This window comes from Cellulophaga sp. 20_2_10, from assembly GCF_023476645.1.
GTDB lineage: Bacteria > Bacteroidota > Bacteroidia > Flavobacteriales > Flavobacteriaceae > Cellulophaga.
In genome coordinates, this window is the sequence record NZ_JAMCOJ010000001.1 from 519,045 (window position 1) to 749,730 (window position 230,686).

191 protein-coding genes and 1 other RNA gene (1 of these 192 running past the window's edge) are annotated in these 230,686 nt (G+C 32.1%); 106 read left to right on the forward strand and 86 right to left on the reverse strand.

Annotation, left to right across the window (positions count from 1 at the left end; genetic code table 11):
• The first annotated feature begins 12 nt into the window (after nucleotides 1-12).
• Entirely contained in the window at nucleotides 13-1,089 is a 1,077-nt protein-coding gene (locus M4I21_RS02360; protein ID WP_249557428.1) for a DUF5004 domain-containing protein, read from the forward strand.
• Between the two features lie 84 nt (nucleotides 1,090-1,173).
• Here M4I21_RS02360 and M4I21_RS02365 read toward each other — a convergent pair whose 3' ends face one another.
• Nucleotides 1,174-1,701: a DUF8685 domain-containing protein gene (locus tag M4I21_RS02365; protein WP_249557429.1), complete on the reverse strand. Its 528-nt coding sequence runs from the start codon at nucleotides 1,699-1,701 to the stop codon at nucleotides 1,174-1,176.
• Between the two features lie 126 nt (nucleotides 1,702-1,827).
• Here M4I21_RS02365 and uvrA (M4I21_RS02370) point away from each other — a divergent pair, with 126 nt between their 5' ends.
• From uvrA (M4I21_RS02370) to M4I21_RS02390, 5 genes are all read left to right on the forward strand, one after another.
• Nucleotides 1,828-4,659 (forward strand): excinuclease ABC subunit UvrA, encoded by a 2,832-nt coding sequence (uvrA, locus tag M4I21_RS02370; protein ID WP_249557430.1) that lies wholly within the window; start codon nucleotides 1,828-1,830, stop codon nucleotides 4,657-4,659.
• Nucleotides 4,660-4,710: 51 nt separating this feature from the next.
• Entirely contained in the window at nucleotides 4,711-5,397 is a 687-nt protein-coding gene (locus M4I21_RS02375) for an LOG family protein (RefSeq protein WP_249557431.1), read from the forward strand.
• A 7-nt stretch (nucleotides 5,398-5,404) separates the two neighbouring features.
• Complete coding sequence (locus M4I21_RS02380) at nucleotides 5,405-8,248, forward strand: gluzincin family metallopeptidase (protein WP_249557432.1); 2,844 nt, start codon at nucleotides 5,405-5,407, stop codon at nucleotides 8,246-8,248.
• Nucleotides 8,249-8,411: 163 nt separating this feature from the next.
• Entirely contained in the window at nucleotides 8,412-10,823 is a 2,412-nt protein-coding gene (locus M4I21_RS02385; RefSeq protein ID WP_249557433.1) for an alpha-ketoacid dehydrogenase subunit alpha/beta, read from the forward strand.
• Nucleotides 10,824-10,942: 119 nt separating this feature from the next.
• Nucleotides 10,943-11,323 carry a DoxX family protein gene (locus tag M4I21_RS02390; RefSeq protein WP_072302065.1) on the forward strand — a complete coding sequence of 127 codons (381 nt, stop codon included), beginning with the start codon at nucleotides 10,943-10,945 and terminating at the stop codon, nucleotides 11,321-11,323.
• Here the strand turns inward: M4I21_RS02390 and holA are convergent, their stop codons facing one another.
• Complete coding sequence (holA, locus tag M4I21_RS02395; protein ID WP_249557434.1) at nucleotides 11,324-12,325, reverse strand: DNA polymerase III subunit delta; 1,002 nt, start codon at nucleotides 12,323-12,325, stop codon at nucleotides 11,324-11,326. It lies immediately after the preceding gene.
• A 26-nt stretch (nucleotides 12,326-12,351) separates the two neighbouring features.
• Between holA and M4I21_RS02400 the strand changes: the two genes are divergently transcribed.
• The 3 genes from M4I21_RS02400 (at nucleotide 12,352) to M4I21_RS02410 (ending at nucleotide 14,764) form a co-directional block, all read left to right on the forward strand.
• Entirely contained in the window at nucleotides 12,352-12,798 is a 447-nt protein-coding gene (locus M4I21_RS02400; protein ID WP_249557435.1) for a type I restriction enzyme HsdR N-terminal domain-containing protein, read from the forward strand.
• A 36-nt stretch (nucleotides 12,799-12,834) separates the two neighbouring features.
• Complete coding sequence (locus M4I21_RS02405) at nucleotides 12,835-13,839, forward strand: glycosyltransferase family 2 protein (protein WP_249557436.1); 1,005 nt, start codon at nucleotides 12,835-12,837, stop codon at nucleotides 13,837-13,839.
• Between the two features lie 73 nt (nucleotides 13,840-13,912).
• Nucleotides 13,913-14,764, forward strand: a complete 852-nt coding sequence (locus M4I21_RS02410; RefSeq protein WP_072302061.1) for an OmpA family protein — start codon at nucleotides 13,913-13,915, stop codon at nucleotides 14,762-14,764.
• A gap of 76 nt (nucleotides 14,765-14,840) precedes the next feature.
• On the opposite strand, the gene M4I21_RS02415 is transcribed toward M4I21_RS02410, so the two are convergent.
• The 3 genes from M4I21_RS02415 to M4I21_RS02425 form a co-directional block, all read right to left on the reverse strand.
• The gene (locus M4I21_RS02415; RefSeq protein ID WP_249557437.1) at nucleotides 14,841-15,461 is read right to left on the reverse strand and encodes an L-threonylcarbamoyladenylate synthase; all 621 of its coding nucleotides are present in this window, start codon (nucleotides 15,459-15,461) and stop codon (nucleotides 14,841-14,843) included.
• Between the two features lie 81 nt (nucleotides 15,462-15,542).
• The gene (locus tag M4I21_RS02420; protein ID WP_249557438.1) at nucleotides 15,543-16,145 is read right to left on the reverse strand and encodes a zinc-ribbon domain-containing protein; all 603 of its coding nucleotides are present in this window, start codon (nucleotides 16,143-16,145) and stop codon (nucleotides 15,543-15,545) included.
• Between the two features lie 78 nt (nucleotides 16,146-16,223).
• Complete coding sequence (locus M4I21_RS02425; RefSeq protein ID WP_249557439.1) at nucleotides 16,224-18,545, reverse strand: ATP-dependent helicase; 2,322 nt, start codon at nucleotides 18,543-18,545, stop codon at nucleotides 16,224-16,226.
• A gap of 154 nt (nucleotides 18,546-18,699) precedes the next feature.
• Between M4I21_RS02425 and M4I21_RS02430 the strand changes: the two genes are divergently transcribed.
• The 3 genes from M4I21_RS02430 to M4I21_RS02440 all read left to right on the forward strand — a co-directional run bounded on the left by M4I21_RS02430 (nucleotide 18,700) and on the right by M4I21_RS02440 (nucleotide 22,175).
• Nucleotides 18,700-19,161, forward strand: a complete 462-nt coding sequence (locus tag M4I21_RS02430) for a GNAT family N-acetyltransferase (RefSeq protein WP_249557440.1) — start codon at nucleotides 18,700-18,702, stop codon at nucleotides 19,159-19,161.
• 48 nt (nucleotides 19,162-19,209) lie between these two features.
• Nucleotides 19,210-20,490: an amidohydrolase gene (locus M4I21_RS02435; RefSeq protein WP_249557441.1), complete on the forward strand. Its 1,281-nt coding sequence runs from the start codon at nucleotides 19,210-19,212 to the stop codon at nucleotides 20,488-20,490.
• Between the two features lie 104 nt (nucleotides 20,491-20,594).
• Complete coding sequence (locus tag M4I21_RS02440) at nucleotides 20,595-22,175, forward strand: FMN-binding glutamate synthase family protein (protein WP_249557442.1); 1,581 nt, start codon at nucleotides 20,595-20,597, stop codon at nucleotides 22,173-22,175.
• 34 nt (nucleotides 22,176-22,209) lie between these two features.
• Here M4I21_RS02440 and M4I21_RS02445 read toward each other — a convergent pair whose 3' ends face one another.
• Both M4I21_RS02445 and M4I21_RS02450 read right to left on the reverse strand, forming a co-directional pair.
• Nucleotides 22,210-23,628: an ArnT family glycosyltransferase gene (locus M4I21_RS02445; protein ID WP_249557443.1), complete on the reverse strand. Its 1,419-nt coding sequence runs from the start codon at nucleotides 23,626-23,628 to the stop codon at nucleotides 22,210-22,212.
• A 14-nt stretch (nucleotides 23,629-23,642) separates the two neighbouring features.
• Nucleotides 23,643-24,401 carry a glycosyltransferase gene (locus tag M4I21_RS02450; RefSeq protein ID WP_249557444.1) on the reverse strand — a complete coding sequence of 253 codons (759 nt, stop codon included), beginning with the start codon at nucleotides 24,399-24,401 and terminating at the stop codon, nucleotides 23,643-23,645.
• Nucleotides 24,402-24,582: 181 nt separating this feature from the next.
• On the opposite strand from M4I21_RS02450, the gene M4I21_RS02455 reads away from it, so the two are divergent.
• Nucleotides 24,583-25,326 carry a hypothetical protein gene (locus tag M4I21_RS02455; protein ID WP_249557445.1) on the forward strand — a complete coding sequence of 248 codons (744 nt, stop codon included), beginning with the start codon at nucleotides 24,583-24,585 and terminating at the stop codon, nucleotides 25,324-25,326.
• Nucleotides 25,327-25,411: 85 nt separating this feature from the next.
• Complete coding sequence (locus M4I21_RS02460; protein WP_249557446.1) at nucleotides 25,412-25,930, forward strand: DUF7935 family protein; 519 nt, start codon at nucleotides 25,412-25,414, stop codon at nucleotides 25,928-25,930.
• A 268-nt stretch (nucleotides 25,931-26,198) separates the two neighbouring features.
• Here the strand turns inward: M4I21_RS02460 and M4I21_RS02465 are convergent, their stop codons facing one another.
• The 4 genes from M4I21_RS02465 to M4I21_RS02480 form a co-directional block, all read right to left on the reverse strand.
• A complete protein-coding gene (locus M4I21_RS02465) occupies nucleotides 26,199-27,260 on the reverse strand; it encodes a hypothetical protein (RefSeq protein ID WP_249557447.1) in 1,062 nt (353 codons plus the stop codon).
• Between the two features lie 85 nt (nucleotides 27,261-27,345).
• The gene (locus M4I21_RS02470; RefSeq protein WP_249557448.1) at nucleotides 27,346-28,251 is read right to left on the reverse strand and encodes a patatin-like phospholipase family protein; all 906 of its coding nucleotides are present in this window, start codon (nucleotides 28,249-28,251) and stop codon (nucleotides 27,346-27,348) included.
• The gene (locus tag M4I21_RS02475) at nucleotides 28,248-29,153 is read right to left on the reverse strand and encodes a patatin-like phospholipase family protein (protein WP_249557449.1); all 906 of its coding nucleotides are present in this window, start codon (nucleotides 29,151-29,153) and stop codon (nucleotides 28,248-28,250) included. Before M4I21_RS02475 ends, M4I21_RS02470 begins: the two co-directional genes overlap by 4 nt.
• Nucleotides 29,154-29,155: 2 nt before the next feature.
• Complete coding sequence (locus M4I21_RS02480; protein ID WP_249557450.1) at nucleotides 29,156-31,246, reverse strand: M1 family metallopeptidase; 2,091 nt, start codon at nucleotides 31,244-31,246, stop codon at nucleotides 29,156-29,158.
• 68 nt (nucleotides 31,247-31,314) lie between these two features.
• On the opposite strand from M4I21_RS02480, the gene recG reads away from it, so the two are divergent.
• The 5 genes from recG (at nucleotide 31,315) to leuB (M4I21_RS02505) (ending at nucleotide 38,302) form a co-directional block, all read left to right on the forward strand.
• Nucleotides 31,315-33,420, forward strand: coding sequence for an ATP-dependent DNA helicase RecG (gene recG / locus M4I21_RS02485; RefSeq protein ID WP_249557451.1), 2,106 nt, complete (start codon nucleotides 31,315-31,317; stop codon nucleotides 33,418-33,420).
• 145 nt (nucleotides 33,421-33,565) lie between these two features.
• A complete protein-coding gene (leuC, locus tag M4I21_RS02490; protein WP_249557452.1) occupies nucleotides 33,566-34,957 on the forward strand; it encodes a 3-isopropylmalate dehydratase large subunit in 1,392 nt (463 codons plus the stop codon).
• A 105-nt stretch (nucleotides 34,958-35,062) separates the two neighbouring features.
• Nucleotides 35,063-35,659 (forward strand): 3-isopropylmalate dehydratase small subunit, encoded by a 597-nt coding sequence (leuD, locus tag M4I21_RS02495; protein WP_249557453.1) that lies wholly within the window; start codon nucleotides 35,063-35,065, stop codon nucleotides 35,657-35,659.
• Between the two features lie 35 nt (nucleotides 35,660-35,694).
• The gene (locus M4I21_RS02500; protein WP_283771739.1) at nucleotides 35,695-37,209 is read left to right on the forward strand and encodes a hydroxymethylglutaryl-CoA lyase-like TIM-barrel protein; all 1,515 of its coding nucleotides are present in this window, start codon (nucleotides 35,695-35,697) and stop codon (nucleotides 37,207-37,209) included.
• A gap of 37 nt (nucleotides 37,210-37,246) precedes the next feature.
• Nucleotides 37,247-38,302, forward strand: coding sequence for a 3-isopropylmalate dehydrogenase (gene leuB / locus M4I21_RS02505; protein WP_249557454.1), 1,056 nt, complete (start codon nucleotides 37,247-37,249; stop codon nucleotides 38,300-38,302).
• Nucleotides 38,303-38,368: 66 nt separating this feature from the next.
• On the opposite strand, the gene M4I21_RS02510 is transcribed toward leuB (M4I21_RS02505), so the two are convergent.
• Together M4I21_RS02510 and M4I21_RS02515 are read right to left on the reverse strand one after the other, a co-directional pair.
• Nucleotides 38,369-39,952, reverse strand: coding sequence for a TPM domain-containing protein (locus M4I21_RS02510; RefSeq protein WP_249557455.1), 1,584 nt, complete (start codon nucleotides 39,950-39,952; stop codon nucleotides 38,369-38,371).
• Between the two features lie 69 nt (nucleotides 39,953-40,021).
• The gene (locus tag M4I21_RS02515) at nucleotides 40,022-41,212 is read right to left on the reverse strand and encodes an MFS transporter (protein WP_249557456.1); all 1,191 of its coding nucleotides are present in this window, start codon (nucleotides 41,210-41,212) and stop codon (nucleotides 40,022-40,024) included.
• Between the two features lie 231 nt (nucleotides 41,213-41,443).
• Between M4I21_RS02515 and M4I21_RS02520 the strand changes: the two genes are divergently transcribed.
• Together M4I21_RS02520 and M4I21_RS02525 are read left to right on the forward strand one after the other, a co-directional pair.
• Nucleotides 41,444-43,600, forward strand: coding sequence for a TonB-dependent receptor (locus M4I21_RS02520; protein ID WP_249557457.1), 2,157 nt, complete (start codon nucleotides 41,444-41,446; stop codon nucleotides 43,598-43,600).
• 111 nt (nucleotides 43,601-43,711) lie between these two features.
• Complete coding sequence (locus M4I21_RS02525) at nucleotides 43,712-44,350, forward strand: hypothetical protein (protein WP_249557458.1); 639 nt, start codon at nucleotides 43,712-43,714, stop codon at nucleotides 44,348-44,350.
• A gap of 36 nt (nucleotides 44,351-44,386) precedes the next feature.
• Here M4I21_RS02525 and M4I21_RS02530 read toward each other — a convergent pair whose 3' ends face one another.
• The 6 genes from M4I21_RS02530 to ilvD all read right to left on the reverse strand — a co-directional run bounded on the left by M4I21_RS02530 (nucleotide 44,387) and on the right by ilvD (nucleotide 53,051).
• Complete coding sequence (locus M4I21_RS02530) at nucleotides 44,387-45,973, reverse strand: NADP-dependent glyceraldehyde-3-phosphate dehydrogenase (protein WP_249557459.1); 1,587 nt, start codon at nucleotides 45,971-45,973, stop codon at nucleotides 44,387-44,389.
• 156 nt (nucleotides 45,974-46,129) lie between these two features.
• A complete protein-coding gene (gene ilvA / locus M4I21_RS02535) occupies nucleotides 46,130-47,380 on the reverse strand; it encodes a threonine ammonia-lyase IlvA (protein WP_249557460.1) in 1,251 nt (416 codons plus the stop codon).
• A gap of 70 nt (nucleotides 47,381-47,450) precedes the next feature.
• Complete coding sequence (ilvC, locus tag M4I21_RS02540; RefSeq protein WP_249557461.1) at nucleotides 47,451-48,926, reverse strand: ketol-acid reductoisomerase; 1,476 nt, start codon at nucleotides 48,924-48,926, stop codon at nucleotides 47,451-47,453.
• Nucleotides 48,927-48,972: 46 nt separating this feature from the next.
• The gene (gene ilvN / locus M4I21_RS02545) at nucleotides 48,973-49,500 is read right to left on the reverse strand and encodes an acetolactate synthase small subunit (protein ID WP_249557462.1); all 528 of its coding nucleotides are present in this window, start codon (nucleotides 49,498-49,500) and stop codon (nucleotides 48,973-48,975) included.
• 58 nt (nucleotides 49,501-49,558) lie between these two features.
• The gene (ilvB, locus tag M4I21_RS02550) at nucleotides 49,559-51,292 is read right to left on the reverse strand and encodes a biosynthetic-type acetolactate synthase large subunit (protein WP_249557463.1); all 1,734 of its coding nucleotides are present in this window, start codon (nucleotides 51,290-51,292) and stop codon (nucleotides 49,559-49,561) included.
• A gap of 82 nt (nucleotides 51,293-51,374) precedes the next feature.
• Nucleotides 51,375-53,051: a dihydroxy-acid dehydratase gene (gene ilvD, locus M4I21_RS02555; RefSeq protein WP_249557464.1), complete on the reverse strand. Its 1,677-nt coding sequence runs from the start codon at nucleotides 53,049-53,051 to the stop codon at nucleotides 51,375-51,377.
• 552 nt (nucleotides 53,052-53,603) lie between these two features.
• On the opposite strand from ilvD, the gene M4I21_RS02560 reads away from it, so the two are divergent.
• From M4I21_RS02560 to M4I21_RS02595, 8 genes are all read left to right on the forward strand, one after another.
• On the forward strand, nucleotides 53,604-54,047 hold the full coding sequence (locus tag M4I21_RS02560) for a putative endonuclease domain-containing protein (RefSeq protein ID WP_249557465.1): 444 nt from the start codon (nucleotides 53,604-53,606) through the stop codon (nucleotides 54,045-54,047).
• 109 nt (nucleotides 54,048-54,156) lie between these two features.
• Entirely contained in the window at nucleotides 54,157-54,843 is a 687-nt protein-coding gene (locus tag M4I21_RS02565; RefSeq protein WP_249557466.1) for an SGNH/GDSL hydrolase family protein, read from the forward strand.
• A 4-nt stretch (nucleotides 54,844-54,847) separates the two neighbouring features.
• A complete protein-coding gene (locus tag M4I21_RS02570) occupies nucleotides 54,848-55,855 on the forward strand; it encodes a glycosyltransferase family 2 protein (protein ID WP_249557467.1) in 1,008 nt (335 codons plus the stop codon).
• A 53-nt stretch (nucleotides 55,856-55,908) separates the two neighbouring features.
• Nucleotides 55,909-57,831, forward strand: a complete 1,923-nt coding sequence (locus tag M4I21_RS02575) for a BatA domain-containing protein (protein WP_249557468.1) — start codon at nucleotides 55,909-55,911, stop codon at nucleotides 57,829-57,831.
• On the forward strand, nucleotides 57,828-59,084 hold the full coding sequence (locus M4I21_RS02580) for a dihydroorotase (protein ID WP_249557469.1): 1,257 nt from the start codon (nucleotides 57,828-57,830) through the stop codon (nucleotides 59,082-59,084). The genes M4I21_RS02575 and M4I21_RS02580 overlap by 4 nt, the downstream gene beginning before the upstream one ends.
• Before the next feature lie 69 nt (nucleotides 59,085-59,153).
• On the forward strand, nucleotides 59,154-59,576 hold the full coding sequence (locus tag M4I21_RS02585; RefSeq protein ID WP_249557470.1) for a hypothetical protein: 423 nt from the start codon (nucleotides 59,154-59,156) through the stop codon (nucleotides 59,574-59,576).
• An 85-nt stretch (nucleotides 59,577-59,661) separates the two neighbouring features.
• Complete coding sequence (locus tag M4I21_RS02590) at nucleotides 59,662-59,985, forward strand: hypothetical protein (protein WP_072302024.1); 324 nt, start codon at nucleotides 59,662-59,664, stop codon at nucleotides 59,983-59,985.
• A gap of 1 nt (nucleotide 59,986) precedes the next feature.
• A complete protein-coding gene (locus tag M4I21_RS02595) occupies nucleotides 59,987-60,646 on the forward strand; it encodes an alpha/beta hydrolase (protein WP_249557471.1) in 660 nt (219 codons plus the stop codon).
• 80 nt (nucleotides 60,647-60,726) lie between these two features.
• Here the strand turns inward: M4I21_RS02595 and M4I21_RS02600 are convergent, their stop codons facing one another.
• Nucleotides 60,727-61,239, reverse strand: coding sequence for a hydrolase (locus M4I21_RS02600; RefSeq protein WP_249557472.1), 513 nt, complete (start codon nucleotides 61,237-61,239; stop codon nucleotides 60,727-60,729).
• An 11-nt stretch (nucleotides 61,240-61,250) separates the two neighbouring features.
• Nucleotides 61,251-62,000 (reverse strand): MBL fold metallo-hydrolase, encoded by a 750-nt coding sequence (locus tag M4I21_RS02605; RefSeq protein WP_249557473.1) that lies wholly within the window; start codon nucleotides 61,998-62,000, stop codon nucleotides 61,251-61,253.
• 107 nt (nucleotides 62,001-62,107) lie between these two features.
• Between M4I21_RS02605 and M4I21_RS02610 the strand changes: the two genes are divergently transcribed.
• Nucleotides 62,108-63,553 carry a TonB-dependent receptor gene (locus M4I21_RS02610; RefSeq protein ID WP_249557474.1) on the forward strand — a complete coding sequence of 482 codons (1,446 nt, stop codon included), beginning with the start codon at nucleotides 62,108-62,110 and terminating at the stop codon, nucleotides 63,551-63,553.
• Nucleotides 63,554-63,593: 40 nt separating this feature from the next.
• Here the strand turns inward: M4I21_RS02610 and bcp are convergent, their stop codons facing one another.
• On the reverse strand, nucleotides 63,594-64,046 hold the full coding sequence (gene bcp, locus M4I21_RS02615) for a thioredoxin-dependent thiol peroxidase (protein WP_249557475.1): 453 nt from the start codon (nucleotides 64,044-64,046) through the stop codon (nucleotides 63,594-63,596).
• Between the two features lie 52 nt (nucleotides 64,047-64,098).
• Between bcp and M4I21_RS02620 the strand changes: the two genes are divergently transcribed.
• On the forward strand, nucleotides 64,099-64,761 hold the full coding sequence (locus tag M4I21_RS02620) for an endonuclease III domain-containing protein (protein ID WP_249557476.1): 663 nt from the start codon (nucleotides 64,099-64,101) through the stop codon (nucleotides 64,759-64,761).
• Nucleotides 64,762-64,774: 13 nt separating this feature from the next.
• Here the strand turns inward: M4I21_RS02620 and M4I21_RS02625 are convergent, their stop codons facing one another.
• Both M4I21_RS02625 and M4I21_RS02630 read right to left on the reverse strand, forming a co-directional pair.
• Entirely contained in the window at nucleotides 64,775-64,918 is a 144-nt protein-coding gene (locus M4I21_RS02625) for a hypothetical protein (protein WP_170854686.1), read from the reverse strand.
• A 71-nt stretch (nucleotides 64,919-64,989) separates the two neighbouring features.
• Nucleotides 64,990-65,571 carry an RNA polymerase sigma factor gene (locus M4I21_RS02630; RefSeq protein ID WP_013622291.1) on the reverse strand — a complete coding sequence of 194 codons (582 nt, stop codon included), beginning with the start codon at nucleotides 65,569-65,571 and terminating at the stop codon, nucleotides 64,990-64,992.
• A gap of 254 nt (nucleotides 65,572-65,825) precedes the next feature.
• Here M4I21_RS02630 and uvrA (M4I21_RS02635) point away from each other — a divergent pair, with 254 nt between their 5' ends.
• Nucleotides 65,826-68,603 carry an excinuclease ABC subunit UvrA gene (uvrA, locus tag M4I21_RS02635; RefSeq protein WP_249557477.1) on the forward strand — a complete coding sequence of 926 codons (2,778 nt, stop codon included), beginning with the start codon at nucleotides 65,826-65,828 and terminating at the stop codon, nucleotides 68,601-68,603.
• 119 nt (nucleotides 68,604-68,722) lie between these two features.
• On the forward strand, nucleotides 68,723-69,988 hold the full coding sequence (locus tag M4I21_RS02640) for a hypothetical protein (RefSeq protein WP_249557478.1): 1,266 nt from the start codon (nucleotides 68,723-68,725) through the stop codon (nucleotides 69,986-69,988).
• Nucleotides 69,989-70,071: 83 nt separating this feature from the next.
• On the opposite strand, the gene M4I21_RS02645 is transcribed toward M4I21_RS02640, so the two are convergent.
• From M4I21_RS02645 to M4I21_RS02660, 4 genes are all read right to left on the reverse strand, one after another.
• Complete coding sequence (locus M4I21_RS02645) at nucleotides 70,072-71,532, reverse strand: lipopolysaccharide biosynthesis protein (protein WP_249557479.1); 1,461 nt, start codon at nucleotides 71,530-71,532, stop codon at nucleotides 70,072-70,074.
• The gene (locus tag M4I21_RS02650; protein WP_249557480.1) at nucleotides 71,516-72,802 is read right to left on the reverse strand and encodes a glycosyltransferase family 4 protein; all 1,287 of its coding nucleotides are present in this window, start codon (nucleotides 72,800-72,802) and stop codon (nucleotides 71,516-71,518) included. Before M4I21_RS02650 ends, M4I21_RS02645 begins: the two co-directional genes overlap by 17 nt.
• Complete coding sequence (locus M4I21_RS02655; RefSeq protein WP_249557481.1) at nucleotides 72,802-75,237, reverse strand: YfhO family protein; 2,436 nt, start codon at nucleotides 75,235-75,237, stop codon at nucleotides 72,802-72,804. Before M4I21_RS02655 ends, M4I21_RS02650 begins: the two co-directional genes overlap by 1 nt.
• A gap of 102 nt (nucleotides 75,238-75,339) precedes the next feature.
• Nucleotides 75,340-75,594 (reverse strand): DUF4834 family protein, encoded by a 255-nt coding sequence (locus M4I21_RS02660; RefSeq protein ID WP_249557482.1) that lies wholly within the window; start codon nucleotides 75,592-75,594, stop codon nucleotides 75,340-75,342.
• A gap of 104 nt (nucleotides 75,595-75,698) precedes the next feature.
• Here M4I21_RS02660 and M4I21_RS02665 point away from each other — a divergent pair, with 104 nt between their 5' ends.
• The gene (locus M4I21_RS02665; protein WP_249557483.1) at nucleotides 75,699-76,724 is read left to right on the forward strand and encodes a transporter; all 1,026 of its coding nucleotides are present in this window, start codon (nucleotides 75,699-75,701) and stop codon (nucleotides 76,722-76,724) included.
• A 76-nt stretch (nucleotides 76,725-76,800) separates the two neighbouring features.
• A complete protein-coding gene (locus M4I21_RS02670; protein ID WP_249557484.1) occupies nucleotides 76,801-77,919 on the forward strand; it encodes a GNAT family N-acetyltransferase in 1,119 nt (372 codons plus the stop codon).
• 60 nt (nucleotides 77,920-77,979) lie between these two features.
• On the opposite strand, the gene ettA is transcribed toward M4I21_RS02670, so the two are convergent.
• The 3 genes from ettA to M4I21_RS02685 form a co-directional block, all read right to left on the reverse strand.
• Complete coding sequence (gene ettA / locus M4I21_RS02675; protein WP_249557485.1) at nucleotides 77,980-79,671, reverse strand: energy-dependent translational throttle protein EttA; 1,692 nt, start codon at nucleotides 79,669-79,671, stop codon at nucleotides 77,980-77,982.
• A gap of 90 nt (nucleotides 79,672-79,761) precedes the next feature.
• Entirely contained in the window at nucleotides 79,762-79,938 is a 177-nt protein-coding gene (locus M4I21_RS02680; RefSeq protein WP_170854685.1) for a CAL67264 family membrane protein, read from the reverse strand.
• A gap of 65 nt (nucleotides 79,939-80,003) precedes the next feature.
• The gene (locus tag M4I21_RS02685; RefSeq protein WP_249557486.1) at nucleotides 80,004-80,987 is read right to left on the reverse strand and encodes a Gfo/Idh/MocA family protein; all 984 of its coding nucleotides are present in this window, start codon (nucleotides 80,985-80,987) and stop codon (nucleotides 80,004-80,006) included.
• 92 nt (nucleotides 80,988-81,079) lie between these two features.
• Between M4I21_RS02685 and M4I21_RS02690 the strand changes: the two genes are divergently transcribed.
• Together M4I21_RS02690 and M4I21_RS02695 are read left to right on the forward strand one after the other, a co-directional pair.
• Nucleotides 81,080-82,708, forward strand: coding sequence for an acyl-CoA carboxylase subunit beta (locus tag M4I21_RS02690; RefSeq protein ID WP_249557487.1), 1,629 nt, complete (start codon nucleotides 81,080-81,082; stop codon nucleotides 82,706-82,708).
• A gap of 22 nt (nucleotides 82,709-82,730) precedes the next feature.
• Nucleotides 82,731-84,005 carry an MFS transporter gene (locus tag M4I21_RS02695; RefSeq protein ID WP_249557782.1) on the forward strand — a complete coding sequence of 425 codons (1,275 nt, stop codon included), beginning with the start codon at nucleotides 82,731-82,733 and terminating at the stop codon, nucleotides 84,003-84,005.
• A 32-nt stretch (nucleotides 84,006-84,037) separates the two neighbouring features.
• On the opposite strand, the gene M4I21_RS02700 is transcribed toward M4I21_RS02695, so the two are convergent.
• The 15 genes from M4I21_RS02700 to M4I21_RS02770 form a co-directional block, all read right to left on the reverse strand.
• Nucleotides 84,038-86,128: a VWA domain-containing protein gene (locus tag M4I21_RS02700; protein ID WP_249557488.1), complete on the reverse strand. Its 2,091-nt coding sequence runs from the start codon at nucleotides 86,126-86,128 to the stop codon at nucleotides 84,038-84,040.
• Nucleotides 86,129-86,132: 4 nt separating this feature from the next.
• Nucleotides 86,133-86,729 carry a carboxypeptidase-like regulatory domain-containing protein gene (locus M4I21_RS02705; RefSeq protein ID WP_249557489.1) on the reverse strand — a complete coding sequence of 199 codons (597 nt, stop codon included), beginning with the start codon at nucleotides 86,727-86,729 and terminating at the stop codon, nucleotides 86,133-86,135.
• Nucleotides 86,730-86,821: 92 nt separating this feature from the next.
• A complete protein-coding gene (locus tag M4I21_RS02710; RefSeq protein ID WP_249557490.1) occupies nucleotides 86,822-87,877 on the reverse strand; it encodes an AMP-binding protein in 1,056 nt (351 codons plus the stop codon).
• Nucleotides 87,864-88,802 carry a CPBP family intramembrane glutamic endopeptidase gene (locus M4I21_RS02715; RefSeq protein ID WP_249557784.1) on the reverse strand — a complete coding sequence of 313 codons (939 nt, stop codon included), beginning with the start codon at nucleotides 88,800-88,802 and terminating at the stop codon, nucleotides 87,864-87,866. The genes M4I21_RS02710 and M4I21_RS02715 overlap by 14 nt, the downstream gene beginning before the upstream one ends.
• Nucleotides 88,793-89,842, reverse strand: coding sequence for an o-succinylbenzoate synthase (locus M4I21_RS02720; RefSeq protein WP_249557491.1), 1,050 nt, complete (start codon nucleotides 89,840-89,842; stop codon nucleotides 88,793-88,795). Before M4I21_RS02720 ends, M4I21_RS02715 begins: the two co-directional genes overlap by 10 nt.
• A 10-nt stretch (nucleotides 89,843-89,852) precedes the next feature.
• On the reverse strand, nucleotides 89,853-90,533 hold the full coding sequence (locus M4I21_RS02725; RefSeq protein ID WP_249557492.1) for a metal-dependent hydrolase: 681 nt from the start codon (nucleotides 90,531-90,533) through the stop codon (nucleotides 89,853-89,855).
• A 22-nt stretch (nucleotides 90,534-90,555) separates the two neighbouring features.
• Complete coding sequence (locus M4I21_RS02730) at nucleotides 90,556-92,586, reverse strand: sensor histidine kinase (protein WP_249557493.1); 2,031 nt, start codon at nucleotides 92,584-92,586, stop codon at nucleotides 90,556-90,558.
• Between the two features lie 413 nt (nucleotides 92,587-92,999).
• Nucleotides 93,000-93,746 carry a LytR/AlgR family response regulator transcription factor gene (locus M4I21_RS02735; RefSeq protein WP_249557494.1) on the reverse strand — a complete coding sequence of 249 codons (747 nt, stop codon included), beginning with the start codon at nucleotides 93,744-93,746 and terminating at the stop codon, nucleotides 93,000-93,002.
• A gap of 37 nt (nucleotides 93,747-93,783) precedes the next feature.
• A complete protein-coding gene (menA, locus tag M4I21_RS02740) occupies nucleotides 93,784-94,689 on the reverse strand; it encodes a 1,4-dihydroxy-2-naphthoate octaprenyltransferase (protein ID WP_249557495.1) in 906 nt (301 codons plus the stop codon).
• A 2-nt stretch (nucleotides 94,690-94,691) separates the two neighbouring features.
• Nucleotides 94,692-95,300, reverse strand: coding sequence for a PilN family protein (locus M4I21_RS02745; RefSeq protein ID WP_249557496.1), 609 nt, complete (start codon nucleotides 95,298-95,300; stop codon nucleotides 94,692-94,694).
• A 158-nt stretch (nucleotides 95,301-95,458) separates the two neighbouring features.
• Complete coding sequence (locus M4I21_RS02750; protein ID WP_249557497.1) at nucleotides 95,459-96,286, reverse strand: CvfB family protein; 828 nt, start codon at nucleotides 96,284-96,286, stop codon at nucleotides 95,459-95,461.
• 87 nt (nucleotides 96,287-96,373) lie between these two features.
• Entirely contained in the window at nucleotides 96,374-96,718 is a 345-nt protein-coding gene (locus tag M4I21_RS02755; protein ID WP_249557498.1) for a DUF2853 family protein, read from the reverse strand.
• 41 nt (nucleotides 96,719-96,759) lie between these two features.
• Complete coding sequence (gene menD / locus M4I21_RS02760) at nucleotides 96,760-98,517, reverse strand: 2-succinyl-5-enolpyruvyl-6-hydroxy-3-cyclohexene-1-carboxylic-acid synthase (RefSeq protein WP_249557499.1); 1,758 nt, start codon at nucleotides 98,515-98,517, stop codon at nucleotides 96,760-96,762.
• A 66-nt stretch (nucleotides 98,518-98,583) separates the two neighbouring features.
• Nucleotides 98,584-99,690, reverse strand: a complete 1,107-nt coding sequence (locus M4I21_RS02765) for a chorismate-binding protein (RefSeq protein ID WP_249557500.1) — start codon at nucleotides 99,688-99,690, stop codon at nucleotides 98,584-98,586.
• Between the two features lie 3 nt (nucleotides 99,691-99,693).
• On the reverse strand, nucleotides 99,694-100,119 hold the full coding sequence (locus M4I21_RS02770; protein WP_249557501.1) for a PaaI family thioesterase: 426 nt from the start codon (nucleotides 100,117-100,119) through the stop codon (nucleotides 99,694-99,696).
• Between the two features lie 89 nt (nucleotides 100,120-100,208).
• On the opposite strand from M4I21_RS02770, the gene M4I21_RS02775 reads away from it, so the two are divergent.
• A complete protein-coding gene (locus M4I21_RS02775; protein ID WP_249557502.1) occupies nucleotides 100,209-100,856 on the forward strand; it encodes an alpha/beta hydrolase in 648 nt (215 codons plus the stop codon).
• Between the two features lie 122 nt (nucleotides 100,857-100,978).
• Entirely contained in the window at nucleotides 100,979-101,419 is a 441-nt protein-coding gene (locus M4I21_RS02780) for a GNAT family N-acetyltransferase (RefSeq protein WP_349628826.1), read from the forward strand.
• Between the two features lie 13 nt (nucleotides 101,420-101,432).
• Here the strand turns inward: M4I21_RS02780 and M4I21_RS02785 are convergent, their stop codons facing one another.
• A complete protein-coding gene (locus M4I21_RS02785) occupies nucleotides 101,433-102,386 on the reverse strand; it encodes a hypothetical protein (protein ID WP_249557503.1) in 954 nt (317 codons plus the stop codon).
• Nucleotides 102,387-102,508: 122 nt separating this feature from the next.
• Nucleotides 102,509-104,407, reverse strand: coding sequence for a molecular chaperone DnaK (gene dnaK, locus M4I21_RS02790; RefSeq protein ID WP_249557504.1), 1,899 nt, complete (start codon nucleotides 104,405-104,407; stop codon nucleotides 102,509-102,511).
• A gap of 232 nt (nucleotides 104,408-104,639) precedes the next feature.
• On the opposite strand from dnaK, the gene M4I21_RS02795 reads away from it, so the two are divergent.
• From M4I21_RS02795 to M4I21_RS02815, 5 genes are all read left to right on the forward strand, one after another.
• Nucleotides 104,640-106,064, forward strand: coding sequence for an L-serine ammonia-lyase (locus M4I21_RS02795; protein ID WP_249557505.1), 1,425 nt, complete (start codon nucleotides 104,640-104,642; stop codon nucleotides 106,062-106,064).
• A gap of 25 nt (nucleotides 106,065-106,089) precedes the next feature.
• A complete protein-coding gene (locus tag M4I21_RS02800; RefSeq protein WP_249557506.1) occupies nucleotides 106,090-107,925 on the forward strand; it encodes a Xaa-Pro dipeptidyl-peptidase in 1,836 nt (611 codons plus the stop codon).
• Between the two features lie 5 nt (nucleotides 107,926-107,930).
• Entirely contained in the window at nucleotides 107,931-108,422 is a 492-nt protein-coding gene (locus M4I21_RS02805) for a hypothetical protein (RefSeq protein ID WP_249557507.1), read from the forward strand.
• Between the two features lie 146 nt (nucleotides 108,423-108,568).
• Nucleotides 108,569-109,387, forward strand: a complete 819-nt coding sequence (gene panB, locus M4I21_RS02810; protein WP_249557508.1) for a 3-methyl-2-oxobutanoate hydroxymethyltransferase — start codon at nucleotides 108,569-108,571, stop codon at nucleotides 109,385-109,387.
• A gap of 59 nt (nucleotides 109,388-109,446) precedes the next feature.
• Nucleotides 109,447-110,139, forward strand: a complete 693-nt coding sequence (locus tag M4I21_RS02815) for an RluA family pseudouridine synthase (RefSeq protein ID WP_249557509.1) — start codon at nucleotides 109,447-109,449, stop codon at nucleotides 110,137-110,139.
• A gap of 1 nt (nucleotide 110,140) precedes the next feature.
• Here the strand turns inward: M4I21_RS02815 and M4I21_RS02820 are convergent, their stop codons facing one another.
• A complete protein-coding gene (locus tag M4I21_RS02820; protein WP_249557510.1) occupies nucleotides 110,141-111,685 on the reverse strand; it encodes a hypothetical protein in 1,545 nt (514 codons plus the stop codon).
• Nucleotides 111,686-111,831: 146 nt separating this feature from the next.
• Between M4I21_RS02820 and M4I21_RS02825 the strand changes: the two genes are divergently transcribed.
• Together M4I21_RS02825 and leuB (M4I21_RS02830) are read left to right on the forward strand one after the other, a co-directional pair.
• On the forward strand, nucleotides 111,832-113,004 hold the full coding sequence (locus M4I21_RS02825) for a 2-isopropylmalate synthase (RefSeq protein WP_249557511.1): 1,173 nt from the start codon (nucleotides 111,832-111,834) through the stop codon (nucleotides 113,002-113,004).
• 1 nt (nucleotide 113,005) lies between these two features.
• A complete protein-coding gene (gene leuB, locus M4I21_RS02830) occupies nucleotides 113,006-114,124 on the forward strand; it encodes a 3-isopropylmalate dehydrogenase (RefSeq protein WP_249557512.1) in 1,119 nt (372 codons plus the stop codon).
• Here leuB (M4I21_RS02830) and M4I21_RS02835 read toward each other — a convergent pair.
• The gene (locus M4I21_RS02835; protein WP_249557513.1) at nucleotides 114,117-115,352 is read right to left on the reverse strand and encodes a TlpA disulfide reductase family protein; all 1,236 of its coding nucleotides are present in this window, start codon (nucleotides 115,350-115,352) and stop codon (nucleotides 114,117-114,119) included. The genes leuB (M4I21_RS02830) and M4I21_RS02835 overlap by 8 nt on opposite strands.
• A gap of 126 nt (nucleotides 115,353-115,478) precedes the next feature.
• On the opposite strand from M4I21_RS02835, the gene pheT reads away from it, so the two are divergent.
• Nucleotides 115,479-117,905 carry a phenylalanine--tRNA ligase subunit beta gene (pheT, locus tag M4I21_RS02840; protein WP_249557514.1) on the forward strand — a complete coding sequence of 809 codons (2,427 nt, stop codon included), beginning with the start codon at nucleotides 115,479-115,481 and terminating at the stop codon, nucleotides 117,903-117,905.
• A gap of 4 nt (nucleotides 117,906-117,909) precedes the next feature.
• On the opposite strand, the gene M4I21_RS02845 is transcribed toward pheT, so the two are convergent.
• Entirely contained in the window at nucleotides 117,910-118,509 is a 600-nt protein-coding gene (locus tag M4I21_RS02845) for a fasciclin domain-containing protein (protein ID WP_249557515.1), read from the reverse strand.
• A gap of 77 nt (nucleotides 118,510-118,586) precedes the next feature.
• A complete protein-coding gene (locus tag M4I21_RS02850) occupies nucleotides 118,587-120,209 on the reverse strand; it encodes an ABC-F family ATP-binding cassette domain-containing protein (protein WP_249557516.1) in 1,623 nt (540 codons plus the stop codon).
• 170 nt (nucleotides 120,210-120,379) lie between these two features.
• Between M4I21_RS02850 and M4I21_RS02855 the strand changes: the two genes are divergently transcribed.
• Entirely contained in the window at nucleotides 120,380-121,780 is a 1,401-nt protein-coding gene (locus tag M4I21_RS02855; protein ID WP_249557517.1) for a transaldolase, read from the forward strand.
• A gap of 74 nt (nucleotides 121,781-121,854) precedes the next feature.
• Here M4I21_RS02855 and fsa read toward each other — a convergent pair whose 3' ends face one another.
• The 3 genes from fsa to ffs form a co-directional block, all read right to left on the reverse strand.
• Nucleotides 121,855-122,508, reverse strand: a complete 654-nt coding sequence (gene fsa, locus M4I21_RS02860) for a fructose-6-phosphate aldolase (RefSeq protein WP_249557518.1) — start codon at nucleotides 122,506-122,508, stop codon at nucleotides 121,855-121,857.
• A gap of 73 nt (nucleotides 122,509-122,581) precedes the next feature.
• A complete protein-coding gene (locus M4I21_RS02865) occupies nucleotides 122,582-123,391 on the reverse strand; it encodes an SDR family oxidoreductase (RefSeq protein WP_249557519.1) in 810 nt (269 codons plus the stop codon).
• Nucleotides 123,392-123,474: 83 nt separating this feature from the next.
• Nucleotides 123,475-123,572: signal recognition particle sRNA small type (gene ffs, locus M4I21_RS02870), an RNA gene on the reverse strand.
• Nucleotides 123,573-123,660: 88 nt separating this feature from the next.
• Here ffs and M4I21_RS02875 point away from each other — a divergent pair.
• The 8 genes from M4I21_RS02875 to M4I21_RS02910 all read left to right on the forward strand — a co-directional run bounded on the left by M4I21_RS02875 (nucleotide 123,661) and on the right by M4I21_RS02910 (nucleotide 131,635).
• Entirely contained in the window at nucleotides 123,661-124,710 is a 1,050-nt protein-coding gene (locus tag M4I21_RS02875) for a glutaminyl-peptide cyclotransferase (RefSeq protein WP_249557520.1), read from the forward strand.
• A 4-nt stretch (nucleotides 124,711-124,714) separates the two neighbouring features.
• A complete protein-coding gene (locus M4I21_RS02880; RefSeq protein WP_249557521.1) occupies nucleotides 124,715-125,107 on the forward strand; it encodes an acyl-CoA thioesterase in 393 nt (130 codons plus the stop codon).
• Between the two features lie 13 nt (nucleotides 125,108-125,120).
• A complete protein-coding gene (locus M4I21_RS02885) occupies nucleotides 125,121-126,635 on the forward strand; it encodes a choice-of-anchor Q domain-containing protein (protein WP_249557522.1) in 1,515 nt (504 codons plus the stop codon).
• Nucleotides 126,636-126,783: 148 nt separating this feature from the next.
• Nucleotides 126,784-127,515: a LytR/AlgR family response regulator transcription factor gene (locus tag M4I21_RS02890; protein ID WP_249557523.1), complete on the forward strand. Its 732-nt coding sequence runs from the start codon at nucleotides 126,784-126,786 to the stop codon at nucleotides 127,513-127,515.
• A 134-nt stretch (nucleotides 127,516-127,649) separates the two neighbouring features.
• Nucleotides 127,650-128,066: a hypothetical protein gene (locus M4I21_RS02895; protein WP_249557524.1), complete on the forward strand. Its 417-nt coding sequence runs from the start codon at nucleotides 127,650-127,652 to the stop codon at nucleotides 128,064-128,066.
• Nucleotides 128,067-128,170: 104 nt separating this feature from the next.
• Nucleotides 128,171-130,150 carry a tetratricopeptide repeat-containing sensor histidine kinase gene (locus tag M4I21_RS02900; protein WP_249557525.1) on the forward strand — a complete coding sequence of 660 codons (1,980 nt, stop codon included), beginning with the start codon at nucleotides 128,171-128,173 and terminating at the stop codon, nucleotides 130,148-130,150.
• A gap of 23 nt (nucleotides 130,151-130,173) precedes the next feature.
• Nucleotides 130,174-130,839, forward strand: coding sequence for a response regulator (locus M4I21_RS02905; RefSeq protein WP_249557526.1), 666 nt, complete (start codon nucleotides 130,174-130,176; stop codon nucleotides 130,837-130,839).
• Between the two features lie 151 nt (nucleotides 130,840-130,990).
• Entirely contained in the window at nucleotides 130,991-131,635 is a 645-nt protein-coding gene (locus tag M4I21_RS02910; RefSeq protein WP_249557527.1) for a hypothetical protein, read from the forward strand.
• A gap of 55 nt (nucleotides 131,636-131,690) precedes the next feature.
• Here M4I21_RS02910 and glyA read toward each other — a convergent pair whose 3' ends face one another.
• The gene (gene glyA, locus M4I21_RS02915) at nucleotides 131,691-132,962 is read right to left on the reverse strand and encodes a serine hydroxymethyltransferase (RefSeq protein ID WP_249557528.1); all 1,272 of its coding nucleotides are present in this window, start codon (nucleotides 132,960-132,962) and stop codon (nucleotides 131,691-131,693) included.
• A gap of 112 nt (nucleotides 132,963-133,074) precedes the next feature.
• Between glyA and fahA the strand changes: the two genes are divergently transcribed.
• Together fahA and M4I21_RS02925 are read left to right on the forward strand one after the other, a co-directional pair.
• Nucleotides 133,075-134,358: a fumarylacetoacetase gene (gene fahA, locus M4I21_RS02920; protein ID WP_249557529.1), complete on the forward strand. Its 1,284-nt coding sequence runs from the start codon at nucleotides 133,075-133,077 to the stop codon at nucleotides 134,356-134,358.
• 276 nt (nucleotides 134,359-134,634) lie between these two features.
• Nucleotides 134,635-135,819, forward strand: coding sequence for a hypothetical protein (locus M4I21_RS02925; protein ID WP_249557530.1), 1,185 nt, complete (start codon nucleotides 134,635-134,637; stop codon nucleotides 135,817-135,819).
• Between the two features lie 83 nt (nucleotides 135,820-135,902).
• On the opposite strand, the gene capB is transcribed toward M4I21_RS02925, so the two are convergent.
• From capB to M4I21_RS02940, 3 genes are all read right to left on the reverse strand, one after another.
• The gene (gene capB, locus M4I21_RS02930) at nucleotides 135,903-137,162 is read right to left on the reverse strand and encodes a cysteate-C-fatty acyltransferase (protein ID WP_249557531.1); all 1,260 of its coding nucleotides are present in this window, start codon (nucleotides 137,160-137,162) and stop codon (nucleotides 135,903-135,905) included.
• Nucleotides 137,163-137,286: 124 nt separating this feature from the next.
• Nucleotides 137,287-138,327 (reverse strand): cysteate synthase, encoded by a 1,041-nt coding sequence (capA, locus tag M4I21_RS02935; protein ID WP_249557532.1) that lies wholly within the window; start codon nucleotides 138,325-138,327, stop codon nucleotides 137,287-137,289.
• Between the two features lie 74 nt (nucleotides 138,328-138,401).
• Nucleotides 138,402-140,462 (reverse strand): S9 family peptidase, encoded by a 2,061-nt coding sequence (locus M4I21_RS02940; protein ID WP_249557533.1) that lies wholly within the window; start codon nucleotides 140,460-140,462, stop codon nucleotides 138,402-138,404.
• A 145-nt stretch (nucleotides 140,463-140,607) separates the two neighbouring features.
• On the opposite strand from M4I21_RS02940, the gene M4I21_RS02945 reads away from it, so the two are divergent.
• Complete coding sequence (locus M4I21_RS02945; RefSeq protein WP_249557534.1) at nucleotides 140,608-140,934, forward strand: YbaB/EbfC family nucleoid-associated protein; 327 nt, start codon at nucleotides 140,608-140,610, stop codon at nucleotides 140,932-140,934.
• A 39-nt stretch (nucleotides 140,935-140,973) separates the two neighbouring features.
• Nucleotides 140,974-141,429, forward strand: coding sequence for a thioredoxin family protein (locus tag M4I21_RS02950; protein ID WP_249557535.1), 456 nt, complete (start codon nucleotides 140,974-140,976; stop codon nucleotides 141,427-141,429).
• Between the two features lie 308 nt (nucleotides 141,430-141,737).
• On the opposite strand, the gene M4I21_RS02955 is transcribed toward M4I21_RS02950, so the two are convergent.
• On the reverse strand, nucleotides 141,738-142,838 hold the full coding sequence (locus tag M4I21_RS02955) for an OmpA family protein (RefSeq protein ID WP_249557536.1): 1,101 nt from the start codon (nucleotides 142,836-142,838) through the stop codon (nucleotides 141,738-141,740).
• 236 nt (nucleotides 142,839-143,074) lie between these two features.
• On the opposite strand from M4I21_RS02955, the gene M4I21_RS02960 reads away from it, so the two are divergent.
• Nucleotides 143,075-143,389, forward strand: a complete 315-nt coding sequence (locus M4I21_RS02960) for a YegP family protein (RefSeq protein WP_249557537.1) — start codon at nucleotides 143,075-143,077, stop codon at nucleotides 143,387-143,389.
• On the opposite strand, the gene M4I21_RS02965 is transcribed toward M4I21_RS02960, so the two are convergent.
• Nucleotides 143,384-144,406, reverse strand: a complete 1,023-nt coding sequence (locus M4I21_RS02965; RefSeq protein WP_249557538.1) for a threonine aldolase family protein — start codon at nucleotides 144,404-144,406, stop codon at nucleotides 143,384-143,386. The two genes, M4I21_RS02960 and M4I21_RS02965, sit on opposite strands and share 6 nt — an antisense overlap.
• An 18-nt stretch (nucleotides 144,407-144,424) precedes the next feature.
• Nucleotides 144,425-146,824, reverse strand: coding sequence for a zinc-dependent metalloprotease (locus M4I21_RS02970; protein ID WP_249557539.1), 2,400 nt, complete (start codon nucleotides 146,822-146,824; stop codon nucleotides 144,425-144,427).
• An 88-nt stretch (nucleotides 146,825-146,912) separates the two neighbouring features.
• On the opposite strand from M4I21_RS02970, the gene prfB reads away from it, so the two are divergent.
• The 4 genes from prfB to M4I21_RS02990 all read left to right on the forward strand — a co-directional run bounded on the left by prfB (nucleotide 146,913) and on the right by M4I21_RS02990 (nucleotide 151,462).
• Nucleotides 146,913-148,011, forward strand: a protein-coding gene (gene prfB / locus M4I21_RS02975; protein WP_249557540.1) for a peptide chain release factor 2 whose coding sequence is annotated in 2 segments (ribosomal slippage) — nucleotides 146,913-146,975 and nucleotides 146,977-148,011 — 1,098 coding nt in all. Because the reading frame shifts where the segments join, the coding sequence is not laid out codon by codon here.
• 20 nt (nucleotides 148,012-148,031) lie between these two features.
• A complete protein-coding gene (gene arsC, locus M4I21_RS02980; protein ID WP_249557541.1) occupies nucleotides 148,032-148,373 on the forward strand; it encodes an arsenate reductase (glutaredoxin) in 342 nt (113 codons plus the stop codon).
• Between the two features lie 108 nt (nucleotides 148,374-148,481).
• Nucleotides 148,482-148,955 carry a hypothetical protein gene (locus M4I21_RS02985; protein WP_249557542.1) on the forward strand — a complete coding sequence of 158 codons (474 nt, stop codon included), beginning with the start codon at nucleotides 148,482-148,484 and terminating at the stop codon, nucleotides 148,953-148,955.
• Complete coding sequence (locus M4I21_RS02990; RefSeq protein ID WP_249557543.1) at nucleotides 148,952-151,462, forward strand: TonB-dependent receptor; 2,511 nt, start codon at nucleotides 148,952-148,954, stop codon at nucleotides 151,460-151,462. The genes M4I21_RS02985 and M4I21_RS02990 overlap by 4 nt, the downstream gene beginning before the upstream one ends.
• A gap of 172 nt (nucleotides 151,463-151,634) precedes the next feature.
• Here the strand turns inward: M4I21_RS02990 and M4I21_RS02995 are convergent, their stop codons facing one another.
• On the reverse strand, nucleotides 151,635-151,808 hold the full coding sequence (locus M4I21_RS02995) for a hypothetical protein (RefSeq protein WP_013622269.1): 174 nt from the start codon (nucleotides 151,806-151,808) through the stop codon (nucleotides 151,635-151,637).
• Nucleotides 151,809-152,067: 259 nt separating this feature from the next.
• Between M4I21_RS02995 and M4I21_RS03000 the strand changes: the two genes are divergently transcribed.
• A complete protein-coding gene (locus M4I21_RS03000) occupies nucleotides 152,068-154,497 on the forward strand; it encodes a TonB-dependent receptor (RefSeq protein ID WP_249557544.1) in 2,430 nt (809 codons plus the stop codon).
• 118 nt (nucleotides 154,498-154,615) lie between these two features.
• Nucleotides 154,616-156,013: a class II fumarate hydratase gene (gene fumC, locus M4I21_RS03005; RefSeq protein WP_249557545.1), complete on the forward strand. Its 1,398-nt coding sequence runs from the start codon at nucleotides 154,616-154,618 to the stop codon at nucleotides 156,011-156,013.
• Nucleotides 156,014-156,087: 74 nt separating this feature from the next.
• On the opposite strand, the gene M4I21_RS03010 is transcribed toward fumC, so the two are convergent.
• Nucleotides 156,088-156,975 (reverse strand): DUF8428 domain-containing protein, encoded by an 888-nt coding sequence (locus M4I21_RS03010; protein ID WP_249557546.1) that lies wholly within the window; start codon nucleotides 156,973-156,975, stop codon nucleotides 156,088-156,090.
• Between the two features lie 165 nt (nucleotides 156,976-157,140).
• Between M4I21_RS03010 and M4I21_RS03015 the strand changes: the two genes are divergently transcribed.
• Complete coding sequence (locus M4I21_RS03015; RefSeq protein ID WP_249557547.1) at nucleotides 157,141-157,611, forward strand: GNAT family N-acetyltransferase; 471 nt, start codon at nucleotides 157,141-157,143, stop codon at nucleotides 157,609-157,611.
• Between the two features lie 94 nt (nucleotides 157,612-157,705).
• Here the strand turns inward: M4I21_RS03015 and ytxJ are convergent, their stop codons facing one another.
• Entirely contained in the window at nucleotides 157,706-158,095 is a 390-nt protein-coding gene (gene ytxJ / locus M4I21_RS03020; protein WP_249557548.1) for a bacillithiol system redox-active protein YtxJ, read from the reverse strand.
• Between the two features lie 168 nt (nucleotides 158,096-158,263).
• Between ytxJ and clpB the strand changes: the two genes are divergently transcribed.
• The 3 genes from clpB to M4I21_RS03035 all read left to right on the forward strand — a co-directional run bounded on the left by clpB (nucleotide 158,264) and on the right by M4I21_RS03035 (nucleotide 162,215).
• Nucleotides 158,264-160,852 (forward strand): ATP-dependent chaperone ClpB, encoded by a 2,589-nt coding sequence (clpB, locus tag M4I21_RS03025; protein ID WP_249557549.1) that lies wholly within the window; start codon nucleotides 158,264-158,266, stop codon nucleotides 160,850-160,852.
• A 101-nt stretch (nucleotides 160,853-160,953) separates the two neighbouring features.
• Complete coding sequence (locus M4I21_RS03030) at nucleotides 160,954-161,550, forward strand: TetR/AcrR family transcriptional regulator (RefSeq protein ID WP_249557550.1); 597 nt, start codon at nucleotides 160,954-160,956, stop codon at nucleotides 161,548-161,550.
• Nucleotides 161,551-161,669: 119 nt separating this feature from the next.
• Nucleotides 161,670-162,215, forward strand: coding sequence for a phosphoglycerate mutase family protein (locus M4I21_RS03035; RefSeq protein WP_249557551.1), 546 nt, complete (start codon nucleotides 161,670-161,672; stop codon nucleotides 162,213-162,215).
• Here M4I21_RS03035 and M4I21_RS03040 read toward each other — a convergent pair.
• A complete protein-coding gene (locus M4I21_RS03040) occupies nucleotides 162,202-162,939 on the reverse strand; it encodes a DUF6503 family protein (RefSeq protein ID WP_249557552.1) in 738 nt (245 codons plus the stop codon). The two genes, M4I21_RS03035 and M4I21_RS03040, sit on opposite strands and share 14 nt — an antisense overlap.
• 85 nt (nucleotides 162,940-163,024) lie before the next feature.
• Between M4I21_RS03040 and smpB the strand changes: the two genes are divergently transcribed.
• Nucleotides 163,025-163,486, forward strand: a complete 462-nt coding sequence (gene smpB, locus M4I21_RS03045) for an SsrA-binding protein SmpB (protein WP_249557786.1) — start codon at nucleotides 163,025-163,027, stop codon at nucleotides 163,484-163,486.
• Here the strand turns inward: smpB and M4I21_RS03050 are convergent.
• Nucleotides 163,483-164,124: a protein-L-isoaspartate(D-aspartate) O-methyltransferase gene (locus tag M4I21_RS03050; RefSeq protein ID WP_249557553.1), complete on the reverse strand. Its 642-nt coding sequence runs from the start codon at nucleotides 164,122-164,124 to the stop codon at nucleotides 163,483-163,485. The two genes, smpB and M4I21_RS03050, sit on opposite strands and share 4 nt — an antisense overlap.
• Nucleotides 164,125-164,296: 172 nt before the next feature.
• Between M4I21_RS03050 and M4I21_RS03055 the strand changes: the two genes are divergently transcribed.
• Together M4I21_RS03055 and M4I21_RS03060 are read left to right on the forward strand one after the other, a co-directional pair.
• Nucleotides 164,297-164,875, forward strand: a complete 579-nt coding sequence (locus M4I21_RS03055) for a PhnA domain-containing protein (protein ID WP_249557554.1) — start codon at nucleotides 164,297-164,299, stop codon at nucleotides 164,873-164,875.
• A 32-nt stretch (nucleotides 164,876-164,907) separates the two neighbouring features.
• Nucleotides 164,908-165,648, forward strand: coding sequence for a tyrosine-protein phosphatase (locus tag M4I21_RS03060; protein WP_249557555.1), 741 nt, complete (start codon nucleotides 164,908-164,910; stop codon nucleotides 165,646-165,648).
• Between the two features lie 54 nt (nucleotides 165,649-165,702).
• Here the strand turns inward: M4I21_RS03060 and M4I21_RS03065 are convergent, their stop codons facing one another.
• The 4 genes from M4I21_RS03065 to M4I21_RS03080 are packed head-to-tail and all read right to left on the reverse strand — an operon-like array spanning nucleotide 165,703 to nucleotide 171,973.
• On the reverse strand, nucleotides 165,703-168,078 hold the full coding sequence (locus M4I21_RS03065) for a GumC family protein (protein WP_249557556.1): 2,376 nt from the start codon (nucleotides 168,076-168,078) through the stop codon (nucleotides 165,703-165,705).
• Between the two features lie 36 nt (nucleotides 168,079-168,114).
• Entirely contained in the window at nucleotides 168,115-168,903 is a 789-nt protein-coding gene (locus M4I21_RS03070; protein ID WP_249557557.1) for a polysaccharide biosynthesis/export family protein, read from the reverse strand.
• 14 nt (nucleotides 168,904-168,917) lie between these two features.
• A complete protein-coding gene (locus tag M4I21_RS03075; protein WP_249557558.1) occupies nucleotides 168,918-170,849 on the reverse strand; it encodes a polysaccharide biosynthesis protein in 1,932 nt (643 codons plus the stop codon).
• Complete coding sequence (locus M4I21_RS03080) at nucleotides 170,846-171,973, reverse strand: aminotransferase class I/II-fold pyridoxal phosphate-dependent enzyme (protein WP_249557559.1); 1,128 nt, start codon at nucleotides 171,971-171,973, stop codon at nucleotides 170,846-170,848. The genes M4I21_RS03075 and M4I21_RS03080 overlap by 4 nt, the downstream gene beginning before the upstream one ends.
• A 469-nt stretch (nucleotides 171,974-172,442) precedes the next feature.
• Here M4I21_RS03080 and M4I21_RS03085 point away from each other — a divergent pair, with 469 nt between their 5' ends.
• The 11 genes from M4I21_RS03085 to M4I21_RS03135 are packed head-to-tail and all read left to right on the forward strand — an operon-like array spanning nucleotide 172,443 to nucleotide 184,792.
• Nucleotides 172,443-173,441, forward strand: coding sequence for an SDR family oxidoreductase (locus tag M4I21_RS03085; protein WP_249557560.1), 999 nt, complete (start codon nucleotides 172,443-172,445; stop codon nucleotides 173,439-173,441).
• A gap of 22 nt (nucleotides 173,442-173,463) precedes the next feature.
• The gene (locus M4I21_RS03090; protein ID WP_249557561.1) at nucleotides 173,464-174,747 is read left to right on the forward strand and encodes a nucleotide sugar dehydrogenase; all 1,284 of its coding nucleotides are present in this window, start codon (nucleotides 173,464-173,466) and stop codon (nucleotides 174,745-174,747) included.
• 40 nt (nucleotides 174,748-174,787) lie between these two features.
• Nucleotides 174,788-176,317 (forward strand): lipopolysaccharide biosynthesis protein, encoded by a 1,530-nt coding sequence (locus tag M4I21_RS03095; protein WP_249557562.1) that lies wholly within the window; start codon nucleotides 174,788-174,790, stop codon nucleotides 176,315-176,317.
• Nucleotides 176,314-177,594 carry a hypothetical protein gene (locus M4I21_RS03100; protein ID WP_249557563.1) on the forward strand — a complete coding sequence of 427 codons (1,281 nt, stop codon included), beginning with the start codon at nucleotides 176,314-176,316 and terminating at the stop codon, nucleotides 177,592-177,594. Before M4I21_RS03095 ends, M4I21_RS03100 begins: the two co-directional genes overlap by 4 nt.
• A 50-nt stretch (nucleotides 177,595-177,644) precedes the next feature.
• Nucleotides 177,645-178,613: a polysaccharide pyruvyl transferase family protein gene (locus M4I21_RS03105; protein ID WP_249557564.1), complete on the forward strand. Its 969-nt coding sequence runs from the start codon at nucleotides 177,645-177,647 to the stop codon at nucleotides 178,611-178,613.
• A gap of 20 nt (nucleotides 178,614-178,633) precedes the next feature.
• Nucleotides 178,634-179,377, forward strand: a complete 744-nt coding sequence (locus M4I21_RS03110) for a glycosyltransferase family 32 protein (RefSeq protein ID WP_249557565.1) — start codon at nucleotides 178,634-178,636, stop codon at nucleotides 179,375-179,377.
• Nucleotides 179,374-180,546, forward strand: coding sequence for a non-hydrolyzing UDP-N-acetylglucosamine 2-epimerase (gene wecB, locus M4I21_RS03115; RefSeq protein WP_249557566.1), 1,173 nt, complete (start codon nucleotides 179,374-179,376; stop codon nucleotides 180,544-180,546). The genes M4I21_RS03110 and wecB overlap by 4 nt, the downstream gene beginning before the upstream one ends.
• An 8-nt stretch (nucleotides 180,547-180,554) precedes the next feature.
• Nucleotides 180,555-181,685: a glycosyltransferase family 4 protein gene (locus M4I21_RS03120; RefSeq protein ID WP_249557567.1), complete on the forward strand. Its 1,131-nt coding sequence runs from the start codon at nucleotides 180,555-180,557 to the stop codon at nucleotides 181,683-181,685.
• A gap of 16 nt (nucleotides 181,686-181,701) precedes the next feature.
• A complete protein-coding gene (locus M4I21_RS03125; protein WP_249557568.1) occupies nucleotides 181,702-182,802 on the forward strand; it encodes an EpsG family protein in 1,101 nt (366 codons plus the stop codon).
• A gap of 5 nt (nucleotides 182,803-182,807) precedes the next feature.
• Nucleotides 182,808-183,695: a glycosyltransferase family 2 protein gene (locus M4I21_RS03130; protein ID WP_249557569.1), complete on the forward strand. Its 888-nt coding sequence runs from the start codon at nucleotides 182,808-182,810 to the stop codon at nucleotides 183,693-183,695.
• Complete coding sequence (locus tag M4I21_RS03135; RefSeq protein ID WP_249557570.1) at nucleotides 183,692-184,792, forward strand: glycosyltransferase; 1,101 nt, start codon at nucleotides 183,692-183,694, stop codon at nucleotides 184,790-184,792. Before M4I21_RS03130 ends, M4I21_RS03135 begins: the two co-directional genes overlap by 4 nt.
• Nucleotides 184,793-185,150: 358 nt before the next feature.
• Here M4I21_RS03135 and M4I21_RS03140 read toward each other — a convergent pair whose 3' ends face one another.
• Entirely contained in the window at nucleotides 185,151-187,145 is a 1,995-nt protein-coding gene (locus M4I21_RS03140) for a right-handed parallel beta-helix repeat-containing protein (RefSeq protein ID WP_249557571.1), read from the reverse strand.
• Nucleotides 187,146-187,475: 330 nt separating this feature from the next.
• Here M4I21_RS03140 and M4I21_RS03145 point away from each other — a divergent pair, with 330 nt between their 5' ends.
• From M4I21_RS03145 to M4I21_RS03235, 19 genes are all read left to right on the forward strand, one after another.
• On the forward strand, nucleotides 187,476-188,501 hold the full coding sequence (locus M4I21_RS03145; RefSeq protein ID WP_249557572.1) for an acyltransferase: 1,026 nt from the start codon (nucleotides 187,476-187,478) through the stop codon (nucleotides 188,499-188,501).
• A 35-nt stretch (nucleotides 188,502-188,536) separates the two neighbouring features.
• Nucleotides 188,537-189,685, forward strand: coding sequence for a glycosyltransferase family 4 protein (locus M4I21_RS03150; RefSeq protein WP_249557573.1), 1,149 nt, complete (start codon nucleotides 188,537-188,539; stop codon nucleotides 189,683-189,685).
• Nucleotides 189,686-189,791: 106 nt separating this feature from the next.
• Nucleotides 189,792-191,099, forward strand: coding sequence for a phenylacetate--CoA ligase family protein (locus tag M4I21_RS03155; protein WP_249557574.1), 1,308 nt, complete (start codon nucleotides 189,792-189,794; stop codon nucleotides 191,097-191,099).
• A 22-nt stretch (nucleotides 191,100-191,121) separates the two neighbouring features.
• Nucleotides 191,122-192,147: an ATP-grasp domain-containing protein gene (locus M4I21_RS03160; RefSeq protein WP_249557575.1), complete on the forward strand. Its 1,026-nt coding sequence runs from the start codon at nucleotides 191,122-191,124 to the stop codon at nucleotides 192,145-192,147.
• Nucleotides 192,148-192,346: 199 nt separating this feature from the next.
• Nucleotides 192,347-193,417: a hypothetical protein gene (locus M4I21_RS03165; protein ID WP_249557576.1), complete on the forward strand. Its 1,071-nt coding sequence runs from the start codon at nucleotides 192,347-192,349 to the stop codon at nucleotides 193,415-193,417.
• Between the two features lie 39 nt (nucleotides 193,418-193,456).
• Entirely contained in the window at nucleotides 193,457-194,059 is a 603-nt protein-coding gene (locus tag M4I21_RS03170; RefSeq protein ID WP_249557577.1) for a sugar transferase, read from the forward strand.
• A 48-nt stretch (nucleotides 194,060-194,107) separates the two neighbouring features.
• Nucleotides 194,108-195,838: a NeuD/PglB/VioB family sugar acetyltransferase gene (locus M4I21_RS03175; RefSeq protein ID WP_249557578.1), complete on the forward strand. Its 1,731-nt coding sequence runs from the start codon at nucleotides 194,108-194,110 to the stop codon at nucleotides 195,836-195,838.
• Between the two features lie 11 nt (nucleotides 195,839-195,849).
• Complete coding sequence (locus M4I21_RS03180) at nucleotides 195,850-196,884, forward strand: GNAT family N-acetyltransferase (RefSeq protein WP_249557579.1); 1,035 nt, start codon at nucleotides 195,850-195,852, stop codon at nucleotides 196,882-196,884.
• 43 nt (nucleotides 196,885-196,927) lie between these two features.
• On the forward strand, nucleotides 196,928-197,752 hold the full coding sequence (locus tag M4I21_RS03185; protein ID WP_249557580.1) for a cupin-like domain-containing protein: 825 nt from the start codon (nucleotides 196,928-196,930) through the stop codon (nucleotides 197,750-197,752).
• Between the two features lie 57 nt (nucleotides 197,753-197,809).
• Nucleotides 197,810-198,973 carry a GNAT family N-acetyltransferase gene (locus M4I21_RS03190; protein ID WP_249557581.1) on the forward strand — a complete coding sequence of 388 codons (1,164 nt, stop codon included), beginning with the start codon at nucleotides 197,810-197,812 and terminating at the stop codon, nucleotides 198,971-198,973.
• Between the two features lie 247 nt (nucleotides 198,974-199,220).
• Nucleotides 199,221-200,552, forward strand: coding sequence for an MBOAT family O-acyltransferase (locus M4I21_RS03195; protein WP_249557582.1), 1,332 nt, complete (start codon nucleotides 199,221-199,223; stop codon nucleotides 200,550-200,552).
• A gap of 4 nt (nucleotides 200,553-200,556) precedes the next feature.
• Complete coding sequence (locus M4I21_RS03200; protein ID WP_249557583.1) at nucleotides 200,557-201,516, forward strand: hypothetical protein; 960 nt, start codon at nucleotides 200,557-200,559, stop codon at nucleotides 201,514-201,516.
• A gap of 12 nt (nucleotides 201,517-201,528) precedes the next feature.
• On the forward strand, nucleotides 201,529-202,776 hold the full coding sequence (locus M4I21_RS03205) for a GNAT family N-acetyltransferase (protein WP_249557584.1): 1,248 nt from the start codon (nucleotides 201,529-201,531) through the stop codon (nucleotides 202,774-202,776).
• Between the two features lie 8 nt (nucleotides 202,777-202,784).
• Nucleotides 202,785-203,726: a GNAT family N-acetyltransferase gene (locus M4I21_RS03210; RefSeq protein ID WP_249557585.1), complete on the forward strand. Its 942-nt coding sequence runs from the start codon at nucleotides 202,785-202,787 to the stop codon at nucleotides 203,724-203,726.
• Between the two features lie 38 nt (nucleotides 203,727-203,764).
• The gene (locus tag M4I21_RS03215; protein ID WP_249557586.1) at nucleotides 203,765-204,943 is read left to right on the forward strand and encodes a GNAT family N-acetyltransferase; all 1,179 of its coding nucleotides are present in this window, start codon (nucleotides 203,765-203,767) and stop codon (nucleotides 204,941-204,943) included.
• A gap of 55 nt (nucleotides 204,944-204,998) precedes the next feature.
• Entirely contained in the window at nucleotides 204,999-206,192 is a 1,194-nt protein-coding gene (locus M4I21_RS03220) for a GNAT family N-acetyltransferase (protein ID WP_249557587.1), read from the forward strand.
• Between the two features lie 2 nt (nucleotides 206,193-206,194).
• On the forward strand, nucleotides 206,195-207,376 hold the full coding sequence (locus M4I21_RS03225; RefSeq protein ID WP_249557588.1) for a GNAT family N-acetyltransferase: 1,182 nt from the start codon (nucleotides 206,195-206,197) through the stop codon (nucleotides 207,374-207,376).
• Nucleotides 207,377-207,456: 80 nt separating this feature from the next.
• Nucleotides 207,457-208,665 carry a GNAT family N-acetyltransferase gene (locus M4I21_RS03230; protein ID WP_249557589.1) on the forward strand — a complete coding sequence of 403 codons (1,209 nt, stop codon included), beginning with the start codon at nucleotides 207,457-207,459 and terminating at the stop codon, nucleotides 208,663-208,665.
• A 19-nt stretch (nucleotides 208,666-208,684) separates the two neighbouring features.
• Entirely contained in the window at nucleotides 208,685-209,848 is a 1,164-nt protein-coding gene (locus M4I21_RS03235) for a GNAT family N-acetyltransferase (protein ID WP_249557590.1), read from the forward strand.
• A gap of 14 nt (nucleotides 209,849-209,862) precedes the next feature.
• Here the strand turns inward: M4I21_RS03235 and M4I21_RS03240 are convergent, their stop codons facing one another.
• From M4I21_RS03240 to M4I21_RS03285, 10 genes are all read right to left on the reverse strand, one after another.
• Nucleotides 209,863-210,825 carry a hypothetical protein gene (locus M4I21_RS03240; RefSeq protein ID WP_249557591.1) on the reverse strand — a complete coding sequence of 321 codons (963 nt, stop codon included), beginning with the start codon at nucleotides 210,823-210,825 and terminating at the stop codon, nucleotides 209,863-209,865.
• 2 nt (nucleotides 210,826-210,827) lie between these two features.
• On the reverse strand, nucleotides 210,828-211,817 hold the full coding sequence (locus M4I21_RS03245) for an MBOAT family O-acyltransferase (protein ID WP_349628813.1): 990 nt from the start codon (nucleotides 211,815-211,817) through the stop codon (nucleotides 210,828-210,830).
• Nucleotides 211,818-212,300: 483 nt separating this feature from the next.
• A complete protein-coding gene (locus M4I21_RS03250) occupies nucleotides 212,301-213,482 on the reverse strand; it encodes an OmpA family protein (protein WP_249557593.1) in 1,182 nt (393 codons plus the stop codon).
• A gap of 110 nt (nucleotides 213,483-213,592) precedes the next feature.
• Nucleotides 213,593-214,738 carry an N-acetyl-alpha-D-glucosaminyl L-malate synthase BshA gene (bshA, locus tag M4I21_RS03255; protein WP_249557594.1) on the reverse strand — a complete coding sequence of 382 codons (1,146 nt, stop codon included), beginning with the start codon at nucleotides 214,736-214,738 and terminating at the stop codon, nucleotides 213,593-213,595.
• Nucleotides 214,739-214,755: 17 nt separating this feature from the next.
• Complete coding sequence (locus tag M4I21_RS03260; protein WP_249557595.1) at nucleotides 214,756-217,692, reverse strand: serine hydrolase domain-containing protein; 2,937 nt, start codon at nucleotides 217,690-217,692, stop codon at nucleotides 214,756-214,758.
• Nucleotides 217,693-217,785: 93 nt separating this feature from the next.
• Entirely contained in the window at nucleotides 217,786-218,274 is a 489-nt protein-coding gene (locus tag M4I21_RS03265; protein ID WP_249557596.1) for an ABC transporter ATPase, read from the reverse strand.
• A gap of 68 nt (nucleotides 218,275-218,342) precedes the next feature.
• Nucleotides 218,343-219,134: a (Fe-S)-binding protein gene (locus M4I21_RS03270; protein ID WP_249557597.1), complete on the reverse strand. Its 792-nt coding sequence runs from the start codon at nucleotides 219,132-219,134 to the stop codon at nucleotides 218,343-218,345.
• Nucleotides 219,135-219,153: 19 nt separating this feature from the next.
• Nucleotides 219,154-220,488, reverse strand: coding sequence for a 4Fe-4S dicluster domain-containing protein (locus M4I21_RS03275; protein WP_249557598.1), 1,335 nt, complete (start codon nucleotides 220,486-220,488; stop codon nucleotides 219,154-219,156).
• Between the two features lie 13 nt (nucleotides 220,489-220,501).
• Complete coding sequence (locus M4I21_RS03280) at nucleotides 220,502-221,467, reverse strand: MlaD family protein (RefSeq protein WP_249557599.1); 966 nt, start codon at nucleotides 221,465-221,467, stop codon at nucleotides 220,502-220,504.
• 40 nt (nucleotides 221,468-221,507) lie between these two features.
• Nucleotides 221,508-222,785, reverse strand: a complete 1,278-nt coding sequence (locus tag M4I21_RS03285) for an N-acetylmuramoyl-L-alanine amidase family protein (RefSeq protein WP_249557600.1) — start codon at nucleotides 222,783-222,785, stop codon at nucleotides 221,508-221,510.
• A gap of 52 nt (nucleotides 222,786-222,837) precedes the next feature.
• Between M4I21_RS03285 and M4I21_RS03290 the strand changes: the two genes are divergently transcribed.
• Nucleotides 222,838-225,585, forward strand: coding sequence for a putative LPS assembly protein LptD (locus tag M4I21_RS03290; protein WP_249557601.1), 2,748 nt, complete (start codon nucleotides 222,838-222,840; stop codon nucleotides 225,583-225,585).
• A gap of 47 nt (nucleotides 225,586-225,632) precedes the next feature.
• Entirely contained in the window at nucleotides 225,633-226,013 is a 381-nt protein-coding gene (locus M4I21_RS03295) for a RidA family protein (protein WP_249557602.1), read from the forward strand.
• A gap of 90 nt (nucleotides 226,014-226,103) precedes the next feature.
• Here the strand turns inward: M4I21_RS03295 and M4I21_RS03300 are convergent, their stop codons facing one another.
• The 4 genes from M4I21_RS03300 to M4I21_RS03315 form a co-directional block, all read right to left on the reverse strand.
• Entirely contained in the window at nucleotides 226,104-226,955 is an 852-nt protein-coding gene (locus tag M4I21_RS03300) for an N-acetylglucosamine kinase (RefSeq protein ID WP_249557603.1), read from the reverse strand.
• Nucleotides 226,956-227,039: 84 nt separating this feature from the next.
• The gene (gene gap / locus M4I21_RS03305) at nucleotides 227,040-228,041 is read right to left on the reverse strand and encodes a type I glyceraldehyde-3-phosphate dehydrogenase (RefSeq protein ID WP_249557604.1); all 1,002 of its coding nucleotides are present in this window, start codon (nucleotides 228,039-228,041) and stop codon (nucleotides 227,040-227,042) included.
• A 21-nt stretch (nucleotides 228,042-228,062) separates the two neighbouring features.
• Complete coding sequence (gene pfkA, locus M4I21_RS03310; RefSeq protein WP_249557605.1) at nucleotides 228,063-229,049, reverse strand: 6-phosphofructokinase; 987 nt, start codon at nucleotides 229,047-229,049, stop codon at nucleotides 228,063-228,065.
• Between the two features lie 206 nt (nucleotides 229,050-229,255).
• Nucleotides 229,256-230,686 carry the 3' end of a translocation/assembly module TamB domain-containing protein gene (locus M4I21_RS03315; RefSeq protein ID WP_502798708.1) on the reverse strand. It continues 2,952 nt past the right edge of the window, so the window shows 1,431 of its 4,383 coding nt (coding positions 2,953-4,383); the start codon falls outside the window, past its right edge — the gene reads right to left on this strand; the stop codon is at nucleotides 229,256-229,258.

Here is a 230,686-nt window from a genome sequence, read left to right on the forward strand (position 1 = left end):
CAATTTAAAAATATGAAAAAAGTTAACCTATTACTTGTATGCTTTTTAGCTGTAAATTTTTTCTCTTGTTCATCTGACGATGATTCATCAGCAAAAAATAACGATGCAGAAATTAATGCTCAAGAAAATGAACCACTAGAAATAAACAATGTAAGTTCTGCTTTAATTATAGAAGGAGCTACTAAAAAAACAGGATCTATTACTCCTACTGGTGGTTTAGAGTTTACTATGGATTACAGTAAACAATCTGCTTTTCAGAAAAATGGATTTGAAATTGAATTTAATTCTGCTTCTGACTATACAGGTGCTTACATACAGTTAAAAGATGAAAACGGAATGGCAGATTCTTATTTTGATATTCCTAGAAGCGAAATTTCAATATCAGGTAAAGGAGAACAAACTAAAAAGAATAGAAGCTTTTTAAAAGGAAAATCTGCTGGCAAAGAAAATGATGCTACTATTGAAGTAAACTTAGAAGAAAGTGTTACTGCTGGTACTTTTTGTTACCTTATTTGTTTATATGATGGTGAAGGTAACATTAGCGAACCTACAGAAGTTTGTGTAACTGTTGAAGCTTGGGGAGGAAAAAGTGACTTAGTAGGCTCTTGGAAATTTACAAAAGAAATTGCGGATAACGAAGAAATAAAAGTGAATGAAGAGGATTGTTCCACTTTTGACTATACCTTATGTAATGAAGAAGTAATTGTTGACGAATGTTCTACCGTTAATTTTTTAAATCTAAAATTTAATAGTGATGGAACATTTAATTACCAAAATTCTTTCTCTGAGAAAAACATAAATTGGAATAATAGTGATGAAGCTTGTGATGTTATTTATGATGAGGAAGACACTTCCGCAGATAAATCTGGAAAATGGGCATACAATGAGGAGGATAATAAACTTACCTTAGTTGTTTTTTCTGAAACAGAAACTTATGATGGCGAAGAAGAATCTTATGTTTTTGAGAATGGGGCATTAGACCTTGAAGGAACAATTACAATTTCTGGATCTACTTTAATAATAAAGGAATTATTTGAAAATGTTGGTTTAGAAGATGATATTTATGAGTATTACTTTGAAAAAGAATAACTAATTTAAAATTAGTACTTTACCAGATTAAGAGCCCAAACTATATTTTAGTTTGGGCTTATCTTTTTTTTAAATAGTGCTTTTTTATTTACTACGCTCACCTACAAATTGGTCTTCTTTACTTTTAAATAGTACATTAAAAGATGTTAAGCTACCATAAATACGCGTAATATATTGTTGCAAGTCTATCTTTTCTTGATCTACAAGGTTTTTACTCGCGTTAATTTTTTGCTCCATAACTCTAATTCGGTCACGCACCATTACTATTTTATGAAAAAAGGTATCAATTGGTATTTCCTTATTAGAAGATTTACCATCTCCTGGTTCCAATACAAGTGTCCCATTTTTCCATTTATCACCAATTGGTGTTACGCTAGAAGCATCGCTCCATTTTCTTAATATCGAAATTAAAGAAGTTTCTACATCAGAGAAACTAACACTATCTACTTCGTCCTCTACCGCTTCAATAACCTCAAAATTAGCATCTATACCTATTGTTTCTAATCCGTTTTCTATAAACGTAACCCAATAATGCTTACTAGTTACATTTGTTACTACCCCTTTTCCTAATTCTATATGTTGTATTCTAGATCCTATTCCTAAAACTTGCATTCTTATTTTTTTTTTTGGTTTATGTCGCTAATTTAAAATTACAAGAGGAATTAACAAAAAGTAAATAGAACCAATTATTAAATTAAATTCCAAAATCGTAACTTAGCAACTTTGCCAAATTAGGAAATGATAACATACGAAGAAAACATAGAGGTTAAAGGTGCACGTGTGCACAACCTTAAAAATATAGACGTTACAATCCCTAGAGAAAAGCTTGTTGTTATAACTGGCTTATCTGGTAGTGGTAAGTCTTCATTGGCTTTTGACACTATTTATGCTGAAGGTCAACGTAGGTATATAGAAACTTTTTCTGCCTACGCGCGTCAGTTCTTAGGTGGTTTAGAGCGTCCAGATGTTGACAAAATAGATGGTTTATCGCCAGTTATTGCCATAGAACAAAAAACAACTTCTAAGTCCCCAAGGTCAACTGTAGGCACAATTACAGAGATTTATGACTTTTTAAGACTACTTTTTGCTCGTGCAGCAGATGCACACAGTTATAATACCGGAGAAAAAATGGTTAGTTATAGTGATGCTCAAATAAAAGAGCTAATTATAACAGATTTTATGGACAAGAAAATAAACGTTCTTGCTCCTGTTATTAAATCTAGAAAAGGCCATTACCGTGAGTTGTTTGAGCAAATTGCAAAGCAAGGCTTTGTAAAAGTTAGAGTAGATGGTGAAATTGTAGACATTGTTAAAGGCTTAAAGTTAGACCGCTACAAAGTACACGACATAGAAATAGTAATAGACAGGTTAAAAATATCTGACAACACAGATCTAGACAAAAGAATTACAGAAACCATAAATACAGCTATGTATAGTGGTGATAATGTATTAATGATTTTGGAAGAAGGTAAAAAAGAACCTCGTTATTTTAGTAGAGATTTAATGTGTCCTACTACCGGTATATCGTATCCAAAACCAGAACCAAATACATTTTCTTTTAACTCACCAAAAGGTATGTGTCCTAGTTGTAATGGTTTAGGACATAAATACCAAGTGAACACCAATAAAATATTTCCAGATCCTAAACTATCTATTAAAGATGGCGGTATAGCTCCTTTAGGAAAATATAAAAATTCTTGGGCTTTTAAACAGTTAGATGTTATTGCACAACGTTACAATTTTAAACTTACAGATCCCATTTCTAAAATACCAGAAGAGGCTATACACGTTATTTTAAATGGAGGTAATGAAACCTTTGAAGTAGACTCTAAAACTTTAGGAATTAAAAGAGATTATAAAATTGAATACGAGGGTATTTCTAATTTTATAGAAAGTCAGTTTAACGAAGCTAACTCTGCTCCTATTAAACGTTGGGCAAAAGAGTTTATGGACAAAGTAGTTTGCCCTACTTGCGAAGGTTCTAGGTTACAAAAAGCTTCTTTGTACTTTAGATTTGATAATAAAAATATTGCCGATTTAGCAACAATGGATATTGTTGACCTGTCAGATTTTTTTAGTAAGGTTGATAAAAAACTGAGTAAAAATCAGCTTAAAATAGCTGAAGAAGTTATTAAAGAAATTAAAACTAGATTACAATTTTTACTTAATGTTGGTCTAGACTACCTATCATTAAACAGAGGCTCTAAATCTTTATCTGGTGGCGAGGCGCAACGTATACGCTTAGCAACCCAAATAGGCTCTCAGTTAGTAGGAGTTTTATATATTTTAGATGAGCCAAGTATTGGTTTACATCAAAGAGATAACGAACGTTTAATAGCATCGTTAGAAGCTTTAAGAGATATAGGGAATTCTGTCATTGTGGTAGAACACGATAAAGATATGATAGAGCGTGCAGATCACGTAATAGATATAGGCCCAAAAGCAGGTAAACACGGCGGGGAAATAATCTCTGAAGGTAAACCCCAAGATTTAAAAAACTTTAATACACTTACTGCCGATTATATTACAGGTAAAAGAGAAATAGCTGTCCCTAAAAAACGTAGAGAAGGTAATGGTAAAAAAGTAACACTTACAGGGTGTACCGGAAACAACCTTAAAAATGTCTCTGTGGAATTTCCGTTAGGTAAAATGATTGGCGTTACCGGTGTTTCTGGTAGTGGTAAATCTACCTTAATTAATGAAACCCTATACCCTATTCTAAATGCTTATTATTTTAACGGTGTTAAAAAGCCTATGCCGTATAAAAAAATTACGGGTTTAGAGCATATAGATAAGGTAATAGATATTAACCAATCTCCTATTGGTAGAACTCCAAGATCTAATCCGGCAACATATACGGGTGTTTTTGGAGAAGTGCGTGCATTATTTGCAAAAACACAAGAAGCAGCCATAAGAGGCTACAAACCAGGACGTTTTAGTTTTAACGTTACTGGCGGAAGATGCGAAACTTGTCAAGGTGGTGGTTTACGTGTTATAGAAATGAACTTTTTACCAGATGTTTACGTAGATTGTGAGACCTGTAATGGGAAACGATTTAATAGAGAAACTTTAGAGATTAGGTATAAAGGGAAGTCCATTTCAGATGTTTTAGAAATGACAATAGATGAAGCGGTAACGTTTTTTGAAAACATACCGAAAATAAACAGAAAACTAAAAACAATACAAGATGTTGGTTTAGGTTATATATCGTTAGGACAACAATCTACTACATTATCTGGTGGAGAAGCACAACGTATTAAATTAGCAACAGAATTATCTAAAAGAGATACAGGCAATACATTTTATATTCTAGATGAACCTACAACTGGTTTACACTTTGAAGATATACGTGTATTAATGGAAGTTTTAAACAAATTAGTAGACAAAGGAAATACCGTTTTAGTTATAGAGCATAATATGGATGTGATTAAAATGGTAGATTATATTATAGATATAGGATATGAAGGTGGTCGTGGTGGCGGTAAGTTAGTTGCCAAAGGAACACCAGAAGAAATAGCTAAAGACAAAAAAAGTTACACTGCTAAATTCCTAAAAAAAGAATTAAAATAATTAAAAATAATGTATACAAAATGGTGTATACACTTTATAAATTAGAATAGAATGAGAAGAGAAAAACACTCAAAAGGCTGGAACGAAATTAAAACAAACGATTCTTGGGCACTTTTTAAAATAATGGGAGAATTTGTACACGGATTCGAGAAAATGAGCGTCATTGGCCCTTGTGTTTCTATATTTGGATCTGCCCGTACAAAAGAAGGTTCTAAATATTACGAATTAGCTGTAGATGTTGCAAAAAGTATTGCAGAAGCAGGATATGGTGTAATTACAGGCGGTGGTCCTGGTATTATGGAAGCTGGTAACAAAGGTGCAAACTTAGCAGGAGGTACTTCTGTAGGTTTAAATATAGAGTTGCCTTTTGAGCAGCATGATAATCCATATATAGACCAAGATAAAAGTATAAATTTTGATTACTTCTTTGTTAGAAAAGTAATGTTTGTAAAATACTCTCAAGGGTTTGTAGTAATGCCTGGAGGCTTTGGTACATTAGACGAACTTTTTGAAGCTATTACATTGATACAAACGAACAAGATTGGTAAATTTCCAATTATACTTGTTGGTTCTACTTTTTGGTCTGGTTTAATGGACTGGGTTAAAGACACAATGTTAAGCGAGGGAAATATTAGCGCCAAAGATTTAGACCTTATTAAAATAGCAGATACTGCAGACGAAGTTGTAGAAATAATTGATGCATTCTACAAAGGACATGATTTAAGTCCAAACTTCTAATATAAGTATGGTAGCATTTAAAATAAAAGAATTTGTAACGTACACAGGAATAGGAATTATTTTCTTATTCTGTGTACAATTACATGCGCAACACGCTACTATAATAAATGCCACTTTAGATACTTCTTGCCACGAAATTACTATTCAGCAAGAGTTTAAGTACCAAAATGCATCTAAAGACACATTAGAAGTTCTTTATTTTAACGATTGGGCAAATGCCTATTCTAGTAAAAAAACAGCTCTTGCAAAACGTTTTGCAGAGGAATACAAAAAAAGTCTACACTTAGCTAAATCTAGCGAAAGAGGATTTTCTACAATACTTAATGCAGAAGATTCTAAGGGTAACGTACTTGCCAATAAACACACAAAGAGCAAAGATATTCTTTTGTTTATGTTAAATAAACCACTTGCTCCGGACAGTACAATTACACTTAATATTAATTACAAAGTTCAATTACCTCCAAATAAATACACCACTTTTGGGTTTGACGATGAAGGTAATTACTATTTAAAAGATTGGTATTTAACTCCAGCTACGTACAATGGCAAATGGAATTTATACTCCAATAAAAACCTAGAAGATTTACAAACAGATATTACTACAACCAAATTATACTTTACAACTTCTAAAGATTTGTTTTTAGTAACAAACCTTAATAAAACTAACGAATACAACGTAAATAACAATAAAACTACTGTAATAGACGGAGAGTATAGAAACAGCGCCGAAATTATTTTAAATAAAGAAAAAAAATTTATTACCCACGTTACGCCTGACTTAACTGTAGAAACAGATTTTACGTCGCAAAAGTACGAGGAGATTTATCAAGGTATATCCATAAACAAAGTAACTAAATTTATAAAAGAGAATCTAGGGGATTTTCCGCACCAAAAATTACTGGTAAGCGAGTTAGATTACAAAAAAAATCCGCTTTATGGTATTAACCAACTCCCCTCTTTTATTGTTCCTTATTCAGAAGAATTTAATTACGAACTTAAGTTTTTAAAAACTACTTTATATAATATTCTAAATGAGAGCATACACCTAAACCCCAGAAAAGAAAAATGGGTTACAGATGCCATTGTTAATTATTTAATGATAGCATATGTAGATAAATATTATAACGGGCAAAAATTATTAGGTAAATTTTCAAAAATATGGGGAGTTAGAAGCTTTGAAATTTCGAAGTACGACTTTAATGATCAATATGCTTTGCTATCTATGCTTACGGCTAGGAAAAACCTAGATCAACCCCTCACCGCATCAAACGACTCTTTAATAAAGTTTAATCAGCAAATTGCCAATGGCTACAAATCTGGTTTAGGTTTAGCTTATTTATCAGAGTACATTGGTTATGATAAAGTAAAGAACAGTATTAAAGATTTTTACAAGAACTACAATCAAAAAAATGTTACTACTAAAGATTTTGAGCATATTTTAAAGAAATCTACAGAAACAGATATAGACTGGTTTTTTGACGAGTTTATAGCGACTAATGATAAAATAGATTTTAAGATTAAGAAAATTATTAAATCTGAAGATTCATTACAGGTTGTAATAAAAAATAAGACTTCTGCAAATCTTCCTATTTCGTTATTCGGTTTAAAAAAAGATTCTGTTATTTCTAAATATTGGATTACAGATATTACAGGTCAAAAAACCATTACAATACCAAGAAATGATGAAGATAAATTTGTTTTAAATTACGATAAAAAAATACCAGAATACAACCAAAGAGACAATTGGAAATCTTTAAAAGGTTTTCTAGCTAGTAACAAAAAGCTTCGATTTCAGTTCTTTAAAGATGCAGAAAATCCATATTACAATCAGATTTTTTACAATCCTGAAATTAGATTTAACGCTTATGATGGCTTAACTCCTTCTATAAAATTACATAACAGCACTTTATTAGACAGAGCGTTTACGTTCTCTATTGCTCCCGCCTACGCAACAAAAGAAAACTCATTAGTAGGGTCTGGAAATTTTGTTGTTCGAGATTTTAAAAAGAATAAAAACCTGTTTTTATCCACATACTCTTTAAGTTATTCTACATTTCACTTTCAAGAAAATTCTAGATACACAAAAATAACACCTTCTTATGGACTAAGTTGGAGACCAAAGAACTTAAGATCTAACAGAAGTCAAAGCTTTTTTATGCGCTATGTCAACGTCTTTAGAGACTTTAATGAGAACCTAGTTTTAGATACAGAAATAGAACCAGATTACAGTGTATTAAATGCTAGATTTAGAGATACAAACAATGGTTTAATAAACTATTTATCTTGGTTCGTAGATGCCCAATATGCTGGTAACTTTTCTAAAGTTTCTTTTGATCTGGAATACAGAAAACTTTTCCAAAACAACAGGCAATTAAACGTAAGATTCTTTGCTGGTAAATTTATTAATAATACTGCAGACACAGATTATTTTAGTTTTGCCTTAGACAGACCAACAGATTATTTATTTGATTACGCCTACTTAGGTAGATCTGCGTCTTCTGGTATTTATAGTCAGCAAATAATAATAGCTGAAGGTGGTTTTAAATCTAAATTAGCAAATCCATTTGCGAACGATTGGCTAGCTACAACAAATGTAAGTACTAATATTTATAGATGGATTGAGGCCTACGGGGATGCAGGATATCTTAAAAATTCTGGTTCTAGCGCTCGTTTCGTTTATGATGCAGGTATACGCCTAAATTTAGTTACAGATTATTTTGAACTGTTTTTTCCTATGTACTCCAATAACGGATGGGAAGTATCTCAGCCAAATTATGGCGAAAAGATACGATTTATTGTAACCTTAAGCCCTAAGTCGCTAACAGGCCTATTTACAAGAAAATGGTTTTAATTAAATAGTAAATAATCAATTTTTAGCAATAAAATTGGTTATTCTATAAATTAGATGTACCAAATAGAGCTTATTTTATTAAATATTCAATAACATATCGATCTTAGCTATTGCAAAAACCAATCAAATTTGGTACTTTTGCAGAAATATAACTTCTTAAGCTATGAGCGTAAAACCACAAACAAAAGACGATATTTCCTTCGACGATTTTAAAACGCAAATCATTAAAGATTTTGAAATAGCCGTAACTAGTAGGGAGTGTAGCTTATTAGGGAGACGAGAAGTCTTAACTGGTAAAGCTAAGTTCGGTATTTTTGGTGATGGTAAGGAATTACCACAACTAGCAATGGCTCGTTCTTTTAAAAATGGAGATTTTAGAAGTGGTTACTACAGAGACCAGACTTTTATGATGGCTTTAGGCTTATTAGAGCCTAAGCAGTTTTTCCATGGTTTATACGCAACTACAGATATTACAAAAGATCCAATGAGTGCTGGTAGGCAAATGGGTGGTCATTTTGGAACTCATAGTTTAAATGAAGATGGTAGTTGGAAAAACTTAACACAACAAAAAAATAGTAGTCCAGATATTTCTCCTACAGCAGGACAAATGCCTAGATTATTAGGTTTGGCACAGGCTTCTAAAATATATAGAAATGTGTCAGGAATAGATGCAACTAATTTTTCAAACAACGGTAATGAAATTGGTTGGGGTACAATTGGTAATGCAAGTACTAGCGAAGGTCATTTCTTTGAAACTGTAAATGCTGCTGGAGTTTTACAAGTACCAATGGTAATTAGTGTTTGGGATGATGCTTATGGTATATCTGTACATGCAAGACATCAAACAACAAAAGAGAATATATCAGAAATTCTTAAAGGTTTTCAAAGAGATGAAGACCATAAAGGGTACGAAATTATAAAAGTAAACGGTTGGGATTATACCGCTTTAATTCACGCTTACGAGAATGCTTCAGAAATTGCAAGAGCAGAGCATGTTCCTGTGTTAATTCACGTAAAAGAGTTAACGCAACCTCAAGGGCACTCTACTTCTGGATCTCACGAGAGATATAAATCTGCAGAACGTTTAGAATGGGAAAAAGAAAACGATTGTAATAAACGTTTTAAAGAGTGGATTTTAGAAAATAATATAGCTACAGAAGAAGAACTTTTTTCTATAGAAAAAGATATTAAAAAAGTAGTTAGAACTGCTAAAAAAGAAGCTTGGGCAGAATTCATTAGCCCAAACAAAGAAGTTAAAAAAACACTAGTAGTATTACTAGATAATGTAGCAAGTAAAAGTCCTAACAAAAATTTTATAGGTAAAATTAAGAATGATTTAATTGCTATTGAAGAACCTATAAAAAGAGATTTAGCTTCTAGTGCTAGAAAAGCATTACGATATTTGATAGGTGAAGATACTGCAGAAAAAAATGCTTTATTGAACTGGATTACTTCTTATATGGAAGAAATTCAACCAAAATATAGCTCTCACTTGCATAGTGATTTAGAAAATAGAGCTAGCAACATAGCAGAAGTTAAACCCGTATATTCTGATGAATCTGAACTTGTTGATGGTAGAGTTATTTTAAGAGAAAATTTTGATTATATATTTGGAAACAATCCGGAAACATTAATTTTTGGTGAAGATGCTGGTGCCATTGGTGACGTAAACCAAGGTTTAGAAGGCTTACAAGCTAAATACGGAGAATTAAGAGTAGCGGATACAGGTATTAGAGAAGCTACAATTATTGGTCAAGGTATTGGTATGGCATTAAGAGGCTTAAGACCAATTGCAGAAATACAATATTTAGATTACTTAATGTATGCTTTACAAACATTAAGTGATGATTTAGCAACACTACTTTACCGTACTGTTGGTAAACAAAAAGCCCCTTTAATTATTAGAACAAGAGGTCATAGATTAGAAGGTATTTGGCATTCTGGCTCACAAATGGGTGGTTTTGTTCACTTATTAAGAGGTATACATATTCTTGTACCTCGAAATATGGTAAAAGCTGCTGGTTTTTACAATACACTTTTAAAATCTGATGAGCCTGCTATAGTAATAGAATGCTTAAACGGTTATAGATTAAAAGAAAAAATGCCTGCTAATTTAGGAGAGCACTGTACTCCTATTGGAACAGTAGAAACTGTAAAAGAAGGAAAAGATATTACTGTTCTTTCTTACGGATCTACACTGCGTATTGTAGAGCAAGTTGCAAAAGAATTATTACAAGTTGGTATAGACATAGAAGTAATAGATGCACAAAGTTTATTGCCTTTTGATATAAACCATGATGTAGTTAAAAGTCTTCAAAAAACAAATAGATTCTTAGTTGTAGATGAAGATGTTCCTGGTGGATGTTCTGCGTATCTTACACAAGAAGTTATAGAAAAGCAAGGTGGTTATAAATTTTTAGACAGTATGCCACAAGCATTAACTGCTAACGCACACAGACCAGCTTACGCTACAGATGGTGACTATTTTTCTAAACCAAATGCAGAGGATATATTTGAAAAAATATACTCAATTATGAACGAGGCAAACCCTACTAGTTTTCCAAAACTGAGGTAATTGTTTTAAATAATACATTTTGTGTCTTTTATTCATAGAAATAGTAGTTAATAATCGTCTATTAAAAAAAATATTTCTAAATTTGAGATACATTGAATTATTTATCCCCGGATCTACCAATGAGAGATACTATTAAAACAAATATTGGCTTAGCACTTTTAAGAATAGTGCCGTCGGCCATAATGCTTACACACGGAATACCTAAATTACAGAACTTTTTTAGTGGTGAAGAAATAAAATTTCCAGACCCTATCGGTATCGGAGCTAGTCCTTCTTTATTTTTAGCAGTTATTGGCGAAGTTCTATGTCCAATCTTTATAATTTTAGGATATAAAACAAGATGGTTTGCCGTACCTGCAGCCGTAACAATGCTAGTTGCTGCTTTTGTACAGCACGGGGCAGATCCATTTAGCGTTAAAGAAATGGCAGTTCTTTATCTATTATTCTTTGTTATAATATTTCTTTTAGGTCCTGGTAGATTTAGTGTAGACGGCAAGTAATTAAAATACTTTTACTAGGAGCTCTTTTAAAAGATCTGCTTGTGACATATTAGCTGCTCCTACACCTTTACCTTTCAAATCTAAGTCTCTAAGTGCAGAAATAATTCCGCTTACTTTTCTCATTGGAAAGTTTTTGGCTGCAATTTGGTATTCATTTACAAAATAAGGATTTACACCTAGTACTTTAGCGACATTTCCTTTAGAATGGTCTTTAAGACCATGATACTGTAATACTTGTGTAAAGTAGGTGTGTAAAACAGTCACTGTTACTACAAACGGGTTATCTTTTGGATTTTGTGCAAAATAATTAACAATACGCGCCGCTTTTAATACATTACGCTCTCCAATTGCCTTTTTAAGTTCAAAATTATTAAAGTCCTTACTAATACCTATATGCTCTTCTATAGTAGCCGGAGTTATTTCCGTTTCTTTAGTAATTACAATTTTAAGCTTTTCTAGTTCGTTGTTTATTTTACTTAAACTTGTCCCTAGATACTCTACCAATAGCTGTGCAGCAATAGGTGTAATTTTATAACCACTTCCTTGTAGTACTTTTTTAATCCAATCTGCAACTTGGTTTTCATATAAGTTTTTACTCTCGAACAAAACACCACTTTTTTGTACTGCCTTGTAGAGTTTTTTACGCTTGTCTAATTTGGAATATTTGTAACATATCACCAAAACCGTAGTGGGCTGCGGATTATTAACATAACTTGCTAAGTTATCTATGGTTCTAGATAAATGCTGTGCCTCTTTTACAACTACAACTTGTTTCTCTGCCATCATTGGGTAACGTTTAGCATTAGAAACAATATCGTCTACAGTAACATCCTTACCATAAAGCACCATTTGATTAAAACCACGTTCCTCTTCAGAAAGAACAGTTTTTTCAATGTATTCTGATATCTTATCAATATAATAAGATTCCTCTCCCATTAAAAAATAAATAGGTTTTACGTTTCCGTTTTTAATATCGGAGATTAGTTTTTTTACTTCGTCCATTTAAAAAAAATCATCAAATTTGCAGTATGCAGAAGCTTAACTTTTATACGTACGACTTCCGTTTCAAAAATAGCGAAAATAAAGTCTATATATTTGATGTGATAAGAAAAAAGTTTGTGGTACTACAACCTGAAGAATGGGTTAGACAACATGTGGTACATCACCTAATTCATCATAAAAAATACCCAATAAGTCTTATTAATGTAGAAAAACAACTGGTTATTAACGACTTAAAAAAAAGGTATGATGTTGTTGTTTTTAAACCAAATGGAACCATAGACGTTTTAGTAGAGTGTAAAGCTCCAGAAATAAATATTACTCAAACTACTTTTGATCAAATTGCAAGATATAATATGCAATTAGATGCCAATTTCTTAATGGTAACTAACGGATTAAAACATTTTTACTGCAAAACAGATACCGCTAAAGATAATTATGAGTTTTTACGTGACATTCCTGATTTTAACAGTTAGATTTGTAATAGAACCTATAAAAAGTTAGATTTTACTATGCTTAAAATTGCAGTTGTTATTTTAAATTGGAATGGCGTTAAACTCCTTGAGCGCTTTTTACCTTCTGTTTTAGAATACTCTAACAATCATAAAATATATGTTGCAGATAACGCGTCTACAGATAGCTCTATAACATTTATTAAAGAGAATTACCCAAGTATAGGCATTGTAGAAAACACTGTAAATGGTGGTTATGCTAAAGGCTACAACGATGCTTTACAACATATTGATGCAGATATTTTTTGTTTACTTAATTCTGACGTGGAGGTTACACCAAATTGGCTCTGTCCTATTGCTGAACATTTTACAAAAAATATAGATACCGTAATTATACAACCTAAAATATTAGATCTAAAAAAGAAAACACATTTTGAATATGCTGGTGCAGGTGGTGGTTTTTTAGATAGTTTTGGATATCCTTTTTGTAGAGGTAGAATTTTTGATACACTAGAAGAAGATAAAGGGCAATATGATGATACAACTCCAATTTTCTGGGCTAGTGGTGCTTGCTTTTTTATTCGTAAATCTACCTTTACTGCTTTAGGTGGCTTTGACGAAGATTATTTTGCTCATCAAGAAGAAATAGATTTATGTTGGCGTGCACAAAATACCGGGCTACAAGTTATGTACGTAGGCACATCTACAGTGTATCATTTAGGTGGATCCACACTAAGCGAAATGAATCCAAAAAAGACATTTTTAAACTTTAGAAATTCACTCTTTAGTATCATAAAAAATATACCAATACAAAAGGCCATTTTAATAGTTCTGGCAAGGTTGTTGTTGGATGGTATAGCAGGTATTCGTTTCTTGACACAATTACGGTTTTCGCATTTTTTGGCTATCATAAAAGCGCACTTTAGTTTTTACTGGAATATTCCCAAAACATTAAAAAAGAGAGATTTAAAAGTGAAATATAAAAAATATCACAAAATTAAGTCCATTGTATGGTCTTATTTCGTAAATGGAAGTAAAGAGTTTAACAATTTAGTAAAAGATTAACTAAATTGTAGTACCGATAGATAGAACATTTTATATAATTTTGAACCAATTAACAATTAATAGTAATATGAATATGAAAAAGATTTTTTTAGGCGTTTTAGGAGCTACAATATTATTATCTTCTTGCGTATCGCAAAAGAAATATGCGGAGTTAGAAACAAAAAATAAAGAAACTGAAGATTTATTAAATTCAGCTACAGTAAAATTAAACAGCTGTATTGAAGAAAAGGCAACAGCTACTGCTCGATTAAGAACTTTAGAAGATCAAAACGATTTTCTTAAAGCTAACAATCAGGTATTAGTAGATAATATGGGTAACTTAACAGACTTGTCTGCTAAAGGAGCTCAAAATTTAGAAAAATCTTTAGAAAGTTTACAAGAAAAAGATTTAACTATCCGTAAATTAAATGATGCTATTACACGTAGAGACTCTGTAAACCTTTCTTTGGTACAAAGTTTAAAAGGTGTTCTTGGAAACTTGGATGACGAGGATATTCAAATTAGCGTAGAAAAAGGTGTGGTTTTTGTATCTATATCTGATAAATTATTATTTAGCAGCGGTAGCTATAACGTAGCAACACGTGCTAAAGAAGTATTAGGTAAAGTTGCACAAGTTGTAAACAACAAGCCAGATTTTGAATTTATGGTTGAAGGGCATACTGATGCTGTATCTTACAGAAAAGGTGTTTTATTAGACAACTGGGATTTAAGTGTTAAGCGTGCTACTTCTGTAGTTCGTCTTTTACAAACTGAATATGGCGTAGATCCTAAGCGTATGACTGCTGCTGGTAGATCTCAATATGTACCAGTATCTTCTACAGATAAAGCTAAAAACAGAAGAACAAGAATTGTAGTTCTTCCTAAAATTGATCAATTCTATAGTATGATCGAAGAAGGAATGAAAGATCCTGCAATTAACAAATAGTAATACAGTTTATTACAAAAAGAAAAGCCTCGCATTTTGCGAGGCTTTTTTTATTACTAATATTTTAATTATAAAATTAAAATATATCTATATCTCCTTTACCTTCTCTAATAATTTCTGGTTCACCATTTGACAAATCTACAACCGTAGACGCTGTATTATCACCGTAACCACCATCTATTACAATGTCTACTAGGTTATCCCATTTTTCATAAATTAGTTCGGGATCTGTAGTGTATTCTAATAGCTCATCTTCATCTCTAATAGATGTTGATACAATTGGGTTACCAAGTACCTTAACCAATGCATTTGCAATAGAATTATCTGGTACACGTATACCTACTGTTTTTTTCTTTTTAAAATCTTTTGGCAAATTATTATTACCAGGAAGTATAAATGTATAAGGCCCAGGCAATGCTCTTTTTAAAATTTTAAACGTGGCTGTATCTATCTGTTTTACATATTCAGACAAGTTACTCAAGTCTGCACAAATAAAAGAAAAGTTTGCTTTAGCTAACTTTACTCCTTTAATACGTGCAATTTTCTCTAAGGCTTTTGTATTTGTAATATCACACCCAAGTCCATAAACTGTATCTGTTGGGTATATTATTAAGCCTCCTTTTTTTAGAACATCTACAACCTTTTTAATTGCTGCAGGGTTTGGATTGTCTGAATATATTTTAATAAACTGAGCCATAACTTTTTGTTTTTAAAACTAATAACAGTAATTTTTTACTGCCTAAATTAGTCTCGCCACACTGCAAAAACTTACATAGACCTAATCTCTATCTATCTGATAAATAATATGATCTTTATACAAGTCTTTTAATTCCTCTACAGTATAACCGTATTGTTCTTTAGTATAGTTTTTAGCAAGGTTTATTTCGCTAATTCCTGATTTTTTATCTGTATAATATTCGTTATCCATAATGTAAATACTATCAGAAATTGATGCTATTTTCATTGTAGAATAATTACTATCTTCTGTTTTATACCTGTACACATCATTAACCTGTGGCTCACTAATATAGTCCTCGGTATTTTTTCCATCTAAAAAAGAAGAAAAGCTAAAACCTGCTATTAAAAGTCCTATTATAAATAAAGCTGAAAAATGTTTTATTGGTGTTTTAGCTTCTCCTTTTACATTTTTGTATTCTAACTTTAAGTTATGATCCATTTGTCTTGGTTCAAAAACGGTATTACAATTAGTACATACCGCAGCACCTGTTTTACCTATTGGAAAAATAGGAATCCAATATAAATGGGCATACTTACCGTATACTTCTACATTAAATTTAGAAGTTTCTTTGCAATTACTACAAGGTATTTGTCTTGTTAATTTGGATTTTAAATGTGATGAATTAGATCCGTAAAAAATCATAGAGGTTGGTTTTATTGTTATTATTCATTTTAAATATAATACAAATAAAGCTATTTAATAGGAAAATTACATCCCTGTTTACAGTACTTCTAATTTAGCAAAGCGTAGTAATAGTTTTTTAATATCTCCTTTATCAAACTTTATTTCAGCTTTTTTATCGTTTCCAACACCATCAATTTTAATAATAACACCTCTACCAAATCTAGAATGATTAACAGCAGCACCTTCTATTAAGCTTGGATCTAAATCCGAATTATTACTTACTGGATTTGCTAACTCTGGTCTTAATTTTCTTAGTTTACGTAATTGGTTTTCATTTGGTTTTACAGTAGTTGGTGCAATACCAGAGACTGGTTTAATTTGTCTTAATCTACTTTTATCTACCTCGCCAAAAATATTTTTATCAATTAAAGATTTGTATTTGTAGCTACTAACCGGAGTTAAGTTTTCTATATATTTTTCATCTATTTCCTCGATAAATCTACTTGGTTCTGCATCTACTAATTTACCCCAACGGTACCTACTTTCTGTATACGTTAAATATGCTTGTTTTTCTGCTCTTGTTAAGGCTACATAAAACAACCTACGCTCTTCTTCTAGTTCTGTACGGGTACTCATACTCATAGCAGACGGGAACAAATCTTCTTCCATACCAACTATAAATACGTGCGGAAACTCCAAACCTTTTGCCATATGTATAGTCATAAGCGCAACACGGTCATCATCTCCTTTATCATTATCTAAATCTGTAGCAAGAGCCACATCTTCTAAAAACTCTGCAATATTACCTGTTGCATCAGCTAATTCCATTTGGCCTTCAACAAAGTCTTTTATACCGTTTAAAAGTTCTTCTATGTTCTCCATTTTGGCAATACCTTCTGGCGTACCGTCTTTTTTAAACTCTAAAAGAATTCCTGTTTTTTTAGCAACATGTTCAGATAAAGAAAAGGCATCTGCCCCTTTGTTCATAATCTGAAAACTTTTTATCATATTAACAAACTCAGATAATCTACGTTTGGTTCCTGAATTTATTTTTAGATCAATCTTATCTATATTCTCCATAACCTCGAAAATAGAACGACCGTAATGGTTTGCTGTAACCATTAACTTATCTATAGTTGTTTGTCCTATTCCACGACCAGGAAAGTTAATAATACGTTTTAAAGCCTCTTCATCTTTTGGGTTAATTACCAAACGTAAGTAAGCCAAAACATCTTTAATTTCTTTACGCTGGTAAAAAGACAAACCACCATAAATTCTATACGGAATATCTCTTTTTCGTAAGGCATCTTCTATAGCTCTAGATTGTGAGTTTGTACGGTAAAGTACAGCAAATTCACCGTTGTGCAAGTGCTCATTCATTCTTGTATCAAAAATAGTACTAGAAACAAATCTGCCCTCTTCCGCATCTGTTATACTACGGTGCACTTTAATTAATGGTCCGTCTTCATTAGATGTCCAAACTACCTTTTCTAACTGATTTTTATTTTTCTCTATAATAGAATTTGCTGCATTTACAATATTACCTGTAGAACGGTAATTTTGCTCTAGTCTGTACATTGCAACATTATCATAATCTTTCTGAAAGTTAAGAATGTTACTAATATTTGCTCCTCTAAAAGAATAAATACTCTGTGCATCATCTCCTACCACACAAATATTTTGGAATTTGTCTGACAACGCTTTTACAATAAGGTATTGCGAGTGGTTTGTATCTTGGTACTCATCTACCATTATGTAATGAAATCTATTCTGATACTTCTGCAAAACCTCTGGAAAAACATTTAAAAGTTCGTTGGTTTTTAATAATAAATCATCAAAATCCATTGCACCAGCTTTAAAACATCTATCTACATAATTCTTATAGATCTCACCAGTACGTGGGCGTTTTGCCATTGCATCTGCCTCTATTAAATCTGGATTATTAAAATATGCTTTAACAGTAATTAAACTATTTTTATAAGATGATATCCTGTTTTGTATTTGCTTGTATTTATAAATATCCTTATCTAACTGCATTTCCTTAATAATAGAAGCAATTAAACGTTGAGAATCCTGAGTATCATAAATGGTAAAGTTGTTAGGGTAGCCTAATTTATCTGCCTCAAAACGTAATAGTTTAGCAAAAATCGAGTGAAAAGTACCCATCCATAAACTCTTGGTCTCTGCACTACCAGCAATATCTGCAATACGAATTTTCATTTCTCTTGCTGCCTTGTTGGTAAACGTAAGCGATAAAATATTAAATGGGTCTACCCCTTGTTGTATTAAATATGCAATACGATATGTTAACACCCTTGTTTTACCAGAACCTGCTCCGGCAATTACCATTAATGGTCCTTTTGTATGTAAAACAGGTGCTTTTTGAGCCTCGTTTAGTTGGGCAATAAATTCTTCCAATTGATTTGTGTTATAAATTTTAGAGAAGTGTAAATTTAACCATAATTAACACCAGATAAAACAACTAGTATCAATAATTATAAACAATAAAATCTACATTCTTTTATATTTTAAATATCTTTAGAGTATACTACAATTTAAAATACTTGTTAGATTGAAAAAAATTGAAATTAGAAAAGCGCAATTTGAAGATTTAGAAACATTAAAATCTTTTGAACAAGGAGTTATTTTAGCCGAACGTCCTTTTGATGAAACGCTAAAACCAGACCCAATATCTTACTATAGCATTGAGGATTTATTAAAAGATCCAAAAACAGTTGTTGCTGTTGCCACAGTTAATAATATCCTTATTGGCTCTGCATATGCAACAATTAAAGAAGCTAAAAAACATTTAAAACACGACACCTATGCCTATTTAGGTTTTATGTATGTAGACCCTAAACACCGTGGTAAAGGCGTAAATAAAAGTATTATAGATTTTTTATTTAGATGGATAAAAAAACAAAATACTAAAGAGGTTAGGCTAGATGTTTATAGTGAAAATACTGCTGCTTTACGAGCTTATGAGAAAGCCGGATTTAAAAAACATATGATAAATATGAGAATGGAAATCTAATTTTTAAGATTGATAAAAAAACCAAAATAACTGACTAATTACATTATTATGAAAACAAAACACAATTTTATTTTAGCACTCTTTCTTTGTGCTTCTGCCATACAAGCACAAGACTATAAGTTAGATGGCGAATATAAAAACATTGAAAAAAAGGTAATAGAATGGAGACATCATTTTCATAAAAATCCAGAACTATCGAACAGAGAGTTTAAAACTGCAGAAAAAATAGCTGCCCATTTAAAATCATTAGGAATAGAAGTACAAACAGAAGTTGCTGTAACAGGTGTAGTTGGCATCTTAAAAGGTAAAAAACCTGGTAAAGTAATTGCCTTAAGAGCAGATATAGATGCTTTGCCTGTAACAGAACGCAACAACTTACCTTTTAAATCTAACGTTAAAGATCAGTTTTTAGGAGTAGAAACCGGCGTAATGCACGCTTGCGGACACGATACACACACGGCTATATTAATGGGGGTGGCAGAGATTTTAGCGAAAAATAAAGATAAGATAAAAGGTACCGTAAAATTTATTTTTCAACCTGCTGAAGAAGGTGCTCCTCCAGGAGAAGAAGGTGGCGCTCCCTTAATGATTAAAGAAGGTGTTATGGAAAACCCAAAAGTAGATGCTATTTTTGGATTACATATAAATTCTGCTACTCCTGTTGGTGTAATTAAATACAAAACAGAAGGTATTATGGCTGCCGTAGAACGTTTTGTTATACAGGTAAAAGGAAAACAAACACACGGTTCACAACCTTGGTCTGGCGTTGATCCTATTCTTATTTCTGCTAAAATTATAGATGGTTTGCAAACCATAATAAGCAGAGAGTCTAATTTAACTGAAGAAGCAGCTGTTATTACTGTGGGTAAAATTACAAGCGGTGTACGTTTTAATATTATTCCTGAAAGCGCAGAACTTATTGGTACTGTTAGAACGTTAAATCCGGATATGCGAGAACTTATTTTACGTAGAATGAAAGAAATGACAGAGACTATTGCTAAAGCATATGGAGGCACAGCTACTTTAGAAGTAGAGAGTCAAACATCTATTACATACAATGATATTGCCCTAGTGAACCAAATGTTACCAACAATGCAACGTGTAGCAGGTGAAAAAAATATACAGTTAACAAAAGCTACAACTGGTGGCGAAGATTTTTCATACTTTCAAGAGGTTGTACCTGGATTCTATTTCTTTTTAGGCGGAATGACACCAGGAAATACAGAGGTTTTTCCTCACCACACACCCGATTTTAAAATTGATGACGCAGGAATGCTTTTAGGCGTAAAAACCCTAACCGAAATGAGTTTAGATTATTTAAATAAATAACGTTAAACCTAGCAACAAATGACTTTAGATTTGATTATTTTTGCAGCTCAATTACAAAATTATACTTGTAATAAATAGTACATTACTTAACAAATACAGATTAAATGGATTCTTTTTTAAGTTTTTTATCTAGTATCTCTTGGTGGATATGGGTATTAATTGGACTAGCATTGGTTGCTATTCGTGATATTTTCTTTCAGAAAAAACATACTATTTCTCATAACTTTCCAATTGTTGGGCATATACGTTATATGTTAGAGAGCATTGGTCCAGAAATGAGACAGTATTTTGTTGCCAACAACAGAGAAGAATTGCCTTTTAACCGTATAGAACGTGGTTGGATTTATGCTTCTGCTAAAAGCGAGAATAACTACGAAGGTTTTGGTACAGACAGAGATGTATATGCGCACCAGCACATTTTTGTTAAGAACCAAATGATGGCGTATAAGATTGCAGATAATCACCCTAATACTATAGACAAAACATTTTTACCTTGTGCTAAAGTTATAGGTGCTTACAATCAACGTAAGAAACCATTTAGACCAGCTTCTGCAATAAATGTATCTGCAATGAGCTTTGGTTCTTTATCTGCAGCTGCTGTAGAAGCAATGAATAAAGGTGTACTAAAAAGTGGTGCATACCATAACACTGGTGAGGGTGGTTTATCTCCGTACCATAAACAAGGTGGTGATGTAGTTTTTCATTTTGGAACAGGCTATTTTGGTGTTCGTTCTGAAGATGGAAACTTATCAATGGAAAAACTTATAACTTTAGTAGAAAATAACCCGTGCATTAAAGCCATTGAAATAAAATTATCTCAAGGTGCTAAACCAGGAAAAGGTGGTGTTTTACCTGGAGCTAAAATTACGGCTGAATTGGCTGAAATTAGAGGAGTTAAAATTGGTGAAGATGTTTTATCTCCTGCTACACATAAGGCATTTAATACAGTACCTGAGTTATTAGCCTTAATTGAAAAAATTGCTAACGAAACTGGTCTGCCTGTAGGTATAAAAGGTGCCATTGGTAAATTAGACCAATGGGAAGAACTTGCAGATTTAATGGTTAAAACGGGTAAAGGACCAGATTTTATTACAGTAGATGGTGGTGAAGGTGGTACCGGTGCTGCGCCCCCAAGTTTTGCAGATCACGTGTCTTTACCATGGGTTTATGGTTTTTCTAGCTTATACAAGTTGTTTTTAGAAAAAAAGCTTACAGAAAGAATTGTTTTTATTGGTAGCGGAAAATTAGGGTTTCCTGCTAAAGGAGCAATGGCATTTGCTATGGGTGTAGATTGTATTAACGTGGCTCGTGAAGCCATGATGAGTATTGGATGTATACAAGCACAAGCTTGCCATACAAACACTTGCCCTGCAGGTATTGCTACACAAAACAAATGGTTACAAAACGGAATTAATGTGACTTTAAAATCGGACCGCTTAGCGCAGTATTTTAAAAGCTTTAGAAAAGAACTAATAGAGATTACACACGCATCTGGTTACGAGCATCCTTGCCAATATACTATGGATGATATACAAGTAAACCTAGATGATAATGAATTAAACAGAAGTTTGGCTTTTACTTACGGTTACAACAAAGCAAAAGTTCCTTTTAATGGTATGCAAGAATTATATGATTGCCAGCATTTGGGAGGAAAAGAATATATGAAAAACGAGCCTAAAAAATAGACTCGTTTTTATACATTAATAATTAAAAAAGCACTTATTTATTGTACAAATAAAGACGTGCTTTTTTTGTTGTATCTATAACTTGTAGTTTACCTATATGTTTTTTAGGTAAAAAAGAAAACCTTCTTTTATCCGATAAAATATAAAGCTTATCATAGGCCTCTAAAATAGAATCTATTTTAGCAGGTTCCCTAGCTTCTATAACATTTCCTTTGTTGTAAAACTGACTAGAATATGTTTTAGATTTAAGGTATAAAATAGGTGGATTTTTATCAATTGTTAATTCCTCTGATTTCTCAATTAGTAACTTATCAGAATTCATATACAACTTCCACTGGTCAGTAACTAAAAGTCCTGCTCCTGCAATAAAAATCAAAATAGGAAATATAGAACACGCTATTAACGCTCTTTTCTTATGCTTGTATTCTGGCCACCAATGTGCAATTAATAATGCTAACGGAATTGTAGAAGGTAATATGTACGTATGTAAGATATTCTTAGATATTGTAAAAAATATTGGTGTCCATAGTAACCAAAATAATAGAAAAGCAACGTACCTATCGTCTAGAATTCTCTTTTTTAGTTTTACTATTTTGGCTAAAACAATATAGAACCAAGGCAAACAAAACAATAACATAAATACCCATATTAAACCTAATGGTTGTGTTTTTGGTTGCCCATATAAATCACCACTCCATCCTGGTTTTAAAAACCTATTAAAATGCTCCCCTACTATAAAATAATCTAAAAATCCTGGTGATCTTTGTTCGGTTAGTAAGTACCAAGGCAATGCAATAGCTACTGTTATTAGTAATCCTAAAATCCAAGGAAGTTTTCCTAAATTAGAGAAAAATGTTTTACGGTCTAACAACAACCAAAAAAACACTGGAGCTCCTGTAAGCACTAAAACCAAAGGACCTTTAGCTAAAAACCCTAAACCTATACCTACAAAAAAGAGATAATTCCATAGTGTTTTTTTATCTGATGAAATAGATTTCCAAAAAGATAGCATTATCAACATTATACTAAAACACAAAGTAGAATCTGTAGAAACAACTCCCATATGTATTAAAAACTCTGGGGTAGTTACTAAAACTAAAGCTGGCAATAATGGAGATACTTTTGTTTTTCTAACAAAGTAACCCAATATAAAAAGCATTGCTACACCCAATAAAAATGATGGCAATCTAGCAGTTAATTCACTAACTCCAAAAAGCTCAAAACTCATTGCAGACATCCAAGTAGATAGTGGTGGTTTTGCCCAAAAAGGTACATTATAGTCTATTTGCAAAACAACCCACTCTCCTGTTTCTTGCATAATTCTAGAGATCTCCGAATAACGTGCTTCAGTTTTATCTAGTAATGGTATGGCACCAGTAATTATAAATCTAAAAATAACGATAGACAAAATAGCTATCATCATATAATTAAATGTAATTTTTTTAGCTGTCATTTTTACACTGTTATTTATTGTGCTTTTGCACTTTGTTTTACAATTTTATTAATCTTATAAAGGTCTAACCAAAGTTGAAAAAAATAAGATGTTTTTACTTTAGAATCTCCTTGATCTACCCATCTTTTAAGCGGAATTTCTAACATTTTTTGCAGTGCAATATCTTTACCATAAAGCACTACTATTCTATTAAAAATTTCTACATCAAAAAGCCAACGAGACACAAAAGATTTATTAAAAACTTCAATTGCAAGTTCTTTAGTAAATAATTTAGAGCCACATTGGGTATCATACACCTTTAAATCCAGTATTTTAGATATTATTGTAGCTATAAATCTTCCTATAAAAAAACGTGAAGATTTACGCTCTATAGTAGAACCCAATTTCATTATTCTAGATCCAAATACAAAAGATATATCATTCTTAACATAAGAAGTCAAAGAACAAAACTCTTCTAAAGAAGTTGCTAAATCTGCATCTAAATAACCTATCAACTTAAAATCAAAATTAGCAACAGCATAATTAATACCGTTTCGTACAGATTCTGCTTTACCTACATTAGCCTTGTTTTTATATGCAACTACCTTTGCTGGGTATTTCTTCTCTAAGGCTTGTAGCTCCTTAAAAGTACCATCTGTAGATCCATCATCTACAAAACATATAAATGCATCAGTATCCTGTTCTAAAAAACCGTCATAAACTCTATTATTAAGCTCTTTAACTTCGTTATAGCAGGGTATTACAATACAAGTTGTATAAGATAATTTTAGCACACTAATTAATTTTGTCTCGCAAGATATTAAAAAACAATATGCCAGTCATTATTTACAGTACATCTTTAGACAATATTTTAAGTAGTTATTGTTTTTTTTATTCTAAAAAAAGCATCTTTTAAAAATAACAATTGTAACCTTAATTAAATGTTTAAATTTGTCTCTTAAATTATAATTATATATGAAAAAGATTACCCTATCTATCCTACTACTTTTATGCGTAACTACTGCTGCTTTTGCTCAGAAAAAGAGCGACTTGATACTGCAAATAGATAATTTAAAAGATAGCATCGCTAAAACTAACATAGCGTTAGCCGAAGCTAATAAAATTGCTAAAGTAAGTGTTGCTGAGTCCGATCTATATAAAAGTCAGGCTACAGAGTTGCAAGACGCTAACACCTCTTTACTAAACAACCTTAAAAATTTTACACAAGTATCTAGCCAAAATTCTAAGAATATGGAGAGAACACTTGAGGCCTTAAAATCTAAAGAAACACAACTATCTATTTTAGAAACTTCTTTTAGTAAAAGCGATTCTACTGCAATTGTAGTTTTAACAAACGCAAAACAGTCTTTAGGAGAAAATGCTAAAATTAGTGTTGTAAATGGGGAAGTTGTAATAACAGAAAGTGCACAAAACGTTTTAGATGCTTCTAAAACTAAAATAAGTGCTACGGGTGAAGCTTTTTTAGAAAACCTATCTAAAATAATGCTTTTAAACACAGATTCTAAATTAACAATTTCTAGTAACTCTGGAAGTTTATCTGCATTGCATACTTCTTTAATAACTAAGTATGATATAGTTGCTGAGCGTATTACGTTAGAAAGTACTACACTAGAGACTTCTAACCTTTTATTTAAAATACATACAGACTACCCTAATTTTTATCTTAGAGTTAGAGAACATATGAAAAATTTAAAATAATTGACGAGAGACTATTTCTGGTTTTGTATAATTTTTGAAAAAAATATGCGTTCTACAACCGTAGTCAAACTTAAAAATAACCACAATGACATCTGAAATAGTTTTACAAATGTTTGCATATTTATTACCAAGTGTAGTAACTGGTATTGTAGCATTTTATTTTTTTAAATTACATACTAAAAACGAAGACGGAAGAAGACGTTTTTTACTGCATAAAGATTCTCAAAAAAGCACATTACCTACAAGACTACAAGCGTATGAACGTATGGCTCTTTTTTTAGAACGTATATCTATTCCAAGCTTGGTAGTGCGTGTTGCCCCAGTAGGTAACGATAAAAATGCATACGAAACGTTATTAATTAAGAATATAGAAAAGGAGTTTGATCATAACCTATCACAACAAATATATTTATCTGACGAGAGCTGGAATATTATTAAGACAGCAAAAAGCGCAACAATACAAATGATTCGTAAGACTGCTTTAAGTCAGACTGAATCTGCGGACAAGCTAAGAGAAGATATATTAAACGATACTATGGATAAAACTTCACCATCTGCAACAGCTCTTACTTTTATTAAGAAAGAGATTGGCGAATTATGGTAAACAATAAAATTATTATCTTATAACTAAAAGACTGTCTACTATGACAGTCTTTTTTTTTGCTATTTTATAACTACACAAGCATATTCTACAAATTAAATAGAATAACCAATACCCTTTTGTCCCTTTACATAACAGCAACCATAAAGGGTTCTAACTAGTACTCGTTTTATATATGTAATGCATATATAAAGCCATTCACCAAACAAAGAAAGGCATCTAAAATCAACTTTTAGATGCCTTTAAATTATCTTTTAAAGATAAACTTATATTATTTTTTAGGATTAGGTATTACAGTGTTTAATGTTGCTTTTTCTTTAGTAGCCATCCAAAAGTTATTTGTAGTTCCCCAAGAGCTATCTGGTGCAGCGTTTCTAGAAAAATTCTCTATATTATCTTCTAAACTCTTTACTACATCTTTAGAAAGTGCACTTTTAGAAATTACCACGACAATAGCATTAAATGACTTCTGCGATGCTGCTACAGATGGTTTTCTAGCTCCGTGCCTAGCTACAATATCACTAGCTGTTAACGTGATAATCTCATCTGATGTAAACTCACCATACTTTGTTGTTTTTGCATTTTTAGCAATTTTAATATCATTTAATTCATCTGCTCCAATTAAGCCCATTAAGTAAAGTTCTGCATTACCATAAGGAATACTATTACCTCCGTTTGCAAAGGTTCCAAATCCTTTTTCTCCATCTAATTTACCTATGTACGTAGTACCTCCAGAATCTACCAACTCATCAAAACCACCAAGTTGTCCTCCTACAGAAGAGAAACCCCAATGTCCGCTTTCCTGTGTTTCTATAAAATCATAGTTACCCCAATAGTGCATAATTTCGTGTAAGAATGGGCCATTTTTAATATATTCGGTTCTAGGCATATGTATGACACTCTTTAGTTTCCCTGCAGAACCATACTTTGCTGTACCATCAAAAAGGTTTCCTCCTATTCCTTCTATATTATTTTGTGCTGTGTAGGTAACACCATAATACAAACCGCTAGGTTGCTCTTTTTCATTCGAAAGAATAAAAATAAAATCGAATTCATCTTCAAAATGCTCGTATACTTTTTTGGTGATCTTAGAAAAATCTTTTTGAGTATCAGGAACTAAAAAAGAATTATAATCTTCTGAAGAAAGAAGATAGTTTACTACTGTTTTTTTTTCGTTTATATAAAAATCTTCATCTAATTTTAAGGCATCTTCTGTGACAACAGTATCATCATTGCTTGTTTCTTCCTTGTTACAGGAGTAAAAACTAAATACATATATACAAGTAAGTGAAACAAGTAAAGGAAATCTTAAGAACTTAAGGTTCGTCATCATAATTTAAGGTTACATATTTTGTTGATAATTTATAACGATAAAAAACAATAATTCGTATTAAAAAAAGCCTTAAATAAGTTCAAGACTATGGGATTATAGCATTAAGCTTTGTTACTTTTTTTTCAGCGTAATTAAAACCTTGCTCCCACCATTGGGCCATTAACTTTTTATTAAAAACTAAGGAGTTTTCTGTTAATTTGGTAGGCGTGTAATACAGGTTTAATTTAACCCCTTTGTGTGTTGCATAAATTACACCTTCAGAAATATCGTGGTGTTCTATTTGATCTAAGACAAAACCATAAATACTAAGCATTAAGGAAAACGGATTTTTACCTAATACTTTATTGTGTTCCATTTTTTCGGATTCTAAGATAATGGCATCTACTTCTGTAGCGCCACGTTCTATAGCTTCTCTTATTGGTAATACACAGCCTAAACCACCATCACCATATTCGTATCCATCTTTTTTTACCAAAGACATAAAAGGAATATAATTGCAAGAAATCCAAATCCAATCACAAAACTCTTCATAACTAAAATCTCTAATAGACTTATACTCTACCCTGTTTTTAGATAAATTAGAAACCGTTACCACAACGTCTTTAGATGTATTCTCTATAATTTGTCTATAGTCTGATACTGTAAAATGTTTTTTAATTGTAGTTCGTAGAGACTTACTTTCTCCAAATGTTCGTTTCCGTTTTATAAACTGAAGCAACACATTAAAATAGTTAATAGATACAAATTCTCTATCTCCTTTACGGTTAACCACAAACGGATTTAAACTAAATATTTTACGCTGATTTACATTGGTATACAAGTCATACAACAAACCAACATTATTTAATGCTAATTGAGAAATTAACAAACTACCCGTAGATGTACCCACAAGAATATCATAATCTCTGTTCTCTATCTCCATTAAATACTGAGCTACTCCTCCGGCAAACGCTCCTTTGCTTCCGCCACCGCTAATAACTAATGCTCTCATTCTATCTCTATATGGTTAGTTTCTGTATTCTTATTCTTTGCAAAATCATAACCACTTTTCCACCAAGCAGTCATTTTTTTCTCTTCAAAAATAAGCGAATTTGTAGTTAAAACGGTAGGTGTGTAATAAAAGTTAATAATTGTATTATTATGGTTGGCTACAAACTTACCTATACGTATGTTTTGTTGTTCTATTCTGTCTGCCATAAAAGCAAACATATTGGTTAACAACGAGAATGCATTTTTAGATGGCATTCTATTAAACAAATTGGTTTCCGTTTGTAAAATAATCGCATCTATAATGGTGGCTCCTCTTTTAATAGCTTCTTCTATAGGCACCATACTACCAAGGCCACCATCTGCATATTCACATCCATTTTTTTTAACCAAGCTCATAAATGGTGTGTAATTACAAGAAATCCAGATCCACTCACAAAACTCGTCATAAGTACAGTCTTTAATAGACTTATATTCTACTTTATTTAACGATAAATTTGCTACTGTAACTACAATTTCTATGTTTCTTTTTTTTAATAAATTAAACTCTATTTCCGTTACAGATTGTCTTATTAGTTTTAAAAGATTGTGACTTTCGCCAAAGGTTTTACTACCACGTAAAATATTTTTAAGTACATTAAAATGATTAATTCCTATATTTTCTATGCCATGCTTCCTTGTAATTGTATACGGGCAAGAGCTAAAAATATGCTCTTGATTAACAGATGTGTAAATAGATTTTATTTTTTCTATTTCTTGCAATGCTAGATGAGAGATAAGTAAACTTCCCGTAGATGTGCCAATAAACATGTCATAATTATGTTTTGCATCTTGCAACAAATATTGTGCTACGCCACCAGCAAAAGCACCCTTACTACCACCTCCAGAAATTACCATTGCTCGCATAATTACAATTTACTTTTAATATATTTAAAATCTGTTGTAGACACTTGCGCTTCTAGCTCTTCTAATTTCTTTTTGTATTCTTTTTTTTCTAATAAATCTTCAACCAAATTTCTAGCAAACTTTTTAAATTGCCAAACAGGATGGTTTGTAGCGTGTATTAAATCTTTTAGATTGGCATCATCTAGATAAAACAAATCATTTAAATAAGAAAAAGCCAATTGTCTGGTTTCAAAATATTCTGCTTCACGAGTATAACTTCTTAATTCTTTTAAGTATTCCTGCTTTACATCTACATGATACCCTTTGGTCATAATTGCCAATGCAAGCCATAATTGTCTAACATTTTTGCTAGAAAAACCTATAACTCCCTTTGTTTTGTCTAAATAATCTGCACGTTTTTCAGGATTATAAATCCATAACTTATACAATGTATTTTCTATGGTTGTATAGCTCTTATCGGTTAAAAAAGATTCAAAAAAATAAACGTCTTCTCCTAAAATTTTAGGCGTGTTTAAAACCAATGTTTTACGTAACATTACATTATTAGACTTTAAAATATCATCCTTTACTTCTTTAGACAAAAACTTTGAATAAAATTCTATAATATTATTTTTAAGTTCTGTTGATGTTGTTTGCTCCCAATACTTGTCTATAATTAAGCTGTTTGTCTTTTTACTTACACTTAGTTCTTTTTGCAGCCTATAGAATGATGCCAAAGAAGGAGATGTCTTTTTTAAAATAGCTTTTGCTTTATCTGTAGGAAAATCTGTAGCTTCTAACCACGTTTTTTTATAGTCTGATAAATCTGCACCACTAGTCTCTTCTATACTTTTTAAAAAGTCTGTTACAGTAACATTTTTATATTTATGCTTTTCTAAATATTTCTGTACACCATCTTTAAAAGCTTCTTTACCAACTTTGTGCACTAAAGCGTGCAATGCCCAAGCTCCTTTTTCGTAAAAGGTTAAACTACTAGCTTTAGGATCTATTAGAGATTCTCCTTTATTGTTTTGGCTATATTTATCTAATTGAAGTGCTGTTGAAAACAACTTCCAATTAAAATAATCTTCTCCTAAAACTTCTTTCTGCGCTAAATATGCGTAATACGTTGCAAAACCCTCATGCAACCAATGATGATTACTACTAACCTCTGTTACTAAATCTCCAAACCATTGGTGTGCTAACTCGTGTGCATTAATATTTACATAATTAGTATCGTTATACGCAATAGAATCTACAACATAAGCATCAGAAAAAATGGTTGTTGTTGTGTTTTCCATACCAGCATATAAAAAGTCTCTAACAGGTATTTGTTTGTATACTTGCCAAGGATATGGCACTCCTATTTCCTTTTCTAAAAAGTTAAAAATCTCATTGCTATACCTATATGTCGTTTCAACCTTTGCAGAGTCTTTTGGGTAGTAATATAATTCTATTGGTATGCCAGAATTAGAAACTTGCTTTTTAACCGAATACTTACCAATAGCAAAGGCTAATAAATAACTGGACATAGGATTAGACATTGTATACTGCCATTTTTTTAATCCATCATTTGTGCTTGTATTTTTAAGCTTTCCATTAGCAATTACTTGGTACTCTTCATGAAACGTTATGTCTAAATTAAACACCACTTTTTCGTTCATATCATCAAAACTTGGCAACCAATGACTTGTATACTTCCCTTGCCCTTGTGTCCAAATTTGGTTGTTTGTAGCATCCTCTTTAGTCCACCCAAAAAAGTAAAGTGTTTGCTTTGGCTGTGTTGTATACGTAAGCTCTAATTTGTATTTTTTTCCTTCTTTTAATTTTTTAAACAGTGTAATTCTATCTGTATCTACAGTATGCTTTACAGACCTATTGTTTAGCAAAACTTTAGTAAAGGTCATATGTTTTGCATCAAGAAAAACTGAATCTATCTTAGCTAATGTTGTAAAAGTATAGCTAACAGTACCATTTATTACCTTTGTTGCTGCATTTGGGGACAAGGCTGCATTAGCCTCTAAAAAGTCTACTTTTGGTTGCTCTTGTGCCTGTAAAACAAGACATTGAGTGCAAATAAAAAGGAGAGGAAAGTATCTAAAAAAAGTCATCATTCTAATTTTCAACCAAAATAAGCATTTTCATCTTTTGCAGTTGTTCAGATTCGGTTTATTTTAGTGGTATGAATGCTAATTATTTACAAACTCCCATTGCATATTTAAAAGGTGTTGGCCCAAGTAGAGCGGAAACCTTACAGGGAGAATTAGGCATTTACACCTACCAAGATTTAATAAATCTTTTCCCGAATAGATATTTAGACAAAACGCACTATTACAAAATTAATGAGCTGCAACGCAATAGCGCAGAGGTACAAGTAATAGGTAAAATAATACACCTAAAAGCTATTGAACAAAAAAGAGGAAAAAGACTTGTTGCCACTTTTGTAGATGAGACTGGAAAAATGGAGCTGGTTTGGTTTAGAGGACAAAAGTGGATTAGAGAAAACATTAAACTAAATGTACCTTATGTTATTTACGGTAAAACAAATTGGTTTAATGGTGTGTTTTCTATGCCTCATCCAGAATTAGAACTTTTAGAAGACCATAAAAAAGGACTAAAAATTAGTATGCAGCCTATCTACCCTTCTACAGAAAAACTAAGTAGTAGAGGTATTACAAACAAGGGAACAAGTAAATTAATGCAGCAACTTTTTTTAGATACAAAAGCTAGGTTTGTAGAAACACTACCTACTTATTTATTGTCTGAATTAAAGTTGATGGGTAAAAGTGATGCCTTATTAAATATACACTTTCCCAAAAGTCAAGAAGAATTAGCAAAAGCACAGTTTAGACTTAAGTTTGAAGAGTTATTTTACATTCAGCTACAACTAATAGCAAAAAAAATGGTTCGTAAAAACAAAATAAAAGGCTTCCCATTTACTGCGGTGGGCACTTATTTTGGTGATTTTTACAACAACCATTTACCGTTTGAGCTTACTAACGCTCAAAAAAGAGTTATTAAAGAAATTAGAGCAGATCTAGGTAGTAATGCACAAATGAACAGACTTTTGCAAGGAGATGTTGGTTCTGGTAAAACTATTGTTGCTTTAATGACAATTTTACTGGCTTTAGACAATGGTTTTCAGGCGTGCTTAATGGCTCCTACAGAAATTCTAGCAACACAACACTATCATGGCATAACAGAACTACTAGAAGGCTTAGATATAAAAGTAGCATTACTAACGGGTTCTGTAAAAAAATCTGCTCGTAAAGTTATTCACGAAAATTTAGAAAGTGGTGAGTTGCATATTTTAATTGGCACACACGCTTTATTAGAAGATAAAGTACAGTACAAAAATCTAGGTTTAGCAATTATAGATGAACAACATAGATTTGGAGTAGCGCAACGTGCAAAACTATGGCGTAAAAATACCGTACCTCCGCATATTTTGGTAATGACAGCCACGCCTATTCCAAGAACTTTAGCTATGAGTTTGTATGGCGATTTAGACATCTCTGTAATAGATGAATTACCGCCTGGCCGTAAACCAATTAAAACAGTACACAGGTTTGATTCTAACAGACTAAAAGTATTTAGTTTTTTAAAGGATGAAATAAATATTGGCAGACAAGTATACGTTGTTTACCCATTAATACAAGAGTCTGAAGCTCTGGATTATAAAGATCTTATGGATGGTTACGAGAGTATATCTCGTGATTTTCCTGCTCCTAAATATCAAATATCTATTGTACATGGACAAATGAAACCCGTAGACAAGGAGTTTGAAATGCAACGCTTTATAAAAGGTGAAACTCAAATAATGGTAGCTACAACAGTAATAGAAGTTGGTGTAAATGTACCAAATGCTTCTGTTATGATTATTGAGAGTGCAGAACGTTTTGGTTTGTCTCAACTACACCAATTAAGAGGTCGTGTTGGTCGTGGTGCAGACCAAAGTTATTGTATTTTAATGACCAGTCATAAACTGTCCGCTGATGCTAAAACAAGACTAGAAACAATGGTGCGCACCAACGATGGTTTTGAAATTGCAGAGGTCGATTTAAAACTTCGTGGACCTGGAGATATTATGGGTACACAACAAAGTGGTGTTTTAAACCTAAAAATAGCAGACATTGTAAAAGACAACGACATTTTACAAACGGCTAGGCATTATGCTATTAAAATTTTAAAAGAGGACCCTAGTCTTAGTAATCCTAGTAATACTGTGGTTTCAGAAGCATATGCTCAACTTGTAAAGCATAAAAACATATGGACGTATATAAGTTGAACATCGTAATTTTACTTAATATTTTAACAAACAATTTATAGTATTCTTTATTTTTGATAGTTAGAGGTTTTATTAGAAACTTAAGAGTAAGATCGTGTAGCATTACACAAATCTTTATCCTAACTAAGACGAAAATAAATAATACATGAAAACACTGTTTGACAAGGTGTGGGACTCCCACGTAGTAAGAAAAATAGAAAATGGACCAGATGTTCTTTTTATAGACCGCCATATGGTACATGAAGTAACAAGTCCTGTTGCTTTTTTAGGTTTAAAAAGTAGAAATATTGGTGTTAAACACCCTGAAAAAACATTTGCTACTGCAGACCACAACACACCAACTATTAACCAGCACTTACCCGTAAAAGATCCTTTATCTGCTAAACAGTTAAAAGCTTTAGAAGAAAACTCTAATGCATACGGTATTAGTTACTGGGGACTAGGTCATGAAAAAAATGGTATTGTACACGTTGTAGGTCCAGAATATGGAATTACACAACCAGGTGCAACTATTGTTTGCGGAGATTCTCACACATCTACGCACGGTGCTTTTGGCGCAATTGCCTTTGGTATTGGTACGTCTGAAGTAGAAATGGTATTGGCCACACAATGTATTATGCAGCCTAAGCCAAAAAGTATGCGTATTAACGTTGTTGGTAACCTTAGTAAAGGTGTTACACCTAAAGATGTTGCATTATACATTATTTCACAATTAACTACATCTGGTGCTACCGGATATTTTGTAGAATATGCTGGTGACGTATTTAAGAATATGTCTATGGAAGGACGTATGACGGTTTGTAACTTAAGCATAGAAATGGGTGCGCGTGGCGGAATGATCGCTCCAGATGAAAAAACATTAGATTACGTAAAAGGAAGAGAATTTACACCTACAGGTGCTGCTTGGGATAAAGCAAAAGCATATTGGGATACATTATACACAGAGGAAAATGCCACTTTTGATAAAGAACTTACTTTTAAAGGTGAAGATATAGAACCAATGATTACTTACGGTACCAATCCAGGAATGGGTATGGGTATTGGTCGTGATATACCAACTGCTGAAAGTTTAGAAGGTGGTGTAGCTACCTATAAAAAGTCGTTACAATATATGGCTTTTAATGAAGGTGATTCTATGATTGGTAAGCCAATAGATTTTGTCTTTTTAGGAAGTTGTACCAACGGAAGAATTGAAGATTTTAGGGCATTTACAGAGATTATAAAAGGAAAACAAAAAGCACCAAATGTTACCGCTTGGTTGGTCCCAGGCTCTCATAAAGTAGAAGCAGCAATTAAAGAAGAAGGTTTATTAGATATTTTAACAGCTGCTGGTTTTGAACTTAGAGAGCCTGGTTGTTCTGCTTGTTTAGCTATGAATGATGATAAAGTACCTACAGGTAAATACGCGGTAAGTACATCTAACAGAAATTTTGAAGGCAGACAAGGTCCTGGCTCTAGAACATTATTAGCTTCTCCGCTAGTTGCAGCTGCTGCAGCTGTTACTGGAAAAGTTACAGACCCTAGAGAATTGCTATAAAATAGCGGTTAGTTATTAGCTCTTAGCTTCCTGCTAAAAGCTTCAGAAAATTGATAATTAAAATAAACCAATAGCCAAAAGCTAGAGGCCAAAAGTAAATTTAAAATGGCATACGATAAATTCAACACATTAAAAAGTAGCATAGTTCCGCTACCAATAGAAAACGTAGATACAGACCAAATAATACCTGCTAGATTTTTAAAAGCTACAGAACGTAAAGGTTTTGGAGATAATTTATTTAGAGACTGGCGCTACAACCCAGACAATACACCAAAAGAAGACTTTGTATTAAACCAAGATAAATACGCTGGAAAAATACTTGTTGGTGGTAAAAACTTTGGCTCAGGATCTTCTCGTGAACACGCGGCTTGGTCTGTGTACGACTATGGGTTTAGATGTGTAGTTTCTAGTTTTTTTGCTGATATTTTTAGAAACAACTGTTTAAACGTAGGGGTTTTACCCGTACAAGTTTCTCCAGAATTTTTAGAAAAAATATATACAGAAACAGAAAAAGACCCTAAAGCACAAGTAGAAGTTAGTTTACCCGAACAAACCATTACTATTGTTGGTACAGGAGAAAAAGAATCGTTTGACATTAATGTTTATAAAAAAGACAATATGTTAAATGGTTTTGATGATATTGATTACTTATTAAATATTAAAGAAGAGATTACGGCTTTTGCTGAAAATACTCCTCTATAAGTTAAGACGTACCAGAATAACCCACCAACACTATAATGAAAAGAAAAATTGAAATAATGGATACCACACTCCGTGATGGTGAACAAACATCTGGAGTGTCCTTTTCTGTTTCTGAAAAATTAACCCTTGCTAAATTACTTTTAGAAGAACTAAAAGTAGATAGGATTGAGGTCGCATCTGCACGTGTATCTAATGGCGAATTACTTGCCGTACAGAAAATTACAAGTTGGGCTGTATCTCATAATTTTATAAATAAAATAGAGGTCTTAACTTTTGTAGATAATGGTGTGTCTATTAAATGGATGCAAGAGGCAGGTGCTAAGGTTCAAAATTTATTAACCAAAGGATCTTTAAACCATCTTACGCATCAACTAAAAAAAACACCAGATCAACATTTTAAAGAAATTGAAGCTACTATACTTCTTGCTCAAAAGCATCAAATAGAAACAAATGTCTATTTAGAAGATTGGAGCAATGGTATGCGAAATTCGTTAGAATATGTATATCAATTTTTAGATTTCTTATCCAATCAACCTATAAAAAGAGTTTTACTTCCTGATACCTTAGGAATTTTAACACATACAGAAACGTTTGCTTATATAACCGATTTAGTTAAAAAATATCCAAATCTTCATTTTGATTTTCACGGTCATAATGATTATGATTTAAGTGTTGCCAATGTTATGGAGGCTCTTAAAGCCGGTTGCCACGGACTACACTTAACCGTAAATGGTATGGGGGAACGTGCCGGTAATGCTCCAATGGCAAGTGTTGTGGCTGTTATTAACGATTTTTTACCAGAAATAGAAATAGCTATAAAAGAAACATCTTTGTATACAGTAAGCAGACTTGTATCTAATTTTACAGGCTTTGGAATACCTGCAAACAAACCTATCGTTGGTGAAAATGTTTTTACGCAAACTGCAGGTATACACGCAGATGGCGACAGTAAAAAGAATCTTTATTTTAATGATTTATTACCAGAACGTTTTGGCAGAAAAAGACAATATGCACTAGGTAAAACATCCGGAAAGGCAAATATTTTAAAAAACTTACAAGAACTTGGTCTTACCCTAAATGATGATGATTTAGGAAAAGTTACACAACGTATTATTGAGTTGGGTGATAAAAAAGAAAAGGTTACAAAAGAGGACTTACCTTATATAATTTCTGATGTTTTAGATAGCGGCAGCTACCAAGAAAAGGTTATTATAAAGTCTTACGTACTTACCCATTCTAAAGGCTTAAAACCTTCTACAAGTGTTGCTGTAGAGATAGAGAAAGAACTTTTTGAAGAGAATGCACAAGGAGACGGCCAATATGATGCTTTTATGAATGCGATAAATAAGATTTATAACGCTAAAAAAATTGAGTTACCAAAATTAATAGATTACGCCGTACGTATACCTCCTGGTAGTAATTCTGATGCTTTGTGTGAAACCATTATTACTTGGAAAAAAGGAGATAACGAATTTAAAACTCGTGGTTTAGATTCGGACCAGACAGTATCTGCAATAAAAGCAACAGAAAAAATGCTAAATATTATTTAGCGAAAAAAATATAATAACATAAAGAGTACATATTAATATGAAACTAAACATAGCAGTATTAGCCGGTGACGGTATAGGACCAGAAGTAATAGACCAAGCTATAAAAGTATCTAACGCTATTGCAGCAAAATACAATCATGAAATTAACTGGACACCTGCTTTAACAGGAGCAGCAGCCATAGATGCTGTGGGAGAACCTTACCCAGATGAAACACACGCTATTTGTGAAGCTGCAGATGCTGTTTTATTTGGTGCTATTGGTCATCCTAGATTTGATAATGATCCGTCTGCTAAAGTTAGACCTGAACAAGGTTTACTTAAAATGAGACAAAAATTAGGCTTATTTGCTAATGTTAGACCCACATTTACGTTTCCTTCATTAATTGATAAATCGCCCTTAAAAAGAGAGCGTATAGAAGGTACAGACCTTATTATATTAAGAGAACTTACTGGTGGTGTTTATTTTGGTGAAAGAGGTCGAAAAGATAACGGAAATACTGCTTTTGATACAATGACCTATACTCGTGACGAAATTACAAGACTTGCCGTAAAAGGTTTTGAATTGGCTATGACGCGAGGTAAAAAATTATGTTGTGTAGACAAAGCCAATGTTTTAGAATCTTCTAGATTATGGAGAGAAACAGTACAGGCAATGGAAAAAGACTATCCAGAAGTAACTGTTTCTTATGAGTTTGTAGATGCCGTAGCTATGCGTTTGGTACAATGGCCAAGTGAATATGATGTTATTATTACAGAAAACCTTTTTGGAGATATTTTAACTGATGAAGCTTCCGTAATATCTGGATCTATGGGATTAATGCCATCTGCATCTGTAGGAACAAAAAATAAATTATACGAGCCAATACACGGTTCTTACCCACAAGCAGCAGGAAAAGACATTGCTAATCCATTGGCAACAGTATTATCTGCTGCAATGTTATTTGAAGATTTTGGATTAACTGCTGAAGCAAAAACAATAAGAGATGTTGTAAACAAATCTTTAGAAGAAGGTATAGTTACAGAGGATTTATCTGAAAAAGGAAAAGCATACAAGACTAGTGAAATTGGAGATTGGCTAGCTAAAAACATATAATCTTAGTACAATTATATACTAGTTTAAAGCCTCTGAATTTAGTTTTAGAGGCTTTTTTTATATGTATTACCAGCTAACTCCGCTACCACCACCACCAGATCTACCACCACCAAAGCTTGAAGATGATGAAGAGGAAGATGAAGAAGAAAAACTACTACCTGAAGAGCTAGAGCTACTAGAAGATCTAGAGCTTTCTCTTACCAATTTAGCTACTACAACAACCTCAGATGTTTTATCATTACAGTTTTTACATTCGTAAAAGTCTATACGTTCTCCTTCCCTATCGTAATTTGGTCTTATTCTAACATTAGACCTTGTTTTTCCTTTAGTCTTATAGTTACATTGGTTACATTTTGAGTATTTTCTACTAGAATTACCATCATACTTTAATATTAAAATATCACTTTTATCATCTGTTGCCCAAACATCATAATCTACAGAGTGTATATTTTCTTCAATAATTTCACCTTCTTTTAAAAAGTTTCTTTCATTTTTAGAACTCAACAAAATTAGTGGTTTACCATTTACTTTACTAAATCTTGGATCGTATCTATATTGTTTTAATCTTGTCTTTATCGTAGTACTCATTCCCCATAACGGAAAAGGAAATAGGAAGGCAAAACAACCTATATCAATTTTTTTTAGACTATTGTATTTATCATAATAATCTTCTTTAGATTTATCTATAGATTCTATTTTAAATGAATAGTAAATTGAGAGAAAAATTAAAATTATTATGTAAAGGATAACAAAAACAAACGGAAAACTTATATACTGCAAACTATCTAAAAATGATAATATCCATGAACCACCATCGTTTACTTCATAAGTAACATCGTTAGAATATATATAATCTATAGTATCTGGGTTTTCTACAAATTCTTTTACCCTGTCTGCAGCTTTTAAAAGGCCTTCGCCATATTCACCTTCTTTAAAAAATGGAACAATTTCATCTGTACCAATTCTGTAGCAAATATTATCGGTTAATATAGCCTCTAAACCATACCCAGTTTCAAACTCCGTTCTACGTTGGTCCATTACGGTTAAAATTAATAACCCATTGTCTTTATCTGCTTTACCAATTCCCCATTCATTAAAAAGTTTAGTTGCAAAAGTTTTGGGAATCTCATCTCCTATACTTTTAACAATAACAACAATAACTTCTGCAGAGGTATGTACTTCTAGCTCAAACAACACTTTATTTATTTCCTCTTCATATATGGCAGAGATATAACCATCTGGATCAGAAACATACCCTAAAACACCTTTTCCTCTAGGTTTAGGAATTTCTAATATAGAGTAATATTCTATTTCTCTATTAGAATAGCTTGGAGCTTTAAAAACTGGATATTCTACTGGGTTGTAAGATTTATTTTCAGGTCCTGGTTCAGATTCTGGTTCTGGTTCTGTTACTGCGATTACAGTTTCTGGAATATCTAGATCTTGATCTATGTCTTCTTCTTCAGCTATATCAATTGAATCTTCCTCAACTATTGGTGCTACAAAAATAACATCTTCAAAAGCATCATCTTCAAGATAGGATACTTCAATTTCCGTTTCAGAAATGTCAATCTCTTCTGGTTTTTTATTCGTACAAGATTGTAGTATAAAAAGTAAAAGAAATAGATAGCCGTATTGTTTAAAATTCATTGGTTAGTTTTATATCAAACTAAACTAGAAATAAAAAACAAGCTTGGCAAGATAATATGACCCGACTAATTAGTGATTGGAGTTATTTGCTTTCTTTTGTCTTCTTCTACTTAAAACAATAGCCACAGCAATTAAAGCACCTGTACCTGCTAAAATAGCACCAACATAGCTAGAAGAGATAACGCTATACCCCATTGCTATAGGCAAACCAGCTAAATAAGCTCCGGATGCATTACCCAAATTAAAAGCACTTTGGTTCATAGAAGAACCCAACATTTCTGCACCCTTAGATGCATTTATAATTGCCATTTGTAATGGTGTAAGCACACTAAAAGATATTGCACCAATTACAAAAGTTAAAACTAAAACTAAAACGGGGTTAGCCGCAAACGAAGCATTAATTATTAAAGCTAAAGCCATTAAACCTAAACTTGTAATTACAGCCCTCATTGGCGATAACCTCTCTGTTAATTTTGCTCCTAAAAAATTACCTGCAACCATTCCTAATCCTGCTAAAATCATAGCATAACCGATCATATATTCAGGGTATTTAGATACGTCTGTAATTAATGGAGCTATGTAACTATACCAAGCAAAAAAACCACCTGTACCCACTGTAGTTAACAAAATAAGGACCCAAAGCTCTAATCGTTTAAAAATCTGAAAATCTTTCTTTACATTTTCTGATGATGATGGAGGTAATTTTGGCATCCAAAAGTAAACACTTAGCATAGCCATAATACCAACAATACCCACCAACATAAAAGCTACATTCCAGCTAAAATGATGCCCAAAATACGTACCTATAGGTACACCTATAACATTGGCTACAGTAAGTCCTGCAAACATTATTGCCATTGCTTGTGGTTCTTTACCTGGCGTTGCTAATTTACCAGCAACTACAGCTCCAATACCAAAAAAAGCACCGTGAGGAAGACCTGATAAAAATCTAAAAATTAATAAACTAGAGTAACTCTCCGAAAAAGCAGAAAGTGTATTAAAAACAGTAAACCAAAGCATTAAAGCCAATAACATTTTATGAGATGGCCACTTGCTACCAATTGTAGATAATATTGGAGCACCAACTACAACTCCTAAAGCGTATGCTGCTATAAAATGACCTGCTTGTGGTATAGTTATTTGTAATGCCGTTGCTACATCTGGTAAAATACCCATAATAACAAACTCGGTCATTCCAATACCAAAACCTCCAATAGCTAAAGCAATTAATGCTTTATTATTCATTTTTTTACCGTTCATTTTTCTACTTCTTTCTGAATAAATTAGACTACAATTCAACCATAAACAAGCCGACAAAGGTAACTAGAATACTATTGAAACTTGTGTATAGCATTAACACATTTATGTTAATTATTAAATAAAAAAACAGTTGGTCTCACAATTATGACAATTCGGTATTTATTATTCTTGGTTTGGTATAATGTACTTCATTTTTGTTGCATCAATCAGAAAACAATAAACCTTATTAAAATGAAACAGTTCTTTTTTTTAGTACTTGTAATAATCCAGTTATCACTAACCGCACAAACCACAATTTACGGAAAAGTAACAGATAGTAAAGGAGTCCCTATTGCCGGAGCCAACGTTTATTTAGATGGTACTTATGACGGTACAGCCACAGCAAAAAATGGAAAATTCTCTTTTACAACTGAAGAAAAAGGACAACAAACATTAATAGTATCTTTTATTTCTTTTGAAACTTTTTATACGACTACCATAGTTAAAAACCTAAGTAATTTACAAATAAAACTTAGAGATGATGTAAATACCTTAGACGCTGTTACTGTAAATGCTGGTTCTTTTAAAGCAGGAGAAAATGCCAAAGTTACTGCGCTAAAACCTTTGGATATTGTTACTACAGCTGGTGCAATGGGCGATTTTATTGGTGCCTTACAAACACTACCCGGAACATCTAATGTTGCAGAAGATGGTCGTTTATTTGTTCGGGGTGGAGATGCTGAGGAAACACAGATTTTTGTAGACGGTATGCGTGTTTTTACACCTTACTCACCTACTGCAAATAATATACCCACACGTGGTAGATTATCTCCTTTTTTATTTAAAGGAATAACATTTTCAACTGGCGGATATTCTGCAGAATATGGACAAGCATTATCTAGCGTTTTATTACTAAATAGTATAGACGAACCTGAAGAAAACAAAACTGATATTTCTTTAATGACAGTTGGCTTAGGAGTAGGTAATACTCAAAAATGGAAGAATAACTCTTTAAGTATAAATGCTTCTTATATAAATTTAAAACCTTATCAAGAACTTTATCCAGATAGTAATGAGTGGCATAAACCTGTACAATCTCTAGGCGGAGAAGCTGTTTATAGACATAAAATAAATGATAATGGCTTACTTAAACTCTACGGTGCTTTTAGCGCTGTGACTTTTGATGTAACACAAGAAGATATTAATACCGAAGAAGGCACACGTTTTGGTATGAAAAATAGAAACTTATATTTTAATGCTTCATATAAAGATTTTTTACCTAACGATTGGAGTGTACAAACTGGTGTCTCTTTTGCTAATGATTATTCTGATATTGATATCGTATCTAATAACGTAAAAGACACAGAAAGCGCTGCTCATTTTAAAGTGAAACTAAGCAAGTTTTACAGCAGTAGGTTTCGTTTAAATTTTGGTTCTGAATACTTTATGACCAATTTTAAAGAAGATTACATTACGGATACCAATGAAAACTACAACTTTGATTTTAACACTAATATAGCTGCTTCTTTTGTTGAGGCAAACATCTTTTTCTCTAAAAAACTTGCTGCAAACATTGGCTTGCGTGGTGAATATGCTAGTTTATTTAACGATTTTACAGTATCGCCTAGAGTATCAGTTGCATACAAATCTGGAGCTAATTCTCAAGTTTCCTTAGCATACGGACAGTTTTACCAAAACCCTAAAAACGATTATTTAAAATTTAATACCGATTTTTCAGCAGAGAACACATCACATTTAATTGCTAATTATCAATATGTAAAAAACAAGCAAATATTTAGAGCAGAGGCTTACTATAAAGATTATAATCACCTTGTAAAATATAACACAGAACAACCCTTACAAACTTCAAATTATAGCAATAGTGGTTCTGGTTTCGCAAAGGGTTTAGATTTGTTTTGGCGAGATAATAAAAGCATAAAAAACACAGAATACTGGGTGTCTTACTCCTATTTAGATACAGAACGAGACTATAAAAACTACCCCACTAAAGCTACACCAAGTTTTGCATCACAACACAACGCTTCATTAGTTATAAAACATTTCATAACCAATTTAAAAAGTCAGGTTGGCTTAAGTTACAATTTTGCATCTGGGCGTAATTACACAGATCCAAATAAAAATGATTTTTTAAGCAGCAAAGCAAAAAACTACAATGCTGTAAATGCGAATTGGGCATATTTAATTAGTCAACAAAAAATATTGTATTTCTCTGTCAGTAATGTATTTGGAACACAAAACGTTAATGGATATCAATTTAAAAACCAAGCAAATACCAATGGTGTTTTTGAAAGCAGAACTATTAGACCTGCTGCAGACCGCTTTTTCTTTGTTGGTTTCTTTTGGACTATAAGTGAAACTAAAAAAGACAATCAATTAGATAATTTATAAAATCAACAATTCAGAAATTAAAAACTACAACTCAGTAACTTAAAAATGCACAACCAACCTAAGGTTATGATATTTGATGAAACAATTAACAGCAACATAAAATTTAACAAAATGAAAAAGATTGCCCTATTATTAGCCTTTGTATGTGTTGCAACAATAAGTGCACAAACACCATATGAAAAAGGAATGACCAAAGCTTTTGAACTATGGAAAAGCAACGAGAGTACAAAAGCAATTCAAATGTTTGAGCGTATTTCTAACGTAGAAAAAGACAATTGGTTGCCACCATACTATGCTGCTACAGTAGAAATTATTAGTGCTTTTGAGATAAAAGATGAAACTGTATTAACTGCCAAATTAAACAAAGCCAAATCTTTTTTAGATATTGCTGACACACTATCTAAAAACAACCCAGAAATACTAATGTCTTATGCATTATTAAACACAGCATATATTGCTTTTGACGGACAAAAATACGGAATGATATTATCTGGTAAAAACGTGGCTATTTATAACAAAGCATTAGCAATTGTGCCAAATAATCCAAGGGTAGTTTTAGGTAAAGCAGAATGGGATATGGGAGCAGCAAAGTTCTTTGGACAACCACTAGAACCGTTTTGTAAAGATGTAAAAAAAGCTATAGAATTATTTAAAAAAGAAGAACAAACTATTAAATTTTACCCGTATAGTGGTTTAGGCAGAGCTAATGAAATATTAGAAAAGTGTGAAAAAAAATCCTCTCAAAATTAATTGAGAGGATTATTATATAGCTCTAAAACTATAGCGTTATAAAATATAATCTGTGCTAATAAAATTAGACAATCTAGTTTCTAACAATTGCTCCATAATTTCGTTATTAATATCATTATCTTTAGACGCTACAAACGTACGTACAGAGAAAGAACGTAAAGCATCATGTACACTTAATGTTGCTTGTGCAGAATCTTTACGACCTGTAAATGGGTAAACGTCTGGTCCTCTTTGGCAAGAACTGTTTAAGTTTACTCTACAAACCAAATTTACCAACGTATCTATTAACGGAGCTAAAGTATATACATCTTTACCAAATAAACTTACTTGTTGTCCGTAATTAGACGCAGCCATATCATCTAAAGGTTCTTCTATATTACTAAAAGGAACAATTGGTACTACTGGTCCAAATTGCTCTTCTTGGTACACGCGCATATCTTTAGTAACAGGGTATAAAACTGCAGGCCAAATATAGTTGTCTGTAGTTTCTCCGCCTTTTGTATTTAGTATTGATGCTCCTTTTGCTGTAGCATCATCTATAAGTTCTTGAATGTAGGCAGGCTTACTTGGTTCTGGTAATGGCGTAAGTTTTGCTCCGTTTTCCCAAGGGTTACCAAACTTAAGTTCATCTACTCGTTTTGCAAAACGCTTGTTAAATTCTTCTGCAATACTCTCGTGTACGTATACAACTTTAAGTGCTGTACAACGCTGACCGTTAAAAGATAAGGTCCCAGCAATACATTCGTCTATGGTTAAATCTAAATCGGCATCTGGTAAAATAATTGCAGGATTTTTAGCCTCTAGACCTAAAACCAAACGCAATCTGTTACTTTTTGGGTGTTGGTCTTGTAAAGCATTTGCAGATTTACTGTTACCAATTAAAGCAAGTACATCTACTTTACCCGTTTTCATAATAGGGCTAGCCACTGCTCTACCTCTACCAAAAATAATATTTACAACACCATTAGGGAATGAGGATTGAAAAGCCTCTAACAATGGTGTAATTAGTAAAACACCGTGTTTAGCAGGTTTAAAAATTGTTGTGTTTCCCATTATTATTGCAGGAATAAGCAATGCAAATGTCTCGTTTAATGGGTAGTTGTAAGGCCCTAAACAAAGAACAACTCCTAATGGTCCTCTGCGTATGTGCGCATAAACGCCATCACTCTTCTGAAACTTTGCAGCGTCTCTATCTAACTGCTTATAATCTTCAATTGTATCTTTAATATAAATTACTGTACGGTCAAATTCTTTTTCAGAATCTGGAAGAGATTTACCAATTTCCCACATTAAAAGTTTTACAACTTCATCTCGCTTGGTAACCATTTTGTCTACAAACTTCTCCATACAATCTATACGTTCTTTAACACGCATAGTTGGCCAAGCACCTTGTCCTTGGTCGTAAGCCTTTAGAGCAGCATTTAAAGCGTCTAATGCTTCTTCTTCTCCCATATCCGGAATACTTCCTAACAATGTTGGCTTGTATTCTTCTGTAGATGATATTGTAGAAAATACTTCTGTTGTTACGCCATCCCATTTTTTAAGATCGCCACCAACTAAGTATTCTTTTTGTTCTATTAGTTCTGTAATTTTATATTCTTCAGGTATCGTTGTTGTGCTCATTTTTTATCAATTTAAAGACTATTTCTAGTATCTTGAGTAGTGAATTTACTAAATCTTACGTTTAAACTTGCTGTTATAATCGATTAAATTTTCGGCATTTGGAACGAAAACGTTTTCAATTTCATTTTTTAATAAAAAATTACCTAAATGTGTCTTTTATACTAAGTATTGAAACAAGTCTGGCTTATTATTTAAGTAATCACCAAAGAAGTTATTCTCTTTCATTCTTGTAATCAATGGTTCTAAATCTTCAGTATATTTTAACTCTATACCAACAACCGCAGGAGCATTTTCTTTGCTCGATTTTTTAGAGTATTCAAAATGAGTAATATCATCCGTTGGTCCTAAAATTTCTGCGACAAACTCTTTTAAAGCTCCAGGACGCTGCGGAAAACGTACAATAAAGTAATGCTTTAAATTAGCGAACAAAAGGGCCCGTTCTTTAATTTCTGCCGTTCTAGTAATATCGTTATTACTACCACTAACAACACAAACTACGTTTTTACCTTCTATTTGTTTTACATACTGGTCTAGTGCAGCAATTGTAAGCGCTCCGGCAGGTTCTACTACAATAGCATCTCTGTTGTACAAGTCTAAAATAGTTTGGCACACTTTGCCTTCTGGTACTGTAATAACAGCATCTAAATACTCTTTACAAATCTCAAAAGTTAAATCTCCCACACGTTGTACAGCAGCACCATCTACAAATTTGTCTATTTGTGTTAGCTCTGTATTAACTCCGTTTTCTATGCTCGTTTTCATAGAAGGAGCACCAGCAGGCTCTACACCTATTATTTTTGTATTGGGTGATAAAGCTTTAAAGACACCGCATAAACCGGCAGCTAAACCACCTCCTCCAATAGCAACAAAAATATAATCTATTTCTGTTTTAGATTGATGAATGGCTTCTAAACCAACTGTAGCCTGTCCCTCAATAGTTTTAGGATCGTTAAAAGGATGTACAAAAACTTTTTGATGTTCCTCGCAAAATTGAATAGCTGCTTTAGAAGAATCGTCAAAAGTATCACCTACTAAAACAATAGTTACCCAATCGCCACCAAACATTTCAGTTTGTTCTACCTTTTGTTTTGGCGTAACCGAAGGCATATAAATAGTTCCTTTTATACCTAAATGATTACACGCAAAAGCAACTCCTTGTGCATGATTGCCTGCACTTGCGCAAACAACACCTTTTTTTCTTTCTGAATCGGATAATGAATTAATTTTATTAAAAGCACCTCTAATCTTATAAGATCTTACACGGTGTAAATCTTCTCTTTTTAATAAAATAGTAGCATTAAAAAGTTTAGAATAGCGAATACTTTCTAGTAATGGGGTGATATCTGCAACGGCACTAATTGTAGTAGCTGCTTTACGTATGTCTTCTATATTTGGGAAATAACTCATTTTAATAAAAATAAAAAAACCTGTCTGATTTCTAAGAAACCAGACAGGCTATAGAATAGTTTGGTTGGGTTTACACAATAGGTTTCATTGCAGTCATAGACGCTCTTAATCTAGCTCCTACAATTTCTACCGGATGCTCTCTTAATGCTTTGTTTACAGCAATTAATTTAGCGTTATCTACACCATTACCTGCACCCGCAGCATATGGTTTGCCAATAATAGAAGTATCTACTTTAGCCATAAAGTCTTTTAATAAAGGCTTACAAGCATGATCAAATAAATAACAACCATATTCAGCAGTATCAGAGATAACCCTGTTCATTTCAAATAACTTTTTACGTGCAATTGTATTGGCAATAAGTGGCGTTTCGTGTAAAGATTCGTAGTAGGCAGATTCTGCAATAATACCAGACTCCGTCATAGCTTCAAAAGCAAGTTCTACACCAGCTCTAACCATAGCAATCATTAATACACCGTTATCATAAAATTCTTGTTCAGAAATTTCTACATCACCAGCTGCTGTTTTTTCAAATGCAGTTTCACCAGTAGCAGCACGCCAATCTAATAAGTTTTTATCACCATTAGCCCAATCTTCCATCATTGTTTTAGAAAATTCGCCTTCCATAATATCATCCATATGTTTTTGAAATAATGGACGCATAATATCTTTTAATTCTTCAGCTAACTCAAACGCTTTTATTTTAGCAGGATTAGACAAACGATCCATCATATTTGTGATACCACCATATTTAAGACCTTCTGTAACAGTTTCCCAACCGTATTGTATTAATTTAGAAGCATAACCAGCATCTACGCCTTCTGCTACCATTTTATCAAAACAAAGAATAGAACCTGTTTGTAACAAACCACATAAAATAGTTTGCTCACCCATTAAATCTGATTTTACTTCGGCAACAAAAGAAGACTCTAAAACACCAGCTTTATGTCCGCCTGTAGCAGCAGCATAAGCTTTAGCTTGCGCCAAACCTTTACCTTCTGGATCGTTTTCTGGGTGAACAGCAATAAGTGTTGGTACACCAAAACCTCTTTTATACTCCTCACGAACCTCTGAACCTGGAGACTTTGGGGCCACCATAATTACAGTTAAATCTTTACGTACTTGTGTACCTTCTTCAACAATATTAAAACCGTGAGAATAAGATAATGTAGCACCATTTTTCATTAATGGCATTACGGTATTTACCACATTTGTATGTTGCTTGTCTGGAGTAAGATTAATTACTAAATCCGCAGTTGGTACCAACTCTTTATAATTACCTACTGTAAATCCGTTTTCTGAAGCATTTTTAAACGACGCTCTTTTTTCTTGTATAGCAGCATCACGTAAAGCATAAGAAATATCTAAACCAGAATCTCTCATATTTAAACCTTGATTTAGGCCTTGAGCTCCACAGCCAATAATTACTATTTTTTTTCCTTTTAATACTGTTACTCCATCAGAGAATTCTATAGTATCCATAAATCTACATTTACCCAACTGAGTTAATTTGTCTCTTAGTGATAAGGTGTTAAAATAATTTGACATTTTCTGTACTCTTTTTTATCTCAATAGGTATACTGAGAATGATTAATTAATTATGTTGAAATTCTTCTAATAAGCTACTAATACGCATTTCGGCTTTACTTACTGCAATTCTGCCTGAATGTACAAATTGCATTATTCCGTAAGGTTCTAGTTGCTCATGCATTTTATTTATTTCGTCTCTTCTTCCAGATTTAGAAATCACAAAAAAGTCTCGTGCCACAGTTACTATTTGTGAGTTGTTCTCTTTTATTATGTTCTGAATCTCTCGTTCATCAAACAATAAATCTGATTTAATTTTAAACAAAGCGGACTCTTGGTAAATTATATCATCATCATTATGATAAAATGCCTTTATGACCTCTATTTGTTTTTCAATCTGACCCACAATGTTTATAACCCATTGCTCTGTAGTATGCACAACAATAGTAAACTTAGAAACGCTGTTAATTTCTGATTTAGAAACATTTAAAGCCTCTATATTAATGTGCCTTTTTAAAAATATGCCTGATATTCTGTTTAACAATCCTACGTTGTTTTCAGAATAAACCGATATGGTATACCAATTATTTTCCATTCTTTTATTGCCCCAATTTTATGCTACTAAAGCCTTTATTGGAATTTTTTAATTAAACTTATTTTAATCTAACGTCTGATACTGATGCCCCAGAAGGAATCATAGGAAATACGTTATCCTCTTGTTCTACTTTAACTTCTAAAAAATATGCTTCCTTAGATGCTAACATCTCTTCTATAGTAGATTTTAACTCGCTACGTTCACTAACGCGTTTAGATTTGATGTGATACCCTTCTGCTATTTTTACAAAATCTGGATTTACCATTACAGTAGATGCGTATCTTTTTTCAAAAAATAGCTCTTGCCATTGACGAACCATTCCTAAATGATCATTATTTAATACAATAATTTTTACAGGTACTTTATGCTGAAAAATAACACCTAATTCCTGTATTGTCATTTGATAACCACCATCGCCAATAATAGCTACTACTTCCCTATCCATTGCTCCCATTTTGGCACCAATAGCAGCTGGTAAAGCAAAGCCCATAGTTCCTAAACCACCAGATGTAATATTACTTTTTGTCTGGTTAAATTTTGCGTATCTACAAGCAATCATTTGGTGCTGACCAACATCACTAACTATAACAGCGCTATTTTTTGAAGCTAAATTAACCTGCTCTATAACTTCGCCCATTGTAAGCTTTTCTTTAGTTGGACGAATATCTTTTTCTATAACCGTATCAAACTCTACCTGATACATTTCTTTAAAAACAGTGTGCCAAGCTTTATGCTCATTCTCTTTTACAAAAGGAAGTAAAGCCTCTAAACTATCTTTAGCATTACCTAAAACGGCAACATCTGTAGGTACGTTTTTATTAATTTCTGCAGGGTCAATATCAAAATGAATAATTTTCGCCTGTTTAGCGTAGCTATCTAAATTACCAGTTACACGATCATCAAAACGCATACCTATGGCAATTAAAACATCGCACTGGTTAGTTAATACATTTGGAGCATAATTACCGTGCATACCAACCATACCAACATTTAGAGGGTGGTCACTATTTAGTGCTGCTACACCTAAAATAGTCCAAGCAGATGGTATACCTGCTTTCTCTATTAATGCTTTAAGCTGAGCTTCTGCCTCTCCTAAGATTACACCTTGACCAAATACAATTAGTGGCTTTTTTGCTGAATTAATTAATGCTGCCGCAGCTTCTACTTTTGCTGTATCTATTTTTGGATATGGATTGTAACTACGAACACCTACACAGGCTTCATAACTAAAATCAAATTCTTCAAACTGTGCATCTTTAGTAATATCTACTAGTACAGGACCAGGTCTGCCAGATCTAGCAATGTAAAAAGCCTTTGCTACTATTTCTGGAATTTCTTCAGCTCTTGTAATTTGGTAGTTCCATTTTGTAACTGGTGTAGAAATACCAACAATATCTGTCTCTTGAAAAGCATCTGTACCTAATAAATGCCTAGGAACCTGGCCTGTAATACACACCATTGGTGTAGAATCTATTTGGGCATCTGCCAATCCTGTAACTAAATTTGTTGCTCCAGGACCAGAAGTTGCTAATGCAACACCTACTTTGCCAGAAACCCTTGCATACCCCTGTGCAGCGTGCGTTGCGCCTTGCTCGTGACGCGTTAAAATATGTGTTAATTTATCTTGAAACTTGTATAATTCGTCATATACAGGCATAATGGCACCACCTGGATAGCCATAAATTAAATCTACGCCTTCTGCTAGTAAGCAATGAATAATTGCCTCTGCTCCACTTATTTTTATGGCCTTTTTAGTTTTTGATATTGTCTTTTTTTCTTTTACTGTCTCCATCTTCAAAGAGTTAAAGTAAAAAGTACTATTGTAATGTTTTATAAACCAATCAATAATACTTTTCTAATTTTTAAGTTTTTAGTTAAAATTCATCCGTTACACAACCTTGTGCTGCAGATGATACAGAACGTGCGTATTTGTATAACACACCTTTTTTAAATTTTAATTCTGGAGCCACCCAAGATTCTTTACGTTTTGCAAGTTCTTCTTCGCTTACATCTACATTAATTGCATTTGTTTCTGCATCTATAGTAATAATATCTCCATCTTTTACAAGTGCTATTGTACCACCATCTTGAGCTTCTGGCGCAATATGACCAACAACAAAACCGTGCGTACCACCAGAAAAACGACCATCTGTAATTAATGCTACTTCTTTACCTAAACCAGCGCCCATAATAGCTGCCGTTGGTTTAAGCATTTCTGGCATTCCTGGTCCACCTTTAGGCCCTTCATACCTAATGACGACTACATCTCCTTTTTTAACTTTTCCGTCTCTTATACCATCATTAGCATCGTATTCGCTATTAAAAACTCTTGCAGAACCTTTAAATAATAAACCTTCTTTACCCGTAATTTTTGCTACAGAACCATTTTCTGCCAAATTACCATACAACATACACAAATGTCCAGTTGCCTTGATTGGGTTTTCTAGAGGACGAATAACATCTTGCCCCTCTATAAAACCAGGAACATCTTTTAAGTTTTCTGCTAATGTTTTACCGGTAACAGTTAAACAATCACCGTGTAATAATCCATTTTCTAATAAGTATTTTAATACTGCCGGAATACCACCAATACGGTGTACGTCTTCCATTAAATATTTACCACTAGGTTTTAGATCTGCTATAAAAGGAGTAGTATCACTAATTTTTTGAAAATCTTGAAGTGTAAAATCTATATCAGCTGCTCTAGCAATAGCTAAAAAGTGCAATACTGCATTTGTAGAACCACCCATAATTGTTACCAAACGAATTGCATTCTCTATCGATTTTCTTGTAACAATATCTAATGGTTTAATATCTTTTTCTAGCAGGTAATACATTTGTTTACCTGCATCTATACATTCTTGTTTTTTTTCTTTACCTGTAGCTGGATTAGATGAGTTATATGGCAAAGACATACCTAAAGCCTCTATAGCCGAAGCCATTGTATTTGCAGTATACATACCACCGCAAGCGCCTGCACCAGGAATTGCTTTTTTAATAATACAACCAAATTCTTCTTCTTCCATTGTACCAGCTACCTTTTCTCCCCAAGCTTCAAAAGCAGAAACAATATCTAGTTTTCTATCATTATGACAACCCGAGGCAATGGTACCGCCATAAACCAATATAGATGGTCTATTTAAACGAATCATAGCCATAAGCGCACCAGGCATATTTTTATCACAACCAACAACAGTAACTAAACCGTCATAAGACATACCTTGTACAACAGTCTCCATAGAGTCTGCAATAATATCTCTGGAAGGCAATGAAAAACGCATACCAGGAGTTCCCATAGAAATACCATCACTAACACCAATTGTATTAAAAATTAGTCCAACAGATTCATTAGAATTAACACCTTCCTTAACGTCTTTGGCCAAATCATTTAGGTGCATATTACATGGGTTACCCTCGTACCCTGTACTTGCAATACCCACAATTGGTTTACTAAAATCTTCATCTTTAAAACCTATACCATACAACATAGCTTGTGCTGCTGGTTGCGTAGGATCTTGTGTTACGTTCTTACTATACTTATTTAACTCCATTTGGTTATATATTGTAATTCTTTGACTTTATTGAATATAATTTACTATTCAAATATAATTCTTTCACTTTCTTCATTTTTTTAACATTGTTTTTTAATATAAATTCAACCTTCTACATATTCACATAACAAACTGATTAACAATAGAATAAAACCTTAATTTGTATAACACTCAGCTATTTTTATTTAGAGTATTTCCCCCTAACATCTTAGCTTTACGTAAAGTTTAAAACAAAAAAAAAGCCTGTGTCAATTTGTATGACACAGGCTTTTCTTAAAATCAATATAAGACCGTATCACCCCCAGAGAGAGATAATAATGACTAATACGATACTAATTATGCTGTTTGTTTTCATTCTGATAACAATATTAAAATAATATTTTAAAATGAGCACTATTTATTCTTTAGAAAAAAAAATAAAATGCATTATTAGCTCCAAAAAGTGTATTTCATCTAAAAGTTTACAAGTTGTGTGTATTTCATCGAAACGAAAATAATAAACTAAAAAAAGTACGGTTATAATAACCCCAAACCTTATTAAACCTACTATTAATGATATGTTTAGAATGTAAGAAAGAGCTAAGCTATATTGACCACAAAAATGCCATAGATGCATTTGGTGTTGAATTATGTGCTAAGCATCAAGTGAGATTAAACAGATTAATCTTAAAAAACAATACGCCTAAAGAGGCTATACAATTATATTATGGCCTAAAGAAAAGAAATCTAAACCCTATGTTAGAATGGTGGGACGGTAAAAAATCTATAGATATTGCCGTTTCTAGAGTAAAACTTAATATAGAAATAGATACGGAGTACAATATGCTAACCCATGAACAAGCTATAAACGATTTAGAAGAAGCAATGCATTCTTTTAAAAATGGGTTTACAACTATACGCATACCAAATGATTTAATTAAACATCATTTTACAGAGACTATCAATAACATAATTGGTATAGTTGAAGGGTTAAACGCGAATATTAAAAAAATATAAATAGCACAAATACGTCTTTAAATTGAAGCACAAGAACGCCTACTTCTTGCGCTTCAATTTAATACTAGTGTATTTTTAATTACCTTCGGTCTTTAACTAAAATTAAAAGATGAAAAAAGTAATAGCTTATAGTACTTTAATTCTCTGTTTTTTTATGTCACGTAACTCACAAGCACAAGACTGGGCTAATTTAACTAAATACAAAGAAGTTAATACCCAATTAAAGACACCTGCCAAAAACGAAAATCGAATCGTTTTTATGGGTAATTCTATCACTGAAGGCTGGAGCAATGCTATGCCTAGTTTCTTTAAAGACAAACCATACATAAACCGTGGTATAAGTGGACAAACTACACCACAAATGTTATTGCGCTTTAGACAAGATGTAATAAGTCTTACCCCTAAAGTAGTGGTTATTTTAGCTGGTACTAATGATATCGCTGGCAACACTGGCCCTACCACTTTAAATGAAATTGCCGATAATATTAAGAGTATGGCTGAGTTAGCGAGCCAACATAATATTAAAGTTGTAATATCTTCTACACTCCCCGCATTTGACTATCCTTGGGCTCCCAATAAAGAACCTAATACAAAAATACCTGCATTAAATACAATGCTAAAAACATACGCCAAAGAAAAAAAATTTATATATCTAGATTACTTTTCTGCAATGGCGACAAAAGAAAACGGATTGCAAAAAATGCATTCTGGCGATGGTGTACATCCAAATAAGTTAGGCTACCAGATTATGGCCCCTTTAGCAGAAGAGGCAATTGCCAAAGCGCTAAACAAATAGTACAATGCAAACCCCTTTAGTTAGTATTCTTATACCGTTTAAAAATGTTGAAAAATTTTTAGACGAGTGTATCTCTTCCATAATTTCACAGACCTACACAAACTGGGAAATAATAGCTATAAATGACCATTCTACAGATAATAGCGCCGATATACTGGATACATACGCTAAAAAAGACAATAGAATAAGAACAAAATTAAATACAGGTAAAGGTATTATTAGCGCCTTACAACTTGCTTACAAATTAGCAAACGGAAGCTATATTACCAGAATGGATTCTGATGACATAATGACTCCTACCAAGATTGAAGTTTTACTTTCTTTACTCCTAAAAAACGGACAAAAACATATTGCAATTGGTAAGGTTAAATATTTTGCCGAAAACGGTGTTAATGATGGTTATAAAATGTATGAAGAATGGTTAAACAAACTAACCATAGACGGGAGTAACTATTCCGAGATATACAAAGAATGCGTTGTACCGTCTCCTTGTTGGATGGTACATAAAACAGATTTTGACTTAGTAGATGGCTTTAATCCAAATAGATACCCAGAAGATTACGATTTAGCTTTTAGATTTTATAAACATAATTTAAAATGTATTCCTTGTAATTTAACCTTGCATTTATGGCGTGACTATTCTACAAGAACCTCTAGAACGAGTGAACATTATGCTCAAAATTATTTCTTAGATATTAAGTTAGATTATTTTTTAGAATTAGAGTACAAAACAAGTAATACAATAATTGTATGGGGTGCGGGCAAAAAAGGAAAGGAAATAGCCAAGAAATTACTAACCAAACAGATTCCGTTTTCCTGGGTATGCAACAACAATAAAAAAATAGGAAAAGACATCTACGATCAAAAATTACATCACTTCTCCTCTGTTGCAAAACAAATAAACCCACAAATAATTATTACTGTTGCTAACCAAGAAGAACAGGTAAACATAAAAACATATCTTAATTCTTTAAACCTTAACACTGTAAAAGATTATTTTTTCTTTTGCTAAAGTACTATTTGCTTTGCGCCAATTTGTTTATATTTGAAAAATTAAATTAAGGAATGCAGTTTAAATATCCGGATCTTCTTTGGGCTTTATTTTTACTATTGGTTCCGCTATTTATTCATCTTTTTCAACTCCGTAGATTTAAAAAAACTCCTTTTACCAATGTAGCATTGCTTCAAAAAGTAAAAATTGAATCTAAAAAAGCACGAAACTTAAAAAAATTGCTTCTTTTATGCACTAGACTCTTATTGTTTGCTGCTATTGTAATTGCTTTTGCTCAACCTTATTTTGCCAAAAAAGACGCCTTTAGAAAAAGAGAAACTGTAATTTATATAGATAACTCTTTTAGCATGCAAGCTTTAAAAAACGGAACTAGTCTTTTAGAATCCGCAGTGCAAGAGCTTATTAAAAATACTGATAAAGAAAAAGAATTTAGTCTATTTACCAATACAGAGACATTTAAAAATGTTGCCTTAAAAGAAATTCAAAACAATTTACTTTCTCTAGACTATAGCAACAACCAACTAACCATAAATGAAGTTTTACTAAAGGCAAACACGCTTTTTAGCACTTCTAATAGTAGTATAAAAGATATTATTGTGCTGTCAGATTTTCAGCAAAAAACAAAAAATACAACTATAGACACACTAAAAACTACTAATGTACATTTTGTAAAGTTAGCTCCAGATACTTTTACAAATACCAGTATAGATAGTGTTTATATTTCTAAAACCGATGCAACCAATATTGAACTTAGCGCTAAATTATCTGCAAATAATAGTGCAGAAAATACCCCAGTAGCATTATATAATAACGATACTTTAATAGCCAAAACTTCTGCTAATTTTAATGGTACAAAGTCAGCTTTAGTCTACTTTACACTACCAAAAAATAGTGCTATTAATGGTGAAATTAAATTAGTTGATGCTGGTTTAAAATACGATAACAACTTCTTTTTTAACATCAACAAAAGAGAAAAAATAAAAGTCCTCACAATCTCTAATGCAGATAATAGTTTTATCAACAGAATTTTTACTGAAGATGAGTTTGTAACCAACACCACATCATTAAATCAGGTAAATTACAGTAGTATAAACGACCAAAATTTAATTGTTCTAAACGAAATTAATTCAATTCCAGAATCATTAAAAAATGCTTTACTCTCATATACAAACAATGGTGGTAGCCTAGTTGTAATTCCGTCTAAGGATATTAATATTAACAGTTATAATTCTCTTTTATCTAATTACTTTTTAACCAGTATAAAAGGCCTTATTCAACGAGAAAATAAAGTTATAAGTATTAATTTTTCTCACCCCCTGTACCAAAATGTTTTTCAAAAAAAAGTAACTAATTTTCAGTATCCAACTGTAAACAGCTATTTTAAAATACAAAGCTCTGCCCCTAGCCTATTAAGTTATCAGGATAATACTCCGTTTTTACTTGGAGCTAATGGTATCTACTTTTTTACCTCTAGCTTACTAAAAGAAAATTCTAACTTTAAAGGTTCTCCTTTAATTGTACCTACGTTGTATAATATGGGATATAATAGCTTTAGCATTCCTAAATTATATACAATACTAGGGACATCTTCTAAAGTGGATATTGCGACTACGTTAGACAATGACCTTATTTTAAAAATTGATAAAAACGGTGAAGAGTTTATTCCTCTACAACAATCTTTTACAACTAAGACTACACTTAGTTTTACAAATAATCCTGATAAAGATGGTATTTACACTATAAAAAAAGGAGATTTAAAATTAGGTTCGCTTAGTTTTAATTACAACAGAGAAGAGAGTAACCTTGTGTATATAAATAGTAATTCTATTGCTAAGCTTAAACAAAATAATAGCATAAGTCAGTTATTTAGAGATTTAGAAAATAACCAAAAGGTATCTGAGCTTTGGAAATGGTTTGCTATTTTTGCTTTGTTTTTCTTAGTCTTAGAAGTTCTTATTCAAAAATATCTTAAATGAATATATTAATAAAATCTGCCAAAATATTTAATAGCACTAACAAAGATATACATCTTAAAACAAAAGATATTTTAGTAATAGATGGTATTATAACTAAAATAGCGGACGCTATAACTCCCGAAAAAGAAACTAAAGTTATATCTAAAAAGAATCTTTGTGTTTCTATAGGCTGGTTAGATACTAGTGTTTCTTTTGGTGAACCTGGTTTTGAGGAAAGAGAAACTATTGCAAACGGCTTAAAAACTGCTGCTAAAGGAGGATTTACAGATATTATATTAAACACCAACACCAACCCTATACCTTACACTAGCTCTACTATTGCATTTATTAAAGATAAAGCTAAAGAGCAAGTAACAAATTTATACCCACTTGGAGCATTAACGGTTAACAGCGAGACGGTAGATTTAGCTGAGTTGTATGATATGAAAAATGCTGGTGCTGTGGGTTTTTCAGATTATAAGAAACCTACAAGCAACTCTAACCTTTTAAAAATAGCATTACAATACGCTCAAAATTTTAATGCTTTAATTTATTCTTTTCCTATGGATACTAAAATCGCAGGAAAAGGGATCGTAAATGAAGGTGTTGTATCTACAGGTTTAGGTTTAAAAGGTATACCTTCTCTAGCCGAAGAATTACAAATAGCAAGAGACTTATTTATTTTAGAATATACTGGAGGTAAACTACACATACCAACTATTTCTACATCCGGTGCAGTAAAATTAATTGCAGAAGCTAAAAAGAAAGGCTTAGATGTTAGTTGTAGTGTTGCTCTACACAACCTATTATATACTGATGAAAAATTAGAAGATTTTGATACTGTTTATAAAGTATTACCACCTTTAAGAACCAAAAAAGATGTTACTGCACTTGTAAAAGGTGTTAAAAACGGAACAATAGATTTTGTAACTACAGATCATGCTCCTTTAGATATTGAACAGAAAAAGATTGAGTTTGATAATGCTGCTTATGGTACTACGGGTTTAGAATCTTCCTTTGGAATTCTAAATTCTATTTTTGATACAGAAACTGCTGTAGAATTATTAGTTAAAGGAAGAGAGAGATACGGTTTACAAACTCCTGAAATTAAAGAAGGAAATACAGCTTGTTTTACATTGTTTGATAATGATACGCTGCACTATGTTACAAAACAAACAAGCATAAGCACAGCTAAAAACTGTATGTTTTATCAAGAAAAGTTAAAAGGACAAGTATTTGGTATTATAAATAACACAAAATTAGATATACTATAATACATATAGCTGCGTTAAACTAATGGCTAAACGTTAGTCAACTTTTTTAACCAACTAATAAATAAAACTATGATTTTTGGAATTACGCTAATACTATTAGGTATTTTAGCAGCACCATCGTTACTACTATCAAAAAAACCAAATGCACAAGAACTTTTAGACAAGATTACACCTTACCAAGGATGGATAGGCTTAGGATTTTGTGTTTGGGGTGTAATTAGTATTGTTCAAGCTATTTTTAGAATAGGTTGGTTAACTACTTATCCTATTTACTGGATAACTTATATTGCCGTAGCCGTTGTTACTGCTGCCTTAGGTTTTATTTTAGGTTACGGAATGATAAACAAACATTTACTATCTAAAAATGAAGAAGCCAAAGCAAAAGGAGAAGCTTTACTTGCAAAACTTAGACCCCTACAAGGTAAATTAGGTTTAGCTGCTATTATCTTAGGAATTTGGGCTATAATTTCTAGCGTATTATTCTTTATGTAATTATAAGCATTTATAAAATTTAAAAAGAGGTCTTAAATAGACCTCTTTTTTTTTGCAAAATTTTTACCTTGCACAAAAAAATAAAATGAGTGTAAATCCTAAAGGAAAAACGACTGCAATTGTATCTTACCTTACTGGTGTTGGTACCTTAATTGCTATTACGATGAATATGGACGATAAGCATGAATTTGCTCGTTTTCATATTAGACAAAACTTTGGTCTAAACTTGTTTTTTTTAGGTTTTGCGCTATTCATTAGTCAATGGCTTAATATGTATGCCTCTATGGGGTTATATATATCTTACATAGTACTTTGGACCTATGGGTTTATTGGTATGTTAAATAACAAAAAACAAGAAATTCCATTTATAGGAAAAGCTTCTCAAAAATGGTTCACCTTTATTAATTAGTATGACAACTGCACCTTTATCCTTAGAACACATTATACAACCAGCAACTGTACAACAAGATAAAACCCCTGTTTTATTTATGCTTCACGGTTATGGCAGTAATGAAGAAGACCTTTTCTCTTTTGCTACAGAATTACAAAAAGAGTTATGTATTATTTCTGTACGTGCTCCCTACCCTATGCAACCTTCTGGCAATGCTTGGTATGCTATTAATTTTGATGAAGAAAAAGGAAAATGGAGTGACGATGAGCAAGCTGCCGAATCTATCCAAAAAATACTAGCATTTATTGATGAAGCTTGTAGTACGTATCATTTAGATAAAGAAAATGTTACATTATTAGGTTTTAGTCAGGGTGCAATTTTAAGCTATACAACAGCTATAGCATATCCAGAAAAAATTAAAAACGTTATTGCTCTTAGTGGTTATATCAACGAAAATTTAATTGATAAATTAAAAACAGATAAAGACCCAAGCAAATTAAACATATATGCATCTCACGGTAGTGTAGACCAGGTAATACCTGTGAGTTGGGCACAAAAAACACCCGAATACTTAAAAAGTTTAGGTATAAATTGTACGTATGAAGAATACCCTGTTGGTCACGGAGTAGCACCACAAAACTTTTATTCTTTTAAAGAGTGGTTGTCTAACAAAATATAAACACAACAATTTACTAAATAAAAGAAAAGCCCTGAATTTACATTCAGAGCTTTTCTTTTGGCCTTAAAATAGACTATTACTTAATCTCTTCTATATAAAAGATGATCCATCATTGTAAAATCTACACCTAAATCGTCTTTAAGGTTATATTTTATAAGAAGTTCTCCCCAATATTTTCCATCAGAAAAATCTGCTAAAATCCACTTATGGTTTAAGACTTTAATTTTATTAATTTTAAAATCTCCTTCCATACCTTCATAAGGCACTAATGGGTTATCTCCTTTAGTTTCGTTTGTTTCTATTAATTTATCTGCAATATATCTAGCAGGTTTGTCTATATCTAAATGATCAAAATAAGATAAAGCGTCATCATTATTTTCCAATAAAAAATACTTTAGATCTAATATATTTATTGCTGTTGTTTGTAAAGAATCTTCAAGCTTAGTATTACTCGCTTCAAGGTTTTCAATCTTAGCCTTTAATTTTCCAAATTTAGTATTGGTCGCTTCAATCATATTATTTGCACTTACAAATTGGTAAAGTGCTATTAACGCAGCAAAAATAAATAGGTACAGATATAAATACTTTTTCATTATATATAATTCTAAATGTTTATGGTTAAATTATCGTAGGCCAAATGTACATTTTTTGGCAATATTTTTTCTACTTCTTCATGAAAACCTAATAAATGACTTATATGAGTAAGATAAGCTGTCTCTGGTTGTACCTCTTTAATAAAATCTAAAGCCTCTTCTAAATTAAAATGAGAATGATGTGCTTCTATACGCAATGCATTAACAACTAATATTTTTACACCTGTTAACTTAGCTATCTCTTCTTTAGAAATACTTTTAACATCAGTTAGGTACACAAAATCATCAATTCTAAAGCCAAAAACTTCTAATCTATTGTGCAATACTTTAAGAGGTATTGCAACTTTATTACCTAATTTAAAAGGTGTGTTCTCTTTAATTTCGTTAATGGTGACAGCTGGCGCACCTGGATATCTGTTTTCATCAGCAAATATATAAGCAAAACGTCTTTTTAGAGCAGCTATTACTTGTTTGTCTGCATATACTGGTATGTCTCCTTGTCTAAAGAAAAAGGGTCTAATATCATCTAAACCCGCGGTATGGTCAGAGTGTTCATGTGTAAATAAAACACCACTTAAATTAGGTATAGGGTTTTGCAATAACTGCTGCCTAAAATCTGGTCCACAATCTATTATGTAGTTATAATTATCCCAAGAAAGTAGAACAGATACTCTAAGTCTTTTGTCTTTGGGGTCTTTACTTAGACATACAGGATGTTTGCTACCTATTACTGGTATTCCTTGAGATGTACCTGTGCCCAAAAATGTGATTTTTAACAATTCAGCCTTTTTTATCAAATTTATAACATATTTATTTAATAGATAAATCTATCTTGTTAACTTTGTATACCGTAAAAAACAAACAAAGAATGTCATCAGTCTTAAAAAAAGATTTTGCTTTTGAGAATATACCTTCAACAAAGGCCAAAACCCTGAGAATAAATTTAAATCCTGATATCTACGGTACTTTTGCCGAAATTGGTGCCGGACAAGAGACTGCTAGACACTTTTTTAGATCTGGTGGCGCATCTGGAACCATTGCCAAAGCAATGAGTGCTTACGATAAGGATTTTAGCGATGCCATATACGGTGTAGAAACCGATGGTAGATATGTTACTCAAGCTCGTTTAAAAACGATGCTTTCTCATGAAATGGGACTTATGGAAGAACGTATTAGTAGAGAAAAGCACCCTGAACGTTTATTTTTCTCTTACGCAAATACTGTTGCAACTATAGATTTTGCAAAAAAATACAAAGGTCATGGATGGATTGGAATACGTTTTCAGTTAGATCCAGATCAAAAAGAATTTGATGAGATTATCATGCACATTCGTTTTAAACAAAACGAAGCAAGATTACAGCAAGAAACTTTAGGTCTTTTAGGTGTTAACCTTATTTATGGTGCTTTTTACAAATACCATAAACCTCGTAAATTACTTAAATATTTATATGACCATATAGATAAGGATACGGTAGAGATTGATATGATTAATTTTTCTGGTCCTAATTTTGAAAAAGTAGACAACAGACTAATTAGCCTACAGTTAATTAAGAATGATATGACCGATGCGGTTATGTTTGGGCCTGATGGTAACAACCTTTTACCTGCTGCTGTTTTATACAAAAAAAATATACTTGCATTACGTGGTAGTTATAGACCCGTAACTAAAGTAAATATGGATATGTTTGAAAAGTCTCATAATATTTTTATGAATGAGCAAACAGTAAATCCAGATAAAACCATTGTAATTTTTGAAATTACCTTAGCAAACTTAAAGGCAAGCGGAGAGATAGATGAACAAGATTTTATGGATAGAGCAGAACTACTTTGTTCGCTTGGCCATACTGTAATGATTTCTAAATTTCAAGAATACTTTAGACTAGTAGAATACTTTAGTAATTATACAAAAGCCAAGATTGGTTTAACAATGGGAGTTAATAACCTTGTAGAGGTTTTTGATGAAAAATATTACAGACACTTAAGTGGTGGTATACTAGAAGCTTTTGGTAAGTTATTCTTTAAAGATTTAAAGGTGTATTTATACCCTATGAAAAATGAAGAAACTGGGCAAATAATGACTAGTAACAATGTTAAAGTACACCCTAGGATGAAAGAGCTTTATAAGTTCTTTAAATACAACGGTAAAGTAATGGACATTTTTGATTACGATCCAGAGATACTACATATATTCTCTAGAGATGTACTTAAAAAAATTACAAACGGAGAAAAAGGATGGGAAAAGATGTTGCCAGAAGGTATTTCCGAAATAATTAAACGTAAAGAATTGTTTACCAGAAAAGAAAGTAAAAAATAATTAAAAAAGCCGCAGTATAAAACTGCGGCTTTTTTTGCTTTTATTCTAATATTTGTGCCGCATGGTCTTTTGTCTTAACCTTGTCTATGACCTTAGTTACAACACCCGCTTCATCTATAAGGAATGTTTTTCTATGAATACCATCGTAGACTTTACCCATAAACTTTTTAGTTCCCCAAACACCAAAAATATTTAAAATAGTATGGTCCTCATCTGCTAGTAATGGAAAAGGAAACTCGTACTTATTTTTAAAATTAGATTGTCTCTTTTCTGAATCTGCACTTACTCCTAAAAGCTCATAGCCTTCTGCTTGCAATTCTTTATAATTGTCTCTTAAATTACAAGCTTCTGCCGTACATCCTGGTGTACTTGCTTTTGGATAAAAAAATACAATTAACTTTTTACCTTTATAATCTGCCAAGCTAACGGCGTTACCATCTTGATCTTTTGATGTAAAATCTGCTACTTTGTCTCCTACTTTTAAAGTATTCATAAGTAATTTAATTAAATTCGTTTATTCTAATTTTTAGTAAAGCTAATCAAAAATGACGAAGGCAGAAAAAGTAACGTTTACAATAAACACTCTAAAAGAGCTGTACCCATCTATACCAGTTCCGTTAGACCATAAAGATCCTTACACGCTATTAATAGCGGTATTACTATCTGCACAAAGTACAGATGTTGGGGTAAACAAAATTACGCCTCTTTTGTTTAAAAAAGCAGATAACCCATACGACATGGTAAAGTTAACTGTAGAAGAAATTAGAGAAATTATTAGACCCGTAGGCTTATCACCTATGAAAGCCAAAGGAATACACGGTTTATCGCAAATGCTAATAGATGAGCATAACGGTATTGTACCACAAGATTTAGAATCTCTAGAAAAATTTCCTGCAGTAGGCCACAAAACTGCAAGTGTTGTAATATCACAAGCATTTGGTATACCTGCTTTTCCAGTAGATACACACATACATAGACTTATGTATAGATGGGGTTTTACAAACGGTAAAAATGTAGTGCAAACAGAGAAAGATGCAAAAAGATTGTTTCCCAAAGAGCTATGGAACGATCTGCATTTGCAAATAATTTGGTACGGAAGAGAATACTCGCCCGCAAGAGGCTGGAATTTAGAAAATGATATAATTACCAAAACTATTGGCAGGAAAACTGTAATTGAAGCGTATTATAAAACAAAAAAGAGCCATTAAGGCTCTTTCTTTTTTAGTTTAAAATGTTTTCAAATTGCATTTCCTTGTAATTAATCACATTCAACGATTTAGAATAGTTCATAATAAATTGAACTGTACTTGCTGATGTTGTCATTCTACAAGAGTTGTTTTGTTGTTTAGAGTAAATTTTTTCCATATAAAATAGTATTGTTATAGTAAGATAACGGTACTATTTTAGAAATATTATACTTTAAGGTTAAAAACCTATTAATTCGTTAAAACGATATTATGTTTTTCTATTATTTTTCTCATGTTAATTAAAGCGTATCTCATTCTTCCTAATGCAGTGTTAATGCTAACTCCTGTATTTTCAGAGATTTCTTTAAAGCTCATATCCTTGTAGATACGCATTAATAAAACTTCTTTTTGATCTTCTGGCAATTCTTCAATAAGAACTTTAAGATCAGAATCGATCTGATTTTTTATCAATTGCTTTTCTGCGTTTAACTTATCATCACTTATTACAGAAAAAATATTAAAATCATCGCTGCCTTCAAACATCGGCATGCGCTTGTTTTTTCTAAAGTGATCTATAATTAAGTTGTGTGCAATTCTCATTACCCACGGTAAAAATTTACCTTCTTCACTATAAGAACCCTTTTTTAAAGTTTTTATAACCTTAATAAATGTATCTTGAAATATATCCTCAGTAATGTCTCTATCTAAAACTTTAGAGTAAATAAAACTACTAATTCTTTGGTTGTGTCTATTTATTAATACTTCTAGAGATTTTTCGTCTCCGTTAATATATTTTTTTACTAATACTGAGTCTTCAATTTGTAGATCCATTTCGAGTTACTTTTTTGGTTATTTAATGCGTACCCCTTCCCATTATGGGAATAAGTTCATGCAATAGTGTTTAATAATTTTTAAAAAAGTAATGTTCGCTATATAGGCCTATAAGTTTAATTACACTTCAAATATATATAAAATAAGAGGTTCCGAAAAAATCTATGTTGTGATTACCCCTATTTTTGATGTAAAAGCGTGTTTTGTGGTTATTAAAAGGTACATATTGTATCTTTACAGTATTAATTACGAACATGAATACACTTTTAGACGTCGACCCAAAACATAATATTATTATCAAAGGTGCTAAACTGCACAACCTCAAAAATATAGATGTAGTAATTCCTAGAAATAAATTAGTTGTTATTACAGGATTATCTGGTTCTGGTAAATCTAGCCTTGCCTTTGACACGCTTTATGCAGAGGGACAACGTAGATACGTAGAAAGTCTATCTTCATATGCACGTCAGTTTTTAGGTAAATTAGATAAACCTAAAGTAGACTATATAAAAGGTATAGCTCCTGCAATTGCAATAGAACAAAAAGTAAATTCTACAAACCCTCGTTCTACCGTAGGTACTACAACAGAAATTTATGACTACCTAAAGTTGTTGTATGCAAGAATTGGTAGAACAATATCTCCTGTTTCTGGTAAGCAAGTAAAAAAACATACCGTAACAGATGTAATCAACTTTATTAAGGAATATAACGACAATACAAAGCTGTTATTGTTAGCCCCTATAAATGTTACAAAAGATCGTGAGCCTTTAAAGGCTTTGGAAATGTTTTCTAAACAAGGCTATGCTAGAATAAAATATAAAGGTAAAGTAATACGTATAGATGATTCTATTACGGAAATAGATAGAAAGTTTGATTTGGTTGTAGATAGAGTTATAACTAAGGATGATGAAGATTTTTACAACAGATTAGCTAATGCAGTAGACACAGCCTTTTTTGAAGGACAAGGAGATTGTATTATAGAAGAACTAGAAACGGGCAAGCAAACTCCTTTTAGTAATAAGTTTGAACTAGACGGTATTAAGTTTGTAGAACCTAATGTGCACCTATTTAGTTTTAACAACCCTTTTGGCGCCTGTCCTACTTGCGAGGGTTATGGAGAAGTAATTGGTATAGATCAAGATTTGGTTGTGCCCAATACTGCGCTATCAGTTTATGAAGGTGCCCTTTTTCCGTGGAAAGGAGAACGTATGGGTAAATATAAAGACGACTTTGTAGCTGCTGCTTATAAATTTGATTTTCCTGTGCACAAACCTTGGTTTGAGTTAACCGATGAGCAAAAGCAATTGGTTTGGGATGGTAATAAATATTTTACTGGCTTACATAAGTTTTTTGCCCTGTTAGAAGACAAGAGTTACAAAATACAAAACCGAGTAATGTTATCTCGCTACAGAGGTAAAACTAAATGTACTACTTGCAAGGGAAAACGTTTACGTCCAGAAACAGACTATGTAAAGGTTAATGATAAATGTATATCAGAATTAGTAGAGCTGCCTATAGAACTACTAACTAACTTTTTTGAAACTTTTTCTTTAAACAAGTATGATGAGCAAATTGCAAAACGACTTTTAATAGAAATAACAACAAGACTAAGCTTTTTAAACAAAGTAGGTTTAAGTTACCTAACACTGAATAGAAAATCTAACACATTATCTGGTGGAGAGAGTCAGCGTATAAACCTAGCAACATCTTTAGGTAGTAGTTTGGTTGGTTCTATGTATATATTAGATGAACCTAGTATTGGTTTACACCCAAAAGATACAGAGAACTTAATAGATGTATTAAAATCTTTACGAGATTTAGGAAACACCGTTATTGTTGTAGAACATGACGAGGACATTATGAATGCCGCAGACCAGGTTATAGATATAGGTCCGGAAGCCGGCACACACGGAGGCGAAGTTGTTGCGAATGGTACAATGGCAGATATTTTAAAGTCGTCTTCTTTAACAGCTAGCTACCTTAATGGAACCAAACAAATTGAAGTTCCTAAAAAAAGAAGAAACTTTACCGAGTTTATTAGAATAATTGGTGCTAGAGAAAATAATCTTAAAAATATAGATGTAACCTTTCCTTTAGGTATATTAACTGTAATAACAGGAGTATCTGGTAGCGGAAAAAGTACATTGGTAAAAAAACTCCTCTATCCTATAGTATTAAAAGAAATTGGAGGCTACGGAGAAAAAGCGGGTCAGTTTACCTCTGTAGAAGGTAGCTTTAAAAGTATTAAAAATGTAGAGTTTGTAGATCAAAACCCAATTGGTAGATCTTCTAGATCTAACCCTGTTACCTATATAAAGGCTTACGATGATATTAGAGCTTTATTTGCTTCACAAAAATTAAGCAAGCTTAGAGCGTACCAAGCAAAACACTTTTCTTTTAATGTAGATGGTGGTCGTTGTGAAAAATGTAAAGGTGAAGGTGAAATTACGGTAGAAATGCAGTTTATGGCAGATGTACATTTAGAGTGCGATGCTTGTTATGGTAAACGATTTAAGAAAGAAGTATTAGAAGTAAAGTTTCAGGACGCCAACATAGATGATATTTTAACAATGACTATTGATGATGCCATTGCTTTTTTTGAAGAACATCAACAAACAAAAATAATGAATAAGCTTAAACCTTTACAAGATGTTGGTTTGGGCTACGTAACATTAGGTCAGTCCTCTTCTACTCTATCTGGTGGCGAGGCACAACGAATTAAATTAGCATCGTTCTTAATTAAAGGAAAAACAACTAATAAGTCGTTATTTATTTTTGATGAACCTACAACAGGTTTACATTTTCATGATATTAAAAAATTACTTAAATCTTTTAATGCATTATTGGCTAAAGGACATTCGGTTATTGTAATAGAACACAATATAGATCTAATAAAATGTGCCGACTTTATTATAGATTTAGGACCAGAAGGTGGTTCTAAAGGAGGAGAACTTATTGCTGAAGGTACACCAGAACAAATTGCGAAAAACAAAAAATCTTTTACCGCTAAATACTTAAGAGAAAAACTATAACTTAAAAAAAAGATTGATTTCCAGATAGTTAACTTGTTTTTTGTTTTTTTGGCACGCTGTTTGTATTATAGATAACAGAATGTAAATAGGTACATTCAGAATTTATAAAACCTTATAGTATGAAAAAATCAGTACTCCTTTTTACAGCACTTATCGTTGGTACGTTTAGTACCATGGCTGTAACTATAGAAAACACAGAGAATAAGGTTGCAACAAGCAATACTTTTAGACAAAACAATTCTTTCATCTTTGTAGAAAACGGTGTCACGTTTTCAGTTTTCCCAGATGGTGAATTCGACTTTTATATTGATAATAGAGTAAATGTAAACGCTAACATAAGCTTAGGTAGAAATAGCAACATCACTTTTAATACAGGATATAATTATAATGGTTATGTACAGTATGATGATTATGGAGCTGTAATACAAGTAGAAAACGTTGGTATCTATTATGACTATTATGGTAGGGTAGAACAAATTGGTGACATAAACATTGACTACAGAAATAATAGAGTTAATAGATTGGGTGGTATGTATGTTTATTATAACAACAGAGGTTATTATGATTACCATAGAGGATATATAAACAGGTATAACAGAAACTATACCTTTAACAGTTACCATAACTATTTTCATAGACCTGCAACAAGCTATTGTTTAGTACAATCTAGACCATACAGAAGATACTATGCTCCTGTTAGATATACATATTATAGTCCGTATAGAAACAACTATAGAAAATCTTATGTAAAAGTTGGAAAAAATTACAAGCAAGACAGACGTAACAATTACAGGTCTCCTAATGTATATAGAAATGACACTAGAGTAACGCAAAGAAGTAACAGAACAGTTGGTCCTGCTACACAGAGAACAAATTCTAGAACTGTTGCACATAACTCAGCTAAAAGTAACAGAGCTGTAGATTACAACAGAAGAGGTACTAATAGTCGTATTTCTCAAAGAAGTAACAATGCTGTTATTAATAGCAACGCTCGTAGAGGTAGCACAACAAGTAGATCTACAACAAAAAATCCAGTAGCTACTAGAACTGTAACAAGGTCTACTACGTATAAAACACCATCTAGAACTAGTAATACAAATAGTAGAGTTGGTACTACAAGAAGCACAACAAACAGAAGTGTTGCTAAAGCACCAGCAAGAACAACTACTCAAAGAACTTCAACGGTTAGTAGAAAACCTAGGAGTACAAATAGTAGAGCTACAAGAAGTACTACAACAACAACTAGAACTGTTACAAAAGCACCTAGTAGAAGTAGTTCTTCTAAAAGTAGAGCCTCTTCAACAAGAAGCAGTTCTAGCAGTAGCAAAGCAAAAACACCATCTAGATCTAGTAGAACTAGTTCTAGTACAAGAAGTAGAAGTTAATAAAGGCAGTTTTTTAGGTTGTTAGTTGTTAAAGCCCTTGGAGAATTAATTCTTCAGGGGCTTTACTTTTTTTTTAGAACAGCTTACTTTTTCTTTTTTAAGTAAGATGATACAATACTGTAGACATCTTCAGAAACTCGTAATTTAAACAACACCAACACATATACTACACTTATTAAAATGCTTTTTAAAGCGATGTTAAGTATCGGATGAAAATTAAAATTGATAAAATAAAAGAGAGCGCCTAAACCACTTAAGATAAGTAAAACTTTAAGAGTATCTAAACTAAACGGATGCATTTTAAACTTTGCATATACATACGTAATCTTAGCGAAGTTAAAACTCGCAATTGCAATAAAAGTAGCCCAAGCAGCTCCTTCTAGACCATAAGCAGGAATTAAAATGTAGTTTAAGAAAACAACTAAAATAGCTAGTAACACTCCCATTACAAGAATAGCTCTGTAATAATCCGAATTAAAAAGAATAGAATTACTATTTCCTAAAATAGAATCTAATACTTTAGTTAGTCCTATTAAAAAAACAACCAATACGCCTCCTCTATAAGCAACAGGCATTAACTTATATAATTCCTGAAGGTTTAGCATAATTAGTAAAAATATAATTCCTGAAATAATAAATAAGGTCAAGGAAGATTTCTTATACAGTTTTCTAAGCTCTGGCTTGTCTTTATTGTTTAATAATTTTGCCGTTAATGGGTGCGTTATTTGGTGCATTGCCCTAGACGGAACAGTTATAACTGTGGCTATAAAAACCGAAACTCCGTAGAAAGCAACATTTTCTATTTCTACATATTGGTTTAGCATAAATTTATCTATCTCTAACAATATTACTGCTGCAGAACCTCCCAAAATAATTAACGCACTATACTTTACAATAGACACATAATTATTGGGCAACTTAAAACTGAAACTTGGCATTTGCAACCTAAAAGCATAAATCTTCATTACTACCATTCGTAAGACATAAACACCTACTAATGCTTTTAAAAAAAAGTCTACTGTTATTGTGTTGAAATAAACTAGCACTAATAAAATAGCAATACACAACCTCCCAAAAACCTCTTTCATAAAGTTTCCAAAAACAGATTTCATATGCACTTTTACCCAAGAGTAAAAAATCTCAAAATAAGACATTGCTAAGCCTATAAAAAATATGTACCAGACATAATCTTTTACTTCTTCATTCTTTTCTGCAATAAAGTTTCCAATAAGGTCATTCGCAAAATAACTAAAAATGCCTAAGGGTATAATTAAAATCAAAGGCAAATACAGCATTAAGCTTAAAAACGAATTAACATCTTTACTATCCTTATAACTGCTGTAAAATTTAACCAATGTATTTTGTGCACCAAAAGTTAAAATGGGCATTAACAAAGCGGCGGTAGCTAGTATAACAGTAACTAAACCATAGTATTCTTTGGATAAAAAATTGGTGTATAAAAAAAGTGTATTTATGGCACCAATGCCAAAACCGACAAAGGTAACAATGGTATTATTAAAAGTTTGTTTAAATACGATACCCATATAAATGCTTCGCTAATTTAGCTGTACGTTCTTTTCTACTGTATGTATTAATAGTAGTAGAAGCGACTCTTAATTCTTGTTTTTTATAATCTGTAAACCAATCTAAAAGTAAACTTTTTAAACTAGACTTATCATCATAATTAAAAGCTACTCCTGTATTTGTTTCTTTTATTATAGTACTTACCTCCCAACCTTTAGGACCTATTCCTAAAATTGGCCTTTGTGCTCGCATATACTCAAACAACTTACCTGCAATAATACCAACAGTATCCGGTGAGTTTATTTCCGACAACAATAATAACTGCGATTTTTCTTGATATGCCAAAGCTTCTGTGTGAGATACATAACCTATTATGCTTACATAAGGCTTCAACTTATGTTTATAAATAGTTTCTAGAACATCTTCACTTACAACACCAACAAACTGAAGGGATAAACTATTTTTAAAATCCTGGTTTTCATCACACAATTCTGATAATGTCTCCCATAAATTCTCTGGGTTTCTGCCTGTTAATAAAGAACCAATGTGAGATATGGTAAACTTATTATCTAAAACAATCTGTTCTGCAACGGCACCATCAAACCCATTTGTAATTACCTCAATTGGTTTAGTTGTAATGCCTAAAAATTCTTTCTTAGTTGTTTCACTGGTAACCACAATACTATCTGCACTATTTAAAACTAAATGCTCTAAATATTTGTGCTTTTTAGCAGATGCTTTACTTAAACGCAATTTTTTATGATACCCAATAGAAGTCCAAGGGTCTCTAAAGTCTGCAACCCAATTTATACCAAGGTTTTGTTTCAGTTTATGACCTATTAAATGTACACTATGTGGCGGACCCGTAGTAATAACCGTATTTATTTGTTCTTTTTCTAATACCGTTGTCAAATAAGAAACCGATGGCTTAATCCAGTTTTTACGGGCATCGGGAATAAAAAAATTACCGCGTACCCAAAGTAAAAATTTTTCTACTGTAGATTGATTTTTATGTTGTATTAACCCAGAACTTATTTGTTTTGTTTTATTTTTAGATAGAAAACTTGCCCAGCCATAAGGCTCCCTAATCTTATGTTTGTATATTTTTATACCTTCTGGAATTTGGTTTACAAATGAAGTATCTGTAATTGGGTAATTAGGATTCTCTGGTACATAAACCACAGGCTCAATATCAAACTCTCTTAAGTACTTTACAAACTTAAGCCACCTCTGCACACCTGGACCACCAGCTGGTGGCCAATAATAGGTTATAATAAGTACCTTTTGCATTACGCCTCTTCTTTTTTGTCCGTTTTTCTAAAAGACAAAAATACACCACCAAGAACAATCAAAGCCAATAGCAAATTACTAGCGAGAGCAATTTTACTTCCATTTTTAACAATTTCTGGTTCAAATTTAAATTCTATTTTATGCTTTCCTGCAGGAATTTCTAAAGCACGCAGTGTATAGTTTACTTTAAAGTAAGGTACGCTTTTACCATCTATATAAGCATTCCATCCATTTTTATAATACATCTCAGAAAAAACTGCTAAGGCATCATTCTTACTAATAGCTGTATATGTTAAATGGTTAGGCTCGTAATTATCTAAATTTAGTACTGATGTAGAATCTTTTACAAAGTTAAACTTAGACAAAGTTGGAAACTCCTTAATATTTACAACAGCCTCTGTCTTAACATTTAAACTATCTAAAGCCATAATTTCTTCATTAGCAGAAGATACTTTTTTTAGGTTTTCTACAAACCAAGCATTGCCATTAGCGTTAGGGTTAACCGCTGGGTAACTGCGCCCTTCTTCGTCTTGCTGTATTACATACTTTACGTTAAGCATACTTAATACCCTAACATTGTTCTTGTAAATATGAAAATCGAATAAATCTTGCATTGCTGCAGGCTTAGCTCCGTGATAACCACCAATGGAATTGTGATAGTAAGATGTACTTGCGCCATTTAATCCTTCTTGCGGATTGTAAACTCTGTATACAGATTTGTCTTGTTTAATCTGCTCATCTGTTTTTGTTTTAGGAAAAGGTTGCTCCATTTTTCTAGCGCTAACAAAATCGTCTTCTGTTACATACCTCTTATCTACAGAAATTAAATCTGCTATAATTAAAACACCAATAGCTAAGGCAAATATATTTTTAGATAGTTTGTTGTAAATAAATAAATACAAGACTAACATAGCTAAAAACACATACATTATAGACCTTAGTATATCACTAGAATAAACTTCTTGCCTATCTAACTTTATCATTGTTAATACTTCTTCTCCAAAATACTTTCTGTAAGTATCATCACTAAGTGCATCAAAAGAAAACATCCCTTTAGAGAACAATAATAAAAGTAAAGTTCCCAATACTACAACCGCACTAATTAATAAATGTGGCTTGTATTTGGCTCTATTTTCTTTTTCTTTAAACAAAGTCATTAAAGCTAAAATACCTAACAGCGGTATACAAAGTTCTAGTACTACTTGTATAGATGATACTGCCCTAAATTTATCATACAGCGGAAAATTATCTATCATAAAATTGGTAAGCAAGCTAAAGTTTTTACCCCAAGAAAGAAGTAAAGACATCATAACACCCGCCAAAAGCCACCATTTTACTTTTCCTCTTACAATTAAAAGTCCCAGTATAAATAAGAAAAATAGAACTACTCCAACATATGCAGCACCAGAAACTCCTGGTTGATCTCCCCAATATAGCGGCAAACTTTCTGTAAAATCTAATGCTTTAGATCTAGATAAACCCTTATTAGTTAAAAAAGCATAAGTTTTAGAATCCGTACCTAAATTTTCGGCATTAGAACCACCAAACAGCCTAGGTGCTATAATATTAAAAGACTCCACAATACCATAACTGTACTGGGTAATATATTCTTTATCCAAACCACCTGTACTTATTCTAGGTGTACCATCAGGATTAATTGTTAAACTAGACTTACCTCTAGTGCTCCAATCCGAGTATTCTTTGGTTGCCATTAAATTGGTTGCGTTTGTAGCAATACCCAGAACAACAGCTACAATTAATAAGCCAACAGAAATAAAGTAGTGTTTTAATTCTTTTTGTACAATGGCATATATTAAATAAATTACACCTAAAATAAGTATTAAAAGCATAAAATAATAGGTCATTTGGTAATGGTTTGCATTTACCTCCAAAGCCATAGCAAATGCCGTGAGAATAAAACCTAGTATATATTTTTTTCGAAACATTAATACTATACCACCCAAAAGCATAGGAATATAGCCTAAAGCGTGCGCTTTAGCATTATGACCAACACCTAAAATAATAATTAAGTAAGTACTAAAACCAAAAGCCAATGCACCAACTACTGCCAATCTATAATCTACTTTTAAACAACACAATAGTATATAAAAACCTAGAAAATAAAGAAATAAATAATCTGCTGGTCTAGGTAAAAATCGTATAACTTTATCTAATTTCTTAATATAGTTATTGGGATAATTAGCTCCTAATTGATAGGTTGGCATACCACCAAAAGCACTATTTGTCCAGTATGGTTCTGAATCTGTTTTATCTCTAAAATTATTTTGCTCTTTTGCCATCCCAGTATACTGAGCAATATCTGATTGAAATATTTTTTTTCCTTGAAGAACAGGCGTAAAATAAGCCAAAGAAGCAACTACAAATAAGACAAGAACAAAAAAGTTTGTTAAGATTGATTTAAAGCTGATTTTCATTTTATTTTTAATGGTATTAGATTAGCACGCATAACAGTAGTTAACAGCAATTAAGCAATTGTTAGGCTACTAATATAATTTGGGTTGGTTGTATTTTTGATACTACTCTACTTCCTCAAAATCTATATATTCCCCAACTTTTTTAGATGGGTTAGACTTTAAGTTGTCTTTTTTAGTTGTAGTACTATTTGTTGCATTCTGATTAGAGTCTTGAGCAAATTGCTCAAATTTTTTCTTCAAATGTTCTTCCGTTTTCTTAGCTGCATAGTTCATCATTTTAGGCGCAAACAAACGCACTAAAAACTTTAACAGGTAATAAACAGCAATAATTACTAGAATGGCTATTAAAAAATTCATAATTGTTGTAAAAATTTATATCAAAAATACAATTCTGTCGTTGTATATAAAGAGTAATTCTCTTAAAATAATAATAAAAGTGACTTTTAGGCAACCTTATTGATATGAAAAACTTAAAAAATATATTCTCTTTATTTCTATTTACACTTCCTTTTTTAGGAATATCACAATACACAGACGTTATAAACTCTAACAGACCAGGACAATCTGTAAGCGCATATGCAATTGGCACAGGTGTTATACAATCGGAATTTGGCGTTTCTTATGAAAAACAAAGCCACAACACCTTGCAAACCGATTCTAAGTTTTTAGGTGTAGATTTAGCGCTTAGATATGGTTTGCTTTTTGAAGAATTAGAACTTATTTACGAAGCCACCTACTCTAACGAAAACAGAACATACTCTGCTATTGGTTTTCCTGATCAAAAATTTACAGATTTTAGAAGAAATAGAATTGGACTTAAATATTTAATTTTTGATCCTTATAAAAGTGAAGAAGCCAATAAGCCAAATTTATATAGTTGGAAAGCAAACAACACGTTTCAACTTAAAAATTTAATTCCTGCCATTTCTGTATATGCAGGAGCTAATTTTGTTTTAGGAGACAATCCATTTTATCCAAACGAAGCAACAATATCTCCAAGAGGGATGATAGCTACACAAAGTAGATTATCCTCTAAATTTGTACTTATTACAAATGTAGCTTACGACAGAATAGGTACCGATTTCCCAGAATGGAATTATGTAGTTTCTTTATCTCATGCATTAAGAAACCCTAAGTGGAGTGTTTTTGTAGAAAACCAAGGTATAAAAAGCGATAGATATTCTGATGTGGTTTTTAGAGGAGGTACAGCTTATTTAATTGCAGAAAATATGCAAGTAGATTTTAATTTAGGTGCTAACATAAAGGATACACCAACAAGAATGTTTGCTACAGCAGGTTTTTCATACAGAATAGACAACCACAAAGACAAAGAAATTGCTATAGAAGATCAAAATGCAACCACTAAAGACGGAAAAATCAGAAAAAAAGATTTAAAGAAATCTCAAAAAGAAGCAAAAAGAGCTGCTAAAGCAAAAAAAGGTAAAAAGAAGAAAAAATCTAAGGACGACGAGCCAATTGATTTTTAAAATAAAATAGTAAACCACAAGCTTTTTCTTATTAATTAATATCCCTAATATTGATGTAGCAAAAAGATATTAGAATATGATTACTATTGTTGAAGCTAAAACGACTTCAGAATTAAAGAAATTTGTAAAATTTCCATTTACCATATATAAAGATTCACCATATTGGGTTCCGCCCATTATTAGTGACGAATTAGATTCTTTTAACAAAGATAAAAATCCTGTTTTTAAAGATGCAGATGCTTGGTTTTTTCTAGCTTACGATGGAGATAAACTTGTTGGTAGAGTTGCTGCTATGATTAATTGGATTGAAATTAAGCAACAAAAAGTAAAGAAAATGCGTTTTGGTTGGTTTGATTTTATTGATGACACAAACGTATCTGAAGCACTTTTACAAAAGGTTGAAGAATTAGGTAAGCTAAACGATTTAGAATATATGGAAGGTCCTGTAGGCTTTTCTAATCTAGATAAAGTTGGAGTGGTAACAGAAGGTTACGATCATATAGGTAATATGATTACCTGGTACAACCACCCGTATTATGTAAACCACTACGAGCGTTTAGACTTTAAAAAGGAAAAAGAATACTTAGAAAACAAATTCCCGTTTGCTAATGTGAAGCCAGAGTTTTTTGAAAGGATACAAACGCTAATAAAAAAGCGATACAACTTAAGAGAAATGAACTTTACTAAAACTAAAGAAGTAATGCCTTTAGCAGACGAAATGTTCGATCTTTTTAACGAGTCTTACGCTTCACTATCTTCTTTTGTTCCTATAAACGACATTCAAAAAGAACACTTTAAAAAGAAATACATCAGTTTTATAAATCCAGAGTACATAAAATTTGTTGTAGATAAGGATGATAAAATAATTGCATTTTCTATCGTAATGCCTTCTTTTTCTAAAGCACTACAAAAATCAAATGGAAAATTATTTCCTTTTGGTGCTTACCATTTATTACAAGCTAAAAAACATAGTAAAGATGTTATATTCTATTTAATCGGTGTACACCCAGATTATCAAAACAAAGGTGTAACTGCTATTCTTTTTAATGAATGTTATAAAACCTTTAAAGCCAAAAATATAGAAAACTGTATTAGAACTCCTGAGTTAGAAGAAAATACAGCCATTAGGCAAATTTGGAAAAACTTTGACCCTAAAATTTTTAGAAGACGTAGAACATATCGTAAAAACTTATAATATAAAAAAGCTCCTTAGAATTATCTAAGGAGCTTTTTTGTTGTTGTACCAATTAGAAAATTATCTAATTAACTTTTTATACTTAATACGTTTTGGAATTAAATCTCCTCCCAAACGTTTTTTCTTATTTTCTTCATAATCAGAGAAAGATCCTTCAAAGAAATAAACCTGAGAATCACCTTCAAAAGCTAAGATATGTGTACAAACACGATCTAAAAACCATCTATCATGAGAAATAACTACAGCACAACCTGCAAAGTTATCTAAACCTTCTTCTAACGCTCTTAATGTATTTACATCCAAGTCGTTAGTAGGTTCATCTAAAAGTAAAACGTTACCTTCTTCTTTTAGTGTCATTGCTAAGTGTAAACGGTTACGCTCACCACCAGACAACATACTTACTTTTTTGTTTTGTTCACTTCCAGAGAAATTAAACCTACTTAAATAAGCTCTAGAGTTTACTTGTTTACCACCCATCATTACCAGCTCTTGCTCATCGCTAAAGTTTTGCCAGATTGTTTTTTCTGGATCAATTTTAGAGTGACTTTGATCTACGTAAGCAATTTTAGCTGTTTCACCCACGCTAAACTCTCCCTTATCAGGAGCTTCCTCACCCATTATCATTCTAAATATTGTAGTTTTACCTGCTCCGTTAGGGCCAATAATACCTACAATACCTGCTTGTGGTAAATTAAAGTTTAAATCTTCATACAATAACTTATCATCAAAAGCTTTACTAACACCTTTAGCCTCTATTACATTTGTTCCTAAACGTGGACCGTTAGGTATGTAAATCTCCAATTTATCGTCAAGCTGTTTTTGATCTTGACTCATTAATTTATCGTAATTCTTTAAACGTGCTTTTTGTTTTGTTTGGCGTCCTTTAGCTCCTTGGCGTACCCAATCTAACTCTCGTTCTAATGTTTTTTGGCGTTTAGATGCTACTTTACTTTCATCTGCCATACGCTTCGATTTTTGCTCTAACCAACTAGAGTAGTTCCCTTTCCAAGGAATACCTTCACCTCTATCTAATTCTAAAATCCAACCAGCAACGTTATCTAAAAAGTATCTATCGTGCGTTACAGCAATAACGGTACCTTTATATTGTGCTAAATGATGTTCTAACCAGTGTACAGATTCTGCATCCAAGTGGTTGGTAGGTTCATCTAATAATAAAATCTCTGGTTCTTGTAATAAAAGTCTACATAAAGCAACTCTTCTACGCTCACCACCAGATAATACACTAATCTTTTTATCGCCATCTGGAGTACGTAAAGCATCCATAGCAATTTCTAATTTAGTATCTAATTCCCAAGCGTTACTAGCATCTATCTCATCTTGCAATACAGCTTGTCTAGCCATTAGCTTGTCCATCTTATCTGCATCAGAATACACTTCTTCTAAGCCAAACATATCGTTTATCTTATTGTATTCATCTAAAATAGCTACTGTTTCTGCAACACCTTCTTTAACTATTTCTATTACCGTTTTATCTTCGTCTAGTTTAGGTTCTTGCTCTAAATAGCCAACATTATACCCTGGAGAAAAAACAACATCTCCTTGGTAGTTTTTATCTAAACCTGATATAATTTTTAACAAGGTAGATTTACCAGAGCCGTTAAGACCTAGAATACCAATTTTTGCACCGTAGAAGAAACTTAAATATATATTTTTTAATACTGGAGTATTGGCCGTTTTAAAGGTTTTTGTTACACCAGACATTGAAAAAATGACTTTCTTATCGTCAGACATATTCTTTATAGTATTAGTTATTAAATAATTTAATTAAAAAAAGGCAAAACAGTGTATGGTTAATACTGTTTTACCTTAATGTTTTATGTTTTACACTCTACCTTTAAGTGCATTAAAAACCCATGCAATAGCAAAAAAGCCAAAACCTACGGCTGCAAATCCCCATCCGGCAACATCATCATATCTAAAAGCACCAAGTGCAATTAACGCCAAGCCTACAAATATCATTATAAAAGTAGCCCACGCTAAAACTGTATTTTTATTCATCTTCTAATTTTGTTGGTTTAGTAATTGTCAAATATCGTGATTTTATAGGTAATTTACCTAATAATTTAGACTTCAAAAGGAAAAACTATGTTTGTTTTTTCTCTAATTTGATCTAGTAAATGTATTAAATCTAAGCTATTTTGATGCGACCATAGTGCACTTTCAACTTTTCCGTTTCTAATACAAGTATGTACTTCTTTAATTTCATGTGTATACCCTACTCCTATTTTGGGAGTTTTAAAGTATTCTTTTTCTCTATTTTTCTCAATATAATACCCCTCTGCTTCGTGCCATCTGGTTTCTAATTTTAGAAGTCCCTTCTCTCCAGAAATTTCTGAACTAGTCTCTGTGTTTGCAGTTAAAGCACTATACAAATGCGCCTGTGCGTTATCATACTTAAAAATAATAGAAATTTGTTTTTCTACACCTGTACTATAAAAGTTTGCCGTTGCTACTATTTCCTTTGGCTTACCTAAAAGCAAATATGCTAAAAACACAGGGTAAATACCAATATCTAGTAAAGAACCTCCTGCTAAATTTGGATTTAATAACCGGCTATCTTCTGCTCTATCTAAACCATAAAAAGCAAAATCAGATTTTATATAGCTTATTTCCCCTAACTCTTTAGCCTCTACAATTTGCTTTACTTTTTGTATAGATGGTAGAAATCTACTCCACAAAGCCTCCATTAAAAAAACATTATTTTTAATGGAGGCAGCTATCATTTCTTCTACTTGTGCTGTATTAACACCCATCGGTTTTTCACATAAAACGTGCTTACCACTGTTCATAGCTAAAACAGCAAGTTCTGCATGTATTGTATGTGGTGTAGCAATATAAACCACATCTACCTCTTTACAATTACATAAATCTAGCGCGTTAGAATATCTATTTTTTACACTGTATTTTTCTGCAAAAGAAGTGCTTTTTTCTGCGTTTCTAGAGGATACAGAAACCAGTTCTGCATCTTTAACCAAGGCCAAATCTTTAGCAAATTTTTCAGCTATATTACCTAAGCCTATAATTCCCCAGCGTATTTTATCTCGCATTAAAATAATTTTATTTATATATTTTATCAAAGTTAATCAATATCATATATATTATTCCACTTATCTTTATGGTCTAAAGCAATTTTTAAAGAATGGATATAAATTTCAATAAGAACGAAGATCACAACAAACTTCTTTTATCAGATTTAAGATATAAATTTAATACAGTAAAGTTGGGTGGTGGCAAAAGTAAAATTGAAAAACAACACGCAAAAGGCAAAATGACAGCCAGAGAGCGTATAGATTACTTATTAGATCCCAAAGCAGACGTTATAGAAATAGCTGCTTTTGCTGGCGAAGGTATGTATAAAGAACACGGTGGCTGCCCTTCTGGTGGCGTTGTGGTTAAAATGGGATACATACAAGGCAAACAATGTATTGTTGTTGCTAATGATGCAACCGTTAAGGCTGGGGCCTGGTTCCCAATTACAGGAAAGAAAAACTTAAGAGCGCAAGAAATTGCAATAGAAAATAAATTACCAATTATATATTTGGTAGACAGTGCAGGTGTTTATTTACCAATGCAAGACGAAATTTTCCCGGACAAAGAACATTTTGGGCGTATTTTTAGAAACAATGCTAGAATGAGCAGTATGGGAATTATTCAAATTTCTGCCATTATGGGAAGCTGTGTTGCTGGTGGTGCTTACCTACCAATTATGAGTGATGAAGCTATAATTGTAGATAAAACAGCTAGTATATTTTTAGCCGGTAGCTATTTGGTAAAAGCTGCTATTGGAGAAAATATTGATAATGAAACGTTAGGAGGGGCAACTACACATTGCGAAATTTCCGGAGTTACAGATTACAAGGCTAAGGACGATGCAGACGCCCTAGATAAAATAAAAAATTTAGTAAGTAAAATTGGCGATTACGATAAAGCTGGTTTTAATAGAGTTGAAGCTAAAAAGCCCAAAGAAGATCCAAAAGATATTTACGGTATTCTACCAAAATCTAGAAGCGACCAGTATGATATGCTTGAGATTATAAAGCGTCTAGTTGATGATTCTGATTTTGAAGAATACAAAGAAGGCTACGGTAAAACTATAATTACAGGTTATGCGCGTATTAATGGATGGGCTGTTGGTATAGTTGCCAACCAACGTAAATTAGTAAAAACTACAAAAGGAGAAATGCAGTTTGGTGGTGTTATTTATAACGATAGTGCAGATAAATCTACCCGTTTTATCGCCAACTGTAACCAAAAGAAAATTCCGCTTGTATTTTTACAAGATGTTACTGGTTTTATGGTAGGTAGTAAAAGTGAGCATAGCGGTATTATTAAAGATGGCGCCAAAATGGTAAACGCTGTTAGTAATTCTGTTGTACCTAAGTTTACTATTATTATTGGTAATAGCTATGGTGCTGGTAATTATGCTATGTGTGGAAAAGCATATGACCCTAGATTAATTGCCGCTTGGCCAAGTGCAGAACTTGCTGTAATGAGTGGTAAATCTGCGGCTAAAGTATTAATGCAGATTGAAAAAGCTTCTTTACTTAAAAAAGGAGAAGAAATAGACGAAAAGAAAGAAAAGGAACTGTTTGATAAAGTGAAAGCTAGGTATGACGAGCAAATATCTCCTTATTACGCTGCTTCTCGTATTTGGACAGATGGTGTAATAGATCCGTTAGATACTAGAAAATGGATCTCTATGGGTATTGAAGCTGCAAACCACGCTCCTATTGAAAAGCCTTTTAACTTAGGAGTTATACAGGTTTAATTTCACATTGTAAAATCTATTTATCGACACTAAAAAAAAACATAACTGGCTCTATTTGTTTCTCCTAATTTTATCTGGAGAAGCTGTGTTTATATTACCTTTTGTTTTAGCAAGAGTTTTTAGACCTACCGTATTAGAGGTCTTTAATCTAACCAATTTAGAGCTAGGTACTTGTTTTTCTGTTTACGGATTTGTTGCTATGGCGTCTTACTTATTAGGGGGACCAATAGCAGATAAGTTTTCTCCTAGAAAATTAATTTCAGTTGCATTATTTGCTACTGCATTAGGCGGATTGGTACTTGCTGCCAACCCTAGCTATTTTGTACTTAAAGTATTGTATGGCTATTGGGGTTTTACAACCATTTTTTTGTTTTGGGCTCCTATGATAAAAGCTACTCGTGTTTGGGGCGGAAATACCTCGCAGGGTAAAGCATTTGGCTTTTTAGATGGTGGTCGAGGCTTAGTTGGTGCTAGTTTTGGTGCTTTAGGTGTTTTTATATTTTCTTTATTTATAATTGGTGCCGTAGAGACTGCAAGCTTAGCAAATAGAACAGAAGCTTTTAATTATATTGTTTGGGTAACATCTGCCATTATAGTTGTAATTGGTATTATAGTTTGGTTTTTTCTAAAGTCTGATAGTATAAAAGAAGAAGAAATACAGATACAGTCTATCTCTACGCATCAAATAAAAACCGTTTTAAAAATACCTGCAATTTGGTTGTTAATGGTCATTATTTTATGTGCCTACGTTGGGTACAAAATAACAGATATTTTTTCACTATACGCAAAAGAAGTAATGCTATATAACGAGGTAAAAGCCGCTGAAATTGGCACACTTTTACTATTTATTAGACCAATAATAGGTGTTTTAATAGGTTTTATTGCTGATAGAAGCAAAACTACACTATGGCTTATTATTAGTTTTATACTTAGTATTTTAGGAGCTTTGCTATTTGCTTCTGGTATTATAACTCCGAACAGCACAACACTGTTTTTAGTTTCTATTCTAATTACGGTTACCGGTGTTTATGCAGTGCGTTCTTTATATTTTGCAACTATGCAAGAAGGACACATACCTTTGATTTTAACGGGAACTGCAGTTGGACTTATTTCTATTATTGGCTATACACCAGATATTTTTGCAGGACCATTAATGGGCGTTTTACTAGATAATTCTCCGGGTGAATTAGGACATCAACACGTTTTTATTATGCTTGCAAGTTTCTCTTTAATTGGCTTATTAGCATCTGTCTTATTTTATAGATTACAGCATAAAAAAAGTGCTAACCATAATTAGCTAGCACTTTAAAAACACAACCACTATCTATTTTATAATTCTTTATTTGTAGCACGTACTAAGCGTATAAACTCTGCTCTATATCCTTGCTTGTCTTCCCCTCTACCTTGTTCTGCTAAGTTAGTTACCGTATTAAAATCTGCATTATTTGTAAACTGAGATTTACGTAATTGCAATCCGAATAAAGCTACTGCTGAAGCAAATTTAAAATCTACTGACATTGCTGTATCTTCATTTTTTTGAATGTGAACCATTTCTATACTGGTATCTGAATCTGGTTTCTTATATCTAAACTTAACCGTAAACAACTCGTCAGTATAACTATCTGTTGCTTCTGTCTTGGTGTATTTTAAATCTGCTACATCTTTTACATAGTCACTTTTTACACCAAAAGGAACCACCTCGTAAAGAGCCGTTACTTTATGTCCGCTTCCCAACTCACCTGCATCTTTAGTATCATCTACAAAATCTTCATCTGCCAAAAGTCTGTTTTCATAACCTATTAAACGGTATGCTTGTACTTTAGCAGGGTTAAACTCAACCTGAATTTTCACATCTTTTGCTATAGTGTACAACGTACCACCAAACTCTTTACCAAATACTTTCTGAGCCTCTTGCATAGTATCTATATACGCGTGGTTACCATTACCTTTATCTGCTAGAGTTTCTAACTTAGAATCTTTATAATTACCCATACCAAAACCTAAAACAGATAAAAATACACCAGAGGTTCTCTTTTCTTCAATTAACTTTTCCATATCGCTGTTACTAGACGCACCAACATTAAAATCACCATCTGTAGCAAGTATTACTCTGTTATTCCCGTTCTTTTTAAAGTTTTTTTCAGCTATTTTATACGCTAGCTCTATACCCTCGCCACCAGCGGTAGAACCACCTGCTTCTAATTTAGATAATGCTTTTATTATTTTTTCTTTTTGATGTCCGCTTGTTGGCTCTAAAACAACACCAGCTGCACCAGCATAAACAACGATAGCCACTTTATCTTTTTCTCTAAGTTGTTGCACCAATAATTTAAACGCAGATACCAAAAGCGGTAATTTATTTTGATTGTTCATAGATCCAGATACATCTATTAAAAAAGTAAGATTAGATGCTGGTAACTCTTCATTTAAATACGTTTTGCCTTGCAAACCAATACGAACTAATTTTGTTTGCGTATTCCAAGGAGTTTTGGCCACATCTGTAGTTATAGAAAATGGATGTTCGTCTGTTGGTTGCGGATAATCATAATCAAAATAATTTACCATTTCTTCAACCTTAACAGCATTAAAAGGAATATTTTCTCCATTATTTATCATTCTTCTTATATTACTATAACCAGCCTTATCAACATCTATAGAGAAAGTAGAAAGCGGATCTAGTGCAACTTTTTTAAACTGACTTTCTGATAACTTAGCATATTCTTCATCATAGTTAATTGTACTAGTGTATCCTTTTGTTGTAATAATTACGCATCCATTTTTACCTGCTTCACCAAACAAAACACTTGCCTTAGGAGATTTAAAAACCTCCATAGATTTAATTTTTGATGGTTTAATTTTATAAATAGCTCTGTTACCTTCTTTTGCCGGAACTCCGTCTACAATATATAGTGGCTGGTTATCTATGTTAGTTGAAGATACTCCTCTAATCTGTATTGGTTTAGCCGTGTTTTTTGTACCCTTTGTAATCTGCACACCTGCAACACTACCCGCTAACTGATTAGAAATTTTGTTTTGTATTTTCTCTCTCTTTGTAACCTTTCTAACATTATTACCTGTGTATGCTATCTCTGAAGAACCTACATAACCTGTAATAACTACTTCTTCTAAACTAGCAGTATCCTCTTCTAAGACAATATCAATTTTAAGACTATCTTTTACTATAACTTCTTTGTATTTATAACCTATGTAGGTGAATGCTAACGTGTCCCCTTTTTTGGTTTTTATAGTATATAGGCCATCAAAATCTGTGGTTGTTCCATATTTTGTTCCTGAACTAATAACATTTACTCCTGGTAAAGGATCAGAAGCATCTGTAACTGTACCCGTAATTGTTAGTTCTTGTGCGTTTGCTTGTATGCTACATACAATTATGCAAAGTATAAATAATAGATTTTTCATAATTTTAGTTTTTATAGATTAGTAAATAATTAGAAGCCGCAACAGAATTAGCAACGTATACTTTTTCTATATCTAAGGGGTTTATAGTTTGCAAGATTGAAGTATCTGTATAGCGAACACCATCTATAATTACAATGGTATTGCTATCGCCTCTCATTGTAATTTTTGGTGCATTGTTATTTTGAGCATTGCTTATTTGAACCCCAGGAACCTTAGTCCTTATTGCATTATAGAGGTCTTGTTGCGTGTTTATGCTTTCTGCACCAAACTCATAGATATTAAAAGGTAAAAAATATGATAAGCTAGTAAAACAAATTGTAGAATCTTCCTGTAGCTTAACTGTTGACTTTATTTTTTTCTGTTTAATTTCTTTAGGTTTAAAACCTAAATAGGTAAACACTAGTTTATCATACTTATTAACTTCTATTGAAAAATGACCATCAAAATCCGTTAACACTCCTTTTTTTGTTCCTTTAACAACAACATTTACCCCTGGCAAAGGGCTGTTTCCGTCCATTACAGTTCCTGTAACTGTTTTCTTTTGAGCACTTAATTGTGTGCTACAAAAAATAATACATAAGGCAAATAAAAAGTTTTTCATCTTGATTGGTTTATAAGTTTAAAACAAACCTACGATACAGTCATTACTAGAAAAACACGGAATTAGGGAAGTGTACTTTTGAGTGAGTGAAGTTACTTTTTAAGTAATGCTAAAGTTTTAGCTCGTTGAATTTTACCAGATTCAGTGCGAGCAAACTCAGAAATACAATAAACTTCTTTAGGTATTTCATAAGAAGTAAACGCTGTTGACTTTTTTAGTGTAGCAATTAAATCATCATTTATCTGTTCACCTTCAATTAACAGAACAAGCTTATTTTGTAGCACGGCATCTGGCAAACTCGCTACAAAAAAATCGGTTTTAATATAGTTAGATAGTTTAGCTTCTATCTGTTCGGGATTTAACTTTATACCGCCTGAGTTAATAATAGTATCAAACCTACCCAACCATTTAAATTCAGTTTTAGAAACTAGTTCTACAACATCATTAGTGGTAATAATTTCGTTAGAAACTTGTGGAGCTTCTATAACTAAACAATTACGATTATCTAAAGAAATAGTTACATTAGGCAAAGTTTTAAAAGAAGTTGCATTAATTTCTTTTACTGCTATATGGGTAATAGTCTCCGTCATCCCATAGGTCTCAAACAATTTGTTTGGCACAGCTTTAAGTTGTTTTTTTAAATCTAAAGAAACTGCCGCTCCGCCAATTATAAGTATATCTATTAAATGTAGCTTATCTATACAATTAAAAACCTGCATAGGAACCATTGCAGAAAACTTGTATTGTTTACCTACTTTTTCTAATGGATTAGAACTTGGGTCAACATAATCTATCTCTAACCCTAAAACAAGAGCTCTAACCAGCATCATTTTACCGGCAATGTAACTAGCGGGTAAACACAACAAAGCTGTATCACCTTCTTTTAAATTAAAAAATTTACCAGTCGCTAAAGCAGAATTTACCATCTGCTCTTTTTGTATTATTATTGGTTTTGGTGTACCTGTAGAACCAGAAGTATGGACCACCAAATCTTTACCATCAGACAACCATAGTCGTAAAAACAAGCCAATGGCATTTTCAAAATTATCTTTCTTAATCAATTCTAAAGCAAATGCTTTTAGACTATCATTAGAAAAAGAAATACCATTTAATTTAAATCTAGGATGAATAGTTTTAAAATACGTCATCTGCAAGTTGCTCAGGAGTCATTTCTTCTTCTTTTAAAACTTTACCTGTTAGTTTTTCTTTCCAGTTAGTCCACTTGTATTTTTTAGCAAAAAGCAATATTAAAATAGGATATATTACTAAAACTGGAACAAAAATATCCCATCCTAATTCTGGCTTACTCACATCTACATAAATAGAATCTGTCTGGAAAACGGTCCAATCTGCAGTAACAAGTAGTGCTCCAATTAAATTATTAGCAGCGTGAAAACCTAGTGACAATTCTAAACCTTCGTCCATTAGTGTAATAATACCTAAAAAGAAACCTGTACCAATATAATATACCATAATACCATAACCTAGGGTTTCTACCTCTGGATTAGCCATATGCATAACACCAAACAAAACAGATGTTATAATTAATGGCACTAATTTATTACCCGCCAAGAGTCCTAGACCTTGCATCATATGCCCTCTAAAAAGATATTCTTCAAAACTAGTTTGTAAAGGTATTAACAACAAACTTATAATCGCCAAGGTTATAAAAGGCCCAGCTTTAAAATTGAAAACAAAATCGTTTGGAGATAACACAAAACCAACGGCAAATAAAACTACAGTTAATAAACCCCAAAAAGCAAATGAAAAACCAATGCGCTTAAAATCTATTTTTTTTCGAGCTGTGGTTAAAGATGTTATAGATTGTCTGTGAACCAGCTTTGTCCATCCTAAAACGAGTAGCAAGCCAAACGCTAACGGTAATAAATTAAGAGCAAAAACAGTATTTCTTCCCAACTGATTAATCAACTGATCCATCATTTCACCCATATCTACAGGTGATGCTTTTACTGCTATATAATTAAAAATCATTAAAATAATAAAAGCTGTAGGAATAATAAAATATTTCCATAAACCTCTAGTTTTTGCTTTAAGACCTTGTTCTATATACATAAATCTGTAATTAAATTGTTCTGCCATTCTAAGTTTTTACGGTAACTAATAGCACCGTTACGAACCTCTAAAGGACTATTAAAATTATTGGTATACAGACTACCTGTACCCAAACCTTGTGGCATTTTACTTTGCAAACCATACGTCCATTGCGCAATGGCATTTAGACCAATATTGCTTTCTAATGCACTGGTAACCCACCAACCAATATTATACTTTTCTGCAATAGAAATCCATTCTTCACACCCTTTAAAACCACCAACTAAACTAGGTTTTAAAATAATATATTGTGGTTGTATAGTTTGTAGCAGTTCTTCCTTTTTTGTTACACCAAATACGCCAATTAATTCTTCGTCTAAAGCAATAGGTAATGGTGTAACAGCACAAAGATTCTTCATTTTCGTATAATTACCCTGCTTAATTGGCTGTTCTATAGAATGTAAATCTAAATCTGATAAAATCTTCAACTTATCTAAAGCGTCATCTTTAAAAGCACCATTAGCATCTACACGCAATTCTATTTCCTCTTTTTTATATTTTGCTCTAATCGATTTTAAAAGCGCTATTTCTTTATCAAAATCGATTGCACCTATTTTCATTTTAATACAACTAAAACCATCTTCTAGTTTTTGCTGTATTTGTTGATGCATAAAAGATTCTTCTCCCATCCAGATTAATCCGTTAATCGGAATACTAGCTTCATTGTTTGAAAAATCGTTTTTAAATGTAATAAAAGGATCTTTGGATGCTAAAGATAAAAATGCTTGTTCTAGTCCAAATTGTATACTAGGAAACTCTGTTAAATAATTTAAAAGCGAATCTAAGCCCAAATGGATGTTACTACATGCCCATTTTAGCTTTGCTTCATAATTAGGAACGTCGTCTATACTTAAACCTCTTAATATGCCGCACTCACCTATACCTACTTTATCATTTTGTTTTAAAATAATAAACCAAGTTTCTTTTTGTGTAAGTACACCTCTAGAGGTTCCGCTAGGTCTTTTAAAGTCTAGTGTATATTTTTTATAAGTTGCTTTCATTACAGCTAAATTAGACTGTAAGTGATGCGCCTATTGGCAATAGATGTAGTTGTTTACCAGCAGCTTTAAATTTTTCTACAGCTTTTGTTTCATCAATCTCTATAAAACCAAAAGTATCAAAATGATAACCCAAAACTGTAGTACACTCCACAAAGTTTGATGCAATAATAGCATCATCTACCCCCATAGTAAAATTATCTCCTATTGGTAAAATAGCTAGGTCTAACGTTGTAAACATAGGGATAAGTTTCATATCCATAGTTAAAGCTGTATCACCTGCTATATAGATACTTTTTTCATTCGTCGTAACTATAAAGCCTCCTGGTAAGCCTCCATTAGATCCATCTGCAAAAGAAGATGTGTGTATCGCGTTTACGTATTTTACAGTTCCAAAATCAAAAGTCCAACTACCACCGTGGTTCATTGGGTGTACTTTTAGTCCTTTGTTCTCGTAATGCGTAGCAATTTCAAAATTACTAACTATTACGGCATCGGTTCTCTTAGCTATATCTTCTACATCTAAAACGTGGTCTTGATGTGCGTGTGTAACTAATATGTAGTCTGGGTTTAAAGTATCTTTATCTACTAAATTAGTATTCTTTGGATTTCCTGAAATAAATGGATCTACCAATACAGTTTTGTCACCAATTTCTAGTAATAAAGTTGCGTGACCAAGGAATGTAATTTTCATAGTATTTTATTTTAATTCAAATTTATTTAAAATTGAACCAAAAACGAACTCCTTCTACAGATTTATCTATATTAAGTGTAGATTGTAACTGATTTACTAAACGATTCATTAATCGAATACCCATAGAAGACTTTGTTCTTTCGTCTGTATCATCTGGCAAACCTACTCCATTATCTGTATACTCAAAATAACCACCAGTTTCTGTGTTTCTTAAATGTATATAGATTTTCCCATTATCGTCATTCTCTGGAAATGCATATTTAAACGAGTTAGATACAAGTTCGTTTAATATTAAACCAAACGGAATTGCTCTATCTATATCTAGTTCTACACCCTCTGCATCTATGGTTATAGTAATGTTGTGGCCACCCTTTTTAAATACGGATTGCACACTATTTACCAAACTCTCTACATAACCTTGCATTTCTATGACAGATAAATCATCATTCTGATATAATTTTTGGTGTATTAAAGCCATTGCCTTAACCCTACTCTTACCTTCTTCTAAAGCCATAATAGCAGCTTTACTTTTAGTGTTTTTAGTTTGTAGACTTAACAAACTAGATACCATCTGAAGGTTATTTTTTACCCTATGATGAATTTCTTTTAATAATGAATCTTTCTCTATTAATTGACTTTCTATAATGTTGTTTTGTTTTGCTATAACACGTTGATTTTTAATACTCTTTATGTAAGCAAAAACCAAACCACCCAAACCTAACAATGTAAATATTAAAGAAATTAAGATAAGACTCATACGCTCATCATTGGCCTGAGCCTCAATTTTCGCATTTTCTAATTCTATCTTCTTCTCATCTAGTCTATCTTCAGAATTCTCTAACTCTTTTTCAAAGACTGTTGCTATTTGCTGATGTTTTTTAAGTGTCTCGTTAACTCTAATAGAATCGTTTATTCTAATATTATTATTTAAATAATAGTTAGCTCTCCTAAAATCGTTCATTTTTTCGTAATAGACAGCTAACAATTGGTTTTTACGCAATACATTAGAAACCTTAATCGTACGTAAATCACCATTAATTAACTCTAAAACCTTATCTAATTTATTGGTTTGCAAATAACAATTGGCTAAGTCCAATGTATTTTCTACTGCATCTTGCGAGTATACTTCTACGTTGTTTTCTCTTATTTTAACTAAACTAGAATCTAACAGCGGTATAGCTTCATCATATCTTTTTAAGATCATATAACATTTACCAATATTACCTTCTATAACACCTTTTAAAAGAGCTCCTTTAACCAAATCGTCTTCAGTTTTAGGTCTTGCAATAGTATCTAAATAAGTGTTTATAAATTTTCTTGCTTCTTGGTACTTTTCTAAAGCTACTTGTGACGACTTGTCTAATCTTAGAAAATCACCAATTTTATTATTGTATTGTGCCTGTCCGTAGTAATCTTTACTACTAACAGAGTTGCTCATTTCTCTAATGTACTCGCTTCTAGCTTTTTGGTATAAGCCTTGGTCTGCATAAATATCGAAAAAAGAGATATTATCTGCCAAACCCAATTCCTTTTTTTCTTTACGAATAGCTATTTGCTTTTCATATAATTTAAGTTGAGAATAATTCTCATCCATTATATCTAATAAAGCACTTTTTAGAGTATCCGTGAGCTTCGTTTTGTCTATATATAGTTCGTTGGTAATTGCTATACTCTTATCATACTGTACTAAATCCTGATGAATATGAGCCTGAAGAATTTTATAGTATTCAATAGAGCCATCATCTTGGGCTGTCCTAGCTTTAGTAAGCATAGAATCTATACGCTCTAACCACTCGTAACTAGAATTTTCTTTGTATCTATTTGGTGTTTTATAAAAATAGCTAAACTTGTCTTTTGCAGATGGTATTTTTACAAAGCTATCTAGAACCGTTTGTTGTAGTTGTATTTCTTGCGCAACTAAATCACTTGTTGCTATAAATAACAAAATAAGAGCACTACAACACATTTTAGTGCTTAATACGCTTATTGTTGGAGTTAAATTAGTTGTTCTCGTTCTTGGTTTGCTCAATATACCAGCAATTATAGTAATCATATTCTGAGAGGTCTGTTATAAATATTTAGCCTAACTAAATGTTAAGTAAAAAGAGGCTGAAACTCTAAAATTTCTCTTTTCCCTAAGTTTCTGTTAAAGTCTAGGGCAAGTTATGATTTTCTACATAATAATAAGCTTAAAATAGCAAAAATAATAAGGCAAAACTTCTTTGTTTTTACAAAAAATGCGCCCTATTGTAAGAATTACTTACAATTCTTTAAAACAAGAGCCCTAATTTGCTAAAATAAACCACTTTTAGCACAACACCATAGGACTTAAAAAGATAAGGGTAGAAACCCATTTGCCATAAACTAAATAACATTAAATATATTGTAGTAAAAACCTACACTAACAACCAATAAAAAAAGCCTTACTAATTCTAGTAAGGCTTTTTTTATTTTATACATTTAATTTTATGAATTCATTGAAGAAATTATGAACTCTTTAAATTCTTTAGAGATTGGAATTAATTTATCATTAATCATAACATCTTTAGAATTTACAGCTCCAATATGATCTACATTTACAATATAAGATTTATGAGCTCTGTAAAATTTATCTCTAGGCAATTTCTCTAAATAATCTTTTAGTGGCGACCTTACCAAGAACTTCTTATCTACAGTGTTTACCTCTAGGTATACATTATCAGCCTTTATAAACTGTATATCTGTAAAATTAATTCTGTAGTATAGGTGTTGTTTTTTAACAAAGATAGAATCTTTTAAAACTGAGTTAGACATAGGCTTATCTACATCATCTTCTGTAAGACCTTGTTTATCTAAATAATTAAAATTAGATAAAGCTATCTCTATAGATGTATATAAATCTTGTTGCTCAAAAGGTTTTACTAAATACCCGTTTGGTTTAACAACTTTTGCTTTTTCTACTGTAGCTCTGTCCGAGTTAGACGTAACAAATATAAAAGGGATATTATAGTTTGCTCTAATATGCTTACCTAGATCTATACCTGTTTTATCTGATGCCAATATTATATCTATAAGTACTAAATCTACTTCTGTAGTTCTTAATACTTCCTCTGCCTGCTCATAAACAATAACGTTACCTACTATTTCATAACCTATCTCCTCTAGCATTGATTGCATATCATCTGCTATGATAACATTATCTTCTACAATTAGTATTTTTATGGGTTTTTCCAATTTTGTTGGTTTTAGGATGGACTTTATATACGCTAATTTACAAAAAAATATTAAAACTAAAATAAAACAAAATAGCGAATAAAAAACTGCTCAAAGCTACTATTTTTAACTCAGGATCCATTGTTAATGAATCTTTCATTTTAACAATTCGTGTAAAATGTTTAGCTATAGGTATATAAGCTAATATCCATATAAAATTAATATAACTTGTATAGCTGTATAGCGTGAAAACTAATGCACAAATAAAGCTAACAATAAGTATTGAATAATGGTACTTTTTTCCGTTTAAAAAGCCCATTTTAACAACTATTGTATTTTTTCCGGAGTTTTTATCGGATATAATGTCTCTTAAATTATTTAAATTTAAAACCGCTACGCTTAACAGCCCAACTGTTATTGCGGGTAGAAATGCTATTGCATATAATTTACTAGTAAGCAAAAACATACACCCTAATACACTAACTAAGCCAAAAAAGATAAATACAAAAACATCTCCTAAGCCTCTATAGCCATAAGCAGATTCTCCTACCGTATATTTTATAGAAGCCCATACTGCCAATACACCTAACACAAAAAAGATGGCAATATATAAAAGGCTATCTCTACTAAATGCAGACAATATTAGCGCTACTATTAAAGCTAAACTTACAACTATGGCTATAATAATACCCCTTTTAAGCTCCTTTCTAGTAAGTATACCGCTTTGGTAAGCACGTTTTGGCCCTATTCTTGTTTCGTTATCTGTACCTTTAACTCCGTCTCCATAGTCGTTTGCAAAATTAGAAGTTACTTGTAACGCTACGGTTGTTAGTAAAGCTATTATAAAAATAGTGCTGTTAGTAAAGCCAAATAGGCTAGCAAGCGCATAACCAACTATGATTCCAGATACAGACAAAGGTAAGGTTCTTAACCTCGCTGCATTTACCCAAGCTTTTAATTTCATTCTTAATTAGGATTCTCTATTTTTAATCGTTTGCCATCTTTATAAGAGGCAACAAAAGCATCTTCAAACCCCATTTTCACAAGCTGCAACCTAAATGTTCTAGCTTCATCAATAGTTTCAAAATTACCAATGGAATAGGTATAAAAAGGGTTGTTCTTTACAAACAGTGTGTTTGCCAATGTATTAGACACTAACGTTACATTGTTATCTACAAATGTTTTTATTTGAACAGAATATATTATTTCTTTATCTAAAATATTTTTAGCGAGATAAAAATCGTTGACAAAGTTAAGCTCTTCATTTTGCTCTTTAAGATTATTGATCCTAGACTTAATAACATCTAAACTATCTATAGATACCAATATATTATTGTTCTCCTGCGTATTAAAAGCTCTTGCCCTTGTAGATAAACCTGCGGAAAACGATGTAAAAACTAAGGTGCCAAGAAAAAAAACAGCAGCTATTACACCTAAAACATTACGTTGTCTTTTTTTTCTTTTAAGTTCTTTATTTTTAAACTTAATTTGATCTAGCAAACGCTCGTTCATTAACTGAGCCTTGTCTATGTCTTTATGCAATTCTAGTAAATCTACTTCTTCTATAAATGGCATATGTTTTTAATTTAATGGTTAGTTAAATAGTAATTATAAAGACATTACCGTCTATGCAATTTAACAATTTTTTAGACGAATAAAGAATGTTGCACTATTAAATGTAAGTTACAAAATTAATCTTGTGCGTTTAAATTTACAAACGAACAGTTCCTTTTTTAAAGCAAATAAAGACCGTCTTCTCTTATTTCTATCTTACGTTCTCTGTATAAAGTGCCTACACCTTTTTTAAATGCCTTTTTACTTAACTGTAATTGCATTTTAATATCTTCTGGATCAGATTTATCGTGTAGACCTAAATAACCTCCATCGTCCTTAATTTTTTGTAAAATTTTGGCAGCAACAGGTTCTAAACTTAAATGACCTAAAGGTTGTAAAGAAACATCTATTTTATTATCTGTTCTTATGTTTTTCACATACCCTATTTGCTTATCGCCTATAGCTATATCTTTAAAAACTTCATTAGAATATACTAAACCTTTGTGCAAGCTGTTAATTATAACTTCCCAACCAAGATCTGTTTTACGCGTAAACAAGATATTAACCTCATCGTTATCTTCTACAGTTAATTCTTCATTAGATAAAAACTTATCTAGTTTGTTAGAAGCAACTAACCTATCTGTTTTTTCATCTAAATAGCAATATACAATGTACCATTGTCCGTCTACCATTTTAGTACGCTGCTCTCTAAAAGGAACCAACAAGTGTTTCTCTAATCCCCATTCCATAAAAGCACCAAAGTTATTTACCTCAGCTACTCTTAGTAAATGAAAATCGTTACGGGTAATATATGGTTTTAATGTAGTAGAAACCGGTCTCTCATCATAATCCAAGTAACAGAAAACCGTAAGCATATCTCCTATCTCAAAATTCTCTGGCACGTATTTGTTAGGCAACAAAACGTCATTACCTTCTTCATCTCCTAAAAACAAACCAACACTGGTGTCTCTTAAAATTTCTAGTGTGTTATATTTTCCTAATTCCATTTTACAATTGTATGCTACAAAAATACAGTAAAAAAAAGAGGCTACCTTACTTAAGGTAGCCTCTTTTAAATTATTTTATTAAAAGTTCTATTTGTTATAAACAGATTCTTTTTTAAAATGCTGTGCTAATTTATAATATACAACAGCCCTATGCTTATTTCTATTAGAAGAACCATACTTGTCCATAACAGCTTTTACACCTTCCATTAATTTAGGATCATCACTCATCCCTAATTTTTTCATTAAAAAGTTTTTCTTAACTGTTTCTAATTCTTTTTCGTCAGAACCAGACACTAACGAAGAGTCTTTATTGTAAATAGACGGACCTAAACCAATAGTAACTTTAGTTAATAAATCCATATCGGCAGTTTCTCCAAATTTATCCTTTATGTCTGCTGCATATTTTGTAATTAAATCATCTCTTTGACTCATAATTTTAATGTTCTTTTTTATAGTTAATGTTAATAATGCTTCTAAGATATAAAATCAAAATAACTAAGCAAAATTTTATTGTTTATTATTCTAGGTGTTTTCACCTCTAATAATTTAGGCCCGTCAGATTCTTCATAAAAATTCTCTAACTGTTTTTCCAACATTTCATCATCTTCAGCGAGCTTATAATCAATACTATACATTTTACACAAATTAGAAATATCTAAGTTATGGGTCGTTTCAAAATATGTTTTGTAGTTCTCTGTCTCTTCTTGCCCTGGTAATATTCTAAAAATACCACCTCCGCTATTATTTATTACAATAACTCTAAAATTAGGTTTTATATAGTTATTCCAAAGTGCATTACTGTCGTACAAAAAACTTAAATCACCTGTTATTAAAACAGTAGGTTTTTTTGCATAGATTGATGAACCTACGGCTGTAGATGTGCTACCATCTATACCACTGGTTCCTCTATTACAATATACTTTTAACGCACTTTTTAGAGGAAAAAGCTGTGCATACCTTACCGTAGAACTATTAGACAAATGCACTTGGTAGCCGTCTGGTATGTTTGGTAGTATTTTTGAAAAGGCCAACATATCTGAAAACGGAATCGTTTCTAAATATGCTTCTCTTTTTTGTTCGTAGCTGAGTTTAACCTTAGACCAATACTCATAATAACTACTTTCTTTATAATTTGTCTTATCTAAAAAAGCATTAAAAAACGTATTTGTATCTACTTTAAAATGATGCGATAAACTAAAAAACGTATCGTAAGCCTTTTTACCATCAATATGCCAATGATGTTTTGGCTTGTACGTACGTAAAAATTGTTTTATTTTTTTAGAAACTACTAAACCACCAAAGGTTAACAACACATCTGGTTGCAATGCCTTAAACAACTCTTCTTTATTTTCTAATTTTTCAATAGGAGCCAAAATACTGTCTATGCTATTAAAAAAAGAAGGATGATGTATATTAGATGTTGTCTCGGTAAAAACAATTACAGATTCATCTTCAGCCAATTCATCTAAAAACTGTTGTTCTACCACACTGGGTTTATTAACACCCACTAAAATCATTTTTTTGCTAGCACTATTCCATATAGCTGCAAAATCATCTAAACGAGAGCACGTTTCTATTACAGGGTCTTCTTCCTCCTTTATACTAGGAAAAACAGACACTTGCCCTTGCGTATTATATAAAGGCTCCTCAAAAGGAACATTTATATGCACAGGTGAGCGCTCTTCTAAGGCATAATCTATCGCTTTTTGCAGCTCTGCTCCATTGTAATTATTTATGCTATTTTGCTGCGTCTCTGGAGATTCTTTAGTAGACAATAATGCCTTGCCATATTTTTGAACGGTTGCTGTAGCGTGTAAAACATCTTGCTTTAAATTAGCTTGATATCCTATATGGTTTTTAAACACATTAGCTTGTCTAATGGTTTGTCCGTCTCCTATGTCTATTCTATAGCTTGGTCTATCTGCAGAAATAACCAACAAAGGAATATCACTGTAAAAAGCTTCCGCAATTGCCGGATAGTAATTAAGCAACGCACTCCCAGATGTACAAACAACAGCAACACCCTTACCCGTGTTCTGAGCCAAGCCTAATGCAAAAAAAGCAGCACAACGCTCGTCTACAATACTGTAACACTTAAAATAAGGATCTTCTGTAAAACCAATAGTCAATGGCGCATTTCTAGAACCTGGTGATATTACGATATCTTTAACTCCTTTTGCCTTACAATGTAATATAACAGATTGGGCGCTAGGTATACTGGAGTATCTCAATTTATAAGAATATTTATTAGTAATTTAATTGTGCAAAAGTACAATAGTAAACTATTGTTTACCCATTTATTTTAGAATAATACGCAACATAGTGCCACTTTTAGCTACGGTCTCTTCCCATTCTTTTTCGGGATTAGAGGCTTTTGTTATTCCGCCTCCTACATAGACCTTTACTCCTGTATTAGTTACCTCTGCACAACGTAGGTTCACATAGATATTAGAAACTTTTTTAATTGCAGTATATGCTCTATTTTCTATATTACGTCTTGTCTTTGCTCTATGCAGTTCTTTGCTAAAATTAAGTTCCCCTAAAAAGCCTGTATAATAGCTTCTATTGTAATTTTCGTTTGCCAAAATAAACTCTTTTGCTGTTTGTTTTGGTAAACCACAAGTTGCCGGTGTAGGGTGCAATGCTACTAAAATATCTTTTAAGTTGTTTTGCATTACTCCTGTAATCTTAGTTCTAAGGTGCCATAATTTACCTGCTTTTACAGACGCTACATCTGTTACTTTTAGATTGGTTACCTTATCCTCTAATTCTTTTTTTATAAACTGAGTTACTACGTCTTGCTCATTATATTCTTTTTCTCCCCATATTGGTTCTTGCCCTTCTTTATAAACCTGAGTACCTGCCAAAGATGAAGTTTCTAAACGTTGGTTTTCTGTTTTTAACAAAACTTCTGGTGTTGCACCAAACCACATCCCCACTTTAGGATGGTACCACAAATAACAAAATGCCGTAGCATATGTATCTAATAATTGTTTAAATAAATCTAAAGGAGCTTTTTTTGTTGATACTTCTATGGTACGCGACAACACCACTTTTTGCAACTGATCTTCTACTATTGCTTCAATTCCTTTTTTTACTAGGTTGATATGACTCTCTCTTGCAGCTACAACCGACGCTACAAAAGAATCAACTCCAGAACTAGTATTTAGCTCTTCTGATGTATAAGTTGCCGTTAAAACAGTTGTATTTGGTATTAAGATTGATGCATCCTCGCTATTAAAGGGTGCAAACACAAAGCCCGACTCCTGGTAGTCTTTTACGTAGTGCAAAACAGTATCTGCTTGTAGCACTGCATTAACTATAATTTCATTCGGTTTTCTGTAAACTACAAAAGGTTTAGCCTGGTCTAAATGTGTTTGTAGTTGCTCAAAAAAATGTTTCATCTATTACTTTTTTCTTGGCAGAGAAATAGTTGTTAATTTACATAAAGAAACCAACTCACCTGCATCATTGGTAATTCTAATCTCCCAAAGTTGCGTAGTTCTCCCCTTGTGTACTATACTTGCTTTTGCATAAACAGCACCTTCTTTAACACTTTTTACGTGATTTGCCGTAATTTCTAATCCACGTACAAAAAAATCTTGTCCGTTTAAAAAAATATAAGAAGCAGCACTACCAACACTTTCTGCCAATGCAGCTGTAGCACCGCCGTGTAAAATTCCGTCTGGCTGATACACCTTTGGTCCTACTGGCATTTTACCTACTAAAAAATTCTCTCCCACCTCAACATACTCTATATCTAACGTTTCCATTAAAGTATTCTTAGAGTTCTCATTACAAATACGTAGTATTTTCTCTTGAATTTCGTTCATACCCTATTTTTTTGTAAAAATAATCAATCCTAATACAACAAAAGCTATAACTTTAAATTTTGATTTTAGACCTCAACAAAGCACATTTTATGCAGCTAATAGAAAAAGAAGTAAGCTACACAACAACCAACTCTTATGCTACACTTAATGCCATAACAAAAGACACTAAAAATATCTGGCTTGTGTGTCACGGTATAGGATACTTAAGTAAATACTTTTTGCGCTATTTTAACGAACTCCCAGAAACCGAAAACTATATTATTGCCCCACAGGCACCGTCTAAATATTACTTAAACAATAAATTTACGCATATTGGCGCTAGCTGGCTCACTAGAGAAAATACGATTACAGAAACCGAAAATTTAATATCTTATTTAAATACGGTATACCAGGCAGAACATATACCTGACCATTGTAATTTTATTGTATTAGGGTATTCCCAAGGTGTATCGGTAGTTACAAGGTGGTTAGCTAAAGAAAAAATAAAGTGTACCAACTTTGTATTGTATGCGGGTACAGTACCAAAAGAACTACACAAAGAAGATTTTACTTTCTTAAAAGATAACAATACCAAAACAACATTTATAGTCGGCAACAAGGATGCTTATTTTGATGATGACCGCAAAGAACTAGAAAAAATAAGGGTTAAGAATATTATAGATCCAAATACAAATTTTATAATCTTTAATGGCACACACGAAGTAAAAAAAGAAGTCCTAAATAATCTAATAAAATGATAAACACTACGCGAGTATTAGAGGATAATATTGTTAAGTTAATTCCATTAGAACATAGTCACGCAGACTTATTATGGCCAGTTGCTCAACAAGTAGATTTATAGAAATATGGCTCTAATGATATATCTACCCGGGTTAATTTAAAGGAGTATATCTCTGACGCTCTAAAAGCAGATAATGTAATTGCTTTTGCCATATACGACAAAAAAGCAACTAGCTATGTAGGTTCTACACGGTTTGGAAATATAGATACAAAAAACAAAGTGCTACACATAGGGTGGACTTGGATCTCTCCTGCTACACAAGGCACGGGTCTTAATCATAAAATGAAGTTTCTAATGCTTTCCTATGCGTTTGAATACTTGGATTTTGAAAAAGTAGAATTTCGTATTGATGAAAGAAATATAAAATCTAGAAAAGCTGTTGAAAAACTTGGTGCTAGTTTAGAGGGTATCCTAAGAAAAAATGTAACTACAAAAGGTGATTTTAGACGTAGCTCTTGTTGTTACGGTATTTTAAAAGAAGAATGGCCTACTCTAAAACAAATACATTTTAATAAGTAACAGTTAGCAGATATTAATTTTTTATGGTTTCTTCAGACACGGGGGCTATTTCTTCTGGGTAGTATTGTATTTTTCTGGTGATGTATGTATTATCTGGTGAAATTACCTGCTTAATCCAATTACCATTCTCACCATCAAACTGGTGTAAATAAGTAATGTCGTATGTTTTCTTTGCTGTTTTAACCGTAATCTTATCTACTACTTGGTTGTCTTTTTTATAGGTGTACATTTCCTTTTTACGAAACACAAACTTAGTCTCAGCTGCATCTGTAGTAAAGTAATCTATAGACACTATGCTGCCATTCTCTTTTGTAACTACTTCTTCTGCTTTTAATGGTTTCCCCATTATAAACTCTTTGGTAAGTACTATCTTTAATTTTTCTGCCTTAGAGTTTGTTTTATAAGACTCTCTTATAGATTTTAAGAGCTTTCCGTTTAAGTAATATGCTTGTTCTGTTTCTGCGCCATATTCTGTATACTCAATAGTCGTTTCATCTACCTCCTCATCATTTATACGCTTAATTGCTTTTAATCTATTTTCAGCATCAAACTCGTACTCGTATTGGTCTAAAAACTTTTTACTGTATGTTAATATTTTTTCGATTACTTTTTTATTAGCTGTAGTATCTATTTTATAGATATGAGCTATGGATGTATTTTTATCAAAAACACCATCTCTATAATTCTCTAAACGTTTTTCTAATATTTCATTATTAGCGTATTTGTAATATGTAATACTATAGTCTTCATCTGTGTAGCGCGTAATAGACTTTGTAAGCCTTCCTTCTTTATTAAAATAAAACTCTTCCTTACCATAGTTCGTAATCACGGTACTCTTTTTTACGTTTCCGATTAAACTAAAATCTGCTTTGGTAAAAATACGTAGCTCTTGGGCGCCTATAGTTACAGGCAACAAAAAGATTAATACGAAGTAAAAGTTGTATAGGTTATGTTTAGTTATAGTCATACACCAAAATTAGTTCATTTATTAGTTATAAAAAATTAAATAAGAAGCAAAAGGTGGTTGTATTGTACTAAAAAACCCACTAAAAATTAATTTAGTGGGTTTAAATTGTATTGTGTAAAATATTATTTTACTTCTTCAAAGTCAACATCTTCTACATCATCACCTTCTTTAGCTTCTGCACCAGCATCTGGTCCTGGAGCTGCACCACCTTGAGCTTCCGCTTGGGCTTTGTACATTTCTTCAGAAGCACCTTTCCATACTTCATTAATCTTATCTAAAGCTGGAGTAATAACTGCTAAGTCTCTAGTTTCGTAAGCTTTCTTTAATTCTTCTAAAGCTTCTTCTACTGGTTTCTTGTTATCATCAGAAATCTTATCTCCAAATTCTTTTAATTGCTTTTCAGTTTGGAAGATCATTCCATCTGCTTCATTTAACTTATCTGCAGTTTCTTTAGCAATTTTATCAGATTCAGCATTAGCTTCTGCTTCAGCTTTCATTTTCTTGATTTCTTCTTCAGTTAAACCAGAAGAAGCTTCAATTCTAATGTCTTGCGTCTTGTTCGTAGCTTTATCTGTTGCTGATACTTTAATAATACCGTTAGCATCAATATCAAAAGTTACTTCAATTTGCGGAGTTCCTCTTTGTGCTGGTGGAATACCATCTAAATGAAAACGACCTATTGTCTTGTTATCATTAGCCATTGGTCTTTCTCCTTGTAAAACGTGTATTTCTACAGATGGCTGATTGTCTGCTGCCGTAGAGAATACTTGCGACTTTTTAGTTGGAATTGTAGTGTTAGCTTCAATCAACTTAGTCATTACGCTACCCATAGTTTCAATACCTAAAGATAAAGGAGTAACATCTAATAATAATACATCTTTAACATCACCTGTTAAAACACCACCTTGTATAGCTGCACCTACTGCAACAACCTCATCTGGGTTAACCCCTTTTGAAGGCTTTTTACCAAAGAATTTTTCAACAGCTTCAACAACAGCAGGGATTCTTGTAGAACCACCAACTAAGATAATCTCATCAATATCACTCTTAGATAAACCTGCAGCTTTTAATGCAGACTCACATGGAGCTATAGTTCTTTTTACTAAATCATCAATTAACTGATTAAATTTAGCTAAAGTTAATGTACGTACTAAATGCTTAGGGCCAGAAGCCGTAGCTGTTACGTATGGTAAGTTAATTTCTGTAGATGCAGAAGAAGATAATTCAATCTTAGCTTTCTCAGCAGCTTCACGTAAACGTTGTAATGCCATAGCATCTTTACGTAAATCTATACTTTCTTCATTTTTGAATTCATCAGCTAACCAATCAATAATTTTTTGATCAACATCATCACCACCTAAGTGAGTATCTCCGTCTGTAGATAATACTTCAAAAACACCATCACCTAATTCTAAGATAGATACATCATGCGTACCACCACCAAAATCAAATACTACTATTTTCTGGTCAGTATCTTTTTTGTCCATACCGTATGCTAAAGAAGCAGCAGTTGGCTCGTTAATAATACGCTCTACTGTTAAACCAGCAATTTCACCAGCTTCTTTTGTAGCTTGTCTTTGCGCATCGTTAAAGTAAGCAGGAACTGTAATTACAGCTCTAGTTACATCTTGACCTAAATAATCTTCTGCAGTTTTCTTCATTTTCTGAAGAATCATAGCAGATAATTCTTGAGGAGAGTATAAACGTCCGTCTATATCTACTCTAGGTGTATCGTTATCCCCTTTAACCACTTTATAAGGTACTCTTTCTGCTTCGTTCTTAGACTCAGAATATACGTTACCCATAAAACGTTTTATAGAATATATGGTTTTAGTAGGATTTGTAACCGCTTGCCTTTTAGCAGGGTCACCAACCTTAATTTCACCACCTTCTACAAATGCAATTACAGATGGCGTAGTTCTCTTACCTTCTGCGTTTGGAATTACAACCGCTTCATTTCCTTCCATTACAGAAACACAAGAATTGGTTGTTCCTAAATCTATACCAATAATTTTACTCATATTATATTACTTAAATAATTAGCGTTTATATTTTAATTTGATAATAGAAAGACAAACAATATGCCAAGTAAACAAAATATGACAAGGTGGCAGTAAAGACTTTGTGCAATTACTGTATTAGCGTTTTCATGACTGATGATTTACAAGCACGCAAACAAACTAATACAGTAAAAGGGTATGTTATATCATTCCAAAATGTATATTTGTCCGTAGTAATAAAACGTTTTCGTAAATGGAATGCATCAGTGTTTTTGATATGCTTAAAATTGGCGTGGGGCCATCTAGCTCTCACACGCTTGGACCTTGGAGAGCTGCAGAGCGTTTTCTGCAAGAACTACAAGAGGTTCACCCTATAAATAGTGTAAAAACTATACACACAGAATTGTATGGTTCTTTATCCCTAACAGGTAAAGGCCATGCAACAGACTTAGCCGTTATGTTAGGTCTTTCTGGTGAAGACCCCGTAACTATGCAAGTGCAAAATATAGGGACTATAATAGACACTATTAAGCAAAGTAATAAATTATTACTTATTGGCAAACATGCTATTACATACAATGCCACAGAGCACATTGTATTTTTAAAGACATCTTTGCCATTTCATGCAAATGGCATTAAATTTTCTGCCATAATGGAAGATAATAGTGTTTATGAAGATACCTTCTACTCTATTGGCGGTGGTTTTGTTGTAAAAGAAGAGCGTATTCACGCTAAAGAAAACATACAAGTTTTTAAAACTTTTCCGCACCCTGTAAATTCTGGTGTTGCTTTACTAGAACATTGTAAAGCTGGTAATAAAACAATTTCAGAAATTGTTTTAGAAAACGAATTGTCTTTAAGAACAAACGAAGAAGTAGACACACAATTAAAAGCCATTTGGTCTACTATGCTAGAGTGTATGCATATTGGTTGCCATACAGAAGGTATTTTACCTGGCGGATTAAATGTGCGTAGACGTGCTTTTGACATACATGAAAAGCTAAAAGGCGAAATACCTTATAACTCTCCTGAAGAATGGTTAGAGACCATACGTGGTACCGAAGTAAAATTTAGACAAATACTAAAATGGGTTAGCTGCTTTGCACTAAGTGTAAACGAGGTTAACGCATCTTTAGGTCGTGTTGTAACCGCACCAACAAATGGTAGCGCTGGGGTTATACCTGCGGTACTAATGTATTATATGGTCATAGAAAATCACGAAGCAGATTTTAGTCACATTAAAAAGTTTTTACTAGTTGCTGGTGAAATTGGTAGTTTATTTAAAAAAGGAGCTACTATTTCTGCCGCAATGGGTGGTTGCCAAGCAGAAATTGGCGTGTCATCTGCTATGGCTGCTGGTGCATTAACAGAACTTTTAGGTGGTACTCCAGAACAAGTTTTAATGGCTGCAGAAATAGCTATGGAACATCACTTAGGATTAACTTGCGATCCTATTGGTGGCTTGGTACAAGTGCCATGTATAGAACGTAACTCAATGGGTGCAATAAAAGCTATTAACGCTGCAGAGTTGGCACTAGATTCTGATCCTGCAAATGCAAAAGTACCAATAGATAAAGTGATTAATACAATGTGGGAAACTGCAAAAGATATGAACTCTAAATACAAAGAAACATCTACAGGTGGCTTAGCCGTTGGTGTATTTTTAAGTGATTGTTAAGATTGATATAGTAAACCTTTACCTTATGAAAACTACCATTAAATTTAAAGTAAGTTGCTTATTTTTATTTCTATCCATAATAAGTATTGCACAAACTGAAAAAACGGTTCCTGTTTTTAAAGACGGAGAAGCGCAAATTGTAGAAGGCTTTAGCAATTCTGATAAATGGATACGTCACGACTTATTTGTAGAAACAACTTTTGATACTGATGGCGATGGTAAACTAGATCGCATGCATGTTAGCGTTACAAGACCAGCACAAACTGAAACTGAAGATTTAAAATTGCCTGTTATTTTATGTTCTAGCCCGTATTACGCAGGTACAGCTACAGGAGAGGAAGAAGGTTTATTTTGGAATGTACATCACGAACTTGGTGAAAAAGCTCCAGAACGCTCTCACCCAGAAGTAAAACGAAGAGGCGAACGCCCAATAATATCTAACTCGCACATACAAAAATGGGTTCCTAGAGGATACATTGTTGCGCACACATCTGCTCCAGGAACAGGATTTTCTCAAGGTGCGCCTACTGTTGGCGGGCCTAATGAAGCTTTAGCCCCAAAGGCTGTTATTGACTGGTTATGTGGTCGTGCAAAAGGATTTACCTCTCCGGATAACACAGAAGAAGTTACTGCTTTTTGGTCTACTGGTAAAGTCGGAATGACAGGCACATCATACAACGGAACAATACCTTTAGCTGCTGCCACTACTGGCGTAGATGGTTTAGAGGCTATTATACCAATTGCACCAAACACATCATCATACCACTACTACCGTTCTAATGGTTTAGTTAGGAGTCCTGGCGGTTATTTGGGTGAAGACATAGATGTTTTATACGATTTTATACACAGTGGAGACCCTAGTAAACGTGCTTACAATAACAAAACCATTAGAGATACAGAGTTACTAAATGGTATGGATAGAGAAACCGGAGATTTTAATGACTTTTGGGCCGGAAGAGATTACCTAAATAAAATGAAGCCTATGAAAGCGGCTCTATTAATGTCTCACGGTTTTAACGATTGGAATGTTGTGCCAGAGCATAGCTATCGTATTTACAAAGCTGCAAAAGAAAAAGGCCTACCTACACAAATATACTACCACCAAAATGGGCACGGTGGCCCACCTCCAATAAAATTAATGAACCGTTGGTTTACAAGATATTTACATGGTGTAGAAAATGGCGTCGAGAATGATAAAAAAGCTTGGATAGTTCGTGAACACGATACACAAGACAACCCTACTCCATATGATGCTTATCCAAACCCTAATGCTTCTGATGTTATTTTTTATTTAAAAAACGGAGCACCAGAACAAGGACAGTTAGTTTTATCAGCTACAAAAAAACAAGCTGTAGAAACTTTAGTAGACGACCATAACATAGCTATGGAGAATTTAGCACAAGCTGCTTCATCAAAAAATAGATTAGTATTTACCACGCCTACTCTAACAAAGGATGTTCACATCTCTGGATTAGCATCTATTACCATAAAACTTGCAAGTAGCAAACCTGCTGCAAATTTATCTGTGGCATTAGTCTCTTTGCCTTGGAACACTAGCGAAGGTGCAGTTATCACAGACAACATTATTACACGTGGTTGGGCAGATCCTCAAAATCACAAATCAATCTCTGAAAGCAAGCCATTAAAACCTGGTAAGTTTTATTCTATGACATTTAATTTGCAACCAGATGACCAAATAATACCTGCAGGACAGCAAATAGCCTTAGTTATTTTCTCTAGCGATAATCAGTTTACTATTTTACCAAAACCAGGAACAGAATTAACTATAGATACTAACGAAACTAAAATTTCTTTACCAATTGTTGGCGGTATAGAGAGCTATACAAAAGCTGTTAAGTAAAATATATGGAAGATAGAAATTCGCTCACCTTTAAAGGATACTTAAAAGTAATGTCCGTAATGCATTTGGTTTTTTGTGTTGGCATATTACTTTTTACTATTTTTCTTTATTTGCAACAAGAAAGCTGGGTATTTACTTTTCCTATAAGTAGTCCAAGTATTGTAATTGTTCCACTTATAGCTATTACAGGTATATACCTAAGTAATTACGTTTTTAAAAAGAAAATTGAACCTATTCTTGATAAAAAATCTTTAAAACAAAAACTAGGTGTTTATCAATCTGCTTTAATTTACAAATTTGCTTTTGTAGAAGGTGCCGCTTTTGTTTGCTTAGTGTTTGCACTATCTAACAGTAATTTATTTTATTTAAGCTTTACAGGTTTAATTATAATTTACTTTATAACGCTAAGACCTACTAAAGATAAAATAGAACAACAGCTACAACTAAAAGGAGCACAAAAAGAACAATTTAAAAGAGAAGATGATGTAATTAGTTAATACTACTTACAATCTTCTTAAATCCTTTTCATCTCTAGAATTTTTCTTAATTTATAAAAAATATATCATGTTCTTAAATATAATAAAGAGGTGTACTCTTAATCTTTTTTCATAATTTTAGCACATCAAAACTAAATAAACATACAATGTCAGTTGCCAAAAAAGAATACAAAAGAGTTACCGTGAAGTCGCTCGTAGATATGAAGAAAAATGGAGAACGTATCTCTATGCTAACTGCCTATGATTATTCTATGGCAAAGATTATAGACGATGCCAATGTAGATGTTATCTTGGTTGGTGATTCTGCTAGTAATGTTATGGCAGGCCACGAAACTACATTGCCTATTACTTTAGATCAAATGATTTACCACGCGTCTTCTGTTATTAGAGCAATAACCAGATGTCTTGTTGTTGTAGATATTCCTTTTGGTAGCTACCAAAGTGACCCTAAAGAAGCTTTGCGTTCTGCTATACGTATTATGAAAGAAAGTGGTGCACACGCTATTAAGGTAGAAGGTGGCATAGAAATTAAAGATTCTGTAAAACGTATTCTTAATGCTGGTATTCCGGTAATGGGACATTTAGGTTTAACGCCACAATCTATTTATAAATTTGGGACATATACAGTTAGAGCTAAAGAGGAAGAAGAAGCTAAAAAGCTTAAAGAAGATGCATTATTGCTTCAAAAGCTAGGTTGTTTTGCTATTGTTTTAGAAAAAATACCCGCTACACTTGCTAAAGAAGTTGCAGATAGTTTAACTATTCCTGTAATTGGTATTGGTGCTGGTGGTGATGTAGACGGACAAGTACTTGTGATACATGATCTTTTAGGTATGACAAAAGAGTTTAACCCTCGTTTTTTAAGGAGATATATGAATTTATATGAAGAAATGGGTACTGCTATTTCTAACTATGTAGACGATGTAAAAACGAAAGACTTCCCTAACGAAGAAGAACAATACTAAGCAATTAGAATAAAGTCGTTAGTACAAAGTTAACAATAGCTCTTTAGAACAAATTTTAAATGAAAACCGTTTCTACTCCTCAAAATCTTCAGGTATTGTATGAAGACAACCACCTTATTGCTATAAATAAGCGTGTTGGCGATATTGTACAAGGAGACAAAACTGGAGATGCTCCATTAAGTGATATTGTAAAGGATTATATTAAAGAAAAATACAATAAACCAGGCAATGTATACCTTGGTGTGGCGCATAGGCTAGACAGGCCTACAACCGGAATTGTTGTTTTTGCAAAAACATCTAAAGCATTACCGCGTTTAAACAAATTGTTTGCCGAAAAAGATGCTAAAAAAACATATTGGGCTGTTGTAAAACAACAGCCCAAAAAAACGAACGATACCCTTGTACATTACCTAAAGCGTAACACAAAGCAAAACAAATCTTACGCAAACATTAAGGAAGTACCAGATAGCAAAAAAGCCATTTTAGACTATACTGTTCTTAAAAAATTAGACAATTACTATTTACTAGAAATAAACCTACAAACAGGTAGACATCATCAAATTAGATCTCAGCTTACAAGTATTGGCTGCCCTATAAAAGGCGATTTAAAATACGGTTTTAATCGCAGTAATGCTGATGGCGGCATACATTTACACGCTCGTAAATTGTCTTTTATTCACCCTGTAAAAAAAGAGCTATTAGAAATTATAGCCCCTTTACCAGATGATCCTATTTGGGATGCTTGTTCTTAAATTACCGTGTTAGTTTTTTTGCTTTTTCACGTACAATTTTACCTACCGGTTTATTATATAAGTGACTCTCTAACCAAGAGATAATATCTAAATACAAAAAGGCTCTTTTCTCATAAGGATGATTTTCATATTTTTTTAATTCTGTATGTAATTTTTTAAACGCATTAGGCAAATCCGTAGGATAGATGTCTCTTAGGTTTCTTAAAAACTTAATCATCTCTTTCTGCACAGCGTGCATATCATTCATCTTAATTAAAAACTTATATGTACTTTTTAATTGTACTTCTAAATGATAATCCATACCAGCTTCATAATGCGCAACAAGACTTAAAACACGAGAAAAACACATAAGATCTTCTCTCATTTTTAAGTTTTTATTGTTTATAATTTTCTTTAAGTACTGTATACACATCTTATTATCACCAATACCAAAATACAAACAAGCGCACTTATAATACAATAACATTATATGATGCTCATCTATACGATCTTTATGTTTATTAATACCATATTCTACTATACGTACCAAATACAAGCCTTTTTCAAAAGTACCCTCTAAAAAGTGTTGATTAAGCTTATTAGAATTTAAATACAAGAATGCTAGAGAAGAAATATTATCGTTCTTAGGAAAATTCTTGCTCTCTATCATTGCTTCCATTTTTATTAATGTCGCTTTAAATTGAGAACTATATTTTACATAAAACAACGACTCTAACAAATAATGGCTTCCTTTTAAAAAGAAAACCGGGTTTAGATAAATCATTTCTTTATTATCATAAAAAAGATCCACCCATTTATTAGCGTATTTATAACAAGATAAAAAATCCTGAGTTAAAAAACTATACCATAAATATGCTTTATAAAGCCAAAGTTTTTCTCTAAAACCTAAGTCTTCAATATCGTAAATAGGCAAATGATCATTAAAATAAGTTTTTACTTTTTTTAAATCTTCATCACTACGCACATACCCAACTTTAAGCATCATACCATACAACTGTAAAGACAAATTACTTAGTTTACTTGTCATTACATTTTGTGCCGATAGCTCTTTTGCCTGTACCGCCAATTCATTTGCTCTATCTGGAATACTACGAGTTATGTATTGAGTTTCTATTATTTTTTCTAACTCAACTATTTCATATGCTATATTTTTTTCTTCGTTCTCTATAGCAATACCCTTTACTTTATCTAAAAGCTTTAGACTTTGCTTGTACAGCCCTTTATGATACAAAATAGTGGCAAAATCTAATTGCTCTCTAATTTGCACACGTATGTTTTGGTTTACAGGATTTAACCTTAGACTAACTAAAATTTGCTTGTACAAATGTGCTTTTAAGTTAGATAGCTGTGCTTTTTTTACAATAGCACTTTCTAAAATCGCTTTTTCACTGTAACTTTTTGTCTTATCTAAAAGATTAAAAAGCGCTAAAAATTTAGCATCAGTATTTACACCTAAGCGACCTACATACAACTTAAATTGTCGTTTTTCTGACTTAGAAAGAGACTTTACCAATACAAACAGGGCATCTTTATGAGGAGTTGTCATCGTAAAAAAATGAATTTAAATAACTGATTATCAATTGATTAATATTTTAAAAAACCACTTAAACATTGTAAATGATTTTTAGCTGATTCAATATTAAGAATAAAGGACTATATATTCGTATAGCAGCACAAAATTATATAAATAAAATGAGTAAAGATAAAGTTCAAATATTTGACACCACGCTAAGAGACGGAGAACAGGTTCCAGGATGTAAATTAGATGCTACACAAAAGCTAATAATTGCTGAACGTTTAGACCTCTTAGGTGTAGATGTAATAGAAGCTGGCTTTCCGATTTCTAGCCCAGGAGATTTTAACTCTGTAAAAGAAATAGCGAAATTAGTTAAAAATGCAACTGTTTGTGGTTTAACAAGAGCTGTAAGAAAAGATATAGAAGTTGCTGCAGAGGCTATAAAATACGCCAAGAGACCTAGAATACACACAGGTATTGGCACATCTGACTCCCATATTAAATATAAATTTAATTCTAATAAGGATCAAATTATAAAAAGAGCTGTAGCCGCTGTAAAATATGCAAAAACGTTTGTAGAAGATGTAGAGTTTTATGCAGAAGATGCAGGTAGAACAGATAATGAATTTTTAGCAAAAGTATGCTCCGCAGCCATAAAAGCTGGGGCAACGGTACTTAATATTCCTGACACTACAGGGTATTGCTTGCCTGAAGAATATGGAGCTAAAATAAAATACCTATACGAAAACGTAGAAGGCATGCACAAAGCCATTTTATCTTGCCACTGTCATAACGATCTAGGTTTAGCTACTGCTAATTCTATAGCTGGTGTTATGAACGGAGCTAGACAAATAGAATGTACAATTAACGGTATTGGTGAACGTGCAGGAAATACTTCTTTAGAAGAGGTTGTTATGATTTTAAGACAACATCCAAACTTAAATCTAGATACAGATATAAACAGTAAATTATTGTACGACACCAGTTTGATGGTATCTAACAAAATGGGAATGCCTGTGCAACCAAACAAAGCTATTGTTGGTGCCAATGCATTTGCACATAGCTCTGGCATACACCAAGATGGCGTTATAAAAAACAGAGAAACATACGAAATTATAAACCCAGCAGATGTTGGTGTTAACGAATCTTCTATAATACTTACCGCCCGTAGCGGTAGAGCTGCTTTGGCTTACAGATCTAAAAATATTGGTTACGAGTTAACAAAAACACAATTAGATGTGGTCTATACTGAGTTTTTAAATTTTGCTGATAGAAAAAAAGAAATTGTAGACCAAGACATACACGAAATTATAAGTGTTTGTAATATAGAAATTGAAACAACGGTATAATATGAATTTAAAAATAGCTCTTCTTGGCGGTGATGGTATAGGACCAGAGGTTCTTGCACAAGCTGTTAAATGTCTACAGTCTGTAGAAGTTACATTTAACCACCATTTCACCTTTTCCCCTGCCTTAGTTGGCGCTACCGCGATAGACCAAACCGGCAACCCGTTACCAGATGAAACTTTAGAAATTTGCAAAAATTCTGACGCTGTTCTTTTTGGTGCTATCGGTGATCCAAAATACGATAACGACCCTAATGCTAAAGTACGTCCAGAACAGGGTTTACTTAGGCTTAGAAAAGAGTTAGGTCTTTTTAGCAACGTAAGACCTGTACGTGTTTACCCCAGCTTAATAGACAGGTCACCACTAAAGAAAGAAATTATATCTGGAGTAGATTTTACTATTTACAGAGAATTAACTGGAGGTATTTATTTTGGTGAAAAGAAATTAAATGAAAAAGGTACTATAGCATCTGACCTTTGTGAATATTCTGAAAAAGAAATTAGCAGAATTGCACACTTGGCATTTAAAGCTGCTAAAAATAGAAGAAAAAAAGTAACGCTTATAGATAAAGCTAATGTTCTAGAAACTTCTAGACTATGGCGTAAAGTAGTTACAAGAATAGGAGAAAGTTATCCAGAAATAGAGTTAGACTTTTTATTTGTTGATAATGCCGCTATGCAAATGATTTTAAATCCTGCACAGTTTGATGTTATTTTGACTAACAATATGTTTGGCGATATAATTTCTGATGAAGCTAGTGTTATTACGGGTTCTATTGGTTTACTTGCTTCTGCATCTGTTGGTACAGACTTTGCCATGTTTGAACCTATTCACGGATCCTACCCACAAGCAACGGGTCTAGATATAGCAAATCCTATTGCCGCAATTTTATCTGCTGCAATGTTATTAGAACATCGGGGTTTAAATGAAGAAGCACAAGCTATTTATATGGCTGTAGAAAACGCAATAGTAAACAATGTAATTACATCAGATCTTAATCCAGACAGTAGATTTGGAACAGATTATGTTGGTAATTATATAGCAAACAGTATTGTAGATACAGATGAATATCTACACTTAAATGATGAAAATATAGGCTTAGGAAAATCTACTATTATTTAGTAGATTTTTCCTTTAGCAATTTTTTTACTGTAGTAGCAAAGTCGGTTTTAAATTCTGTATATTTTTCTCCGGTTGCCGGACCATTAAAACCCGTATGTATTTTACGCACATTTCCATTCTTATCTAGTAACAACGTAGTTGGGTAAGATAAAATATGATTTAGCATTGGTAACTTCTGTTGTGCTTCTTCCTTACTAGAATTTCCGTATTGTGCCAATAAAACAGGGTATGTAACACCTACTCTATCTGTTAATCTTCTAATTTTATTAAAAGCACTCTCTTTTGTTTTTGCATACTCAAAAGCCAACGATAGTATTTCCAATTCTTCATTCTTATGGTCTTTTAAAAACTGAGTTAAAAATTTAGTTTCATCTAAACAATTAGGACACCAAGTTCCCATTATTTGTACTATTACTACTTTATTTTTATACTTTTCATCAGCTAAAGAAACCATCCTATTATCTACATCAGGAAAAGAAAAATCCAATTTCTTATAACCTTCATTTAAATACGTAAGCGTAGTATCTGCAGGCAATTCATATAATTTATTTCTCTTTGCTACAAATGGTTCTTTAAAGTGATTTCCAGAATAAAAAGTTCCTTTTAAAACGGAATCCGTTACCTTGGCTGTAAACAAGAATGCATGCGCGCCATCAAAAGTAGAAAGCTTTAAAGAATCTCCATCTACCACTCCTTCTAAATATCTATAATCTCCGGTAGTTGTTCTAAATGTCCCAGTGACCTTAGCATCAACTTGTTTAAAAATACCTTTTGCACTATAACTGTCTTCTGTTTTTGGGCTAAAAACAGTCTCCCAAACACCAGTTACATCTTTTTTAGCATCCGTATTTGTTTTAAATCTCTTTTCATCACCATATACTGCTGTAAAAGGCACTACTCTATCTAAACTTTCTTTTATAAAATTTCCAGATATTTCTTTTGCCGTAAATTTACCTTTTAAATACCCTTCAAAAACAGGCATTTTTATAGTAATAGAATCTCCAGTAATTGTAATTTCATCAACCTTTATTACTTCCTCAGCATTAAAAACCACTATTTCTATATTATTTTGGGGGCCGTAGTTCACTGAAAAAGTAAAAGGCAATACTTGGTTGTCTTGGATATTTAATTCTAACAACCAATTACCTTCTTCCAATTTCTCTATTTTTGGCTCTGAACAAGAAAAAACAAATAACAAAACAATAAAAAGGCAGCCTATATTCTTCATAATAAAGTGGTTTCTGTAAAAATCGTAATATAAATTGAAAGCTTACAATAAAAAAAGAGAATTGATTAAAATATGTGTTGAATCTCTATTCTCATTGTCCTATCTTTGAGCCTTTAAATTTTTAGAATGAAAATATCTTACAACTGGTTAAAACAGTTTTTACATATTGATTGGGAAGCTGAGAAAACAGCAGAATTATTAACAGATTTAGGCTTAGAAGTAGAGGGTATTTCTGAGTTTGAAACAGTTAAAGGTGGACTAAAAGGTATTGTAGTTGGACACGTATTAACGTGCGTAAAACACCCTAACGCCGACAAACTAAAATTAACAACTGTAGATATAGGCGCAGATGCCCCTTTACAAATTGTTTGTGGCGCACCAAATGTAGAAAAAGGACAAAAAGTACCTGTTGCAACTATTGGCACTACACTATACACTGAAGAAGGTGAAGCTTGGAAAATTAAGAAGGGTAAAATTCGTGGTGAAGAAAGTCACGGAATGATTTGCGCCGAGGATGAACTAGGTTTAGGTAAAGGCCATGATGGTATTATGGTTTTAGATGAAGACTTAAAACCAGGAACGCTATGCGCAGAAATCTTTGAAGTAGAAACAGATATTATTTTTGAGATTGGGTTAACTCCTAATCGCGCAGATGCAATGAGCCACTTTGGTGTTGCAAGAGATTTAAGAGCTGGTTTAATACAGCAAGAAATTACAAAAGAACTTATTACACCTCCTGTTACTAATTTTAATATAGAAAACAGGTCATTAAAAATAGCAGTAGACGTACTTAATAATGAGCTAGCACCAAGGTATTGTGGTGTTACGATTAGTAATTTAGAGGTTAAAGATTCTCCAGATTGGCTTAAAAACAGATTACGCTCTATAGGCTTAACACCTAAAAACAATGTTGTAGATGCCACTAATTATGTTTTACATGAATTAGGACAGCCATTACATGCTTTTGATGCTAATAAAATTAAAGGTCATAAGATTGAGGTGAAAACGGTTCCTGCCGGAACAAAATTTACAACTCTAGACGATGTAGAAAGAGAACTACACGAAGAGGATTTAATGATCTGTGACGAAGAAAAACCATTATGTATTGCCGGTATTTTTGGAGGCAAAGATTCTGGTGTAACAGAAAACACAACTGCTATCTTTTTAGAAAGCGCATATTTTAACCCTGTTTCTGTGCGTAAAACTGCAAAAAGACACGGTTTAAATACAGATGCTTCTTTTAGGTTTGAAAGAGGTATAGACATACAAAATGTAGAGTACGCGTTGCGCAGAGCTGCGTCCTTAATTAAGGAAATTGCTGGTGGTGATATTACATCTGACATTGTAGATCTTTATTCTAAGAAGGTTGAAGATCACGAAGTGTTTTTAACTTACGAGAAAATAAATAAATTAATAGGACAAGAAATTTCTAGAGAGACTATAAAATCAATCTTAACATCTTTAGATATTAAGGTAAAAAATGTATCTGAATCTGGAATGGGTCTTGCCATTCCTTTTTATCGTGTAGACGTACAGAGACAAGTAGATGTTATTGAAGAAATTTTAAGAGTATACGGGTATAACAATATTAACTTTACTACAAAGTTAAATGCCTCTATAGCAACTACATCTAGGTTTGAAGATCACAAACTACAAAATGTAATTGGAAACCAGTTAGCTAGTCAAGGTTTTTACGAAATAATGGCTAACAGTTTAACTACAATAGAATACAACAAGCATTCGGAAGCTATAAAGGATGAAAATTCTGTAGCAATGCTAAATCCCCTTAGTTCAGATTTATCTGTTTTAAGACAATCTATGTTATTTAGTGGCCTTGAAGCTATTTCTCATAACATTAATAGAAAAAGATTAAACCTTAAGTTTTTCGAATTTGGAAAAACGTACCACAACTTCTCTGACAAGCGAATAGAAAATAAACACTTATCTTTATTTTTAACTGGAAAGCAAGAAGAAGACAATTGGTACGGCGCTCAGAACAAATCAGATTTCTTTTTCCTTAAGTCTTCTATAGAAACAGTTCTTAGTAAATTAGGAATAAATAAAACCAGCTCTACCCCTGTAGAGAACGATGTTTACCAAGAAGGTTTATCATTAAAAGGCAACAAACTAAGCCTAGTAGAATTTGGCGTTATTAAGCCTACAATTACAAATGCTTTTGATATTAAACAAGAAGTATTGTTTGCAGATTTTAACTGGGATAACATTATTAAACTAGCAGCCCAAAATGCTGTTGTATTTAAAGAAATAAGCAAATACCCTGTTGTTAAAAGAGACTTTGCTCTATTACTAGATACTAAAGTAAGCTTTAAAGATCTTTATGATATTGCTTTTGAAACTGAAAAGAAATTCCTAAAAGAGGTAAATTTATTTGATGTATACACTGGCGATAAACTACCCGAAGGGAAAAAATCTTACGCTGTAAGCTTTACGTTAGCAGACGATAAAGACACACTAAAAGATAAGCAAATAGATAAGATTATGTCTAAGCTTAGAAATAACTACGAAAATAAATTAGGGGCAGAATTACGCTAATACGTTAAATCTGTTTCGGTAAAATTACGCTGTCTATAAGATGCATTACACCATTACACTGTTCTGCATCTGCAGCTGTAATTTTAGCAGAATGCCCTAGAGCATCTGTAAGTATAATATCTGTACCTTTCATCGTTGCTACAATCTCATTACCTTGTACTGTAGTATAAGTAGCAACTCCATTACCTTGGCACATTGCTTTTAATATTTTGGATGCTGATATTTTTCCGGCTATTATATGGTACGTAAGTAAAGAAGTTAAATCCTTTTTGTTTTCGCTTTTAAGAAGCTCCGCAATTTTTTCTGATGATATTTTACTAAACGCCTTATCTGAAGGTGCAAACACGGTAAAAGGCCCATCATTACGCAACAAATCTTCTAGATCTGATCCTTGCATAGCAGCCAATAATGTTTGGTGCGTCAGGGATTGTTTTGTGTTTTCTACAATAGAAAAATTGGGATTCATCCCTTGATTCTTAGTAGTTTGAGTGGTGTTTTGTGCTGATAAATAGCCTACCGATAGTATAGCTAATAGAAGATGAATTTGGGGGAATTTCATAATTGCTTTAGAGTAATAATCATAATAATTGTCGGTGAACTGCATAAGTTCACCGACAATATACAACTTTTACTGTACGTACAACTATAAAATTGGTATTTTATCGATAAAATAACCTTAAGTTAAGATTCGTATAATTTTTGTCTTTGTTCTTTTATCGACTTGTCAGACATATATTCATCAAAAGTAATGTACCTATCTATAGATCCGTTTGGTGTTAACTCTATTACTCTATCTGCTACTGTATTTGCAAATTCATGATCATGCGTTGTAAACAACACTGTTCCTTTAAAGTTCTTTAACGAGTTGTTAAATGCTGTAATACTCTCTAAATCTAAATGATTTGTAGGCTCATCTAACATAAGGACATTAGCCCTTATCATCATCATTCTACTAAGCATACATCTAACTTTTTCTCCTCCAGAAAGTACAGTACATTTTTTTAATCCTTCTTCACCACTAAAAAGCATTTTACCTAGAAAGCCCCTAATATGCACTTCTTCTCTTTCTTCTTCTGTTGTAGCCCATTGACGCAACCAATCTACCAAGTTAATTGGCTTATTAAAAAAGTCTGAGTTATCTGCTGGCAAATAAGACTGTGATGTTGTAACACCCCATTTAAATTCTCCTGAAGTAGCCTTTTTATTATCGTTTATAATTTCATAAAAAGCACTAGTTGCTCTAGAATCTTTAGAAATTACAGCAACCTTATCTCCTTTTGCTAAGTTTAAGCTAAGATCTTTAAAAAGTAAATCTCCATCATCAGATGTTGCAGAAAGATTTTCTACATTTAATATCTGATCTCCTGCCTCTCTATCTCTTTCAAAAATAATAGCTGGGTATCTTCTACTAGACGGTTTAATATCATCTATCTTTAATTTAGAAAGCATTTTTTTTCTAGACGTTGCCTGTTTACTTTTTGCAACGTTAGCACTAAAACGCATAATAAATTCTTGTAATTCCTTTGCTTTGTCTTCTGCCTTTTTATTTTGTTGTGCTCTTTGTCTTGCGGCAAGCTGACTACTCTCGTACCAGAATGTATAGTTACCAGAGTATATATTAAGTTTACCAAAATCTATATCACCAATAGAAGTACAAACTGCATCTAAAAAGTGTCTATCGTGAGATACTACTATTACGGTATTATCATAACCAGCTAAGAAACGCTCTAACCAGTTTATTGTTTCGTAATCCAAATCGTTGGTAGGCTCATCCATAATTAACACATCAGGACTACCAAAAAGTGCTTGTGCAAGTAAAACCCTTACCTTTAATTTAGAATCTAAATCGCCCATTAAAGTAAAATGAAACTCGTCTGAAATACCTAAGTTAGACAACATTGTTGCTGCTGCACTGTCAGTGTTCCAACCATCCATTTCTTCAAACAAAACTTGTAACTCACCTATTCTATCTGCATTTGCATCATCATAATCCGCATAAAGAGCATCAATCTCTTTCTTAATTGTATATAAGGGCTTGTTACCCATTACCACTGTTTCCAGAACAGTAGATTCATCATAAGCGTTGTGGTTCTGCTCTAGAATAGACATTCTTTTTCCTGGCTCTAAATGAACGTGACCAGAGGTTGCGTCTATTTGTCCAGATAATATTTTTAAAAAGGTAGATTTACCAGCACCGTTGGCACCAATTATACCATAACAATTTCCTTGAGTAAAACTTACGTTAACATCATCAAAAAGAATTCTTTTACCAAATTGAACAGATAAATTAGATACTGATAGCATATTTTAATTTTAAAATTTGTGCAAAAATAGTGAATTTTAAAACCTTAAACCAATACATTTCAACCAATAAAATAGCTATTTCATCTTTCTAATAATTATTTTAACGACACATTAACAAGAGTACACCCTTAGGTTTATTAAATTTGTGTGTAACGTTAGCTATATACTATATGAATAAATTTTTACTCTTTCTTTCCATTACTTGTTTATTTAGTTGCGGTAAGAATCAAAAAAACTCCCCATACATATACTTTGCTGGTGAAATTGTAAACCCAAAAAACGATAGTGTTATTCTTTATAAGGATGATCACAAGGTTTGTTCTGCCAAATTAGATAAGAATAATAGGTTTGCTTTTGAGTTAGATTCTTCTGCCCAGGAAGGCCTCTATCATTTTGGACACGAAGAAGTACAATATATTTATCTTGAAAAAGGTGACAGTCTTTTGATAAGAGTTAATACGGTTGACTTTGATGAATCTTTAGTTTTTGATGGAAAAGGACAAGAGATAAACAATTTTTTACTTGAAATGTTTTTAATTCATGAAGATGAAGAGTTAAACATTGTGGACAAAATGTATTTTTTAAATCCTGATGAGTTTAGCAAAAAGGTTGATTCTTTACACGATAAAAAAATAGATTTACTAAACACCCTTAAAACAGAAGCGTCTTTAGCCGATAACGCTGTTCGTATAGCAAAAACAGGTATTGACTACACTACGTACTTGTACAAAGAAAAATACCCTTTTAAACACAGAAGAGCTGTAAAAGAAAAAGCTTTAATGCAACCTCCTGAAGGTTTTTACGAATACAGAAAAGACTTAACATACAACAACCCTAATTACACCTACATAACACCGTATTACAATTTTATGAAGCAACACTTTGGTGGTATGTCTTATATAAATTGCAAAGAAGGTTGTGAGGTTAACGGAAGTTTTTACATAAATCAATTACATTTTAACGAACACCAACTTACCTTAATAGATAGTATGGTTGGTGAAAAAAATCTAAAAGATAATTTAATTAGAAATGTAGCATTAAACTACCTATTGCGTTCTGATGACACTTATGAGAATAATACTATTTTCATGAAAGACTTACACAAAGTAGCTAGCAACAATAAACATATTGGCGAAATAGATTCTTTATACAAGAGTATTAAAAACTTGCAACCCAATTTAGTGTTGCCTAAAATTTACATACATAACGTAAATGGCGAAAAAAAATCACTAGAAGATATTAGCAAGGGACACAAGAATGTTGTCTTCTATTTTTGGATGGGTGAAAATAACGTACACTTTAGGCACATTACTAATCGTGTAAATCAGTTAAAAGAAAATCCAAACAATAAATATACCTATATTGGAATTAGCTTACGTACAGATGAAAAAAGCTGGATAGATATTGTAAAGTCTAACAACCTAGATCAAAAAACCCAATACAGAGCAGAAGATCTTAAAAAGCTAAATAATGTATTGATTATTAACGGGAAACTAAACAGATCCATAATTACCGACAACGGTAAAATTGTAGATGGTTTTGCTAATATATATGGCAATTACAATAAATAATAAAACGTATCTATAAACACAAAAAATCCCCTAGAATAAATTCTAGGGGATTTTTTTATATTGTATAAAGAAACTTAGTTTCCTTTTTTATAATCTTCTAAAAACTTAGCCAAACCACTATCTGTTAAAGGGTGCTTTAATAACCCTTCAATAGAAGACAAAGGTCCTGTCATTACATCTGCACCAATTTTAGCACAGTTTATAACATGCATTGTATGTCTTACTGATGCAGCTAAAATTTCTGTAGCAAAACCATAGTTATCATAGATGTGTCTAATTTCTGCAATAAGGTTTAAACCGTCTGTAGAAATATCATCTAATCTACCAATAAAAGGAGACACATAAGTAGCACCTGCTTTAGCAGCTAATAAAGCCTGACCTGCAGAAAAAACCAAAGTTACATTAGTTCTTATTCCTTTGTCAGAAAAATACTTACATGCTTTAATACCATCTTTTATCATTGGTAATTTAACAACAATTTGCGCATGTAATTCTGCTAATTCTTCACCTTCCTTTATCATTGCATCGTACTCCGTAGCAATAACTTCTGCCGAAACATCACCATCTACGATGTTGCAAATATCTACATAATGTTTTAAAATATTATCTCTACCTGTAATGCCCTCTTTGGCCATTAAAGAAGGGTTAGTTGTTACACCATCCAAAACACCTAATTCTTGTGCTTCTTTGATTTGTGCCAAATTTGCTGTGTCAATAAAAAATTTCATCTTGTGTTATTTTAAAAATTATGTTTTAAATAAATATAGCTGTTAATAAGCCTATTTTACAATTTGTACAAAACTACAACTTGTAATGGTTCAATAATAATTTTTCATATGTTTTATCTGGTAAAACTTTCTTTAAAAACAATGAAAATTTTTGCATAAAAGCTCCTACTCTATAATGTACTTTTGGCTTTTTAGTATTCATTATTTTAAACACTACTTTTGCAACCTGTATTGGATCTTCACCAGAATCTACATGCTCATTCATTACCTGTAACGTATTGCCGTAAGGTTTTTTATATGCAGAATCTTCTAAAAGAGGTGCGTGGTATCTACCAGAAGCTATATTAGTAGCAAAATCTCCGGGCGCAACAGTTGTAATATGCACACCAAAATCTTTTACCTCCATACGCATTGCTTCTACCACAAGCTCTAAAGCTCCTTTACTAGCAGAATAAATACCTCTGTACGGCAATCCCATATAACCAGCAATAGATGTAATATTAATTATAAGTCCGCTTTTTTGCTTTCTCATTTGCGGCAAAACAGCTTTCATTAAATTTATAGGACCATTTAAGTTAATATTAAATGCATTTACAATTTCCTCGTTTGGAGTTTCCTCTATTGGGCCCGTAATACCAACACCTGCATTATTTACCAAAACATCTATACAACCTTCTTTTGCTACAACATAAGATACAGCTTGCGCTATAGTTTCTGTTTTTCTAACATCTAGTTCAACTAAATCAAAATCGTTAAAATTTGGATATTTTGCTTTATTACGTGTAGTGCCGTAAACCTTATAGCCTTGTGTAGTTAAATATATACCTATTGATTTTCCTATACCTGAAGAACCGCCTGTTATTAAGACTACTTTTTTACTCATATTATTGTAGATAATTATGAGTGCAAATTAACAAATAAATAAAGGATGGTGGAAATTATGCTTTGCTAAATTTAGCGCATAAAAAATGGCAAGCTACCTACATCGCACCGCTCAACCGTGTACCCTTGCTGCGTTCCCACCCTGGGGGATTAAACAGGAGCTGGTCGTGTAGGACTTGCCGCTGCAAATATACAATCTTTTAAATTTGACGCAATCATTTTTCTATCTAATTTTTATTAAATACCTTGCTTAGGAATAACACTACTATCATGAAAACACTTAAGTTTTTAACTTACAGCGCACTAACTATTTTACTAGCTTCTTGTGGAGGAGCAAATACTCCTGCTTCAAGCCTATTTGAAATACAGATTTCAGGGAAAAATGCCAAATTTCACCAAAATGAAACGGTAGATATCAACCTAAAAAACAAAAAAAACAAGACTATTAGCAGTATTACCTATTCTATAGATGGTGAAAAAGTTGATATAAAAGAAAATAAATTAACTTTAGATATGCCTAAAGTAGGTAGTAAAACTATTACCGCAGAAATTAAATATGATGATACGGTAGCAGAGATTTCTAAAAAAATCATTGTTTTTGCTTCCAAGTCTCCTAATATATATACGTACGAAGTAATTAATGAATACCCACATAACCCAAATTACTTTACCCAAGGCTTAGAGTTCTATAAAGACACGTTGTATGAAGGAACAGGAAAAAGAGGCAAATCTGTTTTAGTTAAACTAGACTACAAAACCGGTACTATTTACAAAGAGCACAAATTAAAAAACACCCAGTTTGGAGAGGGTATTACTATTTTAAATAATAAAATATACCAACTTACTTGGCAAAGTAATATTGGCTTTGTTTACGATGTAGATACCTTTAAAGAAATTGACCAGTTTACCTACGGAAAAAGTAAAGAAGGTTGGGGATTCTGTAATGACGGAGAAAAATTATACAAGAGTGATGGGTCCGAAAAAATATGGACATTAAATCCAGAAACATTAATAGAAGAAAGCGCTATAGAAATATACACAAATAGTAAAAAACTAGTTAAAATCAACGAACTAGAATACGCAGATGGTAAAATCTATGCAAATACTTGGCAATCTGGCCAAGACGTTGCCGTAATTATAGATCCAAAAAGTGGCGTAGTAGAAGGTATTATTAACTTTAACGGACTTAAAGATAAAGTTACCAAAACAGACGATGTAGATGTATTAAACGGTATTGCATACAACCCTACTACTAAAACATTCTTTGTAACTGGTAAAAACTGGGATAAAATGTTTGAAGTTAACATTATAAAAAAGTAAGACATTGAAAGTTTACCACAAAACTATTACGGTAACCGCAGATGACATAGATGACTTAAACCATGTAAACAATGTTAGATACCTACAATGGGTACAAGATATATCTAAAGAACATTGGCAAGCATCTGCTAGTATAGAAATACAAGAGAACCACATGTGGGTTGTTAGTACCCATTTTTTAGAATATAAAGCTGCTGCTATACTAGACGATATTATTAAAGTTAAAACATTTATTAAAAAGTCTGAAGGAGCAATTTCAGTTCGTATTGTAGAAATGCGCAACTCTTTAACCAATAAGATTATTTTAAAAGCTAAAACAGAATGGTGTTTATTAAACTCAAAAAGTTTTAGACCTATAAGAGTTTCTGAAGAAATTAAAAATATTTTTATAGACTAATCCATATTTAAAAATGAAAGCGCATTCCTTATTATATATAGCAATTATATTCTTTGTTATTTTAGGGAATTCTTGTCGTAAGGATTTTAATTTTGAAAATAGTACTGGTAATCTATCTTTCTCCAAAGACACCGTTTACCTAGATACAGTTTTCTCTACTATAAATAGCAGCACGTATGGTTTTAAGGTTTACAATAAAAGCAACACAGATGTACAAATACCTAAAATAGAACTAGCAAAAGGAGTTCATAGCTATTACAAATTAAATGTAGACGGGCAAGCTGGCGATAGCTTTACAAATACACCACTTTACGCAAAAGATAGTCTTTATATCTTTGTAGAGATACATGCTTTGAATGTAGAATCTTCAAATTTTTTATATACTGATGCCGTTTTATTTGATAGCGGTAACAACACACAAAAAGTAGAACTTGTAAGCTTGGTTAAAGATGCCATTTTTTTGTTTCCCACTAAGTTTGAAGATGGCACTACAGAGACAATTATTTTAACATTAGACGAGAATAATGAAGAGCTAACTAAAGAGGGCTTTGCTCTAACAGATCAAAATTTAAATTTTACAGCAAATAAACCATACGTAATTTACGGCTACGCTACAATACCAGAAAACGAGACTTTAACAATAGAAGCTGGTGCCAGAATCTATTTTCATAAAAATTCTGGCATCCTAATAAAAGACCAGGCAAGCATACAGGTTAACGGAAAACTAAGTACAAACCAGGACCTATTAGAAAATGAAGTTATTTTTGAAGCAGATAGATTAGAGCCTTCTTATAAAAATGTAGCCGGACAATGGGGAGGTCTTTGGTTTACAAAAGGGAGCATAAATAACAGCATAAACTACGCTACTATAAAAAATGCAAGTATTGGTATTTATATCAACGGAAAAACAGAAAACAAAACCACTACCCTAACCCTTAGTAACACACAAATATACAATAGCCTACAAACTAATGTCTATGCGCTTAATTCTAATATTGACGTTTATAATTGTATAATTGCGAATGCTGGATTTGCATCATTACAACTAAAACAAACGGGTACATATAATTTTAATCACACTACAATTGCCAACTATTGGACCAAAACGTATCGTACAGGTACAGCCTTACAAATAAATAACACCTCTACTACTAGCGTAGCAAATACATTAGAGGCTAACTTTACAAATAGTATCATAGATGGCAACGCAACCAATGAACTCCTATTATTAGAATCCTCATCTAACGTACTAAACTTTAAGTTTACAAATTGTATTATTAAATTTGATACTGAAATAACAAGTAATCTTTATAACTTTAAAGATATAACACATTACATACTTCCTTATATTTCTGCAGAAACAGCTTTTATAAATCCCCTAAAGCATAATTTTGAAATCAAAAATAATTCGGCTGCAATAGATAATGCAGATAAAAATAGTGCGCTAAAAATACCATTAGATATTAATGGAAATTCTAGAACCTCTTCTCCAGATATTGGCGCGTATGAATTTGCTCCTAACAACTAATTAATCTAATTTCTTTTAAAAAAGTAAGATTATACCTCTAAAACGGGTTAAAATCAATATTTTAACACTTAAAACCACATAAAATTAGAGGTTTACCTATAATCAATTTCAGCGATCTATACTTAATTTTATACTTAGAACGTTAGGAATGAATTATTCATACATTATTATAGGCAACTCTGCTTCCTCTAATTTGCAACTACAGCATTTTTTAGAAGAATACAACGACTTTTCTTGTGTAGATATTTCAGAGAATTCTAACGTTGCATTAAACAGTATTTTAAAATACAGTCCAGACATCATTTTTGTTGATTTACAAAAAAACACAAGAGAGTACTTTCAAATGGTCTCTGACTTACATCAATATATTGATCAAATTCCATTAATTATAGGCGTTAGCACAACTAAAGACTATGCCTATGAAGCTATTAAAAATGGTTTTTTTGATTATTGGTTACTACCTTACAATGAGTTTGAAATTAGAAAATCTGTTTTTAAAATAAGAAAACAAACTCCTAAAAAAGAAACAGCACCTACGCTATGCTTACAATCTTATAAAGATTACCAATATATAGATACTTCAGAAATTCTATATCTAAAAGCAGATAATAATGCTACAGATTTATTTTTAAATAATGGAAAGAAAATTAGTGCTTTTAAAACACTAAAAACATTTGAACATAAATTACCAGAAAATTTTATAAGAATACACCAAAGCTACATTTTAAATACCGAGTATGTATCTAGAATTAACTACGGAAAAAGCATATGCAATATAAAAAGGTCAGATCTTCAGCTTCCTTTTTCAAAAACCTATAAAGAAAATATAGATAAATTAAAAAGCAAAATGGGGAAAAATGCAATTTCCACACAGAATTAACTAAATCCTAACAGAAACAGCAAAATAACTATCAGAAGTAAACCACATACTAAAAGAAATAAATTCTTACTTTTTTCATAAGTGAATAATTATACTTTAGCAAAGCAATAAAAAAATAACCAAAAAAAATGATTATGAAAAATTTAATTAACCTGCTTGCGATGTTTATTTTTAGTCTATTATTATTCTCTTGTGATGTAGACACTAATTCTAATGATGCTTTATACGAAAATGTAAACGCTACTGATGATGACGAAGTTGAAGCTCCTAAAGGTAGTGGTGGAGAAGTTGCTACGGATGACGATGAAGTTGAAGCTCCTAAAGGTAGTGGCGGAGAAGTTGCTACGGATGACGATGAAGTTGAAGCTCCTAAAGGCAGTGGCGGAGAAGTTGCTACGGACGACGATGAAGTTGAAGCCCCTAAAGGTAGTGGCGGAGAAGTTGCTACGGATGACGATGAAGTTGAAGCTCCTAAAGGTAGTGGTGGAGAAGTTGCTACGGACGACGATGAAGTTGAAGCCCCTAAAGGTAGTGGTGGTGCTGTAAACTAATCCCCAGATTAGAACATATAGATAATAAAAAAAATATTTATAAGCCTTAAATTTAACATTTAAGGCTTTTTTTATACCTTGGTGTTTCCTTAAACCAAATCTACGTGCAAAAATTTTATACGCTGTTCCTATTAATTACCTTAATCTCATCGTGCACCAACGAAAAGGAAAAAAATAGTTCTACAGAGAAAACAAAATACGAACAAAAAACTAAAGACACCACTAACCTATTACAAAACAAAAAAGATTCAATTTACAGAAAACAATTACAGTCATTAGCGTATACCTATTTATCTCAAAAAGATTCTGTAAACTTTAGAGAAACGAACAAAAAAGTAATTGATTTATCTCACAGTCAAAATGATTCTACCCTACTAGCTTTTGCTTACTGGGATTTGGCCTATTTTTTTCAAACTAAAGCAAAAGTAGACAGTAGTTATTTTTATTATTTAAAAGCTCAAAACATTTTAAGATTACAGAAGAATATCTTGAAAGAAGGAGATATTCTAAGATCCCTTGCAGTACTTCAATCTAATGTAAAAGACTATAGAGGCAGTGAAATATCCACTATCAAAGCTATTGAATTATATAAAAAATTAGATGGTGTAGACAAAAATTTATACCACACTTACAACAACCTAGGATCCGTAACAAATGCATTAAAAGAACATGACAGAGCCTTAGGTTACTATGACAAGGCACTAGAGTATTACAAAAAATACAAACCAAACAATACAATAAACACATCTGTAGTTAATAATATTGCGAATGTTTACAGAGATAAAGGAGACTATAAAAGCGCTATTAAAAATTATAAAAAAATATTAGAAGTAGATAGTTTATTTGAAAACAAAACGGCATTTTATTCTAAAGTGTTAGATAATCTGGCATCTACAAAATTAAAATCTGGTGACACTATTAATGTAGAAAGTCAATTACTTTACTCTTTAAAGTTAAGAGATAGTTTAAATGATATTTCTGGTTTAGCCATAAGTCATTTTAATTTAGCTGAGTTTTATGTCTATAAAAAAGACACTGCTAAAGCCTTAGAAAATGCCAAAAAATCTGAAGAGTACGCCATTATAAATAAAAACAATAAAAGACTGCTACAAGCTTATGACATCCTAACTACAATAGACCCAATTAACGCAAGTACATACGCGCACAAATACATTGTACTAAATGATAGTTTAATTGCAGAAGAACGCTTACTACAAGACAAGTTTACAAGAATTAAATACGAAACTGATGAAGTAATAGAAGAGAAAGAAATTCTAGAACAACAAAAACAAGTGCTTATTTATTTTGTTATAGGCGCACTATTATTAGCATTTGCAGTTTTTGTTATTGGTAGTCAATATTTAAAAAACCAGAAATTAAAATTTGAACAAGAACAACAAGAAACCAATTTAGAAACCTTTAATTTAATGCTTGCGCAAAAAGGCAAGTTAGCTCTAGCAAAACAAGAAGAACAATTAAGAATATCTCAAGAACTTCATGATGGGGTACTTGGCAGCTTAACTGGTATTGGTCTAATTTTAAAGGCTACCAACAAAAGAGCAGATGAGGAGGCAATGGCAGAACGTTTAGATCTAATTAAACAACTGCGAGAAACTGCAGAAGAAATAAGGACTATTTCCCATACACTTAGCGCTGCTTCTTCTAAAAAGATGCAAAACTTTACAAACTCTTTAATAGAATTATTACACAATACAAGTAAAGCTTCTAGCATTAAAACCAACTTTAATTTTGACAAGCATATAGACTGGGATCACTTAAACGCTGAAATAAAAATTAACTTGTATCGAATGATACAAGAAGGAGTGCAAAACTGCGTTAAGTATTCTAAGGCAGAAAATATTTTATTAGATTTAAGTATGAAAAATTCAAATTTAACTGTAATTTTATCTGATAATGGCGTAGGTTTTAACCTCCAAAAAAAGAAAAGAGGAATAGGTCTAAAAAACATCTATTCTAGAGCTAACAAAATCAATGCTGATGTAAAAATTAGCAGTGAAATTGATAACGGAACTAGAATTATCATTACTATTCCCTTAGACAGCAAAAATATAGTACACACATAAACAAGATCAAAGTTTAAAATAATATGCGAACCTTAAAAATATTAGCAGTAGATGACCATCAACTTATTTTAAAAGGGTATCAATACACTTTTGCTGACATAAATCCAGCTAAATATAATATCAATCTAACTATAGCCAATAGTTACCAAAAAGCAAAAGAACTTATAGAAAGTACTATTTTTGATGTTGCCTTTTTAGATATTCAGATAGAAAAACCAGACAAAGAAAACATAGACGGAAATAAAACTGGAGAAAATTTAGGAATGTTACTACGAGAAATATCACCTAAAACAAAAATAATATTCCAATCTTCTTTTAGCGATAGTCTAAGAATTAGTAATATTTTTTCTTCTGTAAATCCCGATGGTTATATTGTTAAAACCGAAGTTAATGATGAAGTACTAGAAAAAGCGTTAGATAACGTCTTAAATGATAGCACTTATTATTCTAAATCTGCCATTGATGTTTTCAGAAAAACAATGACAAACAATATTATGATTAACGAAGATGATAAAGAAATTCTTTACCGTTTATCGTTAGGAATAAAAACGAAAGATTTGGTAGACTATGTAAATCTTTCTGTAACCGGAATTGAAACCAGAAAACGAAAGTTGAAATTTATTTTTGATATAGAAAACGAGAACGATTTAGCCCTAATAAACGAGGCAAAAAGAAGAGGTTTTATATAATTAAACAGTCAGAAAAAAGAAGCTTCATTCTAAATTTTAACATTTTACCCCCTTTAAAACATAACAACCTCAGAAAATTTGAGGTTTACGTGTAATCTAAATTCGGAAAATCATCATAGTTTTGTATTAAGTATAACCTACAATTGATACTATGATGACTAATCCATCAAAATACAATGGAATTCGCTATTCTAATACTGTCCCAAAAAGTGTTTTAGAACAATTAGAAATCTTTAAAAATAAACTAGAAAAAGCATATTTTTCTGGTGTACTTATTAGAGTTCTAAAAAACACACAAGACAGATTAGAAATAGGTGTAGAATTTCAATCAAACTTTTGGCTATCAGAAGGCGTTTGTTATTACAACAACTCTAACTGGTTAAAAGATAAATTAGATATAAATTCTTCAAGACTAGAGGAATTCTATAGCAGCTTAGAAAGCTTAAGATATAATACAGAGCAATTTGTAGATATAGCTGAACTTGCTATTTACCTAACAGATACCTCTATAATAGTTAGTAAGGTCTGTGAAAATAGCATTGTAAATAGTTTAGATGCAATACTGGACACTCTAGTAACCAACATTGACAATTTAATGACGGAAAAACTGGAGTTACCTACAGAAATACATCTACCTCTTTTACCAGAAGATAAAATAGACTTAACCAATATAACTGAAAAATCTTACTTCGGATTCTGGGGACTTTATTATGAGTCCGAAGAAGATGCCGTGATATATGATGTTAGTAATAATACCACAAATAAGGGGGACTTATTTATGGTAGATCATATTTAAAAATTATGGAAAACCTTTTTAAGGTTTTCCATAAAAACGGTTACAAGCTTAAAACTTAGTTAAACAATGCTCTACCTTCCATTAGAGCATTTACTTTTTCTCTAATTTCTTCAAGTACTTCTTCATCTTCTGGATTCGTAATTACGGCATCCACAAAATCAACAATAGTTTGCATATGTTCTTCTTTAAGACCACGTGTTGTAATCGCTGCAGTTCCAAAACGAATACCAGAGGTTACAAAAGGAGACTTATCATCAAAAGGAACCATATTCTTATTTGCTGTAATATCTGCTTTTACCAATGCTTTTTCTGCATCTTTACCTGTTATATCTTTATTTCTAAGATCTATAAGCATCATGTGGTTGTCTGTACCTCCAGAAATAATTTTATACTCTTTTTTCATAAATGCTGCTGCCATAGCCGCCGCATTTTTCTTAACCTGAATCATATAATGTAAATATTCATCAGTTAAAGCTTCACCAAAAGCAATTGCCTTAGCAGCTATAATGTGCTCTAAAGGACCACCTTGATTACCAGGGAAAACTGCTAAATCTAATAACGCAGACATTTTACGTAAGTTTCCATTTTTTAGAGTTATTCCAAATGGGTTGTCAAAATCTTTACCCATCATTATCATTCCTCCTCTTGGTCCACGTAATGTTTTATGCGTAGTTGTAGTAACTATATGGCAATGTGGCATAGGATCGTTTAAAATACCTTTAGCTATTAACCCTGCTGGATGAGAAATATCTGCCAATAATAAAGCACCAACACTATCCGCTATAACTCTAAAACGCTCAAAATCTATATCTCTAGAGTAAGCAGAAGCACCAGCAATAATCATTTTTGGTTTTTCTTTTGTCGCTATCTCTTGTATTTTATCATAATTTAAAACACCTGTCTCCTCTTCTACTCCGTAAAAAACTGGACTATATAAACGACCTGAAAAATTTACCGGAGAACCATGAGTTAAATGTCCACCATGTGACAAATCAAAACCAAGAATAGTATCTCCAGGCTTTAAACACGCATGGTATACAGATGCATTGGCTTGCGAACCAGAATGCGGCTGTACGTTAACATATTCCGCTCCAAAAAGTTCTTTAGCTCTATCTATAGCCAATTGCTCTACTTGGTCTACAACCTCGCAACCACCATAATAACGCTTTCCAGGGTACCCCTCTGCATACTTATTGGTAAGCACTGAGCCTGCCGCTTCCATAACTTGTGGACTCGTAAAATTCTCTGAAGCTATTAATTCTATTCCTTCTAATTGACGTTCTTTTTCGTCATTAATTAAATCAAAAATTTGGTTATCGCGTTGCATAGATATTTTATTGCGTTAATAAAGTGTAAAAATACAAATTGAGATTCTTTAATCAGAAGAAAATAATATATTTGAAAAGAAATTTATCATAATTAAAATTAACACGTACAATATGCCTATAAAAACTAATGATCCTTCAAAAAAATCCTGGATTTCTGTTGATTCTAATTCAGATTTTCCTATTCAGAATATTCCTTTCGGTGTATTTTTGACTAGGGACGATATTATTACCATAGGTACTCGTATAGGAAACTATGCAATAGATTTAGGTGCACTGCACCAATTAGGGTATTTTGATGGTATTCCGTTAACAGATGATATTTTTTTACAAGATTCTTTAAATGATTTTATATCAGACGGAAAAAAAACTTGGCGTTTAGTTCGTAATAGAATTAGCGAAGTTTTTGACATAAATAATTCTGCTTTACAAAATAATGAAGAACACAAAAAAATTGTGTTGTTTACTATGGAAGAAGTAGAAATGCAATTGCCAGTATTAATTGGCGATTATACAGATTTTTACTCTAGCAAAGAACACGCGACCAATGTTGGCACTATGTTTAGAGACCCTGCAAACGCTCTTATGCCTAACTGGTTACACATACCAGTAGGGTACCATGGTAGAAGTTCTACAATTATACCTAGTGGAACACCAATACATAGACCAAACGGACAAACATTACCTAAAGGAGCAGAAACACCAGTTTTTGGACCTTCTAGATTAGTAGATTTTGAGCTAGAAACAGCTTTTATAACTACAGATGCTAACGTTCTAGGAGAACCAATACCTATTGATGAAGCCGAAGATTATATTTTTGGTATGGTTGTTTTTAATGACTGGAGCGCTAGGGATATTCAAAAATGGGAATACGTACCTTTAGGTCCGTTTTTAGCTAAAAACTTTGCTTCTTCAATTTCTCCGTGGATAGTAACTTTAGATGCTTTAGAACCATACAGAACAGAAAGTCCTGTTCAAGAACCTAAACCTCTTCCGTATTTACAACAAAAGGGGAATAGATCTTTTGACATTAATTTAGAAGTAGATATTACACCTGAAAACGGAGAACCAACAACTGTATCTAAATCTAATTTTAAATACATGTACTGGACAATGGCGCAACAATTAACGCACCATACAATTAATGGCTGTAAAGTAAACAGCGGAGACATGATGGGTAGCGGAACAATTTCTGGACCTACTCCAGATTCTTACGGTTCTATGTTAGAGCTTTCTTGGCAGGGTACAAAGCCCGTACCTTTAGCTAATGGTGAGACTAGAAAGTTTATTGAAGATAATGATACTGTAACCCTTAGAGGTTTCTGTAGTAAAGATGGTGTTCGTATTGGTTTTGGAGAAGTTTCTACAAAATTATTACCTGCAGTTACTATAAAATAAATTACAACTTATACTATTGATTAGAAAAATTCCTTAACAGGAATTTTTCTTTTTTTTAATCATTTTGAAATTAGATTTAAGTACTCAAAATTAATTCTTTATTGTATATAAATTATACTATAAATCAATACAAAATCACTGATTAAAAAATTTATATCAAAAAATAAGAGTACAAAAATCCCTTTAAAATATACTATTGAGCACCATACAGCGTTTGCTCTTTTGTATGTTGGCACGACTATTGAAAACATACCTACAACAATAAACCAAAACGTTATGAGAAAATTTCTACTATTAACCACAGTATCCATATTTTTAGCATCCTGTGGGGGAGTTAAAAAAACTCAGGAAGCTATAAACACGGGTAATTATCTATCTGTTATACAAACGTCTGTAAAAAATTTAGCAGCTAATAAAACAAAAAAAAGCAATCAGCCCTATATCGCTTTATTAGAAGATGCCTTTAAGAAAAATACAGAAAGAGAATTAAACAAAATTACGTTCTTAAAAAAAGATGGTAATGCTGCTAATTACGAAAATATTTTTAATGCATACAGTAGACTTAAAAACATTCAAGAGCAAATAAAACCATTACTTCCCCTAAGAATTACGGAAGAAAATAGAAATGCTAAGTTTGATATTAAGAACTATGATGATAAAATTTTATCATCTAAAAAACAACTAGCAGAATACCTATATAGCAATGCTAGTAATTTATTGGCAAATGCAGTACAAAAAGATGATTATAGAAGAGCTTATGACGATTTCAACTATTTAAATGAACTAAGTCCTAACTATGCAGACACTAGAGTAAAAATTGAAGAAGCGCACAACAAAGGCATCGATTATGTAAAAGTTAGGCCTGTAAACAGTACAGACAAAATTATTCCTGTACGTCTAGAGGATGATTTACTTAACTTTAATACCTATGGTCTAAACAGCTTATGGACAGTGTACCACACAAGTCCTGTAAACAATATTGTATACGATTATGAAATGCAGGTTGATTTTAGAGATATTAATATATCTCCAGAACAAATAAGAGAAAAAGAGCTTGTGAAAGAAACACAAGTTAAAGATGGTTTTAAGTATGTTTTAGACGAAGATGGCCAAGTTGTAGTAGATGAAGACGGGAATAAAGTAAAAACAGATAAGTTTAAAACTGTTACGTGTAACTTTTATCAATTTACGCAATCTAAGACTGCACAAGTTACAGGTGTTGTTAGTTATGTAGATTTAAAAACACAGCAACAAGTAAACTCATATCCACTATCTAGTGAATTTGCTTTTATACACAACTATGCAAACTACAGAGGAGATAAAAGAGCTTTAAGTAGCGACTTAATATCTATGCTAAGCTTAAGATCTATACAGTTCCCTAGTAACGAACAAATGGTCTATGATGCTGGTGAAGATTTAAAAGCAAACATAAAACAAATAATTACTAGTCAAAAATTCTAAAATTAAGACCAAGTACAACAGAATATAAATAAAAAACCCAAGCTTATAAGCTTGGGTTTTTTAGTATATGTAATAAAAGTTATTTACTCTCCCATTGCAGCTGCAACAGCGGCAGACAATCTTTTGTATGTACCATTTGTTAAACGCTCACGTATTGCATCAAAAGCAATAAGTGTTTCGTTAACATCTTCTAATGTATGAGAAGTTGTAGGAATCATTCTTAATAAAATAAGTCCTTTTGGTATTACAGGGTATACAACTATAGAACAGAAAATACCATAATTTTCTCTTAAGTCTCTAACCAAAGCCATAGCTTCTGGTATGCTACCATTTAAAAACACTGGTGTTACACAACTAGTTGTAGTTCCTATATCAAAACCACGTTCTTTTAAACCACTTTGTAATGCATTAACATTTTCCCATAGCTTATTTTTTAACTCTGGCATAGTTCTTAGCATATCTAAACGCTTAAGAGCACCCACCACAAGTTGCATTTGCAAAGATTTTGCAAACATTTGAGAACGTAAGTTATATTTTAAATAATCTATAATTTCTTTATCAGCAGCTATAAATGCTCCTGTACTTGCTAAAGATTTAGCAAATGTTGCAAAGTATACATCTATATCATCTTGTACTCCTTGCTCTTCACCAGCACCAGCACCAGTTTTACCTAAAGTACCAAAACCGTGAGCATCATCAACCAAAAATCTAAAGTTGAACTTTTTCTTAAGAGCAACTATTTCTTTTAATTTACCTTGCTCACCACGCATACCAAAAACACCTTCAGAGATAACTAAAATACCTCCACCAGTTTGTTCTGCCATTTTAGTAGCACGCTCTAAGTTTTTCTCTAAACTCTCTATATCGTTATGCTTATACGTAAAACGTTTACCCATATGTAGACGAACACCATCTATAATACAAGCATGAGAATCTACATCATAAACAATAATATCATCTTTAGACACCAAAGCATCTATAGTAGATACCATACCTTGATAACCAAAGTTTAAAAGGTAAGCTGACTCTTTATTTACAAAAGAAGCTAATTCATTCTGTAACTTCTCGTGTAAATCTGTATGTCCAGACATCATACGCGCACCCATTGGATACGCAGAACCGTAATCTGCAGCCGCTTGCGCATCTACTTTACGTACTTCTGGATGATTTGCTAAACCTAAATAATCGTTAACACTCCAAGTAATTACTTCCTTCCCTTGAAATTTCATCCTATTAGAAATGGTTCCTTCTAATTTTGGGAAAACAAAATATCCCTCTGCTTGCGATGCCCATTTTCCTAATGGTCCTTTGTTCGCTAGTATTCTATCAAATAAATCTCTCATCTAAGCTATTTTGGCTGTCTGCAAAAGTACAGAATTTCAGCAAGTTTTCATAACAATTTTATGAACAAAAAAAAACAATGAATTAAAATTCATTGTTTTTTTTTGTTTTTACGTAGTTTATTTTTTACTTAACAAATTGAATCTCTGCTTTTTCCTCTGTCTTAACAGCGTTTAAAAAGCCTTGAGCCTCCATCCATTCATCACTATAAATTTTACTCATATATCTAGACCCGTGATCAGGAAATATAATCACTACTCTACTATTAGCATCAAATTCACCTTCTGCATGTAGTTGTTTTACAGCTTGCATAGCAGCTCCACTTGTATACCCTACAAAAAGTCCTTCTGTACCAGACACTTCCCTTGCGGTATGTGCACTTTCTTCATCGGTAACTTTTATAAATTTATCTATAGTATCAAAATCTGTTGCTCCTGGTATAAGGTTTTTACCTAAACCTTCTATGCGGTATGGGTAAATCTCATTTGCATCAAACTCACGCGTTTCATGGTATTTCTTTAATACAGATCCAAAAGCATCTACTCCTATAACTTTTACATTAGGGTTTTGCTCTTTTAAATACTTAGCTGTTCCAGAAATTGTACCTCCTGTACCACTACAAGCAACTAGATGCGTAATATTACCATTTGTCTGCTCCCAAATTTCTGGACCAGTAGAAAGGTAATGAGCTTCTCTATTTAACTCGTTAAAGTACTGATTAATATATATAGAACCTTCTGTTTCTTGGTGCAACCTTTTTGCAACCTCATAATAAGATCTTGGATCATCTGCACTAACGTGAGCAGGACAAACATAGACTTGCGCACCCATAGAGCGCAACATATCTATTTTATCTGGAGATGATTTAGAGCTTACTGCTAAAATACATTTGTACCCCTTAACAATACTAGCCATAGCAATACTAAAACCTGTATTACCAGATGTAGTTTCTATAATTGTACTGTTTTCATTTAAAATCCCTTTACGTTCTGCTTCTTCAATAATATGAATTGCTATTCTATCTTTTGCAGAATGACCTGGATTAAAAGCCTCTACTTTAGCGTAATATTCCCCTTTAAAGGAGCTCGTAATATTATTAATTTTAATTAATGGAGTATTACCTATTAACTCTAAAACATTGTTGTAGGCATTAATTTTATTTTTCATGCGCATTTGGTTATGATATGATAAACTTCTATTGGTTTGCTTATCAAATACGGTACAAATTTAAGTATTTTTTTTTACTTAGAGATTTTTCCTTCTAAATCTATTAAAAAGGCATACTCTTTTGCCACCTCTTTTAAGGCCTCGAACCTACCAGATGCTCCACCGTGGCCTGCATCCATATTAGTATCTAAGAACAATAAATTAGTATCTGTTTTAAGTTCTCTTAATTTAGCTACCCATTTTGCCGGCTCCCAATACTGTACTTGCGAATCATGTAAACCTGTAGTTACTAACATTGTTGGGTAATCTTGTGCCACAACATTATCATAAGGAGAATAAGATTTCATATACTCATAATATTCCTTATCGTTAGGGTTTCCCCACTCGTCGTACTCACCCGTAGTTAGTGGTATAGAATCGTCTAACATTGTAGTAACAACATCTACAAAAGGTACACTTGCAATAATACCATTATATAATTCTGGCGCCATGTTAATTATTGCACCCATTAATAAACCACCAGCAGAACCACCAGAAGCATACAAATGCTCTTTGCTTGTATACTTAGTATCTATTAGGTATTTAGAACAATCTACAAAGTCCGTAAAAGTATTTGTCTTTTTTAAAAGTTTACCATCCTCGTACCATTTTCTTCCTAAATACTCACCTCCACGTATGTGTGTTATTGCATAAATAAAACCTCTATCTAACAGACTTAAACGCACTGTAGAAAAATAAGGATCTATAGTATAGCCATAAGAACCGTATGCATATTGTAAAACAGGACTAGTACCATCTAACTTTGTGTCTTTATGGTACACAATAGACATTGGCACTTTAACACCATCTCTAGCTGTAGCCCAAATTCGCTTAGACTTATAGTTCTCCTTATTAAATACACCTCCTAAAACCTCTTGCTCTTTTTTAATTTCCTTGGATTTGGTATCCATATTAAAATCTATTACAGAGCTTGGCGTAGTTAAAGAGTTGTACCCATATCTTAAGATTGAAGTGTCAAAATCTGGATTAGTCCCAACATATGCAGTGTATGTCTCATTTTCAAACGGTAAATAATAAGCTTCGTTTGTATCCCAACGCACTATTTTTATATTATTTAAACCATTTTCTCTTTCAGATAAAATGTAATAATCTTTAAAAATATCTAAATCTTCAAGTAATACATCTGCTCTGTGCGGTATAAACTCTTCCCATAAATTAGACGTAGTAGCTGTATCACTACACCTCATCAACTTAAAATTAAAGGCTTTATCCTTATTTGTTAGTATAAAAAACTGATTTCCGTAATGTGCTATAGAATACTCTAACCCTCTTTCTCTTGGAGAAAAAATCTTAAATTCTGAATCTGGCTTATCTGTCTCTATAAATCGATACTCAGATGTTAATGTACTAGAAGAACCTATAACAATAAACTTTTTAGATTTAGTCTTGTATATATAGGTATTAAATGTTTCGTCTTCTTCATGATACACCAATTCATCTTCTGTAGTTGGTGTGCCTAATTTATGCTTGTATATTTTATCTGATCTTAGGGTAACCGAATCTTTCTTTGTATAAAACAATGTTTTATTGTCTGCCGCCCAAACGCTACTACCTGTAGTATTCTCTATAACGTCATCATAAATTTGACCTGTTTCAAAGTTTTTTATTCTAATAGTATATTCCCGTCTAGATACAGTATCTACACCATAAGCAGCTAAATTATTATTAGGACTTATTGCAACTCCGCTAAGATTAAAATAGTCATTCCCTTTTGCCAACTCATTACAGTCAAACAAAATTTCTTCCGGAGCTGTTTCTTCACCTTTACGTCTAGAATATATTGGGTATTCTTTTCCTATTTGGTAACGAGTACCATACCAATACCCGTTTAGCTTGTACGGCACAGACGCATCATCTTCTTTTATACGAGCTTTCATTTCACTAAAAAGAGCATCCTGAAAGTCCTTAGTATGCGCCGTTAAAGTATTATAATATGTATTTTCTTCTTCTAAGTATGTAGTTACTTCTTTATCTTCTCTATTGTTTAACCAGTAATAGTTGTCTATTCTAACATCGTTATGCTTAACTAATTCTTTAGGTTCTTTTTTTGCAACAGGAATTTTAATACTAGCCATAGGCTTCTCTTTTTATTTACATGAAGCAACAAAAATAATACTAACTAACATAACAATACATTTTTTGTGACTTTCATTTTTTTTTAAGATTGATTGAGCTACAATTTATTAATTTTGCTAAGAAATAATTAAAACACTATAAAATATGTTTGGAGATATGATGGGAATGATGGGAAAACTTAAAGAAACCCAACAAAAGGTTGAAGAAACAAAACAACGCTTAAATTCTGTTTTAATTGATGAAAAATCTAGTGATAATACTCTAAAAGTTACCATTACAGCAAACAGGACTATTAAAAGTATAGAGATTGATGAAAGTCTTTTAAAGGATAAAGAACAGTTAGAAGATTACTTAATTATAACATTAAACAAGGCTATAGAAAGAGCTACACAGGTTAATGAAACAGAATTAGGTGCTGCTGCAAAAGATGGTTTGCCCAATATTCCGGGAATGGATTCGTTATTTAAATAATAATGGCAAGTTTTTTGCAACACTAAAAAAAAGACAAAGATGAAACACTTATTAATAGCCCTAATTTTCCCAATAGTATTTGGTACAGCAACTTCTACTAAAGTAATTGCAGATGTAGAATGGAATACGGATTACGAGACAGTTTTAAAAAGAGCTAAAAAACAAGATAAAAACATTTTAGTATATTTTACTGGCAGCGATTGGTGTGGACCTTGTAAAATGCTTAAAAAAGATTTATTTGAAACAAGCGAATTTAAAGAAATTGCAAAAAACTATGAATTACTTTATGTAGATATTCCTAGAAACAATGACTTACTTACTCCTGAGCAATTAAAGCATAATATGGATTTAATGGCTAAGTATAATAAAAAGGGTGTTTTTCCTAACCTTAAAATTTTAGATAGTAAAGGAAGAGAAAAAGGCGCTTTACATGGGTATAGTATGAATGGTGAAGTACAACATCATATTAAGTTTTTAAAAAAATATATGAATTAATTATTTATATTTTATAAATCATAAAAAAGACCTTCAATTATTTTGAAGGTCTTTTTTTTACACCACAACTAACCTATTTAAATACCTTACTATGGCAAAACATTAATTGTAGTTACCAAAAGAACTTAAAGATTAATATTGCCTTAAAAGCAAGGTATACACAATAAACTTAAAGGTAAAAAGGATTAAGACTATGTATCTAGTCTTATAAAATGAGAACTATGAATGTTTATAAAATCAAAAGGGCTTTCAATATTAATTGAAAGCCCTTTTGTATTCGTTTGTAATTAACTAGTATAGATAATCTATTAGTTGTTAATTAATCTAAACTCAGTTCTTCTGTTAGCAGCGTGCTCTCTTTCTGTACAAGAAACACCATCCTTACATCTGTTCTTTAATTTGTTTTCACCGTAACCGTTTGCTACTAATAAACTAGAGTTAACACCCTTAGTAATTAAGTAATCAGCAACAGACTTAGCTCTTTTTTCAGATAAACTCTGGTTAGAAGCATTGTTACCTCTTGCATCTGTATGAGAAGCAATCTCTAATTTAACACCAGGATTTTGACTTAAAATTGGCATTAATCTAGAATCAATAATTCTTTTAGCTTCTGCAGTTAATGTAGAGCTACCTAAGTTCCAGTTAATCGGTAAAGCTTGGTACTGCACTAAAGAACATTCAACTTCGCTCCAAGAAGTAAGACCACCTTTTTGCTTTAAAACTTCTTTAGTGATTGTTTTAGTAACAGCAGGTACAGATACATTGCTAGTAAAAGCATCTTTATCTAAAATAGTTTTAGTAATTTCCTTGTATTCTGCAGGAATAATAGTTTCAACAACAGAAGGACCAGAAACCAATATCGTTTTCTTGTAAGAAGCATCTCTAGATCCAATTGGAGTTTTTGATACAGAAGCATCTGCTCCTAATACTTGAGTCTGAATAGTTGTAAATTCAGCTGGGTAACCTTTGTAACACCAGTATCTACAATCGTCAGGATTACCAGAAGCACAATCAGGAGCAGAAGCACCTAATTCCCATACAGCATATGCTGGCTTAACTTCAATAGTTTCTGAACTAGGATTAAAACTAGCTGGAGTAATACTTAATGTATTACCACCTTCTTTAGATACGTAAGAAATTGTTTCAGTTCCCCATTTTGCAGGTACAACTCTAAGTGTCTTACTTTCGTCTTTTACCAATACACGCTCTGTCACTGTCTTAAAAGTAGCAGGTACTGTTTTTAAAACAGAATATGCAGGCTTAGTTGTAATAGTTATAGATTCGTTTACGTATACATCCGGAGTTGTACAACGTACGTAACATTTACCTGGTTCTGGATTTGTTGGCAAATCTTGAGCCATAGTAACTGATGCAGTCATAACTGCCAATAAGAATAATAATTTTTTCATTTGTGGTTAATGTGTTTAATTAATGTTAAAATATGTTAATGTTTGACTGCAAATATAAAATTTTATGAGCGAAAAAACACAAAAAAGAGAACAAAAATATTTAAAGCGCCTATTTACTGAGTATTCAAGGGTTAACAAGAGTTAATTTTTAAGCAATTACACACTCTTAATAAAACCTTAAAATTATTATAATTTTAGAATTAAAATTATATTATCTTTAAAACAAAAGATAAATTATGATACATATAATCAAGAATAGCGACAATACATTCACATTTCATTTAAAAACAGCAAATAATATTGTCTTGTTACAAGGGGATAATTTTTCTAGTAAAGAAGAATTAAATACTACAATTAAGAATATAGTACCCGCTATAAACAGTCTTAACATTTTTGAACGTAAGACTGATTATAATGGTAAATTCTTATTTAATTTAAAAAATCTGGAAGGTAAAGTTATTGGAAAAAGTCAATTTTACTCTTCTGAAGCCGGAATGGAGAATGGAATAAAAAACTTAAGAAACAATATTAGTTCTCTAAACAATCTATAAACTTTTTAAAATAGATATAAACTTAGTATGCATACTATCTGTATAATCTAAATGAGTAACTATTCTTAGTTTGCCCTGCCCCATTCCTATTATTTCTACATCATTCTCTTGTAACTTAGCTAAAAATTGCTCTTGTGTAATTCGCTTTTCATCAATAGCAAAAATTATAATATTAGTTTCTATAGGCTCTACACTTTTTACAAAGTTAAGACCAGCTAACACCTCTCCTATTTCTTTAGCTTTTCTATGATCTTCTTGTAAACGTTCTATATGGTTATCTAAAGCATAAATTGCAGCTCCTGCCAAATAACCAGCTTGGCGCATACCGCCTCCAAACAATTTACGAACACGTATAGCACGCTGTATATCTTCTTTAGAGCCAACCAGAACAGAACCTACTGGGCACCCCAATCCTTTACTTAAACAAACACTTATCGTATTAAATAAAGCACCATATTGCTTTGCAGATTCTCCTTTAGCTACGAGTGCGTTCCATAAACGAGCACCATCTAAATGATACTTTAACCCGTGTTTCTCACAAACTGCTTTTATTTTTTCTAACTCTTTAAAATCCCAACAGGCACCGCCTCCTTTATTTGTAGTGTTCTCTATACACACTAAAGTAGTAAGTGGACTATGGTAAAAATCTGGCGGATTAATTACTTCTTCAACCTGTTCTGCCGTCATCATACCTCTATGACCATCTACCAACCTACAACTAACGCCACTATTAAAACTAACACCACCACCTTCATAATTAAAAATATGGGCATACTTATCGCATATCAATTGTTCTCCCGGTTGCGTATGTAATTTTATTGCTGTCTGGTTTGCCATTGTTCCGCTAGGAAAAAACAAAGCAGCCTCCATACCAAACATAGCAGCTACTTTAGCTTCTAACTCATTTACCGTTGGGTCATGCTTAAACACATCGTCACCAACTTCTGATGCAAACATCGCATTTAGCATCTCTGGTGTTGGCTTTGTTACCGTATCGCTTATAAGGTTAATTTTCATTCTAATTAATATTTATTTTTAGTTTGACAAACATTCCATTCCTATTGGTGATCCATCAGGAATTTTAGGAGATTTTACTGTAGTAAACAGCTCTGGATGTTCTTGAAAATGATTTATTCTTGTAACAACTTCTAATGCATACGCATTATCTTTTAAAACAAACTCTTTTTTAATTTCTCTCAATTTAAAATTTGCAATTGCATTCACTTGTGGATGCACATTTTTACTAGCAGCTAAATTTAATATATAAAATAAGGTTCTAAAATTTATGTTTTGCTGCACTTCACTTAAGTAAGCATCCTTAATTTCCGATCTTAAAGTTTCGTTTACCAAAGCATCTAAAACTTCTGGCAGACCAAGCTGATTCTTATCTAAGCTCTTTTGTTGTATTAACCTAGATGCTCTTTGCGGATGTAATAAAAAAGAAAGTGTAATATCTGCTGCTGTTTCTGCTGCCGAAAGCGGATCAAAAGACACTCCAGTTTTTCCGCTAAAAGATTCTCTTGTTCTGTTATACCCCATTGCTCTTGGCGGAAACAAATCTAATTTATTTTTTGGTATTGCAATATAATTCGCATTTACGGTTTTAAGCAGTGTACGCAAAGCTTCTTGTTGTTCTTTTTTAGAGACAGTTTTAACCGTAAACTGTCCATCTCCTTTTACTGCGTAATTATAATCTAAACCACCAACTACTTTAGATACAGCTTCAGTTTGGTATCTATGAAAAAAATACAACGGCGCAAACACATCTTCTAAGACAGAATTTGGTTCTCCGTCCTTAATATTATCAATAGAAAAATTATGTATAGCAACTTCTCTAATTTTTAAAACATTATTCAACTCCTCGGTTGCGTTACTACCATTATCCCATAAATGTGCGTATGCGTGTGCACCGCCACTTGCTCTTGCATCACTATCAGATATAAAACGATATCCTTCTTTATGCGATTTTGCTATAATTTCTTTTAGTGCTTTTTCTTCATCTACTCCCTCTTTAAAATCTGAATATGAATAGGCAACGGTGTACTTATCCCACGCTCCTATTCCTGTTGCGTACGCATTTGAAAAATCTATTGTAGTCCCTTTTAAAGAAAACTGTGGATGAGGATAGTCCATAACCGAAGCCTTATTATTACTACTAGCAGCAAAGTTATGCGCAAAACCTAAGGTATGTCCTATTTCATGCGCAGATAACTGACGTATACGCGCCAATGCCAACTCTAGCATTTTTTCATAATTATCATTACGTTTAGCAAAAGGTTTATCTGTTAATGCTTGTGCTATTAAAAAGTCTTGACGTATACGTAAACTTCCTAAACTAACATGGCCTTTTATTATCTCCCCTGTTCTAGGATCTGTAACACTAGCCCCATAACTCCAGCCCCTTGTTGCCCTATGTACCCATTGTATTACATTATACCTAACATCCATTGGATCTGCATCTGACGGTAGTATTTTGACCTGAAAAGCATCTTTATACCCAATAGATTCAAATGCCTGGTTCCACCATTTTGCTCCGTCTAATAACGCAGAACGTATAGGTTCTGGTGTTCCGTTATCTAAATAATAAATTATAGGCTCTACAGCTTCACTTACCGCTGCATTTGGGTCTGTCTTTTCTAAACGATGTCTTGCTACAAATCGTTTTTTAATATCCTTCTGTACCGGAGTAGCATAATCATAATAAGAAAACAGAAAAGAACCGCTACGAGGATCATAGGCTCTTTTTTTATATCCAGCATCTGGCAACTGCACAAAAGAATGGTGCTGTGCCACAGTAACCAAACTAGATGTTGGTGTTACCGAACTTATATACCTCCCTTTTGCTTCCCCTTTAAAAGTAAGATAAACATCAAACTCTATATTTTTAGGAAACGCTTTTGTTCGCTCTAAATTAAAAGTACTTTTTGTAGCATCTAAACTATAAGAACCTTGCCCCGTATTCTTCAATTTAGATATAACTCCATGCGTATCTTGCATAAAAAGACTCGTAATATCTATAATAAATTTTCCGTTTTTTTCTTCCTCAATTTTAAATCCGCCTAAAATAGATTTTGAAAACGCTTGTTCAACAGATTGTTTTTCTAATAAATTGTCTGTTATAGCTCTGTATTTTAAATTGGGTTGTATTAGTAATAATTTATTCGCTGCTTTTTTAAAGTACACAACCCTTCTATCTCCTAACTGCCCCCTATCTAAACCAATATCATTACTGCCAACACCACTACTTAAAGAGTTTACATAGAGAAACTCTTTTTCTAGATCGTTAACTTCTAAATATACTTTATCTGTTTTTGCATCGTAATAAAAAGAAAAGTAGCCCTCGTATTTCTTAAAATTTTTACTCTTTTCTGCAAATTGAGCTGTTACCATAATGCAATTACATACTAGTAGTAGAAAAATAGAAATACGTCTCATTGGTTCTTTTTTTGATTTTCTAAATTTATATAAAATAGATTGTACAACCATAGTTTAGTGTTATTTTTGCTTTTAAATTATTTTAAGAATGATAACAACAGATCAGTACAAAGATCTTTTAGATCGCCTTGGTGCGTTAAGGAGGTATCTTTGACATAGATGCCAAGCTTATAGAAATAGAAAATGAAGAGGAAAAAACTTTAGCTCCAAATTTCTGGGATAATGCACAGGTAGCGCAAGCTCAAATGAAAGTGCTACAGTCTAAAAAGAAATGGGTAAAAGATTTTGATGATGCTAAAACACTTATAGCAGACCTTGAAGTTTTACTTGAATTTTTAAAAGAAGGCGATGTTACTGCTGAAGAAGTAGAACTACACTATAACAAAGCTAAAACACATATTGAAAGCTTAGAGTTTAAGAATATGCTTTCTGATGAAGGAGATGAACTTACAGCTATTTTACAAATAACTGCAGGTGCTGGCGGAACAGAAAGTTGCGACTGGGCAGCTATGCTTATGCGTATGTATCTCATGTGGGCAGAAAAACAAGGATACAAAATAAAGGAGCTAAACTACCAAGCAGGTGATGTTACTGGTATAAAAACTGTTACTCTAGAAATAGAGGGCGATTATGCTTTTGGATGGTTAAAAGGAGAAAATGGCGTACACCGTTTGGTACGTATCTCTCCATTTGATAGTAATGCCAAAAGACACACCTCTTTTGCTTCTGTCTATGTTTATCCGTTAGCAGATGATAGCATAGAAATAGAAATTAACCCCGCAGACATAGAAATTACAACAGCTCGTTCTAGTGGTGCTGGAGGCCAAAATGTAAACAAGGTAGAGACTAAAGTACAATTAAGTCACAAACCTTCTGGTATACAAATTTCGTGTTCGGACTCTCGTTCGCAACACGATAATAGAGCTACTGCTATGAAAATGCTTAAATCTCAATTATACGAAATTGAATTGCGTAAAAAACAAGAGGCACGTAGCGAAATTGAAGCTGGAAAAATGAAGATTGAATGGGGTTCGCAAATACGTAATTATGTTATGCACCCATACAAACTGGTAAAAGACGTACGTACTGCAGAAGAAACTGGTAATGTAGATGCTGTTATGGACGGTAATATAGATCAGTTTTTAAAAGCCTATTTAATGATGATGGGGCAAAAACAAGAAGATTAATATAGTAAAACTAAAAAAAGATGATCACAATATACCATAACAACAGATGTAGCAAATCTAGAGCAGGTGTGGCTTTATTAGAAGACTCTGGTAAAGAGTTTAAAATAATAAAGTATTTAGAAGATGTACCTAGCAAAAAAGAATTAGAAGAAATTATAAGCTTACTAAACATACAGCCAATAGACCTTGTTCGTAAAAACGAAGCTATTTGGAAAGAGAACTATAAAGGCAAAGATTTATCTAAAGAAGAAATTTTAGATGCAATGCTAACCAACCCTAAACTTATAGAAAGACCAATAATTATAAATGGTAAAAAAGCTGTAATTGGCCGTCCTACCGAACTAATAAATTCCATAATTTAGAGGCGTTTTAGTTCTTGGCATTTTTATTGCTATTTTCTTTTAACAAATCTTTAACCAAACTAGATTAAACCTTCTTTAATTTTTAAACTCTTACTAATTCAGAAAGTTATGAAAACTAAAAAAATATTTTTTTATGCAACACTAACATTTGTATTATCTGTTTCTACTGTAGAAGCGCAATATGGTTACGGTAACGGTTATAATAATGGATCTGGAAGAGGTCGTGTTAGAAACCAAATGCCACAGACACAGTCTAATGAAAAGCCAAAACCACTTACAGCAGAAGAAATTGTAGAATTACAAATGCCAAAAATTACTGAAGTTATAGAACTAAATAGTTTTGAACAAGCAGTCCTAAGTACTACTCTAACCAAGTATATTAAAAAGTATATGGAACTGCAGATTTTAAAGCTAGAAGGTGAAAAAATGAAGGAAAGCATTGAAAAGTTACAAAAAGAACAATCTGAAGAATTAAAAGCGGCATTGCCAAAAGAAAAATACGACGCGTATGTTGCTTTAGAAAAAGAAGGTTTTAAAAAGACCAAAAAAAAGAAAAAGAAAAAAAATAAAAAGAAAGAATGAAACACTTATTTTCCTTAGTACTATTATTTGCTACAGTAATAACGTACGCTCAAGGTCCTAATGCACAAAAAACAGATCCTAAAAAAGTTAAGATTACAGGTGCTGTTGTAGATGATGAAACAGGAGATCCTTTAGAATACGCAACACTTATATTACAAAGTGTTAAAGACCCATCTATTGTTACTGGTGGTATAACAGATGAACAAGGAAAATTTAATGTTACGGCAGACGCAGGCATGTATCATATAAAAGTTGAGTTTTTATCTTACAAAACTTATACTCTAAACAATCAAGATTTATCTAGCTCTAGAGATTTAGGTATTATTAAATTAGCCTTAGATGTTGAGCAGTTAGACGCTGTTGTTATTACAGCAGAAAAAACAACTGTACAACTAAGACTAGATAAAAAAATATACAATGTTGGTAAAGACTTAACCGTTAAAGGTGGTTCTGTAACAGATGTATTAAATAACGTACCATCTGTAGATGTAGATGTAGAAGGAGCAATTAGCTTAAGAGGTAACGAGAGTGTAAAAATCTTAATTAACGGTAAACCATCTGCTTTATCTGGTTTAGACAATGCTGCATTAAAATCGTTGCCTGCAGATGCTATAGAAAGAATAGAGGTTGTAACTAACCCTTCTGCTAGATACGATGCTGAAGGTACTGCTGGTATCTTAAACATTATTTTAAAGCAAAGCAAAACAGCTGGTTTAAATGGTTCTGTTTCTGCTACAGTAGGAGACCCTGAGCAATATGCTGGTTCTGCTAACATAAACCTTAGAAGAGATAAATTTAACCTTTATACAAATTTAAGCTACAGAGACAGAACTGGTCCTGGTAATGCTTTCTATGAAAACCAATACCTAGACGAAGACGGTAACCCTTCTAGTTTTGAAAACGAATACAGAGAATACACAAGGAGTAGTAAAAGTTACAATGCAAACATAGGTTTTGAGTATTTTATTGATGAAACAAGTAGTATTACAAATTCTGTTTTATATAGAAACTCTAATGGTTTAGATCTTGCTGAGGTAAACTTCTTTAATTTTGATGGTAACATGACTCCTACTATTGAAAGACAAAGAACTACGAATGAAGATGACGATGAAGAAACAGTACAGTACTCATTAAACTACGAAAAAAGATTTAATGAAGATGGTAATAAATTAACTGTAGACTACCAATATTCTAGATCAGATGAATTAGAGAACGCTAGTATAGAAGAGGTAGTTAGCGGTAGCACAACTAATAGTCCTTTAGAGCGTACAATAACAGACAATAACCAAATAAAGCAATTGGTACAATTAGATTACGTACTGCCATTTGGTAAAGATTTTGCTTCTCAGTTTGAGGCTGGTTATAGAGGTAACTTTAACAACTACACTACAGATTATGACTTTGGTCAAGAAATAGGCGGTACTTTTAATAGTGATCCTAATTTTAGTAATACATTATTTTTTAATGAAACTGTAAATGCAGCTTACGTACAATTAGGTACTAAGATTGATAAATTTAGTATCCTTGGTGGTATACGTGTAGAAGACACAGATATAGAAATAGAATTAGCAGAAACTAATGATATTAATACTAAAAAATACACAAACTGGTTCCCTTCTGTTTTCTTAGGATATGAGTTATCAGAAATGGAGCAATTTACAGTAAGTTACAGCAAAAGATTAAGAAGACCGGGATCTTGGTTTATTAACCCTTTCCCTTCTAGATCTAGTAACACTAACCTATTTTATGGTAATCCAGATTTAGATCCAACTTTTACAGATGCTTATGACTTAGGTTATTTAAAAAGATGGGATAAAGTATTGTTTAACATCTCTGGTTATTACAACCACTCTACTGGTGTTTTTCAATTTATAACACAAGAAACGGGAGAATTTGTAAGCATAAGCGACCCTTCTAACCCAGGAACTTCTGTAGAGATACCAGTACAAGCAAGAACACCAATTAACTTAGCTACAGAAAGTAGATATGGTTTAGATATTACATCTACATACACACCAATGAGAAACTGGAGATTTAGCTTAAATCTAAACTTGTACCAACAAAACGTAGAAGGAGAACATTCGTATACAAACTTCCAAAACCAAGTAATTACTCAGGTTTTTGATGCAGATAACTTTAGCTGGTTTTCTAAGTTTAGCGCAAAAATTCCACTACCTGCAAAAATCGATTTTCAAACAAACTTAACATATAGAGGTCCATCTGAAAATGCCCAAACCATTAGAAAAGGAATGTTTGGTTCAGATTTAGCTTTAAGTAAAGATTTACTTAATGACAAAGCTACTTTATCTTTAAGTGTGAATGATATTTTTAATACCAGAAAAAGAATTTCTGAAAGTACAACGGAAAATATTATCTCTAACAGCGAATTTCAATGGAGACAGAGAAGTGCTTCTTTAACTTTTACATACAGATTTAACCAACAGAAAAATCAACGTAGTAAAGGAGAAATGAAAGATAACGGAGGTGATATGGAAATGCAAGGATAAACAACAATAAACAAGTAACACATAATTAGAAAAGAGGCCATTGGCCTCTTTTTTTTATTTAAAAAAACAGCAAACATAATAGTTGCTATACTTTTTTACATAACGAACTATATTTTGCATCTAAAAAATATATGCAAAAAAAAGAGACTCAATTGAGTCTCTTTATATTTTTTTATTCTAATCGTTTTGCTTTTTTAGCTTCTCGTTTTTCCTTAAGAAATTCTATAAGTGATCCGCCCAACCAATAAGGTATAACAAAAGTTAATAAAAATATCATTAACCAAAATCCTATGGTAAGGATAGTTAAAAAAGCTAAAAAACCTAAGTACTGGTCAAATTCAAACATATATAATTTATTTTAACGATTACAAAGATACTTCTTAAGATGAATAGTACAAATCTTAAGCTAAAAAAAATTAGAATTATTTTAGAATTATTCTATATTTGTAGTATAAGACGTATTAAAATTGTCCCAAAATTTAATATTGCACTGAATAATTTTAAATTCTTACAAACTGACTTAAACTACGCACCTACTCTACTATGTTTACAACAATAAAAGCTAACCTACTCTATAAACTAACCACTTATACGGCTATGCTATAATGAGAAACATACCATTGTTCGCTTTTTTACTCCTTTCTATTTTAGGCAACTCACAAGAGATAAAACCAAGTGAAAACCTACAAAATATTAAAATCACCGGTATTGTTAAAGATAGTAACACCAATAAACCATTAGAATACGCTACCTTAATTTTACAAGACCCTAATAACCCTAATTTTATTTCTGGAGGGGTTACAAATAAAAACGGAAAGTTTGCAATAGAAATTCCAAGTGGCACATACCATTTAAAAGTAGAATATCTAAGCTATAAGGTAATTAACCTAAATAACCTGGATTTAAGTTCCTCTAAAAACTTAGGAGAAATTAAATTAGAAGCAGACGTAGAAAAATTAAATGAAGTTGAACTTATTGCCGAAAAAACAACGGTAGAATTAAGACTAGATAAAAAGATATACAATGTAGGTAAAGATCTAGCCCTAAACGGTGGTTCTGCATCAGACGTGCTTAACAATATACCTTCCGTTTCAGTAGACCCAGAAGGATCTATTAGTTTAAGAGGAAATAATAATGTAAAAATACTGATTAACGGTAAGCCTTCTACCCTTTCTGGTATTAGTCCGGAAGCCCTAAAACAAATGCCCGTAAGTACAATAGATAAGGTGGAAGTTATTACAAACCCATCCTCTAAATATAGTTCTTCTGGTACAGCGGGAATTTTAAATATCATTTTAAGAAAATCTAAAAAAGCAGGGCTCAATGGCTCTATCACAGCTACTGCTAAAGATCCTGAATATTATAAAGTTGGCCTTTCTTTGGGTTTAAAAAAGAAGTTGTTTACTCTATTTTCTAATGTAACTTATACAGACAGAGAAAGACCTGGCTATTCATTATTTAACAATGATTTTTTTGACATTAATAACACGAGCACCGGCTACGAAAATGAATATAGATCTTTAGACAGAAACTATAAGAATCTTACAGTAAGCTCTGGAATAGAACTTGCACTAAATGAAAGTACAAGTATTACGAACTCTGTAGCTTACAAAAAATCTTCAGGCTTGCATGCTACAGGTATAACCTTAAATAATTTTAATGTTTTATCTAACTCCCTTATCAACAGAACTAGAAATACACTAGAGGATAGCGATGAAGAAAATATTAGTTATTCGGTAAACTATAAAAGAAAATTTAATTCTAAAGGGCATAATTTAACTGCAGATTACCGCTACTCTAGGAACAACGAACTAGAAGACAGGGAAATTAACGAAAAAATAGTTTCTAGTACTATTTTTATGCTTGATGAAGCAATGACTCACGATCATCAAATAAGTCAGCTTGCACAAGTAGATTACACATTACCTTTTGGAAAAGACTATAACTCTAAGTTAGAAATTGGGTACAGAGGTGTTTTTGACAATTACAATATAGATTATACAGAAGGCTCCATTATAAACAATCAGTTTATTAAAAATACGATGTATAGCAACAACCTAGTTTACAATCAAGATGTAAATGCAGGATATTTACAGTTTGCACAAGGTTTTAATAAGCTAACAGCTTCTTTAGGTGTACGCGTAGAGCATACAGATGTTTCTGTGTTATTAACTAACTTAAACACTACAGCCGCAACATCTTACATCAATTGGTTCCCATCTCTATTTTTAAGTTATGAGTTTACTTCTAAAGAAAAAATAGGTTTAAATTATAGCAAAAGAATAGACAGGCCTACAGCAGGCAACTTAAATCCTTTTCCTAACAGAGTTAGTAAAACCAACTTGTTTTATGGCAACCCAGATTTAGACCCAATGTTTACCAATTCGTTTGAGTTTAACTATATAAACAAATGGAATAAAGTAACATTTAACTCGGCCTTATTCTACTCTAAAACTGAGGATGTAATACATAATGTTGTTATAGAAACAGGAGAAACAGAAACTATTACAGCCAATAGCGGCAGCATCTCTACTCCTATAATTGCTAAAACCAAAAGAAATATAGCACAAGAAGATAGACTTGGTTTAGACGCAACAGTTACTTATGTACCTCTAAAAAAATGGCGTTTATCCGTAAATTTATTTATGTACAACCAAAATTTAACGGGGAACTATACGTATACAGATAGCAACAACCAATTAGTTCATGTAGATTTTAACGCAGACCAATTTAGATGGACGAGTAGTTTAAGTGTAAAATTGCCGCTACCCTATGCTGTTAATTTTCAGACAAATTACTATTATGTGGGTGCAGATAACAACTCGCAAACAAAAACAAAAGCTTTAAATAGGTTAGATATTGCTTTTAGCAAAAATATTATTAAAAATAGAGCATCTATAGCTATAGGAGTTACAGATATATTTAATGCTTACCGAAGGTATTCTACTAGTAATTTAGAAAATTCTACTTCTTATAACGAGCTTCAATCAGACCAAAGAAACCTAAGAGCCACTTTTACATATAAATTTGACTAGATCGCTTTCTTTTTTTAGCTAAACACCTACCAAAGCAAATATTACAGAAATAGGTGTTTTTAATAGGTTAAAATAATTCTTCAAAATTGTATCTTTGTATCTATAAAAAATTAGTATAATGAGCTTTAGAATAGAAAAAGATACAATGGGTAACGTAGAAGTACCTGCTGATAAATATTGGGGAGCGCAAACAGAACGCTCTAGAAACAATTTTAAAATTGGACCTGCTGCCTCTATGCCTTTAGACATAGTTTATGGTTTTGCCTATTTAAAAAAGGCTGCTGCATATACCAATTGTGAATTAGGAGTATTAACTGAAGAAAAAAGAGATTTAATTGCACAAGTATGTGATGAGATTTTGACGGGTAAGCACAACGATCAATTTCCTTTAGTAATTTGGCAAACAGGCTCTGGTACACAGAGTAATATGAATGTGAATGAGGTTGTTGCTAACAGAGCTCATGAAATAGCTGGTAAAGTTATTGGTGAAGGCGAAAAAACAATACAACCTAACGATGATGTTAACAAATCACAATCATCTAACGATACGTTCCCTACTGGTATGCACATTGCTGCCTATAAAAAAATTGTAGAAAACACTATTCCAGGAGTAAAACAACTTAGAGATACATTAGAGAAGAAATCTAAAGAATTTGCTACTGTTGTAAAAATAGGACGTACACACTTAATGGATGCTACTCCCTTAACTTTAGGTCAAGAATTTTCTGGTTACGTATCTCAATTAAGCCACGGTTTAAAAGCTTTAGAAAATACATTACCACATTTAAGTGAGCTTGCTCTTGGTGGTACTGCTGTTGGTACAGGATTAAATACTCCTGCCGGTTATGATGTCCTTGTTGCAAAATACATTGCAGAATTTACGGGATTACCATTTATAACAGCAGAAAATAAGTTTGAAGCTTTAGCTGCGCATGATGCAATTGTAGAAAGCCACGGAGCCTTAAAACAATTAGCTGTTTCTTTAAATAAAATTGCAAACGATATTAGAATGATGGCTTCTGGTCCACGTTCTGGAATTGGCGAAATAGTTATACCTGCTAACGAACCTGGAAGTTCTATTATGCCAGGAAAAGTTAACCCAACACAATGTGAAGCCATAACAATGGTTTGTGCACAGGTTATGGGTAACGATGTTGCTATTTCTGTTGGTGGTACACAAGGTCATTACGAGCTTAATGTATTTAAACCAATGATGGCTGCTAACATATTACAATCTGCTCAATTAATTGGCGATGCTTGTGTAAGTTTTGATATTAATTGTGTTGCTGGCATAGAGCCTAATCACGCAATAATTAAAGAGTTACTAAACAATTCATTAATGCTTGTAACCGCTTTAAATACTAAAATTGGGTACTATAAAGCTGCTGAAATTGCAAACACCGCACACAAGAATGGTACAACCTTAAAAGAAGAAGCTATTAATTTAGGGTACGTAACTGCAGAACAATATGATGACTGGGTAAAGCCAGAAGAAATGGTTGGTTCTTTAAAATAAAAAATCAATTACCTCTAAAAACAAAAAAGGTGCAATCTAAAGATTGCACCTTTTTTTATATGTATTATTTAGGTCTATTTAAGAGTAAACTCGCTCTTACCTAATATCTTCAATTTAGAATCATAAACAATAGCCATATAATTTCCTTTTTGAAAATCACCTACTGGTTTGTTTACGTAATCACAAATATCTAATGTTCTGTTTTCGTAATAAAAAGCAGTTGCTTTACTAAAAGTTAAAGATGCACCACCTTCGTTAGATTTAGTAGTTCCTTCTCCTAAAACATTTCCTTGAGGATCTAATACTTCTAAATAAAATTCTCTATCACCAGCTTGTGCAATTGCATTATCTGCAACTGTAAAACAAATTTTAAGCTTGTCTGCTCTACCTGCTCTAGTCGTAGAAACTAATTTACCACTACCACGTTCTTTTACTGCATCTACAGAAAATTTAGCTAAGTTTAATGCAGAACCTTTTTCTACTGCATCAGCCAACTGCGTATTTTGTACTACTAAAGAATCATTAAAAACAGTTTGTTTAGATAACTCTTGGTATGTACTATCTCTTTCCATTGCTAACATCGAGTTAGATGTAGTTAAAGAATCTACTTTTCTAAGTAAAAAAGCTCTTTCTTTCTTTAACAAATCTACTTGTCTTCTGTATCTAGATAAAGAAGATATGTCTGTCTTCATTGTTTTAACAGAATCAATGTATTTCGCAATTCTATCTCTAGCTTCTACCAATTCTTCATTTGTAGCATTGCTCTCCATAATAGCTTTATCATACTCAGACTGTAAGCTAGTTAAATCATTAACTACATATTCTTTCTCTTGTGTTAAAACAGTTTTGGTTCTTTCTCTGTCTTTATACAATGATACTGTGTAGGCTATAGAACCTAACAATCCCACTCCCAATAAAACAGCAAGTACCTTTAATCCCGTATTACTCTTTTTCTCACTCATAACAATACTATTAATTCAGTTTAATTTATTAACTTGACTTAAGCTAATCTTTTTGGTTTAGTTTATATACGTTTTGGTTTAACATTTAGATTATATCCCCCCTAAAAACTGGTTTAAGGTAAAGTTTAATCGTCTAACGGAAACAACTGCTTAAAATTATACTTTATGATAAATAATTTAACATTTATTCCCTATCAGCCAAAATACGCTAAAACCTTTAAAAAACTAAATTTAGAGTGGATAAAAAAGTTTTTTGAAGTAGAAGAAAAAGACATTGAACTCTTAGACAAGTGCGAAGAGAATATTATAAATAAAGGAGGTTACATTTTTTTTGCTAAAATTGATAAAACTATTGTGGGCTGCTTAGCCTATATTAAGATTGAAGACAACGTATACGAACTTGGCAAAATGGCAGTAGCAGAAGATCACCAAGGAAAGCGAATAGGACAAGCACTTTTAAATTACGCCATAGATTTTGCAAAAAAAGAACAATGGAGCAAGGTCATTTTATACTCTAGCATAAAACTTAAAAATGCCTTACACATTTATAAAAAAATGGGGTTTATAGAAATCCCTATAGAGCCAGATGTTGTCTATAAAAGGAGTAGCATTAAAATGGAACTTCATCTAAACTAAGCAAGAAGTACATTCTTAACCTTAATTTAAGAATACAAAAAAAAAGCCCTTGCGCATGCAGGGGCTTTTTTAAGTTTAAAAGATAGCTCTTCTTTTAAATGTATTTCTCTAAATGCAATTCGTTTATACTACCATGAGATGCATTAGCCACTGCTACACCGTTTTTAACCACTATTAATTGTGGCGATTGATGCATCACCTGAAATTTGTACCCCGTTTCATTAGAAACCTCTCTGTATTGTAATAAATCTAGATAATACAAATCTACCTGTTCTTCTGTATAGTCATAAGTATCTCTAAACATTTTAATAACCATACGGCTAATACCACAACTGGTAGAGTGCTTAAAAATAATTTGCGTTTTAGTTTTAGATTTTGTTTCAATCTCTTTTAACTGCTCCACAGTAGTTAAAGGAATCCAAGGCAGCTGCTTCTCCTCTTTTTTTTCTCCATTACCACCAAATAAACCTGTAAATAATCCCATTATAATTCTTAAATTTATAGTTAAGTCGATCTAATTGCCTAAACTTACAACTGACTAAATGTCTTGCTTAATCGAATAAAAACAGCCATTTTGTCTTACGTTTGTGTTTGGTAAGGTAATTGTCTTTTATCTTGTAAAAATACTAATACTCTAAAAAATACAACATATATGAACATTAATAATTTCACAATAAAATCCCAAGAATCCTTACAGCAAGCACAATTACTTGCTCAAGAGCTTGGAAACCAGCAAATAGAGAACGAACATTTATTTAAAGCGCTAATTAAGGTAGATGAAAACGTAATGCCTTTCATCCTAAAAAAGCTGAATGTAAACGTTGCGTTATTAACACAAATTATAGACAAAGAGCTACAGAGTTTACCAAAAGTAACTGGCGGAGATATTATAATGTCTCGTGAAGCTGGTAAAACAGTTAACGAAGCTATCATTGTTGCTAAAAAAATGAATGATGAGTACGTATCTACCGAACACTTACTCTTAGCTGTTTTTAAATCTAAAAGTAAAATTTCTCAGATTCTAAAAGATCAAGGAGTAACAGAAAAAGATTTAACTGCTGCTATTACAGAATTAAGAAATGGCAACAACGTAACATCGCAAAGTGCAGAAGAAAACTATAATTCATTAGAAAAATATGCTAAAAACTTAAACAGATTAGCAGATGAAGGTAAGTTAGACCCAGTAATTGGTAGAGATGAAGAAATACGTAGAGTATTGCAAATTTTATCTCGTAGAACAAAGAACAATCCAATGTTAGTTGGTGAGCCAGGTGTTGGTAAAACCGCAATAGCAGAAGGAATTGCACACCGTATAATTCAAGGAGATATTCCTGAAAACTTAAAGGATAAAATTATTTATTCTTTAGATATGGGAGCACTAATTGCAGGTGCAAAATACAAAGGTGAATTCGAGGAAAGACTAAAGTCTGTTATTAAAGAGGTAACATCTGCAGACGGACAAATAGTATTGTTTATAGATGAGATACACACACTTGTTGGTGCTGGTGGTGGAGATGGTGCAATGGATGCTGCTAACATTTTAAAACCTGCTTTAGCCCGTGGAGAGTTACGCGCAATTGGTGCTACTACCCTAGACGAATATCAAAAGTATTTTGAAAAGGATAAAGCCCTAGAGCGTAGATTTCAGAAAATTGTAGTAGATGAGCCTAGTACAGAAAGTTCGATCTCTATTTTAAGGGGAATTAAAGAAAAGTATGAGGCACACCATAAAGTACGCATTAAAGATGAGGCTGTAATTGGCGCCGTAGAATTATCTCAACGTTACATTACAAATAGATTTTTACCAGATAAGGCCATAGATTTAATGGACGAGGCTGCGGCTAAATTACGAATGGAAATTAACTCTAAACCAGAAGAGTTAGATGTTTTAGATCGTAAAATAATGCAACTAGAAATAGAGATTGAGGCTATTAAAAGGGAAGATGACAAGGATAAATTAAAGAGCCTAAACATAGATCTTGCTAATATTAAAGAAGAACGCAACGAAATTTTTGCCAAATGGGATAGCGAAAAAACAGTTGTAGACAATATACAGCAAGTAAAACAAGATATAGAAAACTATAAGATAGAAGCAGAACGCGCAGAACGTAATGGTGATTATGGTAAAGTAGCAGAAATACGCTACGGTAAAATTAAAGAATCGCAAGAGGCTTTAGAAAAACTGCAGAATACATTAGCAGAACAACAAAGTCACGGTACTTTAATACAAGAAGAAGTAACCTATGAAGACATTGCTGATGTTGTAGCTAAATGGACAGGTATACCTGTAACCAAGATGCTAAAAAGCGAAAGAGAAAAGTTACTTGATCTTGAGTCCGTTTTACACAAACGTGTTGTTGGGCAAGAAGAAGCTATAGTAGCAGTGTCTGACGCCATTAGAAGAAGCAGGTCTGGCTTGCAAGATGCCAAACGCCCAATTGGTTCGTTCTTATTTTTAGGTACAACAGGTGTTGGTAAAACAGAATTGGCAAAAACACTAGCATCGTATTTATTTGATGACGAAAATGCATTGACTAGAATAGATATGAGTGAGTACCAAGAACGACACTCTGTAAGTAGATTGGTTGGTGCACCTCCGGGATACGTTGGTTATGATGAAGGCGGACAATTAACTGAAGCTGTTAGACGTAGACCTTATTCTGTTATATTGTTAGATGAAATAGAAAAAGCACATCCAGATACTTTTAATATTTTATTACAAGTGTTAGATGAAGGAAGACTAACAGATAACAAAGGACGAGTAGCAGATTTTAAGAATACCATTATTATCATGACAAGTAATATAGGTAGTTCTATAATACAAGAAAGTTTTGACAAGCATAAAGATGCTATAAAAGCAACTGAAGCTGCAAAAGCAGATGTATTAGGATTATTAAGATCTAGTATTAGGCCAGAGTTTTTAAATAGAATAGATGATATTTTAATGTTTACACCATTATCTAAAAAAGACATCATAAAAATTGTTCGTATACAATTAAATAGTCTTAAGAAATTGGTTGCAGAACAAAACATTACAATAGATGCTACAGATGAAGCTGTATTGTTTTTAGCAGACAAAGGTTACGATCCGCAATATGGAGCTAGACCCGTAAAAAGAACAATTCAGAAAGAAGTATTAAATAACTTATCTAAAGAAATATTGGCTGGTAATGTAGCCACCGATAGCATTGTTTTAATAGATAGTTTTGATAATAAACTGGTATTTAGAAACGAGAAATAAGAAAAAGTGACAAGAATAGTAAAAAAGCTTCCGTTAAGGGAGCTTTTTTTATGGTTCTATTTTATAGATTTTATATATTCGTAGAAACAACCAAGAAGCATATGTCCACTAAGGCAGAAAAAACTAAAGAATTCATAATAAAAACTTCTGCGCCAATATTTAGCAAGCAAGGCTATGTTGGTACAAGTATGAGCGATATTACCAAAGCAACTGGACTAACAAAAGGTGCTTTATATGGTAATTTTAAAAACAAAGAAGAAATAGCATTAGCTGCTTTTGAATACAATACAAACAAGCTTTTAGCTAAGATTGATGAGCGTTTAGAAATTGAAGGTAATTCTTTAGATAAAATATTCAGTTTAACAAGCTTCTACAGGCAATATGCCGTTTTTACATTAGATATGGGCGGCTGTCCAATAATTAATGTAGGTGTAGATGCAGAATACAACAACAAGACGTTATCTGGTGCAGCCAAAGAAATAGTACGTACCATAGAAGGTAAAATAGCAGCAGTATTAGAAATAGGTGTAAATAACAATGAACTAAAACTACCTGTATCGCCCTTGCAATTTGCAAAACAGCTCTATACGATGTTACAAGGTTCTGTAGCTATGGCCACTGTTACTCAAGATCGCAAATACCTTTTAAATACGGTTACCTACATTAACCACCTTATAGAAAAAGAAGTTAAAATATAGATTTTTCTATAATACCTTAAATACAAGCATACCCCTAACTTTTTAATAGAAAAGCAATATACTTTTCTACTAAAAATTAAGTTATACTACATACAACAACCTCAATAATTTATTTTAAAATGAAATTTATAAAATCTATTTTTTTAGTACTTCTATTCACAGGATTATTTAGCTGCAAAGACACAAAAGACGCACCAAAAGAAGAACCAGCAGATAACACGGTATCTACCTTTTACTTTATAAGACACGCAGAAAAAGACAGATCTAATCAAGAAAACCAAGATCCAGAATTATCGCAACAAGGTTTGGGAAGGTCTATATTTTGGGCGAAAGCTTTTGAGCCTGTAGATTTTGATGCTATATACTCTACAGATTACCAAAGAACACAAATGACGGCAGCACCAACAGCCATTCAAAAAAATATTACGGTAACTAGTTATGATCCTACTACAATAGATCCGCAACAGTTTGTTACAGATAATTTTGGTAAAAAAGTACTAGTTGTAGGGCATAGCAATACCATTAATCAATTTGTAAATGCTATTATTGGCGAAGAAAAATACCCACAGATAGACGATTATGATAACAGTGGCTTATATACCGTTACAATTATTGGTGACCAAGCCACTGCTAGCAAACTTAATTTAGATATTAGTCGAGAGTAATATTTTTCAACTCTATTTTAGATAGCAATTCTAAACCATTATTCAGGTACATACTATCTATTTCTAAAATCTTATCAGATTCGGTTTTAGGTTTGTAGTTTTCATAATCTACAAATCTAATTCCGTTTACAACTCTCTCGTTATACGCTACTCTAAAACGCATACCTCCATCATTCACAAAAAACTTATATGCTAAATAATCGGGCTTAAAAGTCTCTTTATTAAACCAATACAGGTACGTATCGTCAAAATCATCGCCTCCACCCTCTTCACTAAAAGTAACTTTTACTTTGTAATAGTCTTTCCCTTTAATAGTAACTTCTCCCAAGTATTTTTTAGTTACCGCAGCATCATTTAAACCATAAGGTAAAAGTGCAAAGTAAAAAACTGAATTTATAGCATTGTCATATTTTTTAGCCATAGAATCTACTACCACAACAAGGCTATCATTTACCAATCTGCTAAACTTTTCCGCTTTAACATCCGTAATACTAGAAGAATCTTGCATAAAAATGCGCTTCATTACCTTTTTTCCATCAGTTTGCTCTAACACATACTTTTTATCTCTAAACTCAAAAGAAATATTTTTTGTTTGATACAAATCACCTCCGGTAACCTCAATAGATTTATCAACAATTGTTTGTGCTGTTACTTCTTCCTTCTTTTCATTCTTACAAGCTGCAATTACTATCAGCAATAAGAAAAGTATCGTTTTTTTCATCATAAAATAAAATCTTTAGTGCATTAGTTGTAATGCTTTTAAATTCTTTACAAAATTGGTTTAAATTATTCTATTTTTGTACTCTATGATGCAGAAAAAAATAAATATAAAAAACAAAAGAGCTAGGTTTGAGTATGAGCTTATTGATACTTATACAGCTGGCTTAGTATTATCTGGAACTGAGATAAAGTCTATTCGTGAAGGCAAAGCATCTATTACAGAAAGTTTTTGCGAGTTTAACGATAGAGGTGAACTTTTTATTATAAATATGCAGGTAGACGAGTACTCTCACGGCTCTCACTACAATCACAAACCAAAGGCAGAACGTAAGTTATTATTAAATAAAGGAGAATTAAAAAAGTTAGAGAAAGAAGTAAAAAATTCTGGACTAACAATTGTACCGCTTAATCTTTTTTTAAATGATAGAGGTCTTGCCAAAATAAACATATCATTAGCCAAGGGTAAAAAGCTACACGATAAACGAGACAGTATTAAAGATAGAGATAACAAAAGAGATTTAGACCGCGTTAAAAAAAGTTTTAACAACTAGTTTTTATTTTCTAGAAGTGGTACAAATTTAAAAGAACCAAATTCCTGCTTTTCAAACTCTAACTCAGATTTACGTACAAACAGCGTCATTATTTGGTCTACTACCCCAACTGGTATCACCAACCTACCTCCTATTTTTAATTGCGCTAGTAACGGCTTAGGCACTATTGGCGCACCTGCCGTAACTATAATACCATCGTAAGGTGCTTCTTCTGGATACCCTTTATAACCATCTCCTAGAATTGCCTTTTTAGGTCTAATTCCCATTTTAGGAAAAAACAACTTGTTCTTTTTAAATAACTGAGATTGTCTTTCTATAGTAAAAACACGCGCACCAAGTTGTAATAAAACTGCTGTTTGGTACCCACTACCTGTTCCTATTTCTAAAATAACATCGTTTGGCTTTACCTCTAACAATTGCGACTGAAAGGCAACAGTATAAGGCTGAGAAATTGTTTGCTCCGCTCCTATAGGAAATGCTTTGTCTTGATAGGCGTGATCTTCAAAACTACTGTCTAAAAACAAATGTCTAGGCACCTTTTTAATTGCCTCAATTACCAATGTATCAGTAATTCCTTTGGCTATTAAAATGTCTGCTAAAAGGTTGCGTTTACCACGGTGTTTTAAGGTATCCTTCAAGGGTATTTATGGTTTAGTTTGAGATGCGAATTTAAGCATAAAAAACAGGATTTTCTAGTAAAAACTACTTGTAGAAATAGAATTATATATCTAAAATTAAACTTGTGCACTTACTAAGTTTAGAACAAACATTATACGTATTTTTGAAAAATAATAATTAAAGAAATATCGTATGAGCATCGAAAGAGAATTAAGTAAACGAAGCCAAAACAAATGTGAACTTTGCTCCAATGAAGAAAATTTAGCTCCTTATGCAGTTTTACCTGCTAAAAACGGAGATTTACAGGACACTATATTTGCTTGTGCTACATGTATTACGCAAATAGAAGATCCAGAGCAAACAGACCCTAACCACTGGCGCTGTTTAAATGACAGTATGTGGAGTGAGCAAATACCTGTACAAATTATTGCTTGGCGCATGCTTAGTAGATTGCGTAAAGAAGGTTGGCCACAAGATCTTTTAGATATGATGTATCTAGATGATGACAATTTAGAATGGGCAAAAGCAACAAATGAAGGTGAAGCCGACGAAGACAAAATAATACACAGAGACAGTAATGGTGTTATTATTAATGCTGGCGATAGTGTTGTTCTTATCAAAGATTTACCGGTTAAAGGATCTAGCATGATTGCTAAAAGAGGAACTGCAGTACGTAGGGTATCTTTAGATCACGAAAATGCAGAATACATAGAAGGTAAAGTAGACGGACAACAGGTTGTTATTATTACCAAGTACGTAAAAAAATTATAAGTTCTAAGTAACTCAAAGAGAAATACATTTTAATGTTTCATTTTTTTAGTAAAAAATATTTTTTAGTTGACTATTTAGAGGGGTTTACAGATATTCATAATCACATTCTACCCGGTATAGATGACGGTGCAAAAACACCTGAAGAATCTATTGCCATTTTAAAAGGGTTTAAAGAATTTGGAGTAACTAATTTTATAGCTACACCACATATTATGAGTGGCTATTACCCAAACACACCGCAAACGATTAAAGCATCTTTGGCGCTGTTACAAAACGAACTAAAGAATAACAATCTGGACTCTTTTACCATAGAAGTTGCGGCAGAGCATATGGTAGATCCTTATTTTGAAAGCATCATAGATACAAAAACCTTTATGCCTTTAAAAGAAGATTTTATATTAATAGAGATGTCTTTTTTACAAGAATCTATTAATTTTAAAGCGGCTGTACAGAAATTAAATCAGTTACCAATTTCACCTATTCTAGCACATCCAGAACGGTATGCTTTTGTACACAACAAATTTGGTGATTATCAGTATTACAAAGAGCTAGGTACATTTTTTCAATTAAACCTACTGTCGCTCTGTAATTATTATGGCCCAGAGGTACACAAAGCAGCTTTAAAACTATTGGATGCTAACATGTACAACTTTGCTGGTTCAGATGTTCATAATAGCAGGCAGCTAAAAACTCTAAAAGAAATAAAGCTACCATTAAAAACAATTGAAAAACTTAAACCAATTATAGAAAATACAAATTATAATTTTGGTTAAAATAAAAATCCCAGCCTTAGTAGAGCTGGGATTTTTATTTTATAAATGGAATCTTTATTTTTTAAATAAATGCCACCATCTTTTCTTATTTACACCATAACCGTATCCGTATTTACCACCGTAACCTAAATCGGCTTCTGGTACATCATTCACAATAAAGCTAAGGTTATTAATCTTGCCTTCTTGTTTTAAGTGTATTGGGTGTTGTATTACTTTATTTTCTGTAGAACCAGCTCTTGTAACATACAATAACTGATCTGCATACTTGCTTATTAATAACGTATCTGTAACCACAACCATAGGCGCTGTATCTACAATAACATAATCGTACTGCTCAGACACTTCTTCAAATAAGGTCTTCATCTTAGTACTCATTAATAACTCTGCCGGGTTTGGCGGAATTTTACCAGAGTAGATAATATCTAATTTAGTTTCTCCTAAAACGGTAGACTTAATTATATCACGAACACCAATATCAGATGTTAAGTACTCTGTAAGACCAACGTTTTTCTTTCTTGTATTTCCTTTTTCTTCAGAAGGATCAAAAAATGTATACAATTTAGGATTTCTAATATCTGCTCCTACCAACAATACTTTCTTATCTGTATTTGCAAAAATAAGTGCCAAGTTAGATGCTAAAAAGGTTTTACCCTCTCCAGATACACTAGAAGTCATAAATACAATATTGTTCTTTTTACCATTGGTATTAGACTGCATAAAGTAATCTATATTAGTACGCAGAATTCTAAAAGCTTCTGCTTGTACAGATCTGTCGTTCTTTTTTACCAATCCTGGATTTTTACCTAAACTTGGTATTTCTGCAAGCACTGGTATAGATCCTACTAGTTTTTCTAAATCTAATTTATTATGAATTTTGTTATCTAATAAATCGCTTACATATATAAATCCAAAAGGTATAAATAGACTTGCTACTAGTGCTAACAAATAAATATTTCTCTTTACAGGATATACAGGACCATACCCGTAATTGTACGCATTATCTATCGTTTTTAGTTTAGGAGTTGCAGATGCAAAAGCAATCTGAGACTCTTCTCTTCGTTGTAATAAAAACAAATAAATACCTTCTATACTATTTTGCTTTCTAGTTATGTCTGTTAATTTTCTTTGGTTCGTTGGCGATGTATACAGCTTAGATCTAAACTGACTTACCTGCTTGCTTAAATTATTAACCTGCAATCCCAGCGCGTTTTTTGTACTAGATAAACTAGATGCCACTCCCTGCTTAATACCAGATAGCTGATCGTTTAAAGCAAGTACAGCTGGGTTATTAGCGCTCGCATTCTTTAAAAGATTATTTCTAGTAATAACCAATTCGTTGTATTTACTTACAGAGCTAGAAATAGAAGGATCTTGCATAACCCCGGTTGGTAAAACATTAAAACCATTTTGATTTTCAACCTGGTCTTTCATCGCATCTACAATTCCCAATTGTATTCTAGCACTCTCTAATTCTTGACTACTAGAGGTACTCATCGTATAATTAAAACTGGTCTCCCCTTGAATATCGGAAACTCCTTTTTCACTTTTAAATTCTTGCTCTTCTTGGTCGTAACCAGACAAACTAGAGGCAATAACCTTTATTCTATCATCAATAAAATTAGATGTTTTATCGGCGATAGCTTTTCTTGCGTCCAGTGCGTTTTTATTGTTTATTCTAATCAATTCATCTAGAACATCTTTGGCTTTTTGTTGGTCTACATCTGTTAAAAACAAATCTAACATTTTAGACCCCTTTTCTGTAGGCGCTATACTTACTTTTCCTCTATACGCTCCTGCTATTGCCTCTACAGGACTAACTATAACCTTAAATTTTCTCCCTTTGTATCCTTTTGGGTTTGTAAAAGCTGGTGTTATTACAATATCACCTGCTGCTGTTGGCACTTTAGATCCAAAAGTAAATTTCTTTACTTTAGATTCTGCTGTCTTAGAATACCCAAACTTATCTTCAGAGATGTAATTGATATAAAATGAAAGATTCGCTTTATCTACAATAGAATCATGTTCTAAGAAGTTAAATGTAAACGGCGGTTTTTTATAAACTTCTGTTTCTAAAATCCGACCCTCTGTAAATACTCTTACATTTAGATTTAAATTTTTAACTACCTCTATAAAATTAGATCTCGATTTAATAGATAGTATCTCATCCAACACCTCTACATCGCCATCCGAAGAAAACCCACCCATGTCTTTTAAAACACTCAACTCACTTTTAGAACCTTGTTCAGATATAATCTGAATTTTAGCAATAGCCGAATATTGAGGTACCGTATACCTGAGGTAAACAAAAGCTAGCGCCAATGCTAAAAACACAGAAACTACAAACCACTTCCAATGTTTGGTGTAGTTTTTAATAATTTCTTTAATGTCAATACCGCTTTTTATACCACTACTGGTAGAATTTATTTCCATATTTTTTAACGTCTAAATCTTTAATTGTATCTAATTTTAGTTTCTTAATAAAACGACAACCGTAGTTGTTAGTGTTAATAATAAAGAAGCCACAGATAATGTTAAGGCTCTATTACTAGATTTAGATTCGTTAATTTTAGATTGATTTGGTTCTACGTAAATTACATCGTTTTGTGTAAGGTAATATACAGGAGAATTTAAAACTTCTTTTCTTGTTAAATCTATACGTGTAGACACTTTGGTACCATTAAAGTCTCTCATTACTAAAACGTTACTTCTATTCCCTGTAATATCTAAATCACCTGCCAAACCTAAGGCCTGTAATACTGTAATACGTTGTCCTGGAATATAAAATGTACCTGGAGATCTAACTTGTCCTAAAACAGTAATATTAAAACCATCTAAAGCTACAATTACTTGTGGATCTTTTAAAAGACCACCATCTATTAATTTACTTCGTACAGATGCTTTTACCTCAGGAATAGACATTCCCTTTACTTGTTGCACTCCTAAAACTGGCAATGTAATGTTACCATCTACATCTACTAAATAATACGTCATCCCAGCAGTTGCTTGTTCACCACTAGCCGTAACACCCGTAGACATATTAAAAGGTGCACTTGCAATTGGATTTTCACTTGTAATACTCAATGCTACTTTATCACCCACTTTTAATCTTGGCGTGTATGTTTCTGTAGCTACCATTGTTTCAAAAGCAGATAAGTTTTGAAAATAAACTACATCTTTTTTTGAAGCACAAGAAAATAAAATTGCAATGATAAAAAATGGGAGAACTTTATTTAAAATTGATTGGATGGTTTTCATATAGTTATGTTTACTTAGTTAATGTTTGTTAGTATATTTTGTTCTTTGTCTTTTGCCATTTCTTTATCTACTTCGCAAAGGTCAGAATTGCTAGAGATAAACTCTGGAACTATTTGTTTCATTAAGCTTATGGTATTAGACTTAAAGAACATATTATTTATACACAACTCATCTATTAAAGAACGTGTTTTTAAATAATCTAGTCCTCTTACTCTACTTATCATTATTTTTTTATGATACGTAGGCATTGTATTTTCTCCATTCGCCAAAAGCTCTTCATACAACTTTTCTCCTGGTCTAAGTCCTGTAATTTTAATATCCATTTCTTCAGGATATTTTAAACCACAAAGTTTAATCATGTTCTTAGCAAGATCAAATATCTTAACAGATTTACCCATATCAAATATAAAGATCTCTCCGCCTTCTCCCATTGCTCCAGCCTCTAATACCAATTGAGATGCTTCTGGAATAGTCATAAAAAAACGAGTTACATTTTTGTGTGTCACGGTTAACGGACCTCCTTTATCTATTTGTTTTTTAAATAACGGAATTACAGACCCATTAGAACCTAAAACATTACCAAAACGAGTCGTAATAAACTTCGTTTTTTGTTCTTGCTGCATGCAACTAATATACATTTCTGCAATTCGTTTGGTACCCCCCATAACATTGGTTGGGTTTACCGCTTTATCTGTAGATACAAACACAAATTTTTCTACATTGTGCTGTATTGCCAAATCTGCCAACACCTTTGTACCCGCAACATTAATTTTTATGGCCTCATAAGAATTATACTCCATTAAAGGAACATGCTTGTATGCTGCTGCATGAAATATAATACTTGGATTGTGCTCTGTAAAAATATGGTTTAGTCTATTCTTGTCTCTAATATCGCCAACAATAGGTAAGAAGTTATGAAATCCGTTTTGTTTTAATTCCTGTTGTAAATCGTACAAAGCAGATTCTGCTTGGTCTATAACAATTAAAGATTTATAATCGTATTTGCATATTTGGCGCACCAACTCGCTCCCTATAGAACCTGCACCACCTGTAACTACAACTACTTTATCTTTTAATTCCCCAGATATTTTAGAATTTTCAATAGTTATGGGTGCTCTATCTAATAGATCTTCAATCTGTACTTGTTTAATCTGCGAGAATTTTAATTCCCCATTAATCCAATCTTCAACTGGCGGTACAATTTTAACCTTCACAGGATAATCTACCATACCCTCTACCAACTCTCTTAACGCTGTAGGGTTTATATTCTGAATAGAAAAAATAACCTCAGAGATACTATTTGCAACAATAAACTCCTCATTAAGATCTTGTTTACTGTATACCTTAACTCCGTTTATACTTTTGCCTACCTTTTTGTTATTGTTATCTATATACCCAACAACCTTTACATTAGATTTAGAATGGTTTGTAATGGCACTGTGTGTAATAATACCAGACTCACCTGCTCCATATATTAGAACACGCTTTGTATTGTGTAAGCTTTTATTAACTATGGTATTGTATAAAGATTTAAATAAGTATCTAGAAGCAGATAATGCCAAAAAGCCTATTAAACTGTGTACAATAATAATCTGTAAAGGAATGGTTGTCCACCCAAAAACAGCCAATTTCTTATTCGCCAAGACCAATAAAATCATCAAAATACTAGACAAGCAAATCGCGTTAAAAATGTTGTAGACATCTTTAACCCCTGTATGTCTAACAACTCCTTTATAAGAACCTGTTATTAAAAAAGCCACGGTAGAAACAACAGCCACTATAGGAATCTGAAACGGCAGTTGTGCCACATCAAATTCCAACGTTAAATTATATCTAATAAGGTAAGATAGGATAAAGGCAATTATCATAACAACCACATCTATACCCAAGACAAGCCATTTAGAGGCATATCTAGCTACATTATTATTTAAGTAATTTTTAATCATAAAAACTTAGACTTTATAATACGTACAACTCTTTCTAAATCTTCTTTTTCTAAATTAGAACCACTTGGCAAACACAAGCCTCTTTCAAAAAGATTTTCAGATGTTCCATCCATATAACTAGCACAACCGTTAAAGACAGGTTGTAAATGCATCGGTTTCCATAACGGACGGGACTCTATATTTTCCTCTAACAATAGTAATCTAATTTCTTCTCTAACTTTAAAAGATGGTGTTAAAATACAACTTAGCCATCTATTAGAAAAAGAACCTTCTGGTTCGTTTAAAAATTCAATTTCTTCTATTGTTTGTAAATTATCGTAATAATACTGATAATTTGCTCTTCTAGCCGCTACTCTTTCATCTAAAACAAGCATTTGTCCACGACCAATTCCGGCCAAGACATTACTCATTCTATAATTGTACCCAACAACGCTATGTTGGTAATGAGGAGCATCTTCTCTAGCCTGTGTCGCTAAGAAAATTGCTTTATTCTTTATGTTTTCATCCTTGGTAACCAATGCGCCGCCACCAGATGTTGTAATTATTTTATTTCCATTAAAAGATAAAATACCAATAGCACCAAAACTACCACATTTTTCACCTTTAAATGTACTCCCTAAAGCTTCTGCACTATCTTCTACTACAGGAATATCAAATTCTTTTGCAACAGCTGTAATTTCGGTAACATTATACGGCATCCCATACAAATGTACCGCTACTATTGCCTTAGGTTTTTTACCCTTTGCAATTCTATCTACAATAGCTTCTTTTAATAATTTAGGAGACATATTCCAAGTGTCTACTTCACAGTCTACAAATACAGGAGTAGCACCCAAATATTTTATTGGGTTGGCAGATGCAGAAAAAGTAAATGTCTGACATAGCACCTCGTCACCAGCAGAAACACCTAATATCTCTAATGCCAAATGTATTGCTCCTGTTCCAGAACTAAGCGCTGCAGTAAACACATTACTATCTATATAGGTTGCTATTGCATTTTCAAAAGAAGTAACATTTGGTCCCAAAGGAGCTATCCAATTGGTGTCAAAAGCTTCTTTTACAAATTTTTGTTCCTCTCCACCCATGTGCGGAGATGACAACCATATTTTACTTTGTTCTGGCATATATTTAATTTAATACGAATAAAAGTGTTTCCTATTCTCTACTAATTTTCAAATTTATCGTAATTTTTTTCATTTAAGGAGTAGTACTTTAATAAATCGGTAAACTTGTATAAAAATCGATTAAATACTGTGTAAGGCTTTACTTAGCACCCAATCTTTCTTCAATTTAGAGTTACACCAACTTTAATGCCAAGAATAAAAATAACAATCCTGCCCTATATGAGGCTCCTACAAAACAATAACAAAAAACTCTTTTTTGCTTCACTTTTTACACGCTGGTTTTTTTAGCTAAAATCGACTTTATTTAGACACAAAAATTAAAATAAATTAGCTCCTAAACGGCAATTTTAAAAGAGATATTAAAACTTTAACCACTATAAATTACAATTCATCGGAAATAACATTGCTTTAAATAAAAAAGCAGTTATTTCGCACTTTAAATTCACTCGTATATTTTCAAAAACAATAAATGGATATTACAACATTACAACTAGACGCTAACTTGCATATTTTAGTAACTGGCGGTGCCGGTTTTATTGGCTCTAATTTAATTGAAGCTTTACTAAAAAATGGCAATAAAGTTACTTGTTTAGACAACTTTGCTACAGGACACAAGAAAAACATAGAACAACACTTTAACAACCCAAAATTTACATTAATAGAGGGCGACATTCGTACTTTAGACGATTGTAAAAAAGCAACTACAGGCGTAGATTACATTTTACACCAAGCTGCTTTGGGTTCTGTTCCTAGATCTATAAACGATCCTATTACAAGTAATGCTGTTAATGTATCTGGTTTTTTAAATATGTTAGTCGCTGCAAGAGATAATGGTGTAAAACGTTTTGTTTATGCTGCTAGCTCATCTACGTATGGCGATTCTAAAGGTTTACCTAAGGTAGAACATGTGATAGGAAAACCGTTGTCTCCGTACGCCATAACAAAATATGTGAATGAATTGTATGCTGATATTTTTTCTAAAACATACGGTATAGAAACGGTTGGCTTGCGTTATTTTAATGTCTTTGGACGAAAACAAGATCCTAAAGGGGCTTATGCCGCTGTTATTCCTAAATTTGTAATGCAGTTTATGGATTACGAGTCTCCTAAAATTAACGGAGACGGATCTTTTTCTAGAGATTTTACGTATATAGACAATGTAATACAAATGAATGTTTTAGCGCTGACTACAACCAACAAAGAAGCTGTAAATACAGTGTACAATGTTGCTTGTGGCGAGCGTACAGACTTAAATGAGTTAACTACTTTGTTAAAAGAATACCTAAGTAAGTTTGACCCTAAAATTAAAGATGTTGCTGTTACGTTTGGTCCAGAAAGACAAGGAGATGTACCACACTCTTTGGCCTCTATAGACAAAGCTAAAAACTTATTAAATTACAACCCACAATACACCATTGAAGATGGCCTAAAAGAAGCCGTAGATTGGTACTGGGAAAATTTAAAATAATTTAAGAAATAAACACTACATTATGAGTACTTTAAAAATTGCTGTAATAGGATTAGGATATGTGGGCTTGCCATTAGCACGCTTGTTTGCAACCAAATATCCTGTAATTGGTTTTGATATTAACCAAGGTAGAATTGCTGAATTACAATCTGGAACAGATAGCACCCTAGAAGTTGAAGATGCTGTGTTGCAAGGTGTATTGCGTACAAATGCGCAAATGGACACTGGTTTGTTTTGCTCTCACAATTTAGAAGACATTAAAGACTGTAACTATTTTGTGATAACAGTACCTACGCCTGTAGATAAAAATAACAGACCAGATTTAACTCCATTATACAAGTCTAGTGAGACTGTTGGTAAGGTGTTAAAAAAGGGAGATATTGTAATTTACGAATCTACGGTGTACCCAGGTGCAACAGAAGAAGAGTGTATTCCTGTATTAGAAAAAGTTAGTGGTTTAAAATTTAATGTAGATTTCTTTGCTGGCTATTCTCCAGAACGTATAAACCCGGGAGATAAGGAGCATACGGTAGAAAAAATATTAAAAGTAACTTCTGGTTCTACACCAGAAATAGGACAAAAAGTAGATGCGCTATACAAATCTGTGATTACAGCAGGCACCCATTTAGCACCAACTATAAAAGTAGCCGAAGCGGCAAAAGTAATAGAGAACTCGCAACGAGATATTAATATTGCCTTTGTAAACGAGCTGGCTAAAATATTTAACTTAATGGATATAGATACACATGCTGTACTAGAAGCCGCTGGTACAAAATGGAACTTTTTACCATTTAAGCCAGGTTTGGTTGGTGGTCACTGTATCGGTGTAGATCCTTATTATTTGGCACAAAGAGCCCAAGAATTTGGGTACCATCCAGAAATTATATTAGCAGGTAGACGTTTAAACGACAGCATGGGTGGCTATGTAGGTTCTGAGGTTATTAAACTAATGCTACAAGAAGATATAAAAATTAAGAACGCGAATGTTTTAGTCTTGGGTATTACATTTAAAGAAAACTGCCCAGATGTACGTAACACACGCGCTGTAGATGTTATACAACAACTAGAGAGTTATAGTACACAGGTTACAATTTACGATCCTTGGGCTAACCCAGCAGAAGTAGTACATGAATACAATTTAGAAACAACTACCACCGTACCTCAAGGTACTTATGATGCAATTATATTAACCGTTGCACACAAAGAGTTTTTGGAGCTAGACCTACAATCTTTACTTAAGCCAAATGGTATTTTGTATGATGTTAAAGGCATACTAGATCCTAAAACAGTACACGGAAGACTATAATACTAGCAACCACTAGTTGTAAACATAAAACCAAACCATTTTGAGTCAATTAAAAAAAGGAGCCTTTTTAAATTATGCCACTATATTTTTAACAAATGTAGTGGGCATCTTATTAACTCCTTTTATTTTAAGTTACATAGGAGCTTCAGAATATGGTATATATATTACCATAGGCGCGCTAGTAGGTACAATATCTTTATTAGATTTTGGACTAAATAGTACCATTGTACGTTTTGTAGCCAAGTATAGAGCAGAGAAAGATAAAAAGGGGGAAGAAAACTTTTTGGCAACCACCATGCTTATTTTCTTTGTGATATCTGCAGTAATTGTAATTATAGGACTTGTGTTTTACAATTACTTTATAGACTCCTATTTTACAAAAATGAATGGGGAAGAAATTAAAATAGCCAAGACCATATTTGGTATTTTAATTTTTAACCTAGCTATAAGTTTGCCAGGTGCTGCTTTTACGGGCATTTGCTACGGTTACGAATCTTTTGTATTTCCTAAGACATTAAATATTATTCGGTATATAACACGCTCTCTTACTGTTGTAGCGGTATTAACATTAGGTGGCAAAGCTATTTCACTTGTTATTCTAGATACCGTATTTAACTTACTAATTATTGTAATTACATTAACTTTTGTCTTTAAGAAATTGAAGGTTAGAATAAAATTACACAGTTTTTCTTTTGTTTTTATAAAGCAAATTTTTAGTTATTCTGGGTGGATTTTTGTCTTTGCACTAGTGAGTATTTTCCAATGGAAAGCAGGTCACTGGGTATTAGGTAGTACAAGCCCTCCAGAAGTATTAACCATTTATGGTATTGGTATTACATTAGGTACCTATTACGGAGCATTCTCTACTGCTATTTCTGGCGTGTTTTTACCAAGAGCAACACAGATGACTGTAGGCAAAGCTACAGGAGAAGAATTAACAGATATGATGATAAAGATTGGAAGACTTTCCTTTATTGTCCTGATGTTTATTTTTGGAGCATTTTTGTTTTTCGGACATCAATTTGTTTTGTTATGGGTCGGTAAAACATTAGGAGCAGAAGGTAGTTATGAAGCTTGGCTCATTGCTATTATGATAATGGCAGCATATACATTACCACTTGTACAAGGTTTTGGAAACTCAATTTTAGAAGCAAAAAGTAAATTAGCATTTAAAGCGATTCTATACCTTTCTTTTATGATACTTGGTACCATACTAGGTGCGGTATTAGCGCAAGAAAATGGTGCTTTGGGTATGATTACTGGTTCTGTAGTTGCTTGGGTTATAGTGCAAAATGTAATGAATTTTTATTACCACAAAAAAATAGGCTTAAATATTATTCGTTTTTTTAAACAACTTTTAAGCAAAACAGGTATTGCCATACTACTGGTATTTGGTATAGCTTATTTTATAAACCTCATACCAGGTGAAGATTGGTTTAATTTTATATACAAGGCTATACTTTACACTATAGTATATGGCACACTTATGTATACTTTAGGCTTAATTCCTTTTGAGAAAGATTTATTTAAAAAGCCCATGAATAGCTTATTAAAAAAAATACGTAAATGAAAAAATGTACATTAAAGAATATATCATTTACTAATGATAATTCTACAATAGAATATGACTATGAACTAAGTAAGGATATCCAAAAATATTTTAATAAAGAAAATCCTTATTACGTAACTTATGAAAAAGAGATAAGTAATACTCCTAGTAGCATTGCCGTAATACCTTTTTTAGCAAATATTATGCCTATAGCATGGTTTGCAGGATTTGATGTAGTGGTAGATGAAGTAGATGAAATATTTTTTAACTCCTTAACCGAATTAAAAAAAGAGTTTACAAAGTACCACCCAAACAAAACAATTAAAGGAGAACTTATTTCAAAAAAATTAGTGAAAAATATAATTTCTGGTACAGAAACTGCTTTACTATTTAGTGGCGGTCTAGACTCTTTTGAGTCCTATACTAGAAATTATGAAAGTAATCCTTACTTAATATCTATTCATGGTGCAGATGTAGAAATAAATGATCACAAACGATGGGAAGATTTTAAACGTTACAATACGGAAGAAGAAATCGTAGCAAATGACAAATTGTGTTATATTAGTACAAATGTACGTGACTTCTACACCTATAAGGTTGATCTTTTAGTAAATATTGGCTGGTGGGGTAAAATACAACATGGCATGTCATTGTTAGGTGTTATAGCTCCTTTAGGTTATCAACTGGGAATTTCCAAAATTCTTATTGGATCTTCTAATACAGAGGAAGTTGATTTTGGCTGGGGGTCTTCACCTAATATAGATGAAAAGATGAAATGGTCTAATAGTACTGTAATTCATGATGGATACCATTTACGACGAACCGATAAAATTGACAATATTGTAGCTTTTACTAAAAATAACCATACTCCCATAAAATTAAGAGTCTGTTATTCAGAGTTAAGAGATGGGTATAATTGTAGTATTTGCGCAAAGTGCCAACGTACCATTTTTGGATTACTTTTAGCCAATAGCAACCCAAACGATTATGGCTTTAAAGTACCTGCTAATATATACTCGTTACTTTTAAATAATTTTAAAGCAAATACGGTAATGTCTACAGGTGTAAAGTATGAATGGAAGTGCTTGCAGAAAAAGGCATCAGAAATAACCGATTTTTTTGTTCTGAACAACAAAGAAACTGAAAAACAAAGTATTCAAACATTTATTAATTTGGATTTAGAAAGCCTTGTAAATGTTGATTTAGAAAAAACGAAACCCATTTTTAAGCTTAAATTTATACTACGACATAAATTTAGAAACGCTTATAAGACGTATAAAAAAATTAGATATAATTAATTTACACACGACCATTAACTCTAGTATTAGTAATACTAAAACAAAAAAATATGAAATACGGACTATTAACTTATGATGAAAACAAACGTTTTTTTAATGTTGGTGATAATATTCAAAGCTTAGCAGCCAAACAATTTATTCCACAAGTTGATGAATTTATCAATCGTGAAAAGTTAGCAGATTACAAAGGAGATAAAACAAAACTAATCCTAAACGGTTGGTTTACCCACAATATAAAAAACTGGGTACCTTCTGAAGATATAGACCCAATCTTTGTTTCTTTTCATATGAACAATACTGCTGCACCTTTTATGTTAAGTGAAAAAGGAATTGCATATTTAAAAAAGCATGCACCTATAGGTTGTAGAGATCAATTTACTGCGGATACTTTAAAAGCTAAAGGGATTGATGCGTATTTCTCAGGTTGCCTAACACTAACACTGGATACCTACAAAGTAGACGATAGTGAGCGTACAGATGATATTTACATTGTAGATCCATTATATAGTTACCCCAGAGCTGGTAAAGTTTTTTATAGTACAAAACATACTATTAAAAATATTTTAAATGGTACTGCATTTCAATTAGGAAAAAAACAAAAACACCTTAAAAACTTTATTAGTAAGGAAGTTTTAGAAAGCGCACATTTTGTAAATCAAGAACCTCCCGCAAATACCTATTCAGATGAAGAAAAGTTTGCTATGGCAGAAGATTTATTACACAAATATGCCAAAGCAAAACTGGTTATAACATCGAGAATACATTGCGCATTGCCTTGTTTGGCTATGGGTACACCTGTGATATTTGTTAATGGATTTGATAGTTTTGTAGACTCATGTAGATTCGATGGTATCCTAGAATTGTTTAATAGAATAGATATTGATAGTAAAACCGGTTCATATACTGCTAATTTTGATTTACCTGGAAAAGTTACCAAAGACACTATGGTTAAAAATTTAGAAAAACACCATAAGCTAGCAGATAGCTTAAAAAAAATTGTCAATCAAAAAGTTAAATGATACTTAAAAAAGAATAAATTATGATACCAAAAGTTATTCACTATTGTTGGTTTGGAAGAGGGAAAATGCCCCGGTTGGCAGAAATATGCATTGCATCTTGGAAAAAATATTTACCAGAATATGAACTCTACCTTTGGAATGAAGATTCATTTGATGTAAACAGCTGCCAATTTACTAAAGAGGCTTATGAAGCTAAAAAATATGCTTTTGTAACTGATTATGTTCGTCTCTACGCCTTAAAGCATCACGGAGGTGTTTATATGGATACCGATGTAGAAGTATTAAAAAACTTAGATAGATTTCTTAAATATCCAGCTTTTTCTGGTTTTGAAGATGAAATAAATATACCGACAGGAATAATGGCTAGTGTAAAAGATGGTAAATGGGTTAATTACCTTATATCATATTACGACAATAAACCATTTAAACTAGAAAACGGTACATTAGATACCTTAACAAACACGTTTATAATAGGTGATATGACTAAGAAATTAGGGTTTATACCTAATAATAAATATCAATGTATTGATAATGAATTGCATCTTTTTCCTAAAGATTACTTTTGTCCAAAGTCACAAGTAACGGGGAAAATCGAAGCTACAGAAAACACCTATTGCATACACCATTTTTCTGGGTCTTGGATGCCTATGAAAAAAAAGCGTATGACTGCTATAAAAAAATGGTTAATGAGAATCATTGGTGTAAAAAATGTTGAATTTTTAATAAAGATTCTTAATCTAAAAGCATTAAAAAAGCACATATGAAAAAAGTATTATTAGTATTCGGAACTAGACCTGAAGCCATAAAAATGGCCCCTTTATTAAAAGAGTTTAAAAAATATCCAGATTCGTTTGAAACATTGGTATGTGTCACTGCGCAACATAGGGAAATGTTAGATCAAGTTTTAGATCTTTTTAATATTATACCAGACTTTGACTTAAATCTTATGAAACAAGGTCAAGATTTATATGATATTACCTCCAGAGTTTTATTAAATATGAGAACTGTGTTAGCAGAAACTAAACCCGATTTAGTATTAGTTCACGGAGATACAACTACTTCTACAGCAACAGCCTTAGCCTCTTTTTATCAAAAAATTCCTGTTGCACATATAGAAGCTGGTCTACGTACACACAACATCTACTCGCCTTGGCCTGAGGAAATGAATAGGCAGTTAACAGGAAGAATAGCTGCTTTTAATTTTGCCCCTACGGAGCTAAGTCAAGAAAACTTACTTAAGGAAGGAATTTCAGAGAAAAACGTAATTGTAACTGGAAATACTGTAATAGATGCTCTACAATTAGTTCTTAAAAAGATTGAAGAGGATATAGAAATTAAGGAAAACATTTATAAAATTCTTAAAAATAATCATCTTGATCAAGAAACTATTGAAAATTGGATCAATAACAAACGTAAACTAGTCCTAATAACAGGACATAGGAGGGAGAATTTTGGAGAAGGATTTTTGAATATATGTAAGGCGATAAAAGAACTTTCTGAAAAGCATAAAAATGTAGATTTCTTATATCCTATGCATTTGAATCCAAATGTAAGAGAACCTATAAATGAAGTTTTTGGTAGTGATAGCAATAAATCAAATGTCTTTTTTATAGAGCCATTAGAGTACCTGCCATTCGTATTTTTAATGAGTAAAAGTTACCTTGTCTTGACGGATTCGGGAGGAATTCAGGAAGAAGCTCCAGGAATAGGAAAACCCGTTTTAGTCATGAGAAACACTACAGAAAGACCAGAAGGTATCCTTGCGGGAACTGTTAAATTAGTAGGAACTGATAAGGATATAATATGTAATGAGGTATCCACTCTACTCGAAAATAATGACTTGTATTTAAAAATGTCTGAAGCTAATAATCCTTATGGTGATGGTTTAGCTTCTGAAAAAATAGTTGCTTTTTTAAAAGACAATTTAAAGTAAAGTACTACATGAAGAAAATAGTTTATTTAACGGATCAAATGTATTTACACGGTGGTGCAGAACGTGTACTTACCAACAAAGCAAACTATTTTATTAAACATAATTTAGCTGAAATTTATATAATTACAACAGAACAGCAAAATAAAAAACCTTGTTATGATATAAATTCTAATGTAAAATTTATTGATTTAGAAATAAACTATGACCGTAATAAATCTTATTTTCACCCAAAAAATGTACTGAAATTACCTAAACATTTTTTAAATTTAAAAAAAGAATTAAATAAAATTAAGCCAGATAATATAGTAACATTAAGCCTACAGTTTGATTATTATTTTCTACCCTTTATTTTAAAAGGAATTCAAAAAATTAAAGAATTTCATTCTTCAAGATACTTTAGATCTATAGAAAGAAAAAAGAATAAATCGTTTTTTAAAAAGCAATTTTATAAATTTAATGATTACATCGAGTCTAAATATGATTCTTTAGTGTTATTAACCATTGATGAAAAACAACACTTTAAATCTGATAATATTGCAATAATTCCAAATGCAATTTCACATTATCCAAGTAAACAAAGTAATTTAAATAATAACAAAGCCATCAGTGCTGGCCGCATAGCTCCTGTAAAACAGTTTGACAAATTAATAGAAGCATGGTCGTATGTTGCCAAATCGATTCCTGACTGGAAATTAGAAATTTACGGAGAAGGTAGTAAACAAGATCTTGATGAGTTACAAAAAAAAATAAATAAATTAAACTTATCGGAAATCATTTTTTTGCGTGGTCAAACAAATGATTTGGAATCCAAAATGCTAGAAGCATCCCTGTATGTAATGTCTTCTAAAACAGAATGTTTTCCTATGGTATTACTAGAAGCTATGTCTTGTGGGTTGCCTGTTATCTCTTTTAATTGTCCATATGGTCCAAAAAATATTATAACAGATACTAAAGATGGTTTTCTAACCCCAGCAGATGACATTAAAGGATTAGGTAGTAAAATAATAGAAGTTATACATAATAAAAAAGAACTAGAAATACTATCTATCAATGCTCGTATGAAAGCTAAACTATTTTTACCAGAAACAGTAATGCAGAAATGGTTAAAGTTATTTAACATAAAAAATATAACTAAATAATAGCAACCTCAAACCAATGATAACTTTTGTTCCTTTAGAAAATTATTATGATATCTACATTTACTTTGCCTTATTTTTAGTTTTGGCAAACGTATTACACGCCTATACAGTACCTCTAAATAATAGAAAAAATATTTCGTTTTTAAAAGTTTCGGGAATTATTCTTTTGTTTGGGTTAATACTATATATTGGTTTAAGACCGATTAGTGGACGTTATTTTGGAGATATGAATACATATTCTAAATATTTTTTTCATTATGCAAATGGAGGATCAATCACTACAGATAAAGACCTTTTCTTTCATTACTATGTAAAAACACTTAGTATGTTTACTTCTGTATATGGCATGTTTCTCACCAGTGCCTTTATATACATTTATCCAATGTACAAATTATCCAAAAAATTATTTCCCTCTTATTGGTTCTATATGTTTTTTGTTTTTGTAGTTTCTTTTTCTTTTTGGTCCTATGGTACTAATGGTATACGAAATGGACTAGCTACATCGCTTTTTTTATGGGGCTTATGTTACCGCAATAATAAAGTTTTTATGTCTTTATTTTTTATAGTTGCTGCTATGTTTCACAAAACCACACTTTTGCCAATTGCAGCCTATTGTCTTACTATGCTATATAACAAGCCTAGGCTTTATTTTTTAGGCTGGCTGGCTTCAATACCCTTATCCTTAGTAATGGGTAGTGTATGGATTTCTTTATTTGCTAGTTTAGGGTTTGGAGACGATCGTTTGGCAGGTTATTTAACAGGTGAAGTAGACGCCTCTGCATTTAGTAGCACAGGATTTCGATGGGATTTTGTAATCTATAGTGCTTCTGCTGTCTTTGTTGGTTGGTATTTTATTTATAAGAAAAAATTCAACGATAAATTTTACAACCATATTTTTAACACCTACTTAATTTGCAATGCATTCTGGATTTTAGTCATACGCGCTAATTTTTCAAATCGATTTGCCTATTTATCATGGTTTCTTATCGGTCTTGTCATTATCTACCCGTTTATTAAACAAAAATATTACCCTAAACAAGCAGTTACAATTGCTAAAGTGATTGTCTTATATTTTTCATTTACCTTCTTAATGTACTTCGTGTACTATGCAAAATAATTCTTATGCAAAAAACAATAACTGTATTTACCCCTACGTACAATCGAGCCTACTGTTTAGACCAGGTGTACCAAAGTTTGCTAAAACAAACCAATCAAGATTTTTTATGGTTGGTTATAGATGATGGTTCTACAGATACAACCAAAGAACTAGTTGCAAGTTGGATTGCTGAGGGTAAAATTGCCATACAATACCACTTCCAAGAAAATTTAGGCATGCACGGTGGTCACAATGCTGCCTATAGACTAATTACTACAGAATTAAATGTTTGTATAGATTCTGATGATTTTATGCCTGTAGATGCTGTAGAAAAAATACTATACCACTACCCTCGTATTAAAGACAACTCTAAATTTGCCGGTTTCGTTGGCTTAGATGCCGATAAAAAAGGAGCCATCATAGGTTCTAAAATACCAGAAACGCTAAAAGAAACCACATTATCGGAGGTTTATAGCGTACATAAGGTTAAAGGAGACAAAAAAATAGTTTATAAAACGGAAGTCGTAAAAAAATACCCCGCTTATCCTATATACTCTGGAGAGCGTTTTGTACCTCTAGGGACACTTTATTTAATGATTGACCAAGACTATAAACTAAAACCAATTAATGAAGTCCTTTGCATTGTTGAATATTTAGAGGATGGTTCTTCTAAAAATATATTAAGGCAATATAAAAAACACCCCGCAGGATTTTTATATTCGCGAGTTATAGAGATGAATTACTCTAAAAGTATTAAATATACTTTTACAAGAGCTATGCACTACATATCTTCTTGTCTTTTTTTAAAAAGAATAAATATTTTTAAAAACAACCCTAAAAAGGTAATTACTTTCTTTGCCATACCACTTGGAGTATTGATGCACATCTATATCTTACTAAAAATAAAAAAATGAAAATTCTTCAAATTATAAATAACCTGCAAACAGGTGGCGCAGAAAAACTTTTATTAGAATCTATCCCTCTTTTTAATAAAGAAGAAAATATAATGATGGATTTGGTAGTTTTAAATAATAACAATGCCCCTTTTTTTAAAGAATTTAAAAAAAAGAGTGCTACTAAAATATTTATTTTATCTAAAGGAACTCCTTATAATCCAAGTTATATTTTAAAAATAATACCATTTTTAAAAAAATACGACGTCGTACACGTTCATTTATTCCCAAGCTTATATTGGGTAGCACTGGCTAAAATCTTAAGTTTTTCTAAAGCTAAACTAATATATACTGAACATAATACCTCTAACAGAAGAAGAGAAAAATTAGTTTTTAAGATAATAGATAAACTAATCTATTCTCAATATTCTAAAATTATAACTATTTCTGATGATGTAGATATAGAACTAAAAAAACATCTAAAATTTAAAGATTCAAGATTTGAACTTATACAGAATGGCGTTAATTTAAATACTATTAAAAACGAAACAGGCTATTTAAAGTCCGAGTTAGCTAAAAATATAAATGAGAATCATAAAATACTTTTACAAGTTTCATCTTTTACAACTCAAAAAGATCAAAAGACACTCATAAAATCACTAGAGCACCTTGACAAAAATATAATAGCTGTATTAGTTGGTGATGGGCCCTTAAAGGTTGAGTGTGAAGAATTAGCTCATAAGTTAAACTTAACTGACAGAGTATTTTTCTTAGGTATACGTATGGATGTTCCCAAAATATTAAAAACGGCAGACATTATTGTTTTATCAACTCATTATGAAGGCTTGTCATTAGCCTCTATTGAAGGTTTAGCCTCTGGTAGGCCATTTATAGCATCGGATGTTCCTGGCCTAAAAGATATCGTCAGAGGCGCTGGTTTACTTTTTGAAGAAAATGACAGCATAATGTTAGCAAAGCATATTGTAAATTTGCTGAGAGACAATTCGTATTATAATGAAATAGCGGGTAAATGTTTAAAAAGAGCTGAAAATTATGATATCAACGAAACAATAAATAAACAAATAACTTTATATCAAACTATAAGTCAAGAAGTCTGAAAAACTATGAAATAAAGATTTATTTAAATATTGCTTTCTAATCATAATTTATTAAATATCGCGTTGATAATGAAATTATAAAGCAAAATTAAAAGATTTACACTCTATCATAGTTATAAAATATTTATTGTATACATAAAACCACATTCAATTTTAATTTATCCATAAGCCCTAAATATTTTCATTTAACATTTTTTCAGAAAAGCTTAATATATAAATGATTTAAAGAAAAAATCATCTTAATTTATTTTTATTAGACTAAATATAAAAAAAGTAATTAAATTAAAAAAACGTCTAAAATTATCAATTAGACGTTTTTCTAATATAACTAATAATTAATCAAGGTATATCTAACCTTTTAATTACAATTATTGTTAATAACAATAACTTCATTTTTTGCTGTAGTAGAGGCTATATCAATACACTTTAAATTATCAGTAGATGGATGCGTAATTTGATTGTTTTCTAAAACTATATCTTCATTTACACCCCTCAAACCTATTCCGTGACTATTATTTGTATCAATAATATTATTTAATATTACAATCTTACTAGCAGAAGCTAATTGGATACCTCCCTTTAAGATATTTTCTTTAAAGGAAACACCTAATGCATTAGAAAATATTGTTATTCCCGAAGTTGTAAAGTTATTTTTGAACACATTAACTTTAAAATCCCTAGAGGTGCTAATACTATTATTTAATTGAACAAAATAAAGCGGGTTAGAAGCTACACTTATTTCATTTTCATAAATATTTACATTATTAACATTTGCAATATGTGCCGCAATCCCTTTACTATTTTTGTTACTACTGTTTATAATATTCCTAAATATCTCCATATCAGCAGATTCTTTCAACTGCACCCCAGTAACACAATTATTTATTCTATTTTCGAAAATTTTTATATTTTTATAATTTGCAGATATACCAACACCATAACCAGTAATAGAATTACCTGATATTTCGTTACTAAAAACAGTTTCACCTCCACCACCTGCAATAATTGCAGGTTTACCAGGGTTAATGGGTGCAGTAAACGTATTATTTCTAATTTTAGCATTGGACGCATAGCTCCAGCTTACAACACTTTCTAAATCATTGTTCTCAATTATTATATCGTCGCCAGCATATATATGAAAAGCTCCTTGTCTACTCCCTCTTTCCTTATTGCCTCTAATTATTACGTTTTGCACTTTTTGGTAATAAATAAACTCTCCAGTAGAGGCATCACGTTTACGTACAGGTTCAATATTAATGGCATAACCAACTGTACCTCCGTCAGAATTTGCTGTTGGTTGCGAACTGTCAATAAACGTATTATTTTCAATAGTTATATTATATCCGTCGGTTAACACTAAACTCATCCTACGTACCTTATCAAAAACACAGTTCTTAACAATTACATTATTGGTCGGATTATAATGTGCATCAAACGTAAAACCTAGTGAAGCTATGTTTACACCTCCAGCAGACCCCATAGTCATTGTAATACCGTCTAATATTACATTGCTGCTAGCCCGAACGGTAAGTAAGTGTGCTCCAACCTCATCATATTCTTCATCATACTCTCGTAAATTTCGATCACCATACAGAAGACCGCCTATTACATTTACGTTTTTAACCTCTCTAATAGCCAAAAGTGTCGCATTAGTACTGTTTTCAGTTGGAAATACACGTAATACGGTATTATCAGACATAAATAAAGTAAAATCGGAAGGAATATTAACAGCCTCTAAACTAGGATAAAAATTACGATTAGAATTGGTACTTGTAACCTTCGAAACTTCAAAGTAGGCATCAAAGGTATCAATTTTAAAGGTGGTTGCCCCAAAACTCTGGGTAACCTCCATTAAATCTTCTAAATTATCATTATTTTTTTGTGCAATTTCTGAAGTTGTTTTTCCTTGCACTAATTCCCAACGGTTAGGGTGTAATATAAAAGTTTCACTAAGTAAACTAACATTACCTGCTATTGTCAATTTATGGTTTAATAAATTACCATCTATTTTACCTTCACTAGCAAAATTTAATGTTCCATTAATAATTTCACCACCTTTGTACTCTAAAGTAACTCCTGAAGGTATGCTTATGGCAGCACCTTTAAGATCTATTTGGCATTCTACAGCCAAAGTAGTACCTACCTCCAAATTGGCTATTGAGTAGTCACAAGGTGTGGTATTAATTTTTAAATCGTCTACAGCGGTAGCATCTGGTTCTGGAACTGGTTCTGGCGTTTCTGCCTCTTCGATAATATTAGACAACAAATCTTCTTGCGTGCAAGAGGTTACTGGCGCTATTAGCAATAAACTAAAAACTAAAACTTTTACTAGGGATAATGGTTGCTTGTACATACTACTTTTAATGTTGGGGTTTAAAGATACAATTTTAACGTAATAATCGATTAAATGTTCATAAAAATCGACAACTAACTTAAACAATTACGCTACAAACTTAATTCCAGACGTTTACACCCCTATTTTTAGTGATAAAATCGACGAACTACCTAATTTGTAGTATTTATCTGTATATGAACAAGGCATATACTTTTAATTAAACTCACTTTTTTATGGTTTTAGTATAACCGTTACCGTTAAAAAACACCTTTAATAGATTAATTATGACATAAATAGGTTTTATACCTAGCTTTGCTGTTCTAAAAATTGTGTTAGACAAACATTCGAATGGAAAGTAAAAGAGTATACTACATTGATAATTTAAGAGTTTTAGCCTGTTTTTTAGTAATTTTAACCCATTCCGCGATGGCTACGAAAGACTCATATGGTATCTATGCTGTAATAGTTTCACTAGTAAGTTCTCCTAGTTCTGAGTTATTTTTAACTATTTCTGGAGCTCTTTTACTCCCTACTCGTATTAAAATGAAAGATTTTTATGTGAAAAGATTTTCTAGGTTGGCATTACCTGTTTTATTTTGGTCTTTAATTATTTTGTTCGTTGATTATATTACAGGTGCAAGTACATTAGGAATAACCATAAAAAAATTAATTTTAATTCCTTTGTCTCCAGTTACTGGTGTCTATTGGTTTATATATACTATATGTGGTTTATATTTATTAGCCCCAATAATTTCACCCTGGATAATAGCTTCAACTAAAAAAGAATACCAGTTTATATTACTATTATGGTTATCTACTATTTTACTACCATATATTAGTTTTGTTCTGCCTGATTTTTATCATATAGATGGTAACTACTATTTTATTTTAAATTATTTCGGCGGCTTTTTAGGGTATATGCTACTTGGTGTATATTTAAGAAAGTATCCTATTGTATTACCCAAACCAAAAGCCATAGCTGTTATTTTATCACTAATTGTAATTGCGGTTTTACCTATATTATATTGTTATTTATTTAAAAGAGACTTAATCACGACTATCAATAATAACTTATCTATTTCTAGTGTATTATTAGTTACTGCCATTTTTATCTTCTTTCAAAATTTTGGTTCAACCAATGTTAAATTCAATAATTTCATCAACTATTTAGCGAAATATACTTTTGGGATATACTTGGTACATATCATGATTGTAAGAAACGTTGTTTGGCACATTTACTCCTTATTTAGAGTAGAACCTTTAAACCCTTTAATTGAAACTCCATTAATAGCTATAGTGTCTATGATAATATGCTATGCTTGTGTTAAGTTAATTTCAAAACTACCACAGAGTAAAAATATAGTAGGCGTATAAAACCATAACTTTACCTTGCAAGGCCAATCAGTATTATGAAAAAGAAATTAATTCGTGTTACCACAATTCCCAACTCATTGGGCAAACTACTTACAGGACAATTAAGTTACATGAGTACCTACTATGATGTAATTGGTGTTTCTAGTGGTGGTAGCGCCTTAGAAGATGTACGCAAACAAGAGGGTGTTCCTGTTATAGCTGTAGAGTTAACCCGTAAAATAACGCCTTTAAAAGATTTAAAATCGGTGTACGGTTTGTATAAAATATTTAAAAAAGAAAAGCCTTTTATAGTGCATAGTCACACCCCTAAGGCCGGTACTGCTGCTATGCTTGCTGCAAAATTAGCTGGTGTACCGCACAGATTACACACTATTGCTGGTTTGCCATTGTTAGAAGCTACAGGAACAAAGAGAACCATTTTAAACCTAGTTGAAAAAATTACCTATGCTTGTGCTACTAAAATTTATCCTAATTCTTTTGGGCTGCAAGACATTATTATAAAAGAAAAATTTACACGTAAAGACAAGCTAAAAGTAATTGGCAAAGGTAGTTCTAACGGTATAGATACCAACCATTTTAACCCCGACTTATATAGCGCAGCAGACAATTTAAAATTACGAACAGAGTTAGGTTTTGCAGCTGAAGATATCGTTTTTACATTTGTTGGTAGATTAGTTGCAGACAAAGGTATTAATGAGTTACTACTCGCTTTTAAAAAATTAGCGGCTCTAAAAAAGAACGTAAAACTATTGTTGGTGGGTACGTTTGAGACAGAATTAGACCCACTTAACAAAGCGTCTTTAGATTACATTTACAATAACGATACGGTTATAGGTATTGGTTGGCAAGAAGATGTTAGGCCTTATTTTGCAATCTCTGATGCGTTAACGTTCCCTAGCTACAGAGAGGGGTTCCCTAATGTTGTTATGCAAGCTGGCGCTATGAAACTGTATAGTATAGTAACAGATATAAACGGTTGTAACGAAATTATACAAGAAGGTATTAATGGTACTATTATACCGGTAAAAGATGCAGATGCGTTGTACACTAAAATGCTTCAGTTTTATGAGCAAAAAGACAGCTTATACAGCCCTGAAACTTGCAGAACTATCATGATTAATAATTACGAACGCGCTTACATTTGGGAACAATTACACAAAGAATACAGCTCATTAGAAAAATAAACCTACTTTTTTAAGTATTTTCTGATAGTATTAAGAATATACCACGACTATGTACTGATATTTGGATTTTTAATAATCAACCAACTAAAAACCAGTACATAGGCCTATGGGAATAGCAGCTAAATGTAGAAATTTCGCTTTTTGGACTCTTGATACTCTTAAAGGAGGTGCCGTAAAAAAAGAATTGAAGTCTATTCAGTCTTTTTATAGCTCTTCCAAAGAAAAACAGCTACAAGAACAACGAACTGCTTTAACCTCTTTATTGCATAGTGCTGTAACCACTACTGAATTTTACAAAGAATATAGTGGTGTTACAAACTTAGAAGATTATCCTGTGGTAGATAAAAATACCATAAAGGCTAATTTTAAGGCTATTACATCAAAAACCCTAAAACCAGAAAAATTAATTTCTGTGAGTACTAGTGGTTCTACAGGTACGCCTTTTAAAGTGTACCAAACTTCTGTAAAGAAAAAAAGAAATACCGCAGACACCCTCTATTTTGCAAAGTTGGCTGGTTTTACAATTGGGCAAAAATTACTATACCTTCGTTTTTGGGCCGCATACTACAAAAAGCCCAAACTTTTAGCCTATTTACAAAACACAGAACAATTAGACGTTAGTAAACTAACCGACGATTACATTAAAAAATTAGTAGCCAATTTACAAAAAGACAGTGCTCCTAAAGGCTGGCTTGGTTACCCATCTGGCTTTGAGACTATTTGTAAATATTTAGACAAAGTAAACGCACCACCCTTAGACTGCAACGTACAATCTACAATTGCAATTGCAGAGGGCTTATCCCCTACGGTACAGTCTAAAATGGAATATTATTTTAAAGCGCCTACCGTATCTAGATATTCTAATGTTGAAAATGGCATACTGGCGCAACAACTGCCCAAACAGACTTATTTTACCATAAACTGGGCAAGTTATAGGATAGAAATACTGGATTTAGACAAAGACATCCCTGCAAAAAAAGGGGCACTTGGACGCATTGTTGTTACAGATTTATACAATACAGCTACGCATATGATCCGTTATGATACTGGTGATGTGGGTTCTTTTTACGAGACCGATACAACTGCTTTACCAATGCTTAAAAGCGTTGAAGGAAGAAAAATGGATGTATTGTACAAAACAAATGGAGATGCATTAAACCCATTTACAATGCATGCTTATGTGTACGACTTTCATGAGGTAGAACAATTACAATTTATACAAACAGCAGAAAAAGAATATCAAATAAAAATAAACACAACGACCAATTTTTTAAGGGAAGATGAATTAGTTGCCTTGTTTAAAAATGACATAGGTACCGATGCTACCATACACGTAGACTATGTACATGAAATTGCATCTTTAAAATCTGGAAAAAGAAAAATAGCAATTAACCACTATAAAAAAAGCCTGTAGCCCACGCATTTAAAATATAGCAATGAAAAAAACAAACATACTTTTTACGTGCGCAGGCAGAAGAAATTACCTTATTAATTATTTTAAAGAAGCTCTAGACGGCAACGGTCTTGTGCTAGCTACCGATATGCTTGCAAATGCACCTGCTTTAATAGACGCAGACATCGCTAAAATAGTTCCTAGCATTTATGATGAGGACTATATAAATTGCATAACAGAAATTTGTAAAGAGTACCATGTAGATGCTATAATTTCTTTAAACGACTTAGAGCTGCCCATATTAGCCAAACATAAAGAGGAACTACAAGAAATTGGCGTTGCTGTACTTATCTCTAGCGAAGCGATTATAGACATTGCTTTTGACAAATGGAAAACCTATAATTTTTTAGTTGAAAATGATATTTTAACGCCAAAAACATATATAGACTACACCTTAGCTTTAGAAGCCGTAAAGGCCAATAAATTAAGTTTTCCTTTGGTACTTAAGCCTAGATGGGGAAGCGGTTCTATAGGCATAGAAGTGGTAGATACTAAAGAAGAACTTGTATTGGTATACAAACTATTGCAATTAAAGTTAAAAAAATCTATTCTTAACAATGCTAGTAAAAACAGCATGAACCAGGCCATACTAATACAAGAAAAGATTAACGGTATAGAATATGGACTAGATGTTTTAAATAATTTTGAGGGAGATTACTATGGTACTTTTGCAAGGGAAAAACTATACATGCGATCTGGAGAAACAGACAAAGCCACCTCCGTAATACACCCAGAAATAACTGCTATAGGAGAAACTATTGCTAAAAAACTAAAACATACGGGCAACTTAGATTGTGATGTTTTTATTGCGAATGATAAAATTTACGTATTAGAGCTAAATCCTAGATTTGGAGGCGGTTACCCTTTTTCTCATGAAGCAGGCATAAATACCGCTGCAATTTATATCGCATGGTTAAAAGGCCATACAGACATTGCTAAATTTAATACCTACAAAAGCGGAATAACCTACGTTAAATGTGACCGATTGTTAAAAATAAACACACTATAAACCTTCAATAATCAAACTATTAACAAGGCTTAATATTATCATTAACACTACACAAAACCGCATAATTTTCTTGTTAATAACAGGCGTAAGTGATGCGTTAATCTAATTAATACTACACTATATCTAGAACTCTGTATATATTGGTGTACCCTTCTTTTTTTAGTTATTTTTGGCATGAAATTAGCAAGTAGTATTATTCATGAAAAACAAAGCAGGTTTAGGTTCTTTTTTTCACAGTACAGATGCTGATAAAATCACTGATTTTAATACCTTAGAATACATTCCGGAATATGAATTATTCTATACAGGAAGACACGCTATTAAGTATATTTTTGATAAACTTAGTGCGGAGCAAACCATTGAAAAAATATGGCTTCCTACGTATTATTGTCAGCATGTTACCAGTTGGTTGCAAAACTGTTATTCCAACATACATTTTTACACCATAGATCCTTTTAACGCATTGCATAATTTAAACATATTAGATTTTGCGACTGAAAAAGACATTGTTCTTTTAAATAATTTTTGGGGATTTTTCTCTTATACTATTCCGACTACAGCAAACAGACCTATTTGTATTGAAGACCATTCTCACGGCTGGTTAAGTACTGGGTGCTTAAAAAGTACAGCAGATTATTGTGTGGCTTCTTTGCGTAAAACATTGCCCATTGCATTAGGAGGTATTTTATGGCAACCCAATAAAGAAAAGATTAAAATAGCTAATATAGAAATTTTACCAAATACAGCCTTTTACAACAATTGGGACGCTATTACTACCGCAATGGATCTTAAAAAAGAATACATAGCTAGTACTGTAGACTCCAGCGCAAAAGACAGGTATTTAGAACTTATAGGCACATCAGAAACCTACTTACAACAGCAGTATGATGTAGTTTCGCTAAAAGAAGAACATAAAACGTATATTAATTCTTATATTCAGAAAGCGTATACCGCTTATAAAAAGCATAATTTTGAGTACCTTTTAGAGCATATACATTTAAATAGTAACTTTAACATTCTAACAGACACTAAAAACACACCTTTTGGTCTGCATTTGGTATTTAAAGATAGAGCCGCTTTTTTAAGTTTAAAAGCATTTTTAATTGGCAAAGATATTTACCCATCTGAACTATGGCCTGGAAATGAAAAAACCGATAGCTGGTCTTATCTATTAAATATACATATAGACTTTAGGTACAACACTACAGATATGATGCATATAACCACCTCAGTTAACCAATGGGGAATGCATTTTTCTGAAAACAATTAAGTTAAACCAAAACAACAACTGCCAAAACAATTAAAAAAAATGTACATTAATTTTTTTAAAAGACTATTAGATTTTCTTCTTGCCGGTTTAGGATTTATTTTCTTATTCCCGCTATTCTTTACTGTTGCCATTGTTCTATTCTTTTTAAACAACGGAAAAGTTTTCTTTTTTCATCCTAGACCAGGTAAAAATGAGAAAATATTTAAAGTAATTAAGTTTAAATCTATGACCGATAAAAAAGATGCGAACGGAGAATTATTACCGTTTCATTTACGAGTTACAAAATTTGGAAACTTTATACGTAAGTATTCTTTAGACGAAATACCACAATTGCTAAATGTTTTAAAAAATGACATGAGCCTTGTTGGTCCTAGACCCTTATTGGTAGAGTACTTGCCATTATATAATAGTTTTCAAAAGCAAAGACATTTGGCAAAACCCGGAATTACAGGCTGGGCACAAGTAAATGGTAGAAATTCTATTTCTTGGGAACAAAAATTTGAGTTAGATGTTTGGTATGTAGAAAACAGATCTTTTAAAACGGACTTTAAAATTATACTCTTAACCGTAAAGAAAGTGTTTTTTAAAGAAGGTGTTAATAATAGTGACAACCTAAACATGACTACGTTTACAGGGTCATAATAATACGTCAATTTTATAATATTTCAACTTAATTATAAATTTTTATTTATGAGAATAAAAAACACCGTTATATTAGGGTCTGGTTCTTATGGAGAAGTTTTTTTAAATTATTTAAAAGAACAAGGACACAACGTTATTGGTTTTTTTGATGATAATTTAAATAATAGCAAAAAAATAATCTTTGGTGTACCTGTCATAGGCACATTCAATGATTTGCTAACTGAAAAATCAAAAAAAAATATTGATTACATATACTGCCCAATTGGAGATAATGAAATACGATATAAATATTTAGAAAAATTGATGGATTATGGATATGATATTCCAAACTTCATACATAAATCTGTAATCTTCGAGAGTGAATCAATAAAAGGTAAAGGTATTTATTTATTGCCAGGTGTTATTATTATGCCTCATACCATAATTAAAAGTTTTGTCATAATAAGTATGGGAAGTAAAATTGCACATCATACAATAATTGAAGATGGTGTGTTTGTATCTACTGGAGTTAATGTTGGCGCCAACATAACGATAAAAAGAAAATCTTTTTTAGGAATTAGTTCAACTATTATGACAGGTGTAAATAGTGTCGGTGAAAATGCAGTCATTGGCTGTGGTGCAGTGGTTATTCGTAATGTAGAAAAAAATCATATTGTAGCCGGTGTTCCCGCTAAAACATTGAAAATAAAAAAAAATGTTGCAACAAAAAAGAAAGCTAAAGAATACAATTTATTTGTAAAAGAATTAAAAACATTAGAAGAAATAAATATCTATAAAGAATTATTAACTAATTACTGGTGTGATAACGTATACTACAGCTATGAGTATTTAAAGTATTATGAAAATTCTACTGATGAATTGCGTTATTTTTTACTAACTGAAGACGGTATACCGGCTACAATAATGCCATTTTATATTCGTAAAATTGATGGTATTGAAAATTATAAGGATGTAATTACACCGTATGGCTATGGCGGCCCTTTATGTAAAGATTGCTCTAAAACCAAAATATTAAACCATTTTTGGTCCATGGTAGATGGTTGGTATTATAAGAACAATATTGTATCAGAATTTGTACGTTTTAACCTTAATGGCAATCATGTAAACTACACAGGAGAGCTGTCTGCAACCTTGCGTAATGTAAAAGGTACCGTTAAAGAAAATGATGAGGACCAATGGAACGCTTTTTCTACCAAGGTTAGAAATAATTATAGAAAAGCAGAAAGCCACGAGCTTACATTTAAAATATGGGAAGGTAAAGATATTACAGATAGCGTAATTACAGCATTTCATGATGTGTATATAGAAACAATGGAACGCAACCATGCTAGTGCTATCTATTTTTTTCCAAAACAATATTTTGAAAGTATAATATATACAAACCGCGATAATTTTGCTATTGCAATAAGCTACAAAGACGGCATAGCTGTTTCTGTAGAACTTATAATTATAAACAATAGTACGCTTTACGCATTTTTAGGAGGTACACGCGCTGCATATTTTGAATGCAGACCAAATGATTTTTTAAGAGTTGAGATCCTAAAATGGGCTGTACAACAAGAAAAGAAATCCTATATTCTTGGTGGCGGGCTAAAAGATGATGACGGTTTATATAAAAGTAAAAAAGTATTTTTCCCTAAAGATGATGATGTCATTTTCTATACCGGAAGAAAAATAATAAATAAAGAAATATACGACTCACTATCTGAACCTACTGTTTCTGCCACAGCATGTGATGAAGTTTGTAATTATTTTCCAACCTATAGAAGACCTTACTAAGGATGTAGTGTATGATGAAAATAATAGGAAATAAAAAAGAGTGGGATGCTCTTTTAGATAAGGTAGCTGGGTATGATTTTTATCATACCTATGACTACCATATCAATTGTGCGCATGATCATGAAGAGATTGCACTTATTTCCTATACAACACAAGACACTATTATTGCATTTCCTATACTTATAAGACCTATTAAAAACAGTTCTTTTTTTGATGTTACTTCGGTGTATGGTTATGGAGGGCCGCTAAGTAAAAACATAACAGCAGAGACCAACCTTACTCCGTTTTACAACAAGCTACGCATCTATTTTCAGAAGAAGCATATCATATGTGCCTATAGTAGTTTAAACCCATTTATAGACAATCAGAAAAGAATTTTATCTGGTCTAGGAAAAATTGAAAACATAGGTAAAATAGTAAACCTAAATCTAAAGCAAACCTTAGAAGAACAAGAGGCTAATTTTTCTAAAACCACAAAGCGATATATTAATAGAAACAAAAAATTGTTTTACTCTAGAATTGGTAAAACAAAAGAAGATGTTGCTATTTTTATTGACATGTATTACAAAACAATGTCTAGGTTACAGGCCAGTGAAAATTATTTTTTTAAAGAAGATTATTTCTACGATATTTTAAAAAGCGAACAATACCATGCAGAAATTGTTTTTGCGGTTACCAAAGACACCAATACAATTGCTTCTGCTGCTCTAATTATAAAAACAGATAAAACCATAATACAATATCATTTATCTGGTACCTTGGAAGAATACAAGCACCTATCTCCTATTCGGTTTATTTTAAATGAGGTACGTATACAAGGAACATTAGAAGGGTATTCTTATTTTAATCTAGGTGGTGGTTTTGGTGGAAATCACGATTCTTTATTCGATTTTAAAGCTTCGTTCTCCAATGATTATAAAAAATTTAAGGTGTGGAAATACATCCTAAATGCCAAAGAATACAATGCGTTGTCTAGTGAGAACAAAAATTTAACGCCCTTGCTTAAAACATCTTTTTTTCCGTTATATCGATACAATAAATACTAACTTGTATACATATTAATCTAATTAATAGATAAACAGGCCTCTTATGAATATTTTAGATGAAATTTTAGAGTTAAGCACAACTGTAGAAGAATTAACTACAGTAGACGCTAACTCATTTAAAAACATTCTTTTTAGTAAAAAACAACCTGTAGTTCTAAAAGGGTATGCTAAAAATTGGGGTGCAACAAAAAAATGGAGTTTAGAGTATTTAATAAATTTAGCCGATAATAAAGAAATAAGCTTACTCTCTGGTAATTACATACAAGGAGAAACCAAATACCAAAAATCTACACTTAAGCGTTATTTAGAAAAATTAAAAGCGGCAAATACCGATGCTAACTTTAAAGACTATTTAACCACACTAGATATCTTTAACTATTTGCCTAATTTAAGTGGAGATACAGATTTTTCAATTTTTGAACAACACACTGCTGTGAATGACATAGCCGCGTGGATTGGTCCTAAAGGAACCGTTACAGGTTTCCATAACGATTCTGGAGATAACATGTACGCGCAAATTAAGGGTGAAAAATTATTTATTATTGTACCTCCTACACATGCTAAAAGCGTATACCCAAGTTCTAAATATATAAATGGCGCCGTAGCAAGTAAAATTGATCTTGCTAATTTTAATGCTGAAGAATTTACGAACTTTAAAAATGTTCCGTTTTACAAAGTTATACTACAACCTGGAGATGTCTTATTTTTACCAAAAAAATGGTGGCATTATGTACAGGCCTTAGATAGCTCTATTAGTATTAGTAACTTTGGCTATACAAAACCAGAAATATTAAAAATGAGGCTCCTTAACTTTTTACATAGAAGAGGTTATTACAAACCAAATAATTGTTATTGTTGCACTAAGTAACCACGTATTACCACTTAAAAAAATAATTCTACGAGCCGCTATATTACTATAAAAGTTATGTTTCTTACTACAAAAGATTTTTATACAGAGTTTACCGAAAATAGGCACATACTCCCCTACTACATTAAATTAGAGAGCAACTACAATACAAAAACATTTTACAGCTTAGAAGATGATGCACTACCTATTTCTAATCTAAAATGTGTTTCTATTAAATTATTTCCTAAGTATTTAACGCCCCATTTTTATACAGATGCTGGTATAGGTGTAAAAAAAGTATTTCAGAAAGATGTACATGGTTGTGCCATACATCTTACAGAGAAAACAACTATAGATTTATTTTTAAGGAAAGAGTATTCTAAAAAATTTAGAACTAGTATTAATAGATCTGTAAACAGATTTGAGCTTTGCTTTAATTACAGTTACATCATGATAACGGAAGGTATTACTGCAGAGAAATACCGCTCTTTAATGGATGCGTTACATACCATGTTAGTGCATCGTTTTAACCAAAGAAATGAGCCCAATGATGTGCTTGCAAACTGGGACCATTACTACGCTCTAGTTTTTAATTTAGTAAACACCAAAAAGGCTTCTATCTTTGTTATTTACAGCAATGACGAGCCTATAAACATTTGTATAAATTATCATTTCAATACTATTTTATTTATTTCAATCGCTTCATTTAATCCTAATTTTTCTAAATTTTCGTTGGGTAATATTTCCATCTATAAAATTATAGAATGGTCTCTTAATAACGATTACGAATTGCTAGATATGGGGTATGGAGATTTAGAATATAAAAGATTTTGGAGCAATTACATGTACGCATATGAAAATCATATTGTGTACTCAAAAAAAATAAATTATCGTTTTATTGCCGCTATTGAGGTTTCAAAAATAAAATTTAAAAACTTTTTAAAATCGTATAAAATAGCAGAAAAACGTACTAAATTAAAAGCGTTACTTCGTGAAAATAAAAAGAAATTAAACAACAGTACCAAATATACAACTACACCTTTAACAGACTACATTACAACTAATTTACCCACTTTAGAATATGATGACACTAGTTTTAGTCTAATAGCCAAACCTGTTTATGATTATCTTTTTTTACAAGCTACATCTATAGATACTATTGCCATATTTGAAATAGAAAAGGCTAAAGAGTACCTAATTGTAGGCCCTAAAGCAATGGAGAAAATAACCATAACAGCGTAATTTTTTTCAGTTAAGACTGGCATAAAGCGTAACTTATCTTGTATTTTAACATTTCAGCATTTTTAAGCCTATTCTAATAATGAAATAGCTAATTTAGCTTGTTACTAAGCACCTTATAACTACAACTAAAATGTTATTTAATTCGTTTGAATTTTTATATTTTTTACCGCTTATTGTTATAGGTTTCTATTGCATACCTCATAAGTTTAGATGGATATGGCTACTAATTGGTAGTTATTATTTTTATATGAAATCTGAACCTGCTTTAGTTTTATTACTAATAGCATCTACTTTAGTAGATTATTTCTGTGCCCTTAGAATTTATGCTACCGATATACAAAGAACAAAAAAGATATTTGCCGGTATCAGTATTTTTGTAAACATAGGCATACTAATAGCCTTTAAGTATTTGTTCTTTTTCTCTACGTCTCTTGCCAGTCTATTAGAATTTTTTGGAATAGCTGCACCTCTTGAAGAGGCCGAACAAAGTTACCATATAAGTCAGATTTTACTACCCGTAGGAATTTCGTTCTACACTTTTCAGACCATGAGTTACACCATTGATGTGTATAGAGGAAATGTAAAACCAGAAAAACACTTAGGTATTTTTGCTTTATATGTGGGTTATTTTCCGCAGCTAGTTGCTGGCCCAATAGAGAGAGCATCTACTTTATTACCACAGCTAAAGAAAAAGGTAACTATTAATATTAAAAATATTGAACAAGGCCTAATTATGATGGCTTGGGGATTTTTTTTAAAAATTGTAGTTGCAGATAGATTAGGTATATATGTAGATGAAGCGTATGCAGATCCAGAAAGTCCTCACGGCTTTTCTTTAATACTAGGCGCTATCTTCTTTATGTTCCAGATCTATTATGATTTCTCTGCGTATACAACCATTGCAATAGGTACTGCTAAAATATTAGGTGTAGATTTAATGCAGAATTTTGACAGACCAATTTTCGCGAAAAATAGTTCCGATTTTTGGCAACGATGGCATATATCCCTAATGTTATGGCTTAAAGATTATATTTACTTGCCTTTAATAAACAAAGTAAAACTTAAAAAGTTAACCGCTACATTAATTGTATTTTTTATTGTTGGTTTATGGCACGGAGCCAACTGGACTTTTGTTGTCTGGAGTATGCTAAATGCCTTGCTAATTATTTTGGAAGTAAGTATTGTTAAACCTAGTAAAAAGGCATTAATTGCAAAATTTAAATTTCTAGAATTTTTCTTAAATAAAATTCATTGGTTTTTTGGCTTTGCTTACTTTTTAGTATCTCTAGTATTCTTTAGATCTTCATCTGTATCTAGCGCTGTAGTTTACATAAAAAGTATGTTTAATTTAAGAAGTTTACATATAAACTTGCTTAACAATTATCTAGAATTATTTTTATGCGTACTTTTTATAATCATTGTACAACTAATTCATTACTACAAAGGAAACGATAAAGTCTATGAGCTAGTTTTAGATAAACCTCAATACCGTAAATGGCTCATATGCTTTGCTTATATCTTAGTTATTGTGTTATTTGGAATTAACAGACAGAACTCTTTCATCTATTTTCAATTTTAATCTTATGAAACATTTCTTATTAAAAATAATTCTGTTTTGTGTAGTATTAGCTGGTGTGTACTTTAGTTTTATGTATAAAGTATCTAATGGCTATGTAGATGAAAACTATCCGAAATTTTGCCAAGAAGCAGGAAGCCTTATCATAGGAGTATCTACTGCCAGTCAAGGGATTTCGCCTCAAATATTGGAAGACAATTTAAGTGAGTTTAATTTAGAGAAACCAATGGTTAATTTTGCCATTAACTTTGAGCAATCTCAGTACGGAGACACCTATTTAAACGCTATAAAAAAGAAGTTAAAAAAATCGGACAAGAACGGTTTATTCATTTTATCTGTTTCTCCTATTAGTTTTAGCTCCGTCAAAAACTTAGAGGAATCTGCTATAGAAAAACTAGATCAAGAGAAAATTCTGGGTAAAATTACTAATTTTACTTCTGCTCCAAATTTTGATTATATTAGTAATTGTTATCCTATTTCTTTATACAATGCATTTTACCCAACCAATAAATGGGATAACTTAGTAGTACACCCTGACGGATGGAACGAGTTTAAATTAAAAAGTGAATCGTATACCGTTACCAAAGAAGATATTAGTGATTGGAAAAAAAAGACAATAGAATTTCAAGATAAATTTTTAAAAACACAAAAAATAAGTAAAACTAGATTTTTAAGCTTTACTAAAACAATAGACTTTTTAAAACAAAAAGGAACTGTTTTTATAGTACGCATGCCCTTAACCCCAGAAAGTCTACAACTCGAAAATGAAGAATGGAAAAATTTTAATTTTCAGTTTGACAGCATTGCCAAAGTAAAAAACATTTCGTTTTTAGATTATTCTGAAACAAATTCTGAGTACAAAACATATGATGGAACGCATATGGTATCTGAAAGTGCTAAAAAGTTTAGTAAAACCTTAAGCGATGATGTTAAAAGTATCCTTTTATCTGATTCCATAAAAAAGTAGTTCTATTAAAAAATGATACACAACAATCCTTTTCTTAGCAAAACATTTCTAAAGAAGTGGTTTCGTCATTTTTTAGATGACCAAAAGGAAGTATCATTTAAACTATTTCCGGACCTTACCTTTTTTAAAAGCGCTAAAAAACCAATATTCATAAATAGTGCGAAGACAAATACAAAAGGAATTAGTTACACTATTGCAACGAAAGAAAGTGATACTACCTTAAAAAAGACCTTTTTAATCTATGATGTACACTCCTTTTTTAACACCCCAAGTGTTTTAAACGACACTAGATATAAAATAAAAAAAACGGTACAATACCCTGGTTACTTATGTGAGTTAGAAGACTTTTTAAGTGTTAAGGAGTACATGCAAAAAAGGCTAAGCAAAAATAGTAATTACAAGTTTAATCTCTACAAAAGAAAGCTAGAACACTCTTTTGACATTCGATATAACATGTATTATGGAGCCATTACTAAAGAAAAATACAATTTTCTTTTTTCTGTCTTTAAAAAGTTACTTGTAAAACGTTTTAATGACAAACAGGAGACTAATAATAATTTAAACCCAAAAGAATGGGACTTTTATTTTGATGTTACCTACCCAATGCTGCTAGAGAAAAAGGCTGCATTATTTGTTACCTACAACAAGGAAACACCCATTGCAATTACCTTATTGTATTTTTCTGACACTATTGCCTTTGATACCATTAGAGTGTTTGATATTGATTATGCGCCCTTTAGACTTGGTACTATTAGTATTATAAAACAACTAGATTGGTGTATTACCAATGGTGTTAAGTTTTTAGATTTCTCTAAGGGTTATTACGAATATAAAGAACGTTGGGCAACAACAACGTATAATTTTGAATACCATATTATTTATGATTCTAAGTCTATGGTATCTAAGGCTACAATGGGCATAACCTTACTTTTTTTCAAGTTTAAAAATTATTTAAGGGATAAAAACATTCATAAAAAATTTCATCAACTTACTTTTGCCCTTAAAAACAATACTAAAAAAACAGAAAAAATAATTCCTGTAAAAAACAATACAACTCCAGTAAAAGAAAACTTAAAAGAGATCCCTATTTTTGATACTGAAAATGAAAATCTTTTAAAATATGTATATGCTTTTTTATACAAGAAATCAGAAAAATTAAATGATATAACGCTCTATAAAATAACAGACCAACGAAATTGTTATTATATTAAAGGGGTACAAAACGTTGCTACTTTTATAGCTTATAATTTAGAAGAATAAGGTACCGTATGCTTGAAAAATATTTCTCAAAAAAATTAACAAACTTTGTTTTCTGTCTATTTATAGAGAGAAGCAAGCCTTCATTTTTTGATGATACCTTATACAACTCAATTACAAGCACCCCTATTACAGGAACTAAAAGCTTGGATCTTGATTCGTCTAGCAGACACCTTGTCCTAAATATACCAAGTTACATACAACTTACCGAGCACAAAGAAAATTTAGGGAATTTAAGATGTATAGATGTACCGCAATACAAAGGCTTTTTAGTAAACCTTAAGGGCCAAGATAGTGCTGCTAATTTTTTGCAAGATCAGCTAAGTAAAAGAAATCAGAAAAATTTACGCTCCAAACAGAAAAAACTAGAAAGCAGCTGTAAAATTACAAGCAGTGTTTATTTTGGCGATATTGAAAAAGATACTTATTCCTTAATTTTTAAAACATTTTATAGCTTATTAAAAGACAGGTTTGACCAAAAAAAGACCCATAACAGATACCTTGCAGATTGGGATAACTTACAAGCTTATGTGTATCACAAAATTCTAAAAAAAGAAGCGTCACTATTTGTTTTGCACGACAATGAAAAGCCTATTGGCATTACTTTAAATTTTCATATTGGAGATATCGTTTTTAGTCATATACAAGCCTATGATGTTGACTATGCTATATATAACATAGGAGATATTTGTATGGTAAACCATATTACTTGGTGCATACAGCATAATGTTAGTATTTTTGATTTGTCTATGGGAGAGACCTATTACAAACTAAAATGGAGTAATTACCAGTATCACTTTTACAATAGATTGTACTACAATAACAACGCTATAGTAGATATGGCTTGGGTAAAAATAACCCTTCTAAAATTTAGATTATTACAGTATTTAAGAGATAAACAAATTCTAGGAAAATACTTTTCTTTAGACAAACTCTTGTACAAACTTAACTAATAAAAAAACTAGGCTTAGGCTATCGTAAATAAAAAAAGATGTTAATAAACATAGACTTTCTAGACCGTATACTTCTAAAGCCAAAGGCTTTATCGGTTTTCTATGTTCAATTAAAAAATAAGATTACCACTAGCGTTCTCTATACAAACAAGTCTGCTACGCCTTTAGATTTTAATAAAAAAGCATACCTATTTGATGATGTTCCAGGTTATATAGCACCAACAATTGCCACAAATAACAACATAAAACTTATAAAGCTTAACACCTATAAAGGTTCTATGATTAATTTAAGTGCCTATGAAAGTGTTGATCACTATTTAAAAGCAAATTTTAGTAGTGACAGGAGGTCTAAATTTAAAACATACAAAAAGAGATTAGATAAGTGCTTTAATATTACCTATAAAACTTATTATGGAAATATAGATAAAGTAGAATACGATCGTCTATTTGTGTGTTTTTCTGAAATGATAAAAACTAGGTTTGAGGATCTAGAAGCAAACCATTATGCGCTAGATAACTGGAGTCTTTTTGAAGACAATTGTTATGATTTAATTCACGCCAAGAAAGCTACTTTATTTGTAATTTATGATAGTAATAAACCTATAAGTATTTCTTTTAATCCTGTATTAGGTGATGTTGCTTATGGCTACCTTAGATCTTTTGATATTGACTATTCTAAATTCTATCTTGGGTTTATAGACACCATATGGGAATTAGAATGGTGTTTTTTAAATAAGATTGCCTTTTTTGATTTGCTAAAAGGATCTTACGCTTACAAAGCAAAATTTACAAACACCTCTTATTTCTTTCAAAAGCAAATAGCATTTAATCCAAAATCTTTACGCTCATCTATTTCTGCTGTTGCACAAGCTTTTAAAGTAAAGAGCTTCTATACCTTAATTAGTTTCTTAAAACTCCTAAACATAGATAGCGTATACCATAACTTTAGAAACAAAAAAAAGGCCGCGCAGATAAATAGCAAAAAAGAAAAAAGCCCCTATTCTGCTCTGGACAATACGGTAGCTGCTGTTTCTACTAAAAATACCCAAGAAATAAATATGAATTCCAATGAGTATTCATTTTTAAAAAAACCAGTGTACGATTTTCTATACACGAGTCAAGAATCTATAAACAATACAACTGTATACAAGATACTAGAAGAAGACAATGCCTATATAGTTAAAGGATTAAATAAGAACAGAAAAATAATGTATTAGTGAATCAGTTTTTAGTACATATCGTTTTAAAAAAGTTAATTAAAACTATTCTTCTATGAGGCATATCGATTTTTTTGACCTTCTTTTAGTATCCAAAGATTTTGCTTTCTATTTTAAAAAAATAAAAAGTAAGGTCTCCAAGAATGTACTATACACAAACACGGAGCCTTCTTTATATAAGCCAAGTAAGGAAGTGTACAAAATAGTAGACATCCCTGATTATATGGAAGTAGAATTACATAACAGTTCTACTAAATTAAAAAGTATAGATATAAACACCTATAAGGGATCTATGGTTAATTTAACCAAGTATAGCAACCTTAAAGAGTTCCTTACTAAACATTTTAATGCAAAAAAAAGAGCTCAATTTAACACCTATAAAAAACGATTAGAAAAATGCTTTAACATAAGCTATAAAGTCTATTTTGGTAACATTGAAAAGGCGGAATATGATCGTCTTTTTAAAAAGTTTCCTGAAATGATAAAAAAACGTTTTGACCTACTAGGTACGGAGCATTATGATTTAGCTGTTTGGGATAGGTACGAGCAAAATAGCTTTTCTTTAATAAATGAAAAAAGAGCATGTCTATTTGTAATTTATGATGGCAACAACCCTATTAGCATCTCGTTAACTCCAGTAATGGGCAAAGTTTTATACGGCTTTGTAAGAGGTTTTGATGTTAACTACTCTAAATTTTATCTAGGATTTACAGATTTAATTTTTCAATTAGAATGGTGCTTCAACAATAATATGGAAGTTTTTGATTTAGTCAAAGGTGTTTTCCCTTATAAATCCAAGTTTACAAATAGTACGTATTACTTTCAGAATAAAATAATATACAATACTACATCTGTATCATCTACCTGTATTGCTTTGGCTAAATCTTTAAAAATTAAAAGCTTTTATTTTATAGTCAAATTGCTCAAAAAAATTAATATAGATACCCTATACCATAGCTATATAAATAAAAAGAATGATGAAAAAAAGATTGAAAAGCTCAGTTTAAATAACGAATGTATGTTGTACAAAACAACAATCTTAACTTCTGATTTTATAGTCTCTAAAAACCATAACACAATAGATATACGTAAAAGTGAAAATTCTTTTCTAAGAAAAACTGTTTATGACATTCTATATACTTTGCAAGAACCCATTACTTCTATTACTATTTATAAAGAAACAGAGGAACGTTATATTTTAAAAGGAATAAAAAAAAGCTATAAAATAACCGCAACTAAAGCACTGTAACTATGGCTAAACATACTAAAACTGTATTTTTAAAAGGCCTGTTTTTTAACGACAACACCTTGCCTTTTTTTGAAAAAATAGCATACCAAACAAAAACGATATACACCACAAAAAACACCAATATAAAATATAACAAAAACACATTTTATGAGGTGGTTGATGTACCAGATTACTTAGATATAGATATACCTAACGAGGCCGTAAAATTAAAAAAAATACAATTAAAAACACTTAAAGGCTATTTAGTTGAAACAAAAAAATATACCACAGTAGAAGAATACCTTACGGCTAATTTTGGCACTAAAAGCAGGTCTAATTTAAGACGCTATAACAATAGGCTAGAAAAATGTTTCAACATTACTTACACTTGTTATTACGGAGATATCTCTAAAGAAAAATACAATAGTTTATTCGTAGCTCTTAAAGCTTTATTAATTAGACGGTTTGAAGAAAAAAAAGAAAACAACTATGAGTTGCGTCACTTTGATGAATACCAGGATACCATCTACAATTTAATTGTAAAGAAAGAGGCTAGCATTTTTGTTATTTATAATGACCAAAAACCTATTAGTATACGCATTAATATGTTTAAGGAAACACTTGGCTACTACATCATGAGTTGCTATGATATAGATTACTCTAAATTTCATTTAGGTTCCTTAGATATGCTTAAAAACATAGAGTGGTGCATAAAAAACAACATCATAACATATGATCTTCTAAAAGGTTATGATTATTATAAAAAGGATTGGAAAACCACTACTTTTGATTTTTACAACTACCTAATTTATGATCCTAGCGCTATACAAGCTACGTTTAATGCTTATGCTAAAAAAGCAAAAACAAAAGCTACGTACAAAATTTACGATACGCTAAAAAAAATACATTTTATTACATACTATAAAAAAGTAAAGCAAAAATTACACAGAAAGGCACCTAGCGTTAGTACAGAAAAAAAAGTAACGCACACTAAATTAGAAGTAAACGAACGAACTGCGAACAGTGTTCAACTAGATTTTGATAAGAATGAAGCTTATTTTTATTTAAAAAGACCTATTTTTAATCTGCTCTTTACGTCTCAAGAACATTCTAAAGATATTAAGGTTTATAAAAACTTAGAAGATGTAAATAATTTCTACGTAATAGGAAAAAACAATAAGTGGTCTTTACATCTTATAGATTAGATCGTACTTACACAACCATGATCACAATACTTATTTTAAACAAAGCGTTACACTTATAGATCGCGTTTTAGTAAACATTTATGTTAAACAATTTGGAACCACATACTAAATTTTCATTTTTCCTTGATCTCTTTTTTAAAGACAAGACTTTTCCGTGGTTTTATAATAAAATAACAAATAACTACTTAAAAACTGTTGTTTACAATAGCGATCATACGCTGCATAAAACAGCTACTATAGAAACGTGTATTGTATATGATATTCCTAATTATTTAGACATAAAAACCACAATACAAGAGGCCGACTTAAAAGAAATTAGATTCCCTCTTTACAATGGCTATGCCGTTTATTTTGGCAATCATGCTACTTGCGATGCTTTCTTACATGACCAAGTAGGTAAATCTAGAACAAACAAGCTTAGAAGACATCAAAATAGACTAGACTTATCTATTGCCCCAACCTATACTATGTATTACGGTGCAATTGAAGAAATAGAATACAAAAGGTTATTTAAAGAATTAAAACGAATAACAGCCTTACGTTTTACCCAAAAAGAAGAGTCAAATTTTGAATTGCCATATTTAAACTATTATGAAGAAATAATGTTTAAAATGATTCTTACCAAAAAAGCAAGTATCTATGTAATTTATGACAAAGATAAACCCATAAATATTACGCTAAATTTTATAGACGGACAAACGATGCTTCACTTTAATAGTTGTTTTGATGTTGATTATAGTATGTATAATCTAGGGCATTTAAACACCATAAAACACCTGCGTTGGTGTTACGATAATAACATAAAGTTATTTGATATGGGCAGGGGAGATTTTTTTCATAAACGTCAGTGGATAAACAAAACATACCTATACCAAGAGCATATTATATATAATTCTAAATCTGTAACGGCTACACTAAAAGCAAAAAAAACAATCGCATTTTACAAGCTTCGTTTTAAAATGGTAGCCGTATTAAAAAAAATGAAATTTCATTTAATATATGGCAAATACATTAAATATAAATACAGATTATTTAATAAAAAAGACACAAAAAATAACCACATATACACTTTAAGTACTGGTGTAGCCATACCAAAAGATGCAAACATAGTTCAGATTAATTATTTAGATGAAGAATACAACAACCTCTTATTTTATGTAAATGATTTTTTACACAAGAATTTTGAAAAAAACTCAGCTATTTGTGTTTACAAAGACACTAAATTAGCGAACACTTATTATATTAAGGGTGAAAAAAACACTCAAAAGATACGTATTAAATCATCATAAATAGTTAGAATACCCTGCAATGATTTCAACCAATAAAATAATATTTAACACACACTTATTCAAAGGTAATTCTATCCCTGCTATAGTTACTTCTCTAACCTATTTTAACGAGCAGCTAGAGAACACTACGAGTAACAATGCTATAAACACCAAGAACTTATCTTTAAGTTTGGTGCCAAGTTATATTAAACTACACATAAAAGACACTACTATAGCGCATAAAATAATAACTCAGAACAATTGGGGTTATGCTATACATTTAAATTCAGATTCTACAATTGACACTTATTTACAACGTCAATTTAAGTCTAAATACAGAAGTATAATTCGTAGGTATGTAAATAGGTTAGAAGCTTGTTTTTCTATAACCTACAAATTGTATCATGGTGATATTTCTAAAGATACTTACGATTTTATTTTTAACTCGTTAAAAGAAATGATTGTAAATAGATTTAAACAAAGAAATGAAGAAAACAAAGAGCTCTATAAATGGGATGTTTTACGAGATGAAACTTACGAGAAAATTAAAAACAAACAAGCTTCCCTTTTTGTTATTTATGATGAAGACAAACCTATAGAAATTTCTTTAAACTATCATTTTGGTACTATGTTATTTAGTACTATTTCCTCTTACGACATTAATTATTCTAAATTTGGATTAGGTCATGTTGAAATATACAAACAAGTAGAATGGTGTTGTGCTAACAACTATGTTCTTTATGAAATGGGCGTTGGTGGTATGGATTACAAAAGAAGGTGGAGCGATACAATTTATAATTTTGAACACCATATTACGTATTCTAAAACCAGTCTACTGTCTAAGATTAAAGGAGAAACAGAGATCTTTAAAATAAAGCTTAAAGAAAATTTAAAGGCGAAAAAACTAAATGAAATAATTCCGAACCTTAAAAACAAGTTTTTAAAAGGCAAACAATTTGAAGAAGCGGATGAAAACATTACTGTTTCTGCAATAACAAAAACCAACGGTACAGAACAATTTAATTTAAATAGTTCAAAAGAAATTGCAATTGATACTACGGACTATAATTTTTTAAAAAAATACATGTATGATTTTGCTTATACAACTACAAAGCACGTAGATACTATAAAGACATATCTAATAGAAGAGAACAATTACCTAATTGTGAGTGAAAATGAATATCAAAAAGTTAGCAAAAACTAAAATAGTAGTGATCACTATTTCACCAACTGAATATTTTCATTTTTAATATAATCTACAATTTCATCTGCAACTATACTTCTACCATTATTATTCCAATGCATATCGTAGATGAGTGTCGTATTTTTACGAGATTCCTTAAGTTTTTCACCTATCCCAATATATTTATAGTTTTTTTCTTTTAAATAATCTAAAAACTTAGGAGGGGTATTAGTTTCATCTAATAAAAAACAGAATTTCGCTTTATTAAAACCATATAGATTTATCAGGGAATTTAGGTTATCAATTCTAGTTTCTACTTCTTTATCTAAGTCTACTTCTTTAGGACTTACATTTCTATTTTTTTCTTTTCTAAAGTTTTTTAAATTAGCTACAAAATCTGTTATAGGCTTTAAAGCTCCAATACTTTTTGTATAGACTAAAAGCTTACAGTGTTTAAGAGCTCTGTTAAAAGGCGACTCTAAGGACATACGAGATTTCTCGACCTCGTACTTATCTCTAAATAAATCATTCTCATATTTTAAGCCCAAAACCACAATATCTATGTATTTAAACTGATCCTTATATTGACTAATAAGATGTAATTGATCAGCCATATCATAACCCGCATAACCATATTCATAAACAGATATAGTATCTATTCTGTTTTCTATTTTTTTTCCTATAGAGTTATAATAATTTTGATGAAAGCCTTCTATAAAAGAATCACCTACCAAAGCTACCTCAAAATTCTCCTTGGTAGCTTTAAATTCTCTGTAAGAGTTAAAGCCAAACTTATTAATATGAAACTCAGAAAAATTTTGTCTTCTATTACCTGTAACAGAATAACCAGATTGATTCGGCCTCCACTTTTCTACCTGATAATCATCTACATATCTTGTCGGAGCATCTTTAGCCAAATGGAACACACGTACAAGAACTTCTAAACATAAGAGTAGAAGAAAAAAATATAATCCAATTTTTATAATTAGTTTTTTCATATCTAAAATTGAAAATAAATAAACGATCTATTTACACCATCATCATAAAATAATAGCATTAAAAAAATCACAAGTGTATAAATAATAAATCGTACTATTTTTGATTTAAATTTAAAAGGGTTTCTCTCATCTTTTCTAATCATATATTCATAAATAACAAAAATAATAACCAATACATAATAATCTATCATCCTATATCCCATAGGGTGAGTATATGGCTCAAAAGCAAAATTTGTACAAATTTGTTTAATAAACTTAAAAGAATCAGTAATAGACTCTGATCTAAAGAAAATTCTAGAAAAAGTAACTATTCCAAAAGTTAGTAAAACCTGAAAAAATTCTTTAATAGACGGCAATACAGTATTCTGAGCTACTACACTATTTTTATATATAGAATTACGCCCTAATAAAAAAACAGGAATAAAGGCTACCGCATGAAACGCTCCCCAAAATATGAATGTCCAATTTGCTCCGTGCCAAAATCCACTAACCAAAAAAACAATAGTAATATTTCTAATAGATATTAATTTACTTACACGAGAACCACCTAATGGAATATAAATGTAATGCCTAAACCAGGTAGACAAAGAAATATGCCATCTTTGCCAATACTCTGCCACATTTCGAGAAAAATTAGGGAATTTGAAGTTAGACATCAATTCTACACCAAATAATTTAGCCGTACCAATAGCAATATCCGTATATCCACTAAAGTCTCCATAAACTTGAAAACTAAATAATGTAACTCCTAATATTAAAGTAGATCCGGGGTAGCTAGCGTAATTAGCAAAAATATCATCTACTATAGGAGCTAAAGCATCTGCAATAACTAATTTTTTAAAAAGGCCCCATAAAATTAATTTTAAACCACTAACAATCTGATCATAGTTAAAAACCCTTTTGTTTTCTATCTGCTTAAGTAAGTTTGAAGCTCTTTCTATTGGTCCCGCAACCAATTGCGGGAAAAAACTAACAAAAGTTGCAAAGTTCAAAAAGTTCCGAGTTGGCTTAAGTCTTTTATAATAAATATCCAAAGAATAAGACATTGTTTGAAACGTATAAAAAGAAATACCTACTGGTAAAATTATTCGTAATGTCCAAGTGCTCTTAATTGAATATCCAAAGAGCTGAAACATATCAATAAAAGAATCAATAAAAAAATTATAATACTTAAAAAAACCAAGTAAAGACAGGTTGAAAATCACACTACACCAAAGCCATAATTTTTTCCTCTTAGCATTATCACTATTCCTATCTATATAAATCCCTACAAAAAAATCTACTAATGTACTTGCTAAAATTAAGAAAAGAAAACGCCAATCCCATAACCCGTAAAAAAAATAACTAGCAATTAAAATTAGTATATTTTGATTACGTATTTTCTTCGGAAAAACTATCCAATAGAGTATAAACACTATTGGTAAAAAAATTGCAAAATCTATGGAATTAAAAAGCATTTAATTTAGTAGTTAAAATTATATTTCGTCTATAATTATTTCTATTCTACGGTTTACTCGGTGTTCTTTCTCTGTACAATATACACCATTTGTACAATTATTTAAAAGATCTTTTTCTCCGTAAGCTTCTGCTGTTACTCGTTCTACCCGTATTTCTTTAGAAATTATATAATCTAAAGATCTTTGCATACGCTTAGCAGACAACATTAAATTGTAGCTATCTGAGCCTCTAGAATCTGTATATGCACCTAATTTAATGGTTACTGTTGAGTTTTCTTTTAATAAACCAGTTATTTTATCCAAAATAGTTTTCGATTTAGCATCTAAATACGAACTATTTAAAGCAAAGTTTACACTACCAAAACTATTAATTTTTGATTGCAAATCTTCTCTTAGCTGCTTTTTAGCTTCTAATTTATCTTTCTCTATTTGAGCTAAACGTGCTGACTCCTCTTCTCTTTTAAGACGTTCTGCTACTAATCTAGCTTCATCTTCTTGCTTTTTAGCTATGGCAGTAGAATCTGCAATACGTTGCTGTTCTTTTAAAATTTGTTCTATTTGCGCTTGTTTTTCTACGCCTTTTTTAGAAAGGCCTTTTTCTGTTTTAAATTGATAAACAACTCCTACAGCATGTTGTATATGGTTTGTAACTCCGTCACCTTTATTCATTGCCCATTTACCAGAAGAGCTAAAATCTAAACCAATGCGTTCTGTAATCCAAGTTCTAAACCCTACAACGGCATTATAGGTTCCTCTCCCTTTATTATTAGCATCTGAGTATCCTAAACCTACACCTACGTAAGGATCAAACCAAGCAGTTTCTCCTACTAACTTATTTAAGTCGTAACTAATTCTACTATCAATAGCATAATAATTTGACTCTTTAGGGTTTACTATGCCATCTATTGTTTTACCTACTTTGTACTTATTGTAACTACCAATAGCTTCTAGTCCTATTCCGCTTTCAAAATATTTTCCAATACTAACCCTAGACGGAAAAGCAACAGAATTCCACTGCTTATCTACATCTAACAATTTATCAAAAACATCTCCTGAATCATCTACAACATTATATCCTAGACCAAACATCCAAGAACTTTTAACAATGCTATCTTTAGCGGTAAGCTGTAAATCCTGAGCCCATGCAGAGCCCATTGTGTGAAGTAAAATAACTAAAATCCCAACCTTAATCTTTTTCATAATCTAATTTCCCCAAATTAAGATTACGAAGTTATCTTGTAACAAAACTACACCCAATAAAATCGTATAAAGAGCGAATTTTATCGACGAGGAACTGTATTTAACAAAACTTATTGATGCAAATTTTTGTAGTACTTTTTAAAGGCATCTTCATAGATTTTTTCATACATAGGAAGAATGTTTACGATGTCAAACTTATGCGCCTCTTTTTCTGCGTTATCCTTAAATCTGTTTAAAGTTTCATCGTCCTTTAAAATCTTTAATGCATTTAATGCCATATCATCTACATCACCAACATTACTCATATACCCTGTTACGCCATCTACATTAACTTCTGGTATACCACCCGTGTTACTAGATATTACGGGCACTCTATGCATCATTGCTTCCAATGCTGCTAAACCAAAACTTTCTGTTTCTGATGGCAATAAGAATAAATCTGTAAAACATAAAATACGATCTACCTCGTTGCTGTTTCCTAAAAAAACAACTTTATCTTTTATTCCTAATTCTTCTGCTAATTGTTCTGCTTTCGCTTTTTCTGGACCCTCACCTACCATGACCAATTTGGCTGCAGTCTTATCTTGAATCTGCTTAAATATTTGCACAACATCAGGTATCCTTTTTACTTTTCTGAAGTTACTTATGTGCGTTATAATTCGCTCATCATCATTTGCCATTAAAGAACGTTGACAATCTGTATAATCTGCGTTATAATTGGTTTTATCTATAAAATTTGGGACTACATGTATTTCATTTTTTATATGAAAAAGATCTAATGTACTTTGCTTTAAATTTTCTGATACAGACGTAACTACCTCAGATTTATTAATACTAAATGTTACTGCTGGTTTGTAAAACGGGTGCTTACCTACCAATGTAATATCTGTACCGTGTAGTGTTGTTACCATAGGAATATAAATTCCTTCTTCCTCTAGCATCTTTTTTGCCATATACCCCGCATATGCGTGTGGTATTGCATAATGCACGTGTAACATTTCTATACCAAAAAACTTAACAGTATCTACTAATTTACTAGATAAAGCCAACTCGTATGGCTGGTATTGAAACAATGGATATTCTGGTACGTTTACTTCATGAAAATGTATACGCTCGTTTAAAAGCTCTAACCTTACCGGCTGTCTATACGTTACAAAATGTATCTCATGTCCTCTATTTGCAAGAGCAATTCCTAACTCAGTGGCAACTACACCACTTCCTCCAAACGTTGGGTAACAAACTATAGCTATTTTCATTATAACAAAATTACTATTTAATTTAGTATAGAGTCGTAAATTACTTGTTGAATTCTTGTTCTTAACCCAGATTTAACTAAAAGGTTGTTGTTTTGGGTAGGATACGTTCTGTTAGACAAAAACACATACACTATTTCTTCTTCTGGATCTGCCCATGTATAAGTTCCTGTAAAACCACTATGACCAAAACTTTTTCTTGACACACAGCCACAGGTAGACCCGGATCCTTTTATTTGTGGCTTATCAAAACCTACACCTCTACGTACATCTTCATCACAAAAATAGCAGGTATTAAACTTTTTAATAGTACGCTCATTAAAATAGCGGGTGCCACCATAATAACCACCTTGTAAGTACATTTGCATAATTTTAGCAACATCATTGGCGTTGCTAAATAAGCCTGCATGACCACCTACGCCACCTTGCATTGCTGCTCCCATATCATGCACATAACCTTGCACGGTTGCATAGCGGTAATAATTATCTTTTTCAGAAGGTACTATCATATCTTTAGAAAACTTGTCTAAAGGGTTGTAAGCTGTTCGGTTGGCTCCTATAGATTGATACAGAAAACCATCTACCAACTTATCTAAACCATCATTATACGTATCTTCTATATATTTTTTAAATACATAATAACCTACATCACTATACCGATACCTATTAGATTTTAAATCTTGCCTCCCTATTCTATTGTAAATAGAATCTTTGTAGGCTTTTGTTAAATATAAATGATCAAAAACTTTATAGGGATAATCTGCAGATTCTTCACTACTATAAAACTCTTTAGATGGTTTTCTATTCTTATCCAGCGTACTTACATAAAAAGCGATCCAAGCGGGTAATCTACCATAATGAGACAACGCTTTTAAAACAGTTACATCTTTTAACTCCGTGTCTGCATATGCAGGATTTAGGTCTTTAAATGTATTGTTTAGCGCAATTTTATTCTCCTCCTCCATTTTCATAATCATAGGTAAGGTCCCTAAGATTTTTGTTACTGAAGCTAAATCGTATATGTAGTTGTTTGTAATTTTATCGGTAGACTCGTAAGTTGGCTTACCAAAACTTTTATTGTAAATTATTTTACCTTTTCTAGCTACTAAAACTTGAGCTCCGGGAAACATTAAAGAATCTATACCCGCCAACACCATAGTATCTATTTTCTGCAAGCCGTATCTACTTAAACCAACACGTTCAGGATAATCGTACCCCAATCGTTTTAACGGTTCAAATTTAATTCCCGTACCTACAGGGTATTCAGAACTTATAGAAACAGGCAACTTGCCTTTTGCTCCTATTGCTCCAAATAATAATTGTGCTGTTTTTTGTTGCGCTAAAGTGCTATTTTGGTAGCCCATAACCACAACATCTAACGCAGACATATCTATATCTAAAAGTGAATATGGTTTTGCAAAATTAACCAAGATTGAATTGGATGTTCTTAAAGCCGATACTGCTTTTACTATTTCTAAATCTTTTTGAGAAAATCGATACGATTTCCATGGACTACCATTACTCTTATGATGCCCTATAATTACAATATTAAATTGCTTTAATTTTTGCAACAGTATTTGTAAATTATCTTCTTTTACTTCTGTAATAGTCGTGTAGTTTTTTAACTCTTGTACAAAGTCATCACCAGATGCATCTCCCAAACTTAGATAGGCAATTTTTTTATTCTCTAATTTTACAACAGGAATTAAGTCTAGCTTATTTTTTACAACGGTAATTGCTTCTTCAATGGCCTCTTCATACACCAAGTCATTTTCTAATGTATTTAAGTCTTCATACAAATTTTTAAGGCTTACTAACTTGTGCTTGTGTAACCCTGCTTTGTATTTGGCTTTTAAAATCTTCTTTACAGAAAAGGCCAATCGCTCTTCAGAAATAACACCATAATTAAAAGCTTCTATTATTTTTTGTTTTCCTTTTGCTACATCTAAAGGCATCAATAAAATATCGTTCCCCGCTAAAAAAGCTGTTAAATCTGCATCTCCAGGATTTGTATAGTCCGCAACACCTTTCATATTTAAAGCATCAGTAAAAACCAAGCCTTTAAACTGTAGTTCTTTTTGCAATAAATTAGTTACTATATTTTCTGATAAAGATGAAGGGTAATTTGGTTTTTCCTCTAAACTAGGAATATTTAAATGCGCGATCATTACACTACTTAATCCACCGTGTTTTATAAGTTCCTTAAAAGGATATAACTCTATACTATCTAACCTTTCTTTAGAAAAATTAATAATAGGTAATGTTTTATGAGAATCTGTAGCGGTGTCTCCGTGGCCTGGAAAATGCTTTCCGCTAGACAATACCCCTGCTTTCTCAAAACCGTTTACAAAAGCAATCCCCTTTTTAGCAACGTTCTCTTTTTGTTCTCCAAAAGATCTGTTTCCTATTATAGGGTTTAATGGGTTGGTATTAATATCGATATCTGGAGCAAAATTTATATGTACTCCAAGACGCTTGGCGTGTTTGCCAATTTGCGCTGCTACTTTTTCTACAACTGCATTGTTTTTAATTGCTCCCAAGGTCATATTCCAAGGAAACGCGTAGGTAGAATCTAAACGCATAGCCAATCCCCATTCTGCATCCATACCAATAAGTAAAGGTATTTTTGAAGCTTTTTGGTAGCTGTTGGTCAATTTTGCTTGACGCACAGGACCTCCTGTAGAAAATATAACACCTCCTATGTGTTCCTTAGCAACAAGCTCCTTAATTTTAGTAGTTGCTTGTTTACTTTGATCAGACGCTACACTGACCATAAACAATTGCCCAACTTTTTCATCTAAAGTCATGGCATTATACTGGTCATCTACCCATCTTTTTTGCAACACATAATCCTTAGTTAGTAAAGGATCTATGGTGGGTAATAACGAATCTAATTCCTGAGCATTAACTACTAAAAAACTAAAAAAAAATAAAGGAATTGATAAAAATAACCGCATAAAATAGGGTAAAACAGGTTTGTTCTTGGGTAAACTTTTAGGTTAAGAACTTTGTTCTAGATAATAGAAGCAAAAAAAGACTTGGGAAACTTTTTATACCACCATAAATCTACCGTGCCAACTTTCTTCTGCTGGAACTTCCCAATGATTTACATACTCGTGCTTGTTAGCTACCAAGTTGTTAAATACAATGGTCTTTTTAGAAACCGACTTATTTTTTGCCATTTTCTTAAAGTCGATTAAATTCTTGTATGCAATAAACTCTCCTTGCTTGTAAGAGACATTCATTTTATCTAACAAGTCTATCTCGTACTTTTTCTCTAAAGACTGAATAAAATGTACAGATGCATCTATAGAACAACCTGTTGCAGATGCATTGGTTTGGTCTAAAGCTAAAATGATAAAACGTTTGTACTTAATTTCGTAACCAGCAGTAAGCTCACTACCGTGCGCTGTCCAGTCTACGATAAAAGTCTTTAAACCTTCTTCAATTTCTGATAATTCTTGCTCCGTTAAAGACCTACTGGCCTGGTATATCCAAACACGAGATGTGTCTGACAATTCTTTAAAATCTACTAACATATATATTTTTATTAAAAGTAAATAGACGTTTTATAGTTAAAAACGTCCACACTACCTATAAGATTATTTTACAAATCTTCTGCATTAGCAATAAGTTCTGCAATATCTAGAACTTCTACATCTCCTTCTTTTTCTTTACTCTTAACACCGTCCGTCATCATTGTATTACAAAAAGGACAACCCGCTGCTATAATGTCTGGCTTAGTACCTAATGCTTGTTCTGTACGTTCTACGTTCACATCTTTAGTTCCCTTTTCCGGTTCTTTAAACATTTGCGCACCACCTGCACCACAACACAATCCTTTTTTCTTGCAGTTTTTCATTTCTACAAGTTCTGCATCTAACTTACGTATTAAATCTCTAGGCGCTTCATAAACACCATTTGCTCTACCCAAGTAACAAGGATCGTGAAAAGTAATACGTTTTCCTTTGTATTGGCCGCCTTCCATTGTTATTTTACCCTCAGTCAATAAATCTTTTAAAAACTGTGTATGGTGCACAACCTCGTAGTTACCGCCTAAACCTGGATATTCGTTTTTAATTGTATTAAAACAGTGAGGACAAGCTGTTACTACCTTTTTTACTTCATAAGCATTCATCACCTCTATATTGGTAACGGCTTGCATTTGAAACAAAAACTCGTTTCCTGCTCTTTTTGCAGGATCACCAGTACAACTTTCTTCAGTACCTAAAACAGCAAAACTTACGTTTGCTTTATTTAATATTTTTACAAATGCTTTGGTAATTTTTTTAGCTCTATCATCAAAACTTCCTGCACAGCCAACCCAAAATAATACTTCTGGTTGTTTACCCTCGGCAAATAACTCTGCCATTGTTGGCACTTTTAATTCGTTACTCATAAATATTTTGGATTTCTATTTAAGATTCGTTTTTCCAGTTTAACCTATCCATTTGATTAAATGGCCAAGGCGCTCCGTTATTTTCTATATTCCCCATCATATTATTTAAATCTGATGGTGCTGCAGATTGCTCCATTACCAAGTAACGACGCATATCCATAATAATAGATAATGGATCTATACTTACAGGGCAAGCCTCTGTACAAGCATTACAAGATGTACAAGCCCACAATTCTTCTGGAGTAATATAATCTCCTAATAATTGTTTACCGTCTGCAACAAACTCGCCTTTATTTTTATCTATATTTTCACCTACTTCATGTAATCTATCTCTAGTATCCATCATTATCTTTCTTGGAGATAATAATTTCCCTGTTTGATTTGCTGGACACTCACTTGTACATCTACCACATTCTGTACACGTATATGAGTTAAGCAATTGTACCCAATTTAAATCTGTAACGTCTGATACTCCAAACTTATCTGGCTCACCTGTTTCTTCTGCTCCTTCTGCTGGTGCAGCAAAAGGATCTGCATCTGGATCCATCATCATTTTAACTTCTGCAGTTACAGCTGCTAAATTATCTAACTGTCCTTTTGGTTTTACTTTACCGTAATACGTATTAGGGAAAGCCAATAGAATATGTAAATGTTTAGAATAGTATAAATAATTTAAGAACAATAAAATACCCGTAATATGCATCCACCAAGCCGAACGTTCTACAACTATTAAACTCGCCTCTGACATACCACCAAATATTGGTGCTATAAACTGACTAATAGGAAAAGAACCCGCCTTAACATAATGCAGTGCATCTATAGTTTGCAATTGAAAGTCCGCCCCGTTCATTGTTAAAAACAGAACCATTAATACCAATTCTATATACAGAATTAAATTACCATCTTTTTTAGCCCAGCCTTTCATCTCCGGGTTCATAAAACGTTTAACTCTAATTACATTTCTTCTAATCCAGAAAATAACAACAGAAACAATGACTAAGAATGCTAAAATTTCAAATGAAGCAATTAACACATCATAAACAGCTCCAAGCGGAGCAAAAATACGGTGTGTACCTAGTAAACCATCAATAACAATTTCTAATACCTCTATGTTAATTATAATAAAACCAACATACACAATAATGTGTAAAATACCAGGAATAGGACGTACTACCATTTTGGTTTGTCCTAAGGCAATACGAGCCATATTTTTCCAACGCAATGGTTTATTATCGCTTACATCTACATCTCTTCCCAATTTAATATTACGGGAAAGTGTTTTAACATTTTTTGCAAAAAATCCTACACCGGCAACTAATACCAGTAAGAAAATAATGTTGGGAAGGTACTCCATATATAATAGTTAGTTAGTTTTTTATTTCAGCTGCAGGATCGTTTTCCGGTAACTCGTATTCTTTTTGTTTTTTTCCAAAAACAGAAACATTTACATAACGTTTAGGATTTAATCTAAAGTCTTGTAACAATAGATCTAACTCCTTAGATGCTCCTGCCAGATTATTGTAAAGTTCTTCATTGTTCATTAATTTTCCTAATGAACCTTCGCCTTTATCTATCTTAGTTAGTAATTTATCTAAGTTCGTTACTGTTTTTTGTAAACCAGCAATACTCTTATCTAGTTCAGCTTCAGATAAGGCCGTTGATATTTTAGAGAAATCGTCTGTTATCTTTTTAATATTAGACAAAGAACCTTCTAACTCCTCCTTATTATTGGCCATAATGCTATTAAGAGAGTTTGTAGTTACTTTAAAACTTTTAATTAAATCGTTTAAACCAGAAATACTACTTTGCAAGTCTTTCTTTGTTTTTACATCTAGTATATCATTAAAGCTAACTAAAAGAGAATCTGCATTAGATATTGCTCCTTCTACTTTAGTCTGCAAGGGTGCTAAATTTTGTTGTACTAAATCTGTTAAACCTGGCTTTGTATTTGTTACCAATGTATCTCCAGATTCCGCTAGTTTAGCATCGTCAAAAACAGGAATAATTTGTATTCCCTTACCTCCAATAATACCCGTGTCATATAATTCTGCTATACTGTTTTTGGAGAATTCAAAATCATTCTCTACAGTAAAAGTTACTAATAACTTTCCTGTTTTATCCTTAAATCTAATATCATTTACTTTACCAACACTAAAGCCGTTTATAGATACTTGTGTCCCTGGCTGTAGACCTCCTACATCATCATATATAGCATAAAATGTTTTACTATTATCAAACAATGGTGTTGCCTTTAAATAGCTAAACCCTAAAATAAATAGCAATATTCCGCCAATTACAATTATCCCTGTTTTAATTTCTCTAGATAGTTTCAATAGAAATATGTTTTGCTCTAAATTTAATTAGAATTATAAATTATTCTTTTGTGTACTTAATTGCTTCTTTTATAGTAATTCTCTTGCCGTCTTTATATGCTACAATATAAGAAGAAGTATACCCTTTTAAATCTGCATTAGACTTAATTAATTTAGCATCGTAATGAGATTTGGCGTGCCCGCTCATATAACGATACATTTTATTTACTGGTTCTTTTGATAACGCTCTTAACCCTTTAAAATTATCTGAAACTAAAGGTATAGATTTAGAACTGGCAAATAACTGTACCCTAAACTCTAAATTACTACTTGTTGCTAGCTGTTCTTCAACCTCTTTAGGCTTCGTTTCGGTTTTAACAACAACCTCTTTCTCTTTAGGCGCTTCTACAACTATTACAGGCTTTTTTTCTTCTGGTTTTTTTTCTTCTACTTTTTTCTCTTCAACTACTTTCACTTCTGCTTGTACCACTTCTTTAGGTTCTGGTGTGGCTGTAGATGCTGAAATTGCATTAGACACAAGCTGATCCATATAGGCCAAAACAGATTCCGCAATTGCCGTACCCATTTCTAATTGTCCTGATTTAGAATTTAAGTAAGCTCCTTCTCCTTTATTTGTTAAAAAACCTGTTTCTACCAGTACACTTGGCATAAATGTTTGGTGTAATACTATAAAACCAGCTTGTTTAACTTTACGGTCTGTACGCTTTAATTTTTTAGAAAATTTATCTTGTAACAACTTAGCCAATGCAATACTTTGGTCTAAAAACTCTTCTTGCATTATCGTTAAACCAATTACAGACTCTGGCGAATTAATGTTGTACTCAGAATAATTTGCCTGGTAGTTGTCCTCTAAATAAATAACTGAGTTCTCTTTTTTAGCAATATCAAAATTTTGCTTATTCGCGTGTAAACCTAAAACAAAAGTCCCTGCTCCGTGTGCATCTGATGTATGCGAATCACAATGTACAGACACAAATAAATCTGCATTTGCCTTATTGGCAATTTGTCCACGTTCAAACAAATCTACAAACGTATCGTCTTTTCTTGTGTACAAAACCTTAATATTTGGATTCTGAGACAATAACTCCCCTGCCTTTAAGACTATATTTAAGGCTATATTCTTTTCTAAATACCCATTACCTAAGTTCCCTGGATCGTGCCCACCGTGACCTGCATCTAACACAACCACAAACTTATCTTGGGCAGAAACTGTATTAAAAACAATACTTAAAGAAGACAACAAAAAGGTAAGCACCAATACTCCTACTGATGAAAACTTGGTACATTTTAATATATAATTATTAAATCTTTTATTCATTTAGGTTAAATTTATTCTAATGCGTATTCTAAAATAAAAAATATGCGTAAGTTTGAAACCCGAAATACCGAGCCAAATCAATACAAAAATAGGATTTATAGCCTTGCAATCAAATAAACATCGTTTACTTTTTTATTTACTCCTATTTCTAGGGGTTTTAAGCCTATCTGCACAAGAAGATAAGGTAATTCCATTAACTGTAAAGAAACAAAAAGATTCCATAGTAGCTCCTTTAATTCCTGCGGATATTATAAACAAGTCGCAAAAAAAAGACAGTATTACACAAGATTCTTCTAAAACCAAAGAACCTTTACTTGTAGATCTAGTAAAAAGGAAGGCAGAAGGCTATATGCGCTACGATCGTAAGGAGCAAAAAATCTATTTGTATGATAAAGCAGAACTGTACTACCAAGATACGGAATTAAAAGCGGGTATTATTATAATGGACCTTGCTAAAAATGAAGTGTACGCAGGTCGTATAAAAGATTCTACTGGTGTCTATTCTCAACTACCAGATTTTAAACAAGGTAGTCAAGTTGTTAAACCAGATTCTATTCGGTTTAATTTTGATACACAAAAAGCACTTATCTGGAACTCTAGAACAGAACAACAAGCTGGTTTAGGTAGTATTGGTAGCGATGCTATGAAAGTGTATGCCGAAAAAACTAAAAAAGAAAACGACTCTGTTTATTTTATGAGTAGAGCTAGAATAACGACCTCTAACGATACTGTTAATCCTGATTACTACATACTAGTTCGTAAAGGTAAATTTGTGCCTGGTAAAAAAATGATAGCTGGTTATAGTAATATGTACATTGCAGATGTACCTACTCCTATAGCGCTGCCTTTTGCATATTTCCCTATGAGTACAGGTAATACGGCAGGTTTAATTTTCCCTACCTTTGGTAGTGATCCTGACCGAGGCTATTTTTTACAGAATGGTGGTTATTATTTTCCTATAAACGAATTTGTAGATCTAACCCTACAGGGAGATTTCTACACCAACGGTAGTTATGGTTTTAGAGGACAATCTACCTATATTAAAAGGTACAAATACAGGGGTAATGTTAATATTAGGTATGAGAATCAGATAAATAGTCAAAAAGGTTTTGATGATTACAGTAGGGCTACCAACTACAACATACAAATATCGCACACACAGGATCCTAAAAACAATCCAAATTCTAGGCTTTCTGCAAGTGTAAACTTAGGTAGTAGCGATTATTATAGAAGTTCGTTAAACCAATACAACGTACCAAATACACAAAACAACAACTTATCATCATCTGTATCGTATTCAAAAACGTTTCCTGAGTACCCTTCTGTAAACCTTAGTTTAACGGCTACACACAACCAAAACACAAACACAGATGTTATAAACCTTACGTTACCTACAATGCAGGCAAGTATGGAACGTATTTTTCCGTTTGCTAAAAAAGATGGATTAAAAAAAGGAATTATACAGAATATTAATTTCCAGTATGATGTTAATGCCCAAAACCAAATAACAACTTCAGATTCTCTTTTCTTTAAGTCTGAAATGTTTGACGATGCAAAAGTAGGCGCAAGACACAGAATACCAATTAGCACAAACTTTAAAGTTTTTAAACAATTAAGTGTTAGTCTTGGTGGTTCTTATGAAGATGTATGGACATTAGAAACATACGATAAGTTTTACGATGCTGCTACCGATGCTGTGATTTCTGAAAAAATTAATGGTTTTGACCGTTACAACAAATACAGCTATAGTGCCAGTTTAGGAACTACAATGTATGGTACTTGGACATTTGACGAAAGCAAAAACATCCAGGCCATTAGACATACCATGAGGCCTTCTATTGGATACAGCTACTCCCCTTCTTTTGAAAAAACTTATGATGAGTATATGAATGCCGATGGTGAATATATTCAATACAGTAGGTTTGAAGGCACCTTAAATGGAGCCCCAGGACTTACCCAAAGTAGCTCGCTTAGTTTTTCGTTACAAAACACTTTAGAAGCTAAGGTAAAAGACAAGGATTCTACAGCAACAGAACCTAAAAAGATATCATTGTTAAGCAGTTTTAATATTTCTACCAACTATAATTTTCAAGCAGATTCTCTACGTTTAAGTCCGTTTAGAATTAATGGTGGTACCACCATATTGAATAAGAAAATGTCTATTAACTTTTCTGCTAATTTAGATCCTTATGCTATAGATAACAAGGGAACTAGAATTAACACCCTTAATATTAATAATGGCGGTAGCTTAGCTAGATTAACTAGTGCTAGAGCCAATATTGGTTACTCTTTAAGCAGTAAAATGTTTAATAAAAAAGAAGGCGAAGATGATGATGAGGAAGAAGACGATTCTTATGTAGCTACCAGTGGTGGTAGAACAGATGATTTATTTGGTACTTCTGATAATTTTAGCGACTCTAGACCCGGTACTAGAGGTGATGAAGATGAAGAGGTTGAAGAAAACCCGCTATACAGAAATGCAATTCCTTGGGATGTTAGATTGGCTTATGCAGTTAGCTATAGCAACCCTAACAGGCAAGATGAAATTAGCAACCACTCGTTAATGTTCTCTGGAAATGTTGACTTAACTCCAAGATGGAAAGTTGGAGTATCTTCTGGTTACGATTTTAAAAATCAAGGTTTTTCTTTAACACAATTGCGTTTTGAAAGAGATCTTAAGAGTTTTAGGCTTAACTTTAACTGGACACCATTTGGTACATACGAAAGATGGTATTTCTTTATAGGAATTAAGAGTAGCATACTTAAAGACCTTAAATGGGAACAAAGAAGTCAGAGATAATAGAGGTATTATTTATTCTTTTACATTAATTAAAACTACTAATTAAGATGAAAAAAATTATTACAACGGTACATGCACCTGCTCCTATAGGACCATATAACCAAGCTGTTTTAACTGGCAATACGTTATATATTTCTGGTCAAATACCAATAGATCCAAAAACAGGAGATTTGGTAGAGGGTGATATTAAAGCTGAAACTAAACAGAGTATGGAAAACTTAAAAGCTATACTAACAGAAGCCGGAATGACATTTGAAAACGTAGTGAAATCTTGTATTTTTGTAAACGATATGCATCAGTTTGCAGAAATTAACGAAGTTTATGGTTCTTACTTTAATGCAGATACTGCACCCGCAAGAGAAACGGTAGAAGTAGCTAACTTACCTAAATTTGTTAACGTAGAAATTTCTATGATTGCTGTTCAATAAGTAAAACAACAAAAATAAAAGCATAAAAAAAGCGTAACTCTAAAAGGTTACGCTTTTTTATTTATAAGCTATTTAACAACTACACTAGTATTAAATAGTGCTTCTATGAAAGTCTACCAATCCTTCAATTGGCCTTCTTCTTATAACACCTAAAATAAGGTCGTTTCTTTCTATAACTTTAGCTAATTCATCTCTTAAAAAATAAGAAATACTACCCACAAAATTTACAGGTACTTTAGTAGCCAATTCAAACTGCATTACATTGTTATTAATAAACTGTTGCAATCCTTTATTAATAACGCCTCTAGAATAAGGATGATCTTTATTCTCTATAATAAACCTAGCAAAAGTTGCCAAGTATGTATTTGGATTAGGCTGTTTGTATAAATTTTCTTTTATAACATCTGCTTCTAAATCATATTCAGCTGCAAACTTATCTGCCAAATCCTTAGGTATTTTATGAAAATAGTAATCTCTTAGTAGTTTTCTTCCAAAGAAGTTACCACTACCGTCATCCATTAAAATATACCCTAAAGATGTTACTTTTTGATGCACATTTTCTCCATCATAATAACTACAATTAGACCCTGTACCTAAAATACAAACAATACCAGGATCACCAAGCTTTGTAGTAGCGTGTATTGCCGCATAAGTATCTTCTTTTACCTCCGCTACCGCGTTAGGGAAAAAGACCTTAAAAATATCTTTTAAAAATAAGCGCATACGCTCAGTACCACAACCAGCTCCATAGAAATGTAACTTGGTAACTTTCTCTTTGTTTTTAGACAATTCAAAGTTATTAGCCAACCTATCTTCTATAACCTCTCTAGTTAATACTTCTGGACTTAAACCTAAGGTTTGCGTCATAAACAATTGCTCGCCTTTATCATTCAAGGCAATCCAATCTGACTTAGTAGCACCGCTATCTACAATTAAAATCATACGTTATTACTTAAAATTAATGTATCCTGAAAAAAAGTAATTATTAACCAATTTTCAGGATACTATATCACATTTATAAAACGATTATAGACTAGCTACGTGTTGTGCTAAATCTACCATTTTATTAGAGAAACCTGCTTCATTATCATACCAAGAAACTATTTTGAAAAACTTAGAGTTTAACTCCATACCAGCGTTTGCATCAAAAATACTAGTTCTAGAATCTCCAATAAAATCTTGAGAAACTAAAAGTTCTTCTGTATATCCTAAAACACCTTGTAATTCTCCTTCAGAAGCTGCTTTAAAAACTTTCTTAATTTCTTCGTAAGATGTTTCTTTTTCTAAACGTACCGTTAAATCTACTACAGATACATCTGCAGTTGGCACTCTAAAAGCCATACCAGTTAATTTACCCGCTAATGCAGGTATAACTTTAGTTACTGCTTTTGCAGCACCTGTAGAAGCTGGTATAATATTTAACATTGCACTACGGCCACCTCTCCAATCTTTTCTAGAAGGACCATCTACTGTCATTTGAGTTGCAGTAGTTGCGTGTACAGTTGTCATTAAAGCCTCTTCTATACCAAAATTATCATTTAACACTTTAGCTATAGGAGCTAAACAATTTGTAGTACATGATGCATTAGAAACTATAGTATCTGATGCTTTTACATCTTTATGATTAACACCCATTACAAACATAGGAGCATCTTTAGAAGGCGCAGAGATAACAACTTTTTTAGCACCACCATCTATATGGTATTGAGCCATTTCTAAAGTTGTAAAAATACCTGTACATTCTGCAACGATTTCTGCACCAACAGCATCCCACTTAATGTTTTTAGGCTCACGCTCTGCTGTAATACGTACAACTTTACCGTTTACTACTAAATGCCCGTCTTTAACATCTACAGTTCCATCAAAATTACCGTGAACAGAATCGTACTTTAAAAGGTATGCTAAGTGTTCTACATCTAATAAATCATTAATTGCAACAACATCTACATCTCCTCTTTTTATTGTTGTTCTGAAAACCAACCTACCTATTCTTCCAAATCCGTTGATTCCTATTTTTAAATTTGACATTTTCTTGCTTTTTGTTATTAATTATGTTGACATTATGTCTGAAACTCTAATGAGCTCTTTATCTATTTTTGTGTGTCCTTTTATTGCTTGTTCTATTGGTGTTAGAATAATTTTGTTATTCTGAGTGCCAACCATTAAGTTGCTTTTCCCTTCTAACAAAGCTTCTACAGCCCTAACTCCCATTCTACTCGCTAATACACGATCAAAACAAGAAGGTGAGCCACCACGTTGCATATGTCCTAGCACAGATACACGTACATCGTAAATTGGCAAATGTTCTTCTACATATTCCTTAAGTTCAAAAACATTTTTACCTGTCTTATCTCCTTCAGCAACAATTACAATACTAGACGACTTACCTGATTTTTTACTACGCTTTAAAGATTCTAGCAAACGATCTAAACCTAAATTTTCTTCAGGAATAAGTATTTCCTCTGCTCCCGCACCAACACCTGCATTTAATGCAATATGGCCAACATCTCTACCCATAACCTCAACAAAGAAAAGTCTGTTATGAGAACTTGCTGTATCTCTAATTTTATCTATTACCTCTACAACGGTATTTAAAGCAGTATCAAAACCTAGAGTGTAGGTTGTACCAAAAATATCGTTATCTATAGTTCCAGGAATACCCATTACTGGGAAATTATATTCTTGATTAAAGATCATTGCTCCGGTAAAACTACCATCGCCACCAATTACAACAAAAGCATCTATATTATTTGCTATTAAATTATCGTACGCTTGTTTACGACCTTCTTTTGTTCTAAAAGAGTCTGAACGAGCCGATTTTAATATTGTACCACCTTTGTTAATAATGTTGTTTACACTACGGGCATCCATTGGTTTAAAATCTCCTTCAACCATTCCTTCATACCCTCTATAAATACCTACACACTCTATCTTTAAATAAGCACATGTACGCACAACAGATCTTATTGCAGCATTCATCCCAGGAGAATCTCCACCAGATGTAAATACTGCTATTTTTTTAATTTTTGACGCCATTTATAAATTTATAGTAGTAAAGCTAGGAAACTTATTTTAATAAATTAACGGTATGAACCCTAAATTTTGGCACGACTAAAACTTCAAACGTTTTCGTTAATAAGTTTTATCAAAAGCTCTTAAAAATATGTGATTTTAAAGTCGAAAAATGATGAATTCTGAAGAAAAAATGATTTTTAGAAGATAGTCTTGAACTATATTCAATTTTAATTTTGAGCTGTTTTTTGCTTTTCCTTTACTTTTAGCTCTTCTTCTTTGCGTGCTTTTTTAGGGAAAATTTTATGCATTAACTCTTTAAACGTATCAAAATCTACTTGATATGTTAATCCAACTCCTTGAGTATATCCTTGACGCTCTGCTAAAAATTGTTGAATTTCGTTTTCTCTATTAAATACTTTAGCACTTAGTGTTCCTTTTTCATTTAAGATAACCTGTACTTCCATATCACCTGCAACAACAGATTCGCCAACACCACCTACAGGAACTCCAAACTTACCGTTAAACAAGATTCTTTCTCCAAGCCTTGTAGACACAGTTACACCAACTCTATTTTCTGTTTGTACCGCATTAGGATTAAGATTTCCTTGCTCGTACACAATACCTAAATCTAGGTTTTCTCCATTATTTTTAAAAACCGAATTAAGTAAACCAGATGCTGTTTGCGCTAGGTTGCCACTTAGCGCTGTTGCATTTAAGCCGCTTTCTTCATTTACAAAAGTTCCCTGCGCTAGCAAGTAAAATGCATTGTTTTGCTCAAAGTTATGATCTAGTAGTCTATATTCTAGTTCCGACTTTACAATAGAACTGGTTCCAGGAAATTCTATATTAAAATCTATTTCTGTTTTCTCTAATGGGCCTTCTAAGCTTACTACAACATCTACAGGGATACGGTTTCTGTAATCAGAGTTATCTAACAACGGAGCTGGGTTTGCTTCTAAAGAATATTTGGCTTTCATATTTACCTCAGCATTTAAAGGTGAACCATCCCAAATAATAGAACCTCCTGGCTCTACCGTAAACTTACGGTTTATGATACCTCCGTACTTGTAATTGTATTCGCCAGTAGCTGTCGCAAATTCGCCGTACATATTAAATTTACCGTTGGTATTAATTTCCATCAAAATAGTACCACCTCCTGTTCCTTTTAAAGAACTTTTTGTACTAGGATCTATTACAATCTCTACTTCTGCTTCTGGAGTTACATCTAAATCGAACATTAACTCTAAACCTTCATAGCTTCTAAGAACACGTCCTTTTTCTTCTTCTGTTTCTTTTGTTACAAAGTTTATAAAATTATAATCGCCCACAGTAGCTACATCACTTAAAGGTATTTTTAAAGAGGTTCCTTTAGCCGTTGCCCCTAACACATCTATATTAAGTGCTTTTGTAGGGCCATAAATTTTTCCGGTACCATTTAAATACCCTGTTCCATAGTATAAACTTTCTTCGTTATACTCTGTATTAAGAATTAAAAAACGATTGTTGTTTGTGTTTACATTTAAATCCAAATCCCACTTCGCAAATTCTTTATGACTAATAGTGCCATCTAACGTAGCTGTAGTGTTCATAGCAATATCTGTTAGCTGTATCTCTTCAAAATCAAAAGTTTGCTTAAACAGATTAACCACAGAGTTATC

Excerpts from the sequence above, each read along its gene's own strand:
- M4I21_RS02360 (WP_249557428.1), top strand. The coding sequence starts at position 13 with ATGAAAAAAGTTAACCTATTACTTGTATGCTTTTTAGCTGTAAATTTT.
- M4I21_RS02365 (WP_249557429.1), bottom strand. The coding sequence starts at position 1,701 with ATGCAAGTTTTAGGAATAGGATCTAGAATACAACATATAGAATTAGGA.
- uvrA (WP_249557430.1), top strand. The coding sequence starts at position 1,828 with ATGATAACATACGAAGAAAACATAGAGGTTAAAGGTGCACGTGTGCAC.
- M4I21_RS02375 (WP_249557431.1), top strand. The coding sequence starts at position 4,711 with ATGAGAAGAGAAAAACACTCAAAAGGCTGGAACGAAATTAAAACAAAC.
- M4I21_RS02380 (WP_249557432.1), top strand. The coding sequence starts at position 5,405 with ATGGTAGCATTTAAAATAAAAGAATTTGTAACGTACACAGGAATAGGA.
- M4I21_RS02385 (WP_249557433.1), top strand. The coding sequence starts at position 8,412 with ATGAGCGTAAAACCACAAACAAAAGACGATATTTCCTTCGACGATTTT.
- M4I21_RS02390 (WP_072302065.1), top strand. The coding sequence starts at position 10,943 with ATGAGAGATACTATTAAAACAAATATTGGCTTAGCACTTTTAAGAATA.
- holA (WP_249557434.1), bottom strand. The coding sequence starts at position 12,325 with ATGGACGAAGTAAAAAAACTAATCTCCGATATTAAAAACGGAAACGTA.
- M4I21_RS02400 (WP_249557435.1), top strand. The coding sequence starts at position 12,352 with ATGCAGAAGCTTAACTTTTATACGTACGACTTCCGTTTCAAAAATAGC.
- M4I21_RS02405 (WP_249557436.1), top strand. The coding sequence starts at position 12,835 with ATGCTTAAAATTGCAGTTGTTATTTTAAATTGGAATGGCGTTAAACTC.
- M4I21_RS02410 (WP_072302061.1), top strand. The coding sequence starts at position 13,913 with ATGAAAAAGATTTTTTTAGGCGTTTTAGGAGCTACAATATTATTATCT.
- M4I21_RS02415 (WP_249557437.1), bottom strand. The coding sequence starts at position 15,461 with ATGGCTCAGTTTATTAAAATATATTCAGACAATCCAAACCCTGCAGCA.
- M4I21_RS02420 (WP_249557438.1), bottom strand. The coding sequence starts at position 16,145 with ATGATTTTTTACGGATCTAATTCATCACATTTAAAATCCAAATTAACA.
- M4I21_RS02435 (WP_249557441.1), top strand. The coding sequence starts at position 19,210 with ATGAAAACAAAACACAATTTTATTTTAGCACTCTTTCTTTGTGCTTCT.
- M4I21_RS02440 (WP_249557442.1), top strand. The coding sequence starts at position 20,595 with ATGGATTCTTTTTTAAGTTTTTTATCTAGTATCTCTTGGTGGATATGG.
- M4I21_RS02445 (WP_249557443.1), bottom strand. The coding sequence starts at position 23,628 with ATGACAGCTAAAAAAATTACATTTAATTATATGATGATAGCTATTTTG.
- M4I21_RS02455 (WP_249557445.1), top strand. The coding sequence starts at position 24,583 with ATGAAAAAGATTACCCTATCTATCCTACTACTTTTATGCGTAACTACT.
- M4I21_RS02460 (WP_249557446.1), top strand. The coding sequence starts at position 25,412 with ATGACATCTGAAATAGTTTTACAAATGTTTGCATATTTATTACCAAGT.
- M4I21_RS02465 (WP_249557447.1), bottom strand. The coding sequence starts at position 27,260 with ATGATGACGAACCTTAAGTTCTTAAGATTTCCTTTACTTGTTTCACTT.
- M4I21_RS02470 (WP_249557448.1), bottom strand. The coding sequence starts at position 28,251 with ATGAGAGCATTAGTTATTAGCGGTGGCGGAAGCAAAGGAGCGTTTGCC.
- M4I21_RS02475 (WP_249557449.1), bottom strand. The coding sequence starts at position 29,153 with ATGCGAGCAATGGTAATTTCTGGAGGTGGTAGTAAGGGTGCTTTTGCT.
- M4I21_RS02480 (WP_249557450.1), bottom strand. The coding sequence starts at position 31,246 with ATGATGACTTTTTTTAGATACTTTCCTCTCCTTTTTATTTGCACTCAA.
- recG (WP_249557451.1), top strand. The coding sequence starts at position 31,315 with ATGAATGCTAATTATTTACAAACTCCCATTGCATATTTAAAAGGTGTT.
- leuC (WP_249557452.1), top strand. The coding sequence starts at position 33,566 with ATGAAAACACTGTTTGACAAGGTGTGGGACTCCCACGTAGTAAGAAAA.
- leuD (WP_249557453.1), top strand. The coding sequence starts at position 35,063 with ATGGCATACGATAAATTCAACACATTAAAAAGTAGCATAGTTCCGCTA.
- M4I21_RS02500 (WP_283771739.1), top strand. The coding sequence starts at position 35,695 with ATGAAAAGAAAAATTGAAATAATGGATACCACACTCCGTGATGGTGAA.
- leuB (WP_249557454.1), top strand. The coding sequence starts at position 37,247 with ATGAAACTAAACATAGCAGTATTAGCCGGTGACGGTATAGGACCAGAA.
- M4I21_RS02510 (WP_249557455.1), bottom strand. The coding sequence starts at position 39,952 with ATGAATTTTAAACAATACGGCTATCTATTTCTTTTACTTTTTATACTA.
- M4I21_RS02515 (WP_249557456.1), bottom strand. The coding sequence starts at position 41,212 with ATGAACGGTAAAAAAATGAATAATAAAGCATTAATTGCTTTAGCTATT.
- M4I21_RS02520 (WP_249557457.1), top strand. The coding sequence starts at position 41,444 with ATGAAACAGTTCTTTTTTTTAGTACTTGTAATAATCCAGTTATCACTA.
- M4I21_RS02525 (WP_249557458.1), top strand. The coding sequence starts at position 43,712 with ATGAAAAAGATTGCCCTATTATTAGCCTTTGTATGTGTTGCAACAATA.
- M4I21_RS02530 (WP_249557459.1), bottom strand. The coding sequence starts at position 45,973 with ATGAGCACAACAACGATACCTGAAGAATATAAAATTACAGAACTAATA.
- ilvA (WP_249557460.1), bottom strand. The coding sequence starts at position 47,380 with ATGAGTTATTTCCCAAATATAGAAGACATACGTAAAGCAGCTACTACA.
- ilvC (WP_249557461.1), bottom strand. The coding sequence starts at position 48,926 with ATGTCAAATTATTTTAACACCTTATCACTAAGAGACAAATTAACTCAG.
- ilvN (WP_249557462.1), bottom strand. The coding sequence starts at position 49,500 with ATGGAAAATAATTGGTATACCATATCGGTTTATTCTGAAAACAACGTA.
- ilvB (WP_249557463.1), bottom strand. The coding sequence starts at position 51,292 with ATGGAGACAGTAAAAGAAAAAAAGACAATATCAAAAACTAAAAAGGCC.
- ilvD (WP_249557464.1), bottom strand. The coding sequence starts at position 53,051 with ATGGAGTTAAATAAGTATAGTAAGAACGTAACACAAGATCCTACGCAA.
- M4I21_RS02560 (WP_249557465.1), top strand. The coding sequence starts at position 53,604 with ATGATATGTTTAGAATGTAAGAAAGAGCTAAGCTATATTGACCACAAA.
- M4I21_RS02565 (WP_249557466.1), top strand. The coding sequence starts at position 54,157 with ATGAAAAAAGTAATAGCTTATAGTACTTTAATTCTCTGTTTTTTTATG.
- M4I21_RS02570 (WP_249557467.1), top strand. The coding sequence starts at position 54,848 with ATGCAAACCCCTTTAGTTAGTATTCTTATACCGTTTAAAAATGTTGAA.
- M4I21_RS02575 (WP_249557468.1), top strand. The coding sequence starts at position 55,909 with ATGCAGTTTAAATATCCGGATCTTCTTTGGGCTTTATTTTTACTATTG.
- M4I21_RS02580 (WP_249557469.1), top strand. The coding sequence starts at position 57,828 with ATGAATATATTAATAAAATCTGCCAAAATATTTAATAGCACTAACAAA.
- M4I21_RS02585 (WP_249557470.1), top strand. The coding sequence starts at position 59,154 with ATGATTTTTGGAATTACGCTAATACTATTAGGTATTTTAGCAGCACCA.
- M4I21_RS02590 (WP_072302024.1), top strand. The coding sequence starts at position 59,662 with ATGAGTGTAAATCCTAAAGGAAAAACGACTGCAATTGTATCTTACCTT.
- M4I21_RS02595 (WP_249557471.1), top strand. The coding sequence starts at position 59,987 with ATGACAACTGCACCTTTATCCTTAGAACACATTATACAACCAGCAACT.
- M4I21_RS02600 (WP_249557472.1), bottom strand. The coding sequence starts at position 61,239 with ATGAAAAAGTATTTATATCTGTACCTATTTATTTTTGCTGCGTTAATA.
- M4I21_RS02610 (WP_249557474.1), top strand. The coding sequence starts at position 62,108 with ATGTCATCAGTCTTAAAAAAAGATTTTGCTTTTGAGAATATACCTTCA.
- bcp (WP_249557475.1), bottom strand. The coding sequence starts at position 64,046 with ATGAATACTTTAAAAGTAGGAGACAAAGTAGCAGATTTTACATCAAAA.
- M4I21_RS02620 (WP_249557476.1), top strand. The coding sequence starts at position 64,099 with ATGACGAAGGCAGAAAAAGTAACGTTTACAATAAACACTCTAAAAGAG.
- M4I21_RS02625 (WP_170854686.1), bottom strand. The coding sequence starts at position 64,918 with ATGGAAAAAATTTACTCTAAACAACAAAACAACTCTTGTAGAATGACA.
- M4I21_RS02630 (WP_013622291.1), bottom strand. The coding sequence starts at position 65,571 with ATGGATCTACAAATTGAAGACTCAGTATTAGTAAAAAAATATATTAAC.
- uvrA (WP_249557477.1), top strand. The coding sequence starts at position 65,826 with ATGAATACACTTTTAGACGTCGACCCAAAACATAATATTATTATCAAA.
- M4I21_RS02640 (WP_249557478.1), top strand. The coding sequence starts at position 68,723 with ATGAAAAAATCAGTACTCCTTTTTACAGCACTTATCGTTGGTACGTTT.
- M4I21_RS02645 (WP_249557479.1), bottom strand. The coding sequence starts at position 71,532 with ATGGGTATCGTATTTAAACAAACTTTTAATAATACCATTGTTACCTTT.
- M4I21_RS02650 (WP_249557480.1), bottom strand. The coding sequence starts at position 72,802 with ATGCAAAAGGTACTTATTATAACCTATTATTGGCCACCAGCTGGTGGT.
- M4I21_RS02655 (WP_249557481.1), bottom strand. The coding sequence starts at position 75,237 with ATGAAAATCAGCTTTAAATCAATCTTAACAAACTTTTTTGTTCTTGTC.
- M4I21_RS02660 (WP_249557482.1), bottom strand. The coding sequence starts at position 75,594 with ATGAATTTTTTAATAGCCATTCTAGTAATTATTGCTGTTTATTACCTG.
- M4I21_RS02665 (WP_249557483.1), top strand. The coding sequence starts at position 75,699 with ATGAAAAACTTAAAAAATATATTCTCTTTATTTCTATTTACACTTCCT.
- M4I21_RS02670 (WP_249557484.1), top strand. The coding sequence starts at position 76,801 with ATGATTACTATTGTTGAAGCTAAAACGACTTCAGAATTAAAGAAATTT.
- ettA (WP_249557485.1), bottom strand. The coding sequence starts at position 79,671 with ATGTCTGACGATAAGAAAGTCATTTTTTCAATGTCTGGTGTAACAAAA.
- M4I21_RS02680 (WP_170854685.1), bottom strand. The coding sequence starts at position 79,938 with ATGAATAAAAATACAGTTTTAGCGTGGGCTACTTTTATAATGATATTT.
- M4I21_RS02685 (WP_249557486.1), bottom strand. The coding sequence starts at position 80,987 with ATGCGAGATAAAATACGCTGGGGAATTATAGGCTTAGGTAATATAGCT.
- M4I21_RS02690 (WP_249557487.1), top strand. The coding sequence starts at position 81,080 with ATGGATATAAATTTCAATAAGAACGAAGATCACAACAAACTTCTTTTA.
- M4I21_RS02700 (WP_249557488.1), bottom strand. The coding sequence starts at position 86,128 with ATGAAAAATCTATTATTTATACTTTGCATAATTGTATGTAGCATACAA.
- M4I21_RS02705 (WP_249557489.1), bottom strand. The coding sequence starts at position 86,729 with ATGAAAAACTTTTTATTTGCCTTATGTATTATTTTTTGTAGCACACAA.
- M4I21_RS02710 (WP_249557490.1), bottom strand. The coding sequence starts at position 87,877 with ATGACGTATTTTAAAACTATTCATCCTAGATTTAAATTAAATGGTATT.
- M4I21_RS02715 (WP_249557784.1), bottom strand. The coding sequence starts at position 88,802 with ATGTATATAGAACAAGGTCTTAAAGCAAAAACTAGAGGTTTATGGAAA.
- M4I21_RS02720 (WP_249557491.1), bottom strand. The coding sequence starts at position 89,842 with ATGAAAGCAACTTATAAAAAATATACACTAGACTTTAAAAGACCTAGC.
- M4I21_RS02725 (WP_249557492.1), bottom strand. The coding sequence starts at position 90,533 with ATGAAAATTACATTCCTTGGTCACGCAACTTTATTACTAGAAATTGGT.
- M4I21_RS02730 (WP_249557493.1), bottom strand. The coding sequence starts at position 92,586 with ATGATTACTATAATTGCTGGTATATTGAGCAAACCAAGAACGAGAACA.
- menA (WP_249557495.1), bottom strand. The coding sequence starts at position 94,689 with ATGAAATTAAAAGCTTGGGTAAATGCAGCGAGGTTAAGAACCTTACCT.
- M4I21_RS02745 (WP_249557496.1), bottom strand. The coding sequence starts at position 95,300 with ATGCCATTTATAGAAGAAGTAGATTTACTAGAATTGCATAAAGACATA.
- M4I21_RS02750 (WP_249557497.1), bottom strand. The coding sequence starts at position 96,286 with ATGGAATTAGGAAAATATAACACACTAGAAATTTTAAGAGACACCAGT.
- M4I21_RS02755 (WP_249557498.1), bottom strand. The coding sequence starts at position 96,718 with ATGAGTCAAAGAGATGATTTAATTACAAAATATGCAGCAGACATAAAG.
- M4I21_RS02765 (WP_249557500.1), bottom strand. The coding sequence starts at position 99,690 with ATGAAACATTTTTTTGAGCAACTACAAACACATTTAGACCAGGCTAAA.
- M4I21_RS02770 (WP_249557501.1), bottom strand. The coding sequence starts at position 100,119 with ATGAACGAAATTCAAGAGAAAATACTACGTATTTGTAATGAGAACTCT.
- M4I21_RS02775 (WP_249557502.1), top strand. The coding sequence starts at position 100,209 with ATGCAGCTAATAGAAAAAGAAGTAAGCTACACAACAACCAACTCTTAT.
- M4I21_RS02785 (WP_249557503.1), bottom strand. The coding sequence starts at position 102,386 with ATGACTATAACTAAACATAACCTATACAACTTTTACTTCGTATTAATC.
- dnaK (WP_249557504.1), bottom strand. The coding sequence starts at position 104,407 with ATGAGTAAAATTATTGGTATAGATTTAGGAACAACCAATTCTTGTGTT.
- M4I21_RS02795 (WP_249557505.1), top strand. The coding sequence starts at position 104,640 with ATGGAATGCATCAGTGTTTTTGATATGCTTAAAATTGGCGTGGGGCCA.
- M4I21_RS02800 (WP_249557506.1), top strand. The coding sequence starts at position 106,090 with ATGAAAACTACCATTAAATTTAAAGTAAGTTGCTTATTTTTATTTCTA.
- M4I21_RS02805 (WP_249557507.1), top strand. The coding sequence starts at position 107,931 with ATGGAAGATAGAAATTCGCTCACCTTTAAAGGATACTTAAAAGTAATG.
- panB (WP_249557508.1), top strand. The coding sequence starts at position 108,569 with ATGTCAGTTGCCAAAAAAGAATACAAAAGAGTTACCGTGAAGTCGCTC.
- M4I21_RS02815 (WP_249557509.1), top strand. The coding sequence starts at position 109,447 with ATGAAAACCGTTTCTACTCCTCAAAATCTTCAGGTATTGTATGAAGAC.
- M4I21_RS02820 (WP_249557510.1), bottom strand. The coding sequence starts at position 111,685 with ATGACAACTCCTCATAAAGATGCCCTGTTTGTATTGGTAAAGTCTCTT.
- M4I21_RS02825 (WP_249557511.1), top strand. The coding sequence starts at position 111,832 with ATGAGTAAAGATAAAGTTCAAATATTTGACACCACGCTAAGAGACGGA.
- leuB (WP_249557512.1), top strand. The coding sequence starts at position 113,006 with ATGAATTTAAAAATAGCTCTTCTTGGCGGTGATGGTATAGGACCAGAG.
- M4I21_RS02835 (WP_249557513.1), bottom strand. The coding sequence starts at position 115,352 with ATGAAGAATATAGGCTGCCTTTTTATTGTTTTGTTATTTGTTTTTTCT.
- pheT (WP_249557514.1), top strand. The coding sequence starts at position 115,479 with ATGAAAATATCTTACAACTGGTTAAAACAGTTTTTACATATTGATTGG.
- M4I21_RS02845 (WP_249557515.1), bottom strand. The coding sequence starts at position 118,509 with ATGCAGTTCACCGACAATTATTATGATTATTACTCTAAAGCAATTATG.
- M4I21_RS02850 (WP_249557516.1), bottom strand. The coding sequence starts at position 120,209 with ATGCTATCAGTATCTAATTTATCTGTTCAATTTGGTAAAAGAATTCTT.
- M4I21_RS02855 (WP_249557517.1), top strand. The coding sequence starts at position 120,380 with ATGAATAAATTTTTACTCTTTCTTTCCATTACTTGTTTATTTAGTTGC.
- fsa (WP_249557518.1), bottom strand. The coding sequence starts at position 122,508 with ATGAAATTTTTTATTGACACAGCAAATTTGGCACAAATCAAAGAAGCA.
- M4I21_RS02865 (WP_249557519.1), bottom strand. The coding sequence starts at position 123,391 with ATGAGTAAAAAAGTAGTCTTAATAACAGGCGGTTCTTCAGGTATAGGA.
- M4I21_RS02875 (WP_249557520.1), top strand. The coding sequence starts at position 123,661 with ATGAAAACACTTAAGTTTTTAACTTACAGCGCACTAACTATTTTACTA.
- M4I21_RS02885 (WP_249557522.1), top strand. The coding sequence starts at position 125,121 with ATGAAAGCGCATTCCTTATTATATATAGCAATTATATTCTTTGTTATT.
- M4I21_RS02890 (WP_249557523.1), top strand. The coding sequence starts at position 126,784 with ATGAATTATTCATACATTATTATAGGCAACTCTGCTTCCTCTAATTTG.
- M4I21_RS02895 (WP_249557524.1), top strand. The coding sequence starts at position 127,650 with ATGAAAAATTTAATTAACCTGCTTGCGATGTTTATTTTTAGTCTATTA.
- M4I21_RS02905 (WP_249557526.1), top strand. The coding sequence starts at position 130,174 with ATGCGAACCTTAAAAATATTAGCAGTAGATGACCATCAACTTATTTTA.
- M4I21_RS02910 (WP_249557527.1), top strand. The coding sequence starts at position 130,991 with ATGATGACTAATCCATCAAAATACAATGGAATTCGCTATTCTAATACT.
- glyA (WP_249557528.1), bottom strand. The coding sequence starts at position 132,962 with ATGCAACGCGATAACCAAATTTTTGATTTAATTAATGACGAAAAAGAA.
- fahA (WP_249557529.1), top strand. The coding sequence starts at position 133,075 with ATGCCTATAAAAACTAATGATCCTTCAAAAAAATCCTGGATTTCTGTT.
- M4I21_RS02925 (WP_249557530.1), top strand. The coding sequence starts at position 134,635 with ATGAGAAAATTTCTACTATTAACCACAGTATCCATATTTTTAGCATCC.
- capB (WP_249557531.1), bottom strand. The coding sequence starts at position 137,162 with ATGAGAGATTTATTTGATAGAATACTAGCGAACAAAGGACCATTAGGA.
- capA (WP_249557532.1), bottom strand. The coding sequence starts at position 138,327 with ATGAAAAATAAAATTAATGCCTACAACAATGTTTTAGAGTTAATAGGT.
- M4I21_RS02940 (WP_249557533.1), bottom strand. The coding sequence starts at position 140,462 with ATGGCTAGTATTAAAATTCCTGTTGCAAAAAAAGAACCTAAAGAATTA.
- M4I21_RS02945 (WP_249557534.1), top strand. The coding sequence starts at position 140,608 with ATGTTTGGAGATATGATGGGAATGATGGGAAAACTTAAAGAAACCCAA.
- M4I21_RS02950 (WP_249557535.1), top strand. The coding sequence starts at position 140,974 with ATGAAACACTTATTAATAGCCCTAATTTTCCCAATAGTATTTGGTACA.
- M4I21_RS02955 (WP_249557536.1), bottom strand. The coding sequence starts at position 142,838 with ATGAAAAAATTATTATTCTTATTGGCAGTTATGACTGCATCAGTTACT.
- M4I21_RS02960 (WP_249557537.1), top strand. The coding sequence starts at position 143,075 with ATGATACATATAATCAAGAATAGCGACAATACATTCACATTTCATTTA.
- M4I21_RS02965 (WP_249557538.1), bottom strand. The coding sequence starts at position 144,406 with ATGAAAATTAACCTTATAAGCGATACGGTAACAAAGCCAACACCAGAG.
- M4I21_RS02970 (WP_249557539.1), bottom strand. The coding sequence starts at position 146,824 with ATGAGACGTATTTCTATTTTTCTACTACTAGTATGTAATTGCATTATG.
- arsC (WP_249557541.1), top strand. The coding sequence starts at position 148,032 with ATGATCACAATATACCATAACAACAGATGTAGCAAATCTAGAGCAGGT.
- M4I21_RS02985 (WP_249557542.1), top strand. The coding sequence starts at position 148,482 with ATGAAAACTAAAAAAATATTTTTTTATGCAACACTAACATTTGTATTA.
- M4I21_RS02990 (WP_249557543.1), top strand. The coding sequence starts at position 148,952 with ATGAAACACTTATTTTCCTTAGTACTATTATTTGCTACAGTAATAACG.
- M4I21_RS02995 (WP_013622269.1), bottom strand. The coding sequence starts at position 151,808 with ATGTTTGAATTTGACCAGTACTTAGGTTTTTTAGCTTTTTTAACTATC.
- M4I21_RS03000 (WP_249557544.1), top strand. The coding sequence starts at position 152,068 with ATGAGAAACATACCATTGTTCGCTTTTTTACTCCTTTCTATTTTAGGC.
- fumC (WP_249557545.1), top strand. The coding sequence starts at position 154,616 with ATGAGCTTTAGAATAGAAAAAGATACAATGGGTAACGTAGAAGTACCT.
- M4I21_RS03010 (WP_249557546.1), bottom strand. The coding sequence starts at position 156,975 with ATGAGTGAGAAAAAGAGTAATACGGGATTAAAGGTACTTGCTGTTTTA.
- M4I21_RS03015 (WP_249557547.1), top strand. The coding sequence starts at position 157,141 with ATGATAAATAATTTAACATTTATTCCCTATCAGCCAAAATACGCTAAA.
- ytxJ (WP_249557548.1), bottom strand. The coding sequence starts at position 158,095 with ATGGGATTATTTACAGGTTTATTTGGTGGTAATGGAGAAAAAAAAGAG.
- clpB (WP_249557549.1), top strand. The coding sequence starts at position 158,264 with ATGAACATTAATAATTTCACAATAAAATCCCAAGAATCCTTACAGCAA.
- M4I21_RS03030 (WP_249557550.1), top strand. The coding sequence starts at position 160,954 with ATGTCCACTAAGGCAGAAAAAACTAAAGAATTCATAATAAAAACTTCT.
- M4I21_RS03035 (WP_249557551.1), top strand. The coding sequence starts at position 161,670 with ATGAAATTTATAAAATCTATTTTTTTAGTACTTCTATTCACAGGATTA.
- M4I21_RS03040 (WP_249557552.1), bottom strand. The coding sequence starts at position 162,939 with ATGATGAAAAAAACGATACTTTTCTTATTGCTGATAGTAATTGCAGCT.
- smpB (WP_249557786.1), top strand. The coding sequence starts at position 163,025 with ATGCAGAAAAAAATAAATATAAAAAACAAAAGAGCTAGGTTTGAGTAT.
- M4I21_RS03055 (WP_249557554.1), top strand. The coding sequence starts at position 164,297 with ATGAGCATCGAAAGAGAATTAAGTAAACGAAGCCAAAACAAATGTGAA.
- M4I21_RS03060 (WP_249557555.1), top strand. The coding sequence starts at position 164,908 with ATGTTTCATTTTTTTAGTAAAAAATATTTTTTAGTTGACTATTTAGAG.
- M4I21_RS03065 (WP_249557556.1), bottom strand. The coding sequence starts at position 168,078 with ATGGAAATAAATTCTACCAGTAGTGGTATAAAAAGCGGTATTGACATT.
- M4I21_RS03070 (WP_249557557.1), bottom strand. The coding sequence starts at position 168,903 with ATGAAAACCATCCAATCAATTTTAAATAAAGTTCTCCCATTTTTTATC.
- M4I21_RS03075 (WP_249557558.1), bottom strand. The coding sequence starts at position 170,849 with ATGATTAAAAATTACTTAAATAATAATGTAGCTAGATATGCCTCTAAA.
- M4I21_RS03080 (WP_249557559.1), bottom strand. The coding sequence starts at position 171,973 with ATGCCAGAACAAAGTAAAATATGGTTGTCATCTCCGCACATGGGTGGA.
- M4I21_RS03085 (WP_249557560.1), top strand. The coding sequence starts at position 172,443 with ATGGATATTACAACATTACAACTAGACGCTAACTTGCATATTTTAGTA.
- M4I21_RS03090 (WP_249557561.1), top strand. The coding sequence starts at position 173,464 with ATGAGTACTTTAAAAATTGCTGTAATAGGATTAGGATATGTGGGCTTG.
- M4I21_RS03100 (WP_249557563.1), top strand. The coding sequence starts at position 176,314 with ATGAAAAAATGTACATTAAAGAATATATCATTTACTAATGATAATTCT.
- M4I21_RS03105 (WP_249557564.1), top strand. The coding sequence starts at position 177,645 with ATGAAATACGGACTATTAACTTATGATGAAAACAAACGTTTTTTTAAT.
- M4I21_RS03110 (WP_249557565.1), top strand. The coding sequence starts at position 178,634 with ATGATACCAAAAGTTATTCACTATTGTTGGTTTGGAAGAGGGAAAATG.
- wecB (WP_249557566.1), top strand. The coding sequence starts at position 179,374 with ATGAAAAAAGTATTATTAGTATTCGGAACTAGACCTGAAGCCATAAAA.
- M4I21_RS03120 (WP_249557567.1), top strand. The coding sequence starts at position 180,555 with ATGAAGAAAATAGTTTATTTAACGGATCAAATGTATTTACACGGTGGT.
- M4I21_RS03125 (WP_249557568.1), top strand. The coding sequence starts at position 181,702 with ATGATAACTTTTGTTCCTTTAGAAAATTATTATGATATCTACATTTAC.
- M4I21_RS03130 (WP_249557569.1), top strand. The coding sequence starts at position 182,808 with ATGCAAAAAACAATAACTGTATTTACCCCTACGTACAATCGAGCCTAC.
- M4I21_RS03135 (WP_249557570.1), top strand. The coding sequence starts at position 183,692 with ATGAAAATTCTTCAAATTATAAATAACCTGCAAACAGGTGGCGCAGAA.
- M4I21_RS03140 (WP_249557571.1), bottom strand. The coding sequence starts at position 187,145 with ATGTACAAGCAACCATTATCCCTAGTAAAAGTTTTAGTTTTTAGTTTA.
- M4I21_RS03145 (WP_249557572.1), top strand. The coding sequence starts at position 187,476 with ATGGAAAGTAAAAGAGTATACTACATTGATAATTTAAGAGTTTTAGCC.
- M4I21_RS03150 (WP_249557573.1), top strand. The coding sequence starts at position 188,537 with ATGAAAAAGAAATTAATTCGTGTTACCACAATTCCCAACTCATTGGGC.
- M4I21_RS03155 (WP_249557574.1), top strand. The coding sequence starts at position 189,792 with ATGGGAATAGCAGCTAAATGTAGAAATTTCGCTTTTTGGACTCTTGAT.
- M4I21_RS03160 (WP_249557575.1), top strand. The coding sequence starts at position 191,122 with ATGAAAAAAACAAACATACTTTTTACGTGCGCAGGCAGAAGAAATTAC.
- M4I21_RS03165 (WP_249557576.1), top strand. The coding sequence starts at position 192,347 with ATGAAAAACAAAGCAGGTTTAGGTTCTTTTTTTCACAGTACAGATGCT.
- M4I21_RS03170 (WP_249557577.1), top strand. The coding sequence starts at position 193,457 with ATGTACATTAATTTTTTTAAAAGACTATTAGATTTTCTTCTTGCCGGT.
- M4I21_RS03175 (WP_249557578.1), top strand. The coding sequence starts at position 194,108 with ATGAGAATAAAAAACACCGTTATATTAGGGTCTGGTTCTTATGGAGAA.
- M4I21_RS03180 (WP_249557579.1), top strand. The coding sequence starts at position 195,850 with ATGATGAAAATAATAGGAAATAAAAAAGAGTGGGATGCTCTTTTAGAT.
- M4I21_RS03185 (WP_249557580.1), top strand. The coding sequence starts at position 196,928 with ATGAATATTTTAGATGAAATTTTAGAGTTAAGCACAACTGTAGAAGAA.
- M4I21_RS03190 (WP_249557581.1), top strand. The coding sequence starts at position 197,810 with ATGTTTCTTACTACAAAAGATTTTTATACAGAGTTTACCGAAAATAGG.
- M4I21_RS03195 (WP_249557582.1), top strand. The coding sequence starts at position 199,221 with ATGAAATCTGAACCTGCTTTAGTTTTATTACTAATAGCATCTACTTTA.
- M4I21_RS03200 (WP_249557583.1), top strand. The coding sequence starts at position 200,557 with ATGAAACATTTCTTATTAAAAATAATTCTGTTTTGTGTAGTATTAGCT.
- M4I21_RS03205 (WP_249557584.1), top strand. The coding sequence starts at position 201,529 with ATGATACACAACAATCCTTTTCTTAGCAAAACATTTCTAAAGAAGTGG.
- M4I21_RS03210 (WP_249557585.1), top strand. The coding sequence starts at position 202,785 with ATGCTTGAAAAATATTTCTCAAAAAAATTAACAAACTTTGTTTTCTGT.
- M4I21_RS03215 (WP_249557586.1), top strand. The coding sequence starts at position 203,765 with ATGTTAATAAACATAGACTTTCTAGACCGTATACTTCTAAAGCCAAAG.
- M4I21_RS03220 (WP_249557587.1), top strand. The coding sequence starts at position 204,999 with ATGAGGCATATCGATTTTTTTGACCTTCTTTTAGTATCCAAAGATTTT.
- M4I21_RS03225 (WP_249557588.1), top strand. The coding sequence starts at position 206,195 with ATGGCTAAACATACTAAAACTGTATTTTTAAAAGGCCTGTTTTTTAAC.
- M4I21_RS03230 (WP_249557589.1), top strand. The coding sequence starts at position 207,457 with ATGTTAAACAATTTGGAACCACATACTAAATTTTCATTTTTCCTTGAT.
- M4I21_RS03235 (WP_249557590.1), top strand. The coding sequence starts at position 208,685 with ATGATTTCAACCAATAAAATAATATTTAACACACACTTATTCAAAGGT.
- M4I21_RS03240 (WP_249557591.1), bottom strand. The coding sequence starts at position 210,825 with ATGAAAAAACTAATTATAAAAATTGGATTATATTTTTTTCTTCTACTC.
- M4I21_RS03250 (WP_249557593.1), bottom strand. The coding sequence starts at position 213,482 with ATGAAAAAGATTAAGGTTGGGATTTTAGTTATTTTACTTCACACAATG.
- bshA (WP_249557594.1), bottom strand. The coding sequence starts at position 214,738 with ATGAAAATAGCTATAGTTTGTTACCCAACGTTTGGAGGAAGTGGTGTA.
- M4I21_RS03260 (WP_249557595.1), bottom strand. The coding sequence starts at position 217,692 with ATGCGGTTATTTTTATCAATTCCTTTATTTTTTTTTAGTTTTTTAGTA.
- M4I21_RS03265 (WP_249557596.1), bottom strand. The coding sequence starts at position 218,274 with ATGTTAGTAGATTTTAAAGAATTGTCAGACACATCTCGTGTTTGGATA.
- M4I21_RS03270 (WP_249557597.1), bottom strand. The coding sequence starts at position 219,134 with ATGAGTAACGAATTAAAAGTGCCAACAATGGCAGAGTTATTTGCCGAG.
- M4I21_RS03275 (WP_249557598.1), bottom strand. The coding sequence starts at position 220,488 with ATGGAGTACCTTCCCAACATTATTTTCTTACTGGTATTAGTTGCCGGT.
- M4I21_RS03285 (WP_249557600.1), bottom strand. The coding sequence starts at position 222,785 with ATGAATAAAAGATTTAATAATTATATATTAAAATGTACCAAGTTTTCA.
- M4I21_RS03295 (WP_249557602.1), top strand. The coding sequence starts at position 225,633 with ATGAAAAAAATTATTACAACGGTACATGCACCTGCTCCTATAGGACCA.
- M4I21_RS03300 (WP_249557603.1), bottom strand. The coding sequence starts at position 226,955 with ATGATTTTAATTGTAGATAGCGGTGCTACTAAGTCAGATTGGATTGCC.
- gap (WP_249557604.1), bottom strand. The coding sequence starts at position 228,041 with ATGTCAAATTTAAAAATAGGAATCAACGGATTTGGAAGAATAGGTAGG.
- pfkA (WP_249557605.1), bottom strand. The coding sequence starts at position 229,049 with ATGGCGTCAAAAATTAAAAAAATAGCAGTATTTACATCTGGTGGAGAT.